The organism is Clostridium sp. TJA038 (genome assembly GCF_058310255.1).
Genome location: NZ_JBZEFA010000001.1, coordinates 346,028 through 576,713 on the forward strand (window position 1 = coordinate 346,028; position 230,686 = coordinate 576,713).

General features: G+C 28.1%; 227 protein-coding genes, 5 tRNA genes and 4 other annotated features (1 of these 236 only partly in view). Of the genes, 213 read left to right on the plus strand and 19 right to left on the minus strand.

From position 1 onward, the window contains the following. Nucleotides 1-94: 94 nt before the first annotated feature. The 7 genes from AC4FQV_RS01605 (at nt 95) to AC4FQV_RS01635 (ending at nt 2,507) form a co-directional block, all read left to right on the plus strand. Nucleotides 95-367: an alpha/beta-type small acid-soluble spore protein gene (locus AC4FQV_RS01605; protein ID WP_491139209.1), complete on the plus strand. Its 273-nt coding sequence runs from the start codon at nt 95-97 to the stop codon at nt 365-367. 51 nt (nt 368-418) lie between these two features. After that, nucleotides 419-1,156 (plus strand): class I SAM-dependent DNA methyltransferase, encoded by a 738-nt coding sequence (locus tag AC4FQV_RS01610; protein ID WP_491164023.1) that lies wholly within the window; start codon nt 419-421, stop codon nt 1,154-1,156. 14 nt (nt 1,157-1,170) lie between these two features. Then, nucleotides 1,171-2,124: an Hsp33 family molecular chaperone HslO gene (hslO, locus tag AC4FQV_RS01615; RefSeq protein ID WP_491139207.1), complete on the plus strand. Its 954-nt coding sequence runs from the start codon at nt 1,171-1,173 to the stop codon at nt 2,122-2,124. A gap of 68 nt (nt 2,125-2,192) precedes the next feature. Next, nucleotides 2,193-2,268, plus strand: a tRNA-Phe gene (locus tag AC4FQV_RS01620). Between the two features lie 5 nt (nt 2,269-2,273). Further along, nucleotides 2,274-2,348: transfer RNA gene (locus tag AC4FQV_RS01625), tRNA-Gly, on the plus strand. Between the two features lie 3 nt (nt 2,349-2,351). Continuing rightward, nucleotides 2,352-2,425 (plus strand) — tRNA-Gly (locus AC4FQV_RS01630). A 7-nt stretch (nt 2,426-2,432) separates the two neighbouring features. After that, nucleotides 2,433-2,507, plus strand: a tRNA-Cys gene (locus tag AC4FQV_RS01635). 81 nt (nt 2,508-2,588) lie between these two features. Here AC4FQV_RS01635 and AC4FQV_RS01640 read toward each other — a convergent pair. After that, a complete protein-coding gene (locus AC4FQV_RS01640) occupies nt 2,589-2,966 on the minus strand; it encodes a hypothetical protein (RefSeq protein WP_491139206.1) in 378 nt (125 codons plus the stop codon). Nucleotides 2,967-3,254: 288 nt separating this feature from the next. On the opposite strand from AC4FQV_RS01640, the gene AC4FQV_RS01645 reads away from it, so the two are divergent. Together AC4FQV_RS01645 and AC4FQV_RS01650 are read left to right on the plus strand one after the other, a co-directional pair. Next, nucleotides 3,255-3,782 (plus strand): hypothetical protein, encoded by a 528-nt coding sequence (locus AC4FQV_RS01645; protein WP_491164026.1) that lies wholly within the window; start codon nt 3,255-3,257, stop codon nt 3,780-3,782. A 141-nt stretch (nt 3,783-3,923) separates the two neighbouring features. Further along, nucleotides 3,924-4,478, plus strand: a complete 555-nt coding sequence (locus tag AC4FQV_RS01650) for an NUDIX hydrolase (RefSeq protein ID WP_491139204.1) — start codon at nt 3,924-3,926, stop codon at nt 4,476-4,478. Between the two features lie 43 nt (nt 4,479-4,521). Here the strand turns inward: AC4FQV_RS01650 and AC4FQV_RS01655 are convergent, their stop codons facing one another. Next, nucleotides 4,522-5,490 carry an N-acetylglucosamine kinase gene (locus tag AC4FQV_RS01655; protein ID WP_491139203.1) on the minus strand — a complete coding sequence of 323 codons (969 nt, stop codon included), beginning with the start codon at nt 5,488-5,490 and terminating at the stop codon, nt 4,522-4,524. 231 nt (nt 5,491-5,721) lie between these two features. After that, nucleotides 5,722-6,417 (minus strand): DUF6873 family GME fold protein, encoded by a 696-nt coding sequence (locus AC4FQV_RS01660; RefSeq protein WP_491164029.1) that lies wholly within the window; start codon nt 6,415-6,417, stop codon nt 5,722-5,724. Between the two features lie 144 nt (nt 6,418-6,561). Here AC4FQV_RS01660 and ytxC point away from each other — a divergent pair, with 144 nt between their 5' ends. The 10 genes from ytxC to AC4FQV_RS01710 all read left to right on the plus strand — a co-directional run bounded on the left by ytxC (nt 6,562) and on the right by AC4FQV_RS01710 (nt 17,287). Then, nucleotides 6,562-7,428 (plus strand): putative sporulation protein YtxC, encoded by an 867-nt coding sequence (gene ytxC / locus AC4FQV_RS01665; protein WP_491139526.1) that lies wholly within the window; start codon nt 6,562-6,564, stop codon nt 7,426-7,428. 54 nt (nt 7,429-7,482) lie between these two features. After that, nucleotides 7,483-7,601, plus strand: a sequence feature (ribosomal protein L20 leader region). A 29-nt stretch (nt 7,602-7,630) separates the two neighbouring features. Continuing rightward, nucleotides 7,631-8,152, plus strand: coding sequence for a translation initiation factor IF-3 (gene infC, locus AC4FQV_RS01670; RefSeq protein WP_491139201.1), 522 nt, complete (start codon nt 7,631-7,633; stop codon nt 8,150-8,152). Nucleotides 8,153-8,173: 21 nt separating this feature from the next. Beyond that, nucleotides 8,174-8,371, plus strand: coding sequence for a 50S ribosomal protein L35 (rpmI, locus tag AC4FQV_RS01675; RefSeq protein ID WP_003451643.1), 198 nt, complete (start codon nt 8,174-8,176; stop codon nt 8,369-8,371). Between the two features lie 29 nt (nt 8,372-8,400). Then, a complete protein-coding gene (rplT, locus tag AC4FQV_RS01680) occupies nt 8,401-8,760 on the plus strand; it encodes a 50S ribosomal protein L20 (RefSeq protein ID WP_003451332.1) in 360 nt (119 codons plus the stop codon). A gap of 211 nt (nt 8,761-8,971) precedes the next feature. Beyond that, nucleotides 8,972-10,312 (plus strand): TrkH family potassium uptake protein, encoded by a 1,341-nt coding sequence (locus AC4FQV_RS01685; protein WP_491164032.1) that lies wholly within the window; start codon nt 8,972-8,974, stop codon nt 10,310-10,312. Between the two features lie 22 nt (nt 10,313-10,334). Next, the gene (locus AC4FQV_RS01690; RefSeq protein ID WP_491164036.1) at nt 10,335-11,000 is read left to right on the plus strand and encodes a potassium channel family protein; all 666 of its coding nucleotides are present in this window, start codon (nt 10,335-10,337) and stop codon (nt 10,998-11,000) included. A 28-nt stretch (nt 11,001-11,028) separates the two neighbouring features. After that, the gene (locus tag AC4FQV_RS01695; protein WP_491139198.1) at nt 11,029-11,802 is read left to right on the plus strand and encodes a TrmH family RNA methyltransferase; all 774 of its coding nucleotides are present in this window, start codon (nt 11,029-11,031) and stop codon (nt 11,800-11,802) included. A 186-nt stretch (nt 11,803-11,988) separates the two neighbouring features. Continuing rightward, nucleotides 11,989-12,209: a binding site (T-box leader), on the plus strand. 136 nt (nt 12,210-12,345) lie between these two features. After that, nucleotides 12,346-13,365 carry a phenylalanine--tRNA ligase subunit alpha gene (gene pheS, locus AC4FQV_RS01700; RefSeq protein WP_491139197.1) on the plus strand — a complete coding sequence of 340 codons (1,020 nt, stop codon included), beginning with the start codon at nt 12,346-12,348 and terminating at the stop codon, nt 13,363-13,365. Between the two features lie 23 nt (nt 13,366-13,388). Beyond that, nucleotides 13,389-15,770, plus strand: a complete 2,382-nt coding sequence (gene pheT / locus AC4FQV_RS01705) for a phenylalanine--tRNA ligase subunit beta (protein WP_491164040.1) — start codon at nt 13,389-13,391, stop codon at nt 15,768-15,770. An 80-nt stretch (nt 15,771-15,850) separates the two neighbouring features. Further along, nucleotides 15,851-17,287, plus strand: coding sequence for a cell division protein ZapA (locus tag AC4FQV_RS01710; protein ID WP_491164042.1), 1,437 nt, complete (start codon nt 15,851-15,853; stop codon nt 17,285-17,287). Nucleotides 17,288-17,350: 63 nt separating this feature from the next. On the opposite strand, the gene AC4FQV_RS01715 is transcribed toward AC4FQV_RS01710, so the two are convergent. Beyond that, on the minus strand, nt 17,351-18,133 hold the full coding sequence (locus tag AC4FQV_RS01715) for a histidinol phosphate phosphatase (RefSeq protein ID WP_491164046.1): 783 nt from the start codon (nt 18,131-18,133) through the stop codon (nt 17,351-17,353). 202 nt (nt 18,134-18,335) lie between these two features. On the opposite strand from AC4FQV_RS01715, the gene AC4FQV_RS01720 reads away from it, so the two are divergent. The 12 genes from AC4FQV_RS01720 to AC4FQV_RS01775 all read left to right on the plus strand — a co-directional run bounded on the left by AC4FQV_RS01720 (nt 18,336) and on the right by AC4FQV_RS01775 (nt 35,862). Further along, nucleotides 18,336-20,687: a U32 family peptidase gene (locus tag AC4FQV_RS01720; RefSeq protein ID WP_491164049.1), complete on the plus strand. Its 2,352-nt coding sequence runs from the start codon at nt 18,336-18,338 to the stop codon at nt 20,685-20,687. Between the two features lie 13 nt (nt 20,688-20,700). Beyond that, entirely contained in the window at nt 20,701-23,061 is a 2,361-nt protein-coding gene (locus AC4FQV_RS01725; protein ID WP_491139192.1) for an endonuclease MutS2, read from the plus strand. Between the two features lie 200 nt (nt 23,062-23,261). Continuing rightward, nucleotides 23,262-25,445, plus strand: coding sequence for a stage V sporulation protein D (locus AC4FQV_RS01730; protein ID WP_491139191.1), 2,184 nt, complete (start codon nt 23,262-23,264; stop codon nt 25,443-25,445). A gap of 154 nt (nt 25,446-25,599) precedes the next feature. Beyond that, nucleotides 25,600-26,043, plus strand: coding sequence for a 2-thiouracil desulfurase family protein (locus AC4FQV_RS01735; protein ID WP_491139190.1), 444 nt, complete (start codon nt 25,600-25,602; stop codon nt 26,041-26,043). 13 nt (nt 26,044-26,056) lie between these two features. Further along, nucleotides 26,057-27,079 carry an alpha-hydroxy-acid oxidizing protein gene (locus AC4FQV_RS01740; protein ID WP_491139189.1) on the plus strand — a complete coding sequence of 341 codons (1,023 nt, stop codon included), beginning with the start codon at nt 26,057-26,059 and terminating at the stop codon, nt 27,077-27,079. Between the two features lie 3 nt (nt 27,080-27,082). After that, complete coding sequence (locus AC4FQV_RS01745; protein ID WP_491164053.1) at nt 27,083-27,799, plus strand: glycerophosphodiester phosphodiesterase; 717 nt, start codon at nt 27,083-27,085, stop codon at nt 27,797-27,799. Nucleotides 27,800-28,083: 284 nt separating this feature from the next. Further along, on the plus strand, nt 28,084-29,799 hold the full coding sequence (locus AC4FQV_RS01750) for an alpha-L-fucosidase (RefSeq protein WP_491164055.1): 1,716 nt from the start codon (nt 28,084-28,086) through the stop codon (nt 29,797-29,799). Between the two features lie 263 nt (nt 29,800-30,062). Then, complete coding sequence (locus AC4FQV_RS01755; protein WP_491164058.1) at nt 30,063-31,790, plus strand: phospho-sugar mutase; 1,728 nt, start codon at nt 30,063-30,065, stop codon at nt 31,788-31,790. A gap of 275 nt (nt 31,791-32,065) precedes the next feature. After that, entirely contained in the window at nt 32,066-33,163 is a 1,098-nt protein-coding gene (locus tag AC4FQV_RS01760) for a tetratricopeptide repeat protein (protein ID WP_491164061.1), read from the plus strand. A gap of 18 nt (nt 33,164-33,181) precedes the next feature. Next, complete coding sequence (locus AC4FQV_RS01765; protein WP_491164065.1) at nt 33,182-33,898, plus strand: WecB/TagA/CpsF family glycosyltransferase; 717 nt, start codon at nt 33,182-33,184, stop codon at nt 33,896-33,898. Then, nucleotides 33,898-35,184, plus strand: a complete 1,287-nt coding sequence (locus AC4FQV_RS01770) for a glycosyltransferase (protein WP_491164068.1) — start codon at nt 33,898-33,900, stop codon at nt 35,182-35,184. Before AC4FQV_RS01765 ends, AC4FQV_RS01770 begins: the two co-directional genes overlap by 1 nt. Nucleotides 35,185-35,223: 39 nt before the next feature. Then, complete coding sequence (locus AC4FQV_RS01775; protein WP_491164070.1) at nt 35,224-35,862, plus strand: cyclodeaminase/cyclohydrolase family protein; 639 nt, start codon at nt 35,224-35,226, stop codon at nt 35,860-35,862. An 80-nt stretch (nt 35,863-35,942) separates the two neighbouring features. Here the strand turns inward: AC4FQV_RS01775 and pdaA are convergent, their stop codons facing one another. Then, on the minus strand, nt 35,943-36,734 hold the full coding sequence (pdaA, locus tag AC4FQV_RS01780; protein ID WP_491164074.1) for a delta-lactam-biosynthetic de-N-acetylase: 792 nt from the start codon (nt 36,732-36,734) through the stop codon (nt 35,943-35,945). Between the two features lie 158 nt (nt 36,735-36,892). On the opposite strand from pdaA, the gene ychF reads away from it, so the two are divergent. Further along, a complete protein-coding gene (gene ychF, locus AC4FQV_RS01785; protein WP_491164078.1) occupies nt 36,893-37,990 on the plus strand; it encodes a redox-regulated ATPase YchF in 1,098 nt (365 codons plus the stop codon). Nucleotides 37,991-38,076: 86 nt separating this feature from the next. On the opposite strand, the gene AC4FQV_RS01790 is transcribed toward ychF, so the two are convergent. Continuing rightward, a tRNA-Sec gene (locus AC4FQV_RS01790) sits at nt 38,077-38,173 on the minus strand. A 374-nt stretch (nt 38,174-38,547) separates the two neighbouring features. Between AC4FQV_RS01790 and rsmH the strand changes: the two genes are divergently transcribed. The 18 genes from rsmH to AC4FQV_RS01880 all read left to right on the plus strand — a co-directional run bounded on the left by rsmH (nt 38,548) and on the right by AC4FQV_RS01880 (nt 55,524). Then, the gene (gene rsmH / locus AC4FQV_RS01795) at nt 38,548-39,480 is read left to right on the plus strand and encodes a 16S rRNA (cytosine(1402)-N(4))-methyltransferase RsmH (RefSeq protein WP_491164082.1); all 933 of its coding nucleotides are present in this window, start codon (nt 38,548-38,550) and stop codon (nt 39,478-39,480) included. A 56-nt stretch (nt 39,481-39,536) separates the two neighbouring features. Then, complete coding sequence (gene ftsL, locus AC4FQV_RS01800) at nt 39,537-39,965, plus strand: cell division protein FtsL (RefSeq protein WP_491139178.1); 429 nt, start codon at nt 39,537-39,539, stop codon at nt 39,963-39,965. 163 nt (nt 39,966-40,128) lie between these two features. Continuing rightward, nucleotides 40,129-42,345, plus strand: a complete 2,217-nt coding sequence (locus AC4FQV_RS01805; protein ID WP_491164084.1) for a stage V sporulation protein D — start codon at nt 40,129-40,131, stop codon at nt 42,343-42,345. A gap of 93 nt (nt 42,346-42,438) precedes the next feature. Beyond that, nucleotides 42,439-43,893 (plus strand): UDP-N-acetylmuramoyl-L-alanyl-D-glutamate--2,6-diaminopimelate ligase, encoded by a 1,455-nt coding sequence (locus tag AC4FQV_RS01810; RefSeq protein ID WP_491139176.1) that lies wholly within the window; start codon nt 42,439-42,441, stop codon nt 43,891-43,893. An 11-nt stretch (nt 43,894-43,904) separates the two neighbouring features. Further along, nucleotides 43,905-45,266 carry a UDP-N-acetylmuramoyl-tripeptide--D-alanyl-D-alanine ligase gene (locus AC4FQV_RS01815; RefSeq protein WP_491164088.1) on the plus strand — a complete coding sequence of 454 codons (1,362 nt, stop codon included), beginning with the start codon at nt 43,905-43,907 and terminating at the stop codon, nt 45,264-45,266. 49 nt (nt 45,267-45,315) lie between these two features. Continuing rightward, a complete protein-coding gene (mraY, locus tag AC4FQV_RS01820) occupies nt 45,316-46,287 on the plus strand; it encodes a phospho-N-acetylmuramoyl-pentapeptide-transferase (protein WP_491139174.1) in 972 nt (323 codons plus the stop codon). Nucleotides 46,288-46,313: 26 nt separating this feature from the next. Further along, entirely contained in the window at nt 46,314-47,435 is a 1,122-nt protein-coding gene (gene spoVE / locus AC4FQV_RS01825; protein WP_491164091.1) for a stage V sporulation protein E, read from the plus strand. 156 nt (nt 47,436-47,591) lie between these two features. Beyond that, a complete protein-coding gene (locus AC4FQV_RS01830; protein WP_491139172.1) occupies nt 47,592-48,338 on the plus strand; it encodes a cell division protein FtsQ/DivIB in 747 nt (248 codons plus the stop codon). A gap of 13 nt (nt 48,339-48,351) precedes the next feature. Then, on the plus strand, nt 48,352-49,068 hold the full coding sequence (locus AC4FQV_RS01835; protein ID WP_491139171.1) for a DUF881 domain-containing protein: 717 nt from the start codon (nt 48,352-48,354) through the stop codon (nt 49,066-49,068). A gap of 12 nt (nt 49,069-49,080) precedes the next feature. Beyond that, a complete protein-coding gene (locus tag AC4FQV_RS01840; protein WP_060670842.1) occupies nt 49,081-49,419 on the plus strand; it encodes a small basic family protein in 339 nt (112 codons plus the stop codon). A gap of 12 nt (nt 49,420-49,431) precedes the next feature. Continuing rightward, nucleotides 49,432-50,163, plus strand: coding sequence for a DUF881 domain-containing protein (locus AC4FQV_RS01845; protein WP_491139170.1), 732 nt, complete (start codon nt 49,432-49,434; stop codon nt 50,161-50,163). A gap of 96 nt (nt 50,164-50,259) precedes the next feature. After that, nucleotides 50,260-50,919 carry a YggS family pyridoxal phosphate-dependent enzyme gene (locus tag AC4FQV_RS01850; RefSeq protein WP_491139169.1) on the plus strand — a complete coding sequence of 220 codons (660 nt, stop codon included), beginning with the start codon at nt 50,260-50,262 and terminating at the stop codon, nt 50,917-50,919. A gap of 18 nt (nt 50,920-50,937) precedes the next feature. Further along, complete coding sequence (locus AC4FQV_RS01855; protein ID WP_491139168.1) at nt 50,938-51,384, plus strand: cell division protein SepF; 447 nt, start codon at nt 50,938-50,940, stop codon at nt 51,382-51,384. Nucleotide 51,385: 1 nt separating this feature from the next. Continuing rightward, nucleotides 51,386-52,147, plus strand: a complete 762-nt coding sequence (locus AC4FQV_RS01860; RefSeq protein WP_491139167.1) for a YlmH family RNA-binding protein — start codon at nt 51,386-51,388, stop codon at nt 52,145-52,147. Between the two features lie 12 nt (nt 52,148-52,159). Beyond that, a complete protein-coding gene (locus tag AC4FQV_RS01865; RefSeq protein ID WP_491139166.1) occupies nt 52,160-52,780 on the plus strand; it encodes a DivIVA domain-containing protein in 621 nt (206 codons plus the stop codon). 144 nt (nt 52,781-52,924) lie between these two features. Then, a complete protein-coding gene (locus AC4FQV_RS01870; protein ID WP_491164095.1) occupies nt 52,925-53,845 on the plus strand; it encodes an RluA family pseudouridine synthase in 921 nt (306 codons plus the stop codon). A 3-nt stretch (nt 53,846-53,848) separates the two neighbouring features. Then, a complete protein-coding gene (gene pyrR / locus AC4FQV_RS01875) occupies nt 53,849-54,385 on the plus strand; it encodes a bifunctional pyr operon transcriptional regulator/uracil phosphoribosyltransferase PyrR (protein WP_491139164.1) in 537 nt (178 codons plus the stop codon). A gap of 11 nt (nt 54,386-54,396) precedes the next feature. After that, nucleotides 54,397-55,524, plus strand: a complete 1,128-nt coding sequence (locus AC4FQV_RS01880) for a THUMP domain-containing class I SAM-dependent RNA methyltransferase (RefSeq protein ID WP_491139163.1) — start codon at nt 54,397-54,399, stop codon at nt 55,522-55,524. Nucleotides 55,525-55,573: 49 nt separating this feature from the next. Here AC4FQV_RS01880 and AC4FQV_RS01885 read toward each other — a convergent pair whose 3' ends face one another. Next, nucleotides 55,574-57,301, minus strand: a complete 1,728-nt coding sequence (locus AC4FQV_RS01885; RefSeq protein WP_491164099.1) for an Rqc2 family fibronectin-binding protein — start codon at nt 57,299-57,301, stop codon at nt 55,574-55,576. Nucleotides 57,302-57,393: 92 nt separating this feature from the next. Here AC4FQV_RS01885 and dapF point away from each other — a divergent pair, with 92 nt between their 5' ends. The 39 genes from dapF (at nt 57,394) to scpB (ending at nt 89,525) form a co-directional block, all read left to right on the plus strand. Continuing rightward, the gene (gene dapF, locus AC4FQV_RS01890; protein WP_491164102.1) at nt 57,394-58,212 is read left to right on the plus strand and encodes a diaminopimelate epimerase; all 819 of its coding nucleotides are present in this window, start codon (nt 57,394-57,396) and stop codon (nt 58,210-58,212) included. A 16-nt stretch (nt 58,213-58,228) separates the two neighbouring features. Then, nucleotides 58,229-59,260 (plus strand): hypothetical protein, encoded by a 1,032-nt coding sequence (locus AC4FQV_RS01895; RefSeq protein ID WP_491164105.1) that lies wholly within the window; start codon nt 58,229-58,231, stop codon nt 59,258-59,260. Between the two features lie 108 nt (nt 59,261-59,368). Beyond that, on the plus strand, nt 59,369-60,751 hold the full coding sequence (locus AC4FQV_RS01900; RefSeq protein WP_491139159.1) for a GspE/PulE family protein: 1,383 nt from the start codon (nt 59,369-59,371) through the stop codon (nt 60,749-60,751). Continuing rightward, entirely contained in the window at nt 60,744-61,760 is a 1,017-nt protein-coding gene (locus AC4FQV_RS01905) for a type II secretion system F family protein (RefSeq protein ID WP_491139158.1), read from the plus strand. Before AC4FQV_RS01900 ends, AC4FQV_RS01905 begins: the two co-directional genes overlap by 8 nt. Next, the gene (locus AC4FQV_RS01910; protein WP_491164109.1) at nt 61,753-62,181 is read left to right on the plus strand and encodes a pilus assembly FimT family protein; all 429 of its coding nucleotides are present in this window, start codon (nt 61,753-61,755) and stop codon (nt 62,179-62,181) included. The genes AC4FQV_RS01905 and AC4FQV_RS01910 overlap by 8 nt, the downstream gene beginning before the upstream one ends. Nucleotides 62,182-62,187: 6 nt before the next feature. Further along, nucleotides 62,188-62,631 (plus strand): type II secretion system protein, encoded by a 444-nt coding sequence (locus AC4FQV_RS01915; RefSeq protein WP_491164112.1) that lies wholly within the window; start codon nt 62,188-62,190, stop codon nt 62,629-62,631. 80 nt (nt 62,632-62,711) lie between these two features. Continuing rightward, nucleotides 62,712-63,110 carry a hypothetical protein gene (locus tag AC4FQV_RS01920; protein WP_491164116.1) on the plus strand — a complete coding sequence of 133 codons (399 nt, stop codon included), beginning with the start codon at nt 62,712-62,714 and terminating at the stop codon, nt 63,108-63,110. Further along, on the plus strand, nt 63,097-63,480 hold the full coding sequence (locus AC4FQV_RS01925) for a type IV pilin (protein ID WP_491164119.1): 384 nt from the start codon (nt 63,097-63,099) through the stop codon (nt 63,478-63,480). The genes AC4FQV_RS01920 and AC4FQV_RS01925 overlap by 14 nt, the downstream gene beginning before the upstream one ends. A 3-nt stretch (nt 63,481-63,483) precedes the next feature. Further along, nucleotides 63,484-64,101, plus strand: a complete 618-nt coding sequence (locus AC4FQV_RS01930; RefSeq protein WP_491164121.1) for a hypothetical protein — start codon at nt 63,484-63,486, stop codon at nt 64,099-64,101. A 393-nt stretch (nt 64,102-64,494) separates the two neighbouring features. After that, complete coding sequence (locus tag AC4FQV_RS01935) at nt 64,495-64,839, plus strand: hypothetical protein (protein WP_491164124.1); 345 nt, start codon at nt 64,495-64,497, stop codon at nt 64,837-64,839. Nucleotides 64,840-65,009: 170 nt separating this feature from the next. Beyond that, the gene (gene efp / locus AC4FQV_RS01940; protein WP_003451649.1) at nt 65,010-65,567 is read left to right on the plus strand and encodes an elongation factor P; all 558 of its coding nucleotides are present in this window, start codon (nt 65,010-65,012) and stop codon (nt 65,565-65,567) included. A gap of 113 nt (nt 65,568-65,680) precedes the next feature. Next, a complete protein-coding gene (locus AC4FQV_RS01945) occupies nt 65,681-66,043 on the plus strand; it encodes a CD1247 N-terminal domain-containing protein (protein WP_491164128.1) in 363 nt (120 codons plus the stop codon). A gap of 106 nt (nt 66,044-66,149) precedes the next feature. Then, nucleotides 66,150-67,034 carry a stage III sporulation protein AA gene (gene spoIIIAA / locus AC4FQV_RS01950; RefSeq protein WP_491164130.1) on the plus strand — a complete coding sequence of 295 codons (885 nt, stop codon included), beginning with the start codon at nt 66,150-66,152 and terminating at the stop codon, nt 67,032-67,034. Nucleotides 67,035-67,067: 33 nt separating this feature from the next. Further along, entirely contained in the window at nt 67,068-67,583 is a 516-nt protein-coding gene (gene spoIIIAB, locus AC4FQV_RS01955; RefSeq protein ID WP_491139149.1) for a stage III sporulation protein SpoIIIAB, read from the plus strand. Between the two features lie 35 nt (nt 67,584-67,618). Then, nucleotides 67,619-67,816, plus strand: a complete 198-nt coding sequence (gene spoIIIAC / locus AC4FQV_RS01960; protein ID WP_491139148.1) for a stage III sporulation protein AC — start codon at nt 67,619-67,621, stop codon at nt 67,814-67,816. Between the two features lie 83 nt (nt 67,817-67,899). Then, nucleotides 67,900-68,286 (plus strand): stage III sporulation protein AD, encoded by a 387-nt coding sequence (spoIIIAD, locus tag AC4FQV_RS01965; protein WP_491139147.1) that lies wholly within the window; start codon nt 67,900-67,902, stop codon nt 68,284-68,286. A gap of 10 nt (nt 68,287-68,296) precedes the next feature. Continuing rightward, complete coding sequence (gene spoIIIAE, locus AC4FQV_RS01970) at nt 68,297-69,469, plus strand: stage III sporulation protein AE (RefSeq protein ID WP_491164133.1); 1,173 nt, start codon at nt 68,297-68,299, stop codon at nt 69,467-69,469. 6 nt (nt 69,470-69,475) lie between these two features. Next, nucleotides 69,476-70,036 carry a stage III sporulation protein AF gene (gene spoIIIAF, locus AC4FQV_RS01975; protein ID WP_491139145.1) on the plus strand — a complete coding sequence of 187 codons (561 nt, stop codon included), beginning with the start codon at nt 69,476-69,478 and terminating at the stop codon, nt 70,034-70,036. A gap of 17 nt (nt 70,037-70,053) precedes the next feature. Further along, nucleotides 70,054-70,662 (plus strand): stage III sporulation protein AG, encoded by a 609-nt coding sequence (gene spoIIIAG, locus AC4FQV_RS01980; protein ID WP_491164137.1) that lies wholly within the window; start codon nt 70,054-70,056, stop codon nt 70,660-70,662. 24 nt (nt 70,663-70,686) lie between these two features. Further along, nucleotides 70,687-71,184 carry a SpoIIIAH-like family protein gene (locus tag AC4FQV_RS01985; protein WP_491139143.1) on the plus strand — a complete coding sequence of 166 codons (498 nt, stop codon included), beginning with the start codon at nt 70,687-70,689 and terminating at the stop codon, nt 71,182-71,184. Nucleotides 71,185-71,268: 84 nt separating this feature from the next. After that, a complete protein-coding gene (locus AC4FQV_RS01990) occupies nt 71,269-71,658 on the plus strand; it encodes an Asp23/Gls24 family envelope stress response protein (RefSeq protein ID WP_491139142.1) in 390 nt (129 codons plus the stop codon). 117 nt (nt 71,659-71,775) lie between these two features. Continuing rightward, a complete protein-coding gene (nusB, locus tag AC4FQV_RS01995; protein ID WP_491139141.1) occupies nt 71,776-72,183 on the plus strand; it encodes a transcription antitermination factor NusB in 408 nt (135 codons plus the stop codon). 39 nt (nt 72,184-72,222) lie between these two features. After that, complete coding sequence (locus tag AC4FQV_RS02000) at nt 72,223-73,056, plus strand: tetrahydrofolate dehydrogenase/cyclohydrolase catalytic domain-containing protein (protein WP_491139140.1); 834 nt, start codon at nt 72,223-72,225, stop codon at nt 73,054-73,056. Nucleotide 73,057: 1 nt separating this feature from the next. Continuing rightward, complete coding sequence (xseA, locus tag AC4FQV_RS02005; RefSeq protein ID WP_491139139.1) at nt 73,058-74,260, plus strand: exodeoxyribonuclease VII large subunit; 1,203 nt, start codon at nt 73,058-73,060, stop codon at nt 74,258-74,260. Between the two features lie 16 nt (nt 74,261-74,276). Then, nucleotides 74,277-74,504, plus strand: a complete 228-nt coding sequence (locus tag AC4FQV_RS02010) for an exodeoxyribonuclease VII small subunit (protein ID WP_491139138.1) — start codon at nt 74,277-74,279, stop codon at nt 74,502-74,504. Then, nucleotides 74,494-75,366: a polyprenyl synthetase family protein gene (locus tag AC4FQV_RS02015; RefSeq protein WP_491139137.1), complete on the plus strand. Its 873-nt coding sequence runs from the start codon at nt 74,494-74,496 to the stop codon at nt 75,364-75,366. Before AC4FQV_RS02010 ends, AC4FQV_RS02015 begins: the two co-directional genes overlap by 11 nt. A 17-nt stretch (nt 75,367-75,383) precedes the next feature. Next, a complete protein-coding gene (dxs, locus tag AC4FQV_RS02020) occupies nt 75,384-77,243 on the plus strand; it encodes a 1-deoxy-D-xylulose-5-phosphate synthase (protein ID WP_491139136.1) in 1,860 nt (619 codons plus the stop codon). Nucleotides 77,244-77,254: 11 nt separating this feature from the next. Next, the gene (locus AC4FQV_RS02025) at nt 77,255-78,070 is read left to right on the plus strand and encodes a TlyA family RNA methyltransferase (protein ID WP_491139135.1); all 816 of its coding nucleotides are present in this window, start codon (nt 77,255-77,257) and stop codon (nt 78,068-78,070) included. A gap of 79 nt (nt 78,071-78,149) precedes the next feature. Next, entirely contained in the window at nt 78,150-78,980 is an 831-nt protein-coding gene (locus AC4FQV_RS02030; protein ID WP_491139134.1) for an NAD(+)/NADH kinase, read from the plus strand. A 22-nt stretch (nt 78,981-79,002) separates the two neighbouring features. After that, the gene (locus AC4FQV_RS02035) at nt 79,003-79,455 is read left to right on the plus strand and encodes an arginine repressor (protein ID WP_491164141.1); all 453 of its coding nucleotides are present in this window, start codon (nt 79,003-79,005) and stop codon (nt 79,453-79,455) included. A gap of 19 nt (nt 79,456-79,474) precedes the next feature. Further along, entirely contained in the window at nt 79,475-81,172 is a 1,698-nt protein-coding gene (gene recN, locus AC4FQV_RS02040) for a DNA repair protein RecN (protein WP_491139132.1), read from the plus strand. A 175-nt stretch (nt 81,173-81,347) separates the two neighbouring features. After that, the gene (gene spoIVB, locus AC4FQV_RS02045; RefSeq protein ID WP_491164144.1) at nt 81,348-82,511 is read left to right on the plus strand and encodes a SpoIVB peptidase; all 1,164 of its coding nucleotides are present in this window, start codon (nt 81,348-81,350) and stop codon (nt 82,509-82,511) included. 173 nt (nt 82,512-82,684) lie between these two features. Further along, nucleotides 82,685-83,515, plus strand: coding sequence for a sporulation transcription factor Spo0A (spo0A, locus tag AC4FQV_RS02050; protein ID WP_491139130.1), 831 nt, complete (start codon nt 82,685-82,687; stop codon nt 83,513-83,515). A gap of 212 nt (nt 83,516-83,727) precedes the next feature. Then, nucleotides 83,728-84,348 (plus strand): stage II sporulation protein M, encoded by a 621-nt coding sequence (spoIIM, locus tag AC4FQV_RS02055; protein WP_491139129.1) that lies wholly within the window; start codon nt 83,728-83,730, stop codon nt 84,346-84,348. 49 nt (nt 84,349-84,397) lie between these two features. Beyond that, complete coding sequence (locus AC4FQV_RS02060; protein ID WP_491139128.1) at nt 84,398-85,270, plus strand: site-specific tyrosine recombinase; 873 nt, start codon at nt 84,398-84,400, stop codon at nt 85,268-85,270. A gap of 233 nt (nt 85,271-85,503) precedes the next feature. Continuing rightward, the gene (locus tag AC4FQV_RS02065; RefSeq protein ID WP_491164147.1) at nt 85,504-86,805 is read left to right on the plus strand and encodes a pyrimidine-nucleoside phosphorylase; all 1,302 of its coding nucleotides are present in this window, start codon (nt 85,504-85,506) and stop codon (nt 86,803-86,805) included. A gap of 110 nt (nt 86,806-86,915) precedes the next feature. Beyond that, nucleotides 86,916-88,094: a D-alanyl-D-alanine carboxypeptidase family protein gene (locus AC4FQV_RS02070; protein WP_491164150.1), complete on the plus strand. Its 1,179-nt coding sequence runs from the start codon at nt 86,916-86,918 to the stop codon at nt 88,092-88,094. 119 nt (nt 88,095-88,213) lie between these two features. Next, the gene (locus AC4FQV_RS02075; RefSeq protein ID WP_491139125.1) at nt 88,214-88,963 is read left to right on the plus strand and encodes a segregation/condensation protein A; all 750 of its coding nucleotides are present in this window, start codon (nt 88,214-88,216) and stop codon (nt 88,961-88,963) included. Continuing rightward, nucleotides 88,956-89,525 carry an SMC-Scp complex subunit ScpB gene (scpB, locus tag AC4FQV_RS02080; RefSeq protein ID WP_491139124.1) on the plus strand — a complete coding sequence of 190 codons (570 nt, stop codon included), beginning with the start codon at nt 88,956-88,958 and terminating at the stop codon, nt 89,523-89,525. Before AC4FQV_RS02075 ends, scpB begins: the two co-directional genes overlap by 8 nt. A 214-nt stretch (nt 89,526-89,739) precedes the next feature. Here scpB and ytfJ read toward each other — a convergent pair whose 3' ends face one another. Together ytfJ and AC4FQV_RS02090 are read right to left on the minus strand one after the other, a co-directional pair. Then, nucleotides 89,740-90,156: a GerW family sporulation protein gene (gene ytfJ, locus AC4FQV_RS02085; RefSeq protein WP_491164974.1), complete on the minus strand. Its 417-nt coding sequence runs from the start codon at nt 90,154-90,156 to the stop codon at nt 89,740-89,742. 28 nt (nt 90,157-90,184) lie between these two features. Then, nucleotides 90,185-90,757, minus strand: coding sequence for a DUF2953 domain-containing protein (locus AC4FQV_RS02090; protein WP_491139123.1), 573 nt, complete (start codon nt 90,755-90,757; stop codon nt 90,185-90,187). A 142-nt stretch (nt 90,758-90,899) separates the two neighbouring features. On the opposite strand from AC4FQV_RS02090, the gene AC4FQV_RS02095 reads away from it, so the two are divergent. From AC4FQV_RS02095 to spoVM, 56 genes are all read left to right on the plus strand, one after another. Then, nucleotides 90,900-91,772, plus strand: coding sequence for a D-alanyl-D-alanine carboxypeptidase family protein (locus AC4FQV_RS02095; protein WP_491139122.1), 873 nt, complete (start codon nt 90,900-90,902; stop codon nt 91,770-91,772). 134 nt (nt 91,773-91,906) lie between these two features. Then, entirely contained in the window at nt 91,907-92,887 is a 981-nt protein-coding gene (locus AC4FQV_RS02100; RefSeq protein WP_491164152.1) for a sulfide/dihydroorotate dehydrogenase-like FAD/NAD-binding protein, read from the plus strand. 34 nt (nt 92,888-92,921) lie between these two features. Then, the gene (locus tag AC4FQV_RS02105) at nt 92,922-94,199 is read left to right on the plus strand and encodes an FAD-dependent oxidoreductase (protein ID WP_491139120.1); all 1,278 of its coding nucleotides are present in this window, start codon (nt 92,922-92,924) and stop codon (nt 94,197-94,199) included. A 287-nt stretch (nt 94,200-94,486) separates the two neighbouring features. Next, on the plus strand, nt 94,487-95,734 hold the full coding sequence (locus AC4FQV_RS02110; protein ID WP_491164977.1) for a replication-associated recombination protein A: 1,248 nt from the start codon (nt 94,487-94,489) through the stop codon (nt 95,732-95,734). A gap of 127 nt (nt 95,735-95,861) precedes the next feature. Beyond that, a complete protein-coding gene (locus AC4FQV_RS02115) occupies nt 95,862-96,323 on the plus strand; it encodes an RrF2 family transcriptional regulator (RefSeq protein WP_491139118.1) in 462 nt (153 codons plus the stop codon). Then, nucleotides 96,316-97,512: a cysteine desulfurase NifS gene (nifS, locus tag AC4FQV_RS02120; protein WP_491139117.1), complete on the plus strand. Its 1,197-nt coding sequence runs from the start codon at nt 96,316-96,318 to the stop codon at nt 97,510-97,512. Before AC4FQV_RS02115 ends, nifS begins: the two co-directional genes overlap by 8 nt. Before the next feature lie 2 nt (nt 97,513-97,514). Next, complete coding sequence (gene nifU / locus AC4FQV_RS02125) at nt 97,515-97,949, plus strand: Fe-S cluster assembly scaffold protein NifU (protein ID WP_491139116.1); 435 nt, start codon at nt 97,515-97,517, stop codon at nt 97,947-97,949. A gap of 18 nt (nt 97,950-97,967) precedes the next feature. Then, the gene (mnmA, locus tag AC4FQV_RS02130) at nt 97,968-99,047 is read left to right on the plus strand and encodes a tRNA 2-thiouridine(34) synthase MnmA (protein WP_491164156.1); all 1,080 of its coding nucleotides are present in this window, start codon (nt 97,968-97,970) and stop codon (nt 99,045-99,047) included. A 131-nt stretch (nt 99,048-99,178) separates the two neighbouring features. Beyond that, complete coding sequence (locus tag AC4FQV_RS02135; protein WP_491139114.1) at nt 99,179-99,676, plus strand: PRC-barrel domain-containing protein; 498 nt, start codon at nt 99,179-99,181, stop codon at nt 99,674-99,676. Beyond that, nucleotides 99,669-100,706 carry an AI-2E family transporter gene (locus AC4FQV_RS02140; protein WP_491139113.1) on the plus strand — a complete coding sequence of 346 codons (1,038 nt, stop codon included), beginning with the start codon at nt 99,669-99,671 and terminating at the stop codon, nt 100,704-100,706. The genes AC4FQV_RS02135 and AC4FQV_RS02140 overlap by 8 nt, the downstream gene beginning before the upstream one ends. Nucleotides 100,707-100,832: 126 nt before the next feature. Beyond that, nucleotides 100,833-101,003, plus strand: a binding site (T-box leader). A 141-nt stretch (nt 101,004-101,144) separates the two neighbouring features. Beyond that, nucleotides 101,145-103,784 carry an alanine--tRNA ligase gene (alaS, locus tag AC4FQV_RS02145; protein WP_491164160.1) on the plus strand — a complete coding sequence of 880 codons (2,640 nt, stop codon included), beginning with the start codon at nt 101,145-101,147 and terminating at the stop codon, nt 103,782-103,784. A 144-nt stretch (nt 103,785-103,928) separates the two neighbouring features. Further along, nucleotides 103,929-104,186 (plus strand): IreB family regulatory phosphoprotein, encoded by a 258-nt coding sequence (locus tag AC4FQV_RS02150; protein WP_003451703.1) that lies wholly within the window; start codon nt 103,929-103,931, stop codon nt 104,184-104,186. Between the two features lie 47 nt (nt 104,187-104,233). After that, complete coding sequence (gene ruvX / locus AC4FQV_RS02155; protein WP_315632528.1) at nt 104,234-104,647, plus strand: Holliday junction resolvase RuvX; 414 nt, start codon at nt 104,234-104,236, stop codon at nt 104,645-104,647. 14 nt (nt 104,648-104,661) lie between these two features. After that, nucleotides 104,662-104,916, plus strand: coding sequence for a DUF1292 domain-containing protein (locus AC4FQV_RS02160; RefSeq protein WP_491139111.1), 255 nt, complete (start codon nt 104,662-104,664; stop codon nt 104,914-104,916). 20 nt (nt 104,917-104,936) lie between these two features. Next, nucleotides 104,937-105,389, plus strand: coding sequence for a Fur family transcriptional regulator (locus AC4FQV_RS02165; protein ID WP_491139110.1), 453 nt, complete (start codon nt 104,937-104,939; stop codon nt 105,387-105,389). Between the two features lie 70 nt (nt 105,390-105,459). After that, nucleotides 105,460-107,127, plus strand: a complete 1,668-nt coding sequence (locus AC4FQV_RS02170; protein ID WP_491164164.1) for a ribonuclease J — start codon at nt 105,460-105,462, stop codon at nt 107,125-107,127. 154 nt (nt 107,128-107,281) lie between these two features. Then, nucleotides 107,282-109,114, plus strand: a complete 1,833-nt coding sequence (gene typA / locus AC4FQV_RS02175) for a translational GTPase TypA (protein WP_491164167.1) — start codon at nt 107,282-107,284, stop codon at nt 109,112-109,114. Between the two features lie 125 nt (nt 109,115-109,239). Beyond that, the gene (gene mltG, locus AC4FQV_RS02180) at nt 109,240-110,268 is read left to right on the plus strand and encodes an endolytic transglycosylase MltG (protein WP_491139107.1); all 1,029 of its coding nucleotides are present in this window, start codon (nt 109,240-109,242) and stop codon (nt 110,266-110,268) included. 15 nt (nt 110,269-110,283) lie between these two features. After that, nucleotides 110,284-110,928, plus strand: coding sequence for an O-methyltransferase (locus AC4FQV_RS02185; protein ID WP_491139106.1), 645 nt, complete (start codon nt 110,284-110,286; stop codon nt 110,926-110,928). Between the two features lie 6 nt (nt 110,929-110,934). After that, a complete protein-coding gene (locus tag AC4FQV_RS02190; RefSeq protein WP_491139105.1) occupies nt 110,935-112,164 on the plus strand; it encodes a peptidase U32 family protein in 1,230 nt (409 codons plus the stop codon). After that, the gene (gene udk / locus AC4FQV_RS02195; RefSeq protein ID WP_491139104.1) at nt 112,164-112,790 is read left to right on the plus strand and encodes a uridine kinase; all 627 of its coding nucleotides are present in this window, start codon (nt 112,164-112,166) and stop codon (nt 112,788-112,790) included. Before AC4FQV_RS02190 ends, udk begins: the two co-directional genes overlap by 1 nt. A 71-nt stretch (nt 112,791-112,861) precedes the next feature. Then, nucleotides 112,862-114,529: a penicillin-binding transpeptidase domain-containing protein gene (locus AC4FQV_RS02200; protein WP_491164170.1), complete on the plus strand. Its 1,668-nt coding sequence runs from the start codon at nt 112,862-112,864 to the stop codon at nt 114,527-114,529. Between the two features lie 66 nt (nt 114,530-114,595). After that, entirely contained in the window at nt 114,596-115,297 is a 702-nt protein-coding gene (sigK, locus tag AC4FQV_RS02205; protein WP_491139102.1) for an RNA polymerase sporulation sigma factor SigK, read from the plus strand. A gap of 177 nt (nt 115,298-115,474) precedes the next feature. Then, on the plus strand, nt 115,475-116,527 hold the full coding sequence (locus AC4FQV_RS02210; protein ID WP_491139101.1) for a type IV pilus twitching motility protein PilT: 1,053 nt from the start codon (nt 115,475-115,477) through the stop codon (nt 116,525-116,527). Nucleotides 116,528-116,604: 77 nt separating this feature from the next. Beyond that, entirely contained in the window at nt 116,605-117,843 is a 1,239-nt protein-coding gene (locus AC4FQV_RS02215; RefSeq protein ID WP_491139100.1) for a cell division FtsA domain-containing protein, read from the plus strand. A 13-nt stretch (nt 117,844-117,856) separates the two neighbouring features. After that, nucleotides 117,857-119,005: a cell division protein FtsZ gene (gene ftsZ / locus AC4FQV_RS02220; RefSeq protein WP_491139099.1), complete on the plus strand. Its 1,149-nt coding sequence runs from the start codon at nt 117,857-117,859 to the stop codon at nt 119,003-119,005. 329 nt (nt 119,006-119,334) lie between these two features. After that, the gene (spoIIGA, locus tag AC4FQV_RS02225; RefSeq protein ID WP_491139098.1) at nt 119,335-120,141 is read left to right on the plus strand and encodes a sigma-E processing peptidase SpoIIGA; all 807 of its coding nucleotides are present in this window, start codon (nt 119,335-119,337) and stop codon (nt 120,139-120,141) included. Between the two features lie 15 nt (nt 120,142-120,156). Further along, nucleotides 120,157-120,864, plus strand: a complete 708-nt coding sequence (gene sigE, locus AC4FQV_RS02230; RefSeq protein WP_491139097.1) for an RNA polymerase sporulation sigma factor SigE — start codon at nt 120,157-120,159, stop codon at nt 120,862-120,864. A gap of 74 nt (nt 120,865-120,938) precedes the next feature. Beyond that, a complete protein-coding gene (sigG, locus tag AC4FQV_RS02235) occupies nt 120,939-121,712 on the plus strand; it encodes an RNA polymerase sporulation sigma factor SigG (RefSeq protein ID WP_491139096.1) in 774 nt (257 codons plus the stop codon). A gap of 119 nt (nt 121,713-121,831) precedes the next feature. Beyond that, entirely contained in the window at nt 121,832-122,104 is a 273-nt protein-coding gene (locus tag AC4FQV_RS02240) for a YlmC/YmxH family sporulation protein (RefSeq protein ID WP_491139095.1), read from the plus strand. 61 nt (nt 122,105-122,165) lie between these two features. After that, nucleotides 122,166-122,615: a transcriptional regulator NrdR gene (gene nrdR / locus AC4FQV_RS02245; protein WP_491139524.1), complete on the plus strand. Its 450-nt coding sequence runs from the start codon at nt 122,166-122,168 to the stop codon at nt 122,613-122,615. A 137-nt stretch (nt 122,616-122,752) separates the two neighbouring features. After that, the gene (gene pgeF, locus AC4FQV_RS02250; RefSeq protein ID WP_491164173.1) at nt 122,753-123,457 is read left to right on the plus strand and encodes a peptidoglycan editing factor PgeF; all 705 of its coding nucleotides are present in this window, start codon (nt 122,753-122,755) and stop codon (nt 123,455-123,457) included. Nucleotides 123,458-123,470: 13 nt separating this feature from the next. Next, nucleotides 123,471-125,186 carry a HAMP domain-containing sensor histidine kinase gene (locus AC4FQV_RS02255; RefSeq protein ID WP_491139093.1) on the plus strand — a complete coding sequence of 572 codons (1,716 nt, stop codon included), beginning with the start codon at nt 123,471-123,473 and terminating at the stop codon, nt 125,184-125,186. Between the two features lie 225 nt (nt 125,187-125,411). Further along, on the plus strand, nt 125,412-126,749 hold the full coding sequence (locus AC4FQV_RS02260) for a DUF512 domain-containing protein (RefSeq protein WP_491139092.1): 1,338 nt from the start codon (nt 125,412-125,414) through the stop codon (nt 126,747-126,749). A gap of 2 nt (nt 126,750-126,751) precedes the next feature. After that, the gene (gene der, locus AC4FQV_RS02265) at nt 126,752-128,068 is read left to right on the plus strand and encodes a ribosome biogenesis GTPase Der (RefSeq protein ID WP_491139091.1); all 1,317 of its coding nucleotides are present in this window, start codon (nt 126,752-126,754) and stop codon (nt 128,066-128,068) included. A 4-nt stretch (nt 128,069-128,072) separates the two neighbouring features. Further along, the gene (locus AC4FQV_RS02270) at nt 128,073-129,068 is read left to right on the plus strand and encodes an NAD(P)H-dependent glycerol-3-phosphate dehydrogenase (protein WP_491164176.1); all 996 of its coding nucleotides are present in this window, start codon (nt 128,073-128,075) and stop codon (nt 129,066-129,068) included. Between the two features lie 246 nt (nt 129,069-129,314). After that, entirely contained in the window at nt 129,315-130,790 is a 1,476-nt protein-coding gene (gene spoIVA, locus AC4FQV_RS02275; protein ID WP_491139089.1) for a stage IV sporulation protein A, read from the plus strand. A 228-nt stretch (nt 130,791-131,018) separates the two neighbouring features. Beyond that, nucleotides 131,019-132,002 carry an asparaginase gene (locus tag AC4FQV_RS02280; RefSeq protein ID WP_491139088.1) on the plus strand — a complete coding sequence of 328 codons (984 nt, stop codon included), beginning with the start codon at nt 131,019-131,021 and terminating at the stop codon, nt 132,000-132,002. A 237-nt stretch (nt 132,003-132,239) separates the two neighbouring features. Next, entirely contained in the window at nt 132,240-133,637 is a 1,398-nt protein-coding gene (locus tag AC4FQV_RS02285; protein ID WP_491139087.1) for an NCS2 family permease, read from the plus strand. 190 nt (nt 133,638-133,827) lie between these two features. Next, the gene (locus AC4FQV_RS02290) at nt 133,828-134,712 is read left to right on the plus strand and encodes a YicC/YloC family endoribonuclease (protein ID WP_491164178.1); all 885 of its coding nucleotides are present in this window, start codon (nt 133,828-133,830) and stop codon (nt 134,710-134,712) included. 13 nt (nt 134,713-134,725) lie between these two features. Continuing rightward, complete coding sequence (gene remA, locus AC4FQV_RS02295; protein WP_003458433.1) at nt 134,726-134,995, plus strand: extracellular matrix/biofilm regulator RemA; 270 nt, start codon at nt 134,726-134,728, stop codon at nt 134,993-134,995. Next, nucleotides 134,985-135,635: a guanylate kinase gene (gmk, locus tag AC4FQV_RS02300; protein ID WP_491139085.1), complete on the plus strand. Its 651-nt coding sequence runs from the start codon at nt 134,985-134,987 to the stop codon at nt 135,633-135,635. The genes remA and gmk overlap by 11 nt, the downstream gene beginning before the upstream one ends. Beyond that, nucleotides 135,616-135,828: a DNA-directed RNA polymerase subunit omega gene (gene rpoZ, locus AC4FQV_RS02305; RefSeq protein ID WP_491139084.1), complete on the plus strand. Its 213-nt coding sequence runs from the start codon at nt 135,616-135,618 to the stop codon at nt 135,826-135,828. The genes gmk and rpoZ overlap by 20 nt, the downstream gene beginning before the upstream one ends. 5 nt (nt 135,829-135,833) lie before the next feature. After that, a complete protein-coding gene (gene coaBC / locus AC4FQV_RS02310) occupies nt 135,834-137,021 on the plus strand; it encodes a bifunctional phosphopantothenoylcysteine decarboxylase/phosphopantothenate--cysteine ligase CoaBC (RefSeq protein WP_491164182.1) in 1,188 nt (395 codons plus the stop codon). 38 nt (nt 137,022-137,059) lie between these two features. Then, on the plus strand, nt 137,060-139,255 hold the full coding sequence (gene priA / locus AC4FQV_RS02315; protein WP_491164184.1) for a primosomal protein N': 2,196 nt from the start codon (nt 137,060-137,062) through the stop codon (nt 139,253-139,255). 13 nt (nt 139,256-139,268) lie between these two features. Next, nucleotides 139,269-139,712, plus strand: coding sequence for a peptide deformylase (gene def / locus AC4FQV_RS02320; RefSeq protein WP_491139081.1), 444 nt, complete (start codon nt 139,269-139,271; stop codon nt 139,710-139,712). Nucleotides 139,713-139,731: 19 nt separating this feature from the next. Then, a complete protein-coding gene (gene fmt / locus AC4FQV_RS02325) occupies nt 139,732-140,661 on the plus strand; it encodes a methionyl-tRNA formyltransferase (protein WP_491139080.1) in 930 nt (309 codons plus the stop codon). Nucleotides 140,662-140,678: 17 nt separating this feature from the next. Next, the gene (locus AC4FQV_RS02330; RefSeq protein WP_491164187.1) at nt 140,679-141,374 is read left to right on the plus strand and encodes a zinc metallopeptidase; all 696 of its coding nucleotides are present in this window, start codon (nt 140,679-140,681) and stop codon (nt 141,372-141,374) included. A 12-nt stretch (nt 141,375-141,386) separates the two neighbouring features. Next, nucleotides 141,387-142,706, plus strand: a complete 1,320-nt coding sequence (rsmB, locus tag AC4FQV_RS02335) for a 16S rRNA (cytosine(967)-C(5))-methyltransferase RsmB (RefSeq protein WP_491164190.1) — start codon at nt 141,387-141,389, stop codon at nt 142,704-142,706. 41 nt (nt 142,707-142,747) lie between these two features. After that, nucleotides 142,748-143,791: a dual-specificity RNA methyltransferase RlmN gene (gene rlmN / locus AC4FQV_RS02340; RefSeq protein ID WP_491139077.1), complete on the plus strand. Its 1,044-nt coding sequence runs from the start codon at nt 142,748-142,750 to the stop codon at nt 143,789-143,791. 11 nt (nt 143,792-143,802) lie between these two features. Further along, nucleotides 143,803-144,522: a Stp1/IreP family PP2C-type Ser/Thr phosphatase gene (locus tag AC4FQV_RS02345; protein WP_491139076.1), complete on the plus strand. Its 720-nt coding sequence runs from the start codon at nt 143,803-143,805 to the stop codon at nt 144,520-144,522. 1 nt (nt 144,523) lies between these two features. Then, nucleotides 144,524-146,584, plus strand: a complete 2,061-nt coding sequence (gene pknB, locus AC4FQV_RS02350) for a Stk1 family PASTA domain-containing Ser/Thr kinase (protein WP_491164192.1) — start codon at nt 144,524-144,526, stop codon at nt 146,582-146,584. Nucleotides 146,585-146,739: 155 nt separating this feature from the next. Further along, a complete protein-coding gene (gene rsgA, locus AC4FQV_RS02355; protein ID WP_491139074.1) occupies nt 146,740-147,603 on the plus strand; it encodes a ribosome small subunit-dependent GTPase A in 864 nt (287 codons plus the stop codon). After that, nucleotides 147,603-148,256 carry a ribulose-phosphate 3-epimerase gene (gene rpe / locus AC4FQV_RS02360; RefSeq protein ID WP_491139073.1) on the plus strand — a complete coding sequence of 218 codons (654 nt, stop codon included), beginning with the start codon at nt 147,603-147,605 and terminating at the stop codon, nt 148,254-148,256. The genes rsgA and rpe overlap by 1 nt, the downstream gene beginning before the upstream one ends. A 2-nt stretch (nt 148,257-148,258) precedes the next feature. Further along, entirely contained in the window at nt 148,259-148,888 is a 630-nt protein-coding gene (locus tag AC4FQV_RS02365; RefSeq protein WP_491139072.1) for a thiamine diphosphokinase, read from the plus strand. 72 nt (nt 148,889-148,960) lie between these two features. Next, nucleotides 148,961-149,035: a stage V sporulation protein SpoVM gene (spoVM, locus tag AC4FQV_RS02370; protein WP_491164979.1), complete on the plus strand. Its 75-nt coding sequence runs from the start codon at nt 148,961-148,963 to the stop codon at nt 149,033-149,035. Between the two features lie 92 nt (nt 149,036-149,127). Here spoVM and rpmB read toward each other — a convergent pair whose 3' ends face one another. Beyond that, entirely contained in the window at nt 149,128-149,319 is a 192-nt protein-coding gene (rpmB, locus tag AC4FQV_RS02375) for a 50S ribosomal protein L28 (protein WP_003458496.1), read from the minus strand. A gap of 254 nt (nt 149,320-149,573) precedes the next feature. Between rpmB and AC4FQV_RS02380 the strand changes: the two genes are divergently transcribed. From AC4FQV_RS02380 to AC4FQV_RS02405, 6 genes are all read left to right on the plus strand, one after another. Continuing rightward, nucleotides 149,574-149,921: an Asp23/Gls24 family envelope stress response protein gene (locus tag AC4FQV_RS02380; RefSeq protein WP_491139071.1), complete on the plus strand. Its 348-nt coding sequence runs from the start codon at nt 149,574-149,576 to the stop codon at nt 149,919-149,921. 13 nt (nt 149,922-149,934) lie between these two features. Further along, the gene (locus tag AC4FQV_RS02385; protein WP_491139070.1) at nt 149,935-151,590 is read left to right on the plus strand and encodes a DAK2 domain-containing protein; all 1,656 of its coding nucleotides are present in this window, start codon (nt 149,935-149,937) and stop codon (nt 151,588-151,590) included. Nucleotides 151,591-151,731: 141 nt separating this feature from the next. Beyond that, the gene (recG, locus tag AC4FQV_RS02390; RefSeq protein WP_491164982.1) at nt 151,732-153,768 is read left to right on the plus strand and encodes an ATP-dependent DNA helicase RecG; all 2,037 of its coding nucleotides are present in this window, start codon (nt 151,732-151,734) and stop codon (nt 153,766-153,768) included. Nucleotides 153,769-153,832: 64 nt separating this feature from the next. Next, nucleotides 153,833-154,390 (plus strand): 16S rRNA (guanine(966)-N(2))-methyltransferase RsmD, encoded by a 558-nt coding sequence (gene rsmD / locus AC4FQV_RS02395; RefSeq protein ID WP_491139069.1) that lies wholly within the window; start codon nt 153,833-153,835, stop codon nt 154,388-154,390. A gap of 1 nt (nt 154,391) precedes the next feature. Next, complete coding sequence (coaD, locus tag AC4FQV_RS02400) at nt 154,392-154,886, plus strand: pantetheine-phosphate adenylyltransferase (RefSeq protein WP_491139068.1); 495 nt, start codon at nt 154,392-154,394, stop codon at nt 154,884-154,886. An 8-nt stretch (nt 154,887-154,894) separates the two neighbouring features. Next, nucleotides 154,895-155,425, plus strand: coding sequence for an ATPase (locus AC4FQV_RS02405; RefSeq protein WP_491139067.1), 531 nt, complete (start codon nt 154,895-154,897; stop codon nt 155,423-155,425). On the opposite strand, the gene spoVV is transcribed toward AC4FQV_RS02405, so the two are convergent. Further along, nucleotides 155,408-156,568 carry a dipicolinic acid transporter SpoVV gene (spoVV, locus tag AC4FQV_RS02410; RefSeq protein ID WP_491164196.1) on the minus strand — a complete coding sequence of 387 codons (1,161 nt, stop codon included), beginning with the start codon at nt 156,566-156,568 and terminating at the stop codon, nt 155,408-155,410. The two genes, AC4FQV_RS02405 and spoVV, sit on opposite strands and share 18 nt — an antisense overlap. A gap of 64 nt (nt 156,569-156,632) precedes the next feature. Then, a complete protein-coding gene (locus AC4FQV_RS02415) occupies nt 156,633-157,841 on the minus strand; it encodes a nucleotidyltransferase (RefSeq protein WP_491164198.1) in 1,209 nt (402 codons plus the stop codon). 236 nt (nt 157,842-158,077) lie between these two features. On the opposite strand from AC4FQV_RS02415, the gene pta reads away from it, so the two are divergent. The 19 genes from pta (at nt 158,078) to rnhB (ending at nt 175,075) form a co-directional block, all read left to right on the plus strand. Then, nucleotides 158,078-159,079, plus strand: coding sequence for a phosphate acetyltransferase (gene pta / locus AC4FQV_RS02420; RefSeq protein WP_491139064.1), 1,002 nt, complete (start codon nt 158,078-158,080; stop codon nt 159,077-159,079). Nucleotides 159,080-159,169: 90 nt separating this feature from the next. Further along, complete coding sequence (locus tag AC4FQV_RS02425) at nt 159,170-160,366, plus strand: acetate/propionate family kinase (protein ID WP_491139063.1); 1,197 nt, start codon at nt 159,170-159,172, stop codon at nt 160,364-160,366. Nucleotides 160,367-160,587: 221 nt separating this feature from the next. Beyond that, nucleotides 160,588-160,983, plus strand: coding sequence for a YceD family protein (locus tag AC4FQV_RS02430; RefSeq protein WP_491164200.1), 396 nt, complete (start codon nt 160,588-160,590; stop codon nt 160,981-160,983). A gap of 15 nt (nt 160,984-160,998) precedes the next feature. Next, nucleotides 160,999-161,181, plus strand: a complete 183-nt coding sequence (gene rpmF / locus AC4FQV_RS02435; protein ID WP_003449428.1) for a 50S ribosomal protein L32 — start codon at nt 160,999-161,001, stop codon at nt 161,179-161,181. Between the two features lie 56 nt (nt 161,182-161,237). Beyond that, nucleotides 161,238-162,257 (plus strand): phosphate acyltransferase PlsX, encoded by a 1,020-nt coding sequence (plsX, locus tag AC4FQV_RS02440; protein WP_491139061.1) that lies wholly within the window; start codon nt 161,238-161,240, stop codon nt 162,255-162,257. A gap of 76 nt (nt 162,258-162,333) precedes the next feature. After that, complete coding sequence (acpP, locus tag AC4FQV_RS02445; protein ID WP_491139060.1) at nt 162,334-162,564, plus strand: acyl carrier protein; 231 nt, start codon at nt 162,334-162,336, stop codon at nt 162,562-162,564. A gap of 98 nt (nt 162,565-162,662) precedes the next feature. Beyond that, entirely contained in the window at nt 162,663-163,376 is a 714-nt protein-coding gene (rnc, locus tag AC4FQV_RS02450) for a ribonuclease III (RefSeq protein WP_491139059.1), read from the plus strand. Next, complete coding sequence (locus tag AC4FQV_RS02455; protein ID WP_491164203.1) at nt 163,355-164,428, plus strand: elongator complex protein 3; 1,074 nt, start codon at nt 163,355-163,357, stop codon at nt 164,426-164,428. Before rnc ends, AC4FQV_RS02455 begins: the two co-directional genes overlap by 22 nt. A 204-nt stretch (nt 164,429-164,632) precedes the next feature. Then, on the plus strand, nt 164,633-168,190 hold the full coding sequence (smc, locus tag AC4FQV_RS02460) for a chromosome segregation protein SMC (protein WP_491164205.1): 3,558 nt from the start codon (nt 164,633-164,635) through the stop codon (nt 168,188-168,190). An 11-nt stretch (nt 168,191-168,201) separates the two neighbouring features. Beyond that, nucleotides 168,202-169,116 (plus strand): signal recognition particle-docking protein FtsY, encoded by a 915-nt coding sequence (gene ftsY, locus AC4FQV_RS02465; protein ID WP_491164207.1) that lies wholly within the window; start codon nt 168,202-168,204, stop codon nt 169,114-169,116. 162 nt (nt 169,117-169,278) lie between these two features. After that, nucleotides 169,279-169,617, plus strand: coding sequence for a putative DNA-binding protein (locus tag AC4FQV_RS02470; protein ID WP_491139055.1), 339 nt, complete (start codon nt 169,279-169,281; stop codon nt 169,615-169,617). An 11-nt stretch (nt 169,618-169,628) separates the two neighbouring features. Next, nucleotides 169,629-170,987 carry a signal recognition particle protein gene (gene ffh / locus AC4FQV_RS02475; RefSeq protein ID WP_491139054.1) on the plus strand — a complete coding sequence of 453 codons (1,359 nt, stop codon included), beginning with the start codon at nt 169,629-169,631 and terminating at the stop codon, nt 170,985-170,987. A 33-nt stretch (nt 170,988-171,020) separates the two neighbouring features. Further along, complete coding sequence (gene rpsP, locus AC4FQV_RS02480) at nt 171,021-171,266, plus strand: 30S ribosomal protein S16 (RefSeq protein ID WP_491139053.1); 246 nt, start codon at nt 171,021-171,023, stop codon at nt 171,264-171,266. A 43-nt stretch (nt 171,267-171,309) separates the two neighbouring features. After that, nucleotides 171,310-171,537: a KH domain-containing protein gene (locus AC4FQV_RS02485; RefSeq protein ID WP_491164209.1), complete on the plus strand. Its 228-nt coding sequence runs from the start codon at nt 171,310-171,312 to the stop codon at nt 171,535-171,537. Nucleotides 171,538-171,592: 55 nt separating this feature from the next. Next, nucleotides 171,593-172,090 (plus strand): ribosome maturation factor RimM, encoded by a 498-nt coding sequence (rimM, locus tag AC4FQV_RS02490; protein ID WP_491164211.1) that lies wholly within the window; start codon nt 171,593-171,595, stop codon nt 172,088-172,090. Continuing rightward, nucleotides 172,080-172,790, plus strand: a complete 711-nt coding sequence (trmD, locus tag AC4FQV_RS02495) for a tRNA (guanosine(37)-N1)-methyltransferase TrmD (RefSeq protein ID WP_491164214.1) — start codon at nt 172,080-172,082, stop codon at nt 172,788-172,790. The genes rimM and trmD overlap by 11 nt, the downstream gene beginning before the upstream one ends. Nucleotides 172,791-172,910: 120 nt before the next feature. Next, nucleotides 172,911-173,258, plus strand: coding sequence for a 50S ribosomal protein L19 (gene rplS, locus AC4FQV_RS02500; RefSeq protein WP_491139049.1), 348 nt, complete (start codon nt 172,911-172,913; stop codon nt 173,256-173,258). Nucleotides 173,259-173,395: 137 nt separating this feature from the next. Beyond that, nucleotides 173,396-174,241, plus strand: a complete 846-nt coding sequence (gene ylqF / locus AC4FQV_RS02505; RefSeq protein ID WP_491139048.1) for a ribosome biogenesis GTPase YlqF — start codon at nt 173,396-173,398, stop codon at nt 174,239-174,241. A gap of 15 nt (nt 174,242-174,256) precedes the next feature. Then, nucleotides 174,257-175,075, plus strand: coding sequence for a ribonuclease HII (gene rnhB, locus AC4FQV_RS02510; protein ID WP_491164216.1), 819 nt, complete (start codon nt 174,257-174,259; stop codon nt 175,073-175,075). On the opposite strand, the gene AC4FQV_RS02515 is transcribed toward rnhB, so the two are convergent. Beyond that, nucleotides 175,076-175,444 (minus strand): YraN family protein, encoded by a 369-nt coding sequence (locus tag AC4FQV_RS02515; RefSeq protein WP_491164219.1) that lies wholly within the window; start codon nt 175,442-175,444, stop codon nt 175,076-175,078. Nucleotides 175,445-175,573: 129 nt separating this feature from the next. On the opposite strand from AC4FQV_RS02515, the gene AC4FQV_RS02520 reads away from it, so the two are divergent. The 37 genes from AC4FQV_RS02520 to purB all read left to right on the plus strand — a co-directional run bounded on the left by AC4FQV_RS02520 (nt 175,574) and on the right by purB (nt 218,030). After that, nucleotides 175,574-177,097 carry a YifB family Mg chelatase-like AAA ATPase gene (locus AC4FQV_RS02520; RefSeq protein ID WP_491164222.1) on the plus strand — a complete coding sequence of 508 codons (1,524 nt, stop codon included), beginning with the start codon at nt 175,574-175,576 and terminating at the stop codon, nt 177,095-177,097. Beyond that, nucleotides 177,097-178,179 carry a DNA-processing protein DprA gene (dprA, locus tag AC4FQV_RS02525; RefSeq protein WP_491164225.1) on the plus strand — a complete coding sequence of 361 codons (1,083 nt, stop codon included), beginning with the start codon at nt 177,097-177,099 and terminating at the stop codon, nt 178,177-178,179. Before AC4FQV_RS02520 ends, dprA begins: the two co-directional genes overlap by 1 nt. A 44-nt stretch (nt 178,180-178,223) precedes the next feature. Continuing rightward, nucleotides 178,224-180,326 carry a type I DNA topoisomerase gene (gene topA / locus AC4FQV_RS02530; protein WP_491164227.1) on the plus strand — a complete coding sequence of 701 codons (2,103 nt, stop codon included), beginning with the start codon at nt 178,224-178,226 and terminating at the stop codon, nt 180,324-180,326. Between the two features lie 139 nt (nt 180,327-180,465). Beyond that, complete coding sequence (gene codY / locus AC4FQV_RS02535; RefSeq protein WP_491139042.1) at nt 180,466-181,242, plus strand: GTP-sensing pleiotropic transcriptional regulator CodY; 777 nt, start codon at nt 180,466-180,468, stop codon at nt 181,240-181,242. 295 nt (nt 181,243-181,537) lie between these two features. Further along, on the plus strand, nt 181,538-182,239 hold the full coding sequence (gene rpsB, locus AC4FQV_RS02540) for a 30S ribosomal protein S2 (RefSeq protein ID WP_491139041.1): 702 nt from the start codon (nt 181,538-181,540) through the stop codon (nt 182,237-182,239). 82 nt (nt 182,240-182,321) lie between these two features. Next, the gene (gene tsf, locus AC4FQV_RS02545) at nt 182,322-183,233 is read left to right on the plus strand and encodes a translation elongation factor Ts (RefSeq protein ID WP_491139040.1); all 912 of its coding nucleotides are present in this window, start codon (nt 182,322-182,324) and stop codon (nt 183,231-183,233) included. Nucleotides 183,234-183,314: 81 nt separating this feature from the next. Then, nucleotides 183,315-184,031, plus strand: a complete 717-nt coding sequence (gene pyrH / locus AC4FQV_RS02550; protein ID WP_491164230.1) for a UMP kinase — start codon at nt 183,315-183,317, stop codon at nt 184,029-184,031. Nucleotides 184,032-184,044: 13 nt separating this feature from the next. Beyond that, nucleotides 184,045-184,602 (plus strand): ribosome recycling factor, encoded by a 558-nt coding sequence (gene frr / locus AC4FQV_RS02555; protein ID WP_491139038.1) that lies wholly within the window; start codon nt 184,045-184,047, stop codon nt 184,600-184,602. 63 nt (nt 184,603-184,665) lie between these two features. Continuing rightward, a complete protein-coding gene (gene uppS, locus AC4FQV_RS02560) occupies nt 184,666-185,427 on the plus strand; it encodes an undecaprenyl pyrophosphate synthase (RefSeq protein ID WP_491139037.1) in 762 nt (253 codons plus the stop codon). A 16-nt stretch (nt 185,428-185,443) separates the two neighbouring features. Beyond that, nucleotides 185,444-186,238: a phosphatidate cytidylyltransferase gene (locus AC4FQV_RS02565; RefSeq protein ID WP_491164232.1), complete on the plus strand. Its 795-nt coding sequence runs from the start codon at nt 185,444-185,446 to the stop codon at nt 186,236-186,238. A gap of 225 nt (nt 186,239-186,463) precedes the next feature. Further along, nucleotides 186,464-187,618 carry a 1-deoxy-D-xylulose-5-phosphate reductoisomerase gene (locus AC4FQV_RS02570; RefSeq protein ID WP_491164234.1) on the plus strand — a complete coding sequence of 385 codons (1,155 nt, stop codon included), beginning with the start codon at nt 186,464-186,466 and terminating at the stop codon, nt 187,616-187,618. 11 nt (nt 187,619-187,629) lie between these two features. Beyond that, the gene (rseP, locus tag AC4FQV_RS02575) at nt 187,630-188,637 is read left to right on the plus strand and encodes an RIP metalloprotease RseP (RefSeq protein WP_491164236.1); all 1,008 of its coding nucleotides are present in this window, start codon (nt 187,630-187,632) and stop codon (nt 188,635-188,637) included. Nucleotides 188,638-188,655: 18 nt separating this feature from the next. Continuing rightward, complete coding sequence (gene ispG / locus AC4FQV_RS02580; protein ID WP_491164240.1) at nt 188,656-189,705, plus strand: flavodoxin-dependent (E)-4-hydroxy-3-methylbut-2-enyl-diphosphate synthase; 1,050 nt, start codon at nt 188,656-188,658, stop codon at nt 189,703-189,705. Nucleotides 189,706-189,783: 78 nt separating this feature from the next. Further along, nucleotides 189,784-194,133 carry a PolC-type DNA polymerase III gene (locus AC4FQV_RS02585; RefSeq protein ID WP_491164242.1) on the plus strand — a complete coding sequence of 1,450 codons (4,350 nt, stop codon included), beginning with the start codon at nt 189,784-189,786 and terminating at the stop codon, nt 194,131-194,133. A gap of 232 nt (nt 194,134-194,365) precedes the next feature. Further along, nucleotides 194,366-194,830: a ribosome maturation factor RimP gene (rimP, locus tag AC4FQV_RS02590; protein ID WP_491139031.1), complete on the plus strand. Its 465-nt coding sequence runs from the start codon at nt 194,366-194,368 to the stop codon at nt 194,828-194,830. A gap of 19 nt (nt 194,831-194,849) precedes the next feature. Then, a complete protein-coding gene (gene nusA / locus AC4FQV_RS02595; RefSeq protein WP_491164244.1) occupies nt 194,850-195,947 on the plus strand; it encodes a transcription termination factor NusA in 1,098 nt (365 codons plus the stop codon). 27 nt (nt 195,948-195,974) lie between these two features. Further along, entirely contained in the window at nt 195,975-196,241 is a 267-nt protein-coding gene (gene rnpM / locus AC4FQV_RS02600) for an RNase P modulator RnpM (RefSeq protein WP_491164246.1), read from the plus strand. Further along, nucleotides 196,234-196,536 carry a ribosomal L7Ae/L30e/S12e/Gadd45 family protein gene (locus AC4FQV_RS02605; RefSeq protein ID WP_491164249.1) on the plus strand — a complete coding sequence of 101 codons (303 nt, stop codon included), beginning with the start codon at nt 196,234-196,236 and terminating at the stop codon, nt 196,534-196,536. The genes rnpM and AC4FQV_RS02605 overlap by 8 nt, the downstream gene beginning before the upstream one ends. Nucleotides 196,537-196,565: 29 nt before the next feature. Next, nucleotides 196,566-198,605 carry a translation initiation factor IF-2 gene (infB, locus tag AC4FQV_RS02610; protein ID WP_491164252.1) on the plus strand — a complete coding sequence of 680 codons (2,040 nt, stop codon included), beginning with the start codon at nt 196,566-196,568 and terminating at the stop codon, nt 198,603-198,605. 21 nt (nt 198,606-198,626) lie between these two features. Then, entirely contained in the window at nt 198,627-198,977 is a 351-nt protein-coding gene (gene rbfA, locus AC4FQV_RS02615; RefSeq protein WP_491139026.1) for a 30S ribosome-binding factor RbfA, read from the plus strand. Between the two features lie 3 nt (nt 198,978-198,980). Then, a complete protein-coding gene (locus AC4FQV_RS02620; RefSeq protein ID WP_491164254.1) occupies nt 198,981-199,934 on the plus strand; it encodes a DHH family phosphoesterase in 954 nt (317 codons plus the stop codon). 3 nt (nt 199,935-199,937) lie between these two features. Then, nucleotides 199,938-200,822 carry a tRNA pseudouridine(55) synthase TruB gene (truB, locus tag AC4FQV_RS02625; protein ID WP_491139024.1) on the plus strand — a complete coding sequence of 295 codons (885 nt, stop codon included), beginning with the start codon at nt 199,938-199,940 and terminating at the stop codon, nt 200,820-200,822. A gap of 3 nt (nt 200,823-200,825) precedes the next feature. Further along, a complete protein-coding gene (locus AC4FQV_RS02630) occupies nt 200,826-201,752 on the plus strand; it encodes a bifunctional riboflavin kinase/FAD synthetase (protein WP_491164256.1) in 927 nt (308 codons plus the stop codon). Between the two features lie 115 nt (nt 201,753-201,867). After that, nucleotides 201,868-202,131 (plus strand): 30S ribosomal protein S15, encoded by a 264-nt coding sequence (rpsO, locus tag AC4FQV_RS02635; protein WP_491139022.1) that lies wholly within the window; start codon nt 201,868-201,870, stop codon nt 202,129-202,131. A 90-nt stretch (nt 202,132-202,221) separates the two neighbouring features. Then, complete coding sequence (locus AC4FQV_RS02640) at nt 202,222-204,330, plus strand: polyribonucleotide nucleotidyltransferase (protein ID WP_491139021.1); 2,109 nt, start codon at nt 202,222-202,224, stop codon at nt 204,328-204,330. A gap of 133 nt (nt 204,331-204,463) precedes the next feature. Continuing rightward, entirely contained in the window at nt 204,464-204,739 is a 276-nt protein-coding gene (locus AC4FQV_RS02645) for a YlmC/YmxH family sporulation protein (RefSeq protein WP_491139020.1), read from the plus strand. A 13-nt stretch (nt 204,740-204,752) separates the two neighbouring features. Continuing rightward, on the plus strand, nt 204,753-205,949 hold the full coding sequence (gene dapG / locus AC4FQV_RS02650) for an aspartate kinase (RefSeq protein ID WP_491139019.1): 1,197 nt from the start codon (nt 204,753-204,755) through the stop codon (nt 205,947-205,949). 58 nt (nt 205,950-206,007) lie between these two features. Continuing rightward, entirely contained in the window at nt 206,008-206,688 is a 681-nt protein-coding gene (locus AC4FQV_RS02655; RefSeq protein WP_491139018.1) for a ClpP family protease, read from the plus strand. A 139-nt stretch (nt 206,689-206,827) separates the two neighbouring features. Then, a complete protein-coding gene (locus tag AC4FQV_RS02660) occupies nt 206,828-209,200 on the plus strand; it encodes an FtsK/SpoIIIE family DNA translocase (protein ID WP_491164258.1) in 2,373 nt (790 codons plus the stop codon). 68 nt (nt 209,201-209,268) lie between these two features. Further along, complete coding sequence (gene rimO, locus AC4FQV_RS02665; protein WP_491164260.1) at nt 209,269-210,606, plus strand: 30S ribosomal protein S12 methylthiotransferase RimO; 1,338 nt, start codon at nt 209,269-209,271, stop codon at nt 210,604-210,606. Beyond that, entirely contained in the window at nt 210,590-211,180 is a 591-nt protein-coding gene (gene pgsA / locus AC4FQV_RS02670; RefSeq protein WP_491139015.1) for a CDP-diacylglycerol--glycerol-3-phosphate 3-phosphatidyltransferase, read from the plus strand. The genes rimO and pgsA overlap by 17 nt, the downstream gene beginning before the upstream one ends. Before the next feature lie 134 nt (nt 211,181-211,314). After that, entirely contained in the window at nt 211,315-212,361 is a 1,047-nt protein-coding gene (gene recA, locus AC4FQV_RS02675; protein ID WP_491139014.1) for a recombinase RecA, read from the plus strand. Between the two features lie 307 nt (nt 212,362-212,668). After that, nucleotides 212,669-214,204: a ribonuclease Y gene (gene rny, locus AC4FQV_RS02680; RefSeq protein ID WP_491139013.1), complete on the plus strand. Its 1,536-nt coding sequence runs from the start codon at nt 212,669-212,671 to the stop codon at nt 214,202-214,204. 213 nt (nt 214,205-214,417) lie between these two features. Continuing rightward, nucleotides 214,418-214,678 carry a stage V sporulation protein S gene (locus tag AC4FQV_RS02685; protein WP_003459803.1) on the plus strand — a complete coding sequence of 87 codons (261 nt, stop codon included), beginning with the start codon at nt 214,418-214,420 and terminating at the stop codon, nt 214,676-214,678. Between the two features lie 143 nt (nt 214,679-214,821). After that, nucleotides 214,822-216,015 (plus strand): pyridoxal phosphate-dependent aminotransferase, encoded by a 1,194-nt coding sequence (locus AC4FQV_RS02690; RefSeq protein WP_491164263.1) that lies wholly within the window; start codon nt 214,822-214,824, stop codon nt 216,013-216,015. A 94-nt stretch (nt 216,016-216,109) separates the two neighbouring features. Continuing rightward, on the plus strand, nt 216,110-216,370 hold the full coding sequence (locus AC4FQV_RS02695) for an HPr family phosphocarrier protein (RefSeq protein ID WP_003459789.1): 261 nt from the start codon (nt 216,110-216,112) through the stop codon (nt 216,368-216,370). 229 nt (nt 216,371-216,599) lie between these two features. Further along, nucleotides 216,600-218,030 (plus strand): adenylosuccinate lyase, encoded by a 1,431-nt coding sequence (gene purB, locus AC4FQV_RS02700; protein WP_491164265.1) that lies wholly within the window; start codon nt 216,600-216,602, stop codon nt 218,028-218,030. Nucleotides 218,031-218,081: 51 nt separating this feature from the next. Here the strand turns inward: purB and AC4FQV_RS02705 are convergent, their stop codons facing one another. After that, nucleotides 218,082-218,696: a 3'-5' exonuclease gene (locus AC4FQV_RS02705; RefSeq protein WP_491164267.1), complete on the minus strand. Its 615-nt coding sequence runs from the start codon at nt 218,694-218,696 to the stop codon at nt 218,082-218,084. A gap of 218 nt (nt 218,697-218,914) precedes the next feature. Between AC4FQV_RS02705 and AC4FQV_RS02710 the strand changes: the two genes are divergently transcribed. The 3 genes from AC4FQV_RS02710 to AC4FQV_RS02720 all read left to right on the plus strand — a co-directional run bounded on the left by AC4FQV_RS02710 (nt 218,915) and on the right by AC4FQV_RS02720 (nt 222,446). Next, entirely contained in the window at nt 218,915-220,294 is a 1,380-nt protein-coding gene (locus AC4FQV_RS02710; RefSeq protein WP_491164269.1) for a PhoH family protein, read from the plus strand. 190 nt (nt 220,295-220,484) lie between these two features. Continuing rightward, nucleotides 220,485-221,108: a site-2 protease family protein gene (locus tag AC4FQV_RS02715; RefSeq protein WP_491139008.1), complete on the plus strand. Its 624-nt coding sequence runs from the start codon at nt 220,485-220,487 to the stop codon at nt 221,106-221,108. 114 nt (nt 221,109-221,222) lie between these two features. Further along, nucleotides 221,223-222,446 (plus strand): CapA family protein, encoded by a 1,224-nt coding sequence (locus AC4FQV_RS02720; RefSeq protein ID WP_491139007.1) that lies wholly within the window; start codon nt 221,223-221,225, stop codon nt 222,444-222,446. A gap of 46 nt (nt 222,447-222,492) precedes the next feature. Here the strand turns inward: AC4FQV_RS02720 and AC4FQV_RS02725 are convergent, their stop codons facing one another. Next, nucleotides 222,493-224,001 carry a Ppx/GppA phosphatase family protein gene (locus tag AC4FQV_RS02725; protein ID WP_491164271.1) on the minus strand — a complete coding sequence of 503 codons (1,509 nt, stop codon included), beginning with the start codon at nt 223,999-224,001 and terminating at the stop codon, nt 222,493-222,495. Nucleotides 224,002-224,176: 175 nt separating this feature from the next. After that, nucleotides 224,177-224,382, plus strand: a binding site (T-box leader). Nucleotides 224,383-224,485: 103 nt separating this feature from the next. Between AC4FQV_RS02725 and argS the strand changes: the two genes are divergently transcribed. Further along, a complete protein-coding gene (gene argS, locus AC4FQV_RS02730; protein ID WP_491139005.1) occupies nt 224,486-226,183 on the plus strand; it encodes an arginine--tRNA ligase in 1,698 nt (565 codons plus the stop codon). A gap of 47 nt (nt 226,184-226,230) precedes the next feature. Here the strand turns inward: argS and AC4FQV_RS02735 are convergent, their stop codons facing one another. Genes AC4FQV_RS02735 through AC4FQV_RS02745 form a run of 3 tightly spaced genes read right to left on the minus strand, consistent with a single transcriptional unit; the run spans nt 226,231 to nt 228,402 of the window. Next, nucleotides 226,231-226,380 carry a FeoB-associated Cys-rich membrane protein gene (locus AC4FQV_RS02735; protein WP_491139004.1) on the minus strand — a complete coding sequence of 50 codons (150 nt, stop codon included), beginning with the start codon at nt 226,378-226,380 and terminating at the stop codon, nt 226,231-226,233. Nucleotides 226,381-226,393: 13 nt separating this feature from the next. Further along, a complete protein-coding gene (gene feoB / locus AC4FQV_RS02740; protein WP_491139003.1) occupies nt 226,394-228,157 on the minus strand; it encodes a ferrous iron transport protein B in 1,764 nt (587 codons plus the stop codon). Between the two features lie 26 nt (nt 228,158-228,183). After that, entirely contained in the window at nt 228,184-228,402 is a 219-nt protein-coding gene (locus AC4FQV_RS02745; RefSeq protein WP_491139002.1) for a FeoA family protein, read from the minus strand. A gap of 184 nt (nt 228,403-228,586) precedes the next feature. Between AC4FQV_RS02745 and AC4FQV_RS02750 the strand changes: the two genes are divergently transcribed. Continuing rightward, nucleotides 228,587-229,279 carry a ribonuclease H-like domain-containing protein gene (locus tag AC4FQV_RS02750; protein ID WP_491139001.1) on the plus strand — a complete coding sequence of 231 codons (693 nt, stop codon included), beginning with the start codon at nt 228,587-228,589 and terminating at the stop codon, nt 229,277-229,279. A 53-nt stretch (nt 229,280-229,332) separates the two neighbouring features. Here AC4FQV_RS02750 and AC4FQV_RS02755 read toward each other — a convergent pair whose 3' ends face one another. Continuing rightward, on the minus strand, nt 229,333-230,178 hold the full coding sequence (locus AC4FQV_RS02755) for a ComEC/Rec2 family competence protein (RefSeq protein ID WP_491164273.1): 846 nt from the start codon (nt 230,176-230,178) through the stop codon (nt 229,333-229,335). Nucleotides 230,179-230,370: 192 nt separating this feature from the next. On the opposite strand from AC4FQV_RS02755, the gene AC4FQV_RS02760 reads away from it, so the two are divergent. After that, nucleotides 230,371-230,686 carry the 5' portion of a phosphoenolpyruvate carboxykinase gene (locus AC4FQV_RS02760; RefSeq protein ID WP_491164276.1) on the plus strand. Its footprint extends 1,430 nt past the window's final position, so only the first 316 of its 1,746 coding nucleotides appear in the window; the start codon lies at nt 230,371-230,373; its stop codon lies beyond the right edge, outside the window.

Consider the following 230,686-nt stretch of genomic DNA (forward strand, 5'->3'; position numbering starts at 1 on the left):
TAAGTTAACTTTCATATTTAAAGAAATAATGAATATTTAAGCTTATAGGGGGAATAATAAATTTAAAAATAAATTTAAGACAGGAGAAAATAATATGAGTAAAACACCACTTAAAAAAATAATAAAAGGAAAGCTTAAATCTAATAAGGAGTTAACACCAGCAGAGAAATTAAGAGAAAAGATGAAATATGAAATTGCAGGAGAGTTAGGTTTAAGTGATAAAGTTGATAAATTTGGTTGGGGAGGATTGACTGCTGAGGAGACTGGAAGAATTGGAGGTCTTATGACAAAAAAGAAAAAGCAACTTAAATTACCAAGTAATGATGAAATATTAGGAAGAAAAAAACCTCACATTGACGAAAAATAAAAAAAGTATATAATTTTTAGGTAGAATAATATATGGGGGATTTAATTTATTATGAAGAGTTATAAAATGATGGCAAAGGTTTATGATGAGCTAATATATGAAGATGTAAATTATGAAAATATAGCAAAGTATGCCTTAGCAAAATGTGATAAATATAATATTAATAAAGAAATGTACTTAGACTTAGCTTGTGGAACAGGAAATGTTGGTGTTTATTTAGGAAAATCCTTCAAAGAAAATTATTTTGTAGACCTTTCTCAAGAAATGCTTATAGAGGCTGATAAAAAACTTAGAGAGCATAGGGTTAGAGGTAAGATAGTTTGTCAAGATATGTGTGATTTAGAACTAAATAGAAAGTTTGATTTAATAACCTGTGTTTTAGATTCAACTAATTATATTTTAGATGATGAAAGTGTAGAAAATTATTTAAGAGGGGTATATAATCATTTAAAAGAGAATGGTTTATTTATATTTGATATTAATTCATACTACAAAATTGCAGAAGTATTAGGAAATAATGTTTATACATACGATAGCGAAGAATTATTTTATGCTTGGGAAAATATTTTTGAAGATGACATAGTAGAGATGAATTTAAATTTCTTTGTGAAAGATGGAGAGGTATATGAAAGATTTACAGAAGTTCATGAAGAAAGAGCTTATAAAGAGAAAGAAATAGAAAATATTCTTAAAGGTATAGGCTTTAAAATAGAAGAAAAGCATAAGGGGTATACAGAAGAAGATGTTACACCAGATACTGAAAGAATAGTTTATATAGTAAAAAAATAACGGAGGGATTAATTATGAGTGATAAATTAATAAGAGCTATTGCTAAAGAAGGAATGATAAGAATTTTTGCAGCAGAAACTACAGAATTAGTTAATGAAGCTTCAAAAATACATGATTGCACACCTACAGCAGCGGCTGCTTTAGGAAGAATGTTAACAGCAGGTACTATGATGGGGGCAATGCTAAAGTCAGACAAAGAAGTTGTAACTTTACAAATAAATGGTGGAGGAATGGCTAAAGGTGTTACTGTAACTGCATATCCAGACTGTAGTGTTAAAGGTTATATAGGAAATCCACATGTTGATTTACCTCTAAATAAAGAAAATGGTAAACTAAATGTTGGAGAAGCTATTGGTAAAAATGGTGGATTAACAGTAATTAAAGATTTAGGATTAAAAGACCCATATGTAGGACAAGTTCCTATATATAGTGGAGAAATTGCTGAAGATTTAGCATATTACTTTACAGCTTCAGAACAAATACCTTCAGCAGTTGCTTTAGGAGTTTTAGTTGATAGAGACCATTCAATAAAAAAAGCTGGTGGGTTTATAATTCAATTATTACCAGGAGCTGATGAACTTTTAGGAGATTTATTAACATATAGATTAGATGAGATTCCTTCTTTAACAACAATGTTATCAGAAGGGAAAACAATAGAAGAAGTAATAGAGTTTATTTTTGATGGTATGGATTTAAAAATATTACAAGAGGAAACTCCAAAGTATAAATGCGACTGTTCAAGAGAAAAAGTTGAAAAAGCTTTACTTAGTATAGGTTATAAAGATTTAAAAGAATTATATGATGAAGGAAAAGAAGAAGAGTTAAAGTGTCATTTCTGTAATAAATCATATAAATTTACAAAAGAGGATATTGGTAAGTTATTAGAAGAAAAAGAAAAATCTATTGCAAAAGAAGTTTCAGAAGAAATGGAAAAAGCAGAGGAAAAAGAAGAAAAAAATAAAAAATAAAAAAATAAGTTGACAAATTAATTAGAACTTAATATAATAATAAATGTCTTGAGGAAATCAAGACATTAGGCTCGATAGCTCAGTCGGTAGAGCAGAGGACTGAAAATCCTCGTGTCGCTGGTTCGATTCCTGCTCGAGCCACCATTATTGCGGGAGTGACTCAATGGTAGAGTGTCACCTTGCCAAGGTGAAAGTTGCGAGTTCGAGTCTCGTCTTCCGCTCCAAATGCGGGTGTAGTTCAATGGTAGAACACCAGCCTTCCAAGCTGGATACCCGGGTTCGATTCCCGGTACCCGCTCCATATTTATGGCGCTATAGCCAAGTGGTAAGGCAGAGGTCTGCAAAACCTTTATTCCCCGGTTCAAATCCGGGTGGCGCCTCCATAAAAAAACATCTATAAGTTTTCTTATAGATGTTTTTTTATATAAAGATATAAAATTTTTATTATGGTTATAAAATAAAATTTAAATTAAAGATTTTATAAACTTTTCTCCAAAGTTAAGAAAGTTCAGTTCTTTAAAGACATTCTTTAAGGTTATTTCATAAAGTTCTTCTGTAGCAACAGAGGAGTTCTTTATAAATAATTTAATTACTTTTAAATTTTTATATTGAAACCAAGTCAAAACAGCAATTACATCTTTATTTATAGGTTTTTTTGAGATTTTTAAAGTATCTTCTTCTTTATAAACTATTAAATCTTTATGAGATACTGAAAAAAATTCATTAGAAGGACAAGTGTATTGAATTAATTTCACATTATCAATAGCTATTAAAAGATCTAATTTTTCCTTACAACCTGAGTCGTTAGTAATTTCTTTTTGAATTTTCACAACCTTTTCCATAATAAAATTCCCCCTACAGATATATTTATAAATTAATAGTAAAGGTTTACAAATGTTGCAATGAAGTATCAATAAAATAGTGATAAAAGCATATAATATATTAAATTTATAACTTACAATATAATATGTTTTATATAACAAGAAAATTACATTAATATTTAATGAAATTTAAATTATAAAAAAGCTTTACGTATTAATTTTATGTAAGTATTAAAAAATAAGGTAAAATATGTATTAATAATTAAGAAAGTAGATATAATATATAAATAAGTTAAGAGGAGGTAAAATATGTATTTTGCTGTTTTAATTCTTTTACTATTTATAGTTTTTTACTTAAACAAACTTTGCAATAAGGAAGTTAAAGAAAAGAAAGTTCTTAAAAATACAGGATGGAAAGTTACTCCTTATTTAAATATAAAAATAAGTTCCTTTGAAAGTAGAAGAGAATTAGAGAAAACAAGATTAAAAGAGCTTATAAAAAATAATTTGTATATTTATAGCGATGATATAGTTATATTAGAAAATGATTTAGGAAATTTTTATATAAAGTATAAGGAGGAAATACTATACTTTGATTTTTTTCTAGGAGAAAAAAGAGACAAAAGAGAGGATTTTATTTTAAATGATTACTTTTTTAGTGGAGAGCTTTATAAAAAAATTAAGGCTATACTAAAGAAATACTTATATTCTTTTAAGGAAGAAGATATTTCTGAAAATGAAAAAGGTTTTATTATAAATTTTCCAAGTGGTGATGTTTCTTTTAATATAAGAAAAGAAGAAAAAATAATCATAAATAAAGAAAAGGATTTAAATTAAATTTGTGAATTATTTTATAAAATATTTAATAAATAAATTTTAAGATAAATGTGAAGGGTAACTTTATATTTATCTTTTTTATGTGTAAAATTAATAATAAAAGAATTTAAATATAGATTATAAGATGAAGGGAGAATTTGTATGAAGATAAAAGATGTAAAAAAACTAACAAATTGCAAATTTTTAAACTTATACAAATTAGATTTAGAGAATAAATGCGGAAAATCTAAGGAATATTTTATAGCTAGTAGAAGAGATAAAAATGATTTAAGTTGTATTTTAAAAAATCATGATAAGGCAGATGGAGTTATGATAATTCCTATAACTGAAAATGATGAGTTTGTTTTAGTAAAACAGTTTAGACCAGCTATAAATGATTACATATATGAGTTCCCAGCAGGACTTATAGATAATGGAGAAGATGCAATAAAGGCAGCTACAAGAGAACTTTTTGAAGAAACAGGTCTTTTAGCTAGTGAAAGCGAGTGTTTAATTAAACCTAGTTATACTTCAGTTGGAATGTCAGATGAATCTATAGCTGTTGTTAAGATGAAGGTTTATGGAGATATTTCTACAGAAAATTTAGAAGAAGATGAAGAAATAGAAGTTATTAAAGTTCCTATAAAAGAAGGAAAGGAATTTGTTAAAAATAATAATGTATCAATAAAAACTGCATTAGTTTTAAATTTCATGTAGTTATTTAGGAGATTTTAATTAATTAAAATCTCCTAAATTTATATTAAATAATGTTTTTTGATAGATTATTAATAATTTCTTTGTTTATATCTCCTTTATGAAGTTTTAAAGCCTTTAAAGCAGCTCCTTTAATTGGAGGTAAAATAGGTTCTATTAAATTAAAGGCTGTATAATTATCTTTAAGATATTTTTCTAAAGGATTTAATATAAGTTCCTTTGCATTAAAGACACTGCCTGAGTAAGAAATATTTAAAACACCTGTAAATTCTAATTGATTTGTTATTCCATTTACCATTAAGAGACATTCTTTAGCAGCTTGTTTATAAATATCTATTGCGAATTTATCGCCATGAAGAGCAGCTTTATAAACTAACATTGCAAGACTTGCTACCTTAGTTCTATCTTGTTTATATTCATCCTTTACTAAGAATATTAAATCAAAATCTTTTTTTAAATTTAATTCCCTTTTAAAAATATCATAAAGGATTGTTCTTTCTAGCCTATGGTCTGATTGTTTTCCAAAGATTTCTATACCTTTTTTTGCAATCCAATAAGCAGAGCCTTCATCACCACAGATGTAACCCCAGCCACTAGTTCTTACAGATTTTAAATCAGTTGTTATTCCAGAGGCAATAGCACCTGTACCTAAGATTATACATATTCCAGGTTCACAGGCTAAAGAGCCTGCTAAGGCAACTTCTACATCATTACCACAAGAAAATTTATCTTTTCCTAAGATTTCAGAGATTATTTCATTCATTTTTAATTTTTCATCTTCATTTTCACCATAAGCTGGTAATCCTAAGAAAGAATAACTAATATCATCTTTGCCTATATTAACATCATTACAGACTTTTAAAATCCCTTCTTCTATTCCTTTTTTAAAAGATTCAAAGCCTACTTGATGTATGTGACAAGTTCCGCTTGTATAAGTAGATAAAATTTCTCCTAAATCATTTATAAGCATAAAGGATGTTTTTGTACCACCGGCATCAATACCTAAATAAAACATAAATTTCCCCCTTTTTAAAGCATAGTTGTAATTACCACTTTATTTTAATTTTACTATACTAATAATTATATAATCAATTAAAATAGATTATTAAAAATTAAAGTAAAGAATAATACATTAAAAATTAAATTTATCCACTTATATGAAAATGCCTATAGATAGTTTAATTTTTAGAGAATATTTATATGCTAAGTTATCAACTTTTATTACTAAGAAGAGTAAAATATATTATTAAAGAACTAATATACTTCCTCTATCTATTAACTTGCTAGATGATAGATAAATTGGTTCCACATCATATTTTTTTAGAAAATTTTCAATATCTTTTCCATAAAAATGCTTATTTAAATTTCCAAAGAAAGCCATTTGGTTTTTGGAAATTAATCCACAGGTTCCTCCAATGAAACCATAGTCTAATTTAGGTAAAATTATATCTCCACTAGGTATTAAAAGTACATCAAATCCCTTAGAGCTTAATACCTTATAAATTCCTTTATCAGAGGTTATTAAGGCTTTTTCAGATACTATAGCTATTGAACATTTAGCATATCCTTGTTTTATATTTATTAGATTTTTTTCCTTTACATTTTCAAGAAGTATTTTATCTGTATATTTTAAATTATGTATAAAAGTATCCTTTAAATTAACTCCGTTTAAGGAAATATTTTTAGGATATTTAAATTCTAAATAATCATTACTTTTTAAAACTTTAATATTTTTAGGTATTGAATCAAAAAGTTCTTTCTTAGAATCTTTTGATAATAAAATTGTATTTTTATTTAGTATGTTTATTTGTATGTCAGGATGGCCTTCTATAGCTTCATATAATTTAGGATGTTTAGGAACTTTAATTATATTAAGGTTTAATTTTTTTAAATTATCTTCTTCAACTTTAGAAATTCTATAATCAACAAAACAAGTTTTCAAAAATATCAACTCCTAATTTAAATTTATAATTTTATTTTACTAAAGCAATAAATAAATTGTCGATTAATAGATTTATATTTTTGAATATTAGAAGGAAATTAATACATACTAAAAGTAAAGAAAGGAGTGAGAGTAGTGCTTCTAATGACATTGTGTTGTAAAGAGGAAAAAAAGATAGTAGAAGACATACAAAAAATAAAAGGTGTTCTAAAGAACAAGGGAATTATAATTGGTGTCTCAGAAAGTATTTCATATGGAACTCACTTCGTTAAAATATACTATGGGAATAGTAACTTTGATGAGAAAAAAAGAGATACCATAATATTATATATAAGTAATATTATTTATAATGTTATAATAAATAGCTATAGAGAAAGAGAATTACTTCATTATATGAATGAAAATTATTTCTTTTTAAAGCATGAAGAAATTTTAGAGGTTGATTTAAAAATAAAAGAAATTTTAAAAGGTGAACAAAAAATTTCTTCAGATAAGGATTTTTATTGTTTAAATAAAGTTAATTTTATAATAGAAAATATAAAAGAGTTTTTAATGGAAAATGATTATATAAATATAGAGGGTTTTATGACTTTTAGAATGAAACCTTTATTAAAGGTTATAGAGGATATAATAGATAAGATTGTTGAAGAATACATGATAGAGAAGGAATATAATGAATTTATAAAGCTTTTAAAATATTTTGTTGAGATACAAGATTGTAAAATAGAAGAAATAAATATAATAGTTAAAAAAGATGGAACTTATGAATTAAAAGATTCAAATGGATTAGATATCTTTAAAGAGTTTTTTAAAGATATAAAAGATATAAAAGAAGAGGGAATCATAAATATAGAAGACTTAATAATAAGTGGATTAATAACAAATGCTCCAAAAAAACTTAATATATATAATCAAGAGTTTTCACTAAATAGAGAATTTATAAAAACTATAAAAAGTGTTTTTGAAGAAAGAGTAGAGTTTTATAAAAGCTATGGAGATATTTTAAAGTAAAATAAAAATGAATAAATTTAGTTGACAATGAAAAGAAATAGTGATAAGATAACATACGTCAAGAAGAAACAGCCGTTTCTCACCTTACAGTTAAAGTACTAGTAGGGTCATGAATTTTATTACATTTGATTTTGGTAATAGAGGACGGCTTAAAACCGTCCTTTTTTATTTATATATTTGTGTTGGCTAAATTCTATCGGAGGTGAACAAGATTAGTAAAAATTTTGCAATCAATCAAGAAATAAGAGAAAAAGAGGTTAGATTAATTTCTAACACAGGAGAGCAACTAGGTGTTGTATCTGGAAGAGATGCACAAAAAATGGCAGATGAGGTTGAACTAGATTTAGTTATGATTTCACCAAATGCTAAACCACCAGTTTGCAAAATAATGGATTACGGTAAATTTATTTATGAGCAATCCAAAAAAGAAAAAGAAGCAAAAAAGAAGCAAAAGGTTATCAGTGTTAAGGAGATAAGAGTTAGCCCAACTATTGAAAAGCATGACTTAGAAATAAAAGCTAAGAATGCAAAAAAATTCTTAGAAGCTGGAGATAAAGTCAAGATAACTGTAAGATTTAGAGGAAGAGAAGCAGAACATTCTCATGTTGGAAATAAGATATTAGATAATTTCTTAGCTCAACTAGAGGAAGTATGTTCAGTAGAAAAGCCTGCTAAATTAGAAGGTAGAAACATGATAATGATTTTAGCTCCTAAAAAAGCGTAACTTGAGAGGAGGATACTTACAATGCCAAAAATGAAAACTCATAGAGGTGCAGCAAAAAGATTCAAAAAGACAGGAACTGGAAAGTTAAAGAGAGCTCACGCTTTCACTAGCCATATCTTAACAAAGAAAAGTGCTAAGAGAAAAAGAAATTTAAGAAAAACTGGTTATGTTTCAACTGCACAAGAAAAAGCAATGAAGAAATTATTACCATATCTATAAGATAAAACACGGAGTAGGAGGTCTAGAAAATGGCAAGAGTTAAGAGAGCGGTAAATGCTCGTAAAAATCATAAAAAAGTTTTAAAACTTGCAAAAGGATACTATGGTGGAAAAAGCAAGTTATTTAAAACAGCTAACGAATCAGTAATAAGAGCATTAAGAAATGCTTACGTTGGAAGAAGATTAAAGAAGAGAGACTACAGAAGATTATGGATAGCTAGAATAAATGCAGCTACAAGAATGAATGGTCTTTCATATTCAAGATTTATGAACGGAATGAAATTAGCTGGTGTTGATATAAACAGAAAAATGCTTTCAGAAATAGCTATAAATGATCCAAAAGCATTTGCTGATTTAGTTGAATTAGCTAAAAAGCACTTAAACGCTTAATACCAGATGCGAGTTTATCTCGCATTTTTTTTATATATTATTTATATTTTATAAGTTTAATTTTATTCAGATTTTTCTGAATAAAATTAAACTTATTTGTAATTACAATAAAATAAGTTTTTAATAAATAGACTTTACATATATAAATTAAAAATAAGATATAATAAAATTAAAGGAAAATATAATATTAGTTTTAGTTGGGGGTTTAATTATGTATATTAAACTGACAAAAAAAATAAAGTTTAGTGCTGTTCAAATTTTAGCCTTAGGATTTTCTATGGTTATTTTGCTAGGTACTATAATTTTAAGTCTTCCAATATCCTCTAAAAGTGGTGAGTTTACACCTTTTTTAGATAGTTTATTTACTTCAACTTCTGCTGTTTGTGTTACAGGATTAATAACTTTAAATACAGCAGAACATTGGAATTTGTTTGGAAAAACTGTAATAATAATCTTAATACAAATAGGTGGTCTTGGATTTATGTCCTTTACAACCTTGTTTGCCTTAATGGTTAAGAAAAAAATAACCTTAAGAGAAAGACTTCTTATACAAGAAGCCATGAATACTTTTGGAATACAAGGTTTAGTTAAGATGATAAGATACATCTTAGTTTTTACCTTTTCAGTAGAGATGTTAGGTGCTTTATTATTAGCAACTCAGTTTATACCACAGTTTGGTATGATAAAGGGAATATATTATAGTATTTGGCACTCAATATCTGCTTTTTGTAATGCGGGGTTTGATTTATTTGGAGATAATTTAGTTGGCTTTGCAAACAACAAAACTGTAATGCTAACAATTTCAGCTCTAATAATAATTGGTGGTTTAGGATTTACCGTTTGGTCAGAATTATATAACTTTAAAGGGTATAAAAAGTTATCATTACATTCTAAAGTTGTAATTATGATAACAGCTATTCTTTTAATAGGTGGAGCTATACTTATGTTTATATTTGAGTATAATAATCCAAATACCTTAAAGTACATGAGTTTTGGAGATAAGGTAACTAATGCTTTCTTTGCATCAGTTACAACTAGAACTGCAGGATTTAATTCTGTATCAACTGCAGATATGACTTTAGCTGGAAAGTTTTTAACTATATTGCTAATGTTTATAGGTGGTTCCCCAGGGTCAACAGCAGGGGGAATTAAAACAGCAACTTTTGGTATAGTTGTTCTAACTTTAATATCTATAGTAAGGGGAAGAGAAGATACTGAAGTATTTAAAAAGAGAATATCAAAGGAATTAGTTTATAAAGCTTTTGCAGTACTTTTTATAGGATTTGGTATAGTTGTAGTAGGCACCTTGGTCTTAGCAGTAACAGAACCAGGTTTTTCATTGGAATATATTCTTTATGAAGTTACCTCTGCTTTTGCTACAGTTGGTTTAACTCTTGGATTAACTCCATATCTTTCAGCAATAGGAAAGATAATAATAATAATAACTATGTATTTAGGAAGAGTTGGTCCTATGACTGTTGTTTTAGCTTTAGCTAACAGAAAGAAACCATGTGCTTATAAGTACCCAGAAGATAAAATATTAATAGGATAAATAAGTTAGGAGTGTAGAACTTATGTCAAGTAAACAATTTGTTGTTATAGGATTAGGAAGATTTGGAGCCTCTGTTGCTAAAACTTTATATGCCTTAGGCCATGATGTATTAGCTATTGATTCAAATGAGGATTTAGTTCAAGAAATATCAGATAGTGTAACTCATGCTATTCAGATGGACGCTACAGATGAGAATGCCTTAAGAACTATAGGCTTAAGAAATTTTGAGGTAGCTGTAGTTACAATAGGTGCTAATATACAAGCTAGTGTAATGGCAACCTTACTTGTAAAGGAAATGGGAATAAAATATATAATTGCTAAGGGTAATAGTGATTTGCATGCGAAGGTTTTATATAAGATAGGTGCAGATAGAGTAATATTACCTGAGAAAGATATGGGAGTTAGAGTTGCTCATAATTTAGTTTCCTCAAGCATTTTAGATTATATAGAGTTATCTCCAGATTATTCTATAATTGAAATAGAAAGTCCAAGAGATTGGCACGGAAAATCTATGAAAGAATTAAGCTTAAGAAGTAAATATGGAATAAACGTTATGGCTATTAAAAGAAATAACGAAGTTAATATATCACCAGATGCAGATGATGTAATACAGCAAAATGACATAGTTGTTGCTATAGGCTCTGCAGAGGATTTAACTAAATTAGAAGGAAAGATATTTAGACGTTAATATCTTTTTAAAGAAAGGATTATTTGCTTTGTTAGAAATTGAAAGTAAAAATAACAATCTATTTAAAGAAATAAGAAAGTTAAAAGAAAAGAAACATAGAGTAAAAAGCAATAAATATCTTATTGAAGGATTAAGGTTTGTAGAGGAAGCTATAAAAAGTAATGTATCTATAGATTCCATAATTTTTACAGAAGCCTTTAAAGAAAAAAATGAAAAGTTTTTTTTAGGTCTTAATAAAGATATAAAGCTTATACAAATGAATGAAACTCTTTTAAAGCAGTTATGTTCAACAGAAAATCCACAGGGAATTTTAGCTATTATAAATATGCAAAATAAAAAGTTAAAAAGTGGAGATTTAGTAGTTCTAGTTGATAAGGTTCAAGACCCAGGAAATATGGGAACTATAATAAGAACGGCTCATGCAGCTGGAGCAAGTGGAATTGTAATGACTAAGGGAACTGTTGATATTTATAATGATAAAACTTTAAGGTCAACAATGGGTTCAATATTTTATATTCCAATTGTTCAAGATGATTCCTTAGATTTTATAAAAGGATTAAAAAGAGATGGGTATAAACTTGTTGTAAGTTCACTTCAAGGTAAAAATAATTTTTTTGAAGAAAATCTTAAAGGCAAGGTAATAATTGCTGTAGGAAATGAAGGAAATGGTGTAAGTAATGAAGTTTATGACATTTCAGATATAAAGGTTAAAATACCTATGCCTGGTGAAGCTGAATCTTTAAATGTAGCTGTTGCAACTTCTATAATGATATATGAAAAGATAAGACAATCATTTAAATAAAATTTTTAAGTTGTATTTTAAAAAAACTTGCAATGTTATTTTAATAATCTTTAGATTTTTAAATAGTATTTGCAAGTTTTTTTATTTTATTTTTAAATTTCTCTTTTGTAAATATCTTTAATATAAAATAATAAATACCTTGATTATAAAGTGTATTATAGGTATAATAGACCTTGAATTAAATATGTAAAAACATTGATAGAGAGAGTAGGTATAGAAATTTCTTTTCAGGGAAAAAGTGTCACAGACTGAAAGCACTTTTAGAAAACTATATTGAAGTTCACTCTGGAGTTCTAACTGTGAAATTAGAGTAGTAGTTAGCGGCATTGTCGTTATTTAAAATTAAGTGAGTGTTATATTTAGCACTAATTAGGGTGGTACCACGGATAGTATACCCCGTCCCTTATTTTTAGGGACGGGGTTTATTTTATTTTAATTTAATTAAGTCAATAATATAAATAAATTAATTAATAGATATTAGGGTTCTAAGAGCTTTAAGATAAAATTTAATATATTTATTACAAAAAAGAAAGGAGAATAAAAATGCAAGATAAGTTAAATCAAATTAAAGAGTTAGCTTTAGTTGAAATTAAAGAAGCTAAAGATAGCAATACTATTGATACAATAAGAGTTAAATATCTTGGTAAAAAAGGAGAGCTTACAAGTATATTAAGAGGAATGGGAGCTCTATCTAAAGAGGAAAGACCAGTAGTTGGTAAGTTAGCTAATGAAGTAAGAGAGGTTTTAGAAGCTGAATTAGAAGCTATAACAAAGGCAGTTAAGGAAGCTGAAAAGCAAGAAAAACTTAAAAATGAAGTAATAGATATTTCAATGCCAGGAAAGAAACAGACAATAGGAAAAAAACATCCTTTAGAGCAAACTTTAGATGAAATGAAAAAAATATTTGTTTCAATGGGATTTGCTATAGAAGATGGTCCAGAAGTTGAAAAAGATTATTATAATTTTGAGGCTTTAAATATTCCTAAAAATCATCCAGCTAGAAGTGAACAAGATACATTCTACATAAATGATAATGTGGTTTTAAGAACTCAAACATCACCAGTTCAAGCTAGAGTAATGGAAAATCAAAAACCACCAATAAAAATGATTTCACCAGGTAAGGTTTTTAGATCAGATGCTGTTGATGCTACTCATTCACCAATATTTTATCAAATGGAAGGTCTTGTTATAGATAAAGATATAACTTTTGCAGACCTTAAGGGAACTTTAGAGTTATTTGCAAAGAAAATGTTTGGAGATAAGGTAAAAACTAAGTTTAGACCACATCATTTCCCATTTACTGAGCCTTCAGCAGAAATGGATGCAACATGTTTTGTATGTAACGGAAAAGGATGTAAAGTATGTAAGGGTGAAGGTTGGATAGAAATATTAGGCTGTGGTATGGTTCACCCTCAAGTTTTAAGAAATTGTGGAATAGACCCAGAGGTTTATAGTGGATTTGCTTTTGGTTTCGGTGTAGATAGAATGGTTATGCTTAAATATGGAATAGATGATATAAGATTACTATATGAAAGTGATATGAGATTTTTAAATCAATTCTAGTTTTAAAATAGGAGGTAAAAAAGATGAAAGTACCATTTAATTGGCTTAAAGATTACGTTGATGTAGATATGACAGCAGAAGAGTTAGGCGATGCTTTAACTTTATCAGGTTCAAAGGTAGAAGAGGTCTTAACTGCTGGTGCAGAAATAGAAAATATTGTTACATGTCAAATAGATAAAATAGAACCACATAAAGATGCAGAAAAACTTAAGGTTTGTCAAGTAAATATAGGTTCAGAAATAATTCAAATAGTAACAGCTGCAGATAATATGAAAGAAAATGATAAAGTTCCTGTAGCTTTACATGGAGCAGTTTTAGCTGATGGAAGTAAAATAAAAAAAGGTAAATTAAGAGGAGAAGTTTCAAATGGAATGTTCTGTTCAGAAGAAGAATTAGGTCTTGCTGATGGAAAAGAAGTTATTGGTCTTATGATTTTACCAGAGGATGCTCCAATTGGTGTTTGTATAAAAGAATACTTAGGTCTTAATAAACAAGTTTTAGATTTTGAAATAACTTCAAATAGACCAGATTGTTTAAGTATAGTAGGTATGGCTAGAGAAACAGCTGCTACAACAAGAAAAACTTATAAAATGCCAAATACTAAATTTGAAGTTAAGTGTAATAAAAATATAAATGATGAAATAGAAGTTACAGTTAAGGATGAGCTTTGTAATAGATATATGGCTAGAGGAGTTAAGAATGTAAGGGTAGCTCCATCACCAACTTGGATGCAAGAAAGATTATTAGATGCTGGTGTTAGACCTATAAATAATATAGTAGACATTACTAACTTTGTTATGTTAGAACTTGGTCAACCAATGCATGCTTTTGATAGAAGAGAACTAAAATCTTCTAACATAGTAGTTGAAAGAGCTAAAGATGGAGAAAAGTTCATAACTTTAGATGAAATAGAAAGAGAATTAAACAAAGATGTTCTTTGCATAAAAGATGGAGAAGAAATAGTTGCTTTAGCAGGAATAATGGGTGGATTAAACTCAGGTGTTAAAGATGACACAACAGAGATTATTTTTGAATCAGCTAATTTTGATGGAACTAATATAAGAGTTAATTCTAAAAATTTAGGCTTAAGAACTGAAAGTTCTTCAAGATTTGAAAAAGATATAGATCCAAATTTAGCAACCTTAGCTTTAGATAGAGCTTGTGCTTTAGTTGAAGAGCTAGGATGTGGAGAAGTTATGGAAGGAACTATAGATGTTTACAATAATGTAAAGGAAGAAGAAACATTAAAGGTAAGCGCTAAGTGGATAAATAAATTTTTAGGAACTTCATTAGAAGCTGAAGAAATGAAAAGATGTTTAGATAGCTTAGATTTAAAAACAACTATAAAGGGAGACGAGTTAGAAATAGTTGTTCCTACTTTTAGAATAGATGTTCATATAAGAGAAGATATCGCAGAAGAGGTAGCAAGAATTTATGGATATAATAATATTCCAGCTACTTTAATATCAACTAGTACAGAAAAAGAAGCTAAGGATAAAAAGCAATTATTAGATGAAAAAGTTATAGATACAATGTTAGCTTCAGGATTAAACCAATCTATAAGTTATTCTTTTGTAAGTCCAAAGGTATTTGATAAAATATGCTTACCAGAGAATAGTACTCTTAGAGAGGTTGTTAAAATAAAAAATCCATTAGGAGAAGATTATAGTGTTATGAGAACTTCAACACTTCCTTCAATGATGGAATCTTTAGCTAGAAACTATTCAAGAAGTAATGAAATAGTTAGATTATTTGAAATAGGTAAAATTTATATTCCAAATAAAGATGAAAATGAATTACCAACTGAAAAAAATATATTAACAATTGGTATGTATGGTGAATGTGATTACTTTGATTTAAAAGGAGTAGTTGAAAATTTACTAGATGCTTTAGGACTTAAGAGCGCATCCTTTAAGAGAATGAGTGAAAACACAAGTTATCATCCAGGAAAAACAGCTGAATTAGTACTAGGTAAAACTTCTTTAGGAATATTAGGAGAAATACATCCAGATGTTAATGAAAATTATGGAATAGATGTTCCTTGTTATGTAGCTGAATTAGATTTAGATGCTATGTATAAATTCTCAAAAACAGAAAAAGCTTATAAACCATTACCTAAGTATCCAGCAATAACAAGAGATATAGCTTTACTTGTTGAAGACTCAGTTCTAGTTCAAGAAATTGAAGATGCTATAAGAAAAGCTGGTGGTCAAGTGGTTGAAAAGGTTGAATTATTTGATGTTTATAAAGGTGCTCAAATACCTGAAGGTAAGAAGAGTATTGCTTATGCCATAGCATATAGAGACCCAAGCAAAACTTTAAAAGATAAAGATATAAACAAAGTTCATGATAAGATTTTAAGAGCTTTAGAATATAAATTAGGTGCTCAATTAAGAGAGCAATAATAGTTTTAAATATGTTATGTATATGATAAAATGTACATAACATATTTTTTATTATGGAAGTAAGAGGTGTTTAAGAAAGTATGGCGACTGTTACGGTAACAATAAATGGAGTTGAATATAATTTAAAAGGCCATGAAGACGGAGAATATTTAAAAAAAGTAGCTGAATACGTAGAAGAAAAAACACAGGAAATGGCATCTAAAAATAATAAGTTAAGTGCTTTAGGAGTTTTGTCATTATCTGCATTAAACATAGCCGATGAATTATTTAAAGGAAATGAAGAATATAATCAACTTATAGATTATTATGAAAAAGTAAAAGGTGAGCTAGATAAAGCAAAAAAAGAAATTGAAAAGCTTGAAAATCTTCAAGGAGAAAGTATTACCTTAAAGGAAACTTTGGACAAACTAACTGTAGAGAAAGATTCTCTAGAGAAGGCTTTTAATGAATTAAAGATAAAAAAAGAAGAACTTGAGAAAAAAGAAGAGGAAAATGAAAAGATTCTTACTACCTTAAAAGAAGAAAACTTAGTTTTAAAGGAAGATTTCAAAAATAGCAAAGCTCAGTTTGAAGAAAGATTTAAAAGTGAAAAGGATAAGATTTCAACTTTAAGTGAAGAAAATGAACTTTTTAAACGAGATGCTGCTTTATCTCAAGAGGAGATAATTAACTTAAAAAAAGAACTAGATATATTAAGAAATGAAAATAAGTCCTTAAATTTAGAAAATGAGAAGAATTTAAAGGAACTTAAAACTTTAAAAGAAGAACTTAAGGAGTTTAAAGGTACTAATTTAAATTTAAATAATGATTTAAACTCTTTAAAAGAGAGAGAAAAAAAGTTAAAAGAAGAACTTAATATATTAAAGAGCAAAAAAGGTAATTTAGAAAGAGATATTAAATCCTTTAAAGAAAAAAATAATAGTTTAAATGAACTAAATGAAAAGATTAAAAAAGATTTAGAGAATTTAAATGGAGAAATGGATTTATTAAAGGAAAAGAATAATATAAATAAGGCAGAAAAAGAAAAGCTTATATTAGAGGAAAGAAATTTAAAATTAAAGTTAAAAGAGTTAGAAGAAAACTTTTCAAATTTAAATAAAGAAAAAGATAAGATTAAAGAAGACTCAGAAATCTTAAATAAGGAAAAAAGCTGGATAAAAGATGAAAATAATAGTTTAAGAGAACAAATTATACTTTTAGAAGAAAATCTTCAATTAGCTTTAGAAGAGAAGGATACTTTAGGAAAGAAAATTTCAGAAGAAAGAGAGAAGGAATTAAAATCTCTTAAAGAAGAAAGCGAAACTTTAAAAAAAGAAATGGACATCCTAGAAGAGGAAGCTAAGAAAATCAAAAAAGAAAAAGACCTTTTATTAGAAAATAATAAAGAGCTTAGACGTAATTGGCAGACAGCTAAGTACAAGCTTTTAGATTTAGAACAAAAGTACTTAGATGCTCAAGTTAAGCTTGCAGCTACAAAAAAACCTGATAATGTTCTTTTAAAGAAGAAGAAAAAGTAAAATAAATACTGTAAGGAATTTATTAAAATTTCTTACAGTATTTTTTACTGCAATTTTAAAATTTTATAAGTTACTTTCAATTAAAATTCTATTTTTAAAATAGCAGGGAACTAATTTTGTTTTTTCTAAGAATTTAGGGATTTTTTCAAAGTTTCTTCCTATATGTTCTATTTTATGAGAATCAGAACCAAGAGTTATATATTTTCCACCAAGTTCTCTATAATAAGTATATATATCTACAAGATTTTTAAAGGAAGTTTCATTATCTAGACGAGTTGTATTAAGTTCAAGAACTTTATTTTTCTTTATTAAAGTTTTAAAAATTGCTTTAAATTTATCTTTAAAATCTTCAAGAGTCATTTCTTTATCTTCATAAGAACTATACCTACAAGGATAATCTATATGTCCTAAGGTATCAAAAATATCATAAAATTCTATGCACTTAAGCATATTATCAAAATATTCATTATAAACAATATCTTTAGGTCTTTTATCTTCTTTTAAAAATCTAGAAAGAGTAACTCCATTTATAGCATGTATAGAACCTATTATCATATCAAATTTATCTTTGTATTTTTCATAAAAAGAAAAATTTTCTTCTATATTATTCATTGCAAGACCAAGTTCTATGCCCTGTTGCATATTATTTCCTCTATATTTTTTATATTCATTTAAATAACCTAAAATATCAAGTTTTGAAAATTGAGGATGAGTTTTTAAATTATAATCTAAATGCTCTGTAGTTATTATTCCTAAGTTATTTTCTTTAGCTTTTTCTAAAATATCCTTAATTTTTAACATAGAATCAGCTGAAAATTCTGTGTGTATATGAAAATCGTAAAGCATTTTTAACCTCCATATTAATTTATTTCAATTTAATTTTATCATAACTTATAAAATAGTATCAAAATTAAATTTCTTTAAAAGTTTTTAATTAAAAGAGAAAGGGAGAGATGTGGAATTGTATTGTGTAATTGTGTATAATACAAAGTATTGAATAAATTAACTAAGTAAGAAACTTAGTTAAATTTTAGGAGAGATGAATTTTATGGAAAGAATAGAATTACTAGCACCAGCAGGAAGTATGGAAAGTTTAATTGCTGCTATAAATAAAGGTGCAGATGCTATATATTTAGGAGGAAGCAAATTTTCAGCAAGGGCATATGCTTCTAACTTTGATAATGAAACTATGGAAAAAGCTGTAGATTATGCACATACTTATGGAGTTAAAGTTTATGTTACAGTAAATACTTTAATTAAGGAAAATGAGTTTCAAGAAGCAATTGATTACATAGGAGTTTTATACAAAATAGGAGTAGATGCTTTAATTATACAGGATGTAGGGCTATGCCAAAAAATAAAGGAAGTTTATCCTGATTTTGAACTACATGCATCAACTCAAATGAGCATACATAATGGTGAAGGAGCACTTTTCTTTAGAGAAAACGGATTTTTTAGAATAGTTTTATCAAGAGAACTTACTTTAGAAGAAATTAAATATATTTCTAAAGATTTAGGAATAGAAACTGAAATATTTGTTCATGGTGCCTTATGTGTTTGCTATTCAGGACAATGTTTAATGAGTAGTTTAATAGGAGGAAGAAGTGGGAATAGAGGAAGATGTGCGCAAAGTTGTAGATTGCCCTATACCTTAATTAGAGAAAAGGACAATAAGGAAACTAAAGGATTTCTTTTAAGTCCTAAAGATATTTGTACTATTGAAAATGTAGAGGATTTAATAAAAACAGGAACAAGTTCTTTAAAGGTTGAAGGAAGAATGAAAAGACCTGAATATGTTGCAGGAGTTATAGAATCTTATAGAGAAGCTATAGATAATACCTATAAGCATATTAAAAAATCACAGGAAGGTAATAAACTAAAACTTAAGAAGCTATTTAATAGAGAAGGTTTTTCAACTGCATATATGTATAAAAATGTTGGAAAGGATATGATGGCTTTTAAAACACCAAGGAATACAGGAGTTTTACTTGGTGAGGTTTTAAAAAATGGAGAGATTCTTTTATTAGATGACCTTTCCTTAAAGGATGGTATAAGAACTAATGATGATGGGTTTACAGTAAGCAAGATACTTATAAAAAATACTGAAGTTGCAGAGGCTAAAAAGGGAGATAAGGTAAAAATATTCCCTAAAAAGTACAAAATCAATGATAAGCTTTATAAAACTTCTGATACTAAACTTTTAAATGAATTAAAAACTGCTTATGAGAATCCTTACGAAAGAAAAATAAGTTTAAAAGCTTATATGAAATTTAAAGTTAATGAACCTATGGAACTTACAGTTTGTTATAAAGGAAATTATTTCACAAAAACTGGTGATATGGTTCAAAAAGCTGTAAATAGACCTATGGATAAGGAAAAAGTTGAAAAGAATTTAAAAAAATCTGGGGATATTCCTTATGAAATAGGAGAAATAGAATATGTAACTTTTGAAGATGGTTTTGCACCAGTTTCTTCTATAAATAATTTAAGAAGAGAAGTTTTAGAGGAAATAAGAAATTTTGAAATTAAAAAATATAAAAGAGTTATAAAAGAACAAAAGAATATAAATTTAGCAGAGAAAAGGGGTGAAATGCCAAATATTTTAATTACTGTAAATACAAAAGAGCAGTTAGAAGCAGTAATTGAATGTGGTATTCATCATATTGCCTTAGATATCTTTGGTAAAAATAAAGGGCAACTTAATAATGGAATTTTAAAGGAATTAGAAGGTAGAGAGCTTAATTTCTATTTAAAAATTCCTACAATAATTAAAGAAGAATTTGAAATTATAAGTAACATTATAGATAAAAATCTTAATTTAATATCAGGATTAGTTACAGCTAATACAGGAATAATAAATAGATTTAAGGATAAAACAAATATTATAGGAGATTATAAACTTAACATTTTTAATTCTTATGGAATAAGATTTTATAATAAACATATTATGGGAAGTTGTTTAAGTCTAGAATTAAATAAAAAAGAGTTAAATAAAATGTTAAAGAAATACTCAAAGGGAGCTCAAATATTTATTTATGGAAGACCAGAGGTTATGGTTAGTGAATACTGTCCTATAGGAAGTACCTTTGGAGGTAAATGTGCATCAAAAAATTGTGATAATCAATGTGTAGATAGTACATTTGTCTTAAGAGATAGAATGAATCAAGATTTTGTTATAAGAACTGATGTATTTTGTAGGTCTCATATATACAATACAGTACCAGTTAATTTACTTAATGAAATTGAGGAAATAAAAGCTTTAGGAGTAAATTCCTTTAGGTTAGACTTTATAGATGAAAATTATGATGAGGTAAAAAATGTTATTGAAGCTCTAAATAATAAAGAAGCTTTAAGATTAAAAGATTATACTAAAGGTCACTTTAAAAGAGGCGTTGAGTAAAGGGGATTAAAGTATGAATGATAGAGTTTTAAAAGTTTTAGAATTTAATAAAATTAAAGAGTTAGTTAAAAAGTATGCTATTACAAAATCAGCAAAGGAAATGGTTTTAGACCTTAAGCCATATAATTCTTTCTATGATGTAAAAGAACATTTAGAAGAAACAAAGGAAGCCTTAGATATTTTAATGAGAAAAGGGAATCCACCCTTTGAAGGTCTTTATGATGTAAAAGAGGCTATAACAAGAGCAGAAAAAGGTGGAGTTTTAAGTATAGAAGGATTATTAAGAATAGGAAGTATGTTAGCTGTAACAAGAAAGCTTTCTGAATTTTTAGCTAGAAAAGAAGAAGAAGAAGAACATAGAATACTAGAAGGTATGAAAGATGGTCTTGTAGTTTTAAGAGGAGTAGAAAGTGCTATATCAAAGGCTATAGTAAGTGAAGAGGAAATAGCAGATAATGCAAGTGATAAATTATATAGCATAAGAAGAAGTTTAAAGGAAAAAAATTCTTCTATAAGGGATAAAGTTAATTCTATAGTAAGAAGTAATGCACAATATCTTCAAGATTCTTTATATACCGTTAGAGGAGATAGATATGTTATTCCTGTAAAAGCTGAATACAAATCTCAAGTTCCAGGACTTGTTCATGACCAAAGCTCAACAGGAGCTACACTTTTTATAGAGCCTACAGCTTTAGTAAATTTAAATAATGAAATAAAGGAGCTTATGCTAAAGGAAAGAGCTGAAATTGAAAGGATTTTAGCAGAATTATCTTCTTTAGTTTATAAAAACATTGATGTAATAAAGGTTGACTTTAACATAATAGTTGAATTAGATTTTATATTTGCAAAAGCTAAATATGGAAGTGATTTAGGTGGAACGATTCCGATAGTAAATGAAAAGGGAGTAATAGATTTAATAGATGCTAGACATCCATTAATTCCAAGAGATAAGGTTGTTTCTTCAGATATTTATTTAGGAAGAGAATTTTCAACTTTACTTATTACAGGACCAAATACAGGAGGTAAAACAGTAACCTTAAAAACTACAGGGCTTATTGAACTTATGGGATTAAGTGGCCTTTTAATACCTGCTAGTGAAAATTCAAGTATAAGTTTTTTTGAAGAAATATTTGCAGATATAGGAGATGAGCAAAGTATAGAACAAAGCTTGTCAACTTTTTCTTCTCATATGACTAATATAGTTAAAATAATGGATAAGGCAAATAGTAAAAGCTTAGTTCTTTTTGATGAATTAGGTGCAGGAACAGACCCAACAGAAGGTGCAGCCCTTGCTATTTCAATTTTAGAAAATTTAAGACATAGAGGTTGTAAAATAATGTCTACAACTCACTATAGTGAGTTAAAAGCTTATGCATTAAAAACTGAAAATGTTGAAAATGCTTCTGTTGAATTTAATGTTGAAACTTTAAGACCAACTTATAGGCTTTTAATAGGAGTTCCTGGTAAATCAAATGCTTTTGAGATTTCAAGAAGATTAGGTCTTAAAGATAATGTTATAGAGGAAGCTAAAAAGGTTATTTCTACTGAATCTTTACAATTTGAAGATTTAATACAATCACTTCAAGAAAAGAGTATAAAAGCTGAAAATGATGCTAGAGAGGCTGCAATATTAAAAAATGATGCAGAAAAATATAAAAATAGATATAAAGAAAAGTTTGAAAGAATTGAGAGTGTAAGAGATAATGTTTATGCAGATGCTAGAAGAGAAGCAAAGCAAATTTTAGATTCTGCTAAGGAAGAAGCAGATGCTATTTTGAAAAACATGAGAGATTTAGAAAGAATGGGTATATCTAGTGATGCAAGAAGAAAACTTGAGGCTGAGAGAGGAAAGTTAAGAGATAAAATAAGTGATGCAGAAGCTAGACTTCAAAAGAAAAAAGAAGAGAAAAAAGGAGAAGAACTTAAAAAGATTGAAATTGGAATGGAGGCCTTATTACCTTCAATAAATCAAAAAGTTATAGTTCTTTCAAAGCCAGATAATAAAGGTGAAGTTCAAGTTCAAGCTGGAATTATGAAAATAAATGTTAAGGCTAAGGACTTAAGAGTAGCTAAGGAAACTAAAGAAGAAAGAAAAATTAAAAAAAGAGAAGCAAGATTAAATTTAAGACAGGTAGATTCTTCTATAGATTTAAGAGGGATGGACTCAGAGGAAGCTTGTTATACAGCAGATAAGTATTTAGATGATGCTTATGTTGCAGGAAGAGGAGAAGTAACCTTAGTTCACGGAAAAGGAACTGGAGTTTTAAGAAAAGCTATAAATGATATGCTTAAAAAACACCCTCATGTTAAATCTCATAGATTAGGTGAATATGGAGAAGGTGGAACAGGAGTTACTGTTGTTATATTAAAATAAATTTTATTATAAAAAGTTAATTTAAAATATTATTATATTTAAGAGCCCTTTAATTGTTATTAGGAGATTAAATAAATCCTATAAAATTAAAGGGCTCTTTTTATATACAATTTATTAAAAAAAGATACAACTTATTTATGATATAATCAACTTAAACTTTAAAAATTAGAAAAGTTTGGAATAAAAGGGGGCTTTAGTAAGTGGATAAAAAAAACAAAAATAAAAAATCTTCTTTGAAAGGAGACAGAGTAATCTCTTTTTTTCTAGTTATATTATTTATCTTTGTTTTTTTATTAGGGAGGTTATTTTATATAAATATATTTAAGTCTAAAAGCTATAAAGCTATGGCAGAGGAACAATGGACAAATGAAATAAAGATAAATGCTAGAAGAGGGCGTATTCTAGATAGAAATAGTAGAGAATTAGCTGTTACAGCTAATGTTTTTAGAGTAGATTTAGATTTGGTAACCTTAAGAAAATATATAGAAAAGGAAGAAACTGATTCTATTGAAGTTGCGAAAGTTTTAGCAAGGGCTTTAGAACTTGAGGAGGAGTATGTATTAAGTAGAATAGAATATACTTACCCTTCAGGGAATTTAGCGACATCAGCAACCTTAGCAAGGAGAATAGAGAAGGAGAAAGCTGACAAGGTAAAGGAATTAGATATAGATGGGGTAAATATAGAAGAAGATACAAAGAGATATTATCCAAATGGAGATTTTCTATCTCATACTTTAGGGACAACAAATGCAGATGGAGAGGGGCTAAGTGGATTAGAACTTTATTATAATGATGAACTTACAGGAATTCCTGGAGTTAGGATTAATGAAGTTTCAAGAGATTATTTAAATAATCCATATTCAAAGTCTAGTTTTACTCCACCTGTAAATGGAAAGGATTTAACACTTACTATAGATGAAAATATACAATACTTTGTTGAAAATGTAGCTAATGAGGCTTTAAATAAACATAAGGCTGATTCTGTAAGTATAGCAGTTATGAATCCTAATAATGGAGAGATTTTAGGACTTGTAAATAAAGCTGGGTTTAATCCTAATAATCCTTTTGAGGGAAGTGAACTTTTTAAAGGGGAAGATGAATCACAGAAGCTTCAAAATATGTGGAGAAATAAAATTGTTTCAGATTCCTTTGAACCAGGTTCTATATTTAAAATAATAACTTCAATAGCAGCTGTAGAAGAAGGAATTTCTGGAGGAGATGAAGTTTATTATTGTGATGGAAGTTTAAATGTTTCGGGAAAGAATATAAAGTGTTGGAAGTCTGGTGGACATGGAGTACAAAATTTTAATCAAATTTTAGAAAATTCTTGTAACGTTGCCTTTATGGAAATTGGAGAAAAATTAGGGGCAGAAAAATTAAATGAATATATTAAATTATTTGGCTTTGGAGAAAAATCAGGTATTGATTTACCAGGCGAGGCTTCTGGGATAGTTAAAGAAGCTAAAGATATAGGCCCTGTAGATTTAGCTACAATATCTTTTGGACAAACTGATACTGTAAATGGAATCCAATTTATGGCTGCTTTAAATGCAGTTGCTAATGGAGGAGATTTAATTCAACCTCATCTTATGAAAAGTTTAAGTCATAAAGATGAGAATGGAGTAAAAATTATAGATGAAGTTTTTGCTCCTAAGATAAATGAGAATATAGTAGAGGAGGAAAGCACATTAAGAATTAAAGAGGCTTTAGAATCTACTGTATCTAGGGGCTCTTCAAAGGATGCAGGAATTAAAGATATAAAGGTTGCAGGTAAAACAGGAACAGCTGAGAAAGTTGATTCAGAAAAAGGTACTTATGGTGCAGGATATATAGCATCCTTTGCAGGATTTGCTCCTTATGATGACCCTAAAATATCTCTAATAGTAATAATAGACAATCCTAAAAATGGAGAACATTTTGGAGGCGTAGTAGCTGCTCCTTTTGCAGGAGAATTGTTTAATAATATTTTTAACTATCTTTCATTAAATGAAGAAAATTTAGAATATAGTGAAGGTGAAGCTATAATTCCTAATTTAAGAGGGGATAAAGTATCTAGTGCTGAAAGAACTTTAAATGAATTAGGAATTAATGCAGTAATAGAAGGAGAGGGAAGTTTTGTTACATCTATTTCTCCTATGCCAGGATATAAAATATCTAAGGGAGATGTTATAACTTTAAAAGCGGGAAATAGGTTTGATAGAAGTGAAAAGGAAATAGTTGTTCCAGACTTTAGAAATTTAAGTGAGGATGAAGCTAAGGAAATTTTAAAATCCTTAGATTTAAAGGGAGAATTTAAAGGTAAAGGTAAAATTAGAGAACAGAGCATAAGTTCTGGTGAAATTATAAAAAGTGGAGAAACAATTAAATTTAATTTAGAAGAATAAAAATATAATATTATTTAAAGAGAGAGAAATTTATTTAATTTTAAAATGCTTATTTCTCTCTCTTTTTTATAAGGGTTTTTAAATTTTGCTTTAAGGCTTATAATAAAATAGAAATTTACAAATTATTTAATAATTTATAAAAGGAGAGAAGGTTTTGATTTTAGTTAGTGGATGTTTATGTGGTATTAATTGTAAATATAATGGTGAAAACAATTTGAATGAAAATATATTGAAGCTTCTTAAGGAGGGAAAAGCAGTTATTGCTTGTCCAGAACAGTTAGGAGGATTAAAAACTCCAAGGGTTCCTAGTGAGATTGTTGGAGGAACTGGAAGGGAGGTTTTAAGTGGAAAAGCTAAGGTACTTAGCAAAGAAGGAGAAGATGTTACTAAGGAATTTATTAAGGGTGCTTATGAAACCTTAAACATAGCTAAAAGTATAGAAGCAGAATATATAATTTTAAAGTCAAAAAGTCCTTCTTGTGGTTTAGGACTTATATATTCAGGAAACTTTAATGGAGAGAAAAAGGAAGGAAATGGGGTAACCTGTGAACTTTTAATACAAAATGGATTTAATATTAAAACAGAAAAGGATTTTTAGGAGGAATTTATAAATGAATAAGGAAATGAGAGAAAAAGTTAGAGAACTTTATAATGGAAGTTGCAGAGTTTGTAAGGTTTGTAATGGAATAGCCTGTGCAGGAGAAGTGCCAGGTATGGGAGGAAAAGGAACAGGAGCTGCTTTTATTAGAAATATTTCTTCTTTAGAGAAAATTAAGCTTAATATGAGAACTATTCATAATGCTAAAAATCCAGATATGTCTATTGAAATTTTTGGTAAAAGAATGGAGATTCCAGTTTTTGCAGCACCAATAACAGGAACAATGTTGAATATGGGAGGTAAGGTTAGCGAAAGAGAATATATAGAAGGAGTAGTTAAAGGATGTTTAGATTCAGGAATATACCCTATGGTTGGAGATACAGCAGTTGATTTATGTTTAACTACTAATTTAGAAGTTATTGAAGAATATAAAGGGGAAGGTATTGTTTTTATAAAGCCTTGGAAAAATGAAGTTGTAATAGAGAAGATAAAGATGGCAGAAAAAGCAGGAGCTTTTGCTATAGGAATGGATATAGATGCAGCAGGACTTATAACTTTAGCTATGAATGGAAAGCCTGTTGAACCAAAAAATTTAGAAGAAATAAAAGAAATAGTAAATTCAACTAAATTACCTTTTATTCTTAAAGGAATAATGACAGCAGATGAAGCTGAACTTGCAGTAGAGGCAGGAGTTTCTGCTATAGTTGTATCTAATCATGGTGGAAGAGTATTAGATCAAACACCAGCTACTTGCGAGGTTTTAGAAGAAATAGCTTCTAAGGTTAAAGGAAAGGTGAAAATTTTAGTTGATGGAGGAGTAAGAACTGGGGTTGACATATTGAAGATGATAGCTTTAGGTGCTGATTGTGTTTTAATAGGAAGACCATTTATAACTGCTACCTTTTTAGAGGGGGCTAAAGGTGTTGAAGAATATGTAGATTCTTTAAAAGGAGAATTAAAATCAGCTATGGTACTAACAGGATGTAATTCAATAGAGAGTATAAATAGTAGAATTATTTATAAAGGAGAAAGATAGATTATGAAAGTTTTTGCACATAGAGGATTTAGCTTTGAGTATCCAGAAAATACATTGTTATCTTTTAAGGAAGCTTTAAAATTAAATATTTATGGTATAGAACTTGATGTTCATAAAAGCAAGGATGGAGAGTTAGTAGTAATACATGATGAAAATATAAAAAGAACCTTTAAGGGAAAGGGAGAAGTTAAAGATTATACCTTCAAGGAACTTAGAGAGTTTAAATGTAGCAAGAAAGCTTTTGAAAATAATGAGGAATGTAAAATTCCAAAGTTAGAAGAAGTGTTTAATCTTATAAAGAATAAAGATATAGTTTTAAATATAGAGCTTAAAACTGACGTTATAGAATATAAGGACATTGAGTTAGATGTATTAAATTTAATAAAAAAATATGATATAGAAGAGAAAATAATTATTTCAAGTTTTAATCATAAATCCTTAGAAAGAGTAAGAAGTTTAAATGAAAATATTAAATTAGGACTTCTTTATGATAGAAAAATACCTGAGATTATAGAGGTTAGTAAAAGATTAAAAGCTTATGCAATACATCCTAGTAAAAGGCTTGTTAATAAAGAATTAGTAGATATTGCTCATAAAGAAGGGCTAAAAGTAAATGTTTATACAGTAAATAAAATCTATGAAATGAATAGACTAAGAGAATATGGAGTAGATTCTATCTTTACAGATAAGGCTAAAATGGCTTTAGAATATTTAAAATAAAACTTTAAAATATATTGTTAAACCTAACAAGGATTTTATTTTAAATTTAGGTGCTTGTTAGGTTTATATTTTTGTTTTTAAAATTTATATAAAACTTGTTTAAAAAAATGTAACTTACTTATTAAAATATTTTAGTAATAATTATTATGTTAAGTGAATAAACATATAAAGGATAAATATAAATTTTAAGGAGGAAGTATAAAGCAGGATTTTTAGTTTGTAATAAATCTTAGCTGCTTTAATTAATTTAATAAATTAATTAAAGTTTAATACTTATAAACAGTATGGATTATGTAAAAAAAGGGTTTGGAGCAATTCCAACAGAAGAACAAGTTAATTATCAAAAAGAGGAACTTACAGCCTTTATACATTTTGGTATAAATACCTTTACAGGAAAAGAATGGGGAGATGGAAAAGAAAGTACAGAAATTTTCAATCCTAGCAGTTTAGATGCAGATAGTTGGATAAAAGTATTATGTAATGCTGGATTTAAGAGAGTTATTTTAACCGCAAAACATCATGATGGCTTTTGCTTATGGAATAGCAAATATACAAGACATAGTGTAGCTAATAGTCCGTGGAAAAATGGACAAGGTGATGTAGTAAGAGAAGTTTCTAAAGCTTGTAATAAATATAAAATAAAATTTGGAGTATATCTTTCTCCATGGGACCAAAATTCAGAGTATTATGGAAAAGGTGATGGAAGTCTTTATAATGAGTTTTATATTAATCAATTAAAAGAACTATTAACAAATTATGGACCTATAGCAGAAGTTTGGATGGATGGTGCTAAGGGGTCAAACCTTAAGCAAGATTATGATTTTGAGAAATGGTTTTCAATAATAAAAACATTGCAAAAAAATTCTTTGATTTTTAGTCCTCAAGGTCCTGATATTAGATGGATTGGAAATGAGAAGGGCTATGCAGGTGAAACTTGTTGGTCAACTATAAATATTGAGAAAATGAAAGAAAGAGAAAATCCTTCTTATCTAAATAAAGGAGAAGAGTATGGAGCGGAATGGGTTGTTGGAGAGTCTGATGTGTCAATAAGACCAGGATGGTTTTATCATGATTTTGAAGATGAGGAGGTTAAATCTTTAAGAAAACTAATAGATATTTATTTTAAATCAGTTGGAAGAAATTCTGTTTTATTATTAAATATTCCTCCTAATAAAGAGGGAAAAATACATGAAAATGATATTAATAGATTAAAGGAATTTGGAAATATAATTAAAAAGATATTTAAAAATAACTTAGCCTTTAATAAAAATATTATTTCAGATAGTTTTTATAGCAATGAATATTCTGATAAAAATATGTTAGACAATAATTATGATACTTACTTTGCACCTAAAAAGGGAGAAAAGACTTGCAAAATTGAGATAGATTTAGGAGATATTACTGAATTTAATCTTATTTCTTTGCAGGAATATATACCTTTAGGACAAAGAGTTTCTAGTTTTAATATAGAGGTATTAATAGGAAAAGAGTTTCTTAAGGTTTATGAGGGTAGTACTATAGGTTATAAAAGGCTTATAGTTTTAGAAAATTTTAAAAGTAGTAAGATAAGAATAAATATAACAGCTTCTTTAGAAATACCTCTTATAAACAGCATAGGAGTTTATAAAATAGATAAAGAGTATTATCCTTTTAGTAAAGATAATTTAAAAAGCCTAATTGAATTTGAAAAAAGTGAATATAAAGTAAGTAATAAAGATAAAATAGTAACTTTAAAAATTAAAAGAGAAAATAATTTAGAAGAAAAAGTAGAAGTCAATTATGAAACTATATCAGGAACAGCTTTAAATGGAATAGATTATCAAACTTGGTCTGGAACTTTATCTTTTAAAGAAGGAGAAAAGGAAAAGAGCTTTCATATAAATCTAATAAATAGAGGAGATGTTAAAGAGGATAGAGAATTTTATGTTAAATTAAGTGATTCTATAGGGGGAGAATTAGGAGATTTATATGAGAGTAAAATTATAATAAGCAGTAATTAAGAAAATATTTAAAACTTATTTCTTTTAAAATTTATCTAAAAATAAATTTAAAGCTTAATAAATTTAATTAATATTTAATAAGAGAATAATAATAAAAGGTAAAATAATTGTAAAAAATAATAAAAATAATAATTAAAATGGAATTGTTTTGATTACAATTCCATTTTTTCTTTTTTTTGTTTTTAAAATTTAAATTATTGTAGTATAATATCTGTAAAATAAAAATAAAAATCCTTATAGAGATTTAAAGGAGAGATAGTATAGTGTATAGAGAAAGATATGAAGAATGGTTAAATTCTGATATTATTTCTGAAGAAATAAAGGAAGAGTTAAGAGCAGTAAAAGAAGAAAAAGAAATAGAAGATAGATTTTATAAGGAACTAGATTTTGGTACAGGTGGATTAAGAGGAATTATTGGTGCTGGTACTAATAGAATGAATATATATACAGTAGGAAAAGCTACTCAAGGCTTTGCAGATTATTTAAATAACAATTATGAAGGAAAAAAATCTGTTGCAATAGCTTATGATTCAAGAAATATGTCTAAGGAGTTTGCAAAATCAGCAGCTTTAACTCTTTGTGCAAATGGTATAAAGGTTAATCTTTTTGAGTCTTTAAGACCAACTCCAATGTTATCATTTGCAGTTAGAGAATTAAATTGTAATGGAGGTATAGTTATAACAGCTTCACACAATCCAAAACAATATAATGGGTATAAGGTTTATGGAGATGATGGATGTCAATTAACTGATGAGCCTGCTAAAGCTGTTATTGACTATGTAAATAAAGTTAAGGATTATTCTGATATAAAAACAATGAGCGAAGAAAAAGCTTTAGAAGAAGGTCTTTTAGTTTATATAGGAGAAGAAATAGATAAAAAATATATAGAGGCATTAAAAACTCTAACTATTAGAAAAGATTTAGTTAAAAATCATGCTAAAGATTTAAAAATAATTTATACTCCAATTCATGGGTCTGGTAATCTTCCAGTTAGAAGAATATTAAAAGAATTAGGATATGAGAATGTTTATGTTGTTAAAGAACAAGAAATGCCAAATGGAGAGTTTCCAACAGCTCCATATCCAAATCCAGAAGATCCAAAGGTGTTTAAATTAGCTTTAGATATGGCTAAGGAAATTAAGCCAGATATAATATTTGGAACAGATCCAGACTGTGATAGAATAGGTGTTGTTGTAAAAGACAATAAAGGAGAGTATCAAGTATTAAGTGGTAATCAAACAGGAATGTTATTAACTAACTATATATTAAGCTCTTTAAAAGAAATGAATAAATTACCTAAAAATGGTGCTATTATAAAAACTATTGTTACTACAGAGTCAGTAAGAAATATGACTGAGGAATATGGAGTAACATTAATAGATACACTAACAGGATTTAAATATATAGGTGAAAAGATAAAAGAATTTGAAAATTCAGGTTCAAATGAATATTTATTTGGTTTTGAAGAAAGTTATGGTTATTTAGCTGGAACTTTTGCAAGAGATAAGGATGCAGTTGTAGCTTCTATGTTAATAGCTGAAATGACTTTATATTATAAAGAACAAGGAAAAACTCTTTATGATGGATTAATTGAACTTTATAATAAATATGGATACTTTAAGGAAAGCTTAGTATCTATAGAACTTGCAGGAAAAGAAGGGCAAGAAAAAATAGCTAAATGTATAGATGCTTTAAGAAATGATTCTTTAAAAGAATTAAATAATGTTAAGGTTGTTAAATCCTTTGATTATAAGTTAAGTAAGGAAGTAAATAATTTAACTAAGGAAGAAAAAGAAATCAAGCTTCCAAAATCAAATGTTTTAAAATATATTTTAGAAGATGATTCTTGGTTTGTTGTAAGACCATCAGGAACTGAGCCAAAGATGAAGATTTATTTATCAGTAAAAGGTTTAAGTTTAGAAGATGCAGAAGAAAAGAGCGAAAAATTTAAAGAAGCTATAATGGAATTAATTAATGAAAAATTAAAATAGTTTAAGTTAAAAAGGAGCTATGTTAATATAACTTATATAAGTTACATTACTAGCTCTTTTCTTTTTACTTTAATTTATCTTACTTAAAGTGTTATAATATATAACTAAAATAAGAGCTAATAATTTAAGGAATTAAATCCTAAGATGAACTTAATTTTGTTTTATGATAAAATAAACTTCGAAATTTATGATATATATTAAACTTTAAGTTTATAAATCTTGTTTTTAGACAGAATTTAAAATAAATAAGTAAAGTAGTTAAGGAGATAAAATATATGAGTTTTAATACATTTGCAAAGGAAAAATTATCACAACTTTTATTCTTAGAAATAGATGGAGAAGGATTTATTAAAAGTTTAGGAAAAGATGAAAAGGACATTAATGTTAAGGAGTTATACATCCCAATAGACCCAAAACATTTATCTAAGGATGTTAAAAGTGGATATAAATTAGAGAATCTTCCAATAAATTATTTAATTGAAGGAATGTTTTTTGCTTTAGGTGGAGATAAAGATTTTAAATTTAATAAGGATTATAAAAAGTTAATTAGCTTAATAGAGGATGCTATTCCTTGTGTAAAAAAAATAGTCGCTGACAAAGTAAAAGAAGGAAATATGGTTGAAGCTTTTATGCTTTTAAAAGGATTAAGTGAGGTTTCAGAGGAAACTGATGTTTATGAAAATCTTCTTTTAATATGTGAATCTTTAAGGGAGAGAAATAAATCCTATAATGATACACAATTAGAAATTTGTGATAAATGTAAGGAAAATAGAAGTGACTTAGCTTTACCATATCTTTATTCAGCAATAGCATATAATGATATGGGGAAATATGATAAGGCCTATGTAGATATAAATGAATACTTAGCTAAAGGTGGAGAAAAAAATGAAATAGTTGAAGCACTATATAATGAAATAAAGGATTCCGCTGACTATGAAGAGGGGAAAGAGGAATTAATAGAAGAACCTGAGGATGCTTTAAAAAGACTTCTTCCTTTAGCAGATAAATTTCAAGATAATGCTATTTTAAGATATTACATTGCAACAGCTTATAGAAGGCTTGGAAATTTTGAAAAGGCAGTTTATTATTTAAATGAATGTTTATCTATTGATGATAGCATAGTTGAGGCCGTTAATGAAATGGGAATAAATTATGCATCTTTAGGGATATATGATGAAGCTATTAAATATTTAAGAAAGGCCTTTGAGAGTACAAGAGATATAGAAGTTTGTACTAATTTAATAGTTTGTTATTTAAATGCAGGAAAATTTGAAGAGGCTAAGCAACACTTAGCTATTGCAAAAGCTATAAACAAAGAGGATGAAATAGTAAAAGAAATAGAAACATTTATGAGAAATAATAATATTAAGTAGCCTTAGGAGCGTAAATTTATGTATAAGGATTTATTAGGATATAAAATATTTTCAGATAATAAAGAAAAACTTTTAGAAGAAATTCAAAAAAAAAATAAAGTTAACATAATATCTGGAAATCCAGAGGTTTTATATAATGGTATAAAAAATGATTTTTTAAGAAAAAGTTTTACTAAAGAAGATGCTTTAATCATTCCAGATGGAGTAGGAACTCTTCTTGCAGCTAAATATAATGGAATAGAAATTAAAGAAAAGATAGCTGGAATAGATGTTATGAATATGCTTTTAAAGGAAGCTAAAGATAAGAGTTTAAGGGTTTTTTTATTAGGGGCAAAGGAAGAAACTTTAATTAAGTGTAAAGAAAAAATAGAAGAAATCTACAAAGGAATAAACATAGTAGGAGTAAATAATGGATTTTTTGATTTAAATAATTGCAATGATTTAATAGATAAGATTAACAAAAGTAAAGCAGATATACTTTTTGTTGCTATGGGAGCACCTAGACAGGAGATATTTATAGAGAAATATAAAAATAAGCTTTGTTGCAAGGTATTTATGGGTGTTGGAGGAAGCTTTGATGTTATTTCAGGAAATGTAAATAGAGCACCTGATTTTATGATTAATATGGGAATGGAATGGTTCTACAGAGTTTATAAGGAACCTTGGAGAATAAAAAGATTAGGAAGCATACCAAAGTTTTTATTATTATCTCTTAAAGAAAGAGGGAAAAAATAATGAATATTTTATTTGTAGCCTGTTATTCTCCTATTATAAATAATTCAGCTTCTATTGAAACTCTTATGTATTTAAACAATTTATGCAATATTAATAATAACAAAGTTCATCTTTTAACCGTTGATTTTCCTAAAAATTCTATATATTATGATGAGGAAGTTTTAAAGCTTTTAGATAATAAGGTTAAGATACATAAAGTTGAAGGTGGAAAATTCTTTAATAAGGTAATGCCTAAAAAAACTTTAGGGCAAAAAGAAAGCAATGATAGCGATAGCTTTAAAAATAGTAAAAAGATAAAACTTATGAGGAAAATAAAAAATAAAATTATTTTCCCAGACATGTATTATATGTGGAGTTTTAAGGCATCAAAATATGCTAAGGACCTTATGGAAAAAGAAAAATTTGATGTTATATTTTCTATGCATGAGCCACCATCTAGTCATCTTTGTGCTTTAAGAATAAAGAAAAAGTATAAAGAAATACCTTGGGTTTTATATTGGAGCGACCCTTGGCTTAAGGACCCTTCAAGAGAAAATATTGGATTTATAAGAAAATTTATAGAAGGAAAACAAGAAAAAGCAGTAGTATTAAATGGTGATAGGCATATATTTGTAACAGAGGAAAATAAAAAAGATTTTATAGAAAAGTATAATTTAAAAGAAGAAAATATGTTTATTGTAACTAGAGGTTATAATAAAGAAATTTATAAAGAAATTGAAAAGGAAGAAAAACCAAAACTTTTAAAAGAAGATAAAATAAATTTAATATATGCAGGAGAAATATTTAGCAAAATTAGAGACTTAAAACCCTTTATAAAAGCATTAAAAGAATTAGAAAAAAGAGATAATAATATATTTAATAGATTAAATATATTATTCTTTGGAAATATAGATGATGAAAATATAAAAGCAGAATTAAAAGAATTTCCTAATGTAAGTGTAAATGGAAGGATTGACTATAAAGAAGCTTTAAGATATATGATACATGGAGATATACTTCTTGTTTTAGGAAATAAAAATTCTAAACAGATACCTGCTAAAATATATGATTATTTAGGAACTAAAAATATTATTATGGTTATATTAGGTGATGATAATGACCCTATAAAGTCTGTTGTAGATAATAAAGAAAAGTGTATAGTAAGTAAAAATAACTATGAAGATATAATAAATAGTTTTGAAAAATGTGGGGCTTTATTAGACTCTAATAAAGAGTTTAGTGAAAATGAAGAATATGAGTGGAGTAATATAGGTAAAAAACTTAATGATATATTAAATTTAAAATAAGTAATTTAAATAAGCAATAATATTTTGGAGGGTTAGTAAGTGAAAGATAAAAAAATTAAGGATTTTATAAATGATTTAGGCTCAGAATTATCAGCACCAGGTGGGGGAGCAGCTGCTGGAATTGTTGGTGCTGTTGGAGTTGCATTAACATCAATGGTTTATAGCTTAACAGTAGGAAAAAAATCTTATGAGATTTTAAGTAAAGAGAATAAAGATAAACTAGATGAAAATCTTTTAATTGCAAAAAGAACTTATGATGAGATGTTAGATTTTATGAGCAAGGATGAAGAGGCCTTTACAACTTTAATGGAATGCTATAAGTTACCTAAGGAAACTATAGAGGAACAGAATTTAAGAAGTAAAAAAATAGAGGAATGTACTATAGGTGCTATGATAGTTCCTTTAGAATTAAGTAGAAAAGCATTGAGATTTTTTGAAAATGTAAGCTTTGCATTTAAATATGGAAATAAGAATTTAATATCAGATTCTGTTGTAAGTGCTATAATGCTTAGTGCTTGTATAGATAGTTCCATAGTCAATGTGGAAATAAATTTAAATTTCTTAAAGGATAAAAAATTAGTTGAAGAAGTAAAAGAAGAAATTTCATATATAAGAAATGAAAGTAATAGATTAAAAAATGAAATTTTAAGTGAAAGTGGATTTTTAAAAAATAATTAGAAATAAAGAAAATTTATAAAATAAGGATACTATCAAAATATAAGATATTAAAATATTTTGATAGCATCCTATTTTTATTATTACTTTTTAGGAGTTAAGTCATTTAAGGACTTAAATTCATAGCCCATAGATTTTAATTCCTTTAATACTTCATCTAAAATAGCTGTGTTTGTATCTGATACTGCATGAAGTAAAGCTACTTCACCATTATGAGCTTTATCTAATATTTTTTTCTTTGCAAATTCCTTAGAAGGTTGTTCATCAACTAACCAGTCTTTGTATGCAAAACTCCAAAATACAGTTGTATATCCAAGTTCTTCTGTATAAGAAAGGGATTGTTCACTATATTTACCCATAGGAGGTCTAAAAAATTTAGGCATTTCTTTTTTAGTAACTTTAAAATATTCTTCTTCTACTTCAGTAAATTCCTTTTTAAAACTATCCCTGTCTAATATCTTAGCCATAGAAGGATGATGAGAAGTATGATTACATACAAGATGTCCTTCTTCTTCCATTCTTTTTATAAGTTCTGGATAGTCTTTTATATAAGGTTTTGTTACAAAGAAGGCAGCAGGAACTTTGTTATCTTTAAGAATATCAAGAATTTTTGAAGTATTGCCATTTTCATAACCTTCATCAAAGGTAAGAAAAATTTCTTTTTTTGCTGTATCACCACAGTATATTGTTTTGTAGTTGCTTATATAAGGAGTTTCACGAGGACCATAAGGGATTCCTTCTTCCTTATTAAAAGAATAATACCAGTTAAATTCTTCTGTAGAAGGAAGATTAAGTTCTTTTGCGTTTACTACATTAAAAAATATAGATAAAGTTAAAATAAGGGAAAATATTAAAGAAAAACCCTTTTTAATCATAAAATATCACCTCGATTTTAGTATGTCTTATATATTAGGATTAATTTGTATTTTTAGGTGGATAATTAGGAAACATAATACAGTTGTTGAAATATATATTAAGCTAGAGTATAATCATTAAGTATGAAATTAAATATAAGAAAGGGACGTGTACATAGATGAAATTAGGAATGGTTGGATTACCAAACGTTGGTAAAAGTACATTATTCAATGCTATTACAAAAGCAGGAGCTGAATCAGCAAACTATCCTTTCTGTACAATAGAACCAAACGTAGGTGTTGTAAGTGTACCAGATAAGAGATTAGATGTTTTAGAAAAAATATATAACACAAAGAAAAAAGTATATACTGCCATAGAATTTTACGATATAGCAGGATTAGTTAAAGGTGCTAGTAAAGGTGAAGGGTTAGGAAATAAATTCTTATCACATATAAGAGAGGTTGCAGCTATTGTTCATGTTGTAAGATGTTTTGATGATGAGAATGTTGTTCATGTAGAAGGTTCTGTAGACCCAATAAGAGATATAGAAACTATAAACTTAGAACTTATTTTTGCAGATTTAGATGTTCTTGAAAGAAGAATGGAAAAAACTATGAAGTTAGTAAGATCTGGAGATAAAACTGCAAAATTTGAGTATGAAATAATGGAAAGATTAAAAGCTCATTTAGAGGCAAATAAACCAGCTAGAACTTTAGAGACTACTGAAGAGGAAGAGGCATTTATAAAAAGTTTATTCTTAATAACTTCAAAGCCGGTTTTATATGCTTGCAACATATCAGAAGAAGATATGATGGAAGGAAATCTAGACAATGAATATGTTAAACAGGTTAGAGCATATGCAGAGGCTGAAAATTCAGGAATTATGGTAGTTTGCGCTAAGCTTGAAGAAGAATTATCAGGTTTAGATGAGGAAGAAAAAGCAGAAATGTTAGCTGAATATGGTTTAGAAGAATCAGGACTTGATAAGCTTATACAAGCAAGTTATAAGCTTTTAGGATTAATGAGTTATTTAACTGCAGGAGTACAAGAGGTTAGAGCTTGGACAATTAAACAAGGAACTAAAGCACCACAAGCAGCAGGTAAGATTCACTCTGATATAGAAAGAGGATTTATAAGAGCGGAAGTTGTATCTTATGATGATTTAGTAGAGTGTGGTTCAGAAGCTGCAGCTAAGGAAAAAGGTGTTTATAGATTAGAAGGTAAAGATTACGTAATGAAAGATGGAGACATAGTAAACTTCAGATTTAACGTATAATATAAAAAGTTATCATCAAATTTAAACAGCATTTTTAGACTAAAAAAGAGCTATTTGAAAATTTTTCAGATAGCTCTTTTTCTTTATGGCGGGAATATGTGGGAATCGAACCCACCAATGATGGTATTAGCACCATAACTAGGTTTTGAAGACCTGTAGGAACACCAGTCCCTATATACTCCCATGATATTTTAAAATTTTACATTAAATTATTTATAATGTCAATTTTTTTTCTTAATATATTGTATAATAAGAAAGTTACAAATAATAAATATTGAAAGGAAATTTTAATTTTTTATAGAATAATTTATAATAAAATATAATATATAATGGGAAAATAGTTGCAATATTATTATATTGTAGTGTAAATTAATAAGAGGCATAATAATTTACACAATGTTTATAATAAATATGTTTAAAAAATATTTATTAATAAAATTAAGCATGATAAATTTAATCTGTTAGACTTAAATTATATAATATATAATATGATTTTTAGAAGAAAAGATGATAAAAACTTAGAGTGATAAACAATTTAAAATTTAAGGAGTATTTATATGGAATTTAAACACATTTCAGTTTTGCTAGATGAGTGCATAGATGCTTTAAATATAAAAAAAGATGGTATATATGTAGATTGTACACTAGGTGGTGCAGGGCATTCAAGCGAAATAGTAAAAAGGCTATCAAAAGAGGGAAGGCTAATAGGTTTTGACCAAGATAAGGATGCTTTAAAGGCTGCTAAAGAAAGATTAAAAGAATATAGTAATGTTACTTATGTCCATAGCAATTTTTATGCTATATATGATGTTTTAACAGATTTAGGTATAGACGGAGTAGATGGCATCCTTATGGACTTAGGAGTTTCTTCTTATCAGTTAGATAATGGAGAAAGAGGCTTTAGTTATATGCAAGATGCTCCTTTAGATATGAGAATGAATAGGGAAAATGAATTTTCAGCTTATGATATAGTAAACACTTATACAGAAGAGGAACTATATAGAATAATTAAAGAATATGGGGAAGAGAAGTTTGCTAAAAGAATAGCAAGTTTTATAGTTGAAAATAGAGAAGAAAAGAGCATAGATACGACTTTAGAACTAGTTGAAATAATAAAAGCTGCTATTCCAGCTAAAGCTAGAAGAGAAGGACCACATCCTGCTAAGAGAACTTTTCAAGCTATAAGAATTGAAGTTAATAAAGAACTTGAAATAATAAGTAAGACTATATTAGATGGAGTTAAAAAGCTTAATAAGGGAGGAAGAATGGCAATAATAACATTCCACTCTTTAGAAGATAGAATTGTTAAAAACACCTTTAAAGAACTAGCAAATCCTTGTACATGTCCAAGTGAATTTCCAGTATGTGTTTGTAACAGAAAACCAGAGGTTAAGTTAATAAGTAGAAAACCTATAGAAGCTAGCAAGGAAGAACTAGAATTTAATCCAAGAAGTAGAAGTGCTAAGTTAAGAGTAATAGAAAAATTATAATTTATATTCAGTATATTTTAAAGTAAGGGGAATAAATAATTGGAGAGGGATTATAGATGGATGTAAAAGAGTTTGATTATAATGGTAGTTCAGCACTTAAGCCAAAGAGAAAAGAGCAAACTATACCAAGTAAAGAAACATATGACAAAAGAAAGAAAAAAATCGAGCAACAAAAAAGAAAAAAGCAAAAAGATAAGAAAATAAAAAAGAGCATATATCAAATAGTACTTCTAATATTAATTGTTGGTGGAATAACTATAAGTAGAGATATGAAAGTTTATAAAACTCAACAAAATTTGGACTCATTAAATAAAGAAATAAACTCTGTTATAACAGAAAATGAGGCTTTAAAGGTTCAAATATTAAAGGCTAGTTCTTTAGATAAAATAGAAGAAATAGCTAAAGATAAGTTGAAGATGATATTGCCAACTAAGGAGAACATGGTTAAATTAGGCGATGATACGTCTGCTCAAGGGAAGAGATAGGGGAATAAATTAGGATGTACTTTTATTGTTTTAAAAGTACATCCATAATTTTTATGGTTACAAATTTATTTTACTTAAAATAAGAAATTAATAATTTTAAATCTCATAAAAGTAACTTACTATAAAAGATTGCTTTTAGTTAACTTACTACGGAGGGCTAAATGTGAAAAAAAAGAAAAACAAAGGATTTAAAGATTATAAAATAACTAAGTCTTTAATTGATGGAAGAACCTTTTGGATTATGATAATAATTTGGTTCTTACTAGGAGTTTTAACCCTTAGACTTTCTTATATAATGATCTTTAAACACAAGGAATATGGAGCGAAGGCTGAGGAACAGTGGAAAAATGAGGTTAAAATAAGTGCTAAAAGAGGAGAAATACTAGATAGAAATGGTGCACAATTGGCAGTTAGTGCTAATGTTTATAGAGTTGATTTAGACCTTAAAACTTTAAGAGAAGATGCCTTTAAAAGTGATGATACAGATGATCAAAAAAGAGAAAAATTAAATAAAATTGCAGCGGAAATAGGAAATGCTTTAGACATACCTAAAGAGGAAGTTTATGATAAAATAAACACAACTTTACCTTCTGGTGCACCAGCAAACTCAGTAACTTTAGCTAGAAAAGTTGAAAAAGATAAAGCAGACAAGGTAAAAGCCCTTAAAATAAGGGGAGTAATAGTTTCTCAAGATACAAAAAGATATTATCCAGATAACAACTTTTTAGCTCAAGTTTTAGGAAGAGTTGATGCAGATGGTGTAGGTCAAGGAGGAATAGAGAGAGAGTATAATGCTGAACTTTCAGGACTTCCAGGAATGAGGATATCAGAAGTTGCTAGAAATAATAGTGGTATACCTTATTCAGATTCTGAATTTGCAAAGCCAGTAGATGGTAAAAATGTTACTTTAACAGTAGATGAAACAATACAGTACTTTGCAGAAAAAGTAGCTGAACAAGGAATAAAAGAATATAAGGCTGATGATGTTAGTATAATAGTTATGAATCCTAAAAATGGAGAGATTTTAGCTATGGCTAATAAGCCAGATTATAATCCAAATAATCCTTATGAAGGTTATGAAAATTATCCAGGAAAAGATAAAACTCAAAAAATGGAGAATATGTGGAGAAACGATTCTGTTTCTAATACCTTTGAACCAGGTTCTATATTTAAAATGGTAACAGCAGCTGCTGCCGTTCAAGAGGGAATAGCAGGAACAAATGAAACATATTATTGTCCTGGAGGAAAAAATGTTGCAGGTACTTATATAAAATGTTGGAAACCAGATGGTCATGGAACTGAGACTTTTGACCAAATACTTGAAAATTCTTGTAACGTAGGATTTATGGATATAGGACAAAAGCTTGGTAAAGAGAAGTTAAATGAATATATAGAGAAATTTGGGTTTGGAAAAGAAACAGGAATTGATTTGCCAGGAGAAACAACAGGAATATTAATGCCAAATGATAAAATAGGACCTGTTGAACTAGCTACTATATCTTTTGGGCAAACAGATAGTGCAAGTGCTGTTCAAATGATGGCAGCTATGAATACTATAGCAAATGGAGGAACTTGGATACAACCACATATAATGAAAGAAATAAGTCATGAGGATGAAAGTGGTGCTAAGGTTGTAGATAAAACCTTTGAACCAAAAAAAATTGACAATATAATAGACCAACAAACTGCTATGAGAGTTTCAGAAGCTTTAGAGAAAACTGTTAAATATGGTTCTTCTAAGAGAGCGTACATAGAAGGATATGGGATGGCAGGAAAAACAGGAACTGCTGAAAAAGTTAAGGCAAGCGGAGGATATGGAGCAGGATATGTTTCTTCTTTTGCAGGATATGCTCCATATAATGACCCACAAATTTCAGTATTAATAGCAGTAGATAATCCAAAGGGTGAGCATTTTGGTGGTTTAGTGGCTGCGCCATTAGCTCATGATTTATTTAATGATATTTTTAATTATATGGAATTAGACAGTTCTAAGGTAAATGAAAAAGCTAATGAAATAATAGTACCAGAGGTTAGAGGATTTACTTTAGAAAAAGCGAAATCTATTTTAGATAAAGAAAAAATAAAATATCAAGTAGATGGTGATGGTAGTGTAGTTTCAGAAATGGATCCAAAACCAGGATATACAATAAAAGAAGGAGATGAAATTAAACTTTACACTAAAACTACTTCAAATTATAATAAAGATGTTGTAGTTCCAGATTTTAATAACCTTTCTATGGAAAAAGCAAAGGAAATTTTAAAGAAAATTGGATTAAAAGGAAAATTTTCAGGAGAGGGAGTTATTACAGAACAAAGCATAGCACAAGGTGATGTAGTTAAAAGTGGAACAGTTATAAACTTTAAATTAGATAAAAAGTAATTATAAATAAAACTAGCATGTGATAAAATTCACATGCTAGTATTTTGTGAATTTAACGCTTATTTAGTGCATAGTATTTAAGGAGTGAAAAAAATGATTCTTAAAAGTTTATTAGAGGGATTAGACTATGAGGTCTTACAGGGAATAGAAGATATAAATGTAGAAAACATAAGATATGATAATAGAAAAATAGAAGAAGGAGATGTTTTTACTTGTATAAAGGGCTTTAAAGTAGATGGACATTCCTTTGTAGAAGATGCTATTAAAAAAGGAGCTAAGGCTTTAATAGTTCAAGAAGAAGTAAATGCTAAAGAAGACATAACAATAATAAAGGTTAAAGATACTAGAAAAGCTTTAGCTATAATGTCTTCTAATTATTTTGGTAAGCCAAAGGATAAGCTTAAAATAATAGGTATAACAGGGACTAATGGAAAAACAACTTCTGCCTTTATAATTAAATCTATTTTAGAAAAAGCGGGCTTTAAAACAGGACTAATAGGTACCATAGCAAATTACATTGGAAATAAGAAAATAGATGCAGTAAGAACAACACCAGAATCTTATGAACTTCATGAGTTATTTAAAAATATGGTAGATAACGAAGTTAAATACTGTGTTATGGAAGTTTCATCTCATTCTTTAGAATTAGATAGAGTATATGGAATTAGGTTTGAGGAAGGAATTTTTACAAATCTTACTAGAGATCATTTAGATTTTCATAAAACTTTTGAAAACTACTATAATGCTAAGTTTAAGCTTTTTGAAAGAAGTAATCATAGCATTATAAATTTAGATGACCCTTATGGACTTGATATAGTTAAAGATATAGAAAAAAGAGGAGTAAATACTAAAGTTTCTACTTTTTCAATTGAAAAAGAATCAGATTTTAAGGCTTTTGAGATTAAAAGTCACTCAAATGGTTCAGAATTTAAGGTGAATTTAGAGGGAATAGAAGAATTTTCTATAAATATTCCTGGCGAATATAATATATATAACTCTTTAGGATGTATAATATGTGCATACAATTTAAATATTCCAATTGAAAAAATTAAATTAGGTCTAAAGGATGTTCTTATACCAGGAAGATGTGAATTAGTAGCAAAGGAAAAAAATTTACCTTATAGTATAATAATAGATTATGCACATACACCAGATGGATTAGAGAATATTTTAAGTACAGTTAAGGCCTTTACTAAAAATAGAATGATTTCTGTATTTGGTTGTGGAGGCGATAGAGATAAGGCTAAACGTCCTGAAATGGGTAAAATAGGTTGTGAATTATCAGACATTGCAATAATAACTTCCGATAATCCAAGAACTGAAGAACCTATGGACATAATTAATGACATAGTAAAACCACTTGATTTTGATAATTTCATAATTGAGGTAAATAGAAAAGAAGCTATAAAAAAGGCTATAAATATGGCTTTAGAAGGAGATGTTATTGTTATAGCTGGAAAGGGACATGAAACATATCAAATACTAAAGGACAAAACAATACACTTTGATGAAAGAGAAGTTGTATATGATATTTTAGAAGGCAAGTAGAGGTGTTAAAAATGCTAGAGTTAAATTTACAAGAAATTGTAAAAGCTACTAAGGGAGTTTTATTAAAGGAAGCTTTAATAAAGGAAATAAAGGCTGTATCAACAGATACAAGAAAAATAGAGGAAGGAACTTTATTTATAGCATTAAAAGGAGAAAACTTTAATGGAAATAACTATGTTTTAGAAGCCTTTAAAAAGGGATGTAAAATTGCAATAGTTGATGAAGTTAATTTTGATTTAAATCTTTTAAGGGATGAAGTTGCCTTAATTAAGGTTGAAAATACTAAAAAAGCCTTAATGGACTTAGCTAAATTTTATAGAGAAAAATTAGGATTAAAAGTTGTAGGAATTACTGGTTCAGTAGGAAAAACTTCAACTAAAGATTTAGTTGCAGCTGTATTAAGTTATAAGTATAAAGTTTTTAAAACAAAGGGTAATTTTAATAATGAAATAGGATTACCTTTAATGGTATTAGAACTAGATAGCTCTTACGATGTTGCTATTTTGGAAATGGGAATGAGAGGATTAGGACAAATTAGAGAACTTGCAGAAATAGCAAAACCAGATATAGGTATAATAACTAATATAGGAATTTCTCATATAGAAATACTAAAAACTAGAGAAAATATATTAAAAGCTAAAATGGAAATAACAACTTTCTTTAATAAAGACAATACTCTTATTGTTTGTGGAAATGATGACTTTTTAGAAGCCTTACCTAAAGCTAATTATAAGATAATAAAAACTGGAATTGGAGAAAATTTTGAAATTGGAGCTAAAAATATAGTTTTAGGAGAATTCTCCTCTAAATTTACAGTTTACGATGGAAAAGAAGAAGAAGAATTTTCTTTAGATGTACCAGGAAAACATAATATAAGTAATCTTATGTTAGGAATTTCAACAGGAAGAGAGTTAGGCCTTTCTTTTTCTGATATGAAAAAAGGGCTTAAAAATATGGAATCCACTTCTATGAGATTAGAGCTTATTAAAAAAGATGGTTATTCAATTTTAAATGATTGTTATAATTCAAACCCTGTAGCAGTTAAATCAGCTATAGATGTTATGAAAAATATAGAAGGTAAAAGAAGAATTGCAGTTTTAGGAACAATGAGAGAGCTTGGTCATAAGTCAGAGGAAGCTCATGAAGAAATAGGTTTTTATGCAAAGGAAAATGGAATAGATAAGATACTTTGTTTTGGGGATTTCTCAGAAAATATTAAAGATGGGTATGGAGAACTTTGTACTGTTTATGATAGTAAGGAAGAACTTATAAAGGATTTACTTAAAAGTACAGTTGAAGGAGATATTATATTAATTAAAGCATCTAGAGGATTAAAGTTTGAAGAAATAACTAAAGCATTATTAGAAAACTAAATAGCACTAAGGAGGTGAAGCTGCTTAAAAGTTTAAGTAGCAGAGTTTTATGGAAATTTTAAAGTCGATGATAGATCCAAAGATAGTAATGGCAATAGTAATAAGTTTTATAATAGCATCAATATTAGGACCTATTATAATTCCACTACTACATAAACTTAAATTTGGACAAAACATAAGAGAAGAAGGACCTAAAAGTCATTTGAAAAAAGCAGGAACACCAACAATAGGAGGATTAATATTTATCTTTGCAACTATAATAACAATGATTATTATGGTTAGAAACCCTACAGATGAATCAATGATAGCTTTATATGCTTTTGTAGGTTTTGGATTTGTAGGATTTTTAGATGACTTATTAAAAATTCTAAAGAAAAAGAATGAAGGATTAACATCAGGTCAAAAAATGATTCTTTTATTAATAGTATCAGGATTTTTAACTTGGTATGCGTATAAATATATAGGACCTAGTATTAATATACCATTTTTCAATGGACAAATTAACTTAGGATTATTTTATATACCAGCTGCAATGTTCTATTTTGCAGGAGTTACAAATGCTGTAAACTTAACAGATGGCTTAGATGGTTTAGCAACTTCTGTTACAGTTTTAGTAATTACGTTTTTAGGTATTATTAGTTATAATTTAGGACACACAAGTTTAGCAATATTCTGTGTTGCTTTAGCTGGTGCTTTACTTGCTTTCTTAAGATTTAATGCATTCCCAGCTAGAGTATTTATGGGAGATACAGGTTCTCTTGCTTTAGGAGGAGCTGTGGCAATGGTTGCTTTAATTTTAAAAATGCCTTTAATATTAGTTTTAATAGGAATAATCTATGTAATAGAAACATTATCTGTTATATTACAAGTTGCATCCTTTAAACTTACTGGCAAAAGATTATTTAGAATGGCTCCAATACATCACCATTTTGAACAATTAGGTTGGAGCGAAACAAAAATAGTTACTGTTTTCTCAATAATAACAGTAGTATTTTGTTTCATTGCTTTTGCTTCACTTTAGAGAGGTCCTAAAATAGGAGGTTTTAGATGAAGAAAAAAAAGACTACTAAATCTAGATATGGTCAAGTTGACTTAGGTCTTTTATATACAATAATCATATTACTTTCAATTGGGGTAATTATGGTATATAGTGCAAGTTCATATTCTGCTATGGTTAAAGGTGGAGATAGCATGTCATTTTTGAAAAAACAAGCTATATTTGCTATTTTAGGGTTAATTGGAATGTGGTTTATGTCTAGAATAGACTATCATGTGCTAAAAAAATTTACTAGAATTCTTCTTTTTGTTACTCCAGTTTTGTTAGTTCTTGTTTATGCATTCCCAGCAAGAAATGGTGCTAATAGATGGATTGGAAATGGTACTCTTTCTTTTCAACCTTCAGAGCTTGCAAAATATGCAGTAGTAATTATTTTAGCTTCTTATATTACTAAAAGAGGAGAAGAGATTAAAGATTTTTGGCGCGGAATTATTCCTTGTTTTTTAATTGGTGGTCTTTTTGCAGGATTAATACTTGCACAAAAAAACCTTAGTATTGCATCTGTAACTGGATTTGTTACATTTATTATGGTTTTTGTTGCAGGAGCAAGAAAAAGATATATGTTTGGGGTTATAACACCAATTATATTAGCATTAGGGTCGTTTTTTATCTTTTTTGAAGATTATAGAAGAAGAAGACTTTTAAACTTTTTAAATCCCTGGAAAGATGCATCTGGTGATGGTTATCAACTTATACAATCTTTTTATGCTCTAGGGGCAGGAGGAGTTACAGGGCTTGGAATAGGACAGTCAAGACAAAAAACTCTTTATATGCCAGAGCCACATAATGACTTTATCTTTGCTATAATAGGAGAAGAATTAGGATTAATAGGTTGTACAATAATAATTTTATTATTTGTATTCTTCGTCTATAGAGGAATAAAAATTGCAATGGAAGCTAAAGATGAGTATGGAACTTTACTAGCTGTAGGAATAACTTCAATTATAGGATTACAAGCTATAATAAATATTGCAGTTGTAACAGGTTCTATGCCAGTTACAGGAGTTCCTCTACCATTTATAAGTTATGGAGGAACAGCCCTTGTATTTAACTTGTTAGCCATGGGTATTCTTCTTAATATATCTAGACAAAGAAATAAAAAAAATAAGTAAAGGCGTGTTTTTGCGCCTTTATTTTTTATTAAATTGTATTAAAAAAATAATAGTAATTTTTTTACTGTTATTAATATTTTCTTAAAAACTTAATGAAAAAAATCTAGTAAAATGATATTATTGTTAGTGAAATGTAAAATAAAAATAAGGAGAAATATGAGTACGAATATAAATGAATATATACAAAAAAAGAAGAAAAAAAAGACTAGAAGAAAGATTATACTAATTAGTATAATAATTATTGTAATTTTAATATTAATTCTAATTAAAACACCTTATTTTAATATAAAAAAGGTTAATGTTAGCAATAATAATGTTATAACTAAGGAGAGTATAGTTGGAAAAAGTAAAATTTTAAATCAAAATATTTTCTTGTTAAATACATCAACCTTAAAAAAAGAAATCTTAAGCAATCCGTATATAAAAGAGGTTAAAATATCTAGAAAACTTCCAGACCAAATTAATATAGATGTTGTTGAAAGAAGAGCTACATTTATTGTAAATGATGATAGTGAATTTTATGTTTTAAATGAAAATTTAGTTATTATGGAAAAGAAAAGTTCAGAAGAAGGCTTGAATTTACCAAGTGTTATAGGACTTAAGGTTGATAATAGATTTTTAGGAGAGCCTATGAGCACAGACGAAGAAGAAGTTGATATTTTAAAGAAAATAGGAGAAGCCTTAAATAAAAGTAAAGCAAAGGTAAACTCTGTAGATATAACTAATCTTTCAGATATTATTATTAATAAAGGAGATGTTAAAATTCTTTTAGGAAATTCCGATAATTTAGAAGATAAGCTAAATAAAATGGTAAATATTATAAATGACCCTGTAGGAAGTTTTGAAAAAGGATATATAAACATAAGTTTTAATGGTAATCCTGTAATATACGAAGAAAAGTAAGGAGGTATGCTTTTTGAAGAAGTTATCTTCACAAATTATTATAGGTATAGTTTGTGCTTTGCTAGGTTTTTTGTTAACCTATCAATTTAAAGTAATAAATAATAAAGAAAAAAGCATAATAGAAAACTATAATCAAAATGATATAATGGCAGAAATAGATAGTCTTAAAAAAGAGAAGGAAGAGCTTCAAAAAAATAATGATTCCTTAAATAAAAGATTAAAGGAAATGGAAGAGGCGGCAACTTCAAAGGGAGATGTAAATAATCAAATAAAAGAGCAGTTAGATAAGACAAGAATGATTTTAGGTACTGAAGATGTTGAAGGACCTGGAATAATTTTATCTATAACACCTAAATCTCCTTTACTTACATCAAAGGACCCTGAATATATTAGCGAAAAAGAGATAGTTCACATATTAAATTTATTAGCCTTTTCAGGTGCAGAGGCAATAGCTATAAATGATATTAGAATAACACCGCAGACAGGAATAAAAAATGCTAGTAACTTTATATGGATAGGAAATAATGAAAGAATTTCTCCTAAGGAGAAGTTAACTATAAAGGTTATAGGTAACCAAGATAATTTAATAAAGGGAATTGACTTTCCAGGGGAAATGGACTATGGAGTATTAGGAGGGAATTATGACTATAAGTATGAGAAAAAGGATTCAATCATAATACCTAAAACTACTCAAAATCTATCTTCTGAGTATTTAAAAAAGGTTGATTAGGATGGTGATTGAATGATAGTATTTATTGGACTTTTAGTTGGGATAATAATAGGAGTTATATTTCCAGGAAGTATACCAGATAAATTTTCTCCGTATTTATCCATAGCTATAGTAGCTTGTTTAGATTCTGTTTTTGGTGCTATAAAGGCTAGTTTAAAAAAAGAGTTTCAAGCAGATGTATTTATATCTGGATTCTTTGGAAATGCAGCCTTAGCGGCTTTACTTGCTTATCTAGGAGATAAATTAGGAATACCATTATATTTTGCAGCAGTAATAGTTTTTGGTAGTAGAATATTTAATAACTTTGCAGCTATAAGAAGGATATTACTAGAAAAAAGCAAGGAACGATAAAGAGGTGGTGCTTTGAAAAATAGAGAATTTACTATTTTTATATTTATAGCTTCAGTTATAGTTGGAATATTAATATCTATGAATATAAGCTTTGATGGAGTAGGGACTACAAAGGTATTAAATGCTAGAGAGTATCAAGAAGCCTATAATAAAAGAAATAACTTATATAATGAAATATCAAAGTTAAAAGAGAGTAATAGAGATTTGCAAAAAAAAATAAATAATTACTCAAAAAATGATGAAGATAACGATAAAATTTCAAAAGATATGATAGAGGAAGTAAGTGAAAATTTAATGCTTACAGGAGCTAATGGAGTAAGTGGACCTGGTTTAAAAATTGTTTTAGAGGATGGTGGAGAAGCTTTTAGTGGAGAAGTTGTTGATGATTTTATGAGACTTTTAAGAACCATTCATGATGATGATATGATAAAGGTTATAAATGAATTAAAGGCAGCTGGAGCAGAGGCAATTTCTATAAATAATCAAAGAATAATATATAACACGGAAATATACTGTGGAGGGCAATTTTTAAGAATGAATGGTGTTAAAATTCCAGCACCTTTTTATGTTAATGTAATTGGTGATAAAGATAAAATAGAAAATCAAATCATGAGAGATGGTAGTTATATAAAAACTCTTATGAATAGAGGAATAAAGGTTGAAATAAGCAAAAGTGATGATATAGTTGTTCCAGCTTATATAAGTGATATAAATTTTGAGTATATGAAACCACATAAAAAATAAATGTTGAGTTTGTAAAAAATTTGTACAAAAAAGAAGGATTTTCTATTCCTATAAAGAAGAATATAATGTAATATATAATTAAAGGAGACAGTAAAAGTGGATATAAAAGAAAATTTAAAATTATTTACAGAAAAAATTCCAAGTAACGTTCAACTTATTGCTGTATCTAAAACAAGAACTATTGAAGAAATGGAAGAAGCTTATGATTTTGGCATTAGAAAATTTGGTGAAAACAAAGTTCAAGAAATAGTAAGAAAATTTGATGAGTTTCATAAAGATGTACAGTGGCATTTAATAGGTCATCTTCAAACTAATAAGGTGAAATATATAGTTGATAAGGTTCATCTTATACAGTCTTTAGATAGTGTTAAATTATTAAAAGAAATAGAGAAGGTATATGGTAAACATAATAAAGTTGCCAAAACTTTGATTCAAATTAACATAGGAAGAGAAGAACAAAAGTATGGTATATTAGAGGAAGAATTAGATAGCCTTATAGAAGCTGTAGAATCTTGTAAAAATGTTAATGTTTTAGGTATTATGACCATAATTCCAAAGGGAACAGAAGAAGAATGTAGAGAATATTTTAAAAGGACTCACAAGATTTTTTCTGACTTAAAGAAAAAAAGCTTTAAAAATATAAATATGGATATTCTATCAATGGGAATGTCAGGTGATTATGAGATTGCTATTGAAGAAGGAAGCAATATGGTTAGAATTGGCCAAGGAATTTTTGGGAAAAGAATATATAAATAAAATTAGGAGGATATGTGTATGTCAAAAGTAGTTAGTAAAGTTAAAAGTTTTTTAGGATTTGATGATTTTGAAGATGATGATGATGTAATTGAAGAGGAAATGATTATAGAAGAGGAATCTGTTGCACCAGTTTTATCTTCTAAAAAAAATAGTAAGGTTGTAAATATTCATACAGCAAATACTGCAAAATTAATGATAACTAAGCCATTAGTTTATGATGATGCAACTGAAATATGTACTGCCTTAAAAAATAGAAAGATAGTTGTTATAAACACAACTTCATTAGAGCTTAGAACAGCTCAAAGATTAATAGACTTCGTTGGTGGAGCTTGTTATGCTTTAAGTGGAGAACTTCAAGAGGTTGAAAAGGGAGTATTTATAGTATCTCCTTCAAATGTTGAAGTTACAAACGAACTTAAAAGTGAATTAAGTAATAAGGGTATGTTTAACTGGGCTTCAAAATAAGATGAATAAAAAAGATTTTATAAATTTATTAAATTTAGAGGAGTTTGAAGCTTTAAAGCTCTTTGAAAGATTTAATTTAGCTAGGACAAAAAATATTTCAGTATTTACTGATGAGTTTTATACTCCAGATGTATGGAGCACTCTTCAAGAATTGAATTTATCTTCTATAAAAATTGAAAGTTTTGGTTTTTTTGAAGATGGGGAAAGGCGAGTAATTGCTTTTAATAAAGATGAATATTCAGATTATCCAATAAGCCTTTTAAGGATTCATTGCAATACTAAGTTTTCAAAATTAGAGCACAAGGATTATTTAGGTTCTATTATGGCTTTAGGAATAAATAGAAGTAAGATTGGTGATTTAATCTTAAGAGATGATAATTGCTATGTCGCTGTGCATAACAGTATAATTGATTTTTTATTAAGTAATTTAACTAAAATAAGAAACCTTAATTGTAAATGTGAAATAGTTTATGATACAGAAGATATACCTAAGCCTAGCTATGAGGAGAAAAATATAATAGTAACTTCTAAGAGGTTAGATTGTATAATTGCAGCCTTAGGTAATTTATCTAGAAATAAAGCCTTAGATGCTATAAATTCAGGTAGCGTCCTTTTAGATTATAGAGTAACAAAAGATAAAAGTAAGGAAGTTTCAGAAAACTCAAGAATTACCTTAAGAGGTGTTGGAAAATTTAGAATAAAAAATATTTTTGGGACAACGAAGAGTGGTAGATTAAAATTGACAGTATTTAAGTATACATAGGAGTGTGATTATATGAAGTTAACCCCAATGGATATTAACAATAAAGAATTTAAAAGAGTTTTAAGAGGTTATTGTCCAGAGGAAGTAGACGAATTCTTAGACCAAATTGTTGAAGAATACGAAATTCTTTTTAAAGAAAATACTTCTTTAAAAGAAAAACTTGCAAGTTCTGTTGATAAAATAGAGCACTATAATAAGATTGAAAATACTATTCAAAACACTTTATTATTAGCACAAAATACAGCAGAACAAGCAAAAAGTAATGCTCAAAAAGAAGCTGATGTAATAATAAAAAGTGCTAATGATACAGCACAAAGAATATTAGATAAAGCTAATAATGATGTTATACAAATAAATGATGAGTATGATAGAGTTAAACAAGAGTTTACAAAGTTTAGAGCTAAATTTAGAAGCTTTATGAACTTCCAAATAGATACTTTTGATGATTTAGAAAAAGATTTTATTAAGAATTTTAATATAACTAAGCCAGAGGAACAACCTGAAATAGAGGAACCACAAGGAATACAAATTGACTTTGAAGATGATGAAAAAACTGAGCTTAAAGACATTTATGAAGTTGAAGCAAGTTTTGACGATGTAAATGAAATAAAAAGCTTTTTCGCTGAAGAATAAATAGTATTTAAAAAAATCTCACTTTACTTTAAGGTGAGATTTTTATTTTTAATTAATTATTTTAATTGTTGAAATTTAATATTTTATTATATAATATTTAAGATATAGCTTTAAATATTTACTTTAGAATGGAGCAAATAAACTATGAGTTTAAAAAAAGAAGTAATAAAAGTAACAGAAGAAGATAAGGGGATAAGAGCAGATAAGTTTTTATCACTTAAAATAGATGGAGTTTCAAGAAACTTTATTCAAGGACTTTTTGATGAAGGAAAAATTTTAGTAAATGGAAAAGTTCAAAAAGGAAAATATAAGCTTTCAGAAGGAGATTGTATTGAGGTTGAAATACCAGAACCTGAAGAATTAAAGGTTGAAGCTGAAAATATTCCTTTAAATATAGTTTATGAAGATGAGGATATAATAGTAGTTAATAAGGAGAAGGGAATGGTTGTTCATCCAGCACCAGGAAACTATACTGGAACTTTAGTTAATGCATTATTATATCATTGTAAGGATTTATCAGGTATAAATGGAGTTATAAGACCTGGAATTGTACACAGAATAGATAAGGATACTTCTGGAATATTAGTTGTTGCAAAAAATGATAATGCTCATCAAAAATTAGCAGAACAATTTAAAGACCACAGCATAAAAAGAGAATACTATGCAATTGTTGAGGGGAGATTTAAAAAAGAAGGTGGCACAATTGATGCACCTTTAGGAAGACATCATAAGGATAGATTAAAGTATGCTGTAGTTAAAGAGGGAAAAAGAGCAGTTACTCATTATGAAGTTCTTAAGGTTTTTAATTCTTGTTCTCTTGTTAAATGTACTTTAGAAACAGGAAGAACACATCAGATAAGAGTTCATATGGCATTTATAGGGCATCCTTTACTTGGAGATACTGTTTATGGCTTAAAGAAACAAAAGAAATTAAGTCAAGAAGGACAGATTTTACATGCTAAAACTTTAGGCTTTATTCATCCTACTAAAGGAGAGTATGTTGAATTTGATTCTGAGTTACCAGATTATTTTAAAAATATTATAGAAAAGTTAGGAGAGTGTTAGATTATGCATCTTAAGGCAAGTTTATTAGATGAAAACGCTATAAGAAGAGCCCTTACAAGACTTTCACATGAGATAATAGAAAAAAATAAAGGGGTAGAGGATATAGTTTTAATTGGAATTAAAAGAAGAGGATATCCCTTAGCTAAAAGACTTTCTGCATTTATAGAAAAATTTGAAGGAATTAAAATTCCAGTTTGTAGTGTAGATATAACATTATATAGAGATGATTTAACAGACCTTAGTGATACTCCAAATTTAAATGACCCTAAAATAGATTTAAATATAAAAGGTAAAAAGGTTATTATAGTTGATGATGTTTTATATACTTGTAGAACTGCTAGAGCTGCAATTGATGCCATAATGGATCAAGGAAGACCAGAGTTTATACAATTAGCTGTTTTAGTAGACAGAGGACATAAGGAATTACCAATAAGAGCTGACTATGTTGGTAAAAATATTCCTACATCAAAGGATGAAATAGTAAAGGTTCAAATTAAAGAAATTGATGGAATTGATTCAGTAGAAATATATGAAAACTAAGGAGTAATTTTATGGATTATAATTTAATAGCTACTGCAACATTTGGATTAGAAGCTGTTGTTGCAAAGGAATTAAAAGAGTTAGGATATGAGGATTTAAAAACTGAAAATGGAAGAGTTCATTTTGAAGGGGATGAAATGGATATTGCCATAACAAATCTTTGGCTTAGAACAGCAGATAGAGTTTTAATAAAGGTAGCTGAGTTTAAAGCAGAGAGCTTTGAGGAGTTATTTAATAAAACTGTAGAGATTGATTGGAGTGAATATATACCATTAGATGGTAAGATGCATGTTGTTGGTAAATCAGTTAAGTCAAAACTTTTTAGCGTACCAGATTGTCAATCAATAGTAAAAAAAGCTGTAGTTAAAAGTATGAGTAGAAGTTATGGAAAGGACTGGTTTACAGAGGATGGACCAGTTTATAAAATAGAAGTTGGGCTTTTAAAGGATGTAGTTACATTAACAATAGATACCTCAGGAGAAGGCTTACATAAAAGAGGGTATAGAGAAAATTCAGGTAAGGCTCCACTTAAAGAAACTTTAGCTGCTGCTATGGTATTACTTTCAAAATGGAGAGGAGAACAACCTCTTATAGACCCATGTTGTGGTTCTGGAACAATTCTTATAGAGGCAGCTATGATAGCTAAAAATATAGCACCAGGATTACATAGAAAATTTGTTTCAGAAACTTGGCCTTCAATGGATAAGGAGATATGGGAACAAGTTAGAGAGGGAGCTGAAAAATCTATAAAAAACATTCCTTTAGATATAACTGGATATGATATAGATAGTTGGGTTTTAAGCACAGCTAAAAATAATATAAGAAAGGCTGGCTTAACTAATTGTATAACTGTAGAAAAAAGAAATTTCTTTGATTTTTCAACTAAGAAAAAGTATGGATATATGATTACAAATCCTCCATATGGTGAAAGAATAGGAGAAAAAGAAGTTGTTTCAAAATTAAATAAACACTTTGGTGAAGTTAAAGAAAAGTTAAGTACATGGGATTTTAATATTTTAACTGCATGTCAAGATTTCCAAAAAGAGTTTGGAAGAAAGGCTACTAAAAATAGAAAACTTTATAATGGTAGACTTTTATGCTATTATTATCAATATTTAGATAATAACTTAAAAAAATAATTAAAATAAAAAAGTTACAAATAGACTAAATTCTATTTGTAACTTTTTTTTATTTAATTTTCTCTAAGTTTATTTCCCTTGGAGAATCTATATAAACTGTTTTGTTAGTTGAGTATATTACCATTCCAGGTTTTGAACCAGAAGGTTTTTTTACATTTTTAACTAAGGTATAATCTACAGGTATTTTATTTCCTCCCTTTCCTTTGCTATAAAAAACAGCTAGATTAGCAGCTTCTTCTAAAGTTTTATCAGGAATGTTTGTGCTTTTAATAATTACATGAGAACCTGGTATATCTTTAGTGTGAAGCCAAGTATCGTTTTTATCAGCAAATTTTAAGGTTAAGTAATCATTTTGAATATTGTTTTTACCAACATAGATATCTATACCATCAGAGGAAATATAATGATATGGTTTAGAAACCTTGTCTTTTTTCTTTTTATTATTATTTTTCCTAAATCTTATATATCCAGTTTCTATAAGTTCATTTTTTATAGCATCAATGTCTTCATAATTATCTGCAACCTGTATGCTTGAAGAAACAGAGTTTAAATATTTAAGTTCATCTTCATTTATGGCAAGTTGTTCTAAAGCAGATTCTTCAGCCTTTTTTAACTTATTATATTTTTTAAAGTAAAATTGAATATTTTCAGAAGGTGTCTTATTTTCATCAAGAGATATATTTAAATACTCCTCTTTATCGCTATAATAGTTTAAAAGATTTACAGATTTATCTCCTTTTTTTATGCTATATATGTAAGAAGTTAAAAGTTCTCCTTTTATTTTATATTCTTCTTTTTTTTCACATTCTTTTAAAGTATTTTCAAGAACCTTAATTTTTTTTAAGCATCTTTCTATATTAGTGTTTACTAATCTTTGAATATCAGCACTTTTCCCATGAAGTCTATCTTGTTTATCCTTATTTGCATAAAAAGCATCTAAAAGAGTACTGCTACTTTCATAGAATTCTTTATTATATTTTTGTAAAATATTTAAATCTTTAAAATAAAAGTCTATAATTTTATCATCTTTATAGAATATAATATTTTCTATATCTTTAAAAATATTATTAAAATAGTTTGATATAAAATTGAATATATCATCAAAAACATAGGAATTTTCAAATTTAGATTTAAATAAAGTATACATCTCTAAAGAAAGATTTTTACCTACACCAGTTAAAAGTTTTGAAAAAATCTTTTCATCTAATTCATTATTATTATCTTTTAACTGGATTTTTAAAGCTTCTTTTGAAAAATTAAAGGGATTTAGCTTATCAGATGCAGGAGGAAAAACATAATCTACTCCAGGGTATAAAACTCTAAAACTATTTTTATTTGCTGTAATATGCTTTATTGATTCCATAATTTTATTATCTCTTTTTCTAACAAGAGAGATATTACTATGTCTAGCCATTATTTCTACAACTAAAGTATATACACTATCAAAGCCCATTTCATCTTTATTTGCTATATCAATTAAAACAATTCTATCTGTAGATTTTTGATATATATCAATTATTCTTCCACCTGTTAAATATTTTCTAAGTACCATACAAAAAACAGGAGGTTGTAATGGATTATTCTTATTTATTGTAGTAAAATGTAATCTAGGGTATTTTGAACTTGAGGAAATTAAAAGTTTTTTATTTTCTTTTCCTCTTACATTTATAATTATTTCATCCTTTTCAGGTTGATTTATTTTGTCAATTCTAGAATTTATTAATGAATTTTTTAATTCGTTTATTAAGTTATATAAATAAATACCGTCTAAAGCCATGATTTTCTTTCCTTTCTAAATTGATTGAACTTACAGTTAGTATACATCTTATAATAAAAAGTATCAATAATAGGTAAATTTGAGGTGATAATATGAAATTTTCAAAAATGCATGGAAATGGAAATGATTTTATAGTAATAGAAGATTTAAATAATGAGTATTTAGGTAAAGAGGGAGAAATTGCTCAAAAAATGTGCCATAGAAGATTTGGAATTGGTGCAGATGGAATCTTAATAGTTAGAAAAAATGAAAATTGTGATGTAGAAATGGTAATAATAAATTCAGATGGTTCTTATGCTGCTATGTGCGGAAATGGAATAAGGTGTTTTGCAAAATATGTCTATGAAAAGGGCATAGTAAAAAAGAATGTATTAGATGTTTTAACTGGAGATGGAATTAAAAGAATATTTTTAGAAGTTCAAGATAATAAGGTTAAGAATATTACTGTTAATATGGGATTTGGTGATTTTAATCCAGAAAATATACCAGCTCTTTGTAGGGAAGAGATAATAGAAAAAGAAATAAATATAGGAGATGAAATTTTTAAAATAACATCTTTGCTTATGGGTGTGCCTCATACTATTATATTTGAAGAGGAAAGATATCCTATAGAAAATGGGGAGTATATAGAAAAATATAAATTATTTCCTAAGGGAACTAATGTTAATTTTTGTAAGGTTAATAATAGAAATGAAATTGAGGTTAGAACTTGGGAAAGAGGTGCAGGTCCTACTTTAGCTTGTGGAACAGGTAACTGTGCTTCAGTTGTAGCTGCTAATAAATTAGGTTTTGTAGATAAAGAAGTAAGGGTAATAGTTCCAGGGGGAGAATTAAAAGTTATTATTGAAGAAGATGGAGTAAAAATGATAGGTAATGCTTCATTTATTTGTGATGGCACATATTTATTTTAGAGAGGGAAGTAAGTAAATGAGAAAAGCTAGTGCTTTAAGTTTATTAATGTTGTTTATTTTATCAACATTTTTTTTAGGTTGTAGTTTTAATGAAGGAGCTACTGAAGAAAATGGTGATAAGAAAAAATTAAATCTTCCAAAAAATATTGTATCTACTGTTTCAGGAGATGAAGTTAGTTATTATGGATTAAAAGAGGATTCTTTAGAAAAATTAGATTTAAATATTAATGGCGTAATGGAGGCTTATAGTCATGAGTTAGATTTAGCTATTTATAGAGAAGTTTTAGATAAAGGAACTAATTTAATAATAACTAATGGGATTAAAGAAAAGAATATAGAAGTAAAGGGAAACATTGAGGAATTAATGGTTAGTCCTAAAGAAAGTAAACTATTATATAGGTACAATACAGGAGAAAATATAGGTTATAAAATATTAGATTTACAAGATTTTAAGGAATTTTCCTTTGATGAAAATTTAGCTATTTCAGGGGAAAATGTTAAGTTTTTAAATGAAGAACAATTAATTTTATACGGAGTTGATTTAGAAAAGAGAAAAAGTGGAATATATTTATATAATATAAAAGAAGGAAACTATGTATTAGAAAAGACTATAGATAAATCTTTTATAGATTATATAGAGCCATTAAGTGAAAAGGAAATTTTTTATACTAAAAGTTCTATAGAAGGAACTAAAGCTTCTTATATTTTCAACTTAGATACTAAAGAAGAAATATTAATATCAAAAGATATTTTAGAAATTGATTCTTTATGTAAAATAGAAGATAAAATATATTTTATAGGTGTAAAAGGAGAAGGAATAAAAAGTTTGTATTCTATAGATATAAAAACTAAATCTATAAATAGATTAGTATATGATTTTCCAAAAAATCTTTCAGACAATCCTTATTTAATATCTTTAGATGGAAATATATATTTTCTTGGGTTTCAAGAAAATGCTGATAATAATGGATTATATAAATATAACCCAAGGGATAAAAGTGTAAAATTAATAGATAAAGATAAAGGACAATTTATTATAATGAAATAAGGTAAGGAAATTAGAGTTCTAGATTATTAAATTTTTTTAATGATTTAGAACTTTTTTTGTTTAAAAATTTATTTAGTGGTCAAGTATTATTCATAGGGAGGTATAAATATGAATTATACACTAAAAGATATTGATATGAACCTTATGAATAAAATTTCTAAAAATACGGCTTTAGAGATGAATTTGATTTCCTTAAAAGAGGTTGATGAAAAAATATACTTTTATACAAATAAAGAGACCTCAAAAAAGAGAGAATATTTATCTTTAATATTTAGAGATAAAAAAATAATTTTTGAAATTGGAAAAAAGGAAGAAATAGAAAAGCTTATTGAAGATTGCTATGGAGAAAAGGGAGTAGAAGAAGGAAAAACTATAGATGAAGAGGTTTTAAGCTTAATAAATTTAGGTATAGAAAAAAATACTAGTGATATTCATATTGAGCCATTTCAAGAATATGCAAATATAAGATTTAGAATAGATGGAACTTTAATTTTGCTTAAAAGAATAAAGAAAGATGTATATGAAAATCTTGTAAATAAAATAAAATTAAAGGCTGATATGGATATAAGTGATAAGTTAAGAGCACAAGATGGAAAAATATTTTTTAAAAGTAAAAAATATAATTTTGATTTAAGAATTTCCTCAATTCCAAGTATCTTTGGAGAAAAAATAGTAATTAGAATTTTATATAAGAAGAACAATTTTATTAATATAAAAAATTTAAATTTAAAGAAAGAACAAAATGAAAAAATAAATAAACTTTTAAAATTAAAACATGGAATGGTTATTATTAATGGACCTACAGGAAGTGGAAAGTCAACAACTTTATATGCACTATTAAATTCTATAGATAAGGAAGGTATAAATATAAGCACAATAGAAGACCCAGTAGAATTTACAATAGAAGGAATAACTCAAACAAATGTTAATGAAAAAATAGGTTTAAGTTTTGCAAAGGGATTAAAACATATATTAAGGCAAGACCCTGATGTAATATTAATTGGAGAAATAAGGGATGAAGAAACAGCAAGGATTGCCATAAGAGCATCTATAACTGGGCATAAGGTATATTCAACAATACATGCAAATAATGGTTTTGAAGTTTTTAATAGGTTATTAGATATGGGGGTTGAAGGGTATCTTTTAAAAGATGGTATAAAGGCTATAATTACTCAAAGATTGATTAGGAAAAACTGTGATAAATGTAAGAGAAAATTTAAATTTAACAATGAAGCTTTTGATTTTTTTAATAAGTATTTTGTTACCTTAGATAATTACTTTAAAGGTGTAGGATGTGAAGAATGTAATTGGACTGGCTATAAGGGGAGAAAAGCTATTTGTGAAATAATATTTCCTAAAGAATATAAAAGCTTAGAAGAAATTAAATGGGGAGAAGAACTTTTAAAAACTTGTTTTTCCTTAGTTAAAGAAGGAGAAGTTTCTTTAGAGGAGTTTTATTTGTTAAAGGAGTGTGAAGGCATAGATGTTTAAAGGGAAGGAAGAGTCCCTTTATATATGTTTAAATCTAAGCACATATATAAAGTCAGGAATGCCAATAGGAAGAGCCTTAAATTTAATAAAAATAAATTCTAAAGATAAATCTTACAAAGAGTCTATAAGCAGAATTGAAGCAAAGGTTTTAAATGGTGAATCTTTATCGAGAGCTTTTAGTGAGGAAAAATTATATCCAAGTATTATGAAAGATATGATAAAAATAGGCGAGGAGAGTGGTAACTTAGAAGAAGTTTTAGAGAAATGTGCTAAAAATATACTTTCTGAAATTGAAATGAAAAATAAGATAAAAAAAGCACTTAGATATCCTATAACACTTTCTATTGTTTTAGTGCTTATGATTTTTTCTTATGCAACATATATTTTACCTCAGTTTATGAATATGTATGATTTAAGAGAAATAAATAATTCTAAAATATTAATTTTATTAAATAAGTATATTGATTTTGTAGAAAGAAATCCGAATGTGGAAATTATAATATTTTCTTATTTTTTATGTTTTTTAATTTCTTTATATTTAATTTTAAAGGTAATAAATTTTAAGGTTATTTTAGAAAAGATTAATATATATAAAATGTATTACGAAATTAGAATACTTTTTATAATTAATATGGTTTTAAGTAGTGGTATTTCAATTAGTAGAGCCTTAGGGATTTTTGAGAATAGTTTAAGTGATTTAAAACTTAGAGAATATATAAAAGAAATAAATAAGGAGTTGTTAAAGGGCGAAACTTTAAGTTATAGCATAGGTAATATAAGCGTCATATCGAATTTATCAAGGGGATTTTTAGTAACAGGAGAAGAAAGTGGCTTATTTAATAAAAGTATTCAGTATCTTTTAAAAATAAGAGAAAGAGATTTTGAAGATAGTTTAAATAAAGTTATAAAAAAGATAGAGCCAACTATGTTTCTTTTATTAGGTCTTGTAGTTTCTGTTATGATGCTTTTAGTTTTAGTTCCAACCTTTGAGGGAATGAAATATGTATAGAAAGAAAAAGGGTTTTACTATTTTTGAATTAATAATATATTTAAGTGTTATTTCACTTATATTTTTAATACCTAGTTCTTTTAATATTATTAAAAATAAAGGCTACGAAATAAGAGTTCAAGAAGAGATAAAGAGTGTTCATGATTTTTTGATAAAAGCTAAACAGTTTTCAAAGATTGATAATTTAAGTGGAGAAATAATTTTTGACATAGCACAAAATAGGTTAATATATAAAAATATTAAAAGAAGTAAAGGTTTAAAGCTTAAGGAGGTTAAGGTTAGTAATAATATGAAAAATCTTATTTATGTAACAGAGGAAGGTATGTTAAATACTTCTGGGACTATTATATTAACTGATAAAAATAAAAAGAAAAGAGAAATACGAATAACTACAGGATTAAAGAAAATTAATATAAGGTGATTTAAGATGAAGAAGAAAAAGGGATATTTATTAGTAGATTTATCCTTAGCTTTATTTTTAATAGGGCTTCTTTTTTTAGGAGTAAATAAGAATTTTAAAATGTATCTTAAAACTAATAATTATATAAAAGAAAATTATGAAGTATTAGATGCCATGACTTCTTTATCAATGGAAATAAAAAATAATTTAACCTTTGAGGATATTAGGTCTTTTAAAGAAGATTCTTATGTATTAAGAGACTTTGAGTTAGAGAATTTAATAAGAAAAGACATAAAGGATTTCCTTTTAGAAAATTTAATTTTAAGCAAGGAAGAAAATTCTTTAGGGTTTAATATTTATATAAAGCATTTAGATGATTACGAAAGTAATATAAAAATAAGTTATAAGAGTATTAAACCTTATATAAAAGAAGAAGTAGAGGTGAAAATATACAAATTTTTAATAAGGTAGATAATTGTTTTTATAAAAGAAAAAGAGGATATTTACTTATAGAATTAGTTATTTATTTAAGTTTTTTAGGACTTTTAACTTTGATTTTAACTAAGAATATGAGCTTTTATATTAAAGAGTATAAAAATCAGCTTTTAAATTCAAGAGAAAAAAACTATATTTTAGATGCAGAAATGTATTTAAGTTATAGATTTTTAAATGAAAATTTACAAGAGATTAGAATTTTAAATAATTCAATTATATTTAAGTTTTTAGAAAAAGAAGGTGAAACTTTAAAAAGTGTAGAAGATAGAATAATGTTTTCAGAGGATAAGTTGTATGTGGATTTTGATTATAAAAATATAAGAAGAAATGGGGCAGGTCAAGTGCTTTTAGAAAATGTTGAAAATTTTAAAGTTTTTCAGAAGGAAAATTTAATTTATATAAATCTTAAAGTTAAGGAGCAAAAGCAACGTTTTTATTGTTATGAAAAAGTGTAAAGGTTTTATATCTATAGAAGTAATTTTAATTTTCTTTGTGTGTAGCTATATGTCCTTAGCTCTACTTTATAATTCCTTTGAAAGGAGAGAAACTTTACATAGAAATTTTAAAGTAGAGTATGGAAAATTAAATAAAGAAAAAGAGGAAGAAAATTTTTTAAAGTATTTAATAAAAGAGGAGATATTAACCTTAAATAATTATAAAGATATAGATTTTAAAAAGGATAATTTGAAGATTTTTTATAATAAGGACAAAGAACTTTTAAACTTAGTAAGAAAAGATAGTATAAGTGGGCTTTTTTATAATTCTTATTATAAGGTGAAAAATTTAGAGGAAGAGATATTCTTAGAAAGGAAGAAAGGAGTTTAAAGTTTGATAAGGAAAACTCTAATAGTTAATAATACTAGTGATATTTCAACTATAGAAAAATGTAAGGATAAAAAAATTAAGGTAATAATTTTAAATGAAAATATTTTTATAGAAATAATTCCTTTAAATAAAAAGGAAAAAATAGAAGATAGGGTAGAAAATTTTATAAGAAATAGGTTTTTTAATTATGAAGCTTTAGTTCATTATGAGCTTTTAAGATATAAAGGAAAAAGATTTATAATAGTATATTTTTTATCAAGTGATGAAGTTTTTAAAAGAATAATAGAAGAAAAGGAAGAAGTTCTTATAAAGATTCCAAAACTTACTTTAAAAGGAGTTTATGCTTTGTTTTTTAATAAAGTTATTTTAGAAATTGAAAATTTAAATATAAGAGTTTATATAAAAGGAAAACTTTTAGGAGAAAAGAAAGTAGAGGACAGTAATATTTTTTATGAAATAGAAAATGTATTAAATTTTTTAGAGGAGAATCTAAAAATAAAACATGAAAATATTTTCTTTAAAGTTAAGGATGAAAATTTGAAAAAAGAACTAAAGGATTATTTTTTTAAAAATATTTTTAAAGAAGAAGGGGTGAAAGAAAATATATATAAAAAAGCATAAGAAATTTTTATCTAAAAGTTATGTTGAAAATTATAATAAGAAAGTTAAAAATAGAATAAAGATTTACATATTACTTTTAATTTTAATTAATTTATATTTTTATGGAAGTTTAAATGTTGAAAAAAATAGAGTAAAAAGTGAATTTGAAAATTTTAATAAAATAGATAGAGTCTATTTAGATAAAGAGTTTATAAAAAATATAGAGAATATAGAAGGTTTAATAGATAATTCTAAGGTTTTAAATCTAAACATGGAAAATAAGCAGTTAGAAGTAGAGGTTGAAAATACTTATAAGGACTATATAATAAATTATTTTTACAATATTAAGGGAAAAATAAAAAATATAAATTTAGAAGAAAGTAAAAATAGTTATTTGATAAAAGGAGAGTTAAATTGAAGAAAGTAAGGATAGATATTATTTTAATATTAGCTCTTTTATTTATATTATTTATTCAAAGTCTTTATTTAAATTCATTAAAAAATTATACTTTTAAAAGTGAGAAAATTATAGAGAATATAGACCTTAGAACTATTTTAAAAAATATAAAAAATAATAAAGCTATTTTATTAAATTTAGAAAATAATATTGATTTAGAAGGAGAAATATTATTTACTGGTTCTTTAGAAGAACTTAAGGAGTATGTAAAACTTTTGAATAATAATAATTTGCATATAACTTCTTATAAAATAGAAAAATCAGAAGAATTAAGGTGTTTTTTAGAGATAAAAGGTGTATAGTCTTGTAAATTTAATGAAAATAATTGCATTTATTATTAGCTTTTGATAAAATATGATTGTTGTTTTACACTTTAAATAGTAAATAAGTAACAAGGTAGCTCTAGAGGGTATTAATTTATCTTAAAGGGTTATAATATAAAATGAATTAATAGATTTTGGAGGGATACTTAATGATATCAGGAAGTGATTTAAGAAAAGGAACTACTTTTGAGCTGGATGGACAAGTATATACAGTTATAGACTTCTTACATGTTAAACCAGGAAAAGGCGCTGCTTTCGTTAGAACTAAGTTAAGAAACGTTATAATGGGTGGTGTTACAGATAGAACTTTTAACCCAACTGATAAATTACAAGAAGCTATAATAGAAAGAAAAGAGATGCAATATCTTTATTCAGATGGAGAGTTATACTACTTCATGGATCAAGAAACTTTCGAGCAAATTCCTTTAAACCATGAAAAAGTTGAAGATGCTATAAAGTTCTTAAAAGAAAATATGAACGCAGTAATTAAATTCTACAAAGGAGAGGCTTTCTCAGTAGAAGCTCCAAACTTTGTTGAGTTATTAATAACTGAATGTGAGCCAAGTGTTAAAGGTAATACAGCAACTACAGCTATGAAAACAGCAGTTGTTGAAACTGGAGCAACAGTTATGGTTCCAATGTTCGTTGAAGAAGGAAATACTATAAGAATAGATACTAGAACTGGCGAATATATGGAAAGAGTTTAATTAAACTTATTTTAAATATATTTAAGTTGAATTTATCTGTTAAAATATAAATAAAAATAAAAATATGCTAAGCTTTTAAAGCTTAGCATATTTAATATAAGGAAGTGATTTCAGTGAAGGAAATTAAAACTAATATTAGCACTTTACTTAAAACTATGGATAAAAACACAGAACTAGATGAAACATTTAAAAATTCATTAAATGACATATTATTATCTTTAGTAGATAAAATAGAAGAATTACAGGTAAATGTTGAAACCTTAGAAGAAAATGTAGACTTATTAAATGATGATTTAAGTGGTGTTCAAGATGAACTTTTTGAAGAGTTAACTCTTCAAGAACTTGAAGAATATGATGATGAATATTGTGAAGTGGTTTGTGATAAATGTCATAAGACAATATACATAGAAAAAGATATATTAAATAAAGCTGAAAGTATACCATGTCCTTATTGTGGAAATGAATTTGAAGTTTAAAAAACTGTACCTTTTAAAAGGTGCAGTTTTTTTTGTTTAAATAAAAAAATAATAAGAATAATTTCTTATGTAAAGTAATAGATTTAAATAGAAAGGAGGGGGGACTTTGAAAGAAATATTTTCTGTTTTATCAGAGAGAATAAATAGTATTTTAAAAGGTGCAGGAGATTTAAGAAAATTACAAGAGGTTAGGATTAAGGTTGGAAAGCCCCTTAATATAGTTTTAGATAATAAAGAATTAATATTTAGTTATGAAATTACAAGAGAGGATATTAAAAATATAATACAAAAAATAAGCAATTATTCTTTATACGCCTTTGAAGAAGAAATTAGACAAGGATATATAACAATACAAGGAGGACATAGAGTTGGTTTAGCAGGACAATGTGTAATTGAAAAAGATTATATTAAAACCATAAAAAATATAACTTCTTTAAATATTAGAGTTTGCAGAGAAATAATAGGTTGTTCTAATAGTTTGATGGAAAGCTTAGTATATAACAATAGAGTTTATAACACTTTAATAATATCTCCACCTAAGTGTGGAAAAACAACTTTATTAAGGGATATTACAAGAAATATTTCAAATGGATTAAACAGTATTTCCCTTACTGGAAAAAGAACAGTTGTAATAGATGAAAGAAGTGAGATTGCAGCTTGTTATAAAGGTGTTCCACAAATGAATGTAGGAATTAGAACAGATGTTTATGATAATTGCATAAAAAGTGAAGGAATGATGATGGCTGTTAGAGGTCTTTCTCCTGAAGTTATTGTTTGTGATGAAATAGGAACATATAAAGACATGGAAGGGTTAATGATGGCTTATAATTCAGGGGTTAGTATCATAGCTACCTTACATGGAAGAAATATTGAAGAATTGTATAAAAGACCTGTTTTTAAAGAGATTGTAGAGAATAAAGTTATAAATAAAGTTATAGTACTTAGCTCAAGAAGGGGAGTTTGTACTGTTGAGGGAATATATGTTGTTTAAAAATAAGAAAACTATAGGATATAGGAGGAGAAAATGAAGATATTTTTTCTTGGAATTATTATTTTTTTAAGTTCTTTAATTGGATACTTATATGGAGAGGGATTTAGACAAAGACTTATTCAACTAAAGGAATTAAAGAGAGCTTTAATTGATTTTGAAAATGATATTTCATATACTTACACACCTTTACCAGAGAGTATAGAAAATATAGCTATTAAATCTAAAAGTCCTATAAAAGAATTATTTAATGAAATTTCTTTAAAATTAAAAAATAATCAAGTAGAAAATGTATATATGGCCTTTAAAGAAAGTATAAATGAACATAAGAAAAAAATGAACCTTAAGCCTAAGGACTTTGAAATCTTATTAGACCTTTCAAAATCTTTAGGAGAAACTAATATCTCAGGTCAGGTTAAAATTTTCAACCTAGCTAAAGAAAAGCTTAATATGGAGTTAAAAATTGCAGAGGAAGAATGTAACAAAAATACTAAGGTTTATAGATATTTAGGAGTTTCTTTAGGTGCCATGATAGCTATATTTTTGTATTAAATTTTAACATTTAAATTTAGAGGGGGTAAGTTTATATGTCTGATTTATCTTTAATTTTTCAAATTGCAGGAGTTGGAATAGTTTTAGTTATATTAGATAAGGTCTTAGAGCAAAGTGGGAAAAAAGAATACGCAACTCTTGCTAATATTGTAGGAGTAATAATTATTCTTACTATGATGATCCAACTTATAAGCAGATTATTTTCATCAGTTAAATCAATGTTTTTATTTTAAAATTTAAAAATAAACTTAAGGGGAGGAGGATATTTAAGAAATTTAAAAGTATTTAAAACTTTTAGGTTACTTAGATTTTAAGTATGGATGTAATTATACAGGTAATAACTTTTTCGCTTATAACTTTATTTTTATATATGGTATTAAAAGATAACAAAAGTACATTATCACTTTTTATTTTATTATGTGCAGGTATAATGATTTTTATTTTTATAATGCCCTATGTAAATGAGATAGTAGCTTTTATGCAAAATATTGCAAGAGATTCTGGTATGGACTCTTCTTATATAGCTATAGTTATGAAAATTATTGCCATAGCATATCTTTCAACTTTTTGTAGTTATATATGTAATGATGCAGGGGTAAGTGTATTAGGGAAAAAAATAGAATTTGCTGGAAAAGTAATGATTTTATTATTAGCAATACCAATAATGGCTAATATATTAAACTCTATTTTAAGCATAATGTAGGAGCTAAATTATGAAGAAGTTAACAAACATAATATTATTATCTCTTATATTTTTATTTTGCTTTAATTTAAATGTTTTAGCAAAGGATAGTTTAGAGAGTTCAAAGGAGAAAATAGATAATGATTCAAGGATAGAAAGGTTTTACGACTATATAAATAATCTAGAAACTGAAGAAGATATCTTAGGAGATATGACTGCTAAGGATTATATAAAAAGTTATTTAGAAAGTGGAGAAGACCCTATAACATTAAAAAAAATAGGAGCATCTATAGTTAGTTATATTTTTAAGGAGATAAAAATAGTTTTAAAGTTTATTGCTTCTATATTAGTAATTGCTCTTTTAAGTGCATTACTTAAAAATTTACAGGAATCTTTTAATATTGAGGAAGGAGTAACTCAAATTGCTTTCTTTGCCTGTTATGCACTACTTATTATGCTTCTTACTAAAAGCTTTTTCATATCTCTTAATTTAGGAAAGGAAGTTTTATTCTCAATTATTGATTTTATGAATGTTATAATTCCAGTTATTATAATGCTAATTGCAACATCAGGTGGAATAACTTCAGCTCTTACTATAGATCCTATAGTTTTAGGAGCAGTTTCTATAACACCTAGAATATACACATATTTCTTATTTCCACTTATTTTAGCTTATTTTACCTTACAATTTGTTAATAATCTTTCAAGTGAATTTAAAATAGATAGAATGTGTAAGTTTATAAAGCATGTAATAATGATATCTCAAGGATTTATATTAACAATATTTGTTGGAATATTAACTTTAAGAGGAATGACTGCAGATACCCTAGATGCAGTTGCTGTTAAAACTGTTAAATTTGCTGTAGATAATTTTGTTCCTATAGTAGGTAAGGCTTTTTCAGATGCTATAACTACTGTAGCTGGCTACTCTTTAGCTATGAAAAGTGTAATAACATCTTTAGGAGTAATAGTTTTAATTGTTATTGTTATTTATCCAATATTAAAAATAGGGATTATGGCAATATGCTTTAAACTAACTTCAGCAGTTATAGAGCCTGTAGTTGATTCAAAAATATCTAGTAGCGTAGAAACTGTAGGAGAGGCTTTATTTATGATAATGTCTTGCATAATAAGCGTAAGTATAATGTTCTTTATTATGGCAGCTATGATGGCTACAGCAGGAAATTTTATTGTAGGAGGATAGAGTAAGGTGGAGCTTTTAAAAAATTGGATTTCAACTCTTTGTATTGTAGTAGTAATAGTTTCTATTGCACATATTATTTTACCTAATTCTTCTATAAAAAAACATGTTAAGTTTACTTTTTCATTAATAATACTTTCTGTTATGTTAGCACCTATACTTAATCTTTTAACTTTTAATAATGAGGTTAAAGATTTTGATTTTAGCTATAAAAATACTATTGAAAGGGAGGCTTTTAAAGAAGAAAGAGAATCTTTTTATGATGACAAAGCTATTTTATTGAGCATTGAGAATAATTTAGAAAAGGCTTTAAAGGATGAGTTTTATGAAAAAGAATTTTTGGTTTCTTTAGAAGGAGAGGTTAGTTTTGATGAAGTTAAATTTAATATAAAAAAAGCTAATATTAAGGTTTTAGATAATAAAAAGATAAAAAAGGTAGAAAAAATAAAGATTGGAGATGATTTAGAAAAAAAAGAAGAGAAAAAAGATGCTTTTTTATCTAAGGTTGAAAAATTTGTTGAGAAGGAACTTGAAATATCTAATGAAAATATAAATGTATTTTATGAGTAAGGAGGTAGAACTTAAGGGTGAAAGGGTTTAAAGAGAAGTTTATATCTTTCTTTAAGGAAAAGAGCATTGTAAATTTAATCATATTACTTTTATTAATTATAATGATTTATTTAGTTGTGTCATATTTTACAGGTGTAAACAATATATCTAAGAGTGAGAAAACAAATTTAGAAAATATATCTAGTGAGCAGCAAGTTGAAAATGAAATTGAAAAAGACTCTGAAGTTTTAGGTTATCAAGAAAAACAAGAAAAGGATTTAGAGAGGATATTAAGCAAAATAGAAGGTGTTGGAGAAGTTGATGTTGTAATAAATTTTCAAAGTAGTGAAGTAAAAGTACCAGCAGTAGATAATTCTTCTCAAAAAAGTACAACAGAGGAAACTGATAGTGAAGGAGGAACAAGGGTTAATTCTCAAGAAACAGATGGAGACAAAATAGTTATGTCAAATAGCTCAAGTGGAAGTGAACCAGTTATATTAAAAACTGAAAAGCCAGAGGTTTTAGGAGTTATGGTTGTTGCAGAAGGTGCAGAAGATAGCAAGATAAAGTATGAAATAACAAAAGCAATATCAAGCTTATATAACATAAGTGTAGATAAGGTAAATGTATTGGCTATGAAAAAATAAAATTAAAATTTTAGGAGGTTTACTATGAATAAAAAACAAGCAGGGATTATTTTAACACTTTTAGCTTTAATAGTTTGTACTGGAGTATTAGCAACAAGAGTTAACAATCAAATTAAAGAAAGTATGGGAGAAGTTCCTACAGCCTTTGGAGAAAATGAAGAAAAAGCAGCTGAAACTACATCAAATTATTTTTATGAATCAAGAAATTTAAGAGAGCAAAAGGATTCTAAAACTATTGATAATTTAAAAGCTATTGTAGAAGATAAAAACACTTCAGAGGAGCAAAAAGAAGAAGCAGAAAAAGAATTAACTGAAAAAACTATGGCAAGAGATTATGAAACAAGAATAGAACTTAGCATAAAAAGTAAGGGTTATGAAGATGTAATATGCTTTATAGATGGTGATAATGCAAAGGTTGTAGTTAAAACTGATGAAGAATTAACTCAAGAAAAAATGGTTGAAATTCAAGATATAGTTATGAATGTATCAAAAGTTTATGACGTTGATATAGAAAAAAAATAATTAATTGTATTGTAATTAGTTATTTGCTATAATGAACCTATAACTAATTAAGATTCGTGAAGATTAGTAGGAGGGTTCAGCTTTATGAATGAAATGAATAGAGATGAAGCTAACTTAGGTATAGTAAATATATCTGATGAAGTTATCGGTGTAGTTGCTGGTATAGCTGCATCTGAGATAGAGGGAATACTTGAGATAAATCACAATAATAGCACTGGAATAGGACATAAATTTTCTAAGAAAAGTTTAGGTAAGGGCATTAAGGTTAATGTAGAGAATGGTGAAGCAGTTATTGAAATTGGTGTTACTGTTCAATATGGAGTTAAGATACCTGATGTAGTTTCTCAAGTGCAGGAAAACGTAAGAAGGACTGTAGAAGCTATAACTGGACTTAAGGTGGCACTAGTGAACATATATGTGCAAAACATAATTATCTTAAAAGAAGAAGATAAAAATGAAATATTAAAAAAATAGTAGTCACCCTCTGTTTTCAGAGGGTGTTTCCTTGTGTTAAATCATTAACTTATGATTAATAATATAAATTAAGACAATAATACTAAATAGAGTATTTTTAAAACATAGGAGGATATAATGAATAGAGTAAAATCAAGAGAATATTTATTACAATTAGCTTATCAAATGGAAATAACATCAGAAACTGCCTTAGAAACTTTCGATTCCTTTATGGAAAATGAAGAAATTAATAAAGATGATTTAGATTTATCATACATAAAATCATCTTTACTAGGAATAGAATTAAATAAGGAAAAATTAGATTCTTTAATAGAAGGTGAATTAGTAAAATGGAAATTAAATAGAATTTCAAAGGTTAATTTATCAATTTTAAGAATCGCTACATATGAAATGTTATTTGTAGAAGATATACCAGAGAAGGTATCAATAAATGAAGCTATTGAACTATGTAAAAAATATTCAGATAGTAAATCTGTTTCATTCATAAATGGAGTTTTAGATAAAATATATAAAAATATTAAGTAGTCTAAATTTTATTTTAAGTTTAAAATTGGAGGTAAGGTAATGAATAAAATTTTAAGCGGAAAAAAAGTAGCTATAGACATAAAGGGGCAGATTAAAGATTACACAGATAAATTAAAAAACTTAGGAAAATCTTTAAAAATAACGTCTATACTAGTTGGGGATGATGGAGGCTCAGTATATTACCAAAACTTCCAAGAGAAATTAGCAAAAGATTTAGGAATAGAATTTGAAAAGGTAAAATTAGATGAAGGTGTTTCAGAAGAAATTTTGAAGCTTAAAATAGAAGAACTAAATAAAGATAAAAGTGTAGATGGAATAATGCTTTTACTTCCTTTGCCAAAACATATTAATGAAAAAGAAGTAACAAATTTAATAAGTGCTGATAAAGACTTAGACTGTTTGTCTGAAGTAAGCGTAGGTAGATTTTATAAGGGAGAAAAATCATTTATTCCATGTACTCCAAATAGTGTAATAACTCTTTTAAAGGCTTATAATATTAAAATCTCAGGAAAAGAGGTTGTAATTGTTGGAAGAAGTAATATAGTTGGAAAACCTCTTTTTCAAATGTTTTTAAGTGAAGATGCTACAGTAACTTTATGCCATTCAAAAACAATGAATTTACAAGAAGTTTGTAAGAGAGCGGATATATTAGTAGTAGCTATTGGAAGAGCTAATTTTATAGATTCTTCTTATATTAAAGAAGGAGCTATTGTTGTTGATGTTGGAACTAGTGAAGTAAATGGAAAAATAACAGGAGATGTTAATTTTGATGATGTTTATAATAAGGCATCTTTTATTACACCAGTTCCAGGAGGAGTTGGTTCTTTAACCACAACTCTTCTTTTAAAAAATATTTGTAAGGAGTTAGATTAGAATGAAGCTAAAGACATTATCTGTTTTTGAAGTTAATAACTATCTTAAGAAGTTAGTTGAGAATGACTTTATATTAAAAAATCTTAATGTCAAAGGTGAAATATCTAATTTAAAATTCCATTCAAGTGGTCATATTTATTTTTCATTGAAGGATGAAAATAGCAAAATTAACTGCATTATGTTTAAAAATAATGCAGTTAATTTAGATTTTAGACTAGAAGAAGGAATGAAGGTAGAAATAAAGGCTAGATTAGGTGTTTACCAAAAGGAAGGAAATTACCAACTTTATTGTGAAAATATAAAAAAAGCTGGAGTTGGAGAACTTTTTGAGGAATTTCATAGATTAAAAAAAGAACTTAGAGAAGAAGGAATTTTTGACGAAGCGTATAAAAGAGAATTACCTGCTTTTCCAAAGAAAATAGGTATAATTACAGCAAAAACTGGTGCGGCTATAAGAGATATGATAAATGTAATTAAAAGAAGAAATAAATCCTTAGAGATTATATTATATCCTGCAAAGGTGCAAGGAGAGGGCGCTGCTGAGTCAATAATTGATGGAATTAGATATTTTAATGATAAAAATTTAGTAGATGTTATAATTTTAGGCAGAGGAGGAGGTTCTATTGAAGAACTTTGGGCTTTTAATAATAAAGAATTAGCCTATGAAGTATTTAATAGTAAAATTCCTACGGTATCTGCTGTTGGACATGAAATTGATTTTACTATTTGTGATTTTGTAAGTGATGTAAGAGCAGCTACACCATCAGTTGCAGGAGAGATAGTTTCTCCTTCTTTAGAAGATATGAAGAAAGCTTTAGAAAATAAAAAAATGTTTTTATATAATCTTATAGAAAGAAAAATTTTAAAAAGTAAAAATAATTTAGATATATTAAATAGGCAGTTAATTAGTAATAACCCTAAAAATATACTTGAAAAGAGAAGAAAAGAAATTATTTCTTTAGAAGAAAAGCTTAATATTTTAGGAAAAATTAAAATTGAAAAATCAAAGGATGAGTTAGCTAAGTTAAATAGCTTATTGCAAAGTTTGAATCCTTTAAATACCCTAGGAAGAGGTTATTCATTAATAACTGATAATAAGGGTAAGGTTTTATATGAGATTGAAGAATTAAAAAAACAAAGCAATATAAAAGTGACAATGAAGGACGGTTCCGTTTATATAGATATAAAAAATATTAATGAATAAGGAGCAAAAATTAAAGATGGCTAAAAAAGAAAATACTTATGAAAGTATGATTGATGAATTAAATGAAATCGTAAAACAGCTAGAACTTGGAGATTTAACTTTAGAAGAGTCTATGAAGGCCTATGAACAAGGAATAAAGATAGCTAATAAGTTATACAAAAAGTTAAATACCTTAGAGGGAAAGATAAAAGTTGTTGAAGATGGTAAAGAAGAAGACTTTGGAGGATATAATAATGAATATTAGTAGCTTAAAGGAAGAAATAGATGAGTCTTTAAGAGAATATTTTAATTGTAATAGAAAGTTTAATAAGGTTTTATATGATTCTATGGCTTATAGCATAAATGTAGGAGGGAAAAGAATAAGACCTATATTAATGCTTTTAACTTATTATATTTATAAAGAAGATTATAAAAAAATATTAAAACCTGCTATGGCGATGGAGATGATACATACGTATTCTTTAATACATGATGATTTACCTTGTATGGATGATGATGATTTAAGAAGGGGACAGCCAACTAATCATAAAGTTTTTGGAGAAGCTATTGCAGTTTTAGCAGGAGATGCACTTTTAAATGAAGCTATGAAGGTTTTAATTGATTATTCTTTACAGGAAGGAAAAGATGCTTTAAAGGCAACAAAAGTTATTATGGATGCTTCTGGTTCTGATGGAATGATTGGTGGACAAATAGTTGACATAATAAATGAAAAGAAAGAAGAAATATCAATAGAAGAGTTAGATTATATGCACCTTAAGAAAACAGGAGAATTAATAAAGGCTTCTATAATGGCTGGGGCTATTTTAGCTAAGGCTTCAGAAGAAGATATTAAAAATTTAAAGGAATTTGGATACAAGTTAGGCTTAGCATTTCAAATAAAAGATGATATATTAGATGTAGTGGGAAATGCAAAAGACTTAGGGAAGAATGTTCACAAGGACCAAGGAAATAATAAAAATAATTATATAACTCTTTTTGGATTAGAAGAGTGCAAAAGAAAATGCGTGGATATAACTAGGGAATGTATAGATATCTTAGATAAAATAGAAGGTAATGTAGAACCTCTAAAGGTATTAACTATAAAACTTTTAGAGAGAAAATTTTAATAAAGGATTTGGTTTAAATGAGTGAAATTCTACAAAAAATAACTGATCCTAAAGAGATAAGGGATTTAGATGAGAAGGATTTAGAAAAATTAGCTAAGGATTTGAGAGAATTTTTAATTTATAGTATTTCAAAAACAGGAGGACACTTTGCTTCAAATTTAGGTGTTGTAGACCTTACTGTTGCTTTATTTAAAAATTTTGATTTTAGTGAAGATAGAATAATTTGGGATGTAGGCCATCAAGCTTATGCCTATAAAGTTTTAACAGGAAGAAAAGATAAATTTTCAACTTTGAGGCAATATGGTGGACTATGTGGTTTTCCAAAGAGAACAGAAAGTGAATATGATTTCTTTGCAACAGGGCATAGTAGTACATCTTTATCTGCAGCAGCAGGTATGGCAAGAGCTCAAAAAATTCTTGGTAAAAATAATAAGGTTATAGCTGTAATTGGTGATGGTGCCTTAACAGGTGGTATGGCCTTAGAAGCCTTAAATGATATTGGATATAGAAAAGATAATTTAATAATAATATTAAATGATAATCAAATGTCTATATGTAAAAATGTTGGAGGGCTTGCAACCTATTTAAATAAACTTAGAATGGGGGAGGGGTATAATAAATTAAAATCAGACATTGGTTCTACCCTAGATACCACTTCTTTAGGCAAAAGAGTAAAGACTTCTCTTTCTAAGTTAAAAGACGGAATTAAAAAAATTGTAGTACAGAGTATGTATTTTGAAGATATAGGAATAAAATATTTTGGTCCTGTAGATGGACATAATATTAAAGAATTAAATGAAGTATTAGGTATAGCAAAAAAAATAAAAGGTCCTGTTATAATACATACTATTACTAAAAAAGGAAAAGGGTATGAATTAGCAGAGGAAAATCCTAATAAATATCATGGAGTATCTCCTTTTGACCTTGAAAAAGGAGTGGTTTCAAAATTTGGAAGTAGGAATTATTCATCGACTTTTGGAGAAGAAATGATAAATTTAGCTAAAGAAAATGATAAAATTGTTGCAATAACTGCTGCTATGCCAGATGGAACAGGATTAAAAGAATTTAGAAATGAATTTCCTAATAGATTCTTTGATGTTGGTATAGCTGAACAACATGCAGTTACCTTAGCAGCAGGAATGTCAGCAGAGGGTTTAAAACCATTTTTTGCAGTTTATTCAACTTTCTTGCAAAGAGCTTATGACCAAGTTTTACATGATGTTTGCATACAAAAGTTACCTGTTACTCTTTGTTTAGATAGAGCCGGTTTAGTTGGAGAAGATGGAGAAACACATCAAGGTATATTTGATATTTCATATTTATCTCCAATGCCTAACATGACAATTGTAGCTCCTAAATGTATAGATGAGATGAAAGTTATTTTAAATTGGGCAAGTACCTTTAATGCTCCTTTAGCCATAAGATATCCTAGAGGAGGAGATATATATAATAATCTAGAGCCTTTAAAAGAAATAAATTATGGTAAGTGGGAAGAAGTAAGAAAGGGAGAAAAAATAGCTATTATTGCTACAGGAAAAATGGTACAACATGCTATGATTGCTGCTGAAAAATTAAAAGAGGAAAAAGGATTAGATATTTTAGTTATAAATGCTACATTTATAAAACCTATAGATAAAAATATATTAAAGACTTTATCAAAAAATAAATTTAAAATTATAACTGTTGAGGATAATATTAAAAAAGGTGGTTTTGGAGAAGGAGTCTTAGAGTATTTAAATGAAATTAATCATAAAGAAGAGGTTACTATATTAGCCTTTGAGGATAAATTTATAGAGCACGGAAAGCCAGATATTTTATATAAAATAAATGGATTAGACCCAGAAGGAATAAAAAACACATTAGTTGAATTACTTTAAAGGAGAAAATTATGACAGAGAAAAAAGAAAAAAAAGAGAGACTAGATGTACTTCTTGTAGAACAGGGAATAGCAGAGTCAAGAGAAAAAGCTAAAAGATATATAATGGCTGGTATGGTTTTTATAGGAGAAAAAAGAGTCGATAAAGCTGGTGAAAAAGTTCCTGTAAGTTCAAATATAATTTTTAGAGGAGAAAAGTTACCCTTTGTAAGTAGAGGTGGATTTAAACTTGATAAGGCTATTAAAAGTTTTTCAATAAACTTAAAGGATAAAAAGTGTTTAGACATTGGAGCTTCTACAGGAGGATTTACAGATTGTATGCTACAAAATGGAGCTTCAAAGGTATTTGCTATAGATGTAGGATATGGTCAATTTGCTTGGAAACTTAGAGTGGACCCTAGGGTTGTTTGTATGGAAAGAACAAATGTAAGATATGTAACTTTAGAGCAAATTGGAGAACTTTGTGATTTTGCATCAATAGATGTGTCCTTTATATCTTTAACTACTGTTTTACCAGCTGTTCTTAATCTTTTAAAAGATGATGGAGAGGTTATGGCCCTTATAAAACCTCAATTTGAAGCAGGAAGAGAAAAAGTTGGGAAAAAAGGTGTTGTAAGAGAGGCTTCTACTCATAAGGAAGTAATAAAGAAAATAGTTGATTTTTCTTTAAACAATAACTTAGAGATATTAGGATTAGATTTTTCTCCTATAAAAGGACCTGAGGGGAATATAGAATATTTAATTTATCTAAAGAAAGGTAAGGAAAAGAAAGACTTTGATTATAAGGTTATAGACGAGGTTGTGGAGAAATCTCATAGTAATTTATAAAAATAATTAGTTAAGATTTAATTTCTAATTACTTTAGAGAGAACTTCAAAGTTTTAAAGTAAAGGTGTGTTTTTTTTGTATGAAAAATATAGGAATTATAATAAACAAAGAGAAGGATAAAGAGAAAAAAATTTTAAACTTAGTTCTTTTAAAGATTAGAGAGTATTTAAAGCCAGAAGAGATAATTATTATAGACCAATTTTATAAAGGAGATTTTAAGGAGCTTATTAATTTAGATATTTTGATAGTTCTAGGGGGAGATGGAACTATCTTAGGTGTAGCTAGAAAATTTTCTAAGTATATAAATGCTCCTATTTTAGGAATTAACATTGGTAATTTAGGATTTTTAGTTACAGCAGAAATAAATGAGTTAGAAGAAGCTTTGATTAAAATAAAAGAAGGAAAATATAAAATTGAAGAAAGAATGCTTTTACTTTGTGAAATAGAAGGAGCAGATTTTAAAGAAGAGAGAGCTTTAAATGATATAGTTGTTGCAAGAGGAACTTTATCTAGGATGACTAAGTATGAAGTTTTTATAAATGGAGAGCTTTATGCTACATTTAAAGGAGATGGAGTTATAATATCTACTCCAGTTGGGTCAACAGCCTATTCTTTTTCAGCAGGAGGTCCACTTATAATGCCTGATTTGCAGATTATATCTATAGTTCCTATATGTCCTCATACGCCTAATTCAAGACCTATGATAATAGATGGCAATAATGAAGTAAGAGTTAAACCTCTTATTCATGAAGCAGATGTCTTTGTTACAATAGATGGACAAAAGGCCTTAAAATTAGAAAAACATAATGAAGTTTTAATAAAAAAAGCAAAAGAGTTTTTTAGAATAATTTCATTTGATAATAAAAGTTATTTTAAAGTACTAAGGAAAAAATTATTTAAGATAGAATAAATGTTATGAAGGTGATTTGAAGATGAAATCTAAGAGACATTCTAAGATAATTGAAATTATAAAATCAAGAGCAATAGAAACACAAGAGGAGTTAGCTGAGGAACTAAAAAAAGCTGGGTTTGATGTAACTCAAGCTACAGTATCTAGAGATATAAAAAATTTAAAACTTGTAAAAAAACAAGATAATAAAGGAAATTATAGATATACCATTATAGAAGAAGAAAAAAATGAAATGGTAGATAGACTTAGTAATATTTTAGCTAATACTGTAACTTCAGTTGAAAATGTTGATAAGGTTGTAGTTGTTAAGACTATATCAGGTTCCGCTTCAGCTGCTGCTGAAGCTATAGATACCTTGCATTTAGGGGATATTGCAGGAACTATAGCAGGGGATAATACTATATTTATTTTAGTTAGAAGCTTAGAAAAAGCAGAAACTCTAGTTTCTAAAATTTTAGAAATGATAGAAGGTTAAATTTAAAAGGAGGAGGAGTATGCTTTTACAATTAACTATTAAAAATTTTGCTTTGATAGAGAAGGCATCTTTAGATTTTAAAGAAGGATTTACTATTTTATCGGGAGAAACAGGTGCAGGTAAGTCTATTCTTATAGATGCTATAAATTATGTTCAAGGAAGCAAGTTTAATAAGGATTTAATAAGAACAGGAGAAGAAAAAACTTTTGTAGAGGCTATATTTTCAATAGATGATAATGAGAGACTTAAAGAAATTTTAGATGATTTAGAAATAGAGTATGATGATACTTTAATAATTTCTAGGGAAACTTTTATAAATGGAAGAAATAGCATAAAGGTTAATGGTAGAAGTGTTATTTTATCAGCATTGAAAAAAATAAGTTCAACTCTTCTTGATATACATGGTCAACATAATAATCAAAATTTATTAAATAAAGAAAAGCATATAATATATTTAGATGATTTTGGTGATTTTAATTTAAATGAAAGTTTAAAAAGATATAGTAAAAAATTTTTAGAACTTAAAGAGATAGAAAAGAAAATAAATGAATTAAACAATGAGGGAAAAGATGATAAGCTTTTAGATTATTTAGAATATCAATTTAAAGAAATTGAAGAAGCTAAGCTTAAATCTTCAGAGGAAGAGGAATTAACTGAAAGGTTTAATATTTTATCTAATGCAGAAAAAATAAAAAATTCTCTTGGAGTATCTTATAGTTTATTAAGTGGCTCAGAAAATAATGGAATAATTGATTCTTTATCAGTTGTAAATAGGGAGCTTTCAAATGTTGAAAATCATTTGGAAAAAATTAAAAATATAAATTCTAAAATAATGGAAATGTATTACGAGCTTCAAGAAATATCAATAGAACTTAGAGATATATGTGATGAAAGTGTATACGATGGCAATGAATTAGAAGAGATAAATAGTCGTATGTTTAAAATAGCTTCTCTAAAGAAAAAATATGGGAGTAGCATAGACGAAATATTAAAATATAAAGAGGATATTTCTTCTCAAATAAATAATATTAAAAATTCAGAAAAAATAATTGAAGAACTTTTAAAGGAAAAGAATGAAATTTTAATATCTTTAGAAGAAATATCTAAAGATATACATGATAAAAGAATTGAAATTTCAAAGGTTTTAGAAGATAAAATTCATGAAGAACTTTCTTATGTAGGCTTAGGAAAATGTAAGTTTGAAGTTCTTATTGAAGAGGATGAATTTAATATAAGAGGAAAAGATAAGGTGCAATTTTTAATTTCAACAAATCCAGGAGAGCCTTTAAAGCCTATGGAAAAGATAGTTTCAGGAGGAGAGTTATCAAGAATAATGCTAGCTTTAAAAGCTGTATTTATAGATAAAGATAAAATACCTACTGTTATATTTGATGAAATTGATACAGGAATAAGTGGAAGAATTGCACAATCTGTTGGAGAGAAGATGTATGAAATTTCTATAAAACATCAAGTATTTTGCATAACTCATCTTCCTCAAATAGCAAGTATGTCAGATAATCATTATATGGTTAGAAAAAAAGTTGTAGATGATAAAACTTTTTCAAAGGTTGAACCTATAACTTATGAGGAAAAGATAAAAGAGGTTGGAAAAATGTTAGGTGGAGTTGAAATGACTAATAACACCTTGTTAAGTGCAAAAGAAATGATAGATTTAGCTAATAGAAAAAAAGAAACTATTAGAAATTTTAATACATAATAAATTTAATTTTTATGCAAAATAGAACTGTTAAACAGTTCTATTTTTTTTTATTTTAAAACTAATATGAGAATTTTAGTATATTTTAAATTGATTTGGCTAGAATAACAAAGTTAATACAGGATATTATTTTTTGAAAGGGGCAAATTAAGAATAGAAAAGGAGGAGATATTTAATGAAAAATATAAACAAAAGAATAAAGAGTATATCAATAATAATGATGGCTTTAATATTGCTTTTATCCTCTGTGATATTTGTAAGGGATTATTTTAAAAGTAATAATACTTTTGCAAGTAGTGATACTTTCTATTCTTTAAATTCAAAGAGTAGTAAAGATGAAAGATTTAAAAATAGATATGGTATAGCCCTTGTAAATAGCAAGCAAGACAAAAAAGATATAGAACTATCCTTAGGTGGAAATCCTGTAGGTGTTAGAGTTTTTACAGAGGGTGTTTTAGCTGTTGGTTATTCAGAGATAAACACTAAAAAGGGTGATATGGAAAGTCCTGCGAAAAGTGGAGGAATAGAAATTGGTGATAGACTTATAAGTATAAATGGAAAAAAAATTAAAAGTTCAAAGGATTTATCAAAAAGGATAAATGAAAATGAATTAGAAAGTATAGATATTCTTTTAGAGCGAAATGGAAATATAATAAACAAAAAAATTAATTTACTTAAAAATAAAAAGGGTGATTATAAAATAGGATTGTGGGTTAGAGATTCCACAGCAGGAATTGGAACCTTAACATTTTATCATGAAGAAAGTGGGAAATATGGTGCAATAGGTCATCCTATAACAGATAGTGAGACAGAAAAAATATTTCAAATAAAAAATGGAGAACTTTTAAATTCTTCTATAATAAGCATTAAGAAGGGGGAAAAAGGAAGTCCTGGAGAATTAAGAGGTATATTTTCTAGTGATAAGAAAGCTTTAGGTGATGTTAATATAAATACTGAATGTGGAATATTTGGTAATATAAATTTTGATAACTTAAAAAATAATATAAATAAAAAATATAAAGTTGGCTGGAAGGAAGATATAGAAGTAGGTCCTGCAAAAATAATAACAACTATAGATAATGAAGGGCCAAAGTTTTATGATATTGAAATAGTAAAGCTTACAAAGCAAGATAGTGTAAGTACAAAAAGTATGGTAATTAAAATAACAGATGAAACCTTATTAAAGAAAACAGGTGGAATTGTTCAAGGAATGAGTGGAAGTCCTATAATACAAAAGGATAAAATAGTTGGAGCTGTAACACATGTTTTAGTGAATAAACCAGACTTAGGATATGGAATATATATAGAATGGATGTTAAAAGATGCAAAAATTATATAATATAAAATAAGTGTGATTAATGTAAATATGTGTTATAATAAATACTAGAAAATTAAATGAATTTTCTAGTATTTATTTTTTTTAGAAGGAAATTTTTAAGATTTGTCGAATATAGTTAAGTAAAAATAATTGTAAAAAAATGGATATATAAAGTTTGTTAAGGAGAGAAAAGCATGAAGGAATCAAAAATATCTGTATTAATTGCTGATGATAACAAAGAATTTTGCAATATTTTAAATGACTATTTATTAAGTCAAAGAGATATTGTTGTTACAGGAATTGCAAAAGATGGATTAGAGGCTTTAAAACTTATAGAGGAAAAACAACCAGATTTAGTTGTATTAGATATAATCATGCCACATTTAGATGGATTAGGAGTTCTTGAAAGAATTAATTCCTTAGGTCTTGAGAAGAATCCTAGAGTGATAGTTTTATCAGCGGTAGGACAAGATAAAATAACTCAAAGAGCTATAACTTTAGGAGCAGATTATTATGTTGTAAAACCTTTTGATATGGATGTATTTACAGAAAGAATAAGACAGATGTTTAATAGTACAATATCAGAGGAAAATTCTACAGCTAAGCCAAGTATAAGTGTTGTAGAAGGAACAAAAAGTGAAAGTTCTTCTTCAGAGGAAAACAAAGAACCTATGGATTTAGAAGTTGAAATAACTAGTATAATTCATGAAATTGGTGTTCCTGCTCACATAAAAGGATATATGTATTTAAGAGAAGCTATAACTATGGTTGTAAATGATATGGAGTTATTATCTGCTATAACAAAAGAATTATATCCTTCAATAGCAAAGAAATATAATACTACTGCAAGTAGAGTTGAAAGAGCTATAAGACATGCTATAGAGGTAGCTTGGGGAAGAGGACAAATAGAAGCTATAAATAAAATATTTGGACATACTATTCATAATGACAAAGGTAAACCTACTAATAGTGAATTTATAGCTATGGTTGCAGATAAATTAAGACTTAAAAATAAGGTAAGTTAATAAAAAACACTCTTTACTAGATTTTATTCTAGGAAAAGAGTGTTTTTTTATTTATACTTTTATGATTTTATATTTTACATTACAGGATTTTTTTAATAAGAATTAAAATAATAAATTTTAGTTCTTATTTTTTTTGTAAATTTTAAAGTTTTAAGTATCTTTTTATTATGTTAATCATATTCTTTATTAAACAAGTAAAGGGGGAGCTAATTATGAAAAGATTTTTAAATGGAATTTTAGAATCTCTAAGAGAAAATAAAATAACTTTTTTATGGGTACTATTATTTTTATTAGTAGGAATAGTTTTAGGGTCTTATACAGTTTATTATATGAGTGATCTTAATAAGGTTGAAATAACAAATTATTTTAATAACTTTTTAGACTTTTTAGGGAAGAATGAAGTATCTTATTTAAGTATATTAATAAATAGTATAAAAAGCACAATACCTATGGTTTTAATAATAATATTGTTAGGATATGTATCTATAGGAACTCCTATAATACTTATGATAAATTTAGCTAAAGGATATGTTATTGGTTTTACATTTTCTTTAATAGTTAGCATTTTAGGAGGAAGTGGTATAGCATTAGTTTTATCTGGATTGATATTTCAAAATTTAATTTTTATTCCTACTATAATGTTAATTAGTGTTTTTGCAATAAGACATTCTGTAACAAAATTAAAAAGTGGTTATTCTAGAGATAGAATTAAATTAGATGTAAATAAAACATATTTAAATTTTCAAGGGGTTTTAAGTCTTATTATAATATGTGGAATATTAATTGAAACATATATATCACCTAATTTAATAAGATTAGTAATTAGTAGATGATTTCTGTAATATAAATAATTATGTAATAACATTTTGGTTAGGAGTTAATATGAAAGATTTAGTAAGCAAATACGAAGTATATCTAGAATCAATAGGAAAGAGAAAGAATACCGTAAGTGCATACATTACAGATGTTTCTATGTATTTAGATTTTGTAGAAGAAAAGGGACTTAAGGTAAATGAGGATTCTTATCCTTTAATATCTTATGTACAATATCTAAAGGAGAGTAGCAAGTCTCAATCATCAATTCAAAGAACAGTAATATCTTTAAGAAATTTTTATAACTTTTTAGTGGCAGAGGAATATTTAAAAAGAGTTCCTGATTTATCTATAAAAAGAGAGAGAGTAGAAAAGAAAAAGCCTTTAGTTTTAACTGTTGATGAAATAAATAAAATAATGAATTCAACTAATGTTTTAACAGAAAAAGGTATAAGGGATAAGGCCTTATTAGAACTTATGTATGCTACAGGAATGAAAGTTTCAGAACTTATATCTTTAAAGGTTGAAGATGTAAATTTAGATTCATACTATGTAAATTGTAAAGATAGCAGAGGCTATGAAAGAATTATTCCAATTGGAAAAGAAGCTAAAGAATCCTTAAAAAGATATATAGTTGTTAGAGAAGAGAATTCTAAGGGGTCAGACAAATTATTTTTAAATATGAGTGGTGAGCCTATAACTAGACAGGGAGTTTGGAGAATTGTAAAGGAATATGCTGTTATTGCTAATATAGGTAAAGATATAAATTTAAATACTTTTAGACATTCTTTTGCAGTGCATTTATTACAAAATGGAGCTAATGCTAAGGTAGTTCAAGAATTATTAGGAAATCAAGTTATGACATATATAGATATGTATTATGATATTATTAATAATGAAAAAATTAACAATATATATAAAAAGGCTCATCCAAGAGCATAGTTATATAAGAAAAGACTATTAAAGTCTTTTCTTTTTAGAATTTATATAATTTTATTTTTGTTATAAATAAAAATAAATAAGGAATATATTTTACTAATTTCTTTATAAAATATAAAAAATTTTAAGAAATTGCAATAAGTGTATTGGAAAAATACTTGTAAATAATAAGTGCCTTTGTTAAAATAAAATCATGAAAAGGTTATCACATTTTGATGATATGGAGGAAAAAACTTATGAGAATGTATGATTTAATTTTAAAAAAGAGAAATGGTGGAGAATTAAGCAAAGAAGAGATTGATTTCTTTGTTGATAAATACACAAAAGGAGAAATACCAGATTATCAAGTAGCAGCTTTACTTATGGCTATATACTTTCAAAAAATGAATAAAAGAGAGACATCAGATTTAACTATGGCTATGGTTAATTCAGGAGATATATTAGATTTAAGTGAAATAAAAGGAATAAAGGTAGACAAGCATTCAACAGGGGGAGTTGGAGATACTACAACTTTAGTATTAGGACCTATGGTTGCTTCTTTAGGAATTCCTGTAGCGAAAATGTCAGGAAGAGGACTTGGTCATACTGGGGGTACTATAGATAAGTTAGAAAGTTTTGATGGTTTTTCAGTAGAGATGACTAAGGAAGAGTTTATAAATAATGTTAACAAAATAAAATTAGCAGTAGGTGGACAAACTGGAGATTTAGCTCCAGCTGATAAAAAACTTTATGCTTTAAGAGATGTTACAGGAACTGTTGATAATGTATCTTTAATAGCTTCAAGTATTATGAGTAAAAAAATAGCAGCAGGTGCTGATGCAATAGTTTTAGACGTTAAAGTTGGAGATGGAGCCTTTATGAAAACACCAGAGGCTGCTAGAGAACTTGCAACTGAAATGGTTGAAATAGGAAAACATGTTGGAAGAAATACTGTGGCTATAATTTCTGATATGGATCAACCTTTAGGATTTGCAGTAGGAAATGCCTTAGAGGTTAAAGAAGCTATAGAAACTTTAAAAGGTAATGGACCTAATGACCTTTTAGAATTATGCTTAACTCTTGGAAGCAATATGGTAGTTTTAGCAGGAGCAGCTAAGAATACTGATGAAGCAAGAGAAATGTTAATGGAAACTATAAAATCAGGAAAAGCTATTGAAAAGCTAAAAGAGTTTGTAAAGGCTCAAGGAGGAGATGCTTCAGTTATTGATGATACAGCAAACTTCCATAATGCTAAATACGTAATTCCAGTTAAGGCAACTAAATCTGGCGTTGTAAGTAAAATACATGCAGAAAATATTGGATTAGTTGCTATGGAACTTGGAGCAGGAAGAGCAACTAAAGAAAGTGTTATAGATTTAGCTGTTGGTATTGTTCTTCAAAAGAAAAGAGGAGATAAAGTTAATGAAGGTGATATAATAGCTTATATTCATGCTGATGATGAAGAAAAGGGTAAAAAAGCTATAGAAGGAATCCTAGAAAATTATGAAGTATCAGATTCAGTAAAAGAATTGCCTTTAATTTATGACATAATTAAATAAATTTTATTTATGTAAAAAGTTATCTTATACTTTTTGTATAAGATAACTTTTTCTTTTTGCTTATAATTTATATGTTTTAGGAAAAAATAAGTTAGAAAGGAGAAGATGTTATGAAAAAATATAAAAAACAAATAGGGATATTTGCAATACTTATATCATTATTTAACTTAATTTTTTCTATAAACGTAAAAGCTGAAGAAGCAATAGATGTAGAAGCTAGGTCAGCTATACTTATGGAGGCTAGCACAGGAAAAATAATTTATGAAAAAAATGCTAATGAAAAATTTGCTCCAGCCTCTGTAACTAAAATAATGACAATGTTACTTGCTATGGAAAAAGTAGATAATGGAGAAATAAAGCTTTCAGACAAAATAACAGTAAGTGAAACAGCTAAAAAAATGGGTGGAAGCACTATGCTTTTAGATGTAGGTGAAGTGAGAACTGTGGAGGAAATAATAAAAGGTATAGGAATAGCTTCTGGAAATGATGCTGCAGTTGCTATGGCTGAGTATTTAGGTGGAAGTGAAAGTGCTTTTGTTGAAATGATGAATAAAAGAGCTAAAGAACTTGGTATGAATAATACAACTTTTAAAAACTGCACAGGACTTCCTGTTGAAGGTCATTTATCAACAGCTTATGATATTTCTATAATGTCTAGGGAACTTTTAAAACATCCAACTATATTAAAATATACAGGAACTTATATGGAAACTGTATCAGAGGGAAGAAAAACTCCTATTGAACTTGTAAATCATAATAAATTAGTTAGATTTTTTAAAGGGTGTGATGGTTTAAAAACAGGTTTTACTAATGAGGCAAAGTATTGTATTTCAGCTACTGCAACTAGAGATGGCGTTAGAATGTTATCTGTAATTATGGGAGCACCTACTTATAAAGTTAGAAATAGAGATGCTAGTATGCTTATGAATTATGGATTTTCTAAATTTGAAAGCAAAGAAGTAGCTAAAAAGGACCAAGAAATTGAAAAGATTTCTATGAGTAAAACAGGAGAAAAATTTGTGATTGGTAAAGCTAAAGAAGATTTAAGCTTAGTTTACCCAAGAGGAATGAGTGATAAGATAGAGAAGAAAATAGTTTTAGATGAAGGAAAAAATAAAGTAAAAGAGTTTGAAACTATAGGAAGATGTGAATACTATTTAAATGGAGAACTTTTAGGAAAAGTTTCTATTTATTCTGATAGAGATATGAAAAAGGGTGGAGTTTTAGATAGTGTTAAATTTAAGGTTAAGAATTTCTTTAATGGTGAGGAAAATAAAGAAGAAAAATAAAGTTTAATATATAAATATAGAAAAAAGCAACCAAAGTAAACAAATTTGTTTTGGTTGTTTTTTTTTATTATAGTTGTTATGATATTATGTGAAGTTTTGAATATTAGGAGAAATAGACCATGGAAATGCCAATTATAAAGCTTAAAAATTTTGATGGACCTTTTGATTTGCTTTTACATTTAATTAAGAAAAATGAGATGAATATAAGTGAAATAAAGATTCATGAAATTACAAAACAGTATTTAGAATATATATCTTTAATGAAAGAGCTTGACTTAGAGATAACTTCAGAGTTTATAGTTATGGCAGCTACTTTAATAGAAATAAAATCTAAATCTCTTCTTCCTAAAGTAAAGGCAGAGGAAGAACCTAGTGAAGAGGACCTTAAAAATGATTTATTAGAAAAGCTTAAAGAATATAAAAAATTTAAAAAGATTAGCGAATACTTAAAATCAAGAGAACTTTCAGTAGGAGAGGTTTTTACAAAAAAAGCAGAAATTATTACTGTAGAAGTTGATGAAAATTTGAGTGATGAGGATTATTTAAAAAATATTACTATGGTTGATTTATATAAGCTTTATAATAATCTTATGAGAATGTATGGTGAAAAACAAAACTTAAATGTTATGGAAAGAAAAATAAGTGTAGATAAATATAAGATAACAGATAAAATAAAGTTTTTAAGAGATAAATTAAAGGAAAAAAGTATTATTAGATTTTCAGACTTTGTTTCAACATGTCAGTGTAAATTAGAGGTTATTGTAACCTTTATGGCTATGTTAGAACTTATAAAGGGGAATGAAGTTAAAGTTACTCAATATGAAAACTTTGGGGAAATTATGATGGAACAGGTGATATTAAATGAGTGATATAAATCAAATAGAGTTTAGTGAAATATCTAAAAAGGAAGAAATTAAATCTATTATAGAATCATTATTATTTGTAAGTGGAGAACCCTTAGCTTTAAGAGAGATTTGTAAAATTGTAGATAGAGATATTAATTATACTGAAGAGTTAATTAAAGAACTTATGAAAGTATATAATGAAGATTCTTCAAGGGGAATAAAAATAATAGGATTAAATGGAACATATCAGTTGGTTACTAAAACTAAAAATAGTGAGTATGTGCAGAAGTTATTAAAAAAGAACGTTAGACAATCATTATCACAAGCATCCTTGGAAAGCTTAGCTATTATATGCTATAAACAGCCTATTACTAGAGTTGAAATAGATGAAATAAGAGGAGTTAAAAGTGAAAGTGCACTTCAAAGATTAATTGAAAAGAATTTAATTGAGGAAACTGGAAGATTAGAAGTTCCCGGAAGACCAATACTTTATGGAACTACTGATGAATTTTTAAGACATTTTGCATTAAATGATTTAGAAGAACTTCCCTCAATAGAACTTTTTGAAGAAAAAGAGGAATTATAAAGGTAGAAAATAAATATTTATTTTCTACCTTTTTTATTAAAATAGCAATTTAACTTTTAAAAAGTTTCTTAATTAGGTAAAGAGTATTAGGTTTTGGTTGTTTTATTATGGAGTTTTATTAATTTGTTTCTATATTGTTTTTATAAAAATAATAAAAACAATATAGAATAAGTTCTTAAGAAACTATTAAATTAGTTAATTAGCTATATTAAGCCTACGGACAGCAAGAGTCTTCCTTTTCTTTATTACATTTTTTATTTCCCATATCTTTAAGTATTTCAATTATTTGAGGAATATTATCTACTATTCTGTCATAAGTATTAGTTTGATTAACTGGTAAAAGTCTTACTGAGTCTCCTTTAAGAACTAAAAAAGCAACAGGTTTTACTGTAACACCAGCACCAGAACCTCCTCCAAAGGCAAAGTTATTATGTTCTTTTTCTCTTTCTAAATTTGGCAAGTCAGAGCCTCCAGAAGCGAAACCAAAGGAGACTTTTGATATAGGAATTATGTAACTTCCATCTTTAGTTTCAATTGCATCTCCTACTACTGTATTTACATCTATCATGCTTCTTAAATTTTCCATTGTTGTACCCATTAAATTTTCAATAGGGTGAGTTGTATTCATAATAATAAAACCTCCTAGTGTAAAATAAAATTTATAATTTCTTGAAGTTTAATAAATAAAGAAATCCTATGTATATAATTTGAGCAAATTTTATGGTTATTATACCTTGCGCTTGAAAAAATAAGTAATTTTTATCTTTGAATTCAGGAGAGATTTTTCCTGAGAAGTTTTTAATTTTAAAAAATTTGTTTAAAAGTATATTTAAAGTTGCAAGTATTTCGTGAATAACACCATAAGAAATAGCAGTTAAGGCAGCATCCTCTGTAGAAAAATTAAGGTCTAATAAAAGCTTTAAGGAAGGCTTAAATCTGCTTTTACTTGCTAAGCTTATAATTTTAAGTATAGTTTTGTTAGAAGGGGCTTTAAAAAGCCTTTTTTTCTTTTTAGAAATTTTTTTGATTTTAGTATGGTTATTATCCTTCTTTGATATTTCTTTTTTTTCTTTATGAGAGCCTAGTAATTTATTTAAAGAGAGTATTTCAAATTTAAAAAAGTGAATCTTAAAATCTTCTTCAGAGAGAACTAATTTTATTTTTAAATTAATTGGAATAAATAAGATTATTAAAATTACTAATAATAAAAACAAAAGTAAAAATTTAAGCATTTTATAAACCTCCTAACCCTTTATACATTATTGACAATAATATCTTTAATTATCCAAAAATATACTAGTTTATTAAATTTATAAATTGGAATTATAAAAGGAGAGGATTTTATATAAAGTTAATTTTAAGGAGAGATATTTTATGAGGAAAAAGATTTCAGTTTTAATGTTTTTTTTAATAATAATATCTATGTTTTCTAATTTTACTGTTTTTGCAAGTAATAATAACTTAAATCAAAATTTAGTAGATAAAAAGGAAATAAGAGATGGAAATGGAGAGCTTTGTAAAGATATTACTCCAGAAGCTCATTTTGCAATTGCCTATGATGCTAAAAATAAAAAGATTTTATATGAAAAGGATGCTTTTAAAAATGTTCCTATGGCAAGTACAACTAAAATATTAACTGCTTTAGTTGCTATAAATTATTCAAACTTAGAAGAGGAGGTTATAATATCTAAAGAAGCTGCTAGTATTAGAGGGTCTAAGGTTGGTTTTAGAGCAGGTGAGAAAGTAACTATGAGAGAGTTGCTTTTTGGTCTTATGTATAAGTCTGGAAATGATGCTGCTATAGCTATTGCAGAACATATTGGAGGAAGTGTTGAAAATTTTGCGAAATTAATGAATGATTTTGCTAAAATGTTAGGTCTTAAAGATTCTAATTTTCAATCTCCTCATGGACTAGATAGTCAGATGCATTTTTCTTCTGCTTACGATTTAGCTCTTTTAATGTCAAAGGCTATGGAAAATCCTTTTTTTAGAGAAATATCTGGAACAAAGGAAGTTGCTTCTTCAAAATATAACTTTACAAGAGGGTATAGTAATATAAATAAGATGCTTTGGAGACTTAAGGAAGCTAATGGAGGAAAAACAGGATATACAGGGCAAGCAGGAAAATGTTTAGTAAGTTCTGTAGAGCTTAATGGAAGAAATATAATAATAGTAGTTTTAAATTGTCCTACTAGATGGGAGACTACAGAAAAAATTTATAACTATGTAAAAGAAAATTATTCTTAAGTTTTAAGGTTTCATGGAAATATAATTTATTTTCATGAAACCTTTTATTTTTATTATATAAAGATAGGATTTTTGTAACAAATCTAAGTAATTTAGGATATTTTAATAGTAAGAATTAAAAGGGGAGGCTCTTTATGGATTATGAAATAATTGATTGTATAGATGCAGGAACTGAATTTTGTCCTTGCCATTTAGCAGAGGAAGGTGAGTGTATACTTTGCTCTCAATTACATGAAAAGTGTTTTTGTGATTGTATAAATTGGAAGGGTGTTTGTATATATGAGGAATTTGCAAGTAATGGCTTTTCTGCTAAGGAAGGAAGAAAAACCTTTAATTGTGAGGTTATAGAGGCTAAAGAGCTTGAAGAAGGATTACTTTTTATAGAATTTAAGGCACCTCATAAACTTTGTATGGACCTTCTTGGAGTTGGTAAATTTATATTTATTAGAACTAATAAAAGTCCATTTTTTGATGTTCCTATATCTATCTTAGAGTCAGATGTTGATAAAAATATAATAAAAGTACTTATAGAGGTTAGAGGAATAAAGACTAAAAGACTTTTAAATACTCATGCTAAGGGCGAAATAACTATAAGAGGACCTTATTTTAATGGGGTTTTTGGACTTAAAAATATAGAAAAAACTAGAAACAAAGAGGTTCTTGTCCTTTGCAGAGGAATAGGAATTGCACCAGTTGTGCCTGTATTAAAGAAATTGCATAAAGAAGGGAATAATATTACCTTGCTTTTAGATAATACGCCTTTTAAGGATATTTATATAGAAGAATATTTGAAAGAGTACAATATTGAGTATATACCTGTTAATTTAATAGATAAAGGCGAGATATCAGAAGAGGCTAAAAAGTTTATTAAGGAAAATAAATGGGATTTAATTCATTGTGCAGGAGCAGATATTTTAACTTATAAGCTTATAGAGTTTTTAGATGAATTAAAAGATAACATTACAATGGTTTCTTGTTGTAATAATGCAAAAATGTGTTGTGGAGAAGGTGTTTGTGGAAGTTGTACAGCTAGATTTGCAGGACATAAAGTTAAAAGACTTTGTAAAGTTCAAAGTGACCCAAGAAAAATATTTGAAGATAGAAGATTTATTTAATTAGTAAAATTAATTTATAGAAGGGAGTTTTTTTATGAAGGTTATTGTTATAGGTGGTGGATGGTCAGGAGTTGCTGCAGCTATAGAAGCTAAAAAAATGGGAGCTGAAGTAATTCTTTTTGAAAAGACAGATCTTCTTTTAGGACTTGGAAATGTAGGAGGCATAATGAGAAATAACGGAAGGTATACAGCTTCTGAAGAATTAATAGCTATGGGTGGAGGAGATTTGATTAATATAACAGATAAAGTTAGTAGACATAAAGATATACCATTTCCAGGTCATGAACATGCTTGGCTTTATGATGTTAATTTAGTTGAAGGTGAAGTTAAAAGATATGTAGATAGTTTGGGTATTCAATGTAAAATGATTTCAAGAATAACTGATATAAAACAGAATAAGGATAAAATTTTAGGAGTTTATACAAGTGATGGAGAATATTATGAAGGGGATGTATTTATTGAAACAACAGGTTCTACAGGACCTATGGGTAACTGTTTAAGATATGGAAATGGATGCTCAATGTGTATTTTAAGATGTCCATCCTTTGGCCCAAGAATAAGTATAAGTGCTAGATGTGGTGTTTTTGATATACAGGGAGAAAGAGTTGGAGATGAATTAGGAGCTTTTAGTGGTTCTTGTAAACTTGCAAAGGAAACTCTTTCAAAGGAAATACGAGATGAACTTGAAGAAAAGGGCTGTGTAGTTTTAAAAATTCCTAAAGAGGATGTTAATTATGAAAAATTAAATGCAAAGGTTTGTCAACAGTATGCTTTAAAGGAATTTGCTGAAAATATAGTTTTACTAGACACAGGTCATGCTAAACTTATGACAACTTATTATCCTCTAGAAAAGCTTAGGAAGATAAAAGGACTTGAAAATGCTAAATATGTAGACCCTTATGCAGGAGGAAAGGGAAATTCAATAAGATATCTATCAGTAGCTCCAAGAGATGATAATATGAAGGTTAAAGGAGTTAGTAATTTATTCTGTGCAGGTGAAAAATCAGGACTTTTTGTTGGTCATACAGAAGCTATAGTTACAGGTACATTAGCAGGATATAATTCTGTAAGACATGTTCTAGGAATGCCTTATTTAATTTTACCAAGAGCAACAGTATTAGGAGATATAATTGCTTTTGCTAATGAAGAATCACAATCAAGAGAAGGAAAGAAAAACAGATATACTTTTGCAGGGTCTGTTTATTTTAATAGAATGAAAGAATTAGGACTTTATACAATAGATAAAGAAGAAATTAAAAAAAGAGTATCTCAATTAAATTTAGAGAATATTTTCAGTAAAAAACTTATTTAAAATTTAAGGTATCTAAAGTGAAATGATTTTTAAAACTTTAGATGCCTTAATTTTTATATTAAAACTAGTTTTTATTAATAGGTATAAAGATATAATGAGCTAAAATTTCTTTTATTAAAAAGATTATTTTAAAAGATTTTAATAATTTTTTATAGACCCTTTTTATTATGGAATTTTATTTAGTATAATATATTTAAAAAGTAAAAAGATAGAATAAAGAATTATTTTTTATTAAAGAGAAGGGAGGAAGATTATTAAGATTTTTAAAATCTTAATAATTGAATAGTTTGATACCTTTAGCAGAAGTTATGCGTCCTAAAAAATTAGAAGATATTGTTGGTCAAAAACATATCTTAGGAGAGGGAGCTCCCTTAAATAAACTTATAAAAAATAAAAATATAATGAATTGTATTTTTTATGGTCCACCAGGAGTTGGAAAAACAACTTTAGCTAATATAATTTCAAATTATACAGATAAAAAATTTTATAAAATAAATGCAACTACGGCCTCTATAAAAGATATACAAAACATAACTAATGACATTGATAATTTATTAAATTTCAATGGAGTAATATTATACATAGATGAGCTTCAACATTTTAATAAAAAACAACAACAGGCACTTTTAGAGTTTATAGAGGATGGAAGAATAACTTTAATAGCAAGTACAACAGAAAATCCATACTTTGCTATTCATAGAGCTATTTTAAGTAGATGTACTATATTTAAATTTAATGAAATAGATAATGAAGATATAGTTTTATCTCTAGAAAATACTCTAGAAAAGTTAAAAAAAGAAGGATATAAAATTTCAGTTTCTAGTAATGCTTTGAAATATATTGGAGAAATATCTAGTGGAGACCTTAGAAAGGCATATACAATTTTAGAATTAGCTATTAAGTCTCAAAATAAAGATAAAATTATTTTAAGTGAAGAATATATAGAATCCTTAGGGCAGTCTAATTTAAAATCTGATTTTTCAGGAGATTATTATTATAATTTATTAAGTGCCCTTCAAAAAAGTATAAGAGGTAGCGATGAAAATGCAGCCATCCATTATTTAGCTAGGCTTCTTAAAGGGGGACATATGGATTCTGTTATAAGAAGATTAGCTGTAATAGTTGCAGAGGATATTGGTCTTGCACATCCAAATGCTTTAAGTGTTGTAAATAACGGAATAGACCTTGCATTAAAAGTTGGAATGCCAGAGGCTAGAATAATATTATCAGAACTTGTTATTTATTTATCAACTCTTCCAAAATCAAATAGTGCCTATTTAGCTATTGAAGAGGCTTTAAATGATTTGGAGAAAATAAATATTTTAGATATGCCAGATAATTTAAAAGATGCTCATTATAATGGAGCAAAGTCTTTAGGTATTTCTGGATATTTATATCCTCATGATTATGAAAATAGCTATGTAAAACAAAATTATATGCCAAATAATATAAAAGATAAAATATATTATAAAGCTAAAGAAAATAAATATGAAAATAGCATAAAAACATACTGGGATAAAATAAAAAAATCCTAGAAAAATCTATGAAATAAAATGAAAAATTACTTTAATTTATGTAAAGATTATTGTTGACAAATTTACTCGGTTTTGATATTATAATCACATAAAGTACATCGAATTAGTCAGATTTAGAGGTGATTAAATGAAATTATCTACCAAAGGAAGATATGGCGTAAAAGCAATGGTTGATTTAGCTATACATTATGGTGGGTCACCTGTGTCAATAAAGTCAATATCGCAAAGACAAAATATATCTGAATACTATTTAGAACAATTATTTAGTTCTTTGAGAAAAGCTAAACTTATAAAAAGTATTAGGGGTGCTCAGGGAGGATATATTTTAAATAGAGAACCACAAGATATAACAGTTTCAGATATTATAGAAGTTTTAGAAGGACCTATAGAAATATCAGACTGTTTAGATGGAGTAACTTGCAATAATATTGATTGTTGTGCAACTAGACTTTTATGGAAAAAAATAAAAACAAGTATAGACGAGGTTACTAACTCAGTAACACTTAAAGATATAGTAGAAGATTATAAAGCTATGAAAGAAAAAAATGAAGCTTTAAAAATTGTTAGTAGGAGTGAAGAAGATGAATAATAGAGTTGTTTATATGGACTACTCAGCAACTACATATGTTAAACCTGAAGTATTAGAGGAGATGTTACCATATTTCACAAATAAGTTTGGAAATCCATCAGCATTTTACGGAGTTTCAAGAGAATCAAGAATGGCTGTAGATAAGGCAAGAGAAAAAGTTGCTAAAGTTTTAAATGCAGAACCAAACGAAATATACTTTACAGGTGGTGGTTCAGAGGCTGATAACTGGGCAATAAAAGGAATAGCATTTGCTCATAAGAATAAAGGAAACCACATAATAACTACAAAAATTGAACATCATGCTGTTTTACATACTTGCCAATGGCTTGAAAAGCAAGGTTTTGAAGTAACTTATTTAGATGTAAATGAAGAAGGCTTTGTAGATTTAGAAGAATTAAAAAATGCTATAACAGATAAAACTATTTTAGTTTCTATAATGTTTGCTAACAATGAAATAGGAACTATAGAACCTGTTAAAGAAATCGGTAAGATATGTAGAGAAAGAAAAGTAATATTCCATACAGATGCAGTTCAAGCTGTAGGTAACGTTAAAATAGACGTTAAGGATATGAATATTGATTTACTTTCTTTAGCTGGACATAAGGTTTATGGACCAAAAGGAATCGGAGCTTTATATATAAGAAAAGGTATAAGAATAGATAACTTAATACATGGTGGCGGTCAAGAAAGAGCTAGAAGAGCTGGTACTGAAAATATTCCTGCAATAGTTGGTTTAGGAAAAGCTATGGAAATGGCAGGAGAAAATTTAGATGAGCATATAAGCAAAATATCTAAATTAAGAGATGAATTAATAGAAGGATTATTAAAGGTACCATATACAAGATTAAATGGACCAAAAGATGGTAGCAAGAGATTACCAGGAAACGTTAATGTGTGTTTTGAATTTATTGAAGGAGAAAGTATTTTACTTTCATTAGATTTTGATGGAATTTGTGGTTCAAGTGGAAGTGCTTGTACATCAGGCTCATTAGACCCATCTCATGTTTTATTAGCAATAGGCTTACCTCATGAAATAGCTCACGGCTCTTTAAGATTAAGCTTAGGAGAAGGAACAACAGAGGAAGACGTTAAATATGTATTAGAAAAGGTGCCACCAATAATCGAAAGATTAAGAAGTATGTCACCACTTTGGAAAAATCATTTAAGAGAATTAGAAGGAGAGAATTAATCATGATATATAGTGAAAAAGTTATGGATCATTTCAAAAATCCAAGAAATGTAGGAGAAATAAAAGATGCTAACGGCATTGGAGAAGTTGGTAATGCTAAATGTGGAGATATAATGAGAATATATCTTAAAATAGAAAATGACATAATAGAAGATGTTAAATTTGAAACTTATGGTTGTGGTTCAGCAGTAGCTTCATCAAGTATGGCTACAGAACTTATCAAAGGAAAAACTGTAGAAGAAGCATGGGAATTATCAAATAAAGCTGTTGCAGAAGCTTTAGATGGTCTTCCACCAGTTAAAATGCACTGTTCAGTACTAGCTGAGGAAGCTATACACAAAGCTATAAATGATTATAGACAAAGACAAGGATTAGAACCTTGGGATATGAAAGAACATTCTCATGATATACATGAACATGTTCACGGTGAAGAATAATATTAAAGTGGTGATTTTGTGACAAAGAAAAAGGTTGTTATAGGTATGAGTGGCGGAGTTGATAGCTCCGTTGCTGCTTACCTTTTAAAAAAACAGGGATATGATGTAATTGGCGTTACTATGCAAATATGGCAAGAAGATAAGGAATATGAAGAAAGAGAAGGTGGGTGTTGTTCACTTTCAGCTGTAGATGATGCAAGAAGAGTTGCTCAAAAGTTAGATATTCCTTTTTACGTTTTAAATTTTAGAGATAGTTTTAAAAGAAATGTAATAGATTATTTTGTTGATGAATACATACAAGGTAGAACTCCAAATCCATGTATTGCATGTAATAAATATCTTAAATTTGATGAGCTTTTACAAAAAGCTAAAGGTATAGGGGCAGATTATGTTGCAACGGGTCATTATGCTAAGATTGAAGAAAGAGATGGAAGATTTCAACTTATAAGATCTAAAGATGATAGGAAAGACCAAACTTATGCCTTATATAATTTAACCCAAGAACAGTTAAAGCATACTCTAATGCCTTGTGGAGAATTTACTAAGGATAAAATTAGAGAAATAGCTAAAGAGATTGGGTTAGATGTACATAACAAAAAAGATAGTGAAGAAATTTGTTTTATTCCTGATAATAATCATGGAAGATATATATGTGAAGCTGCTCCAAATAAAGTAAGACCAGGTAAGTTTGTAGATAAAGAGGGAAACGTATTAGGAGAACATAAGGGTATAGTTTACTATACTATAGGTCAAAGAAAAGGATTAGGATTAGCTTTAGGAAGACCAGTCTTTGTTACGGATATAAACCCAGTAACAAATACTGTTGTAGTTGGACCAGAAGAAGATATATTTAAAACTGACTTACTTTGTAAGGATGTTAATTTTATATCTATAGATTCACTTAAAGAACCTATGGAAGTTGAAACGAAAATTAGATATTCAGCAAAGCCAGCTAAAGCAGTTATAAGTCCTTTAGGAGAAGGAAAAGTTAAAGTATCTTTTGAAGATAAGCAAAGAGCCATAACTAAGGGTCAATCTGTTGTGTTTTACAAGGATGATTTAGTTGTAGGTGGCGGTATTATAGAAAGTTTACTTTAATAAAAAAGCTCTCAATTTAATTGAGGGCTTTTTTTTATTTAAAATTTTATAAAGTGTGTATTTTTTGGTAAGAAGTAGATAATAATAAATATAATTCTAAAAGCTTATATAAATAAGGGGATGAATTTTAAATGTATAGAATACGAGATTTTCTTGGACTTAAAGTTTATAATTCAAAAGGAGATAAATTAGGGGTAATATGTGATTTATCTATAGATTATTTTAATGCTAAAGTAACTGGATTTATTATAAATAAGAAACTTTTATCAAAAAGAAATTATATAGATTTAAAAAATGTTATTTCATTAAGTAGATATTTAATTGCTGAAGGTGTTTATGTACATAAAGCATTAAAATTTAGTGAAATAAAAAATTTTAATCTTTTAGATAAGTATGGAAAAGTGATAGGAGAGGTTGAAGATATATTAATAGGAGAGGATTTTTCTATAAAAGGGCTAATTATTGTAGAAGGATTTTTTGAAAAGTTTAAAAAAGGTAAAAAAATTGTGAATATTAAAGAAACTATTCTAGGAGAAAAGAATATATTATATTTTTATGAAGAAAAAGTTTCAATGAGAATGATTCCAAGAGAATTTATTTCAAAGGAAAGGAGAAATAATATTGATTAAAGCTTTAAAAGAAAGAAAAATGTTAATAAAATTTTTTATAATAATTTTTTTGTTTTTTATTTTATGGATATTTTTATTAAGAATTGAAGCTTTTAAGGATATTATTTTTATAATTTTAGCTTCTAGTATATTTTCTTACGTATTAAAGCCTCTTTATGTTTTTTTAGCGGAAAAATTAAGGGTTAATAAAAAAATTTTAGCTATGTTAATAATTCTTTTTGTCTTGCTTTTAATTATCTTTTTTTTAGCAGTTTTAATTCCTAACATTTTTAAAGAGGGAGAAAACTTTGAAAAGTTAATAAGTAGTACTGAGAATTTTATAAATGATTTAATAAATAAAATGAAACTTGTAGAGCTTGGAATATTTGAAACTTTAGAAAAGCAATTTACAGAAAAATTAAATATATTTTTAATTAACTTTACAAGTACTGTTATAAATGGACTTATTAATTTTTCAGAAAATATTTTAGCTATTGCAGTTATTCCAGTATTATCTTATTATTTTTTAGCTTATGGGGACGTTATATCTAAAAAGGTGCTTTACTTTTTCCCCTTAGATAAAAGAGAAATAATAAGAAGTTTAGGGAGAGATGTAGATAGTGTATTAGGCAGATATATCTTAGGGCAACTTAGCTTAAGCTTAGTGGTTGGATTTATGACCTTTATAGCAATGTTTATTTTAGATGTAAAATTTCCTCTTTTATTAGCTGTTTTTAATGCTATACTTAATATAATACCTTATTTTGGAGCAGTTTTAGGAGCAATACCTGCAATTTTAGTAGCATTAATAGATGGTCCAAATAAAATACTTTTAGTTATTTTGAGTTTTTTTATAATACAACAGATTGAAGGGAATTTAATTGCACCTAAAATTACTGCTAAAAGTATTGATATGCATCCTATAGTTATAATAATTTTACTTTTAATAGGAGAACAAATAGGAGGATTGTTAGGTATGGTTTTTATAGTTCCTATATCTGTTATAATAAAGGTTTTATTTGAAGATTGGGACTATTATATGTTTTTATGATAAAATAATTAAGTAGATTTATAAGTTTCAATATATTTTATATAAATTCAGTATATAAAATATACACTTTGTAATAATATTGACAGGCAAAGAATTTTTTTTTATAATTTGCCTATAATAACTTAATGAAAAGCGTTGACGAGAATGAGTAAACATTTATCTTTTATTCAGAGAGAAAGTGGTTGGTGAAAACTTTTTAAAAGAGATGTTGAAGCTATCTCTGAGCTATAGTTTTGAAAGTGATGTAGTTTTACATAATTAGGGTGGTACCGCGGAGCATGAGATTTCGTCCCTTTTATTTTAGGGGTGTTTTTTTATGTTCTTTTTTATTAATTAGTAAAACTATAAAAATAAAAATATCTAGACTAAAGATTAGTTTTTTATATTACTAATTTTAAAAGTCTATAGTATAAATACATAAATATGGAGGAAGATATTATGAAGTTCATGGGAGCAAATGAATTAAGAGAAAAATATTTAAGCTTTTTTGAGAGCAAAGGTCATTTAAGATTACAATCATTTCCGTTAGTACCTAAAAATGATAAGAGTTTATTATTAATAAATGCAGGTATGGCACCACTTAAACCTTATTTTACAGGTTTAGAAGAACCACCAAAAAGAAGAATAACAACTTGTCAAAAGTGTATAAGAACTGGTGATATAGAGAATGTTGGTAAAACATCAAGACATGGTACTTTTTTTGAAATGCTAGGAAATTTTTCTTTTGGAGATTATTTTAAAGCTGAAATAATTCCTTGGGCTTGGGAGTTTATAACAGAAACTTTAGGTATTCCAAAGGATAAGTTATATGTAACTATATATTTAAATGATGATGAAGCTTATGATATTTGGACTAGCAAAACAGATGTTGATCCAAGTAGAATATTTAGATTAGGAAAAGATGATAACTTCTGGGAAATAGGAGTAGGTCCTTGTGGTCCTTGTACAGAGATTCACTTTGATAGAGGAGAAGGAAAAGTTGAAACTGTAGAAGAATTTTTAGAAGCTTCAGATTCTGATAGAGTAGTTGAGTTTTGGAATTTAGTTTTCACTCAATTTGATAAAGATGAGGAAGGAAACTACAATGAATTAGCACAAAAGAATATAGATACAGGAATGGGCTTAGAAAGAATAGCTACAATAATGCAAGGTGTAGATAATATTTTTGAAATAGATACAGTAAAAAATATATTAAATAAAGCTTGTGAATTAACAAAGGCTAAATATGGTGAGGATAAGGATAAAGATGTATCTTTAAGAATAATAACTGACCATGGAAAAAGTGTTACATTCTTAATATGTGATGGAGTTCAACCATCAAATGAAGGTAGAGGATATGTTTTAAGAAGACTTTTAAGAAGAGCTGCTAGACATGGAAGACTTTTAGGAGTTAAAGGTATATTCTTAAATGAAATGGTTGATGCTGTAGTTGATAATTATGGTGAGGCTTATCCAGAGTTAAAAGAAAAAGCTGATTATATAAAGAAAATAATTAAATTAGAAGAAGAAAGATTTAATGAAACAATAGATTCAGGTATGGATATTCTTATGGGATATATATCAGAAATGGAAGAAAAAAATGAGAAGGTTTTATCAGGAGCTAAAGCTTTCAAATTATATGATACTTATGGTTTTCCATTAGAACTTACTCAAGAGATATTAGAAGAAAAAGGATTAGAGTTAGATATTGAAAACTTTAATAAAGAAATGAAAGAGCAAAGAGAAAGAGCTAGAAATGCAAGAGGAGAAAGCAGCTACATGGGAAGTGAAGAAAGTCCTGTAAATAAAGTAGATGCTAGAATAGTTACTGAATTTGATGGATATGTTAATTTAGAGCTTAATTCAAAAGTTATAGTTTTAGGTAATAATGAAGAATTCAAATCAGAGCTTACTGAAGGAGAAGAAGGATTCTTATTAACTGACAAAACACCATTTTATGCTGAGATGGGAGGTCAAGTTGGCGATAAAGGAAATATAACTTCAGAAACAGGTATGGCAATAGTTACAGATTGTAAGAAAAATGTAGGTGGAAAATTTGTTCATTATATTAAAGTTATAGAAGGAACATTAAAAGAAGGTCAAGAGGTTAAATTATCAGTTGATGCTTCAAGAAGAGCTAATATATGCAAAAACCACACAGCTACACATATGTTACATGAAGCTTTAAAAGAAGTATTAGGCGATCATGTAAATCAATCTGGTTCATATGTTGACGAAGAAAGATTAAGATTTGACTTTACTCATTTTGCAGCTTTAACAGAAGAAGAACTTGAAAAGGTTGAGTTATTAGTAAATGAAAAGATAATGACTGTATCTATAGTTGATACAAAGGAAATGTCTTTAGATGAAGCTAAAAATAGTGGAGCAACATGTCTTTTTGATGAAAAGTATGCTGAAAAAGTAAGAGTTGTTTCTGTTGGAGATTTCTCAAAGGAATTATGTGGAGGAACTCATGTATCAAATTCTGGAGAAATAGGATTATTTAAAATTGTTTCAGAATCAGGAGTTGCTGCGGGTATAAGAAGAATAGAGGCAGTTACAGGAATAAGTGCCTTAAGATTTATGGAACTTAAAAATAGTATGCTTAAAGAAGCAGCTTCAATGCTTAAGTGTAACGAAAAAGATATAACAAAGAGAATAAAAGCACAAGCTAATGAATTAAAAGAAAAAGATAAAGAAATAGCAGAACTTAAGGCTAAGTTAGTTCAAGGTGCTGAAGATGATATATTAAAAGACAAGGTTATAATAAATGATATTGAATTAGTTACAGCTAAATTAAAAGATGTTGATGGAAATTCTTTAAGAGATTTAGCTGATAAAGTTAGAAATAAATTAAATAATGGAATAGTTGTTTTAGCAAGTGATAATGCAGGAAAAGTTAATTTAGTAGCTATGGCAACTAAAAATTCATTAGCTAATGGAGTTCATTGTGGAAAGGTAATAAAAGAAGTTGCTGCAGTTGTAGGCGGCGGCGGAGGTGGAAGACCTGATATGGCCCAAGCTGGTGGAAAAAATCCAGAAAATATAGATAAAGCCTTAGAAAAAGCAAAAGAAGTTGTAGAATTACTTGTAAAATAGTTGTACTTTTTTGCGAATATAGTTTATAATGATTATAAAGTTAAAGCGTGAATAAAAACTAATTTAAAAGATAATAATATATGTAAATATATAATTAAAATATATTTACTGTAAGGGGGTGAAGCTGCTAGTAAGCAGCATGTTATGAGTAACAATTTTGACCACACAATGCAGTTCGATTTTAGTAAAAATAAGGAAGATTTAACTAAATCAATATTAACTGATGTATACAACTCACTAAAGGAAAAAGGCTATAACCCGGTTAATCAGCTAGTTGGATACTTAATTTCAGGTGACCCTACTTACATCACTAATTACAACGGGGCAAGAGCTTTAGTAAGGAAACTGGAAAGAGATGAAATACTTGAAGAAGTTATAAAATCTTATCTAGAGATAAAATAACAAAGAGTGCCCGAGAGGGTACTCTTTCGTTTATATAAGGAGATTCAATGAGAATTTTAGGTTTAGATATCGGAAGTAAGACAATAGGAGTTGCAGTTAGTGATCCTTTAGGATGGACAGCTCAAGGTGTAACAACTATAAAAAGAGATTGCTACACTAAGGATGTAGAAGCGGTCATGAAAATATGCAAAGAGTATGGAGTAGAAACTATAGTTGCAGGAATGCCAAAGAATATGAATGGAACTATAGGACCATCAGGTGAGATGGTTAAGAATTTATGTGAGCAAATTGAAAAGTCTTTTAATGGAAAAATAGAATTTTGGGATGAAAGATTAACAACAGTTGCAGCACATAGGGCAATGTTAGAGGCAGATTTATCAAGAGCTAAAAGAAAAAAAATAGTCGATAAAATAGCGGCTACTTATATATTACAAGGATACTTAGATAGAATATCAAAATAAAAGGAGAAGTTTAAATGAATAATGATTTACAACCAATAGTTTTAGTTGATGAAGAAGGTATAGAAACAACATTTAATGTAGTAACTAAACTAGATATTGAAGATAAAGAGTATTTTTTATTATCACCAGAAGGTGAGGAAGATATAGTTATAGCTATGCAAGTTGTTCAAGATGAAGAAGGAGAAGAAACTTTAGCTCCAGTTGAGAATGATTTTGAAATTGAAATGATAGAAGAAGCTTATGCAACTTTATTCGCAGAAGAAGAATAACGGTAAAGTGAGGTTTTAATATGGCAAATACAGCTTCAGTAGATTTTGATGCTTTAAAGGAAGAATTAAAAAAGAAAGGTTATAAATTAACACCTCAGAGAAGAGCCATAGTAGATACAATAATACACAATGAGGGCAAACACTTAACTGCTGAGGAAATTTATGACGAGGTTAAAAAAGTATGTCCAGAAATTGGATTAGCCACAGTATATAGAACAATAATTCTTCTAGAAGAGATGGGTGTAATCTATAAGTTAGATTTAGAAGATGGGTGTAGTAGATATGAATTAGCTCATGATGATGAAGAACATAGACACCATCATTTAGTTTGTAATAAATGTGGAAAAGTTTTTGAGGTTGAAGCGGATTTATTAGATGAACTAGAAGAAGAAATTGAAACTAAATACGGTTTTGAAATATTAGATCATACAGTAAAGTTTTTCGGAATATGCAAGGATTGTAAAAATGAATAGAGAATTTTTCTCAAATGAGGAAACCTCTTTTATACATAAGCGTACTATTAAAAAAAAGAGGAGGGAAAATATGAAGCGTGAAAAGCTAAAGGTTAAGATTATACCTTTAGGTGGTTTAAATGAGATAGGTAAGAATTTAACTGTTATCGAATTTAAAGATGATATAATTGTAGTCGATTGTGGACTAAAGTTCCCAGACGAAGATATGTTTGGTATTGATATAGTTATTCCAGATGTATCATATCTTATAAAAAATGCAGAAAAAGTTAGAGGAATATTTTTAACTCATGGTCATGAAGACCATATAGGTGCACTACCTTATGTGTTAAAAAATTTAAATGTACCTGTTTATGGAACAAAACTTACTTTAGGAATAGTTGAAACAAAATTAAAAGAACATGGTTTACTAAGTACTACAGAACTTATAAGAGTTAAGCCAAGAGATATTATAAAGTTAAAATCATCATCTGTAGAATTTGTAAAAACAAATCATAGTATAGCAGATTCAGTTGCTATAGCTGTACACACTCCTTTAGGAGTTGTACTTCATACAGGAGATTTTAAAGTTGATTATACTCCAACTGATGGAGAAGTGATGGATTTTGCTAGATTTGCAGAACTAGGAAGAAAAGGAGTTCTTGCAATGATGGCAGATTCTACTAATGTAGAAAGACCAGGATATACAATGTCAGAAAGGTCAGTAGGAGAAAATTTAAAGAAAATTTTTATAGGAGCAAAGGGAAGAATAATAATAGCTACATTTGCTTCTAATATTCATAGAATACAGCAAATTGTTGAAGCTGCTGAAATGACAGGAAGAAAAATTGCTGTTTCCGGAAGAAGTATGGAAAATATAGTTCAAGTAGCTATAGAATTAGGATATTTAAATATAGATAAGGAATCTTTTATAAGTATAGATTCTATAAATAAATATCCAAATGAACAAGTTACTATAATAACTACAGGAAGTCAAGGAGAGCCAATGTCAGCTTTAGCTAGAATGGCATCTTCAGAGCATAAGAAGGTAAATATCATTGAAGGAGATACTGTAATACTTTCTGCAACACCAATACCAGGAAATGAAAAGTTAGTTTCTAAAGTTATTAATCAACTTTTCAAAAAAGGTGCAGAAGTAATTTATGGTAAATTAGCAGATGTTCATGTATCAGGTCATGCTTGTCAAGAAGAATTAAAACTTATGCAAGCTTTAGTTAAACCTAAATTCTTTATACCTGTACATGGAGAATATAGACATCTTAAGCAACATGCTGAATTAGCTGTTGATTTAGGTCTTCCAGAGAAAAATTTCATGATTGCTGAAAACGGAGATGTTATTGAAGTTACAAGAGATTCTATTAAAAAGAATGGGTCTGTTACATCAGGACAAATATTTGTTGATGGTCTTGGAGTAGGTGATGTAGGAAACATAGTATTGAGAGATAGAAAACATCTTTCTCAAGATGGAATTCTTACAGTAGTTGTTACTATTTCTAAAGAAAGTGCTTCTGTTGTAGCAGGACCAGATATTATCTCAAGAGGTTTTGTCTATGTAAGAGAATCAGAAGATTTAATGGATGATGCTAAAGAAATAGTAAAAGAAGTTTTAAGAGATTGTGAAAAGAAAGGTATCTGCGATTGGGCTACTATGAAATCAAATATAAGAGATGGCCTAAGAAGTTTCCTTTATGAAAAAACTAAGAGAAAACCAATGATATTACCAATAATAATGGAAATATAAAAAAATTAGATTATAATACAGAATGTAACTGTTTAAGTAAAAATGTTGTGTTGACTTTTTTTTCTCTTAACAGTAGAATCTAATAAGGTAAAGAAAATTGGGTACTTACATAGTATCCAATTTTTTATGCACATAAAATTGGAGGAATAAAATAATGAGTAATGAATTTACAAGAAATGATATTAGAAATATAGCTATAATCGCTCACGTTGACCATGGTAAAACAACTTTAGTTGATGCATTATTAAGACAAAGTAATGTATTTAGATCAAATGAAAAGGTAGAAGAAAGAGTAATGGACTCAAATGATTTAGAAAAAGAAAGAGGTATAACAATTCTTTCAAAAAACACAGCAGTTCATTATAACGGAGTTAAAATAAATATAATAGATACACCAGGTCATGCTGATTTTGGTGGAGAAGTTGAGCGTGTGCTTAAAATGGTAGAGAGTGTATTACTTGTAGTAGATTCTTACGAAGGAGCTATGCCTCAAACAAAATTCGTTTTAAGAAAGGCTCTTGAGTTAGGGTTAAAGCCAATAGTTGTTATAAATAAAATAGACAAACCAGATGCTAGACCAGAAGAAGTTATAGATGAGATTTTTGAACTGTTCTTAGAACTTGGTGCAGATGATGAGCAGTTAGATTTCCCAATAGTTTATGCTTCAGCTAGAGATGGAGTTGCTACTATTGATATAGATGAACCAAAAGATAACATGAAAGATCTATTTGATACTATAATAGAAAAAGTTGAATCACCAAAGGGTTCTTTAGAGGAAAGCTTACAAATGTTAGTTACTACTTTAGATTCAAGTGAATATGTAGGAAAAATTGCTATAGGAAAAATAACTAGAGGAGTAGCTAAGAAAAATCAACAAGCTGCTGTTGTAAGACAAGACGGAACTGTAAGTAAGTTTAAAATTTCAAGTCTTTATACTCATGATGGATTAAAGAGAATAGAAGTTGATGAAGCACAATTAGGAGATATAGTTGCAATAAGTGGTATATCTGATGTAAATATTGGAGAAACTATAACTGATGCACAAAATCCAGAAGGATTACCATTTGTTAAAATAGACGAGCCTACATTAAACATGAACTTTATGGTTAATGATTCACCTTTTGCAGGTAGAGAAGGAGATTTTGTAACTTCAAGACACTTAAGAGATAGATTATTAAAAGAATTAGAAACAAATGTAAGTTTAAAAGTTAAAGAAATAACTCCTGACTGTTTTGAAGTAAGTGGTAGAGGAGAATTACATCTTTCAATACTTATAGAAACTATGAGAAGAGAAGGATATGAATTCCAAGTTTCTAAGCCAAATGTTATAACAAAAATTGATGAAAATGGCGTTAAAGTTGAACCTATAGAACACTTAACTATAGATGTTCCTGAGGAATTTATGGGACCTGTTATGGAAAAATTAGGACCTAGAAAAGCTGAAATGGTAAATATGACTTCAGCCGTTAATGGATATTCAAGATTAGAATTTAAAATACCAGCAAGAGGTCTTATTGGATTTAGAAATGAATTTATGACAGATACAAAAGGTAATGGAATAATGAACCATGTATTTGATGGATTTGAAAAATACAAAGGAGAAATTCCAGGAAGAAGCAGAGGTTCAATTGTAGTATTTGAATCAGGAGAAGCAGTTACATATGGACTATTTAATGCTCAAGAGAGAGGTACTTTATTCATAGAACCAGGAACAGAAGTTTATGCTGGAATGGTTTGTGGAGAGTGTTCAAGAGCTGATGATATAGATGTTAACATATGTAAAAAGAAACAATTAACTAATACAAGATCATCAGGAGCTGATGATGCATTAAAATTAACTCCAGTAAGACAAATGTCTTTAGAGCAATGTTTAGAATTTATAAATAATGATGAATTAGTTGAAGTTACTCCAGTTAACGTAAGAATGAGAAAAAGAATTTTAGATAGTGCTGAAAGAAAGAGAGCTATAAATAGAAGCAAAAAATAATTAATTATTTTAAAATCTACATAATTAATAGGTAGTGAAACAACTTTGTTTTTATAAGAAAAAGTTTTATAATTAGATAAATGGCTAAAAAAAGCCATTTATCTAAAATATAAGGGGGTACTACTGTGAAAAGGCTAAAAAACTCTAAGATTATGGTTTTAGTAACTATATTTCTAATTTTACTTGTGATTAATTTAGCTGTCTTTGTAGTAAAATATAATTCTATACAAGAAAGCCCTTTAAAATCTAATAAACCTGAAATAACTTTCAAAGTTAATGAGGGTGAATCACTAAATGGACTATTTCAAAGGTTAAAGGATGAGGATATACTTAGAAGTTCTTTCTTTTCTAAGATATATATAAAGTTTAACAGTGTTAATGAGTGCATAAAACCAGGTACATATACTGTAAATAGTGATATAAGTTTTAAAGACCTTTTAACTGTATTAATTGAAGGGAAGGTTTCAGAATCAAAAATAACTTTTCCTGAAGGATATACTGTAGAGGATATAGCTAAAAAATTAGAAGAATCTAATGTATGCACAAAGGATGAGTTTTTAAAGGTAGTAAAAGAGTATCCGTTACCATCTTATATAAAGCCTAATAGTGAAAGAAAATATGAATTAGAAGGATTTTTATTCCCAGATACATATGCAATTCCTAAGGGAACAACGCCAAAAGAAATAATTGCTATGATGCTTAATAGATTTGAAGAGGTAATTAATGAGATACAAAGTCAATTAAAAATTACTATTCCAAAAGAAGATTATGAAAAGTATGTAATAGTAGCTTCAATGGTTGAAAAAGAAGCTAGAGACGATAGTGAACGTAGAGAAATTGCATCTGTTATATATAATAGGCTTGAAAAAGGTATGCCATTACAAATAGATGCTACAGTTTTATATGCTTTAGGTGAGCATAAAGATACTGTTTTATATAAAGATTTAAAGGTGGATTCACCTTATAATACATACAAAAATAAAGGGCTTCCAGTAGGGCCTATATGTAATCCAGGAAAACCTTCACTTTTAGCTGCTATAGACCCAGCTAAAACAGATTACATATATTATTTATTGAATCCATCCAATAATAAGCACTATTTTACTAATAGCTATGATGATTTTTTAGCTAAGAAAAAAGAATTTGGATACTAAAATTTGGAGGATCAAATGAGTGGAGTAACCTTTGAATATATGGAAAAGTATCTTAGAGAACTTATTCCAGATAGAAATGATGAATTAAAAAAATTAGAGGATTTTGCAAAAGAAAATAAAGTTCCCATAATACAAAAGGAAGGTGCTAAATTCCTTGAGTTTATGGTTTCTATGAATAAACCAAAGAAAATATTAGAATTAGGGACAGCTATAGGATATTCTTCTATTCTTATGAATAAGGCATGTAATGGAAATTGTCATATTATAACTATTGAAAGAGATGATAATATGATAAAATATGCTAAAGAAAATATTAAAAATTTTGGTTTAGAAGAAAAAATTAATATTTTACAGGGAGATTGCTTAGAAATTTTACAAAGTCTTGATGAAAAATTTGATATGATATTTATGGATGCTGGTAAAGGACATTATAATCATTTTTTACCAGAATGTTTAAGACTTTTAAAAGAAGATGGAATTATAATAGCAGATAATGTTTTGTTTAGAGGAATGGTTGCTTCTGATGACTTAGTAAAGAGAAGAAAAATAACTATTGTTAAAAGAATGAGAAAGTATTTAGAAATGGTTTCAAAGGATGAAAATTTAATAACAACTGTTATTCCTATGGGAGATGGAATTGCGTTAACTAAGAGGAGGTAGCAAAACATGAGAAAACCAGAAATATTAGCACCAGCAGGGAGCTTAGAAAAATTAAAAACAGCAATTGATTTTGGAGCAGATGCAGTTTATATTGGAGGAAGCAAACTTAATTTAAGAGCTTTTGCTGATAACTTTACAAATGAACAAATTGCAGAAGGAGTAAAATATGCTCACGATAGAGGAAAAAAAGTTTATGTTACTATGAATGTATTTCCTCATAATTCAGATTTAGAAGGACTAGAAGAATATATTGTAGGACTTTACGAATTAAATGTAGATGCAATAATTGTTTCAGACCCATCAATAATAATGACTGCAAAGGAAGTTGCACCAGATTTAGAAATTCACTTAAGTACTCAAGCAAACAATGTAAACTGGAAATCAGCTAAGTTTTGGCATAGCTTAGGAGTTAAAAGAATTGTTTTAGCTAGAGAACTTAGTTTTAAAGAGATTAAAAAAATACATGATAACCTACCAGAAGATTGTGATTTAGAAGCTTTTGTTCATGGTTCAATGTGTATGGCTTATTCAGGAAGATGTTTAATATCAAATTATATGACAGGAAGAGATTCAAATAGAGGGGCTTGTTCTCAAGCATGTAGATATAAGTACTATTTAATGGAAGAAAAGAGACCAGGAGAATACTTCCAAGTTATAGAAGATGATAAAGGTACATATATAATGAATTCTAAGGATTTATGTATGATAGAATACATACCAGACCTTGTAAAAAGTGGTATATACTCTTTTAAGATAGAAGGAAGAATGAAAAGTCCGTACTATGTAGCTGCAATTGTTAAAGCTTATAGAGAAGCTTTAGATAAGTATTGGGAAAATCCAGAGGAATATGAATTTGATCAAAAATTAATGGATAACCTTTTAAAGGTTAGTCATAGAAGATATCACACAGGATTCTATTTTGGAAAATCAGGAGAGCAAGTTTATGAATCATCCTCTTATATAAGAGATTATGATATTGTAGGTGTTGTTAGAGCTTATGATGAAGAAAGTAAGATAGCAACTATAGAACAAAGAAATAGATTATTCGAAGGAGATACTGTAGAAGTTTTAACTCCTGTTGGAGATTATTATGAAATCCAAATGAATGATATGAAAAATGAAAAAGATGAAAAAATAGATGTTGCTAACAGAGCTCAAATGATATTTAAAGTTAAAGTAGATAAGCCTGTAAAGGTAAATGATATGTTAATTAAGTGCAAGGAGGCTAACAGCTAATGAAAAGACCAATTTTTATAGGAATAACAGGAGGCACTGGCTCAGGTAAAAGTACAATAGCTAAGGAGATATATAGACAATTTGGTGAAGATTGTATAGCAATGATAGAACAAGATTCATACTATAAAGATCAAAGCCATTTATCAATGGAAGATAGAGTTAAAACTAACTATGACCATCCAAATGCTTTTGATAATAATCTTTTAGTTTCTCATTTAGAATCACTTTTAAATGGACATTCTATACAAAAACCTAGTTATGATTTCTCTATACATAATAGAGTAGAAGAAACAACTAAGGTTGAGCCTAAGGAAATTGTTATTGTAGAAGGAATATTAATTTTAGAAGACCCAAGAATAAGAGAGCTTCTAGATATAAAGATTTATGTTGATACAGATGCTGATGTTAGAATCATAAGAAGAATGGTCAGAGATATAAACGAAAGAGGAAGAACTATGGAGTCTGTTATAAATCAGTACTTAAATGTAGTTAAGCCTATGCATAATCAGTTTACAGAACCTACAAAGAAGTTTGCTGATATAATAATACCAGAAGGTGGACATAATAAAGTAGCTATAGATATTATTGTTGCAAAAATAAAAGAGGTTTTAGGAAAATACGAGTAGAATAATAAAATTATTAAGTTGAATAAAACATTCCCTCTTTGGTTAAAATTTACCAAAGAGGGGGTGTTTTTTTGTTTAATAATGAAAGAAGAAAAAGAATAATAAAAAAAAGATTAATAGGTTTGATTTCAATTTTTTTATGTATTTTAGTTTTACTAGAAGCTAGAGTTTACTATGTGCAAAAAAAATATAGTACGAGGGAAACTGGTGTTTTTAAGGGTAATCATAAACAAATTGAGCAAATATCTGATTTAAATTATGAACTTTTGGATAGAAAGGGAGAAGAAATCTATGAATATGAAAAAAAATATAAAGTTGTCATAGATTCTATGGCTTTTAGATTAAATAATTTAAATCAAAACTTAGAAAATATTATAGCTTTTAATTATATTATGAAAAGTGAAGATAAAGATTTTTCTTTTGATGAAGTAGTTAAAAGTGGAGGAAAATTATATTACGATATTTCTAAAGATAATTTTAAAAAAATAAATAGTTTAAATAAAATAAAAGGTGTTTATACCTTTGAAACTAAGGAAAAGAAAAAAGATGAGATATGGAAAATAGAAAATATTATAACTTCAAACAAGGGGTTTGCCTTAGTAGAAGATGAAATGAAAAAATTAAAGACTAAAGAGGTGGAGAAAGAAGAAACTTCCTTAGAAGGAATTATAAATAAAGAATTAGAAAATAATAAAAATTTTGAAGTTATTTTTGAAAGAGATAATGATGGTATTTATAATGAAGGGATATATAATATACCAAAGGAAAATTTAAATTTAAAACTTACTTTAGATAATGATTTTCAAGAAAAAATAAGAAATATATTGCAAAAGGAAGAATATAAAAGTTTTAAAAATATAGGGGTAGTGTTAATTGATAGTATAAGTGGTGAAATATTATCCTTAGCTCAAAAAAATGAGGCTTCTCCTAATGTTGTTTTAGGTTCTGGAAGTATTAAAGGATATGAAGCAGGTTCTATTTTTAAGATTTTAACCTTAGAAGCGGCTATGGAGAAAGAGGGAATAGATATTTTAGATGAATTAAGATGCGATGGTCTTGTTTGTAAAAAAGAAAAAATCCATGGTACCATAAGCATAAAAAAAGCCTTTGAGGTTTCTTGTAATGATGTTTTTTCAAGATTAGGAGCTAAGGTTGGAACAAAAAATCTTTTAGAATTTTCTAAAGAACAAGGAGTTTTTTCTCCTGTTTTAGGTTTAGACGAAAGAACTGGCATGGAAAGTAAGGGGTATGTTCCTGAAAATGTAAGCATAACAAATTTATCTATAGGACAATCTATGCAGAGTAATTTAATACAAATGGCAGGAATTATAGCTCCTATAGTAAATGATGGATATTATGTAAAGCCATATATAGTAAAAGACCTTGAAAATAGAAAGGGAGAAATTAAAAAAGTTTTTAAAGAGGAAAAAAGAGAAGTTATATCTAAAGATACAGCAAATTCTTTGAAAAATCTTATGAGGTCAACAGTTACTGAGGGAACTGCTAATATTGCAAAAATTGAAGGCGTTGAGGTAGGAGCAAAAACAGGTACTGCTGAAACTTCAGGAAATGAACTTCATGGATGGTTTTTAGGTTATTTTGAAAAGGAAGGAAAATATTATACCTTAGGAGTTATGGTTCCTAATATAAAAAATGTTTATGAAGATAGGAAAGCAGGAGGAGGAAATACAGCAGGACCTATTTTTAGAGATATAGTTTTGGAACTTACGAAAAAATAAAAAAATTGGCAATATTTTAAACCATCATTTCATATTATTATAATAAGCATTAGTAGGGGGAACAAAATGTTCATGTTACAATACTTATTAGAATTGATTGGTAGTAAAATATTTTTAACTGGTTATGTAACAGGAAACTCAACTTTTCCAAAGCCTTTAAATGAAGAGGAAGAAAAATTTTATCTAAAAAAATTAAAAGATGGGGACCTTGAGGCAAAAAGAGTATTAGTTGAAAGGAATTTACGATTAGTTGCCCATGTAGTTAAAAAATTTTCATCAAATTATCAAAATGCAAAGGATATAGATGATTTAATATCTATAGGAAGTATAGGATTAATAAAAGCTATAGATTCCTTTGATATGAATAAAGGAATAAGATTAGCTACCTATGCAGCAAAATGTATAGAAAATGAAATACTTATGTTTTTTAGAAATAGTAAAAAAACAAAGGCAGAAGTTTTTCTCCAAGACCCTGTAGGTATTGATAAGGAAGGAAATGAAATTCTTTATATTGATATTTTAAGTAGTGATTCAGATTCAGTTCTAGAATCCGTTGAAAATGCATTACAACTTAAAGCTTTATATAAAAAAATGTGTGAAGTTTTAACAGAAAGAGAAAAAAATATAATTGAAATGAGATATGGTCTTTTAGATGGAGAAATAAAAACACAAAGAGAAATAGCTAGTATTTTAGGAATTTCTAGGTCTTATGTGTCAAGAATAGAAAAAAAGGCTTTGAAAAAATTAAATAAGGAATTTAAATATTAATTGAAGTTTAAGAAAATGTATAAAAATAAATAAGTTTTATAAATTTATGGAATTGATATATTATATGGTTTATAATATTTATTATACAATAAAAAGGTATGTTCTTTTATAAATAATTTGTTCATTTCTTTTGAAATGAACAAATTATTTATTAAGAATTAGTTTAGGAGGAGATTTATGCAAAGCTTAGAAGAACTTTTAAAATTAACAATTAAAGAAGGTGCATCTGATTTGCATTTAACAGTAGGTATTTCTCCTATAATAAAAGTTAATGGTAAATTAATAAGGTTAGGAGATAAGATACTGTCTCCTGAGGATACAGAAACCTACGCAAAAGAAATTTTAAAAGAAGAGTATAATAAATATTATGAAATAGGAGAATTTGATACCTCTTATTCAATACATGGTAGTGGAAGATTTAGAGTTAACATATATAAGCAAAGAAATAGCACGGCTTTAGCTATAAGAGTTATTTCTTCATCTATGCCAACTTTAGATAAATTAGGATATCCTAGTATTTTAAAAGATATATGTAAATTAAAAAGAGGTCTTGTTTTAGTAACTGGTCCTACAGGAAGTGGAAAAAGTACAACCTTAGCTGCTTTAATAAATGAAATAAATAAAACTAGAGAATCTCATATAATAACTATAGAAGACCCTATAGAGTTTCTTCATAAACATAATAAATCTATTGTAAATCAAAGAGAGATTGGAAAAGATACTTTAAGTTATAAAAGTGCCTTAAAAGCAGCTTTAAGAGAGGACCCAGATGTTATTTTAATTGGAGAAATGAGAGATTTAGAAACAATTTCTACAGCTATAACAGCAGCAGAAACTGGACATTTAGTATTTTCTACTGTTCATACATTAGGTGCTTCTAAGACAATAGATAGAATAGTAGATGTGTTTCCGCCACATCAGCAAGAACAGATAAAAATACAATTATCATCTGTTTTACAAGCTATAATATCTCAACAACTAGTAGAAACAGTTGAAGGGGATAGAACAGCTGCTTTAGAGATAATGGTAGCAACTCCAGCTATAAAAAATTTAATAAGAGAAGGAAAAACTCATCAAATAGAGTCAGCTATGCAAACTGGAAGCAAATATGGTATGAAAACAATGGATATAGACTTAGCAAGATTGTATAAAGAAGGTATAATAACTAAGGAAACTGCTTTAAATGCTTCTGTAGATAAAGAGATTTTAAGTCGATTATTGATGTATTAATTATAGAGGGAATTTTAAGTTCTAATAGAATATATATATTAGCACAATTTTTAGATAGGGAGGTACACATAGAAAAAATGTCTAAAAACATAGTGGGTCTAGATATTGGAAACAGAAACCTTTGCGCAGTTTTAGCAGGGGAGAATGAAAATGAAGAATTTGAAGTATTAGATTTTGTAGTAAAAGATTTAAATGGTGTATCTAAAGGTAAAATCATAGAAGAAGAAGAGGTTATAAAAACCATAAAAGAATGTCTAAAGGAACTTGAAGAAAAGGTAGGAGTTAAGATTCAAGGAATTTACTTGTCTTTAAAAAATAAAGATTGTAAAATGGTTGAAAACAAAGGATATTCTTATACAGATAATGAAGACTCTTTAGTTTTTAAAGAAAATATAGAGGAAGCTTATATAGAAGGTAGAACTTTAAAAATTCCAGAGGAAGAGTGTGTAGCAGATAGTGCTATAAATTCTTTTTATGCAGAAGAATTCGGATTTATTGAAAATCCTATAGGTTTTAAAGTAGAGAGAATAGAAATTAATGAAGATTTAATTATTGCACCAAAGGAAAAAATAAGTGCATTAAAAAAAGTTGTTTTAGAAGCTGGGTATGAAGTTTTAGGAACAATATCCTTAGGTTTTGGTTTTAAAAATATATTTTTAAATGAAAAAACAGAAGCTTCTAATGTTGCTATTATAGATGTTGGGGCAGAAGAAACTCAAATTTATGGATATAAGGGAAATACACTAAAATTTATAGACTACATACCTTTAGGTGGTAGAAATATAAGTAAAGATTTAGCTATTTGTCTATCTATATCAGAAGAAGAAGCAGAAAGATTAAAATTGAAATATTCTTCAAAATATTATAGTATTAGAAAGGATTATAATAACATTTCCTTTGAGGAGCACATATTAGATACCTATTTAATTCATGATATTATAGATGCAAGATTAAGTGAGATGGTAGAATTAGTTAATAAAAAAATGATAGAAGGGGATATTCTAAATACTACAGATATGATAATATTAACTGGTGATGGAATTAGTTATTATGAACATATTAAGGAAAGAATAGAGTATATAACTGATAAGGATGTAAGAATTTTCACTAAAAAGCAATTTTTATTTGACAATTCTTCAATAATTAATGCAATTAGTATTGTTAAAGAGGTATATGATAGGTTAAAATTAATATGTGATGAAGAGTTGCTTTCAGGAAGAAAGGTAACGTTTGATAAAGAAAATAAAAGTGAAAATAAAAGTGTAAAGAAGAGAGGGCTTTCCAAAATAATGGCGTTCTTAGAGGAGCTTTTTTAAAGGAGGAATTAGTTTGTTAGATTTTGATGTAGATATACAATCATTTACTAATATTAAGGTAATCGGATGTGGAGGCGGAGGCGGAAACGCTGTTAATAGGATGATTCAAGAAGGATTAAGAGATGTTGAATTTATCGCTATAAATACAGATAAACAAGCCTTAACATTATCGCATGCTCAAAATAAAATTCAAATCGGGGATAAACTTACAAAGGGACTAGGTGCAGGAGCAAATCCAGAAATAGGGAAAAAAGCTGCTGAAGAAAGTAGAGATGAAATAACAGAGGCTATATCAGGAGCTGATATGGTATTTATAACTGCTGGAATGGGCGGTGGTACTGGTACAGGAGCAGCACCAGTAGTTGCTGAGATAGCTAAGTCTATGGGAATATTAACAGTAGGTATAGTTACTAAACCTTTCCCATTTGAGGGTAGAAGAAGAATGACTCATGCAGAGATGGGAATTGCAAATTTAAAAGAAAAGGTTGATACATTAGTTACTATACCAAATGAAAGACTTTTATCAATGGTAGATAAGAAAACTACTTTGTTAGAATCTTTTAAGAAAGCTGATGATGTTTTAAGACAAGGTGTACAAGGTATATCAGACCTTATAACTAATCCTGGATTAATAAACTTAGACTTTGCAGATGTTAGAGCCGTTATGTTAGACAAAGGTTTAGCTCATATGGGAGTTGGATATGGTAAAGGTGAAACAAGAGCACAAGATGCTGCAAGAGAAGCTATATCATCTCCATTATTAGAAACTTCAATAGTTGGAGCTACTGGAGTTTTATTAAACGTAACTGGAGATTCTGAATTAGGATTACTAGAGATAAATGAAGCGGCAGAAATAGTACAAGAAGCTGCAGATCCAGATGCTAACATAATATTTGGTACAGTTATTGATGAGTCTTTAAAAGATGAAATAAGAATAACTGTTATAGCAACTGGTTTTGAAAAAGAACGTCAAAGAATGGGTATGGGAGCTCAAGGAGTTTCTAATTCTACAGAGAGTAAGCCTCAAAGAGAAATTGTAACTGAAAGGGTAGAAGAGAGAGTAATAGAAAAAGAAGTTGCTCCATCTTCACAACCTAAAGAAGAAGATAGATATAGTGATGATTTAGAAATACCAATGTTCTTAAGAAGAGGAAGAAGATAATATTTTTAAATCCAAAAAGCACTTATAGTAAAATTACTATAAGTGCTTTTATTTTTTATATTTATATAGATTAATTTTTATAAATTTAATTTTAAAAAGAAAATTTTTTTTAAATAAAATAGATAAAGAGTGAACTTATATTTAATGAATACATTTTCATTACAACAATAGACATGAAAAAAATAATTGTAATATTAAAAAAAATATATATAGTAGAAAATTGTAGAAATATTAAAAAAAAGCACGAGAGAAAATATGCATATGCAATATATAATGACAAAATTTTAGAGAGATAAGCTTTATAATTATAAGTAGGAGTGAGTTTAGTTATGACTGTATATGTTGATATTGTTATATTAGAAAATTTTTTAATTAACTTTTTTCTATTATATTTAACTTTACAAACTTTAAAAGATAAAATAGTTTACAGGAAAATAATATTAGCAGCGTTTTTAGGAGCTATTTATACTGTATTTGTTTTTATACCAAGTTTAAATATACTTACAAGTCTTCCTTTAAAAATGCTTTTTTCTTTAATTATGGTTACCATAATTTTGGAAAAAAGAAATTTAAAGACAATAATAAAAAGATATATAACTTTTTTACTTATAACCTTTGCTTTTTGTGGAGTATGCTTTATGTTCGCATTAATGGAAAATAAGTATGAGATTTCTAAATCTTTTTTTATTTTAGATTATTCAACTAAATCAATTATATTTTCAGTTATTATAAGTTATATATTATTTAGTGTAGTTATGAATTACTTTAAAAATAGAGCAATTATAAATAATTTTATATACGATTTAAGTATAAATGTAAATTCTGAAGTTGTTAATATTAAGGCCTTTTTAGATACAGGCAATGGTCTTGTAGAACCTGCAACATTATTACCTGTGATAATAGTCGAAAGAGAAATATTTAAAGAAATAAACCTAAAAGGAAGAGATAAATTTAAAATACCATATAAAGTTATAGATGGAAGTTCTGGATATATGCAAGGGGTTAAATTTGATGATATAAAGCTTTGTGATATTGATGGAAAAGTTATTACAAGAGATGCTGTTTTATGTTTTTGTGATAATAAGTTAAGTAAAGAGGGAGAGTATGAAGCTTTATTATCTAGAGGAATTATATAGGGGTGTGATTAGGTTATGTTAAATATAAGACTTTTACTAAATAAGTTATTTACTAAATTAGATATTATGGTAGAGCCTATTTATTATGTAGGTGGAAATGATGTACTTCCAGCTCCTCTTAGTAAAGAAGAGGAAGAAGAATTAGTTAGTAAGCTAGGGGATAAGGATGAAGCAATTAGAAGTATTTTAATTGAAAGAAATTTAAGACTAGTTGTTTATATTGCTAGAAAGTTTGAAAATACAGGAGTAGGTGTTGAAGATTTAATTTCTGTAGGAACAATTGGACTTATAAAGGCTGTAAATACCTTTAATCCTGAAAAGAAAATAAAACTTGCAACATATGCATCAAGATGTATAGAAAATGAAATTCTTATGTATTTAAGAAGAAACAGTAAGGTTAAAGCAGAGGTTTCTTTTTATGAGCCATTAAATATAGATTGGGATGGAAATGAACTTTTACTTTCAGATATATTAGGGACAGAGGAAGATACTGTTTATAATTTAATAGAAGATGAAGTTGATAAAGAATTACTTTTTACAGCTATGAAAAATCTTTCAAATAGGGAAAAGGAAATTGTTGAATTAAGATTTGGACTATGTGGATATAAAGAAAAAACTCAAAAAGAAGTTGCTGATATGCTAGGAATTTCTCAATCTTATATCTCAAGATTAGAGAAAAAAATAATAAAAAGGTTAAAGAAAGAAATTAACAAGATGATTTAATAGTATAAAATTAACCTCTAAAGGTAATAATTAAAATGCGGAAGGGAATTACTTCAAAGGGGTTGATTTCAATTATGATGATAAATAAAGTAGAAATATGTGGAGTCAATACGGCTAAATTACCAGTTTTAAAAGAAAAAGAAATGAAAGAATTATTACTACAAATGCAAAAAGGCGATAAAGGTGCTAGAGAGAAATTTATTAAGGGGAATCTGAGACTAGTACTTAGCGTAATTCAAAGATTTAATAATAGAGGCGAAAATGTAGATGATTTGTTTCAAGTTGGTTGTATAGGCCTTATGAAATCTATAGATAACTTTGATTTATCACAAAATGTTAAATTTTCAACTTATGCTGTTCCTATGATAATAGGGGAAATAAGAAGGTATTTAAGAGATAACAATACCATAAGAGTAAGTAGGTCATTAAGAGATATAGCTTATAAAGCTTTGCTTGTAAGGGATAAGCTAGTAAATGAAAATAATAAAGAGCCTACTGTATCTCAAATAGCAAAGGAGCTTAAAATTCCTAGGGAGGATGTTGTTTTTGCTTTAGATGCAATTCAAGATCCTGTTTCATTGTTTGAACCTATTTATCATGATGGTGGTGACGCTATATATGTAATGGATCAAATAAGTGATTCAAAAAATCAAGATGACAGTTGGCTTGAGAATATATCTATAAAAGAAGCCATGAAAAAGTTAAATGATAGAGAAAAACTTATATTAAATTTAAGGTTTTTTAATGGAAGAACTCAAATGGAAGTAGCAGAAGAGATTGGAATATCTCAAGCACAAGTTTCAAGGTTGGAAAAAATAGCATTAAAGCATATGAGGAAGTATGTATAGAGCTCAAAGTTTTGAGCTCTATTTTTTATTTTAAAGAAATTTTATGTTTATTAATTAATAAAAGTAAATTTAAAACATATAAATTAATTATAGGAATTAATTTTTAGGAGGAGTTTTTAATGGAAGAAAATTTATTTTCATTGAATAATTTAAGAGCTATGGAAGTTATAGATTTAAGTGAAGGAAAGAAATTAGGTTTAATATCAGATATTAAAATAGATTGTGATGATAGTAGAATATTATCCATTATAATTCCAGGAGAAAAAACATCTTTTTTTAGCAAGTCAGAGGATATAGAAATAGAATGGTCTGATGTTTATAAGGTTGGAGTTGATGTTATACTTATAGATTCAAAAGGGAAAAATATACTAGATGTTCAAAAATATATATAGAAATTAGAATAAAAAGAGGGTATAATATTATTACAACTTAGAGAAAGGCGTGGATTTTAAAATGAGATGTCCTTACTGTTCTTATGAAGAAAGTAAAGTTGTGGATTCTAGATCTGCAGAAGATTACAATGCAATTAGAAGAAGAAGAGAATGTTTAAAATGTTCTAAAAGATACACAACTTATGAAAAGGTAGAAGATATTCCTATTCTTGTTATAAAAAAAGATTTAAGTAGAGAGAGTTTTAATAAAGAAAAAATTATAAGTGGGTTAATAAAAGCCTGTCAAAAAAGGCCAGTTTCTAGAGCTCAAATAGAAGAAATTGCATTAGATATTGAGCGAAACATAAGTAATAAAATGATGGTAGAAATAAAGTCTAATTACATAGGTGAAATGATAATGGAGAGGCTTAAGGAAATAGACGAAGTTTCATATGTAAGATTTGCTTCTGTATATAGACAATTTAAAGATATTAATACCTTTATGGAAGAAATAAAAAGTTTAATGAAATAATTTAAGGGCTACTTTAAAGAAAATTCTTTAAAGTAGCCCTTTGTTTAAATAATTTAACTTGCTTTTAATTTAATAAATATTATAAATGTGATAATATGGTAAAATAAACTTTGATATAATTTTGTTGAGGTGAAAATATGAAAAGAGAATTAATTAGTAATAAAGAATTTATATTTTTTAAGGATGGAGATATAGAAGTTAGATTTTCTACTGCTTTAAATAATATTAATTATAAAAAAGAAGATAAAGAAGGGAAAAAGAATTTAGAAGATTTAAAGGATATATTTAATGTAAAGAAGGTTGTTTACGTAAATCAAATTCATAGTGATAAGTTTATAGATGCAACTTTAAAAGATTTTAAAGGTGATGTAGATTGTGATGCTATTGTTACAAAGGAAAAAAATACTATTATAGGGGTGTTTACAGCAGATTGTCTTCCTTTAATAGCCTATGATAAAGAAAAAAATGTTATAGCAGCTATTCATAGTGGATGGAAGGGAACTTATAATGAAATAGCTAAAAAAACTTGTGAATATATGAAAGAAGAGTATGAATGTAATAATATTAAACTTTTAATAGGACCCCATGTAATGGAATGTTGTTATGAGGTAAGTCTTGAATTAGCAGATAAGTTTAGAGAAAAATTTGGAGAAGAGGTAGCTTTAAATAGAAAATTAAATCTTAAAAAGTGTATAGAAGTTCAATTGGAAGGATTTGTAAAAAAGAGTAATATAAATTCCTTAGATATATGTACTTATTGCGATAAGAATTTTAAAATGCATAGCTATAGAGAAAAGAATGAACAAGCAGGAAGATTATTTTCTTTCTTATTTATAAAGTAAGGTGGTTCTTTAGATGAAAAAAAGAATTATTATTTTTACTACTTTAATCATAACTTTCTTTTTAGCTGTAATGACCTCAGTTTATTTAGTAATTTCTAATCATAAGTATTTAGAAGGTTCTAAAAATATTTTAAATGAATATAACAATGTTATTGCACTTTTACTTGAGAATAATAATAAAAACATTAAAAGTGAATTGCAACAGATAGCTTCAAATAGTGATATGAAAAATATAAGAATCACTTATATAAGTAAAGAGGGAAAGGTTATTTTTGATACTTATAAGAAAGGTAGTCCTAAAGATGATAATTATTTAAAAAAGAAAGAAATAGAAGAAGCTATGAAAAGTGGTTCTGGAAGTAGTGTAAGATATAGTGATGACCTTCATCAAAATATGATATATAGTGCATTACGATTAAGAGATGGTTCTATTGTTAGAACTTCAATAGCTGTTAAAAATGCCAAAATATTAGATGGAGTAAATAGTAATTATTTATTAATTGGGGTTATTTTATCTTTAATTGTATCTTTACTTTTAACAGTAAAAATAACTAACATAATTTTAAATCCTTTAAAGGAATTAGAAAAGTTAACTTCAACTATTGCAAGTGGCAATTTTCATAAAAGAGTAAAAATAAATTCAAAGGATGATGAAATTCAAAGTTTATGTAAAAGTTTCAATCATATGGCTGAAGAATTAGAAATAACTATAGAAAGATATAAAAGTAAGCAAAATGGATTAGAGGCAATATTAAAAAGTATGGGAAGTGGAGTTATAGCCTTTGATAGAGAAATGAATGTTTTAATGATAAATCCTTATGCTAAAAAAATCTTTGGTATAAGTGGAGAAATCATTGGAAATAAATTATTAGATTATATAAAAGATGAGGAAGTTTTAAAAGCTTTTTTTAGTGATAAAGATAGAGTTGAAATTGAGATAAATTATAATAATGACTATAAAATATTAAAAATAAGAAAAGCAAGTATAATAAATGAGCCAGAAATAATAGGAACAGTAGTTGTTATACAAGATATTACAGACATTAAAAAGCTAGAAAATATGAGAAGTCAATTTGTGGCTAATATATCCCATGAACTTAAAACTCCTCTAACTTCCATTAAAGGTTTTGCAGAAACTTTAAGATATGTAGATGATGATGAAACTAGAAATAAATTTTTAAGTATAATAGATGAAGAATCTGATAGATTGGCAAGACTTTTAGAAGATATATTATGTCTTTATGAAATAGAACAAAAAAGAAGTACTGTTTTAGAAGAATTTAATGTAGATAATGAAGTCGAAAAAGTATATACTCTTTTAAATGACCAAGGAAAGAAAAAAGGAGTAGAAATATTTTTAGACACTAAAAGTAACTGTCTTCTTATGGGGGATAAGGATAAGTTTAAACAGATGCTTTTAAACCTTATAAGCAATTCAATTAAATATACAGAAAGTGGAGGACTTGTTAAGGTTAAAACATATAAAAAGGATATGGATTTAATTTTAATAGTTGAAGATAATGGAATTGGAATAAGCAAAGAAGATTTGCCTAGAATATTTGAAAGATTTTATAGGGTTGATAAGGCAAGAAGCAGAGAAAGTGGAGGAACAGGATTAGGCCTTGCTATAGTTAAGCATATAGTTAAACTTTTTGATGGAGAAATAAATGTAAAAAGTAAATTAGGCGTTGGAACTAAGATTATAATAAAGATACCTATAAATTTATAAAGCTTAAAATAAAGATAATTTGAAATTTAAAAGTAATTTCTAAAAATTTTAGAAATTACTTTTAATATTTAATAATTTTAGTTTAAAGCAATTTTAAAAGGTTAATAATTAATCTTATAATAAGCTATGATAAATACTATAAATATGTAGGAGCTTATTTAAGTTGACTACATTATTTAATTAAGGTAATATAACATAGATAGTACTAAAATAGGAGTGAAGCGTATGAAAAGTAGAATTGCTAAAGTCTTACCAGGAGGAATTGGTGAGGAGTTAGGTTTTGAAAAGGGAGATATACTATTAAGCATAAACGGTACTAAGGTTGAAGATATACTTGATTATAGATTTTTATTAGCAGATGAATATGTTGAAGTTGAATTATTAAAGACTAATAAAGAAGTTTGGGCTTTTGAGATAGAGAAAGAATATGGTGAAGATTTAGGGGTGGAATTTGAAGAAGCCATATTAGATAAAGCCAAAAGTTGTACAAATAAATGCATATTTTGCTTCATAGATCAATTACCAAAGGGAATGAGAAAAACTTTATATTTTAAAGATGATGATTCAAGACTTTCTTTTTTACAAGGTAACTTCGTTACTTTAACAAATATGAAAGATGAAGATATTGATAGAATTATAAAATATAGAATAAGTCCTATTAATGTATCAGTACATACAACTAATCCAGAGCTTAGAAAAAAAATTCTAAACAATAGATTTGCAGGGAATGTATATGAAAGATTAGAAAAGTTAGCTAAGGCAGGAATAACTGTAAATGCTCAAATAGTTGTTATGCCTGGAATAAATAATGGGGATGAGTTAGTAAGAACTGTAGAAGACTTATACAAATTACGTCCTTCTATTGAAAATGTTGCTGCTGTTCCAATTGGAATAACAAAATTTAGAGAGGGTTTAGCAGACCTTGAAATATTTAATAAAGAAACTGCTAAAGAGGAACTAGATAGAATTAGAGTTCTTCAAGAGAAATACATAAAAGAAACAGGAAGTCCTTTTATAAGATTATCAGATGAATTTTACGTTATGGCTGGAGAAGATGTTCCAGGGGAAGAATTCTATGGCGGATATGAACAATTAGAAGATGGCGTAGGAATGATAAGACTTTTAAGAGAAACTATGGCTGTAGATATAAAAGATAAATTAACAAAAACAGGTAAAGGTAAATTTACTCTTATTACAGGAACTTCTGGTTTTAATGAACTAGATAAGGTTTGTTCTGATATAAGAGAAGAAAATAATAATATAGATATTAAATGTAAGGTTATTTTAAATGATTTCTTTGGGCATACAATAACAGTTGCAGGACTTTTAACAGGGCAAGATGTTATTGCACAACTTAAGGATAATATAGATAGCGAATATTTAATTATGGCAGATAACATGTTTAGAAAAGGTTACGAGCCAGGAGACATAACAAAAAGAATAATGTTAGATGATTTGACAGCAAAGGATATTGAAGAGAGGTTGGGAGTTAAGGTTATAGTTTGTAGTTATACAGGAGAAGACCTAATAGACTTAATTAATGAACATTGTGAGGAGGAATAATAATGAGTAAACCAATAGTTGCTATGGTTGGAAGACCTAATGTAGGTAAGTCGACACTTTTTAATAAGTTAGCAGGAAAAAGAATTTCAATAGTACAAGATACGCCAGGGGTTACAAGAGATAGAGTATATGCAGAATCAGAATGGTTAAACAGAAAATTTACTATGATAGATACAGGTGGAATAGAACCTGAAAGTAGTGATGTAATTGTTAAGCAAATGAGAAGACAAGCGCAAATCGCTATAGAAATGGCTGATGTAATAATTTTTGTTGTAGATGGTAAGGAAGGGCTTACTGCAGCAGACCAAGAGGTTGCACAAATGCTTAGAAAAAGCAAAAAGCCTGTGGTTTTAGTAGTCAACAAAATAGATAGATTAGCTTTAGAAGAAAATAGTTATGAATTTTATAATTTAGGAATTGGAGACCCCATAACAATTTCAGCTTCACAAGGCTTAGGACTTGGAGATATGCTAGATGAAGTTGTTAAGTACTTTAATGATCCTTCAGAAGATGAAGAGGATGATGAATATATAAGAATAGCTATGATAGGTAAGCCAAATGTAGGTAAATCATCACTTATAAATAGATTATTAGGTGAAGAAAGAGTTATAGTAAGTAATATTCCAGGAACAACTAGAGATTCAATAGATAGTTATTTAGAAACAGAAGAAGGAAAATTTATTTTAGTTGATACTGCTGGTTTAAGAAGAAAAAGTAAAGTAAAAGAAGAAATAGAGAGATATAGCGTAATTAGAACTTATGCAGCTATAGAAAAGGCTGATGTTGCTATACTTGTAATAGATGCAGAACAAGGAATAAGTGAGCAAGATGAAAAAATAATAGGATATGCTCATGAAATGAATAAAGCTATTATGGTAGTTGTAAACAAATGGGACCTTATTGAAAAAGATGATAAAACTTTAAATAACTATCAAAAGGATTTACAACAAAAACTTAAGTTTATGCCATATGCTAAATATTTATTTATATCAGCCTTAACAGGACAAAGAGTTCACAAGATATTATCAACAGCTAAATATTGTTATGATAACTACTCAAAGAGAGTTTCAACAGGATTATTAAATGATGTTATAAGTAGAGCTGTTTTAATGAAAGAACCACCAGTTGTAGCTTTAAGAAGATTAAAAATATATTATGCAACACAAGTAGCTACAAAACCACCTAAATTTGTTTTCTTTGTAAATGATCCTAATTTACTACATTTTTCTTATGGTAGATATTTAGAGAATCAATTAAGAGAAAGTTTTGATTTTGATGGAACTGGTATAGAAATAGAGTATAGAGCTAGGAAGGAGTAATTTTATGAGTAAAGTGGCTTTTTTAGGAGCAGGAAGTTTTGGTACTTCCTTAGGAATATTATTAGGAAATAAAGGTATTACGGTATCCTTGTGGGATAGAGATGAAAATGTAATAAATGACATTAACGTAAACAGAAGAAATGATAAGTATATAAAAGATTTAAATATTCCTACTAAGGTCACGGCTTATAAAGACTTAGATGAAGCTTTAGAGGGAGCAGATTATGTAGTTCTTGCAGTACCTTCTCATGTTATAAGAACAGCTTGTAAGAATATAAAGGATAAAATATCAGAAGATGTTATTCTTATTAACATAGCTAAGGGTATAGAAGAAGGAACTAATTTAAGATTATCTCAAGTTATAAATGAGGAGCTTCCAAATAACAAGGTAGTAGTTTTATCTGGGCCAAGTCATGCTGAAGAGGTTTCAAAGGGAATCCCTACAACCTTAGTTGCAAGTTCACAATCTATGGAATGTGCAGAAAAAGTTCAAGATTTATTTATGGATAAAAATTTCAGAATATACACAAATGATGATATTGTAGGAGTTGAAATTGGTGGTGCCGTTAAAAACATCATAGCTTTAGCAGCTGGTGTTTGTGATGGTATAGGATATGGAGACAATTCTAAGGCTGCTTTAATGACTAGAGGAATGGCTGAGATAGCTAGAATAGGAGTTAAAATGGGTGGAAAGGCTGAAACTTTCTTTGGACTAACTGGTATGGGAGATTTAATAGTTACTTGTACTAGTATGCATTCAAGAAATAGAAGAGCTGGAATACTTATAGGCCAAGGTAAAACTGCAGAAGAGGCTATTGAAGAAGTAGGTATGGTTGTTGAAGGAATAAAAGCTTGTAAGGCTTTCTATGAATTAAAAGAAAAAGAAGGTGTTACTATGCCTATAACTGATATAGCATATAAAGTTCTATTTAAAGGGGCAAAGGCTAAGGATGCTGTAAGCTTATTAATGGAAAGAGATAAGAAAAAAGAAGAAATTTAAAGTTTTTAAGAGGTAGAAAATTCTACCTCTTTTTATTTTATAAAATAAAAATATATTTTAATTATTTGGAATTTATAGAGGAGTTCTTGAATAAATAATATTAATACATAATATTAGAAAAATAAATTAAGTCCTTAAATAAATTGGTCTTAATTTTAAGGAGAAAATATATTTTTATAAACAGTATACTTTTTCTAGATTTCTAATATATATATATTGTTAATAATATTTGTAGGAGGGTGTATCTTGGAAGATTTCAATATATACAAAGATATAGCAGAGAGGACACAAGGAGATATTTATGTTGGAGTTGTAGGTCCTGTAAGAACAGGTAAATCTACCTTTATAAAAAGATTTATGGATTTAATGGTAATACCTAAAATTGATAACGCTTATAAAAAAGAGAGGGCAAAGGATGAACTGCCACAAAGTGGTTCAGGAAAAACTATTCATACAACAGAGCCTAAATTTGTACCTAATGAAGCTGTTGAAATTTCTTTAGGAGATGGTATTAAATTTAAGGTTAGAATGGTTGATTGTGTTGGATATATTGTAAAGGGTGCTAATGGATATTTTTATGAAGGAGAAAGTAAAAAAGTAAACACTCCTTGGTTTGATTATGAAATTCCTTTTGAAGATGCAGCTGAAATAGGAACTAGAAAAGTTATAACTGACCATTCAACAATAGGATTAGTAGTTACAACAGATGGTACTATAACAGGTATAGACAGAGAAGACTATCTAGATGCAGAAGAGAGAGTTATTGCAGAGTTAAAATCTATAGATAAACCTTTTATATTAGTACTTAATTCCTTAGAACCAAAGGCTGAGGAAACTTTAGATTTAAAAAAAGAGTTAGAAATCAGATATGGAGTTCCAGTTCAAATTATGGATGTAGCTAATATGAATGAAGAGGACATAAATGATTTATTTACAAAAGTACTTAAAGAATTCCCAGTTAAGGAAATCAATATAGACATGCCTTCATGGATTGAAAAACTAGAACCTTCTCATTGGTTAAAGGCTAATTTTATAGACATAGTTAAAGATATGTGTAAAAACATAGAAAAAATTAGAGATGTTAAAGCTCTACTTAGTACTTATGGAGAAGATTTCTTAGGAAATGCTAACATAAGCGAAATGAACTTAGGTGATGGAACAGTAAGAGTTGAGATGACACCTAAAAATGGCATATTCTATAAGATAATAAGTGAAATGTGCAATGAGGAATTAAAGGATGAAAGCGATTTAATAGCTTTAATTAAAGAGTTGCATAAAGCAAAATCTGAATATGATAAGGTAGCAGAGGCTATAACTAGTGTAAAAGAAACTGGATATGGTTTAGTAGCACCACAGTTATCAGAAATGAAATTTGAAAAACCTGATATAGGAAGACAAGGTTCTAAATATGTTGTTAAGCTTAAAGCAAGTGCACCAAGCTTACATTTAATAAAAGCTGATATACAAACAGAGATTTGCCCTATAATGGGAACTGAGAAGGAAACACAAGAAGTGTTTAAAACATTACTTGAACAATTTGAAAGTGACCCTGAAAAGTTATGGCAAAGTAATATGTTTGGAAAATCTTTAGAAACTTTAGTTCAAGAAGGTTTGAGAAGTAAATTATATAAAATGCCAGATGATATTCAAAGTAAGATACAAAAAACTCTTCAAAGAATTATAAATGAAGGGGAAGGAAATTTAATTTGTATTATTTTCTAAATTAGTTTAAATAAATATAACCCATAAGGTTTTAGACTTTATGGGTTTTTTTATTTAAAAAATATTATTAATATATATAATAAAAAATTATTAGTTTTATAAAATTTGTAAAAAGATTATAATTATTAAGAGAAATATTAAATTTTAGGTATAGGAAACTTAAGATAAATAAATTATTTAAAATTTAAGTTATATTTTATACTTTTAAAATAAAATTTGGAGGTGCTCATGAAGAAAATAGCTGTAATTTTTAATGGTGGAACAATATCAATGAAAGTAGATGAGAGGATAAAGGCTGCAGTTCCTAGTTTGACAGGAGAAGAAATAATGGCTATGGTAACAGGTATAGAGAGTTTTGCAACAATAGAATCCCATAGTTTTTCTTCTCTACCGAGTCCTCATATAACTCCTGAAATAATGTTTGAACTATCTAAGTTTATAAATGCTTTAGTTGAAAGAGATGACATAGATGGAGTTGTTGTAACTCATGGAACAGATACCTTAGAGGAAACTTCTTATTTTGTAAGTTTAACAACAAAAACTAGTAAACCTATTGTTTTTACAGGTGCTATGAGAAGTGGTTCAGAATTAGGATATGATGGTCCTGCAAATTTAGCTGCTTCAATATGTACTGCAGCTTCAGAAGAAGCTAAAAATAGAGGGGTTTTAGTTTGCTTTAATGGAGAATTAAATAGTGCATCAGAGGTTACTAAGGCAAATTCAATGGCCTTAAATGCTTTTAGAACTCCAAACTTTGGTCCTATTGGTGTAGTTGATAATAATAAAGTTATATTTGATAGAAAGGTTTTAAGAGAGGATTTTGTTCCTTTAGAAAATGTAGATAAAAAAGTAGCTATTATAAAATGTGCTGCAGGAATGGATGGAGATTTTATATATCATTGTATAGAAAAAGGATATGATGGAATAGTAATTGAAGCCTTAGGTAGAGGAAATGTTCCTCCTACTATGGTTGATGCTATTAGAGAGGCTATTGAAAAAGGAATAGTTGTTGTTTTAACATCTAGATGTTTTGAAGGAAGAGTTAGTGATAGTTATGGGTATTTAGGTGGAGGAAAACATCTTAAAGAATTAGGTGTTATTTTTGGAGAAAGTATGCCAAGTCAGAAGGCAAGAATAAAGCTTTTAACACTTCTTTCTTTCAATAATGATTATAGATACATTAAGCATAGTTTTGAGAAGGAAAGATATTAAAAGCATACATTTAATAAAATAATATAAAAAATATTCGTATTATTATTGAATAATAAACTTAAATAGTGTAAAATAACATTCGTAGACAGACAAAAATATTTTTATTCAGAAAAATGTTCGTGTTTGTAAAGGCGGATTAAATCTATTAGAGTTTTATTCGATAAATGAAAAAGCTATTTTAGGTTTATGAAACTTAAAATAGCTTTTTTTATTATTTTAAATAAAATGGAGGTCTTTATGGAAAATAAGATTCAAGCTTTAGGTAAAAATGAAAACTTAAGAGTTTTACCTGAAAATAAAAGTGAATATAAGAGAGAATTTTTAGCAGGTACAACAAGTTTTTTAGCTATGGCTTATATAATTGCAGTTAATCCATCTATTTTAAGTGCAGCAGGAATGCCAGCTGGTGCAGTAGTTACTGCAACATGTATTTCAGCAGTTATTGGATGTTTAATAATGGGGATTTATGCTAAGCTACCTTTTGGACTAGCTCCTGGTATGGGATTAAATGCATTTTTTACATTTTCAGTAGTTATAGGAATGGGAATTTCTTGGGAAGTAGCTCTTACAGCAGTTTTTGTAGAAGGAATAATATTTATACTTTTATCTTTATTTAAAGTTAGAGAAGCTGTAGTAGATGCAATTCCAATAAATTTAAAATATGCAGTTACAGCAGGAATAGGTCTTTTTATTGCTTTTATAGGTTTTAATGGAGCAGGAATAGTTGTTGGTAATCCAGATACAATGGTAGCTATGGGAGAAGTTGGTCCTAAAATGCTAATTGCTTTAGTAGGACTTTGTATAATAATAATTTTAGAAAAGAAAAAAGTAAAGGGAGCTATGCTAGTTGGTATAGTTGTTTCAACTCTTTTAGCTTGGGGATATGCTTTAATAAATACAGAGGCAGCAGCTAATATGGGGATATACTTACCAGACGGAATATTTAAATTTGAATCTATAGCACCTATAGCTGGTAAAATAGACTTTTCTTACTTATCTTCATCAGAAAATATATTTAACTTTATAACTATAGTATTTACTTTCTTATTTGTGGATTTTTTTGATACAGTAGGAACTTTAATAGGAGTTGCATCAAGAGCTAATATGTTAGATAAAAAAGGAAGAGTGCCTAATGCAGGGAAGGCTTTAATGACAGATGCTGTAGCTACTACAGCAGGGGCATTACTAGGAACATCTACTGTAACAGTTTATGTAGAAAGTGCTACTGGCGTTGAAGAAGGTGGAAGGACTGGTTTAACTGCAATAACAATAGGAGCATTATTTTTTATTGCTATGTTCTTTTCTCCAATATTTGTGGCAGTACCTGCATGTGCAACTGCACCAGCTTTAATATATGTTGGATATTTAATGTTAACTAGTGTATTAAAAATTGATTTTAGTGATATTACAGAGGCGGTTCCAGCTTTCTTAATAATAGCTTTAATGCCTTTAACATATAGCATAGGAGATGGATTAACTATTGGAGTTTTAGCTTATGTTATTTTAAATCTTTTACAAAATATTTTTGCAAAAGATAAGAAGGATAAAAAACCATTATCCTTAGTTATGATAATATTAGCTATTATATTTATAATAAAGCTTTGTATGCCTTTAATTACAAAAATGATGGGATAAAATATTTTAAAATTTAAATAGACTTTGCTATAAGAAATTAAAAAGTTGATTTTAATTTCTTAAGTAAAGTCTATTTTTTATTTTTACTAGGATATTAAAAATAAATGTTAACATTTTGTGAAAAATAACTTGTTATTAATTAGAATTTATATTAATCTATATTTAGATTATTTTCAAGGAGGCTCTCTTTATGGTTAAAAGTATGACTGGTTTTGGGAGAGCAACTAGTGAAGAAGGAAAAGATAAGGTTTTTTCTTTAGAAATGAAAAGTGTAAACCATAGATATTTAGACATCAACATAAGAATGCCAAGAAGTATGGTTTCTTTAGAAGAAAAGGTAAGAAATATGGTTTCTTCTAAACTTAGCAGGGGAAAGGTAGATATCTTTATAAATTATAAGGATTATGCTAAAAATCAAGGGGTTGCACTTTTAAATGAAGACTTAGCTAAAAGTTATGTAAGTGCCTTAAATGATTTAAAATCTTTATTTCCTAATTTACAAGATGATTTAAGTTTATCATTAGTTGCTAAATACCAAGATGTAATAACTATAGAAGAAAAATCAGAAGATTTAGAAGCTATATGGGAAGAAATAAACTCACTACTAAAGATATCTTTAGAAAATATGATTTCTATGAGAAAAGTTGAAGGTGAGAAATTAGCTAATGATATATTAGTTAAATGTAGTTTAATAGAGGAGATAGTATCCTTTATAGAAGAAAAGGCAGAAGTTATTGTGGCTTCTTATAAAGAAAAGTTAGAAGATAGGCTTAAAACTTTATTAGAAGAAATTCCAGTAGATGAAAACAGATTGGCTATGGAAATTGCTGTTTTTGCTGATAAAGTTTCAATTGATGAAGAGATAATAAGACTTAAAAGTCATATAAATCAACTAAGAGAAACTTTAACTTTAGATGAAACAATAGGTAGAAAGCTAGATTTCATAATACAAGAGATGAATAGAGAAGCTAATACAATAGCATCAAAGTCAACTAATTTGGAAATAACCAATAAGGTTATAGATATAAAAAATATTATTGAAAAAATTAGAGAACAAGTGCAAAACATAGAATAATAGGAGGTAGCAAATGAGTATAAAATTAATTAATATTGGTTTTGGTAACATAGTTTCAGCTAATAGATTAGTAGCAATAGTAAGTCCTGAATCAGCACCTATAAAGAGAATCATACAAGAGGCTAGAGATAGAGGTATGCTTATAGATGCAACTTATGGTAGAAGAACAAGAGCCGTAATAATTACAGATTCAGACCATGTAATTCTTTCAGCTGTTCAACCTGAGACAGTGGCTCACAGATTATCAACTAAGGAAGAAGTAGTTGTTGAAGATGATGAATAAGATACATAAAGATAACAGAGGAGTTTTAATAGTTATTTCTGGTCCTTCAGGTGCAGGAAAAGGAACTATTTGTAAAGCTCTATTAGAAAAACATGATGACATATTTATTTCTGTTTCTGCAACAACTAGAAATCCTAGAGTTGGAGAAATTGATGGAGTAAATTATCATTTCTTGACAAAGGAAAAATTTAAAGAAAAAATAGCTGAAGATGATTTTTTAGAGTATGCTGAAGTTTATGGAAATTATTATGGAACACCTAAATCAAGTGTTGAGAAGATGCTTGAAGAAGGAAAAAATGTAATATTAGAAATAGATATACAAGGTGCTTTAAAGGTTAAAGAAAAGGCTACTGATGGAGTGTTTATATTTATTTTACCTCCTTCAATGGAAGAACTTAAACAAAGAATAATAAAAAGAGGTAGTGAAACTCCAGAGAGTTTAATGACAAGATTTAAATCAGCTTATAAAGAAATTAATTATGTGTCAAAATATAATTATGCAGTAGTTAATGATAATGTAGAAGATGCAGTAAAGAAAATAGAAGCTATATTATTAGCTGAAAAGTGTAGAGTAGATAGATTAAAAGAAAATTTATTAGAGTCAAAGGAGGACGAGATGCATGAACAACTCTATGATTAATCCATCAATCGTTGATTTATTAAAAAGGGTAGAAGATAGATATTCTTTAGTAATATTAAGTGCTAAAAGAGCAAGACAAATAATTGACGGTGCTGAAACTTTTGTTGATGTTGATTCAAATAAACCTTTAACAATAGCTATAAATGAAATTGATGAAGGATTTGTAAATTACAAAGATACTGAGGAGAAATAAAAATTATGAAAGATAAGAAATGTGTTGTTTTAGGAGTAAGTGGAGGAATAGCTGTTTATAAAGCTTTAGATGTTATAAGCAGGTTAAGAAAAAAAGGTGTAGAAGTACATGTTATAATGACTAAATCCGCTACTGAGTTTGTAACACCCTTATCTTTTCAATCCTTAAGCCAAAATATGGTTATAACAGATATGTTTGCTGAACCAAAAGCTTGGGAAATACAGCATATATCTCTTGCAAAGAAAGCAGACTTAATGCTTATTGTTCCAGCAACAGCTAACATTATAGGAAAGGTTGCAAATGGAATAGCTGACGATATGTTATCAACAACTATAATGGCAACAAAGGCGCTAGTTGTTTTTTGCCCTGCAATGAATACAAATATGTATGAAAATCCTATAGTTCAAAGAAATATAAGTCTTCTTAAGGAAGTTGGTTATGAATTTATAGAACCAGCTAGTGGAAGATTAGCCTGTGGTGATGAGGGAAAAGGTAAACTTCAAGATACCGAAATTATTGCAGAAGAAATAATGAGAAGGTTACATTCTAATAAGGACTTATTTGGCAAGAAAGTACTTGTTACAGCAGGACCTACTACAGTACCAATAGACCCAGTTAGGATTTTAACAAATAGGTCTTCAGGTAAAATGGGTTATTCAATAGCAGAGGAAGCTAGAGATAGAGGTGCTGATGTTACACTTATATCAGGACCTACATTTTTAAGAAAGCCTTATGGTATTAATGTTATTGATGTAAAAACTAATGAAGAAATGTTTAATGCTATAAAAGAGCATTTTAAAGATTCTGATATTGTTATTAAATCAGCTGCTGTTGCTGATTATAAAAGTAAAAATTATAGCAAAGAAAAAATTAAAAAAGCAGATGAAGATTTAAATTTAGTTTTTGAGAGAGATAGAGATATTCTAAAAACTCTTGGAGAAATGAAAAAGAATCAAATTTTAGTTGGTTTTGCAGCAGAAAGTAGCAATTTAACAGAAAATGCTAAGGGTAAGTTAAAGAAGAAAAATTTAGATTATATTGTTGCAAATGATATAAGTAATTTAGATACTGGTTTTGCTAGCGATGATAATAAAGTTATTATTATAAGTAAGACTGGTGAGGAGTTTTCTTTAGATAAAATGTCTAAAAGAGAAGTTGCAAAGAATATATTTGACATTATAAAAGGGCGCTAAGGGCGCCTTTTTATTCTATACAAATAAGGGTGATTATTTTGGAAAAATTTGCAGAAGTAATTGTAAATAGTGAAGCTGTTACGATTGATAAACCTTTTACATATAAAATTAAAGAAGATTTAGAAAAAAACATAAAGGTTGGACATAGAGTTCTAGTTCCTTTTGGAAAAGGAAATAAAAAAATTGAAGGTTTTGTTTTAAAAATATTAAATCATGTTGAAAATATAAATATAGCATATAAAAGCATATATTCTCTTTGTGATAAAGAACCTCTTTTAAGTGAGGATTCCTTAAAAATTATTAAGTTTTTGAGAGAAAAATATATGTGTAAATATATAGATGCTATAAGGGTTATGATTCCACCTAAAATAATGAGTGGAAATAAAGAGAGAACAAAACAAGTTTTAGTTTTTAATAGCTATAAGGAAGGATTAAGTGAACCTCAAAAACAAGCTTTAGACTTAATCAAAGAAGAAAGTGGAAAATTTACAAAGGCTGAACTTAATAAAAAGCTAAATATATCAATCTATATGATTAATAAATTAATTGATTTAGGTTGTGTTCGTACTTGTGATGTTAGAGTTTTAAGAGAAAATTTAAGAGAGTTTAATTTTTATCCACCTAAGGTATTAAATGAAGAGCAGGTAAAAGCTTATGATAAGATATTAGAAAGTGAAAAAAATATATTTTTATTAAAGGGTGTAACAGGAAGTGGAAAAACAGAAGTTTATATGAATTTAGTAAGCTATATGCTTCTTTTAGAAAAAAGTTCTTTAATATTAGTTCCAGAAATAGCTTTAACTCCTCAAATGATTGAAAGGTTTAAAGGAAGGTTTGGTAAAGATGTAGCTATTTTTCATAGTAGGCTTTCAGATGGAGAAAGATACGATGAGTGGTTTAGGGTTAAAAATAATAAGGTCAAGGTAATTATAGGAGCAAGGTCTGCTATATTTTTACCCTTTAAAGATTTAGGGCTTATAATAGTTGATGAAGAACATGAAAGTAGTTATAAATCAGATATGAACCCTAAATATAATACTATAGAAGTTTGTGAATATTTAAGTTTTATAAAAAATTGTAAAGTTGTTTTAGGTTCTGCAACACCTAGTGTTTCAAGTTTTTATAAAGCGCTTAAGGGAAAATATGAATTAATTGAGCTTAAAAATAGAGTTAATAATGGAAAGCTTCCTAAAGTGAATATTGTTGATATGAGAGAAGAATTAAAATCGAATAATAAGACAATGTTTAGTAGGGAGTTATATTTTAAAGTAAAAGATAGGTTAGAGAAAAAAGAACAAGTTATCTTGTTTTTAAATAGAAGAGGATTTTCTTCCTTTGTTTCTTGTAGAAGTTGTGGTTTTGTGTTTAAATGTAACAATTGTGACATATCTATGACTTATCATAATAATGGAGATTTAGTTTGTCATTACTGTGGAAGAAGAGAAAAGATGCCTAGACTTTGTCCAAAATGTAGTAGTACATATGTCAAGCATTTTGGAACAGGGACAGAAAAGTTAGAAAAGGCAGTTAATACTTATTTTAAAGAAGCGAAAACTTTAAGAATGGATGTAGATACTACAAGAAGAAAAAATTCTCATGAAGAAATATATAATGAGTTTAAAGAAGGAAAAGCAGATATTTTAATAGGAACTCAGATGATAGCTAAAGGATTGGATTTTCCAAAGGTTACTTTAGTTGGAGTAATGGCAGCAGATATGTCTTTAAACTTTCCAGATTATAAATCAAGTGAAAAAACATTTCAGTTAATAACGCAGGTAAGTGGAAGAGCAGGAAGAGGAGAAAATGAAGGAGAGGTAATAATTCAAAGTTATGAACCAAGTCATTATGCTTTAACCTGTGCTAAAGATAATAACTATGAAGGTTTTTTTAAAAAGGAAATTGAAATTAGAAATCTTATGGATTACCCTCCCTTTAAGGATTTATTTTTAATAAATTTAAGTGGTAGAGGAGAAATAAGAGTAAAAGTATTTTCAAAAAAATTAGAGAGTTATCTTCGTAATATATTAAAAGAATATGATAATATATTTATATATGAAGCTTGCCCTTGTTCTATTAGCAAAATAAAAAATGTTTATAGATGGCAAATTTTAATTAAGGGAAGTTTAACTTCTGAGCTATGTGATAAAATAAAAAAAGGGGTTTATGAATTATCTAAAGATGTTTATAATGAGATTAAGATTGGTTTAGATATAAATCCTAATAGTTTAATGTAAGGAGGAGTTTATTTTGGCAATAAGGAACTTAAGATTTAATGAAGATGAGATACTAAGAAAAAAATGTAGAGCAGTTGAAGATATTAATGATAGAATAAAAATCTTAGTAAAAGATATGTTAGATACTATGTATGAAAACAATGGAGTTGGTTTAGCGGCACCTCAAGTTGGAATACTAAAGAGAGTTTTTGTTGTTGATGTTATGGATGGAAAGGGAGCTAAGGTTTTTATAAATCCAGAAATATTAGAAAAAAGTGGAGAACAAATAGATGAAGAAGGATGCTTAAGTTTACCAGGAAGACATAAAGCTGTAAACAGAGCTAATAAAATAAAGATAAAAGCTTTAGATATAGATGGAAATGAATTTGTATTAGAGGCTGAAGAACTTTTAGCAAGAGCTATACAACATGAGTATGATCATTTAGAGGGAGTACTTTTTATAGACCACGAACTTTAAGACTAAGGAGGAATTTGACATGAAGATAGTATTTATGGGAACACCAGAATTTGCGGTACCATCATTAAAAAGTTTGATAAAGGAATTTGGAGTAGAGGCTGTGTTTACTCAACCAGATAGACCAAAGGGAAGAGGAAAAAAATTAGCTATGTCTCCAGTTAAAGAGGTTGCTTTAGAAAATAACATAAAGGTTTATCAACCTTTAAGATTAAAAAATGAACCTGAAACTATAGAAGAATTAAAAAATATGAAACCAGATTTTATTGTGGTGGTAGCTTTTGGTCAAATATTAACTAAAGAAGTTTTAGATATACCTAAATATGGATGTATAAATCTACATGCGTCATTACTTCCTAAGTATAGAGGGGCAGCACCTTTAAATTGGAGTATAATAAAAGGTGAAAAGGTAACAGGAAATACAACAATGCTTATGGATGTAGGCATTGATACTGGTGATATGCTTTTAAAAGATGAAGTTGAAATAACTGATAATATGACAACAGGAGAATTACATGATATCTTAAAAGAAAGAGGCGGAGATTTATTAGTTAAAACAATAAAAGGTATTTTGGAAAATAAAATAGTTCCAGAAAAGCAAGAGGATGAGAAGACTTGTTATGCACCTATGCTTAATAAAGAATTAGCTAAAATTAATTGGAATCTTCCTGCTGAAGATATTCATAATTTAGTTAGAGGATTAAACCCTTGGCCTATAGCTTTAACATCTTATGATGATAAAGTAGTAAAGATATATGAAACAAGAGTTGAAAAAGGAAATAGCAACAAGGAAGCAGGAACTATATTATCTGTAGATAAGACAGGTATTAAGGTTTCAACAGGAAAAGATATACTTGTTATAGAAAAATTACAATTCCCAAATAGTAAACAATTATATGTAGAACAATTTATAAATGGTAACAAGATTGAAATTGGTAAAACTTTAAAATAATTTAAGAGGGTGAGATTATGTTTTATCCGTACAGGATTGATCCAACTTACTTAATACTTATACCAGCAATTTTAATATCAGCTTGGGCTCAATTTAAAGTATCTAGCACTTTTAATAGATATAGTACCGTTAGAAGTAGAAATGGGTATACAGGAGCACAAGTTGCTAGAATTCTTTTAAATGATGCAGGACTTCAAGATGTAGAAATTCAACAAATAGGAGGAAGATTAAGTGACCACTATGACCCAAAGTCAAAGGTTTTAAGGCTTTCTTCAGATGTTTATGGAAGTACATCAGTAGCATCTATAGGAGTAGCTGCTCATGAAGTAGGGCATGCTATACAAGATAAGGAATCTTATGCAGCTTTAGTTTTTAGAAATTCCATAGTTCCTTTAGTTAACTTTTCTTCAAGTTTATCTTGGATTTTATTTATAGTTGGAATATTATTTAGTTTTAAAGGATTAGTAACTATAGGTATAATTTTATTTTCTGTAGTTGTACTTTTTCAACTAGTAACATTACCAGTAGAGTTTAATGCATCTTCAAGAGCTTTAAAACTTTTAGAAGCTAGAGGAATATTATATGATGAGGAAATACAAGGAGCTAAAAAAGTATTAGGAGCAGCAGCTTTAACATATGTTGCAGCAACACTTATGGCTGTTTTACAATTAGTAAGACTTTTCGCTATAAGCGATAGAAATTCAAATGATTAGAGGTTAAAATATATGAATGCAAGAAAAATAATAGTTGAAATATTAGATAATGTTTTATTAAAGGGAGCTTACTCAAATATAGAAATAAATAAGCAATTTGCATCTAATGATATAGATCCAAAGGATAAAGGATTAATAACAGAAGTTGTTTATGGAACTATAAAATACAAAAAAATGATAGATATAATTCTTTCAAATTTTGTAGCTGATATTGGAAAGATAGATGAAAATGTACTTAATATTTTAAGAAGTGCAGTATATCAAATGAAGTTTTTAGACAGGGTGCCACCTTATGCTATAGTTAATGAAGCTGTAAACTTAACTAAGGAAGTTGCACCTAACTTAAGTAAGCTTGTAAATGGAGTTTTAAGAAATTACTTAAGAAATGAAAACAAAAACTTTAAGGTTGGATTAAGAAATAATGAGGCTCTATGCTATGATTTTTCTTTTGACAGATGGATGATAGAAATGTTTATAAAACAATATGGAAAAGAAGATGCTTTAAGAATTCTTAGAGGATTAAACACAGTTCCATATATAACAGTTAGAGTTAATGCACTTAAAGCTGACTATGATGAGGTTTATGAAAGACTTGAAGAAGAAGGATATGATATAGAAGAAGGTGCTTTCTCACCTGAAGCTATTATAATTAAAAAGGGTAGTGCAATAGAAAAGAATAAACTTTATCAAGAAGGTTTAATAACAGTTCAGGATGAAAGCGCAATGTTAGTTGCACCTTTATTTAATTTACAAGGTGAAGAAAAAGTTATGGACTTATGTAGTGCACCAGGAACTAAGGCAACTCATATTGGAGAGTTACTTATGAATAAAGGAGAAGTTGTAGCTTTTGATATTCATGACCATAAGTTAGCTTTAATAAAAGAAAATATAGATAGATTAGGATTAAGCAATATTAAAGTTGAATTAGGAGATGCAACAAAGGTAAACTCTAATTACGTAAATTGGGCAGATAGAGTTTTATTAGATGTTCCTTGTTCAGGACTTGGAATTATAAGAAAGAAACCAGAAATAAAATGGAATAAAAAGAATAATGACTTAACAGAGGTTGTTAAGGTTCAAAAAGAAATTTTAAATAATGCTTGGAATTATTTGAAAAAAGGTGGAGAACTAATTTATTCTACTTGTACTTTAAATAAAAAGGAAAATGAAGAAGTTATAGATTGGTTTGTAGAGAAAAATTCAGATTGCGAAATTGAGAAGATATTTTTAGGTAAGGCAGATAATGTAATATATAACGATAATGGAAGTGTTACAATATTACCTAATAAATATATGGATGGTTTCTTTATTGCTAAGCTTAAGAAAAAATAAAAGTAAAAAGCAAAAAAGATAAACATGGAAGGTGAAACTATATGAAAAACATCTTAGATTTTACATTAGATGAATTAAAAGAATGGATGAAAGAAAATGGAGAAAGTGCCTTTAGAGCAAAGCAAATTTTCGATTGGATATATAAAAAAGAGGTATTTAATTTTGAAGAAATGAAAAATATACCTAAGGCATTAATAAACAAACTTTCAGAAAACTTTTATATAGGAATACCTGAAGTTATAGATTATTTATCCTCTAGTGAGGATGGAACTAGAAAAGTTCTTCTAGCCTTAAGAGATGGAAACATAATAGAATGTGTTATTATGAGATATAAATACGGAAATTCTATTTGTGTTTCCACACAAATAGGTTGTAGGATGGGATGTAAATTCTGTGCATCAACTTTAGAAGGAATGGTAAGAAACTTAACTTCAGGAGAAATATTATCAGAGGTATTAATAGGTCAAAAGCTTTTAGGAGAGAGAATATCTAATATAGTTTTAATGGGAAGTGGAGAGCCTTTAGATAATTATGATAATGTTATGAAGTTTTTAGAAGTTGTAAATGCTGATTATAGTTTAAACATAGGTCAAAGGCATATAACTTTATCAACTTGTGGACTTGTTCCAAAGATTAAAGAAATGGCTGATAAGGAAATGCAAGTTACCTTAGCTATCTCTTTACATGCTGTTTCTGATGAAAAGAGAAGAACTATAATGCCAATAGCTAATAAGTATTCCATAAGTGAAATCTTAGAAGCTTGTAATTATTACATTGAAAAGACAGGAAGAAGAGTAACTTTTGAGTATTCTTTAGTTAGTGGAGTTAATGACACTAAAGAGGATGCTAAAAGTTTAGGAAGACTTTTAAAAGGAATGCTTTGTCATGTCAATTTAATTCCTGTAAATGAAATAAAAGAAAATGAGTTTAAAAGGTCTACTAAAAAAGATATAGAAGTATTTTTAAATACTCTTAAAACCTATGGAATAGAAGCTACAGTAAGAAGAGAAATGGGCTCAGACATAGATGCAGCCTGTGGGCAATTAAGAAGAAGTTATATTAAGTCAAAAGGGTTGAAACTGTAGGGGGAAATTTTATGTTAGGATTTGTAACAGATAAAGGAAATGTTAGAGAATTAAATGAAGACTTTTTGTCTTATTCTAGAGAAGATGAATTTTCAATATATGTAGTTGGCGACGGAATGGGTGGACATAATGCAGGAGAAGTTGCAAGTAAAAGAGCTGTTGAGAGTATAATATCTTTTATTAAAGAGAAATTTTCATTAATACCTATAGAGGATCTTTTAAGAGAAGCTATTTTACATGCTAACAATAAAATATATAATATGAGTAAAGAAAGTTCAGGTTTATCTGGTATGGGTACAACAATAACAGCTATATTAGAAGTTAAAAATATAGTTTATGTTGCCAATGTAGGTGACAGTTCTTGTTTTGGTATTAATGAAAATGGAATAAAAAAACTAACAAAGGATCATTCCTTAGTTCAAGAACTTGTTGATAGTGGTTGTATTACAGAGGGGGAAGCTAGAAACCATCCAAGAAAAAATGTAATAACTAGAGCTATAGGAACTAATTCAAATGTTGATGTAGATGTATTTAAAGTTGACAGAGATGAATATAAGGCATACTTACTTTGTACAGATGGACTAAGTAATGATGTAGAAGAATATGAAATTTGGAAAAAGATAATTAAGGCTGAAAATTTTGATAAAGCATGCAATGAATTAGTAGAAATGGCAAAGGCAAGGGGAGGAAAAGATAATATTACAGTGTTAGTTTTTGGAGGAGAGAAGTAGAATGATAGGTAAAATCTTAGGGAATAGGTACGAGTTGCTTCAGTGTGTAGGCGAAGGTGGCATGTCCTTTGTGTACAAAGCTAGATGTAGAAAGTTAAATAGATTCGTAGCTGTTAAAATATTAAAAGATGAATTTAAAAACAATGAAGAAATTGTTAGAAGATTTAAAAAGGAAGCTACAGCCATTGCTAACTTATCTAATCCAAATGTAGTAAATGTATTAGATGTTGGAACTCAAGATGATATCAATTATATTGTAATGGAATATGTTGAGGGAAAAACTTTAAAGGATATAATTAAAGAAAAAGGTCCATTGCCTTACGAAGTTGCAATAAGTATAGGAATAAAGGTAGCTAAGGCTTTAGAATGTGCCCATAGAAGTGGAATTATACATAGAGATGTTAAGCCACAAAATATTTTGGTTACAGAAGAAGGGGTTGTTAAAGTAACAGACTTTGGAATAGCTAAATCTATGGATTCATCAACTATAGCACATACAAATAGTGTTATGGGGTCTGCTCATTACTTTTCGCCAGAACAGGCTAAGGGAACATATACAGACTATAGAACAGATTTATATTCTTTAGGAATAGTACTTTATGAAATGGTTACAGGAGTTGTACCTTTTAACGGAGATTCCCCTGTTACTGTAGCTGTTAAGCATATACAAGAACAGGCTATACCTCCTAAGAGTATAAATAAAAATATTCCAGATAGTTTAAATGATTTAATAATGAAAGCTATTGAAAAAGATCCTGTTAATAGATACCAAACTGCTAAGGAAATGATAACTGATTTAGAAAAAATAAAAAAGGATCCAAATGCAACTATTTTATCTAAGAAGGAAGAAGAAGAAAATCAATTTACAAAAGTTATGTCTCCTGTAGTACCTCCTAATAATGAGGTAAAATCTGAAGATTTTGACGATTATGATGAAGATGAGGATGAAGAAGACGACGAAGATGAGGATAATCAAAAAGAAGAGGATTCTCAAAATAACATTAAAAAAAGAAGTAGCAATAAAAAATCGCCTATAGTTATGATTCTTTGTGCAGTTTTAGCTATAGCATTATTAGGAACTATTGGGGTTGTAGGTGTTAAAAAAATGTCTGAAAACAAAGAGGTTACAATACCTAATGTAGTAGGACAAAAACAGGATGTAGCTAAAAAAGAATTAGAAAAATTAGGATTAAAAGTTGTAGAAGTTACAGAAGAAAGTGATGAGGAAAAAGGTGTAGTCTTGAAAGTTGAACCAGAAGTTGGGGCTTCTGTTAAGAAAAAAAGTGAAGTGAAGCTTGTTGTAAGTGGAGGTCCTGAACAAGTTAAAGTACCTGATTTAACAAACATGAATTTAGAGAGTGTTAAGAGAACTTTAAATAGTTTAGGATTAGAATTAGGTGATGTTAGCGAAGATTATAGTGATAGCGTTGCTAAGGGAGAGGTTATTTCTCAAAGCCCTAACAAAGATGAATCTGTAGATAAAGGTTCTAAGATAAATGTTATTTTAAGTAAGGGTGTAGAAATAAAAACTAAGCTTATAGATGTACCAAATGTTTCAGGTAAATCTGTAGATGAAGCTAAATCAATTTTAGCAAACCTTGGAGTTTCAGTTAATGCTGTAAAAGGAGACGCTGCAAATAGTCAAGGAGAAGTAGGAAAAGTTTATGCCCAAAGCCAAGTTGGTGGAATAACAATTAAAGAGGGAGAAACTTTAACAATAACAATAAGTTACTATGGAGAACCTGCTAAAGCTAAATTTAATGCAGGAGAGCTTGTGGGTAAAACAGGAAGTTATGCTAAAAATTGGGCTGCAAACCATAATGTAACTGTAAATGGAATAACTAGTGATTCCTTAAAAATAACTTCAGTAAGTCACGATACAGTAGAAGAAGGCGGTTCTGTTTCTGTAACTATGGAGAAGCCTGAAGATGAAAAAAATAATAGTACTACAAAGCCAGAGGAGAATTCAAAACCAGATGAGAATAAAAAGCCAGGAGAAAATCAACACCAAGGCAATAATTCAAAACCAGAAGATAATGAAAATACAGAGGGTAATCAATAAAAAAGAGAGAGCTAAATAGGCTCTCTTTTTTTATAAAAATTATAAAATATGATTATTATTTTACAAAATCATATAAATAGATTATAAGATTCTTGCATTTTATATTAAATTTTGTTTATTATAAGAGTATATAGCATTAAATAAAGGGAGGAAACATGGAAGGAATTATAATAAAAGGCATAGGTGGATTTTACTACATAAAAACAGAAGAAGGTATTATTGAATGTAAGGCTAGAGGTAAGTTTAGATATAATTCTTTAAAACCTATGGTAGGAGATAAGGTTACAATAAAGGTTGAGAATGGGAAAGGTGTAATAGAAAAGATTCATGAGAGAAGCTCAGAGCTTATAAGACCAACTGTTGCAAACGTAACACAAGCCTTTGTAGTTTTTGCAATAAAAAATCCTGATATAAATTTAGATTTGTTAAATAGATTTTTAACTCTTTGTGAGTATAATGATATACATGCAGTTGTATGTCTAAATAAGGAGGACTTATGTACTTATGAAGAAAAAGAAAGGTTAAAGGAGTTAATAAATGATATAGGTTATGAGGTTCTCTTCATAAATGCTAAGGAAGGAAAAGGTTTTGATGCTTTAAAAGAAAGGTTAGCTAATAATATAACAGTTCTTTGTGGCCCCTCTGGAGCAGGTAAATCAACACTTTTAAATTCTTTCATAAATAGAGAACATATGGAAACTGGAAGTGTTAGTGAAAAAATAGGAAGAGGAAAACATACTACTAGACATAGCGAACTTATTGAAGTGGATAAGGGATATTTAGTTGATACTCCAGGTTTTACAACTTTAGATGTTACTTTTATAGATAGGGATGGATTAAAATATTGTTTCCCAGAGTTTAATGATTATAATAATCTTTGTAAGTTTAATGGGTGTAATCATTATAAAGAGCCTAAGTGTGCTGTAAAGGAAGCCGTTGAAGAAGGGAAAATAAACAAGCTAAGATATGAATTTTATATAAAAACTTTAGAAGAGATAATAAATAGGAGGAATAATTAATGGTTAAAATAGCACCATCAATATTATCAGCAGATTTTAGTGTTTTAGGAGAACAAGTTAAAAGAGTAGAAAAAGGGGGAGCAGAGTTTTTACATATAGATGTAATGGATGGCCATTTTGTTCCTAATATAAGTTTTGGTTTTCCAATAATGAAAGCAATAAGAGGATTAAGTAATCTTGTTTTTGATGTTCATTTAATGATAGAAGAACCAGGAAGATATATAGATGAATTTATAAATGCAGGAGCAGATTTAATAACTGTTCATTATGAAGCAGATAGACATATAGATAGAACAATAAATTATATAAAAAGTAAGGGTTGCAAAGCTGGAATAGCTTTAAATCCAGGAACACCAGTTTCAATGCTTAAAAATTTAATAGCTTCTTTAGATATGGTATTAATAATGTCTGTTAACCCAGGATTTGGAGGACAAAGTTTTATACCTTATAGTTTAGATAAAATAAAAGAAGTTAAGAGTATGGCTAAAGCTTGTGGAAGAGAAGATTTACTAATTCAAGTAGATGGAGGCGTTGGAACAGATAATATAAAAGAAATAGTAGACTCTGGTGCTAACGTTTTAGTTGCAGGTTCAGCTGTATTTAAAGGAAATAATATAGAAGAAAATATTAAAGCTTTAAGAGAGGCTTTATAATTATGAAAGCTCTTATAATAGCTGGAGGAAATAAACCAAGTTCTAAACTTTTAAAAAAAGAGATTAAAGATTGTGATTTATTAATTGCAGCAGATAAAGGAGTAGAAGCTTATATAGAAAATGATATTACTCCAGATTATGCTTTAGGTGATTTTGACTCCATTGGAGAAGAATTTAAAGAGATATTAGAAAATTTAAATATTGAAAAATTTAATCCAGAGAAGGATTATACAGATACAGAAATAGCTTTTTTAAAGGCTATAGAGTTAGGCGCTACAGAGATAGCTTTATTAGGTGTTACAGGTACAAGAATAGACCATGTAATGGCTAATTTAGGGTTATTAAGAGAAGGGTTAAGAAAAAATATTAAAACCTATATTATTGATGACAATAATAAAATATATTTAGAAAATAAAGGGACAAGGTTAGAGAAAGAATTTGGTGATTATATATCCTTTCAAGCTTTTGGTTGTCCTGTAAATAATTTTTCTATAAAGGGTTCTAAATATGAGCTTTTAAATCATAAACTTTTAATAGGAGATTCCTTATGTGTGTCTAATGAATTTGTTGATGATTATATTGAAATTTCCTTTGAAAAGGGAGAGGTTTTAGTTATATATTCAAGAGATTAATCACAATTTAGGTTTCTTCTGCATAAAATAAACTAAGAATAATTTTAAGGTAGGAGAGAGTTTATGAGAATAATGACTATTAAATTACCAAAGTTTTTATCTAAGATAGTTAGAGCTTTTAAAGGAAATAAGAAATCTGATACATAAGATGGAAAAGAAAAGGGATAAGTTTAAAACTTATCCCTTTTTTATGCAAAATAAAAATGCAGTTATTAAACTGCATTTTAGCCAAAGATTTCTTATATAGCTCTTTGAACTTTTCCAGATCTTAAGCATCTTGTACAAACGTGAACAGTTTTTGGTGTTCCTTTAACGATTGCTTTAACCTTTTTTATGTTAGGAGCCCAAGTTCTCTTTGATTGTCTGTGAGAGTGACTGTATTGTACTCCAGCTACAACTCCTTTGTTACAAATCTCGCATCTTCTTGCCATTAAAAACACCTCCTTTAAAATGAAGATAAAATCTTCAATAGGACAGATAATATTCTATCATAATATATATCGTTTATGCAAGCATAATATTAAAATAATTCTTTAAAAATATGTTTCAAAAGGTATATAGTTCTTGAATAATCAAAGTATTTAATATAGAATATAGTATATGTAATAGGTTTATGTGTTTATTTTATTATACTTAAATAAAGGTATTAAATACAGTATAGCTAATTAGTTGAGGAGGAATCGCCATGATAGGATATTCAAATGAATATGGAAATGTGTCTTATACTGATGACGTTTTAGCAAAGATTGTTGGGCTATCAACAATGGAATGTTATGGAGTTGTTGGGATGGTTTCTAAGAGTGCTACAGAAGGCCTTTGGGAGTTAATGAGAATAGAAAATTTAACAAAAGGCGTAAAAATAGATGATAAAAATGATAAATTAACAATACAAGTATTTGTTATGGTAGAATATGGTACAAAAATATCTGTAATAGCAAACAATATAATTCAAAAAGTTAAATATAATGTTGAAAATTATACTGGGCTTAAAGTATCTAGCATAACAGTAAATGTTCAAGCGGTTAGAGTCTAGGAGGTAAAACAGAATGAAATTTAATAAAGTAAATGGGGAACACTTGTATTATATGATGAGTAATGCAGCAAATAAGTTAGAGTTACAAAGTGATTATGTAAACTCTCTTAACGTTTTCCCAGTTCCAGATGGAGATACAGGAACAAATATGTCTATGACATTTAGAGCTGCTGTTAAAGAAATCGAAGGAATGAATAGCAAAAACATAGGAGAAGTTTCTAAAAAATTAGCTAAGGGTGCTCTTATGGGTGCTAGAGGAAATTCAGGTGTTATTCTTTCACAGATTCTTAGAGGAATATCAAAAGGGCTTGAAGGAAAAGAAGAGGCTAATGCAAGTGAGTTTGCAAATGCTATCTTAGAAGGAAGTAAATCAGCTTATAAAGCTGTTATGAGACCAACAGAGGGAACAATACTTACAATTGTTAGAACAGCTGGAGAGGTTGCTGTAGCCTTAAAGGAAGAAAATATAACTGAACTTATGAGAGAAGTATGCAGAGAAAGCAAAATTATGCTTGATAAGACACCAGAGATGTTACCTGCCTTAAAAAAAGCTAAAGTTGTGGATTCAGGCGGAATGGGATTATTAATAATCCTTCAAGGAATGCAAGAAGCTTTAGAAAATGGATTAAAAGTAACTACAGGTACACAAAGCTTTGATAAATCTTCAGCAACTAAAGTTAATAGAAGTGAAGCTATAAATGAAGAAGATATTAAATTTGGATATTGTACTGAATTTATAATTTTAGGCGATTCAAACAATGCAGAAGAATTTAAAGCTAAGGTTATAGACAAAGGGGATTCTTTAGTTGTTGTTGGATATGAGGATGTAATTAAAGTTCATATTCATACAAATAATCCAGGAAAAGTTTTAGAAGAAGCAGTTAAATTTGGAGAACTTTCAAAAATTAAAATAGATAACATGAGAGAAGAACATAGAGAAATGCTTGAAGGTATGTATGAAGAAAATAACGATACTTCAGATACTGAGGAAAGTGTTGCAGCAGGAGAGTATAAAAAATATGCTTTCATATCAGTAGCTATGGGTGAAGGTATGAAAAATATATTTAAGGATTTAGGTGTTGATTACGTTATAGAAGGTGGTCAAACAATGAATCCAAGTACTCAAGATATGCTAGAGGCTATTGATAAATTAAATGCAGAGCATATATTTATATTACCTAATAACAAAAATATAATAATGGCAGCAAATCAAGCAGCTGAAATTTCAGATAAGGATATAAGAGTTATAGAAACTAAAACAATTCCTCAAGGAATAACTTGTATAACTATGTTTAATCCTGAAGCTGAGGTTGAAGAAAATTATGAAGAATTAAAAGAAGCTATGGAAATGGTTAAAACAACTTCTGTAACATATGCAGTTAGAGATACTGAAGTTGATGGTAAAGAAATAAAAGAAGGTAATATATTAGGATTAGTTGAAGGTAAGATAAAAGAGGTTGGAGAAGACCCATATAAGGTAGCAGAGGATTTAATTGATGCTTCTGTTGATGAAGATTCAGAATTAATTACTATATTCTATGGTAAGGACTGTGATGAAGATAAAGTTGATGCTTTAGTTGAAAAACTAGAAGAAAAGTATGAAGACTTAGATGTTCAATGCTACAAAGGGGAACAACCTTTATATTATTTTATAATGTCAGTAGAATAGTTAGGTTTTAATAAATTTTATTGAAATTTAAATTAATATAAATAGAAATTTTATTATAGGGTTATAGCTATAAATTTTATGGTTATAATCCTTTAATTTTGTAATTTTAATAGTTTTTATAAGGTTAAGGAGGAGATTAAAATTAATATATATGATGATATAGGCTTAGTAAAGGGAGTTGGTCCAAAACTTAAAGAAAAACTTAATAAATCATGCATATTTACAATTTTAGATTTACTCTTATATTTTCCAAGAGATTATGAATTTTTAAATGATGATATAGATTTAAAGGGGAATATAGAAAATGAAAAAGCTATTTTAAAATGTAAAGTTAAGAGTTATGGAAGCTCTATAAGAACTAAAAATGGAAAAATACTAACAACAATTAATTTCACCTATAAGGATTTTAAGGTGGTTGGAAAATGGTTTAATCAACCTTACATAAAAAGAAATTTTGTTTTAGGAAATGAATATAATCTTATGGGTAAATTTAAAAAAAATAGTAATACGCTAGAGATTATAAACCCATTAATTCCATGTAAAGAAGCGAATAGAAGTGAAATAATGCCTATATACTCTTTAAAAAATGGATTAACAAATAAGATTTTAGTTAAACTTATAAATGAGATACTTAAGAGTATGATTATAAAAGAAAATTTACCAGATTATATTATAAAAAAATACAAACTTATATCTTTAGATAAGGCTATAAGAAGCATACATTTTCCAGAAGGAAGAGAAGAATTAAAAAATGCAATAAATAGACTTAAGTTTCAAGAACTATTTACATATTCATTAAAAATAATAATGATGAAAGCTCATATAAAAAAAGAGAATAGTGGTATAAGTTTTAAAATTAGTCCCCTTCTTAAAGAGTTAAAAGAATCACTACCTTATACATTAACTAATGCACAATCAAGAACTGTTAGAGAGATATTGTTAGACCAAAAAAGAAGTGTAGCTATGAATAGATTGGTTCAAGGAGATGTTGGTTCTGGTAAAACTTTAGTAGCTTTAATATCTATGTTTAATATTTATATGAATGGATATCAAACTGTACTTATGGCTCCAACAGAAATATTAGCAAATCAGCATTATGAAGAAGCTAAAAAGCATTTAAGTAAATTTGGTGTTGATATAGAGTTATTAACAGGAAGCACTAAAGAGAAAGAAAAGAAAAGAATAAAAGAAAAAATATCAAGTGGTAAAGAAATTATGTTAATAGGAACTCATGCTTTAATACAAGATGATGTTAACTTTACAAATTTAGGCCTTTTAGTTACAGATGAACAACATAGATTTGGAGTAGAGCAAAGAAGTAAGCTTATAAATAAAAATAAGAGAGCAGATGTTTTAGTAATGACTGCAACGCCTATTCCAAGAACTCTTTCCCTTTATTTATATAGTGATTTAGAGATTTCAATAATTGATGAGCTTCCTCCAGGAAGAAAGACTATAGATACTGTTTTAGTTGATATTAATCAAAGAAAAAAAGCTTATACCTTTGCTTTAAAGGAAGTTGAAAAAGGAAGACAGTTTTATATAGTATCTCCATTAATAGAAGAAAATGAAAAGCTTAATTTAAATTCTGTAGAGAAGGTTTATGAGGAATTAAAAAGAGGTATTTTTAAAGATATAAAAATTGAAATGCTACATGGAAAAATGAAGGGGAGTGAAAAGGAGGATATCATAAATAACTTTAAAAATGGAGAAATAAAAGGTATAATATCTACAACGGTTATAGAAGTTGGGGTTAATGTGCCAAATGCTACAGTTATGATTATAGAAAATGCAGAAAGATTTGGTTTAGCACAGCTTCATCAGCTTAGAGGAAGAGTTGGTAGAGGCGATTATAAATCCTATTGTATTCTTATAGCTAACACTAAAAATAATGTTACTAAAAGAAGGATGGAAATAATGACAGAAAGTTCAGATGGATTTTATATTGCAGAGGAAGACTTAAAATTAAGAGGTGCTGGTGAAGTTTTTGGAATGCGACAACATGGAGATGAAGGTTTTATTTTATCTAATGTAGTTGATGATATAAATATATTAAAATGTGCTAATTATGAAGCTAAAGTAATAGTTAAAAATAATATAGATGACCAGAATAAAAAGCTTTGCACTGAAATAATGAGAGGAATTGAAAGAGATAGTAGATATATTTGTTTCAATTAGTAAATTGTTCAAGAACTAGTAATATGATAAAATAATTAATGACAATCAAAGGAGGATATTTTAAATGAGAATAATAGCGGGAAAAGCAAGAGGAAGAAAATTATTATCGCCACCAACATATGAAACAAGACCTACATTAGATAGGGTAAAAGAGTCAATGTTTAGTATGATTCAGTGGTATATACCAGATGCTACAGTTATAGATGTTTTTGCAGGTACAGGAAGTTTAGGTTTAGAAGCAGCAAGTAGAGGAGCTAAAGAGTGTTACTTAGTTGATAAAAGCCCAGTAACTTTTCCTGTTTTAAAGAAAAATATAGAAAATTTAGGTTTTGGAGATTTTTGTCATGCTTTAAACACAGATGCTTATTCTGCGCTTAGAAGTTTAGCTTCAAGAGGTAAAGTCTTTGATTTAATGTTTATAGATCCTCCATATATGAAAAACCTTATTCCAGAAGCTATAGAAATAATTGAAGAAAAGAATTTACTTAATGAAGATGGGCTAATAGTTACAAAAATAGATTCAAGTGAAGAAATATTTGAGGGAACTGAAAAGATAAAGCTTACAAGGGTTAAAAAGTATGGAAATACTACTGTTTGTTTTTATGAGATAAAGGAGGACTAAAATGAAAATTGGAGTTTATCCAGGAAGTTTTGATCCTATTACTAAGGGACACTTAGACCTTATTGAAAGAGCTTCTAGCAAGTTTGATAAGGTAATAGTGGCTGTTCTTATAAATATAAATAAAAAGGGTATGTTTTCTATAGATGAGAGGGTTAGACTTATAGAAAAATGTGTAGCTAAATATAATAATGTTTATGTTAAAAGCTTTGATGGACTTTTAATCGATTTTGTAAGAAAAGAAAAAGCTGATGTAATAATAAAAGGGTTAAGGTCAGTTACCGATTTTGAATATGAGTTTCAAATGGCACTTATGAATAGAGAATTAGCAAATGAGGTTGAAACAGTATTTATGGTTACTAGCCCTAATTATTCTTATATAAGTTCTTCAGCTATAAAGCAAGTTGCAAATTTTAAAGGGGAAATAAAAAATTTTGTTCCTAAAGAAATAGTAGAAGATTTACAAGAGAGGATTATTAGTTTAAGAGGGGAGGGTTAATTATTAACATGGAATCACAAGTTATTGAGGTTTTAGATTACTTAAGAGATCTTGTTGATGGAGCATCTAAGGTTCCTATAACAGGCAAGGTTGTTGTAGATAGAAAAGAAGTTTTAGAACTTTTAGATCAAGTGATTAATTGTCTTCCAGATGAGATTAAAAAAGCTCAGTGGGTTTTAAGTGAGAAAGAGAGAATTTTAGCAGAAGCTAGAAAAGAAAATGATAGTGTTAAGCAAGAAACTTATGAGATGATGAAAAAGAGAATAGAAAATCATAATATAGTAAAAGAAGCAGAATTAAGAGCCCAGGAAATACTTGCAAATGCTCATAGACAAGCAAATATTATAAGACTAGGCTCAAGAGAATATGCAGATGAAATCTTATCTCAACTAGAGAATGAAATAGCTAATAAAAGAGAAGTCTTTTTAAACTATATGAAAAGCAATATGGAAAAATTCGCTATTGATTTTACAGAAGACTTAGATAAAGCAACTAGTGAAATAAGAAGTAATATTAAAGAATTAAGAGGCGATAACTAATTTATAAATAATACTTAAAAATAACGTTAAGCCTAAGATTATTATTAAAGGAGAAAAAGTAATTAAAATAGAATTTTCTATAAAAGAAACTGCTAAGTTATTTTTAAATAACATATAAGCAAAAAACATAACTATAAAAGCAATTATTCCTTGTAAAAGTTTATATGAGAAATATCTTTTTATAGAAACATTTTCTTTATAGAAAAAAGATGAGGTTTGCATAATTATAGATATTCCACCAAAAGAACTTAAAAAAGATAATAAAAGTAATTTAATAAAGACGGATAAATTACTAGAGGCTATTATGTTACATCCATTTGTAACCTCTATGCTTCCTAAAAATAATCCCTTAATTATGTCTATTGGAATATTAAAAAAAGAACTTATAAAATTTAAAGAGCCAGTAGATATAAGGATTGTTTTTATCATATTTATTATTACTGAAAACATAATTACGTAACCACATAGAATTAGAATGTTTAAAGAGGCATCCTCAATAGATTTTTTTATTACTTCTCCTAAGTTAAAGGAAGAGCTTTTTTTAATATGATATTCTTTGTAGAGAGAACTTTGTTTCTCTCCTTTTTTATTTTTGCTTAAAATTCCTATGATTATAGCTGAGGTGTAGCTAGGAATTAATAATAAATATCCTAAAGTTGAGTTGCCAAGCATAGAAGTTCCAACGGCACCTATTAAAAAAAGTGGACCAATATTTGAAGCTATATTAAGAAGTCTTACAAATTCTTCATGGGAAATAGCGCCTTTTTTATATAAGTCTGTTGTATATTTAGCGCCAAGTGGATAGCCACAAAGAAAGCTTGCAATTAGGGCAAAGCTACAAGGGTAACTTAACCCTAGCGGTTTACATAAAATTGGTCCTAGAATTTTTGAGTATAATTTTATACCATCTAAATTAATTATCATATTACATATAACCATAAAGGGAAACATAGTAGGAAGAACAGAATAAAAAAATAGCTTTGCACCAGATAGAGAGGCTTCCATAGCTATTTTAGGGTTAATTATAAAATATATTACTGTTAAGGTTAAAAGTAGAGAGAAAATAACATTTCCTTTTATTTTAAGTTGCTTTATTAAAAGTATAGCAAGTAATATAATTAAAAAAAATAAAATACTATACATGCTTTCCTCCTTTTATGAAATCATATATAGTATTTATATTTTCATTTATATAAGAATATTATTGTTATCTAAAAATAATAGGGCTAATTAAATAATCGCTATTATATTTTATGGAATCATTTAAAAGACTATAGATATTGGTAGCCTTTATATCAAGGTCTAATAAAGGGTTTTTAGTAGCTTTTGATAATTTATTAACAATTTCTATTTGAGAGTTTTTCTTTATTTCCTTTAAAATTTCTTGCCCTTTTTTATTAAATCCTAAAACTCTTATGTAATTAGGAGGAGTTTTTCTAAGAGAAATAAGTTCCTTATCTAAATTTAAAAGAGTATGACATAAAAGTCTGTTTATTCTAGTGTAAGAATAACGTTTGCTTTTAGAAAGATTTATTAAATCCTCTAAAGAAGTAGCTTTCCCTAAATTTTGTATTATTTTATTATCTATTCCTTCAGAAGCTTCAGGTATTTCTTTTAATGTATTAGGATTTTGTATTAGGGCATACTTTACTAAGAAAAACATTTTTTCTATATCACTAAATTTAGATTTTTCTAAAAGTTCATAAGAGCTTTTAGGAAGAAAACTTTTAGTTTTTTCAAAGTTTAAATCATAAATGCTTTTTCTTATAGCTGAAGCTGAAGCTATTTCTTCATCTAATAATTTATCTTCATTATAATCTGCACCTAATCTTTTTATTGTAAAAGGAGTAATGGAACTTTTTAAAGTATAAAGGCTTTTACAATATTCTACAGCTAATATATTATTAGAGGAATTTAAAATTTTTTCTAAATAAGAAGGTTCTAAATTAAAATTATTTTTTTCTAAATATTCAATTAAAGCTTTACTTCTTGCCTTTGGAAAAGGAAGTCCTTCCTTTAAAAATTCCTTTAAGGATTCTTTATAGGACAACGGTTCATTGATAATAATTTCACTAAGTTTTTTTAATAAATTTATATCACCACATTCTGAACCAAAGCATAAATTATTAACAATATTTAAAGAATTAAGTGTGGAAACAGAACCAAAAGCAAAATACTCAGCAGAAGAAGTTGCAAAAAGTGTAGGAAGTTCTAAAACTAAATCTACTCCAGATTCTAGAGCCATTTTAGTTCTAGTCCATTTATCTGTTAAAGCAGGTAAGCCTCTTTGAACAAAATTTCCACTCATAACACAAATTATTCCATCACAATTTGTAATTTTTTTTGTTTCTTTTAAGTGAAGTTCATGTCCTAAATGAAAAGGATTGTATTCTGTTATTATTCCAGTTATATTCATTTAAATCACCACTTTTTTGTATTTTAATAAATTTATAATACATGAATATGAAAAAATAATAAAGGGTATATATTTAATAGAAAATTCAGATAATTTTTAATATAAAAACAATAATTATGATAGCGTTTTTTTCTTTGTTATGTATTGAAAAATATACTATTATAGGAGTATAGTATTAATTAGTATTGTATGTATAAAAACATAACATCTGCTTTAACTTGAAAGGAGAAATTAACATGGAACTTATGAAACAAATATGGGAAAGTGCTAAAAACAACAAGAAAAAGATAGTACTTCCAGAAGGTGATGAAGAAAGAACACTTGTAGCTTCACAAAAAATAAAAGAGGAAGGACTTGCTGATGTATATTTAGTAGGTTCAGAAAGCACAATAAGAGAAAAAGCTGAAAAGCTAGGAGTAAACTTAGAGGGAATAAACATAGTAGACCCTGAAACTTCAGATAAATTAGAAACTTACATAAATGAATTTTATGAATTAAGAAAAGCTAAAGGTATGACACTTGAGAAAGCTGGAAAAATAGTAAGAGACCCTCTATACTTTGGAACAATGATGGTAAAAATGGGAGATGCTGATGGAATGGTTTCAGGTGCAGTTCACACAACTGGTGACCTTTTAAGACCAGGTCTTCAAATAATAAAAACAGCTCCAGGAGTATCTGTAGTATCTAGTTTCTTCATAATGATGGTACCAGGTTCAGAATATGGAGAAGGCGGAATGTTATTATTCTCAGACTGTGCTGTTAACCCAAATCCAACAGCAGACCAATTAGCAGCTATTGCTATTGCAACTGCTGATACTGCTAAAAATCTTTGTAACATTGAACCAAAGGTTGCAATGCTTTCATTCTCAACTATGGGAAGTGCAGACCATGATTTAGTAACAAAGGTTAGATTAGCAACAGAAAAAGCTAAAGAATTAAGACCAGATTTAGATATAGATGGTGAATTACAATTAGATGCTGCTATAGTAGGAAAGGTTGCTTCTCAAAAAGCTCCAAATAGTAGTGTAGCAGGTAATGCTAATGTATTAGTATTCCCAGATTTACAAGCTGGAAATATAGGATATAAATTAGTTCAAAGATTTGCAAAGGCAGAAGCTATAGGACCTGTTTGTCAAGGATTTGCAAAACCTATAAATGACCTTTCAAGAGGATGTAGCTCAGATGACATAGTTAATGTTGTTGCTATAACTGCTGTTCAAGCACAAGCTACTAAATAATTATTTCATAAAATTTTTTAATTGCAAAGATAAGTGAAATTAAGGAAATTTAAGCTTATTTATTTATAAGTTTAATAGGAGGATTTTATAATGAACGTATTAGTTATAAACTGTGGAAGCTCATCATTAAAGTATCAATTAATAGATATGGATACTGAAAATGCTTTAGCAACAGGATTAGTAGAAAGAATTGGATTAGAAGGCGCAAACTTAGCTCAAAAAAGTGAAGGCAAAGAAAAGTATGAAATAGTAGAGCCTATGAAGGATCATGAAGATGCAATAAGATTAGTATTAGAAGCATTAAGAGATGAAAAACATGGGGTTATAAAATCACTAGATGAAATAAATGCTATAGGACATAGAGTTGTTCATGGTGGAGAAAAGTATGCAGAATCTGCCTTAGTTACAGAGGAAGTTATGAAAGATTTAGAAGAATGTGCTAAATTAGCACCACTTCATAACCCTGCAAACATAATAGGAATAAATGCTTGCAAAGCTTTAATGCCAAATGTTCCTATGGTTGTTGTATTTGATACAGCCTTCCATCAAACAATGCCAGAGAAGTCTTTTGTATATGCATTACCATATGAATTATATGAAAAAGAACATATAAGAAAATATGGTTTCCACGGAACTTCTCATAAATATGTATCAGCTAAAATAGCAGAAGCTATGGGCAAAAACATAGAAGATTTAAAAATAATCACTTGTCATTTAGGAAATGGTGCAAGTATAGCAGCTATAAAAAATGGTAAATGTATAGATACTACTATGGGATTTACTCCTCTTGAAGGTTTAGTTATGGGAACTAGATGTGGAAATATTGACCCTGCTGTAGTTACATACTTAATAGATGAGTTAGGATATACTTCTAAAGAAGTAAACACACTAATGAATAAAAAATCTGGTATATTTGGAGTTTCAGGTGTAAGTAGTGACTTTAGAGATGTAGAAGCTGCTGCTGATAAAGGAAGTAAGGAAGCTCAAATAGCTTTAGATTTATTTAGAAACTCTGTAAAGAAATTTATAGGAGCATACATTGCAGAAATGAATGGATGTGATGTAATAGTATTTACAGCTGGAGTTGGAGAAAACTCAATAATAGAAAGAGGAGCTATTTGTAGAGATTTAGAGTTCTTAGGAATTGAGTTAGATGAAGAAAGAAATAATATAAGAGCTAAGATTGCTGAAATAAGCAAAGAAGGTTCAAGAATAAAACTTTTTGTAGTTCCAACTAACGAAGAATTAATGATAGCACAAGACACAGTAAGTATTGTAAGTAAATAATTATAAAATACTTGACTTTTAAATAGGTAGTTAATATAATAAGATATGTGTTGTTTAGGAATAAACAATGCATATCTTATGTTAAGGAGCGTGAAAGTAGTTATTTAACTACGGTTATTATGAAATTAATTTTTTCAGAAATATGCTCATCAAAAAGAGAAAGAAGAAAATCTTTAGATTTTGTTCTGGATTTAAAAAGCTTCGAATTTGAAGGCGAAAATATGAAGGTTATAAAGCCTCTACATTTTACTGGTGAAGTTATATCTAATGAGTCTTTTATAGAGTTAGTAGGTAACATTACTGGAGAACTTCAGATGAGGTGTTCAAGATGCTTAACTAATTTCTCTTATGAAGTATCAATAGATATGGATGAGAAATTTACAAATAATTCAAATCAAGAAGATGATTCTATTGCTTATGTAGAAGGTGACGAATTAGACGTTGCTGAAGCGGTAGTAGAAAACGTAATTTCAACCTTACCTATAAAAAGACTTTGCAGCATAGACTGTAAGGGGCTTTGTCAAAAATGTGGTATTGATTTAAATAAAGAAACATGCCAATGTGACAATGAAGAAATTGACTTAAGAATGGCAAAGCTAATGGACTTGTTTAAGTAATAAGGAGGTGTAACAATGGGAAATCCAGCTAGAAAAACGTTCAGAGCAAAAAGAGATTCAAGAAGAGCTCAAACTTTCAAGGCAAGCTTACCAGGTATCGTAGAATGCCCACAATGTCATGAAATGAAAATGGCTCATAGAGTATGTAAAAACTGCGGACACTACAAAGGTAAAGAAGTAGTATCAGTTGAAGAATAAAAGAAAGTCTTATGACTTTCTTTTCTTTATATATAGGAAAAAAAGGGGTGAAACTCATGAGAGTTGCTGTAGATGGAATGGGTGGAGACAATTCCCCAAGTGCAGTAGTTGAAGGGTGCGTTCAAGCGTTAAATCAATTTAATGACATAGAAATATATATAACAGGGCCAGAAGATAAATTAAAGGAGGCTTTTTCTAAGTTTAAATATGATAAAGAAAGAGTTACCTTTATAGATGCTAAAGAAGTAATCAGTACAAATGAACATCCTGCTATGGCTGTTAAAAAGAAAAAGGATTCAAGTCTTGTAAAATCTCTTAGACTTGTTAAGGAAAATAAGTGTGATGCAGTAATTTCAGCAGGAAGCACTGGAGCTTTTTTAACAGGATGTACACTTATTGTTGGAAGAATAAAAGGGGTAGAAAGACCTGCTTTAGCACCAGTTATGCCTGGTAAAAAAGGACCTTTTATGATAATTGATGCTGGAGCTAACGTAGATTCTAAACCTTCTTATTTAGTTCAATTTGCTAAAATGGGTGAGGTTTACTTTAAATCTGTTATGGATGTTTCTAATCCTACAGTTGGGTTAGTTAATATTGGAGAAGAAGAAGAAAAGGGAAATGAACTTACAAAGGCTACTTATAAACTTTTAAAAGAAGAAAAAGATATTAATTTTGTAGGGAATATAGAGCCTAGAGAAGTATCAACAGGAGAAACAGATGTTTTAGTTTGTGATGGATTTGTTGGTAACTCTATATTAAAAATGTATGAGGGAGTTGCCTCTACAATATTAAGTATGATAAAAGATGAAGTTAATTCTTCATTTTTAGCTAAATTTGGAGTTCCTTTTTTAGCACCAGCTTTAATGAATCTTAAGAAAAAAATGGATTATAAGGAGTATGGTGGAGCACCATTTTTAGGAGTAAAAGGAATATGTGTAAAAGCTCATGGAAGTTCAGATGCAAAAGCTTTTAAAAATGCTATAAGACAAGCAAGAAAATTTTATGAAAATGACCTTATTAAGAAAATAAGTGAAGAAATTACAGAAAAAAGCTTTGATAATCAAAAAAATGTTTAAAATTTATGCATTGTATATTGACTATGCTTTTTATATATAATAATATTTTATTAGATTAACTTAGGAGGTGAATTAAATGTTTGATAAATTAAAAGAAATTATTGCTGATAAATTAGGCATAAGCGAAGATGAAATAACTATGGAGTCAACATTTATAGATGACTTAGGTGCAGATTCTCTTGATATAGTTGAATTAATAATGGCTCTTGAAGAAGAGTTAGAGATGGAAATCCCAGATGAAGATGCTGAGGGCTTCAGAACAGTAGGAGATGTAGTAGAATATATTACAGAGCATACAGAAAAGTAATAAAGTCCCGCCAAAAAGCGGGATTTTTAATTTAAGTTTATTCTTGAAGTTGTTTGAAAAACAACTTGAAGAATAAACCTTAAGGAGATGAATTTAAGGTGAAAGATATTAATTTAGTAGAAGTTGAAAAGCTTATAGGAATTGAATTTGAAAATAAAGGTGTACTTATAACAGCTTTAACTCATAGTTCTTACGCAAATCAATTTAAAGATGTAAAATATAATGAAAGACTAGAGTTTTTAGGAGATTCAGTTCTACAGCTTTGCGTTACAAAATATTTATTTAACAATTACAAGGATAAATCAGAGGGAGAATTAACTAAAATAAGAGCTTTAGTTGTTTGTGAAAGTTCTCTTCATAAGGTTTCAAAAAAACTATTATTAGGTAAATATATAAGAATGAGTAAGGGTGAAGAATTAACAGGAGGAAGAGAAAGAACCTCTATACAAGCAGATGCTTTAGAAGCAGTCATTGCAGCGGTTTATTTAGATAAGGGAATTGAAGTTGCAAATGAATTTATTTTAAGAAACTTTAAAGAAGTTATAGATAAAGCTATAAATGAAGAAATAATATTAGATTTTAAAACAAGATTACAAGAAGTGCTTCAAAAAAATGGAGAAGTTGCTATTGCTTATAATTTATTTAAGCATGAAGGACCTCCTCATAGAAGAAAGTTCTATACAGATCTTTTAATTAATAGTGAGATTATGGGGCAGGGAATTGGCTATAGTAAAAAAGAATCTGAGCAAAATGCAGCTAAGGAAGCACTTAAAAGGTTAGGTGAAATAAAATGGGAAAAAGACACTATATAATTCCTATTTTTGTTCCCCATGAAGGATGTCCTCATGATTGTGTATTTTGTAATCAAGGGAAGATAACTGGGGAAAATAAGGGAATTATATTAGGGCCAAAATATAAGCAGGAAAATAAGGTTAATGGGGACTTTGTAAGAAAAACAATTGAGGAATACTTAGAAACCATTGGAGAAGGAGATAGAATTTTAGAAGTTTCCTTTTTTGGAGGAACCTTTACTGCAATTGATATAAATAAACAAAGAGAGTTATTAGCTGTTGCTAAAGAATTTAAAGATAAAAATATAATTGATTATATAAGATTGTCAACTAGACCAGACTATATTGATTATTATATTTTAGACCATTTAAAAAGTTATAGTGTAGATATTATAGAACTTGGAGTTCAATCTTTAGATAAAGAAGTTTTACATAAATCAGGTAGAGGTCATGGATATGATGAAGTTTTAAAAGCATCAGAGCTAATAAAAGAATACGGTTTTGTCTTAGGCCATCAGATAATGATAGGGCTTCCTATGGATAATTTTAAAAAGGATATAGAAACAGCAAAGGAATCTATAAAAATGAGACCAGATATATGTAGAATATATCCTGCTTTAACAGTAAAAAATACCCCGATGGAAGATATGTATTTAGAGGGAAGTTATAAGCCGTATACTTTAGAAGAAGCTGTACATATAAGTGCTGAAATTTATAAACTTTATAAAGATAATAATATTCAAGTTATAAGAATTGGACTACAACCTACAGATAATATAGCTTTAGGAAAAGATGTAGTTGCAGGACCTTTTCATCCTGCTTTTAGAGAATTAGTGGAAAGTAGTATTATAATAGAAAAGTTATATAATATTTTAAAAGACAAAGAGGGAGAAGTCCTTATAAGAATTAGCAATAAATCTATATCTAAGCTTTATGCTGATAAAAAAAGGTACTTTAAAGAACTTCAAGATAAGGTTAAAAACTGCAAAATAAAGGTTAAAGTAGATAATTCTATGGAAGTGAATAAAATCAATATAGAAGTAGAATCGAAAGTATATAAAATAGACCTATAACTATTATATGCCTTGGAGTTTATCTCTAAGGCTTTTTTTATTGATATTTTAATTGGCATAATATAAACTTATACCATGAGGAGTGAAGTAAAATGAAACAAACTACTAGAGAAAAGGTTATAAAAATAACGGTTATTGTTGTTGTAATATGCTTTTTAGCAACTTTAGTACCAATTATATTTATGTAAAGATAGGAGTGAATATATGTTTTTAAAATCTCTTGAGATAAGGGGATTTAAATCATTTGCTGATAAAACAGAATTAAGCTTTAAAAAAGGAATAACAGCTATAGTTGGACCTAATGGAAGTGGAAAGAGTAACGTATCTGATAGTGTAAGATGGGTTTTAGGAGAACAAAGTGCTAAAACCTTAAGAGGGGCTAAAATGGAGGACGTTATATTTACCGGCACAGAGTATAGAAAGCCTATAGGTTATGCTCAAGTTTCTTTAACTTTAGATAATTCCTTAGGAGAGCTTCCTTTAGATTATTTAGATGTAAAAGTTACAAGAAAATTATTCCGTTCTGGAGAAAGTGAATATTTAATAAATAATTCTCCTTGCAGACTTAAAGATGTTGTGAACCTATTTATGGACACAGGTATAGGGAAAGAAGGTTATTCTTTAATTGGGCAAGGTAAAATAGATAGTATATTAAGTGGAAAGCCTGAAGAGAGAAGAACCATTTTAGAGGAAGCAGCAGGAATTGTGAAATTTAAATCTAGAAAAGGTGAAGCTGAAAAAAAATTAAAAAATACTGAGGAAAATTTAGTAAGAATAAATGATATTATTTTTACTTATGAAGAAAGATTAGGTCCTTTAGAGGAAGAAAAAAATAAAGCTTTAAAGTATTTAGAACTTTCAAATGAGTTAAAGCATAAAGAAATATCTTCTATTATGAATGAACTACTTAATGTAGATAGCATTATATTTAAACAAAAGGAAAAAATAGATGGATTAATATCTTTAAATGCAAAAGAAAAAGAAAAATACAAAAAAGAAAGAGAAAAAATGTTCTCTTTAAAGGAAGATTTAGATTCCTTAGAAAAAGAAAATTCAAAAAGACAAGAAGAGTATTTTTCTAAGAAAGAGGAAATAAATAAAGCTTTAGGAAATATAAATCTTTTAGAAGAAAGAATTAAAAATACAGGCCATTTAATTTTAAAAAATAAAGAGGATTTAAAAGAAAATAAGAAAAAGTTAAAAGCTTTATTTAAAGAAAAAGAAGAAATAGAAAAAGCTTTTTTAAATAGTAAAAAAACTCTAGAAACAGATTTAAAAGAAACTGCTTCTTTAGAAAATTATGTTAAAGAACTTGATTTAAAAGTAGTATCTACAGAAAAAGAAATTAAAAAATTAAAGGAATTAGAGCTAGAGAATTTTAAAAAGATTTCTTCAATAAAAAACAAAAGAGAACTTTTAAAAAATGAATTAAAGAACTTAGAAGAAAAAATATCTTCTTCAAAAAATAAAGAATTGAGTTTAAATAACTCTTTAAAAATAAATTTGGCAACTAGTTTAAATCTTCAAAAGGAACTTCAAGTTATAAGTGAAGATAAAAAGTTTAAAGAAGAAGAATTAAGAAAAAAAGAAGAAGAATTTAAAAAGGGAATAGCTTCTATTAGAGAAACTCAAGAAAAGCTTAAAATAATTTTATCTAAATTAAATAAGCTTGAAGCTAATAAGGACTTTTTAAATAAGCTAGAGAAGCAATATGAGGGATATAATACTTCTGTAAAAAAACTAATGTCAAGTATAGAAAATGGCAAGGTTAAAATAAGCAAGAATAATTGTAAGGTTTTAGGGGAAATTCTAGAAACTAAAGTTGGATATGAAACAGCTATTGAAATTTCATTAGGTGGAAGTATTTCTAATATTATTACAAAGGATGAAGAAGAAGCTAAAACTCTTATAAAATACTTAAGAGATAATAAGTTAGGAAGAGCTACATTTTTGCCTTTATCAATAATAAATGGTAAATCCTTAGAACTTAGTAAGAATGTCATAAAAAGTGAAGGATTTTTAGGGATAGCTTCAGAACTTGTAAGTTTTAATAAGATTTATAAAAATATTGTAGATTATATCTTAGGAAAAACTATAATATGCGACAATATAGATAACGCTATAAAGATAGCGAAAACTCTTAATTATAGATATAAGATAGTTACATTATCTGGAGAGGTTATAAATTCAGGAGGAGCTCTTACAGGAGGAAGTATTTATCAAAAGAATACAGGTATTATTTCTAGAAAAAATGAGGTTAAAAATTTAACTCTTGAACTAGAAAAAATAAAGAGTGAGGAAAATAATTTTTCTAAAGAATTAGATTTATTAAATAAAAATCAAGAGGATTTAGAAATAAAAAAACAAGAGATAATAAATAATATTTATGAGAAAAATTTAGAGTTAGCAGATTTAAATAATAAGATTAAAAGTATCAATGATGAAACCTTTAAAATTAAAAATTCAATTAAATCTTTAGAATTAGATTTAAAAGAAGCAGACAATAAAAAAGAAAAAATTTTAAAGGAAGTAGAAGTTATTGATGAGAAAATTCTCTTATTTAAAGAAAGTGAAAAAAATTCTTTAGAGAAGGTAAATTTCTTAGAAAAATATAAGGATAATCTTTTAGGAGAATTTATAAAAAGTAAAGAGGATTTAACCTTAAGAAAAGTAAATAATGCAAAGGTTAAAGAATCTTTAGAAGGAAAAGAAAAAGATTCTTACAGGATAAATTCTAATATAAAAGAGTTACAAGAAAAAGAAAGTAATATAATTGATAATTTAGAAAGTATAGAAATAAATAAAGAAAAAAGTGAAAAGGAAATATCATCTTTAAAAATTTTTGTTAAAAAAGAGCAGGAAAAAGTTCTTTCTTTTCAAGAGAAATTTAATTTATTTGATATTAAAAAGGGAAAGCTAAAGGAAGAGTTAAATTCTACTGAAAATAAATTAGAAGTTCTTTCTGTTGAAATAGCTAAAAGAGAAGATGAAATTCATAGAAATGATATAAGTTACACAAAGCAAGAAAACGAGAAAAATATTTTAAATAAAAGGCTTTTTGAAGAATTTAATACAAGTTTTGAAGAAGAAAAAGAAAAGTTTAATCCTATTGAAGATATAAATTCTCATAAAATAAGAATATCAAATCTTAAAAGTAAAATAACAAGTTTAGGAAATGTAAATGTAAATTCTATTCATGAGTTTAAGGAAATATCAGAAAAGTTTAATTTTATGGTTAATGAAAGAGAGGATTTACAAAAAGCAAAAGAGGAACTTTTAAATGTTATAGAAGAAATGACCTCTAAAATGAAAGTAGTTTTTAGACAGAATTTTAATATTTTAAATATGTTATTTGATGAAACCTTTAAAGAGTTATTTAAAGGGGGAAGTGCAAAGCTTGTATTAAGTGATGGAGATGAACTTACAGGAAATATAGATATAAATGTTCAGCCACCAGGTAAAAAGCTTCAAAATATTAATCTTATGTCAGGAGGGGAAAAGGTTCTGTCTGCAATAGCATTATTATTCTCAATATTAAAGATGAAACCTACACCTTTTTGTATCTTAGATGAGATTGAAGCTGCATTAGATGATGCAAATGTAAGAAGATACGCTGAGTTTTTAGGAAGATTTAGAGATAAAACTCAATTTATAGTAATAACTCATAGAAAAGGTACAATGGAAGCTGCTGATGTTATGTATGGAGTTACTATGGAAGAGAAGGGTATATCTAAAATTGTTTCAGTTGACTTAGATAAATAAGGAGGACAAAAATGTTTGGAAAATTATTTGATAAATTAAAAACAGGTTTAACAAAGACAAGAGATAACTTAACAGATAAAATAAATGAAGCTTTAAATTTAGCTGTAACTATAGATGATGATATGTATGAGGAACTTGAAGAAGCTCTTATAATGTCTGATATAGGAATGGACACAACTGTTGAGATAATTGATAGATTAAAAGCTAAAATAAGAAAAGAAAAAATAAATGATGTTGAAATGGTTAAACCAGCCTTAAAAGAAGTTATTGCAGAAATGATGTTAGAGGGTGACTTTGAAGAGGACGAAGAAGATAATGAAAAAAAAGTTATGCTTATAATAGGAGTTAATGGAGTTGGTAAAACTACATCAATAGGTAAAATTGCTGCTAGAAATAAGAATAATGGTAAAAAAGTTTTATTAGCTGCAGCAGATACTTTTAGAGCAGCTGCTATAGACCAATTAGATATATGGAGTAAGAGAGCTGAGGTTGATATAGTTAAACATCAAGAAGGTTCAGACCCAGCAGCAGTAGTTTTTGATGCAGTACAGGCAGCTAAGGCTAGAGATGTTGATTTATTAATATGTGATACAGCAGGAAGACTTCATAACAAGAAAAATCTTATGGATGAGTTAGCTAAAATAAACAGAATAATAGATAGAGAATTAGGAGATAGAAAAAAGGAAACTCTTTTAGTATTAGATGGTACAACAGGACAAAATGCAGTTATACAAGCGAAGCAATTCATGGAAGCTTGTCCTATTGATGGAATAATACTAACAAAATTAGATGGAACAGCTAAGGGTGGAGTTGTTATATCTATTAAAAATACTTTAAATATACCAGTTAAATATATTGGTGTTGGAGAAGGTGTAGAAGATCTACAAAAATTTAATGCTAAGGAATTTGCTGAAGCATTATTATAAAAAAATATTTTTTAAATTTTAATCATAAATAAAATAAATAGCAGTCTATGCTAGATATAATAAGCTTTGTGAGAATAAAGATAAAAAAATAAGTGTTAAGTAAAAATACTTGACACTTATAAAATTATTTGTTATTATCTTATTCGTGAGCAAGGTGGTTATATGGAGAATAGATTTGAAATATCAATATTAATAGATTACTATGGAACATTGCTTACGGAAAAGCAGTTTAATGTTATGACCCTTTATTATAATGAAGATTTGTCATTAGCAGAGATTGCTGAAATTAATAAAACCAGTAGGCAAGCAATTTATGATTTAATCAAAAGATGTTGTAAGCAACTTCACTCTTATGAAGAAAAACTTAATTTATCAAAGAAATTTGATAAAAGGTATAGAATTAAGGAGGAGCTTATGGCAGAATTAAATAAGAACTCTAATTTAAAGGATGATTTGAAAAAATATATAGATGAAAAATTAGAGGAAATTATAAACGCTTAGGAGGGTTAAGCATGGCTTTTGATGGATTAGCGTCTAAGTTACAAGACACGCTTAAAAAATTAAAGGGTAAAGGTAAGCTAACAGAAAAAGATATAAAAGAAGCCATGAGAGAAGTAAAGCTTGCTCTTTTAGAGGCAGATGTTAACTTCAAGGTGGTTAAAAAGTTTATATCAAGTGTTAAAGATAAATGTGTTGGTGAGGAGGTTTTAAACAGTTTAACTCCAGGTCAACAGGTTATTAAAATAGTAAATGAAGAACTAACAACTCTTATGGGAGAAACTGAAAGTAAATTAAAATATTCAGACAATGGCCCAACGGTATTTATGTTAGTAGGTCTTCAAGGTGCAGGTAAAACAACTATGGCAGGAAAACTTGCACTACATTTAAGAAAGAAAAACAAAAAGCCATTACTTGTGGCTTGTGATATATATAGACCTGCAGCTATTAAGCAATTACAAGTTGTAGGAAAACAAATAGATATACCAGTATTCTCAATGGGAGATAAAGTTAAAGCTGTAGACATTGCTAAAGCTGCAATAGAACATGCAAAAGACAATGGAAATAACGTTGTTATAATAGATACTGCTGGTAGACTTCATATAGATGAAGAGTTAATGCAAGAGTTAAAGGATGTTAAAGAAGTTTCAAAACCTAGTGAAATATTATTAGTGGTAGATGCTATGACAGGACAAGATGCTGTTAATGTAGCTGAAACTTTTAATAACTCTCTAGACCTTTCAGGAATAATACTAACAAAATTAGATGGTGATACAAGAGGTGGTGCAGCTCTTTCAATAAGAGACATTACTGGAAAGCCAATTAAGTTTGTTGGTGTTGGTGAAAAGATGAGTGATATTGAAGTATTCCATCCAGATAGAATGGCTTCAAGAATTTTAGGTATGGGAGATGTACTTTCTTTAATAGAAAAAGCTCAACAAGCTATTGACCAAGATGAAGCAAGTAAGTTAAGTGAAAAAATGTTAAATCAAGAATTTAACTTTGATGATTACTTGTCAGCTATGGATCAGATGAAGAAGCTTGGACCTATAAATAAATTAATAGAAATGATTCCAGGTGTTAATACTAAAGAACTAGAAGGTATTGATTTTTCTCAAGGAGAAAAGCAAATGGCTACAGTTAGGGCAATCATTCAATCTATGACAGCTAAGGAAAGAAAACAACCTTCTTTAGTAATAGGAAATGGTTCAAGAAAAAGAAGAATAGCTAAAGGTTCTGGTACAACAGTACAAGAAGTAAATAAAGTTTTAAAAGGTTATGAAATGATGAAAAAACAAATGAAACAAATGAAGTCATTTCAAAAAAATGCTAGTAAAAAGGGATTTTTAAGTAAACTTCCTTTTATGAAATAAATTGAACACACTTTTGAAGGAGGTGAAAATGTAATGGCAGTTAAAATAAGATTAAGAAGAATGGGTGCTCACAAAGCTCCTTTCTACAGAGTAGTTGTTGCTGATTCAAGAAGTCCAAGAGATGGAAGATTCATCGAAGAAATAGGATACTACAACCCAGTTGCTAAGCCAGAAGCTGAAGTTAAAATAGATGCTGAAAAGGCTGCTAAGTGGTTAGGTAATGGTGCACAACCAACTGATATAGTTAAAAAATTATTCAACCAAGCTGGTATAAAATAATTTTCCTAGGGGGTGAATCTACTTATTTTTAAGTAGGAATAATATGAAGGAATTAGTTGAAATAATTGCTAAGTCACTAGTAGATAAGCCTAATGAAGTTCATGTAAATGAAGTATTAGGAGAGGAATCAATCATATTAGAACTAAAGGTATCACCTGAAGATATGGGAAAAGTTATTGGAAAGCAAGGTAGAATTGCTAAAGCTATAAGAACAGTGGTGAAAGCTACTGCAATTAAAGAAAATAAAAAAGTTGTAGTAGAAATCATCTAAAAAGAGTTAGGGGAATACCTAACTCTTATTTTATATACAGAAAAGGGGTGTAATAATGGAAGATTTATTAGTAGTTGGCCAAATAATAAATACTCATGGGTTAAAGGGTGAAATGAAAGTTATGCCTTTAACTGAAGATATGAGAAGATTTGATTACTTAGAATACGTTATCTTAAAGGGTAAAAAAGTTAAAGTAGAGGGCGTAAAATACTTTAAAGACAAGGTTATACTTAAACTAGAAGGAATAAACTCAATAGAGGAAGCTGAAAAGTTAAAAAGAACTTATTTAGAAATAGAGCGTGTAGATGCTATAGACCTTGAAGAAGATGAATATTTTATTGTAGATTTAATTGGATGCACTGTTATAGATACAGAAGGTTTTGAGTATGGAAGAATAAAAGATGTAATACAAACACCAAGCAATGATGTATATTGGGTTCAAGGGAAAAAAGAAGTTTTAGTTCCAGTACTTAAAGATATAGTTTTAGATATTAATATGGATGAAAAATTAATAACTATAAGACCTTCTAGGGAGTGGCAATATGAAGATTAATATTCTTACTTTATTTCCAGAAATGTTTGATATATTTAATCATAGCATAATTGGAAAGGCTAGAGAAAATGGTCTTTTACATATAGAAACTTCAAATATAAGAAATTATACTTTAAATAAACATAAAAAAGTAGACGACTATCCTTATGGTGGTGGAGCAGGAATGGTTATGACTCCACAGCCTGTTATAGATTCTATAAAGGCTATTAAAGAAAAGAATAAGGGTAAGGTTATATTTTTAGGACCTAGAGGAAAAACTTTTAATCAAGAGATGGCAAAGGAGCTTTCTAAAGAAGAGGAACTTATCTTTGTATGTGGCCATTATGAAGGAATAGACCAAAGGGTTTATAAATATTTTGATTTAGAAATTTCTCTTGGAGATTTTGTTTTAACAGGAGGAGAAATGGCTTGTATTCCTGTTATTGACAGTATAGCTAGATTAGTTCCAGGAGTTTTAGGAAGTGAAGAAAGTTTTCAAGATGAAAGTTACTATGATGGGACTTTAGAATATCCACAATACACAAGGCCTTTTGATTTTGAAGGAGAAAAAGTGCCGGAAGTACTTATATCAGGTCATCATGAAAATATAAGAAAATGGAGAAGAAAAGAAGCGCTTCTTATTACAAAAGAGAGAAGACCTGATATGTTTGAAAAAATTAAACTTTCAAAAGAAGATATAAAATTGTTAAAATCAAAATAAATATGTTGATTAAAAAATACAAGTGTGGTAGAATAAACTTCGTGCTAGTACCGGCGGTCCTCTGTCACAGAGTGTGTTAAGAACGTCAAAATTTTATAGAATATCAAGGAGGAATGCACAATGAACGAAATCATAAGAGCAATCGAAAAAGAACAAATCAGAGAAGATTTAACTCAATTCAACATAGGTGATACTATAAAGGTTCACGTTAAAATTAAAGAAGGTAACAGAGAAAGAATACAAGTATTCGAAGGAACTGTTATCAAAAAGCAAAACGGTGGATTAAGAGAAACTTTCACAGTAAGAAGAGTTGCTTACGGTGTAGGTGTTGAAAGAACTTTCCCAATAAATGCTCCAATCATCGATAAGATTGATGTTGTAAGAAGAGGTAAAGTAAGAAGAGCTAAATTATTCTACTTAAGAGATAGAGTAGGTAAAGCTGCTAAAGTTAAAGAGTTAACTAGATAATTTTTTAAACATAAACTGGGACTAGTGAATAGTCCCATTTTTTGTTTTATAAAAATATTAAATTTTTGTTTAGAACAACTAGAAGTTTGTTTATATAATATATTAAATAATAATAAAAGCAGGAAGGATGATTTATTATGGCAATAAACTGGTTTCCTGGCCATATGGTCAAAACAAAGAGAGAAATACAAAATAATTTAAAGCTTGTAGATGCAGTTATAGAGATTAGAGATGCTAGAATACCTAGATCTTCTAAAAATCCAGATATAGATACTCTATGTGCAGGTAAGCCTAGAGTAATACTTTTAAATAAAAGTGATTTAACTGACCCTAAAATAACAAAAGCATGGAAAGATAGTTTAACTAATGATGAAACAATTGTTTTAGAAGTAAACGCTTTAAAAGGAGAGGGACTAAATGCTATTAAGCCTGCACTTTTAAAACTTTTAAAAGAAAAGCATGATAGGTTAAAAGCTAAGGGATTAGCTAAAATAACTACTAGAGCTATGGTTGTTGGAATACCTAATGTAGGTAAGTCAACCTTTATAAATAAAATGGCTAAAAATAATATAGCTAAAACTGGAGATAGACCAGGAGTTACTAAAAATAAACAATGGATAAAAACTAAGTTAGGTATAGAACTTATGGATACTCCAGGAGTATTATGGCCTAAATTCGAGGATGAAACTGTTGGGCTAAATTTAGCTTTTACAGGTGCTATAAAAGACGAAATAATGGATACTGAAGAACTAGCTCTTAAATTAGTTGAAAGACTTCAAGAAACAAATAAAGAGGAATTAATGACAAGATACAAGCTTACAGAAATTAAAGAGAATCCTTTAGATAATTTAGATGCTATAGCTAGAAAAAGAGGAGCTATAATGGCTGGTAATCAAATAGATTATAACAGAATTGCAGGAATAATTTTAGATGAGTTTAGAGGCGGAAAAATAGGAAAAATATCTTTAGAAAAACCAGAATAGGAAGTAGGGTTTATTATGGATAATTTAATAAAAGATATAAGAGAAAATCTAAATACATATTCTTTTAAAATTATAAATGAATTAGTTAAAAAGATAGACATAAACAAAGAAAATAAAGAACAAATAATTGAACTTTCTTCTTTATTAAAATCTGATAAAAGAAAAAATGTTATATCTTTAGGAAATAAATTAGAAAAACAAGTAAATAATCTTATTAAAGAAGAAGAAAGAGTTAAAAATATGTATCTTTTTGATAAGAGTTTTGGAGAATATAAATACATTGCTGGTGTTGATGAAGTGGGGAGAGGTCCTTTAGCAGGGCCTATAGTTTCAGCAGCAGTTATATTAAATTCTAGTGATTTAGATGATTTAATTCTTTATATAAATGATTCAAAAAAATTATCAGAAGAAAAAAGAGAAGAATTAAGTGAAATTATAAAAGAGAAAGCCTTAAGTTATTCTATTTCAGTTTGTGATAATAAAGAAATAGATGAAAAAGGCATAGCCTATTGTAATAATGAAGTTTTTATAAAAGCTTGTGAAGGGCTTAAAATAAAGCCTGATTTAGTTCTCTCTGATGGGTATTTAATAAAAAACTTTAATGGGGAAAATAAACATGTTATAAAAGGAGATACAAAAAGTGCTTCCATAGCTTGTGCTTCAATTATTGCAAAAGTTTATAGAGATAATATTATGAAAAAATATGATGATATTTATAAAGAATATGATTTTAAAAAGAATGTAGGGTATGGAACTAAAGCTCACGTTGAAGCTTTAAAAGAATTTGGTCCTACAGAAATTCATAGAATGAGTTTTTTAAAGAATATTTTATAATTAAGGCCTAAAGGCATCTTTTAAAAAATTTATTTCGTAATTAGAATTTTTATAATTTAAATAAACTTCAATAACATCAAATCTAACATAATAATTGTATAAATTTTTTCTTTGCAAATAATATTTTGCAACTTTTATTATTTTAGTTTGTTTAAGGCAGGTTACAGATTCCTTTGCTTTCCCAAAGGTTTTTGAAAACCTGCTTTTTACTTCTACAAAAGATATTATATCATCTTTTGTAGCTATAATATCAACTTCTCCAAAGGGACAAGTGAAATTTTTATTTAAAATCCTATACCCTTCTTTTTCTAAAAAATTTATACTTAAGCTTTCCCCATAATATCCTATTTCTTTATTATATTTTTTCATTTTAATCACCTCTTTTTAATTTTTAACAAGGAATAATAAATTTAAACCTTTTAAAATTTTAATGATTAAAAAATTTTTTTATGGTTAGTATGATTTTTAAGTATATCTTAAAAGGTTGGTGATTTTAATATGTCTGTAACTTTAAAAAGTTCAGCTTTATTAGGTATTGAGGGAATAGTGGTTAATATAGAAGTAGATATAAGCAAAGGATTACCAAGTTTTACTTTAGTTGGATTAGCAGATACCTCTCTTAAGGAAGCTAAAGAAAGAGTAAGAGCAGCCATTTTAAATAGTGGATATGAATTTCCTTTAGGAAGAATAACTATAAATTTAGCACCAGGAAATATAAGAAAAAGTGGAACTTATTTTGATTTAGCAATAGCTTTAGGTATTTTAATTGAAAGTGGGCAGATAAAGGGAGAGGACTTAGATAAAACTATATGCTTAGGTGAATTATCTTTAGATGGGCATATAAGAGGAGTTAAGGGAGCTTTATGTTCTGTAATATCAGCAGAAGAAAAAGGAATTTATAATTTTATAATTCCAAAGGAAAACTTAGAAGAATGTTCTTTTTTAGAAGAGGTAAATTTATATGGTTTTAATACCTTAAAAGAAGTTGTTGGATTTTTGTCTTATAAGGATTTAAAACCTTATAAAAGAAAAGATAATTTATATAAAGTTAGAGAAGATAATTCTTTCAATGAGATATGTGGGCAAGAAAGTGCAAAAAGGGCTATGATAATTGCCGCTTCTGGAAATCATAATATTATATTGCAAGGACCACCAGGTTCTGGGAAAACTATGTTAGCTAAAGGAATTAAATCCTTAATGCCAGAGTTAAGTAGACAAGAAATTTTAGAAACAATAAGAATCTATAGTGTTTCAGGAAAGTTAAATGAATTTAAAAAAGGAATTGAGAGACCTTTTAGAAGTCCACATCATACTACAACAAAGGTGTCTTTATTAGGAGGAGGAAGAGATTTAAAAGTAGGAGAGATAACTTTAGCTCATAATGGAATTTTATTTTTAGATGAACTTTTAGAATTTGAAAAAGGGATTTTAGAATCCTTAAGGGAGCCTATAGAAAATGGGGAAATAACTTTATCTAGAAATTTAGGAAGCGTAACTTATCCTTCAGAAGTTATGTTAATAGGAGCTTTTAATCCTTGTCCTTGTGGTAATTATTTAAGTGGATATGAAGAAAGAGTTTGTACATGTAGTGAATATGAAAAAATTAGATATAGAAACAGATTATCTAAAGCTATGATCGATAGAATAGATATATTTACTTCTTTAAGATACGCCTCTTATACTGAGTTAAGCTTAAAAAATAAAAAAGAAAATTTAGACCTATTAAGAGCAAAAATTAAAGAGGCTAGAGAAAGACAAAAATTTAGATTTAGAGATTTAGATATAAATTATAATTCTCAAATGAAGCACTCGCATATTCAAAATTTAATTAAGATAAATAGTGAATGTGATGAGGTTTTAAGTAAAGTGTATGCAAAATTTTGCTTAAGTAGTAGAGTTTTAGATAGAATTATAAAACTATCTAGAACCATAGCAGATTTAGAAGGAAAGGAAAACATTGAAAGAAAAAATATATATGAAGCTATTAATTATAGAAAGAATTTAGAGGGAGATATAATATAATGAAGGAAGTTGATTTAAGTTATAAATTATGGTTTGGAAGTTTAGCTATTTCAAATAATATAAAGATAGAACTTTTAAATCAATTAGGAAATGAGGAAAATATATACATACATAGAAAAGATATAGAGAAAACAGGGATTAAATGTGCTAGTAAATTTAAAAATGACCTTAATATAGATTTGAATCATAGAATAATTAGTGATATAAATAAAAAAGAATATAAAGTAGTAACATATTTAGATGATAATTATCCAAGTAGGCTTAAAAATATAGACGAACCACCTTATATTTTATTTTATAAAGGTGATTTAGAAAAGATTGAAGATTATAGTATATCAATTGTAGGTTCAAGAAAATGTGATTTATATGGAAAAAGGTGTGCGTCCTATATAGCTAAAGAATTAGGAAAAGCTAATATTAGAATAATAAGTGGAGGAGCCTTTGGAGTAGATACTGAAGTTCATAAAAAATGTGTTGAAGAGGGTATATATAACATTGCAGTTTTTGGGTGTGGTATAAATATAGATTATCCTGTTTATAATAGAGAATTGTATAAAAAAATAATTAAAAATGGATGTATACTTAGCGAATTTTTTCCTGATACAAAACCTCTTAAATATAATTTTCCTAGGAGAAATAGAATAATAAGTGGTTTGTCAGAAGCTACTATAGTAGTTCAAGCTGGGGAGAAAAGTGGGTCTTTAATAACTGCAAATTATGCTATAAATCAAGGTAAAGATGTATATGCAGTACCAGGAGATATATTTTCTTCTTTAAGTAAAGGTTGTAATAATCTTATAAAAGAAGGGGCTTATATTTTTAGTAGTGTAAATGAATTTTTAAATTCCATACCTTTTAAAATAAAAAAAGAAGGAAATTGTAATAAAACTGGCAAAAAAGAGGAAATTTCAGAGATTAATAATTTGCTTTTAAACATATTAGAGAATAATATTCTACATATAGATGATATTATAAGAGTAACAAATATTGACACATCTATTATATATGAGTTATTATGTGAATTGCAATTTGAAAATAAAATAGAAGTTATACCAGGAGATTATTATACAAAAATAATATGATAGTTTGAGGGGGTGAACACTCTGAATTTAATTCGGGGTTTACGATGGGTCAAAAATTAGTAATTGTTGAGTCACCAGCTAAAGCTAAGACTATAGAAAAATACTTAGGTAAAAATTATGTAGTTGAAGCTTCAATGGGACATGTAAGAGATTTGCCAAAAAGCCAATTAGGCGTTGATATAGAAAATGAATATAATCCTAAGTATATAACTATACGAGGAAAAGGAGAACTTTTAAATAAACTTAGAAAGTTAGCTAAAAAAAGTGATAAGATATATCTTGCAACTGACCCTGATAGAGAAGGGGAAGCAATATCTTGGCACTTAGCTAACGTGCTTAAGATAGATGAAAACGAAAATTGTAGAATAGAATTTAATGAAATAACAAAGGATGCAGTTAAAAACTCTATAAAACATCCAAGAAAAATAAATTCTAATTTAGTAGACGCTCAACAAGCTAGGAGAGTATTAGATAGATTAGTTGGATATGAAATAAGTCCACTTTTATGGAGAAATGTTAAATGGGGATTGAGTGCTGGAAGGGTTCAATCAGCGGCATTAAAACTTATATGTGATAGAGAAGAAGAAATTAAAAAATTTAATCCAGAGGAATATTGGACTGTTGATGTAAAACTTAAAAAGGGCAGAAAAACTTTTCCTGTTAAATTAACAACAAAAAATAAAAAGAAGATAGAAATAAAAAATAAAGAAGAAGCAGATGAAATAATTACTGAGCTTAAAGAAAATGAATATGTAGTAAACAAAATAAAAAAAGGAACTAAAAATAAAAATCCTTTAGCTCCTTTTACAACAAGTACTCTTCAACAAGAGGCTAGTAAAAAGCTTAACTTTATGACTAAGAAAACAATGTCAGTAGCTCAGCAACTTTATGAAGGAGTTGAAGTTAAAAAGTTTGGAACTGTAGGTTTGATAACTTATATGAGAACTGACTCTGTTAGAATATCAAAGGAAGCTCAAGATAAGGCTTTAAATTTTATAGAAGAAACATATGGAAAAGAATACATTCCTACAGAGCCTAGAGTATATAAGGGAAAGAAAAATATACAAGATGCTCATGAAGCCATAAGACCTACATATGTTGAAATAACACCAGAAATTGCTAAAGCAAATTTAAGCAATGAACAATATAAATTATATGCTTTAATATGGAAAAGATTTATAGCAAGTCAAATGGCAACTTGTATTTTAAATACAAATAGCTTAGAAATAAAAAATGGTGAATATATTTTAAGAGCTAGTGGTTCCACAATAAATTTTGATGGGTTTATGAAAGTTTATGAATATGTTTCAGGAGAAGAGGAAGAATCAGTTCTTTTACCTGAATTAGAAGAAAATGAAGTTTTAAAGGAAGAATCTATTGAAGGAAAACAACATTTTACTCAACCACCTGCAAGATATTCAGAAGCTGCTTTTGTTAAGCTTTTAGAAGAAAAGGGGATAGGAAGACCTAGTACTTACGTTCCAACAATATCTACTTTAATTAGCAGAAAATATGTAGAAAGAGAAAAGAAAATATTAATACCTACAGAATTGGGTTTTATAGTAAATGATATACTTTCAAATTATTTTAAGCAAATAGTAGATACTGATTTTACAGCAGAAATGGAAGTTAAGCTTGATAATGTAGAAGCTGGAAATGAAAGTTGGACTCATATAGTAGATGAATTTTTTACTCCTTTAAAAGAGGATATAGAAAAAGCTGAGAAGGAAATATCTAAAGTTATTATAGAAGATAAGGTAAGTGATGTGCCTTGTGATAAGTGTGGAAGACTTATGGTTATTAAGCATGGAAGATTTGGAGACTTTTTAGCATGTCCTGGCTATCCTGAATGTCAAAATACAAAACCTATAGTTGAAGAAGTTGATGCAAACTGTCCTTTGTGTGGAGGAAAGGTTTTAGTTAAGAGAAGCAAAAAGGGAAATAGATTCTATGGATGTAGTAATTATCCTGAATGTAATTTTGTAAGTTGGTATGAACCAACAAATGAAAAGTGCCCAGAGTGTGGTTCTTATATGGTAAAAAGATATTCAAAAAGTAAGGGAGAGTATTTACAATGTAGTAATAAAGAATGTAAATACGAAAAAGTAATAGAAAAAGTAAATGATGACAATAAGGAAGAAAAGTAATTTAGTGCCTAACTCGCATTAGTATTATTAGTTGAAATGAATTATTGACTATGTTAATATTTAAATAGTAAGTTGTTATAAGAATATTTCAAAGATTCTGAAATTTACATCTTTTGTAAAATGGTGCGAGGAGGATATAATGTCGACACTACTTAGTAAAACTAGAAGATTAAATAAGATTTTACAAAAATCAGGTACTGAAGCTATAGCTTTTGGAGATATATGCCAATTATTAAGTGAAGTTATGTCATGTAATGTATATTTAGTTGGAAGAAAAGGTGATATATTAGGATATTCCTTTTTTGAAAAATTTGAGTGTGACATAATGAAAGAAAAAGTTGTTGTTGATAGAAAATTCCCAGAAGACTACAATAATAAATTAATAAACATTCAAGATACAATTGCTAACATACCTAATAGGGGGATTTGTGTTTTTGAGGGAGTAGGAGATTGTATTATTTCTAAGAAAATATCAACTATTGTTCCCGTTATTGGTAATGGAGAAAGGTTAGGTACTTTATTATTAGCAAGGTTTGGGGAAGAATTTAATGATGATGATTTAGTTTTAGCAGAATATAGTGCTACAATAGTTGGAATGGAGCTTTTAAGAGCTAGACAGGGAGAAATAGAAGAAGAAGCACGCAAAAAGGCAGTGGTTCAGCTAGCTATTGGTACCCTATCTTATTCAGAGTTAGAAGCTGTTGAACATATTTTTAGTGAGTTAAAGGGAGACGAAGGATTATTAGTTGCCTCTAAAATAGCTGATAAAGTTGGAATAACAAGGTCAGTTATAGTAAATGCCCTTAGAAAATTTGAAAGTGCAGGAGTTATTGAATCTAGAAGTCTTGGTATGAAAGGTACTCATATAAAAATTTTAAATGAAAAATTAATGGATGAACTTAAAAAGATAAAATAGTTTAAGGTTAAAGGGGGATTTTATGCCCTCTTATTTTTATAAAAAATATAAAAAGAGAAATAATATTTTTAAAAAGATTTTTTGAATTTTTTACATAACAAGAATTTTAATATGTAGTATTTATTATTTTAAAAAACTTTTAAAAATCTTGTTGATACTTTTAAAACCCTATGTTATACTATCAAAGGTAACAAATACACACATTATCGAATCTATAGGCTGGTGCTACTTATATAAGTGGTGCTTATAGTAAGGAAGATAGTGGAGGAAATAACCAATCTAGGAGGAAAAAATAATGTCAGTAATTTCAATGAAACAATTATTAGAAGCTGGTGTTCATTTCGGACATCAAACAAGAAGATGGAACCCTAAAATGGCTCCTTACATCTTTACAGAAAGAAACGGTATATACATAATCGATTTACAAAAAACTGTAAAGAAAGCTGAAGAAGCTTACAACTTTATAAGAGAAGTATCAGAAGCTGGTAAAGACGTAATATTCGTTGGAACTAAAAAACAAGCTCAAGAAGCTGTTAAAGAAGAAGCAGAAAGATCAAACATGTACTTCGTTAACCACAGATGGTTAGGAGGAATGTTAACTAACTTCTCAACTATAAAGACAAGAATAAACAGATTAAACAAATTAGATGAAATGGAACAAGACGGAACATTTGATGTTTTACCTAAGAAAGAAGTAATCAAGTTAAAACTTGAAAGAGAAAAATTACAAAGAAACTTAGGCGGAATCAAAGAATTAGATGCTTCAAACATAGGAGCTATGTTCGTTGTTGACCCAAGAAAAGAAAAAAATGCAATAGCAGAAGCTAAAATATTAGGAATCCCAGTAGTAGCTATAGTTGATACTAACTGTGACCCAGAAGAAGTTGACTACGTAATTCCAGGAAATGACGATGCTATAAGAGCAGTTAAATTAATAGCTGGTAAAATGGCAGACGCTATAATCGAAGGAAGACAAGGCGAGCAATTAGCAGAGTAATATTAAGATAAATACTGAAAAGGTAGATGAAGCTCTCTTATGCTTTGTTTACCTTTTAATTAAATAGTCAGGAGGAATTTCAATGATAACAGCTAAAGCAGTTAAAGAGTTAAGAGAAAGAACTGGCGCAGGAATGATGGATTGTAAAAAAGCGCTAACTGAAACTAATGGAGATATGGAAAAAGCAGTTGAAGTTTTAAGAGAAAAAGGATTAGCAGCTGCAGCTAAAAAAGCTGGAAGAGTAGCCGCTGAAGGTATAGTTAAAACTTACGTATCTGAAGATATGAAAAAAGGTTCAATAGTTGAAATCAACTGTGAAACTGATTTCGTTGCTTTAAACGAAGAATTTGTTGGATTTGCAGGAAGAGTAGCAGAATTAGTTGCTAACTCAAATGTAAATACTGTAGAAGAATTATTAGCAGAAAAATTAGACGGAGATAAAACTGTTCAAGAAGTTTTAACTGAGTTAATAGCTAAAATCGGTGAAAACATGAGCGTTAGAAGATTCGAAAGATTTGCTATAGAAAATGGAATAGTTCAAAGCTACATTCATGGTGGCGGAAGAATAGGTGTTATGGCTGAGTTAGCTTGTGATGCTCAATCACCAGTATTAGCTGAAGTTGCTAAAGATGTTTGTATGCAAATAGCTGCTGCAAACCCACTATTCTTATCAGAAGCTGATGTAGATCAAGAATCTTTAGAAAAAGAAAAAGAAATATACAGAGCTCAAGCTCTTAACGAAGGAAAACCAGAGCACATCGTTGATAAGATGGTAATGGGAAGAATCAAAAAATACTGTAAAGAAGTTTGTCTTTTAGATCAAGCTTGGGTAAAAGATGGCGACAAGTCAATCGCTAAATTATTAGAAGAAAAATCAAAAGAAGTAGGTTCTCCAATAACTATAACTAAGTTCGTAAGATTCGAAAGAGGAGAAGGAATCGAAAAGAAAGAAGAAAACTTCGCTGAAGAAGTAGCTAAAATGGGCGGAAAATAATAACATAAGAGAACACATTGTGTTCTCTTTTTTTAGAATATAGATATAAAATTAAAAATTTCAGCGTTTTGGAGGTTTAAGATGGGAACTTGTAAATACAAAAGAGTTATGCTTAAGTTATCAGGTGAAGCTTTAGCAGGTGAAAATGGTTTTGGGATAGATTTTAATATAGCAATGGACATAGCAAAAGCAGTAAAAGAACTTGTTGATATGGGCATAGAAGTAGGAGCTGTTGTAGGTGGCGGAAACATATGGAGAGGCAGAAGTGGAGAAGGTATGGATAGAACAACTGCTGACTATATGGGGATGTTAGCAACTTCTATAAATGCTTTAGCACTTCAAGATTCTTTAGAATCTTTAGGAGTAGACACTAGAGTACAAACAGCTATAGAAATGAAAGAAATTGCAGAACCTTATATAAGAAGAAGAGCTATGAGACACCTAGAAAAAGGTAGAGTAGTAATATTTGGAGCAGGAACAGGAAACCCTTATTTTTCAACTGATACAGCAGCAGCTTTAAGAGCCGCTGAAATAGAAGCTAATGTAATTTTATTAGCTAAAAAGGTTGATGGAGTTTATGATAAAGATCCACATAAATATGATGATGCTAAAAAATATGACAAATTATCATATATAGAAGTACTTGAACAAGGTTTACAAGTAATGGATTCAACAGCAACATCACTTTGTATGGACAATGATATCCCTATATTAGTATTTGCTTTAGATAATCCTGAGAACATCAAAAAGGTTGTTTTAGGAGAAAATATAGGAACAATAGTAAGTAGCAAAAAATAAGGAGGAGTTTTAAATGATTAAGGACGTTATAAAAAAATCAGAAGAAAAAATGAATAAAACTATAAATTCATTAAATTCAGAATTAGCTACAATGAAAGCTGGAAGAGCAAACCCAACTATGTTAGATAGAATTCAAGTTGAGTATTATGGAAGTATGTGTCCTTTAAATCAAGTAGCTAATGTTTCATCACCAGAACCAAGATTATTAGTTATAACACCTTGGGAAAAACCAATGCTTAAGGAAATAGAAAAGGCTATCTTAAAATCAGATTTAGGAATAAATCCAAACAATGATGGTACTATAATAAGACTTTTAGTTCCAGAATTAACTGAAGAAACTAGAAAAAATTTAGTTAAGAATGTGAAAAAAGTTGGAGAGCAAGCTAAAGTTGCTATAAGATCTATAAGAAAAGATGCAAATGATAAAGTTAAGAATTTCAAAAAAGAAGGAACTATAACTGAAGATGAAATGAAAAAGGGTGAAGATGACATCCAAAAAGTAACTGATAAATTTGTTAAAGAAATAGATAATATAGTTGCAGCTAAAGAAAAAGAGATTATGTCAATTTAATTTAAAAAACCTGCTCTTTAGCAGGTTTTTTATTTTATAATTAAATTATAAGGAGGAAGCTCTATGTTAGAGATTTTTGGGAAAAAATCAAATGAAACTTTAGAAGAAATAACTTTAGATAAAGAAAACATGCCAAAACATATTGCTATAATAATGGATGGTAATGGAAGATGGGCAAAAAAAAGAGGTCTTCCAAGAACTATGGGTCATAGAGCAGGAGTTAAAACTATAAAGAGCATAGTAAAAGAGTGTGAAATATTAGGGGTTAAGTACTTAACTTTATATGCTTTTTCTACTGAAAATTGGAAAAGACCAGAAGAAGAAGTAAATGCTCTTATGAAATTAGCAATTGAATTTATTAAGGAAGAAATTCATGAACTTGATAAAAATAAAGTAAAAGTTCAAACTATAGGAGATATTTCAAAATTTCCAGAGGAGCCTAGACAAGCTATTGCATGGGCTAAGGATAAGACTAAAGATAATGATGGCGTAATATTAACTTTAGCTTTAAATTATGGCGGAAGAGATGAAATATTAAGAGGAGTAAAAAATATAGTAGAAGATGTAAAAATGGGAAAGATAAAGGTAGAGGATATTAATGAATCTACTTTTGAAGACTATTTATACACAAAAGGAATGCCAGATCCAGATCTTATAATAAGACCAAGTGGAGAACAAAGACTTAGCAACTTTTTATTATGGCAATGTGCTTACTCTGAATTTTGGTATTCAACAATAAATTGGCCAGATTTTAAAGGTGAAGATTTAAGAAGAGCCATTTTTGATTATCAAAATAGAGATAGAAGATTTGGTGGAATTAAATAAAAATAGAGGTGATTTTGTGAAATCTAATAGTAGATATTTAGGGGCACTTATAATGGCACCCTTTATTATATTTATATTTTTAGGTGGAATTTGGCTTAAGATTCTTACAATAGCCCTTTCTTTTGCAGGACTTTATGAATATTATAAAACTGTGAAGGTAGCTAAGTTAAAGCCTATTTCCATAGCGGGATATATTTTACTTATTTTATATTATTTAACAGGTAATAATTTTGAAGTTTTATCATTTTTGATAATAATAGGAAGTTTCCTTTTACTTTGTGTTCCTATATTAGATATTAAATATACATTTATAGATGTAGCTGTTACAATATTAGGATTTATATATGTAGGCGTTTTCTTTAGCTTCATATACTTAGTAAATTCAAAAACAGGAGGACAATATTTAGTTTGGCTTATATTCTTAGCTTCTTGGCTTTGTGATACAGCAGCTTATTATGCAGGAAGATTCTTTGGTAAACATAAGTTATGTCCAAAGGTTAGTCCTAAGAAAACTATTGAAGGTTCTATAGGTGGAGTTTTAGGAAGTACTTTAGCATGTGGAATATTTGGAATATTAATATCTCACAACATACCATCAATACCGATATATCATTATTTTATAATAGGTATATTATGTGGAGTTTTCTGCCAATTTGGTGATTTAGTAGCTTCATCTATAAAAAGATATGCTGGAATAAAAGATTATAGTAATTTAATACCAGGACATGGAGGAATATTAGATAGATTTGATAGTATTTTATTTGCTGGTACTGTAGTATTTTTCTATTTAACTCTTGTTTTAAAACTTTAATGCTTTAGATTTTCTAAAGCATTTTTTTTATTTAAAAGAATATTAAAAGATAAATTGAGTATATTTATTATGTGTAAGCAATAAATATAATAACTTTTTTAAAAATAAAAACATAATAAATGTATATTATTGTATTTAAGTATATAATGATATAAAATAATAGAATAGACTAAGTAGATTATTTTAGTCTATTATGTTTTAATGAAAACTTAGGAGGAAAAAGTTATGAAGAAAATATCTATACTAGGGGTAACTGGTTCTATAGGAACACAGACTTTAGATGTATTAAGATTTCATAAAGATGCTTTCAAATTAGTTGGTATAACAGCTAATAGAAATATAAAATTAACCTTAGACATAATAAAGGAGTTTTCACCTAAATGTGTTGCTATAAATCACAAAGAATCTTATGAAAAGCTTGTGAATTTAGTAAAAGAAGAAGGGTTAAACTGTGAAGTAATATACGGTATGGAAGGGTTAATAAAGGTAGCTACTTTAGATGAAGTTGACATAGTAGTTACTTCAGTTGTTGGAATGATTGGTTTAAGACCTACCGTTGAGGCTATTAGAAAGAAAAAAGATATAGCTTTAGCAAACAAGGAAACTTTAGTGGTAGCTGGTGAACTTGTAATGAGAGAAGCTAAGGAAAATGGTGTTAAAATTCTTCCTGTAGACTCTGAGCATAGTGCTATATTCCAATCACTACAAGGAAACTATCATAATAAAATTGATAAGATATTATTAACTGCATCAGGAGGACCTTTTAGGGGATTTAGAATAGATGATTTAAAATTAGTAACTCCAGAAAAGGCTCTTAAACATCCAAAGTGGAATATGGGACAGAAAATATCAATAGATTCTTCAACATTAATGAACAAGGGCTTAGAAGTTATAGAAGCTCATTGGCTATTTAATTGTTCTTATGAGAACATAGAAGTTGTAGTACATCCTCAATCAATAATTCACTCTATGGTACAATATACTGATGGCGCTATTATAGCTCAATTAGGAGTACCTGATATGAAATTACCAATTCAGTATGCCTTAAATTATCCAAATAGAGGAGAAAATATTAGTGAGAAATTAGATTTATTTAAAATTAGAGAATTAACCTTTGAAAAGCCAGATTTAAACACATTTAAATGCTTAAAATTAGCTTATGAAGCAGGAATAAAAGGAAAACTTATGCCTACTATTTTAAATGGTGCAAATGAAGTTTGCGTTGAGTTATTCTTAAATAAAAAAATAAGTTATTTACAAATACCAGAGATAATAAAAGAGTGTATGAATATTTTTGATTACAACAAAGAGGTAACTCTTGATAATGTAATAAATTTAGATAAAGAAGTTAGACAGTATATATGTGAAAAGTATAATTAGGAGGTAAAAGGGTGTATATAATTTTTGCTTTAATAGCTTTTAGTGTTTTAATCGTAGTTCATGAACTTGGGCATTTTATTGTTGCTAAATTAAATGGTATTTATGTTGAGGAATTTGCAATTGGAATGGGTCCAAAGCTTTTTGGGGTGAAGATTGGAGAGACAGAATATAATTTAAGAATACTTCCTTTTGGTGGCTTTGTTAGAATGCTTGGAGAGGAAGAAGAAAGCAACGATTCAAGAAGCTTAAGTAATAAAACTCCAATTCAAAGAATCCTTGTTATGGGGGCTGGAGCTTTTATGAACTATTTATTAGCCCTTTTGATTTTTATTGGCTTAACTATGAATACTGGTTTTGCAGAGAATAAGGTTGAAAAAGTTTTACCAAATTCTCCAGCACAGGAAGTAGGAATAGAAAAGGGGGATAAATTCCTAAAAATAGATGGCCATAGAATTTATACTACAGAAGATTTTAAAATGGGATTAGTTCTAGCAAAGGGAAATCCAGTTGATTTAGAGATAAAAAGAGGAAATGAGGTTATTTCAAAAACCGTAAAGCCTATTGTAAATGAAAATGGAATGTATCAAGTGGGAATAAATTATGATTTTGTAGAAAAACCTACTTTACTTCAAGGAGTAAAAGAAGGTTTTAATAAAACAAGAAGTCTTATATCTCAGTCATTTATTGCTTTAAAGAGCATAGTTATGGGAAAAGCAAATTTAAAAACAGATGTAGGTGGTCCTGTTACAATAATTAAAATGTCAGGTCAAGCTGCAAAAGCAGGTATAAGTAATCTTTTATGGTTTATGGCATTTTTAAGTGTTCAATTAGCTGTATTTAACCTTTTACCATTCCCAGCTTTAGATGGAGGAAGAATTTTCATAGAGATTATTCAGATGATAATTAGAAAAGAAATTCCATCTAAATATGTTGAAGCTTTAAATACCTTAGGCTTTATGCTTCTTATGGGACTTATGGTGTTGGTTACTATAAAAGATATAATATTCCCGATACTATAAAGTTTGGAGGACTTAGTTGTGAAGAGAAAAGAAACTAGAAAGGTTAAAGTTGGAAATATATATGTTGGAGGAGATTTTAGAGTTTCTGTCCAATCTATGACAAATACAGATACAAAGGATGTAGAGGCTACTGTAGAACAAATAAAAAAGCTACAAGAAGCAGGGTGTGATATAGTTAGATGTGCAGTTTTAGATATGGAGGCAGCTTCTGCTATAAAAGAGATTGTAGAAAAAATAAGCATTCCTTTAGTTGCAGATATTCATTTTGACTATAGATTAGCTCTAAAGGCTATAGAAAATGGAGTTTCTGCAATAAGAATAAATCCAGGAAATATTGGTTCAAGGGAAAAGGTAGAAGCGGTAGTGAAAGCTTGTAAAGAAAAAAATATTCCAATAAGAATTGGAGTAAACTCAGGTTCGCTTTCAAAAGAACTTTTAACTAAATATGGTAAACCTACCCCAGAAGCACTAGTTGAAAGTGCTTTAGAACATGTTAAAATATTAGAAGAATTAGATTTTCACGATATAGTAATTTCTATGAAATCTTCAAATGTTGAAACTATGATAGAAAGTTATAGAATAGCTTCTAAAAAGACAAATTATCCTCTTCATTTAGGTGTTACAGAAGCAGGTACACCTTGGAGAGGAACAATAAAATCAGCTATAGGTATAGGAACTTTACTTTCAGAAGGTATTGGTGATACAATAAGAGTTTCTTTAACAGGTGACCCTGTTGAAGAAATAAAGGTTGGAAAAGAAATTCTTAAGAATTTTGGATATGTAAAAGATGGAATAGAATTTATTTCATGTCCAACTTGTGGAAGAACCCAAATAGATTTAATAAATATAGCTAAAGAAGTTGAAGAAAGATTAAAAGATTGCAAAAAAAATATTAAAGTTGCAGTTATGGGTTGTGTTGTAAATGGCCCTGGAGAAGCAAGAGAAGCTGATATTGGTATAGCTGGAGGTAAGGGAGAAGGTCTTATCTTTAGAAAAGGAGAAATAATTAAAAAAGTAAAAGAAGAGGATTTAGTTGAGGAACTTATAAAAATAATAGAAACAATTTAAGCTTAAAGGAGGGATTAATATCCCTTCTTTATGTTGTATAGGGATAATTTAAAATAAAATTCAAAGGAGGCTTAGATTTTGAGTAATGAGTTTGTTAAAAAGATTAACAGGTCAATAAAATCAGATGAAAATCTTAATGATTTAGAATTTGAAATAACTAAGTTTCAATTGGTTAAAAAAAGCAATATTCTTAGAGCTTTAATAAAAAGTAAAGAAAAGTTAAGCGAAGAGCAAAAAAATATAATTAAGAAATATATAAAAAAAGCTATAGGTTTTGAAGTTAATGTAGAAATTATGCATTATATAGATATTTCAGATATAAGTTTAAAAGAAGTAGGAGAAAAACATTGGAATCATGTCTGTGAAAAAATCATAGAAAAACATCCTGTTTTAAAAGAGTTTTTAATTAATTCTCCTAGGGAAATTAAAGAAGAAAAAATAACCATAAAAAGTGGTTCTAAATTTTTATGTAATTATGTTGCTAAAAAGAGTTTAGATAGAGAAATTAAAGGATACATAAAATCATTTTTTGGAATTAACTCTCTTGTAGAGTTTAATTATGATGAAAGTTTAGAAGATAAAAATTATAATGAAGCTAAATTAAATGAAAATAAAGAAATAGCTAAAAAACTTATAGAAAGCATAAAATCACAAGAGCTAAAAGAAAAATCTTCAAAAAGAGAAGGCGGAGAAAATAAAAATAAAACAGCAAGTTCTAACAAAGGAACTTATGAAAAGAAATATTATAAAGATGAACCTAAGGATGAAAATACTATACTTGGAAGAAGTATTCAAGGGGAAAGTGTAGATATAAGTAGTATAGATATGGGTTCTGGTATTGTTACTGTTTCAGGAGATGTGTTTAAAACTGATATTTTTGAAACTAAAACAGGAAGAATAATACTTACATTTTTTATAACAGATTATACAAGTTCTATATCTGTTAAGTGTTTTTTAAGAGATAAAGATAAAGAACATGTTTTAGAAAATGTTAAAAAAGGTCTTTATTGCAAAGTTAGAGGGGAAGCTACTATGGATCCATATGCTAAGGAAGTTGTAATAATGGCTAGAGATATAAATAAATTGAAAAAGATAGAGCGTACTGATAATGCAAAAGAAAAGAGAGTTGAGCTTCATATGCATACAACTATGAGTTCTATGGATGCTGTAACTTCTGCAAGTAAAATTGTTGAAAGGGCAGCAAAGTTTGGCCATAAGGCTGTGGCAATAACAGACCATGGGGTTGTTCAAGCTTTTCCTGATGCTCAAATAGCAGCTAAAAAAAATAATATAAAGGTTATTTATGGAGTTGAAGGATATTTAGCAGATAATGGAACACCAATAGTTATTAATAGTAACAATGAATCCTTTGATGATGAGTATGTGGTATTTGACATAGAAACAACAGGCTTTTCAAGCAAAAATGATAAGATTATAGAAATTGGTGCCGTTAAATTAAAAAATGGAGAAATAATAGATTCTTTTAGTACATTTGTAGACCCTAAGGTAAATATTCCGTATAAAATTACCGAGCTTACAAGTATTACTCAAAATATGGTAAATGGTCAGCCTAGTATAGAGGAAGTATTGCCTAAGTTTATGGACTTTGTAGGTGATTCTGTATTAGTAGCACATAACGCTTCTTTTGATGTAGGATTTATAAAAAAGAATTTAAAAGACATGGGAAAAGACTTGAAAAATCCTGTAATGGATACAGTTCCTTTAGCTAGGTATCTTTATCCAGATTTAAAAAAGGTAAAATTAAATTTAGTTGCTAAGCATTTAGGCATAAGCCTTGAAAATCATCATAGAGCTGTAGATGATGCTAAGGCAACAGCGGAAATACTAAAATTTTCTTTTAAGAAAATGAAAGAAGAAATGGATATTCATGATGTTAAAACATTAAATGAAAAGTATTTATCAAATATAGATGTGAAAAAGTTACCTCTACATCACATAATAATATTAGCTAAAAATCAAGTGGGAATTAAAAATTTATATAAACTGGTATCAATGGCTCATTTAGATTATTTTGCAAGAAGACCAAGACTTCCAAAGAGTTTAATTTCTCAATATAGAGAAGGGCTTATAATTGGTTCTGCCTGTGAAGCAGGTCAATTGTATAAAGCAGTTTTAGAGGGCAAAAGTGAAGGAGAACTTAAGGAAATTGCATCCTTTTATGATTACTTTGAGATTCAACCTATAGAAAATAATGAATTTCTTATAAGAAAAGGTAATGTAAAAGATGAAGAAGAACTTAAAGATTTAAATAAAAAGATATATGATTTAGGAAAAGAAATGGATAGACCAGTAGTTGCAACCTGTGATTGTCATTTTCTAGACCCTAATGATGAGGTTTTTAGAAGAATAATAATGGCTGGTCAAGGTTATGGAGATGCAGATAATCAACCACCTTTATATTTTAGAACAACAGATGAAATGCTTAAGGAATTTGAATATTTAGGAAAAGAGGCTTGTGAAGAGGTTGTAATAGAAAATACTCAAAAAATTGCTGATATGGTTGAGGTTGTAAAACCTATACCAGATGAGACATTTCCACCTAAAATAGAAGGTGCTGAAGAAGAAATAAGAAATATGACTATGAATAAGGTTCATAGTATATATGGAGAAAATCTTCCAGAGGTTGTTCAAAAAAGATTAGATAAAGAACTTAATTCTATAATAAATAATGGATATGCTGTTTTATATCTTATAGCACAAAAATTAGTTGCTAAATCTTTAGAAGATGGATATCTAGTTGGTTCAAGAGGCTCCGTTGGTTCTTCTTTTGTAGCAACAATGTCAGATATAACAGAGGTTAATGGGTTGCCACCTCATTACGTATGTCCAAATTGTAAAAAATCAGAGTTTTTCTTAGATGGTTCTATAAGTTCAGGAGCTGACTTACCAGATAAAAATTGTCCTGATTGTGGAGCTAAATATATAAAGGATGGTCATGATATACCTTTTGAAACATTCTTAGGATTTGAAGGAGATAAAGAACCTGATATTGACCTTAATTTCTCAGGAGAATATCAAGCGGTTGTTCATAAATACACAGAAGTTCTTTTTGGAAAGGGATATGTATTTAAAGCTGGTACTATAGGTACTGTAGCTGAAAAAACAGCATATGGATTTGTTAAAAAATATCTTCAAGAAAGAGATATAGTTGTTTCACAAGCAGAAATTGAAAGGCTTACAATTGGATGTACTGGAATAAAGAGAACAAGTGGGCAACATCCTGGTGGAATTATGGTTGTTCCAAATGATAATGAAATATATAATTTCTGTCCAATACAACATCCTGCTGATGATGTAAATACAGATATTATAACAACTCATTTTGATTATCATTCAATAAGTGGTAGACTTTTAAAACTTGATATACTAGGACACGACGACCCAACTGTTCTTAGAATGCTTCAAGATTTAACTAATTTAGACCCTAAGACTATACCTTTAAATGATAAAAAGGTTATAAGTTTATTTACATCACCAGAGGCTTTAGGAGTAACTAAGGAAGAATTAGGATGTGAAGTTGGGAGCTATGGACTTCCTGAGTTTGGAACAAAGTTTGTAAGACAAATGCTAGTTGATACACAACCTAAAAGTTTTGCTGACCTTGTTAGAATTTCTGGACTTTCTCATGGTACTGATGTTTGGCTTAATAATGCTCAATATTTTATTAAGGAAGGATACACTACATTAAAGGATTGTATAGCAACAAGAGATGATATTATGGTTTATCTTATGTATAAGGACCTTCCACCTAAAAAAGCTTTTACTATAATGGAAAAGGTAAGAAAGGGTAAAGGACTTAGTGAAGAAGATGAAGCTTTAATGAGAGAAAAAAATGTGCCAGATTGGTATATTGAATCTTGTAAGAGAATAAAATATATGTTTCCAAAGGGCCATGCAGTTGCTTATGTTATGATGGCAGTTAGAATAGCTTATTATAAAGTTTATTACCCAGAAGCTTACTACACAACATATTTTACAGTAAGAGCAGACGATTTTGATGCTGATTTAATATGTAAAGGTGAAGAAGCTATAAAGGCAAAGATGGAGGAATTAAATTCTTTAGGAAACAATATATCTGTAAAAGAAAAAGGACTTTTAACGATTTTAGAAATATCTTATGAGATGTATAAAAGAGGCTTAAACTTCTTAAAAGTTGATTTATATAAATCAGAAGCAACAAAATTTAAAATCGAAAAAGATGGAATAAGACCTCCTTTAAATGCTCTTCAAGGTGTTGGAGATAATGCAGCAAAGAGTATAGTTGAATGTAGAGAAAATGGAGAATTTATTTCAAAGGAAGATTTAAGACTTAGGTCTAAGGTTTCAAAGACAGTAATAGAGACTTTAGATAATCATGGATGTTTAAATGGAATGCAAGAGAGTAATCAACTTAGTCTATTTGGCTAAATTTAAAAATTTCTTGTAATATAAAATATACTATGTTACTATATAAGTAGAAGTTTTTTACTAATAGTTTAAGGTAAAGGAGTGGGACAGAAAAGCCCGCTCTTTCTATTTGTAACGCAACTTAGAATAAAGTTGCGTTTTTGCATACCTATTATTATATAAATTAATAGGTATTTACTTTATTGGATACAATAAAAATAAGATTTAAAACTTAATAAGGGAGGGAAGTATAATGAAAAAAGAACAACTTGTAGCTGATCTTGAAGCACTTTGTGCTCCTATAGTTAAAGAAAAAGGATATGATTTATATCATATTGAGTATGTAAAAGAAAATAATGAATATTATTTAAGATTATATATAGAAAAGCCAGAAGATAGAATCTCTTTAAGAGATTGTGAAATTGTAAGTAGAGCATTAAGTGATATGCTTGATATAGAAGATCCTATAAAAGATGCTTACTTCTTAGAAGTTTCATCACCAGGATTAAATAGAAGATTACATAGTGATGAGCATTTTAATAGATTTATAGGAAAAGAAGTATTTGTTGGATTTAAGAGTTCTTTAAGTGGAAGAAAAAATGTAAAAGGAATTCTTAAGGCAGTAAATGATGATGAAATAGTAGTTGAATGTGAAGGGAATGAAGTAAAAGTTCCTAAAGATAAAATTAAAACAGCGAACCTTGAAGGGGAGATATAATTTTAAGGAGGGTTTAACAATGAATGAAGATTTTCTAGGGGCATTATCTGAAATAGTAAAAGAGAAAGGTATTTCAGTAGAGGCTTTATTAGAAACTATAGATGATGCTATAATAGCAGCTTATAAAAAGAATTTTTCAAATTCAGGTACAACTGCACAAAATGTAAAGGTAAAGCGTGATGAAAAAACAGGTGATATTCATGTTTACGCTCAAAAAGTAGTTGTTGAAGAAGTTTATGATGATGTAACAGAAATAAGTTTAGAAGATGCAAAGGCTATTAGTGCTATTTATCAATTAGATGATATAGTAGAAATAGAAGTAACACCTCAAAACTTTGGAAGAGTTGCAGCACAACTTGCAAAGCAAATGGTTATACAAAGAATAAAAGAATCTGAAAGAAATGTAATTTATTCAGAATTTGCTGAAAAAGAGTTTGATATATTACCAGGTACTGTAATAAGAAAAGATAAAGGTAATGTATTTGTAGACTTAGGAAAAATAGAAGGTGTTTTAGGGCCAAATGAACAAATGCCTACAGAAAAATATAATTTTAATGAAAAGTTACAATTATATGTAGTTGAAGTTAAGAAAACATCTAAAGGTGCTTCAGTTTTATGTTCAAGAACACATCCAGGACTAGTTAAAAGATTATTTGAATTAGAAGTTCCTGAAATATATGAAGGAATAGTTGAAATAAAAAGTATAGCTAGAGAAGCTGGTTCTAGAACTAAAATAGCAGTTTATTCAAATGATGAGTCAGTAGATGCTATGGGAGCTTGTGTTGGACCTAAGGGTGTTAGAGTTCAAAATATAGTAAATGAGCTAAAAAATGAAAAAATTGATATAATAAAATGGAGCAATACTCCATCTGAATATATAGAAAATGCTTTAAGCCCAGCTAAGGTTGTAAGTGTAGAAGCTGATGAAGAAACTAAGTCAGCTAAGGTTATAGTTGAAGATAGTCAATTATCATTAGCTATAGGTAAAGAAGGACAAAATGTTAGATTAGCAGCTAAATTAACTGGTTGGAAAATAGATATAAAAAGTAAATCTAAAGCAGAAGAATTATCAAATGAAGATGTTGTTATTGAAGAAGACATTATAATAGAAGAATAATAGCTTCTAGACTTTGGAGGTGACAAGATGAAACCTAAAAAAATTCCAATGAGAATGTGTAATGGGTGCATGGAAATGAAACCTAAGAAAGAACTTATAAGAATAGTAAAAAATTCTGATGGGGAAGTTTCTGTAGATTTAACTGGTAAAAAATCAGGAAGAGGCGCTTATATATGTAAAAATGTTGAGTGTTTAGAAAAAGCATTTAAAGCAAAGAGATTAAATAAAAATCTTCAATCTAACATTGGAGATGAAGTCTATGATAGATTGAGAGAAGAGATAAAAAATGGATAAGTTTCTTAATTTTTTAGGTCTTGCAAAGAGAGCAGGAAAACTTTTAGAAGGTTATAATAAATGCGAAGAAGAATTTAAAAAGAATAAAATTTATTTATTTATTTTTTCAAAGAGCATTTCAAATCGTTCAAAGGATAAATTCCTTAAATACTGCAAAGAGTATAATATACCTTATATAGATAATTTTTCGAAAGAAGAATTAGGCTATAGCATAGGTAGATGTGAAATCAATATATTAGGAGTAACTGATAAGAATATGGCAGAGAAGCTTTTGTCTTATTCTAATAATAATTAGTTCATCTAAAAATTTTCGGGGGTGAATATATGTCAAAAATAAGAGTTTATGAATTGGCAAAAGAATTAAGAGTTCCAAGTAAAGTTCTTATAAATGTATTAATGGATGAGTTTGGCGTTGAAGTTAAAAACCATATGAGCGTTATAGAGGATGAGGACGCTGCATTAATAAAAGAACTTTTAGCAGGAAGCGAAGCAAATAGTGAATTGGTTGCTGAGTATGAAGCAGAATTAGCAGAGGAAGTTAATAATGCTGCTAAAAAGAAAAAGAAAAAGAAAAAAGGTAATGAAGAAGATAACTTAGAACAAGATGTTGAAGTTATTGAAATCGGAAAGACTATAACAGTTAAAGAGTTAGCTGAAAAATTAAATAAACCAGTTAATGATGTTATAAAAACTCTTATCTTTACAGGAGTAATGGCTGCAATAAACCAAGAAATAGATTTTGAAACAGCTCAAAAGGTTGCAGAAAAATATGAGGTTGCAGTTTACGAGAAAGAAGAAGAAAATACTTTAGAAGACTTTGAAGAAGATACTGATGTAGAAGAAGAAAACTTAGCTAAAAGACCACCTATAATAACAGTTATGGGTCATGTTGACCATGGTAAAACTTCTTTACTTGATGCTATAAGAAAATCAAAGGTAACAAGTACAGAAGCTGGTGGTATAACTCAACATATAGGTGCTTATACCGTTGAAGTAAATGGAGAAACTTTAACATTTTTAGATACTCCAGGACATGAAGCTTTTACAGCTATGAGAGCTAGAGGAGCTCAAATAACTGATATAGTTATATTAGTTGTTGCAGCAGATGATGGAATAATGCCACAAACAGTAGAAGCTATAAACCATTGTAAAGCAGCTAATGTTCCTATGATAGTTGCAATAAACAAAATGGATAGAGAAGGTGCTAATCCAGATAGAGTTAAGCAAGAATTAACAGAGCATGGGTTAGTTGTTGAAGATTGGGGCGGAGATATAATAGCAGTTCCAGTTTCAGCTAAAACTAGAGAAAATATAGATACTTTATTAGAAATGGTTCTTTTAACTTCAGAGATGCAAGAGTTAAAAGCTGATGCAGGAAGAAGAGCAAAAGGAACAGTAGTAGAAGCTAAATTAGATAAGGGGAGAGGAGCAGTTGCAACTTTATTAGTTCAAAATGGTACTCTACACATGGGAGATTCAATTGTAGTTGGTAGCACTTATGGAAGAATAAGAGCTATGTTTGATGATTCAGGTAAGAAGATAAAAGAAGCTGGTCCATCAATTCCAGTTGAGGTTTTAGGACTTTCAGAGGTTCCAGCTGCTGGAGATAGATTTACAGTAGTTAAAGATGAAAAAACTGCAAGAAATATGGCTGAAGCTAGAAAAGAAAAAATAAGACAAGAAAGCTTTGCAACATCTCATAGAGTTTCTTTAGAGGATTTATATAGCCAAATAAAAGAAGGTTCAGTTAAGGAACTTTCAGTTATAGTAAAGGCAGATGTACAAGGTTCTGTTGAAGCTATAAAAGCATCTTTAGAAAAATTATCAACTGATGATGTAAAGGTTAGAGTTATTCATGGTGCTGTTGGTGCTATATCAGAAACAGACATAACACTAGCTGCTGCATCTAATGCTATAGTTATAGGATTTAATGTTAGACCAGATAACAATGCTATAGCAGCTGCAGAAAGAGATGGAGTTGAAGTTAAAACTTATAGAGTAATATACGACGCTATAGAAGATATAAAATCAGCTATGATAGGTATGTTAGATCCAGAATACAAAGAAGTTATTTTAGGAACAGCAGAAATAAGAGCTACTTACAAAATTTCTAATGTTGGAACAATAGCTGGAGGATATGTATTAACTGGTAAATTAGTTAGAAATGCTGATGTAAGAGTTATAAGAGAAGGAATAGTTATTTTTGAATCTAAATTAGCATCATTAAAGAGATTTAAAGATGACGTAAAAGAAGTAAATGCTGGATATGAATGTGGCTTTAGTGTTGAGAAGTTTAATGACATTAAAGAGGGAGACATAATAGAAGCATATACTATGGAAGCAGTTCAAAGAAAAGAACTTTAATTTTATAAAGAGGTGATTTATATGGCTAACTTCAGAGGTAAAAGAATAAATGAAGAAGTAAGAAAAGAAGTAAGTGATATCATAAGAAATCAAATAAAAGACCCTAGACTAACAGCTATGGTAAGTGTAACTCATGTTGAAGTTACGAAGGATTTAAGATACGCTAAAGTTTTTGTTAGCCTATTCGCTAAAAATGATGAAGAAAAAGAGGAAAGCTTAAAAGCTCTAAAAAATTCAGCTGGATTTATTAGAAAAGAAGTTGGAAGTAGAGTTAAGCTAAGAAGTACTCCTGAAATATTATTTGAAGAAGATAATTCTATAGATAATGCAATGTATATTGAATCATTGTTAAATCAAATTAAGGAGAAATAAAAAATGAGATTTCATGAAGTAATATCAATTATAAATAAAAGTAAAAAAATTGGTATAACATATCATGTATCTCCAGATGGTGATGCCTTAGGTAGTGTTTTAGCACTACTTCAAGGCATTAGAATTTATGGTAAAAAAGCTTATGTTATCTCTAAAGACTTAGTCTCAGATAACCTAAGCTTTCTGCCTTATGCTGAGGAAATAAATGGAGAAGTAATAAAGCCATCAGAAGATACAGATTGTGTTATAGTTTTAGATTGTGGTAATTTTGAAAGAATTTCAGCAGATTTAAGCGAATTTAAAGGAACTTTAGTTAATATAGACCATCATTTATCTAATGATAAATACGGTAATATAAATTATTTAGATGTAGAGGCTTCTGCTACTGCAGAGATAATATTTATGCTTCTTAAAGAGATGAAGGTTGAAATAAATGAAGATATAGCTAAATGTCTTTATACATCTTTAATAACTGATACAGGTTCTTTTAGATATTCAAATTCTACTGAAAGAACTCATATAATAGCAGGTGAATTAGTTAATTATATAAAGCATGATGAAATTCATAGAAATATATTTGATAATAAACCTTTTGCTAAAATGAAATTAATGTCCCTAGTTTTAGGAGATATGGAACTAGTTTGTAATAATAAAATAGTTCTTATGAGAATTACTAAGGACATGATAGATTCTATTGGAGAAGAAATTCAAAATAGTTCAGATGTTGTATCTTTAGGAAATCAAATAAAAGGAGTAGAAGGATGCATTCTTCTTAAGGAAGTAGACGAAGGAGTAAAGGTTAGTTTAAGGTCTAAAGATTCTTTAGATGTTAGAAGTATTGCAGAAAATTTTGGTGGCGGTGGTCATACAAAGGCATCAGGAGCTTTTATAAAGGGTGTAAATATAGAAGAAGCTAAAAATGAAATATTAAAAGTTCTTGAAAAAGAGATGGTGTAATTTATGAATGGAGTAATTAACATATATAAAAATACAGGTATGACTTCCTTTGATGTTGTTGCTATAGTAAGAAAAATTGCAAAAACCAAAAAAGTTGGGCACACAGGAACTTTAGACCCAGAAGCTTCTGGAGTTTTGCCAGTTTGTATTGGAAAAGCTACAAAAATTATAGATTATATAATGGATAATAAAAAAATCTATAGAGTAAATTTTAAACTTGGTACGGTAACAGATACCTATGATTTAGAAGGCAAAATATTAAAAGTTTGTGATGCATCAAAGGTAAAAGAAGAAGAAATATTAAATTGCATAAATTCTTTTATAGGTACTATAGAGCAAGTTCCACCTATGTATTCTGCTTTGAAGCAAAATGGGGTAAGACTATATGAGTTAGCAAGACAAGGAATTGAAGTTGAAAGAGAAGCAAGAAAGGTTACTATTGATTCTATTTATAATATAAAAATAGAGTCAATTTATAATATACAAATGGATGTTTCTTGTTCTAAAGGAACATATATAAGAAGTCTTTGCTATGATATTGGCGAAAAGCTAGGTGTTGGTGCAACTATGACTAAATTAGAGAGAATACAAAATGGCCCTTTTACTAAAGAGGAAGCAATAAATATAGAAGATTTAACAGAAGAAATTTTAAAAAATAATATTATTTCAATTGAAAGTGCTTTAGAAGCCTTTCCTAAAATAACTGTAAATAATAAGTTTTTTAAGCTTTTAAAAAATGGAGTTAAAGTTTTTGATAAAAGATTATATGAAAAAGAACTTGAGATAAACAAGCTATATAGAGTATATGGAGAAGAAGGAGTATTTTTAGGTTTAGGAAAAAAGGATGAAAAAGGATTTAAAATAGAGAAGTTACTAATAGAGGAGTAGTCAATGATTTTAATAAATAATGATTTTAAGAAAGTGGTTGAGAAAAGCACCTATGTAGCTTTAGGAAGTTTTGACGGTATTCATAAAGGGCACTTAGCTTTAATAAATAAAAGTAGGGATTTAGCAAAAGAAAAGAATTCCTTAAGTATGGTATATACATTTAAAAATCATCCAAGAAAGCTTATAAATAAAGAAAAAGCACCAAAACTTCTAATGAATTTACAAGAAAAAATAAATATCCTTAAAGATTTAGTTGATTTAACTAATTTTGTGGAATTTGATAAAAAGTTTATGAAGTTAGAACCTGAAGAGTTTATAGAAAACCTTATAAAAGAATATAATGTCTGTGGAATTGTTGTTGGATTTAACTATAGGTTTGGTCATAAAAATAAAGGAGATGTAAAGCTCCTTGAAAAATTGTGTAAAGATAAAGGTATAGAACTTTATGTTATAGACCCATATACTTATAAAGAAGAAGTTGTAAGCTCTACAAGAATTAGAAAAGCTTTAGCTAGTGGAGAAATTGAAGAAGCTAATAATATGCTTGGAAGATATTTTTCTTTAACTGGAGAAGTTGTAGATGGAAAAAAACTTGGAAGAACTATTAATTTTCCAACAGCTAATTTAAAAAATGATTGTGAAATAATCTTACCTAAAATAGGAGTTTATTATACTAATGTATTAGTTAAAAATAAAATTTATAAAGGAATAACTTCTGTTGGTAGTAATCCTACTGTAAATGGAAAGGTTATTACTGTTGAAACTCACATATTAGATTTTAATGATGATATTTACGGAGAAAATATAAGTGTTCATTTTATAAATAAAATAAGGGATGAAAAAAAATTCAACTCTTTAGAAGAACTAAAAAGTCAATTAATAAAAGATAAGAATTTTGCTAAAAAAAGCCACATAAAAATTTATTTGTAATAAAGATTTACAATAAAAGCGACTTTTGATATAATCATATAGAACCTAACTCTAAGATTTAAGGGTAACCGTCTTTTTTCTTGGAACTAGGGGATAATTTTTCGGAGGTGTAACAATGGATAAATTAAGAAAACAAGAAATCATAGCTAAACATGCAAGACACGAAGGAGATACTGGTTCACCAGAAGTTCAAATTGCATTATTAACAGAAAGAATAAACTCTTTAACTGATCACTTAAGAACACACAAAAAAGACCACCATTCAAGAAGAGGTCTTTTAATGATGGTTGGACAAAGAAGAGGATTATTAAACTACTTATATGAGCAAGATATCGAAAGATATAGAGCTATAATCAAAGAATTAGGATTAAGAAGATAATTTAGTAGAGCGGGTTTTTACCGCTCTATTATTTTAAAAATATTAATATTGTAAAATTTTAGTCTTTATATACCGAAAGGAGGTATTTATATGAATCATACCCATGAAACTATCATAGCAGGAAGACCAATGAAAGTTGAGTTCGGTAAACTAGGAATGCTTTCAGATGCTGCTATATTAATGAGTTATGGAGATACAGTAATATTAACAAATGTAAATGCATCAGAAAAACCAAGAGAGGGAATAGACTTTTTTCCACTAAGTGTTGAATATGAAGAAAGACTTTATTCAGTTGGTAAAATACCAGGTGGATTTATAAAAAGAGAAGGAAAGCCTTCAGAGAAAGCTATACTAAATGGTAGAGCTATAGACAGACCTTTAAGACCTTTATTTCCAAAAGGGTATAGAAATGATGTTCAAGTAGTATGTACAGTTGTTTCAGTAGAAAATGATAACCTTCCTGAAATACTAGCTATAAATGCTGCCTCAATGGCATTATGTTTATCAAGCATACCTTTTACTACTCCAGTTGCTGCAGTTCAAGTTGGATTAATAGGAGATGAATTTATCTTAAATCCTACTTCACAACAAAGAGAAGAAAGCTCACTTCAATTAACTGTTTGTGCAACTAGTGAAAGAGTTATGATGATTGAAGCTGGTGGAGATGAAATCCCAGAAGATACTATGATTAATGCTATAAAATTTGGTTTTGATAAGTGTCAGGATATAATAAAATTCCAAGAAGAAGCTACAAGTATGTTCGGTAAAGAGAAGAAAGTTCCAGAGCTACATAAAGTACCAGAGGAAATAGAGGAAGCAGTAAGAGAATTTGCTTTTGATATGATAAATGAGTCAATGCACATTACTGATAGAGATGAAAGAAATGCTGCAATGGACGAAGTTAAAACTAAAATAAATGAAGAGTTTGAGGAAAAATATCCAGATAATATGTCTGACATTGGAGAAGCTGTTTACGACATGCAAAAAGAAGTTGTAAGACATATGCTTTTAAAAGAAGGAAAAAGACCAGATGGAAGAGCTTTTGATGAAGTAAGAAAAATTAGCTGTGAAGTTGGATTACTTCCAAGAACTCATGGAACAGGATTATTTACAAGAGGTCTTACTCAAGTAATGACTGTTGCAACTTTAGGTTCTATAAGTGAAATTCAAATATTAGATGGTATTGGTGAAGAAGAATCTAAAAGATATATGCACCACTATAATTTCCCAGCATATAGCGTAGGAGAAGTTAGACCATTAAGAGGACCAGGTAGAAGAGAAATAGGTCATGGTGCTTTAGCTGAGAGAGCTTTAGAACCACTTATACCTTCAGAAGCTGAATTCCCATATACAATAAGATTAGTATCAGAAGTATTAAGTTCAAATGGTTCTACATCACAAGCATCAGTTTGTGGTAGTACATTAGCACTTTTAGATGCTGGTGTTCCAATAAAAAGACCTGCAGCTGGTATAGCTATGGGATTAATAACTTCAAAGGACTTAACAGAAGAAGAAGTTTTAACTGATATTCAAGGCTTAGAAGATTTCTTTGGAGATATGGATTTTAAGGTAGCAGGAACAGTAGAAGGAATAACTTCAATACAAGTTGATACTAAAATAAAGGGACTATCTGAAAAAGTTATACATGATGCAATATATGGAGCAAGAAAAGCAAGATTAATGATTTTAGATAAAATTAAAGAATGCATACCAGCTCCAAGAAAAGAAGTTTCTAAATATGCACCTAAAACATCAACTTTACAAATAGATCCTGAAAAAATAAGAGATGTAATTGGTGCTGGTGGAAAAGTTATAAATAAAATTATAGCAGATACTGGTGTTAAAATAGATATAAAAGATGATGGATTAGTTTATGTTTCATCCTCTGAAGCAGAGGGAGTAAATGAAGCAGTTAAGATAATAGAAGGTTTAACTAAAGAAGTTAAAGCTGGAGAAATTTATTTAGGTAAAGTTACAAAAATTGCTCAATTTGGTGCCTTTGTTGAAGTATTACCTAATAAAGAAGGATTAGTTCATATTTCTAAATTAGATAATAAGAGAGTAGAGAAAGTTGAGGATATAGTTTCTGTTGGAGATGAAATATTAGTTAAAGTAACAGAAATAGATTCTCAAGGAAGAATAAATCTTTCAAGAAAAGATGCAATAAAAGAAGCAGAAGAAGAGAATAAAGAGCAATAGTAAAAGGCAATTATTATTGCCTTTTTATTTTTTTATATTTTATAAAATAGTTTCTTTTAAGCTTAAATGACATATATTATTTATAAGTAACATATTATTTATTGTTTTAATAAATAATTGTGGAGGGTATATTATGAGTAATAATGTTAAGTATTTAAGTGAAATAGAAAGATATGAAATTATAAATATAAATGATGGTGAGAAATATAGTGGTCTTATAAATAATGATGTTATTATAGATGAAGAAGGAAAATTAAGATATTTAATAGTAAACTTAGGTGGTAGCAAATTTAATCTTTTTAACTCAGATGAATATTTAGAAATAGAATGGGAAAATGTAAAAAGAATAGGAGCTAAAACCATAATATTAGATGTAGATAGTGACATGATTAAAAAAACTAAGCTTTAGGAGTGTGGATATTTTGAAAATAGTAGTACAAAAGTTTGGTGGTACTTCTGTATCAACAAAAGAGAGAAGAACTATGGTTGTAGAAAAGGTAAAGGGTGCTATAGAAAAAGGATATTTACCAGTTGTTGTTGTATCTGCTATGGGAAGAAAAGGAGAACCTTATGCAACAGATACACTTTTAGGATTAGTATCAGAAGAGTTTAAAAAGGAAAATAAATTAGCTACAGACTTACTTATGGGTTGTGGAGAAATTATAAGTACTGTAGTTATGTGTGATGAATTAAGAGAGGCAAAAATAGAAGCAGTTCCTTTAACAGGTGGAAACGCTGGAATTCTTACAGATAATAACTATTCAAGTGCTGACTTTATAGATATAAATCCAAAACTTATTTTAGAGATTTTAAAAGATGGAAAAGTTCCAGTTGTTGCAGGATTCCAAGGAGTTGATAGAGATGGGTTCTTAACAACTTTAGGAAGAGGGGGAAGTGATACTACAGCAGCTGTTTTAGGTGTTGCTTTAAAGGCTGAAGAAGTAGAAATATATACAGATGTTGATGGTATAATGACAGCAGATCCAAGAATAGTTAAAGAAGCGGAACTTATAAATAAAATAAGCTATAATGAAGTTTTTCAATTAGCAGATCAAGGTGCTAAGGTTATTCATCCAAGAGCTGTAGAAATAGCTATGAAGGGAAATGTTACTTTAGTAATAAAAAATACCATGAGCACATGTATTGGTACAATGATAGACAACTTAGGTGATTTAGAAAATAATAAATTTATAACAGGAATAACTCATCAAGGTAATAGAATACAAGTTTCAATAAAAGCTGATGATAATAAAGATAATAAAAATTACAAAACAATTTTAGAAAGTCTTGCAAAAAATAAGATAAGCTTAGACCTTATAAATATTTTCCCAAGAGAAAAAGTATTTACTATAGATGCAGGAGTTAAAGAATTATTTGAAGATATTATGATAAAAAATAATTTAAAATATGAATTAGTTGAAAATTTAAGTACTATTGCTGTAGTTGGTTCAAGAATGAGAGGAATTCCTGGAGTTATGGCGAAGATAGTAGGAGCCTTAGATAGTGAAGATATAGAAGTTTTACAAACAGCTGATTCACATATGACTATTTGGTGCCTTGTTGATAGCAATAATGTAAATAAGGCTATACAAGCACTTCATAGAGCTTTTATGAAATAATGTATATAAAATTTCCTTTCTGTATAAAATAAAAATATACAGGAAGGAGATTTAAATTATGGAACATAATAAAGAAAATGAAAATAAAACCTTAGAAGAAATAAAAGAACTAGGTACCGTTTTGCCTAAGGAAAAAAAGGAAGATTCTAATATACAGGTTTTAACTATAATAGGACAGATAGAAGGACATAATGTTCAACCACCACAAACGAAAACAACTAAATATGAGCATATGATTCCTCAACTTATAGATATAGAGCAAAATGATAAGATAAAGGGGATATTATTTGTTTTAAATACTGTAGGAGGAGACGTAGAAGCTGGCTTAGCCTTAGCTGAGATGATAAGAAGTTTAAAAAAGCCTACAGTATCTTTAGTTATTGGAGGAGGACACTCTATAGGAGTTCCTTTAGCTACAGCCTCTAACTACTCTTTTATATCTCCCTCAGCAACAATGATAATTCATCCTATAAGAATGAATGGATTAGTAATAGGAGTTCCTCAAACCTTTAAGTATTTTAATAAAATGCAAGAGAGAATAAATGATTTTATACTAAGAACATCAGATATAAAGTTAGAGGTTTTAAAGAAGCTTATGATGCAAACAGATGAGCTTTTAAATGATATGGGAACTATTTTAATAGGAGAAGAGGCAGTTAAGTGTGGCTTAATAAATGAAGTTGGTGGAGTTAAGGAAGCATTACATAAGTTAAATACCTTAATAGAAGCTAATAAATAGAACCATAGTATATTCTATGGTTCTATTTATATAATATAAAAATATTTTGACATTTTGCAGTAGTTTATGTGTATAATATTTTTTGGTACAAGTATTTACTCCTTTAATATTAAAATAAGGTGAGGTGATTTATTTTAGTATGGCTAGCGTAAAGAAAAAAAGTTCAAATAAAACTAATAGGAAGAAAAAGCAAGGCCAAATTAAAGTTACAGAAGAAATATATGCTTTAATAGCAATTTGTGCTTCTTTAATTGTTATGTTTAGCTTATATACAGATAAAGCAGGATATTTAAGTGTTATATCAAGAACTATATTAATAGGTTTTTTTGGAATAGGAGCATTTTTTATACCTATTTACATAATATATTTATGTGTAACACTTATTTTATTTAAAAAGGAAGTGCTTTTTTCAAGAGTTGGATTAGGCATAACTATAGCACTTATAACAACTATTTTGCTTATACAAACTATAAATATAAATGACTATTATGTTCAAGGAAACTTATGGGAATCTATAAAGGACATATGGACATCTAAAAGTCATTGGCATGGAGGATTAATAGGATTTATAACTGTATTACCTTTATATAAATTAATAGGAAAAGTTGGGCTTTATATAGTATTTATAACTTTATATATAATAGCCTCTATGCTTATTTTTGATTATAACTTAGCTTCTTTAAAAGGAGTTTTTGGAGGATTTAAGGACAAGGCCTCTAAGGTTAAGTTTACAGATAAAAATTATGAAAAAGATGATTATATAAGTTTAAAGAAGAGAGATTCCTCAAAAGGAAATAAGGATTTGGAATCTAAAGGAAATTTTGAAGAACAAAGTAAAGTTAAAATTTTAGATTTTATGAAAAACTCCTCTTTAAGTAATATTGATGATACTATAGAGGAGAACAATTTAGATAACAAAGAAAATGTAAGCAAGTTAAAAAAAGATTGCAAAAAGCCTAGAGAATTAGACATAGATAATACTATAATAGAACAAAGAGGCTTTGCTTCTCAAAAATCAAAAGAGGAAAATAAAAGTAAAGAAGTATATACTAATGACAAAAAAGATGAAAAAATATTTAATACTTATATTATGCCAAAAGCAGATCTTTTAAATATACAGGAACATGAATTAGACAAGGATGATAAAAAAGCTTTATTAGCAAATGCAGCTAAACTTGAAGAAACACTTATGAGTTTTGGTGTAGAGGCTAAAATACTTCAAGTAACAAAGGGACCTTCTGTTACTAGATTTGAACTTCAACCTAAGGCGGGAATAAAGGTAAGTAAAATTGTAAACTTATCAGATGATATAGCCTTAGGATTAGCAGCTAAAGGGGTTAGGATAGAAGCACCTATTCCAGGAAAGGCTGCAATAGGAATAGAGGTTCCAAATAAAGAGCAGACTCCCGTTTTCTTTAGAGAAATAGTAGAATCTAAAGAGTTTTTAAACAATAAATTTAAGGTAGCTTGTGCTTTAGGAAAAGATATAACAGGAAAGGCAGTAGTTACAGATTTAACTAAGATGCCTCATGTTCTTATTGCAGGTGCTACAGGTTCAGGAAAAAGTGTTTGCATAAATACTTTAATAGTTAGTATTTTATATAAATATTCTCCAGAGGATGTTAAGCTTTTAATGGTTGACCCAAAGGTTGTTGAATTAAATGTTTATAATGGCATTCCTCATTTATTAATTCCTGTAGTTACAGAACCTAAAAAAGCAGCTGCTGCTTTAAATTGGGCTGTTAATGAAATGACTAGAAGATATAAACTTTTTGCTGATAATGGAGTTAGAAATATAGAATCTTATAATTCTTTATTTAATAAGGGAGAAGTAGAGGAGAAGCTTCCTTATATAGTAATAATAGTAGATGAGCTTGCAGACCTTATGATGGCTTGCCCTCATGATGTAGAAGATTATATATGTAGACTTGCTCAAATGGCTAGAGCTGCAGGAATGCATTTAGTAATAGCAACGCAAAGACCTTCTGTAGATGTAATAACAGGAGTTATTAAAGCTAATATACCATCTAGAATATCTTTTGCAGTTTCAAGTCAGATAGATTCTAGGACAATTTTAGATTCAGCAGGAGCAGAGAAACTTTTAGGAAGAGGGGATATGTTATTTTATCCTGTAGGAGAAGCTAAACCTCAAAGGGTTCAAGGAGCTTTTATTTCAGAAGAAGAGGTCGAACATGTGGTATCTTTTATAAAGGAATCTAGAAAGGATACTAAATATGAAGATGAAATACTAGAACATATAAATTCAGTAGCTATTTCTTCAGAAGGAAATTCTGAAGGAGATAGAGATGAACTTTTAGATGAAGCTATAGATATTGTAGTAGAAAGTGGTCAAGCATCTGCATCTTATTTACAAAGAAGATTAAGAATAGGATTTAACAGAGCGGCAAGAATAATAGAAGAATTAGAAGAATGTGGTGTTATTTCTAGAAGAGATGGAAGTAAACCAAGACAAGTTCTTATTAGTAAGGATGAAATAGAAAATATTAAATAAAAACTTGTTTAATTTAAAAAAGAGTTTTAAAATAAAAGATATATATTTAAACGTAGGAGGAAGTAGATTTGGCAAAATATAAGGTAGGAATGGTGAGTTTAGGTTGTGACAAAAATAGGGTTGACTCAGAGATAATGCTTGGCATGGTACAAAATGAGTATGAACTTACTAATAATCCAAAGGAAGCAGATATAATAATAGTAAACACTTGCGGATTTATAGAAAAAGCTAAACAAGAATCCATAAACACAATATTAGATATGGCAAAATATAAAACAAGTCATAACTGTAAGTTACTTATAGCTACAGGATGCTTAACCCAAAGATATGGTGATGAATTATTAGAATTAATGCCTGAAATAGACATAATGTTAGGTGTTAATGATTATGCTAAAATAAATGAAGCCATAATGAACTTTATAAATGGAAATAAAGAAAAGATAAAAGCTATAAATTACAGTGATGTTTCAATTAATGAGGGACTAAGACTTATAACAACAGATAAAGCTACTGCATATTTAAGAATTGCAGAAGGATGTGATAATTTCTGTACTTACTGCATTATTCCTAAAATTAGAGGGAAATTTAGAAGTAGAAATTTAGATAGCATAGTAGAAGAAGCACAAAGCTTAGCTAAATCAGGTGTGAAGGAACTTATTTTAATAGCACAAGATACAACTAATTATGGGGTAGACCTGTATGGTGAAAAGAGACTTCATATTGTTTTAAGAGAGTTATCTAAGATAGAAGGAATAGAATGGATAAGAGTTTTATATTGCTACCCTGAAGCTATATATGATGAGCTTATAAAAGAAATAGCAGTAAATGAGAAAGTGTGTAAATATTTAGATTTACCTATACAACATATTAGTAACAATGTTTTAAAGAGAATGGGTAGAAAAACTACAAAAGAAGAAATTATAGGAAAAATTGAAGATTTAAGAAAGCATATTCCTAACATAGTTTTAAGAACTTCCTTAATTGTTGGGTTCCCAGGAGAAACTTGTGAGGACTTTGAAGAATTAAAATCCTTTATAAAAACATATAAATTAGACAAGGTTGGAGTATTTACTTATTCAAGGGAAGAAGGAACACCAGCTTCTATAATGGAAAATCAAATTGATGAAGAAGTTAAGAGAGAAAGAGAAGAAGAAATAATGCTACTTCAAAAGGAAGTATCAGAAGAAATCAATAAAAATAAAGTAGGTAGAGAATATAAAGTTCTTATTGAAAAATTTAATGGAGAATACTATATAGGAAGAAGCTATGAAATGGCTCCAGATATAGATGGTTATATTTATGTAAAAGGAAATGGAGCTAAAAAGGATCAGTTTTGTAAAGTTAAAATTGAAAAAGCATTAGAATATGATTTAATAGGAGTTGTATGCAATGAATCTTGCAAATAAATTAACTTTAATTAGGATAATTTTAGTTCCCATATTCTTAGTATTTATAGCTTCCCAAAACTTGCCTTATAGTAGTATAATAGCAACACTTATATTCATAGTAGCATCTGTTACAGACCAGTTAGATGGATATATTGCAAGATCTAGAAATCAAGTTACTAACTTTGGTAAGTTTATGGACCCTTTAGCAGATAAGTTATTAGTTACATCAGCACTTATCTCTTTAGTTGAATTACAATTAGTTCCTGCATGGGCTGCAATTATAATAATAGCTAGAGAATTTGCTGTATCAGGATTAAGAACTATAGCTGCTTCAGAAGGAATAGTTATAGCTGCTAGTTGGTGGGGAAAAATAAAAACTGTAATACAAATAATAGCTATAGTGCTTTTATTATTACAAGTAAATATAATAAATTCACCAGGAATTATGGACTTAGTTGCTGGAAGTAGCTTTTTAAGAAACTTCTTTACTTATGTTCCTAATATATTCTTATATTTAGCTGTTATAATAACAATAATTTCTGGAGTAGATTACTTTAGAAAAAATAAAAATGTTATAAATACCTATAGATAAGGGTTTAAAACTTGAAAAATAGTCAATTATTAAGACATGAGGTTCTTTTAGGACTTCATGTTTATATTGACTTTTTTTTTGTTTATATTATAATAATAGTAGAACTTATGTTCGGTTATTCAAGGAGGTTAAGTATGGCAAATATAGATAAAGATAAATTAAAAGCTATTGAAATGGCTATGGGGCAAATAGAAAAACAATTTGGAAAAGGTTCTGTAATGAAACTTGGAGAGCAAGGTTCTCCTCAAATGGATGCAGTATCTACAGGTTGTTTAGACCTTGATATAGCTTTAGGAATTGGTGGAGTACCAAGAGGAAGAATAATTGAGATATATGGTCCTGAAAGTTCAGGTAAAACAACAGTTGCTCTACATGTAGTTGCAGAAGCTCAAAAATTAGGTGGAGCAGCAGCTTATATAGATGCAGAGCATGCTTTAGACCCAGTTTATGCAAAAAGATTAGGTGTTAATATAGATGATTTAGTTGTTTCACAACCAGATACAGGAGAACAGGCTTTAGAGATTACAGAGGCTTTAGTTAGATCAGGAGCTATAGATGTTTTAGTTGTAGACTCTGTTGCAGCTTTAGTTCCAAGAGCGGAAATAGAAGGAGAAATGGGTGATTCTCATGTGGGACTTCAAGCTAGATTAATGTCACAGGCTTTAAGAAAATTAACAGGTACAATAAATAAATCTAACTGTGTAGTAATATTTATTAACCAGTTAAGAGAAAAGGTTGGAATAATGTTTGGTAATCCAGAAACTACTCCAGGAGGTAGAGCATTGAAATTCTATTCTTCAATTAGAATGGATATAAGAAGAATAGATTCAATAAAGCAAGGTGATGGAATAACTGGTAATAGAACAAGAGTTAAAATAGTTAAAAATAAAGTTGCACCTCCTTTTAAACAAGCTGAATTTGATATAATGTATAATGAAGGAATATCAAAAGAAGGTAATATAGTTGATGTTGGAGTAAAGGAAAATATAGTGCAAAAAAGTGGAGCTTGGTTCTCTTATGGAGATATAAGATTAGGACAAGGAAGAGAAAATGCTAAGCAGTACTTAAAAGATAATCCAGCCGTTGCTTTAGATATAGAAAATCAAATAAGAGAGAAATATTCTCTTCCTTTAGCAAAAGCTATTGAAGTTTCAGAGGAAAAGGAAGAAAAGGAAGAATAAAAAGATAAGGTTTCCTTATCTTTTTTTTATTAAAATTTTATCAGTTGATAGAATAAAAAAGCTTTAAAATCTATAAATTTAACAGACAAAGTACTTAAAAAAGCTTTCATTACCCTTTTACATAAAGAATAATATAAGCTTTTTAGCATATAATATAGGCAAGGGGTAATCTTGACATAAGTTTAAAATTACTATACAATAATAACAAATACTGGTTTATCATATTCAAAAAAATTACAGTGAGAATAGTATGACACCTTTCTACGCGAAGTGTTTTTATAGAGAGAATAAGCGAGGAGGTGTTTATATGATAGTAGGAATACTTATAGGAATAATAATATTAGGGGTAGTAGGGTTTATTCAATACACTCTTATACAGAAAGCTTCACAAAATAGGGTGGAAAGCTTAGAAAAAGAAGCAAACTTAACACTTGAGGAGGCTAAAAGAGCAGCTGAATCAATGAAAAAAGAAGCCATATTAGAAGCTAAAGAAGAGGTGCACAAATTAAGGGCAGATCTTGATAAAGAAACTCGTGATAGAAGAAACGAGATTCAAAGATTTGAAAGAAGACTTATACAAAGAGAAGAATCTTTAGATAAAAAAGGTGAAATGCTTGAAAAAAGAGAAGATAGCATAAATAAAAAGTCTATAGAAATTCAAGACCTTGAAGAACGTGTACAAAGTTTATACGGAGAACAAAGATCAGAACTTGAAAGGATTTCTAATCTTTCAAGTGAAGAGGCAAGAACATTATTATTAGATGAAGTAAAAAGAGAAATAAAACATGAATCAGCTATGCTGATTAAAGAACTTGAAACTAAAGCCAAAGAAGAAGCTGATAAAAAATCAAGAGAAATAATTACTACTGCTATTCAAAGATGTGCAGCAGACCATGTTTCTGAAACAACAGTACATGTTGTTGCCTTACCTAACGATGAGATGAAAGGAAGAATCATCGGAAGAGAAGGTAGAAATATAAGAACTTTAGAAACATTAACAGGGGTTGATTTAATAATAGATGATACTCCAGAGGCTGTTATTCTTTCAAGCTTCGATCCAATTAGAAGAGAAGTTGCAAGAATAGCTTTAGAGAAATTAATTGTAGATGGAAGAATTCATCCAGCTAGAATTGAAGAAATGGTAGAAAGAGCTATTAAAGATGTGGAAAATGACATTAAGGAAGAAGGAGAACAAGCAACCTTTGAAACTGGTGTTCATGGATTACATCCTGAAATAATTAAGCTTCTAGGAAGACTAAAGTATAGAACAAGTTATGGTCAAAATGTTTTAAAACATTCAATAGAGGTTTCATATTTAGCTGGTTTAATGGCATCTGAATTAGGTTTAGATGTAAATTTAGCTAGAAGAGCAGGCCTTTTACATGATATAGGTAAAGGTGTTGACCAAGAATATGAAGGTCCTCATGCAGTTATAGGTGGAGAACTTGCAAAGAAATATCATGAATCACCAGCTGTTGTAAATGCAATTGCAGCACATCATGGTGACGTGGAAATGCAAACTCTTGAGGCAGTACTTGTTCAAGCAGCAGATGCTATATCAGCAGCTAGACCTGGTGCAAGAAGAGAAACTTTAGAAGCTTATATTAAGAGATTAGAAAAATTAGAAGAAATAGCTACTTCATATGAAGGTGTAGAAAAGTCATATGCCATTCAAGCTGGAAGAGAAATTAGAATTATGGTTAAACCAGATCAAGTTGACGATGCAGGGGCAATTGAGATGGCGAGAAATATTGTTAAGAATATAGAAGAGCAATTAGAGTATCCAGGTCAAATCAAGATAAATGTAATTAGAGAAACTCGTGCAGTTGACTATGCTAAATAAATGAATATATAAAATACATTTTGTTTACAAAATGTATTTTTTTAATTAACTCCACTAAATTTTTAGTGGAGTTTTGTTATTTAAATTTAAATTTTAAAAATATTTTATAGATTTTAGAAGGAATTAATAGAAGTATATAGAATATTTATACTTAAAGGAAAACGTTAACTATAAATGTAAACGTATCCTAAAAAGGTCTAGGAGGTTTATATAATGGAAGTATTAAAGGTATCAACTAAATCAAATCCTAATTCAGTAGCAGGAGCACTAGCAGCTATAATAAAAGAAAGAAACACTGTAGAGATACAAGCTGTAGGAGCTGGAGCTATAAATCAAGCTGTTAAGGCTATAGCTATAGCTAGAGGATTTGTTGCACCAAGTGGTAAGGACATAGTTTGTATCCCAGCATTTACAGACATCGAAATTGATGGAGAAGAAAGAACAGCTATAAAGCTTATAATACAGCCAAGATAAAGTTTAGTTAAATTCTAAATTTGGTAAATAAATAAAAACTGCTATGGTTAATTCTGTAGCAGTTTTTTTATTTGTTTACTTTAAATAATAAAAATGATATATTTTAAACGTAATAAAATTTCAAGCAGTAAAGAGGGGATTAGATGATATTATCTAGAAAAGCAGAAAATATAGGGGCATCTTTAACTTTAGCATTAACAGCTAAAGCTGGAGAGTTAAAAAAACAAGGTATAGATGTTGTAAGTTTTGGTGTAGGAGAACCTGATTTTAATACACCTAAAAATATAATAGAAGCTGCCATTAATGCTATGAATAATGGTAAAACAAAATATACAGCAACTTCAGGAATAGTAGAGTTAAAAGAGGCTATAGCAAAGAAGTTAAAAGAAGATAATAATTTAACTTATAGCAATAAGAATATAATTGTTTCAACAGGGGCTAAACAGTCTTTAGCTAATTTATTTATGGCTATTTTAAATCCAGGTGATGAAGTAATAATACCAGTACCTTATTGGGTAAGCTATCCTGAATTAGTTAAATTAAGCGATGGAGTACCTGTTTTTATAGAAACTAAAAAAGGAAATGATTTTAAGGTTACTTATAAGGAATTAAATTCTGTATTAACTAATAAAACTAAGGCTATTGTAATAAATTCTCCAAATAATCCAACAGGAACAGTATATTCAAAAAGGGATTTAGAAGAGATTGCAAAATTTGCTAAAGAAAATAATCTTATAATAATTTCTGATGAAATATATGAAAAACTTATATATGGAAAAGAAAAACATATAAGTATTGCTTCTTTAAGTGAAGATGCTTTTAAAAGAACAGTAGTTATTAATGGATTTTCTAAAGCTTATGCTATGACAGGATGGAGAATAGGGTATGCAGCAAGTTATAATGAAGAACTTATAAAAGTTATGAATAATGTTCAAAGTCATATGACTTCAAATACAAATAGTATAGCTCAGTTTGCAGCTTTAGAAGCTTTAATGGGAGAACAAGAAACCTTAAATAATATGGTTAGAGAATTTGCTTCAAGAAGAGACCTTATGATTAAACTTATAAATGAAATTGATGAACTTGATTTTATAGAACCAAAGGGAGCTTTTTATGTTATGATAGATATATCTAAGGTGATAAAAAAGGCTACTTTACAAGGTTCTATGGAGTTTGCAAATTTATTACTAAAAGAGGAAAATGTTGTTGTAATACCAGGGATAGCTTTTGGGGAAGATAATTTTATAAGATTATCTTATGCAACATCTAAGGAAGAAATAGAAAAAGGCCTAAAAAGAATAAAAAATTTCGTAAATAAACTTAATAATGAAAATTAATCTTTATTTAAGTTGTTGAAATTTTCTAAAAAAATGAGTATAATTAAGAAGTTAGTAGTGTTAATTAACAAATAAAAGTAAAGAGGTGTTTATAATGGTAACTAAAGAAGTTATAGTTAAAAATTCAACAGGATTACATGCTAGACCAGCAACTTTACTAGTAAAAAAAGCTTCAGCTTTCAAATCTGACATAAGCTTAGAGTATAATGGAAAGAAAGCTAATGTTAAAAGCTTAATCGGAGTTTTATCATTAGGAGTTTCTAAAGATGCTAATGTTAAGGTTATCGCAAGTGGTGATGATGAAGCTTTAGCAGCTGAAGAAATAGCTAAGTTAATTGAAAATTTAGAAGAGTAATCTTCGTAAAAGGATTCCTAGGGGAATCCTTTTATTTTTTAATAATTTTTATGTTTTTGTCAAAAACTATATTTAATATACGTATATTAAGTAAAAAAATATGCTGTTTTCAAAGAAAATATGGTAAAAACACGAATAATACATAAAAAAAGGATAAATTTATTTATAATAAATTTATCTTATGATATAATAAATTTAAATTAGCAGTTCTACTTTAGGAGGGGAAAAAGTGAAAAATTTATATAGCACACCATTAAATTCAAGATATGCATCAAAAGAAATGTCCTATATTTTCTCTGATGATATGAAATTTTCAACATGGAGAAAATTATGGGTTGCTCTTGCAGAGGGTGAAAAAGAATTAGGATTAAATATAACAGATGAGCAAATAAAAGAGCTTAAAAGTCATATTTCAGATATAAATTATGAAGAAGCCATAAAAAAAGAAAAAGAAGTTAGACATGATGTTATGAGTCATGTTTATGCTTATGGTCTTCAATGTCCTAAGGCAAAAGGAATAATACATTTAGGCGCTACAAGTTGTTATGTTGGAGATAATACTGATGTAATAATAATGAGAGATGCCTTATTACTAATAAAGAAAAAAATAGTTGCAGTTTTAAATAACTTAAAAAACTTTGCTTTAAAATATAAAGATATGCCAACTTTAGGATTTACTCATTTTCAACCAGCACAGCTTACTACTGTAGGTAAGAGAGCTACCTTATGGATGCAAGATTTAGTTATGGATATTGAAAATATAGATTTTCTATTATCAACTTTAAAATTAAGAGGAGTAAAAGGAACTACAGGTACTCAAGCTAGTTTTATGAATCTTTTTGAAGGCGATGAAGAAAAGGTAAAGGCTTTAGATAAAATAGTTGCTGAAAAAATGGGATTTGAAAAAAGTTTTGGAGTTACAGGACAAACTTATCCAAGAAAATTAGACTCTATAATTTTAAATACATTATCAGAAGTGGCACAAAGTGCATATAAGTTCTCAAATGATTTAAGATTACTTCAAAGTATGAAAGAAGTAGAAGAACCTTTTGAAAAAAATCAAATTGGTTCCTCAGCTATGGCTTATAAGAGAAATCCTATGAGAAGTGAAAGAATGGGTGCCTTAGCTAGATATGTTATAGTAGATGCATTAAATCCTGCTATTACAGCTTCAACACAATGGTTTGAAAGAACTTTAGATGACTCAGCTAATAAGAGAATTGCAGTAGCTGAAGCTTTCCTAGCTTTAGATGGTGTTTTAAATCTTTATATAAATATTGCAGAGAATATGGTGCTTTATAATAAAGTTATTGAGGCACATGTAAATCAAGAATTACCTTTTATGGCGACTGAAAACATAATGATGGAATCAGTTAAAAAAGGTGGAGATAGACAAGAACTTCATGAAAGAATAAGAATTCATTCTATGGAAGCTTCTAAAAGAGTTAAGGGAGAAGGACTTAACAATGACTTAATAGAAAGAATAATAAAGGATCCTTCCTTTAATCTTTCAAAAGAGGAAATAATATCTATAATAGACCCAGTTAAATTTGTTGGTAGAGCACCAAGTCAGGTTACAGAGTTTATTGATGAATATGTAAATACTATACTAGAAAAAAATAAAGAAGCTACAAATTTAAGTAGTGATATAACAGTTTAATATAAAAAGAGTTATTTTAGAAGTTTCTAAAATAACTCTTTTTATTTGAATTTATTTTTTTTCTAGAAGATTTGTAAAATAATTTTTAGGTATATAACCTTTTTTAATTCCTTCTGTAACTATAAGATAAGTAGCTGCTGTATCAAATCTAGCATCATGATAATTGCCACTACCCATAAAATACTTATTTGCTGTTTCGCTTATTTTAGAATCACTTATATTTAAGAATTTAATTACCTCTTCAAGTTTAGGATTTTTATAATCTCCAGTAGGTCTTAAAATCTTACATATATCTTTATAATATTTCATAGTGCAAAATGTATTTTTAGGTTCAAATAGTTCTCCAAGACCTAAAAGTTCGTGTTTTAAAAACTTTATATCAAATTGAACATTATGTCCAATTAAAAAGTCAGCATCTGAAAAATCTTTAATAAAATCTAAATAGACATCTTCAAAATATAATCCATTGCTTAATTCATAAAGTTTTTCTAAGGAAAAACCATGAATTTTTTCTGCTTCTTCTTCCATTTCATCAACTGTAAAAAATATATTTTTTCCTACAGTTTTTTGTGGTTTAGTTGAAGTATCTACAAGTATATAGCTAAGTTGACATATACTGCCTGGTCTAACACTTGTAGTTTCTGTATCAAAAAAAAGTAACTTCATTTATTTAGGCCTCCTAATGTTTATTGAATATAAGAAAATAAAGTTTAAATTAAAATATATGTTCTTTAAAAATTTACACTTTATAAATTATAGAAATTTTGATTATAAAATATTAATATTTAAGAATTATATTGAGTATTCTTAAATATTAATATATAAACAAATGAAAATCAAGTTTGATTATTTATAGGTTTTATTATTCTAAAGGAGTGATTGTTTTGAAGAAAACTTATATATTAGACACTAACGTATTGCTATATTCACCAGGAGCTATATATTCCTTTGAAGATAATAATGTTATTATTCCTGAGGTGGTTTTAGAAGAATTAGATAATATAAAAAAAATGAACAATGATTTAGGGGCAAATGCAAGAAATGTTGCTAGAGAGTTAGATAAGTTAAGAAAAAGTGGTTCTTTAAGAGAAGGAGTTATTCTCCCTAAAGGAGGAAAACTTAAGGTTGTTACTAATTTTTATGATACTAAAATACCAGAAGCTTGGAATATAAGTAAAGCAGATAATAGAATAATACAAATCTGTAAATCTTTAAAGGAAAAAGGTGAAGATGTTTGTTTAATAACTAAGGATATTTTTGAGAGAATAAAGGCAGATACAGTAGGAATAAAGTCAGAAGATTTTTATGAAGTAGTAGTTCCAAAGGTTGAGGAGCAGTATAGTGGAAGAATTGAGGTTTATACAGGAGCTGATAATTTAAAAAACTTTTTTAAAAATAAGTTTATAGAAAAAAAAGAATTAAGTTTTTATGATGAAGATAATAAAACTTATATAGAGCCTAAATTAGAGATTAATCAATTTTTAATAATTCATTGTAATGACAATGATAAACAAACTGCTTTAGGAAGATTTGATGGAAAGGTTGTAAGACCATTACTTTATAAGGATAATAATAATATTATGGGAATAAGTCCAAGGAATGTAGGACAAAAATTTATGCTAGAGTGTTTAAGTATCGATGCAAAAAAAGCTCCGCTAGTTATTATAAAAGGCCCTGCAGGGACAGCAAAAACTTTATTTTCCTTAGCCGTTGGTTTGCAAAAAATTCTAGAAGAGGAGAATGGACAGTATAGAAGAATATTAGTTTGTAGGCCTAATGTTACTATGGATGAGGAAATTGGTTATTTACCAGGAACAGAGCAAGAAAAAATAGCACCCTTTATGAGGCCTATATATGATAATTTAGAAATATTAATAGATTCTGATGAAAATGAAAGATATTCTAATGAACGAGAATTAAATGATAAAATAGAAGAACTTTTTGAGAGAAAAATAATAACTACAGAAGCTGTTGCCTATTTAAGAGGAAGAAGTATAATAAAAAATTGGATTATAATAGATGAAGCTCAAAATTTAACACCAAAGCAAGTTAAGGCTATTATAACAAGAGCTGGTGAAGGTTCTAAGATAATATTAGTAGGGGACCCAGAGCAAATAGATCAAGCTTTCTTAGATTCAAGAAGTAATGGCCTTTGTTATGCCTCAGAGAGAATGAAAGGAAGTCATCTTTGTTATCAAGTTACATTAAAATATGATGAATGTGAAAGAAGTGAACTTGCTTATGAAGCGGCAAAAAGATTATAAGTTTTAAGGAAAAGGAGATTTCTTACTATAAATGCAGTTAAGAAATCTCTTTTTAAATATATAAAATTTTATGATAAAATGTATTAAAAGAAGGTTTAAATTAATAATTTATTAAGCTTAGTCTTATTACATAAGAATATTAAGAAAAATATGGTATAATTTTAAATACGAAATAAGGAGGTATTAAGATATGCAATTTTTATTAAATGTCTTTTTAAGCATTCCAGCAATATTAATAGCTTTTTCTGTTAAAGAATATACTCGTGCTAAAATGGCAGATAAGTTAGGAGATAAAACTCCAAGATTTAAGGGAGAATTAACATTAGACCCTTTTAAGCATGTAGATATTGTAGGGGCTGTAATGATGGCTGTCTTTGGATTTGGATGGAGTAAATCAGTAGAAATAAACAAGAATGCTTTTAAAAATCCAAGAAAGGATGCTTTAAAGGTAAATATAGCTGCTTGGCTTTCTAACTTAATTGTAGCTATAGTTTGTGCTATATTAATGGCATTATATTTAAAGTTTTTTGGTATAAGAGGAGATCTTTCTCAAATAATATTTTTAATATTACAGTATATTGTAATATTAAATGTAAACTTTTTTGTTTTTAACATTTTACCTCTTCCAGGATTAGATTGTTTTAGAATTTTAGAGGACCTTAAACCTAAATTATTTTATAAATTATCACAAGTTATATATCAGTACTACTATCCTATACTAATAATTGTAATACTTATAGGTAGATACGTAATGGTTATTCCAGCTAATTTAGTAATGTCTTTTGTATATTCTATAGGCGGATTATTCATGTAAAAATATTTTAGATTAGATAAAACTGAATTTTATTTAGTTTTATCTAATCTATTTTTTTATAAAGATAATTGAAATAAAATGTAAAAATATGGTAATATATAAAGGGGTGAGAATATGATAAGAATGTCTAAAAAAATAAAATTAATTTTAGCCTCTTTACTTATTATCTGTTCCGTTTTTGTAATAAATAATATTATAGGGAATAATGTTTTAAGCACAAGAGGAGCTACTTTAGAAGAAGATGAGGAAGTTTTTAAGGAAAGTGATAAAAAAGGATTTTTAAGTAGATTTTCAATAGGTAAGAAAGTTAATATAAGTGCTGTAGGAGATATAATTTTACAAGATGAGCAAATATGGTCAGCTCATAGTGAAGAAAATAATTCCTATGATTTTAATGATAACTTTAAGTATATAAAGAGTTTTTTAGAAGATAGTGATATAAGTTATGGAACTATTGAAGGAGTTTATGGAGGAGAAGAAATAGGTTATTTTGGATATCCAAAATATAATGGTCCAGATTCTATGATAGATGCCCTAAAAAATGCAGGTTTTAATATTTTAAATTTAGCTACAGACCATTCATTAGATCAAGGATATGAGGCTCTTAAAAATACTGAAAAAAAGATTAATAAAGAAATGACATCAATTGGAAATGATAAATATATAATAAAAAGTATAAAAGGAATAGATATAGCTTTTACCTCTTATACCTATGAGAGTAGGAAAGGAGAAATAAATGGAAATAAAATAGGAGAAGAAAGTACTTTAAATACTTTTTCATATGAAAATTTAGAAGAAGATTTAGAGAAAATGAAAACTTTAATTTATGATATGAAGGAAAATGGAGCTGACTTTATAGTTTTTGGAATGCATTGGGGAGTTGAATATAGTACAGAACCTAGTAAGTATCAAGTTGAAATTGCAAAGGAATTAAATAAATATGGAGTTAACTTAATTTTAGGAAGTAATCCTCATGTAGTTCAACCTATAGAAGAAATAGTAGGAGAAAAGGGTGAAAGGACATTAGTTGCCTATTCTTTAGGAAATTTTCTTTCTAATCAGAGAAAAGAAACTATGGGGGATAGTAGAACTGCTGATGGTATTTTATTAAATTTAACCTTAAAGAAAACAAGAAAAGGTGTTTTAATTGACGATTTAGAATATATACCAACTTGGGTTTATAAAATTCCAAGAGAAAATAAAAAATCTCATTATTATATATTGCCAGTAGAAGAAACTTTAAATAGTGAAGAAGGAAAAAAGTTAGGCAAGGAAACTTTAGAGGAATTAAATAGGTCTTTACAGTCAACAAGAAATATAATTGAAAATAAAGTATAAAATAAAAAAAGTTTATGGATTTTAAAGACCATAAACTTTTTTTATTTTAAGCTTTCTTAATTATTAATTCTTTATTATAAACCTCTTCAAAAGCTTTAGAACTTCTTTTTGCTTGACGAATTTCAAGTTCTAAATCATATTCAGAATGAAGTTTTAATGTTACATTGTCTTCATTTATAATAACATCAACATCTTTAACATGACCTGTTAAGCCTCTATCTAAGCCTTCAGAAATTTTTAGAATAACTCCTAAGTACTCCACGTGTTTTATATCTAACCTATTTATTATGGTTGAATATTTTGCAATTGGTGCTTGGAAAGAATTATTTCTATGATAAGCTGCACATAAAGCACTTAATAAAATCTCTTTGTGAGTTAAACCACTTATGTGAGAGTTTAATATTACATAAAATGAATGCACATGATGGTCATAGTATCTTATACTTATACCACAGTCATGAAGCAAAGAGGCTGTTTTTAATATGTTTTTAAATTCATCTCCTAAGTGATGAAGAGGTTTTAAGCCATCAAATAGAGTGAAGGCAAGTTTGCATACATTTTTAGCATGAGGAATATTTATATTTAATGTATCCATAATACCTTTTAAACTTACATCTAAAATATCATCATAAGTATGGAATTTATCTATTATATACTCATATATTAAGCCTTCTCTAAGACCTCTACCACAGATTATTACCTCATTAGTGTTTGTATAAGTTAAAATCTCTTTGATTAAATCAGTAGAAGCTACTATTACATCTGCCCTAGAGGGAGAAAGACCTTCTATTTTTTGCCTTTGACGTAGATTTTTGCTTTTTAAAAGATGAAACATTGCATCTACATCGTAGTCGTAAAGAACATAATTATGCACAATATCAATAGGGTATCTTTTTCTTCTTCTATCTATTTTACCAAGATTTCTAAAGGAACCTCCAACACCTATAACAGAATCAAAGGAATTATCTTTAAGCCAGTCTATTTCTTTTAAATGTTCTTTAATATAATCTACACATTTTGTGTTGTTTTCATAGGTAATCATGTCCTTTAGTTGGAATAAGGAAGATAAGGTTACATATCCAAAAGGAAGGGTAACTTCTTTATATATTTCATTATCCTTTAGCCAACAAAGATGAGTGTTATTTCCATTTATGTCTAAAAGAAGAGAGTTATCTATATAAAGAGAGTTTTTAGCTCCTAAAAAGTTATAGTGAATTTCTTCTTCATTAGATAAAATTCTAAGGTCTAGCCCTAATTCTCTTTTTATTATTCCTTTAAGGTCAATTTTTTCATCTAAGTCCTTTATGCTTTGGGAGCCTATAAGTACTATTTTTGAGGCACCACAAGATAAACACATAGATTTAAAAGCTTTTATAGATGAAATTGTAATTTTTATTTTTTCTTCATCTAATACAGAGCATGAAAAAAGGTCAGAACCTAATCTTATATGTTCTTTTAACTCATCAATTATTTTAAAGTATCCAGATCTTTCAACTTCAGCAAGAGTTAATCTTACAGAGTTTGAACCTATGTCTATTACTCCTATTCTATCCATTTCTTTTCCCCTCTACTTGTTTAAAATATAATTTGATTATAATATTGATACTATCTAATTTTAAAGAAGTTTTCAATGGAATTTAAAAAAATAAAAGAATTATTAATAATAAATATAATAGTATATTGACAGAATTTAAGATAAAATACTATAATAAGTTAAGAAAATATAATATATAAAGTCTGTGAAGAGAAGAGTAGTCTTTATGATTTCTTAAGCGAGTAAGGGTAGAGTGTAAGCCTTATAGAATAGTTTAGATGAAAAGAGCCTCTGAGATTGCATTTTAATAATTAAAAATTTGTTAAAATGTCGCTTTGCGTTAAATTATAAAGTGGGTTTTTAACCAATTAGAGTGGTACCGCGGATATATCCGTCTCTTTTTTATAAAGAGACGGTTTTTTTATATTGTAAATAAATTTATATTTTGGCAATAATGTCATTATAATATATGATTTTAAAGTTAGATAAAATAAGGAGGATAATTATGGATTACAAAAAGTTAGTTGCAGAAAGAATTAAAGAACATGTAGATTTAGATTTAGAAAACATAGAAAAACTTATAGAAATACCACCTAAACCAGAGATGGGTGATTTTGCTTTTCCTTGCTTTCAATTAGCAAAGGTTATGAGAAAAGCACCAAATATGATAGCTTCTGAATTAGCAGAAAAAATAAATAAGGAAGGCTTTGAAAAGGTAGAGTGTTTAGGGCCTTATTTAAACTTTTTTGTAGATAAAGTAGCTTTTTCAAAGGATATAATAAATAAAGTCTTAGAAGAGGGAGATAAATATGGTTCTTCTAAATTAGGAGAAGGAAAGAATGTTGTTGTTGAATATTCATCACCTAATATAGCTAAGCCATTCCATGTAGGGCATTTATTTACAACAGCTATAGGACATTCATTATATAGAATGTTAACTTTTGAAGGATATAATGCTATAAGAATAAATCACTTAGGAGATTGGGGAACTCAATTTGGTAAGTTAATTTCAGCTTATAAAAGATGGGGAAATGAAGAGGCTTTAGAAGAAGCACCAATAAATGAACTTTTAAGAATATATGTTAAATTCCACGAAGAAGCTGAAAAACACCCAGAGCTTGAGGATGAAGGAAGAATGTACTTTAAAAAGCTTGAAGATGGAGACGAAGAAGCAGTAGCTTTATGGGAAAGATTTAAAGAATTATCTTTAAAAGAGTTTAACAAAATATACGATATGTTAGGAGTAGATTTTGATTCTTGGGCTGGAGAGAGTTTTTACAATGATAAAATGGATGCTGTAGTAGAGGAATTAGAAGAAGCTAAAATACTAACAGAAAGTAATGGTGCTAAGGTTGTTATGTTAGATGATTATAATATGCCACCTTGTATAGTTGTTAAATCAGATGGAGCATCTATATATGCTACAAGAGACTTAGCAGCTGCTAGTTACAGACATAAAACATATAATTTTGATAAATGTATATATGTAGTTGGTAAAGACCAAATATTACACTTTAATCAAGTATTTAAAACTTTAGAATTAGCAGGAAAAGATTGGGCTAAAAACTGTGTTCATATTCCATTTGGATTAGTTAAATTTGCAGATAAAAAACTTTCAACAAGAAAGGGAAACGTAGTTTTACTTGAAGATTTATTAAATGAAGCTATAGAAAAAACTAGAGAAACTATAGAAGAGAAGAATCCTAATTTAGAAAATAAAGAGGAAGTTGCTAAGAAGATTGGTATAGGTGCTATATTATTTACTTACCTAAAGAACTCAAGAGAAAGAGATATAGTTTTTGATTGGAAAGAAATGCTAAGCTTTGATGGAGAAACAGGTCCATATGTTCAATATTCTTATGCAAGAGCTAAAAGTATATTAAGAAAAGCTAAAGAGCAAAACATAAAGGCAGAGCCAGATTTTACAAAGTTAACTTCAAAGGAAGAGTTTGAATTAGCTAAGACTTTAGATGGTTTACAAAAAGCTGTTCTTTTAGGAATAGATAAGTTAGAGCCTTCAGTTGTAACTAGATATTCTATAGAGGTAGCTAAGGCCTTTAATAAATTCTACAATAATCATACAGTTTTAAATGTAGAGGATGAAGGATTAAAGGCTGCAAGACTTGAACTTATAGCAGCTACTGCTCAAGTTATAAAAAATGCTTTATTCTTAATTGGAATAGATGTAGTTGAAAAAATGTAATTTAGTAATAAAAATAACCAATTCCATAAGAGGAATTGGTTATTTTTTTATTTTTTATTATTTTTTCTACTAGGGCAATTTCCTTTAGAAGCACAGCCACTACAGCCATTACATTGCCCACTAGAAGATTTTTTGAAGTTTTTATATAGTATAAATATAACAGCTAATATTATTAGAGCTGTAATAAAAATTTCCATTTGAACACCTTCTTTAAAATATTAATAATCCTATACGATAAATTATGAAGGCAGTTATCCAAGCTACTACAAATTGGAATATTACTGATAATATTGTGAACTTACCACCATATTCTTTTTTCATAACTCCTACAACACTTATACATGGAGTGTATAGTAATACAAAAACCATAAATGAGTAAGAAGAAACTGCTGTGAAAAACTGTGGTAACATGTGAACTAAATCACCCTTATAAATAACTTCCATAGTTGATATTATAGTTTCTTTAGCCATTAAACCAGTTAATAGTGATACTGAAGCTTGCCAGTCTCCAAAACCTAATGGAGTAAATATTGGAGCTATAAATGAACCTATATTATATAAGAAACTATGTGTTATATCTTCAACCATTCCATTAAAGTTAAAGCTTTGAAGGAACCAAATGATTACACTCATTGCAAAGATTATAGTTCCAGCTTTTTTTAGGAAGCTTTTTGATTTATCCCAAAGTTGAGCTAGTACTGAACGAATCTCTGGTATTTTATATTCAGGAAGTTCTATTATAAACGGTTCTTCTTCTTTTTTAAATAAAGTATTTTTAAATATTAAACCTAATATAAAAGCTACTAATATACCTAATATGTATAAGGATGCAACAACTAAAGATGCATTATTTGGGAAAAATAATCCAGCGAAAATTACATATACAGGCAATCTAGCATTACAAGACATAAAAGGAGCTAAAAGAGCAGTAAGCTTTCTGTCCTTTTCACTTTCTAAGGTTCTAGCAGACATAATAGCAGGAACAGTACATCCAAATCCTGTTATCATAGGAAGAAATGCCTTTCCAGAAAGTCCTATCTTTCTCATAAATTTATCCATTAAAAAAGCAACTCTAGCCATATATCCACTATCTTCTAAAATAGATATACATAAGAATAAAGCTAAAATTATTGGAAGTAATACTATTATTCCTCCAACACCTGCTACTATTCCATCTACAACTAAAGATTGGAACCAAGGAGCAGTATTAGATAATAAGTTGCTTAAATAAGGCATAAAGCTTTCGTTTAAAACATTATCTAAAAAATCAGAAATTGGCTGTCCAACCCAGGCAAAAGTAAATTGAAATACGAAAAACATAAGTGCTATAAATAAAGGATATGCAAGCCATGGGTTTAGAAATATTTTATCTAATTTATCTGTTAAGCTAGTTGAAGAGGTGTTAGACCTTTTATAGCAGTCAGATAATTTATCTTCTATAAATTTATAAGTGTGTGCCTCATCTTTAAATGAGTAAGTATTTTTGTCTAAATATTTTTGAAAATCACCTTTATCTATAAATTCTTTTACAGTATCTAAACCTTCTTTTTTAGAAGCTGTTATAGGAATTACTTTAAGATTAAAGGCTTTTTCTAACTTTTTTGGGTCTATTTTTATTCCCTTTTTTTCTGCAACATCAAGCATATTAAGAAGTAATACTATAGGTTTTTTAAACTCCTTAAGTTGCATTGTTAAGTAGAGATTTCTATCTAAATTAGAAGCATCTACTATGTTTAAGATTAAATCAACATCTTCGCTTTCTAGGAACTTTTTAGATACCTTTTCTTCATTAGAGAAAGTATCTAGTGCATATATACCAGGTAAATCTACTATTTTGTTAGAGTTAAAAAAACCCTCTTTTTTATCAACTGTAACACCTGGCCAGTTTCCTACATGTTGGTTAGAACCTGTTAAGGCATTAAAAAGCGTAGTTTTACCAACGTTGGGATTACCGAGTAAGGCTATTGTTGTCATTAGTTTTCCCCCTAATTATTATATTTTTATTTTAAAATTATATTTTTAGCATCTTTTTTTCTAATTGCTAAATCAAAACCTCTTAAATTAACTATTAAAGGATCACCAAGGGGAGCAACTCTTTTTAGAGTAACCTCTGTTCCTTCTATGCATCCTAAAGCTAGAAGTCTTTTAGCTAAAGCGTCATTTCCACGAATTGTATCTACAACTCCTGCTTGACCTACTTTTAAATCATATATACTCATCTTAAGCACCTCACTAATGAAAATCATTATCAAATTCATCTAAATTATATCAATTTACCTCCAATTTGTCAATTAATAATTCTATTAATTAAAATTTTAATTAATATTTATTAATACTTAACTAAATAATGATATAATGATATAATATTTTTGTTACAAGTTTATATAAGAAAAGAGTGATAAAGTGATCATAAAAGAGCATGAAATAGATATAAATGATTTAGATCTTAGTAATGCCCTATCTTTTAATGAAAATTATGATATATATAAACAGGCTGTATATTTTGATTTAGAACACTATGTATATAAAAAGCCAAAGTGCATAGGAGTTTTTGGTGCTGGATATTTTGATGAGGAAAAATCAAAATTTATTACTACTCAGTACATGATAGAGCATAAGGGAGAAGTAAGAGATATTCTTTACCTAGCAAAAAAATATTTTATAATGGTTGCAGCAGAAAAAAAGAAAAAGTATATAGTAACTTTTTCTGGAAATAATGACTTTACAGTTATAAATTATTTGTTTGATAAGTATGGAATAAACTTTGATTTTAGCAATTACTTTAGGTCTGTTGATATACAGAAAATTTATGAGCATACTTTTAAACAAGGGATAGGTCTTAAAGCTTTAGAAAAAAAATTTGGAATTGAAAGAGAGGGAGATGTTCTTTCAGGTTCAAACTTAGCTAAAACCTTCCATAAGGTTTTAAAAGATAAGGAATATTTTCAAAGAATGCCAAAGGAAAAAGTTGAAAAAATACTTATTTATAATGAACAAGATGTAGTTAATTTATTTTACATATTGTTAAGTTGGAAAAAAATATTAGTTAATTTAGATGAATTAGATGAAGATGTAAAGTGTGAAGAAAGTAAATAGTTTTCTATAGATTTAAGTAAGCTATAAAAACTAAGGGTACCAAAAGGGTACCCTTAGTTTTTATGTTTTATTATGGAATTTCCATCAGAACTTAAAACAATTGTTCCATCTTCATCTGTTCTAAAAACTTTGCTTTTAGATAATTTTTTTAAAGTTTCCTTTGAAGGATGTCCATAGGAATTATCTAATCCAGAAGAAATAACTGATATATTTGGAGATACTTCTTTTAAAAATTCCTCGGAAGAAGAAGTGCTACTGCCATGATGACCAACCTTTAAGACATTAGATTTTAAATTTTTCTTAGATAAAAGAACATCCTTTTCAGCTTCTATTTCAGCATCCCCTGTAAACAAAAATGATGTTTTACCATAATATATTTTAAGGATTGGAGAAAAATTATTTATATTTTCATAATTCTTGTAAGAGGATTTAAGAATAATCTTACAGTTTTTACCTAAATTAATAGGCAAAGGACCAGAATTTGATAAAAACCTAATTTCAATATTATTTTTATGTATTAAATCTAAAAGATTATTATAGGAAGAATTTTTATTTTTTATAAAAGGAGTAAAAAAATAATCTATAGAAAATTTATTTAATAAAGCTTTCATAGAACCTATATGATCTTCATGGGGGTGTGTAGCTATTATATAATCTAATTTTTTTACATTGATTTTTTTTAAATAGTTAATTAAATTCTTAGAGTATTCTAAGGAACCAGTATCTATAAGTAAATTTTTATTATTACTTTGTATTAAAGTTGAATCTCCTTGATTAACATCTATAAAATGTACTAAAAAATCTTCTTTTAAAAATTTATTAGAGGGTAAATAAGAAAAGATTTTAATTAAAAGTATAAATATTAAAAATAAGCTTAGTTTTTTAGTGGTTATTTTCATAAAAGCTCCTTTATAGAATAGTTAGTATAAAAATTATTGACAAGTATAAAAAAATATAGACAAATATATAAAAGAATATATTACAAAAAAAATAAATAATGAAAAATTATGGAAAGATACAACTTTAATGTTATAATTAAATTGGAAATATTTATTTTTTTATAGCTTTTAAAATAAAAAGGGGGAATAATAATGAAAAAAGAGTTTTGCTTAAAACATGGTAAAGCAACTATAAACTTTACAGAAAAATATTGTGATAGTTTTGAAGCTATATTAAATAGCGAAGGATTTAAAAGAGTATTAGAGGCATACTTAAAAAAGACTAAAAACAAAAAAAGCCATAATTTTAGATTTTTAAGTGAGGCTATAGGAACAGAAGATATAAAAATTTTATCTAGATATTTAATAAGCACATTAAAACTTTTATCTATGATTGGGGTAGATGAGATATTAGTTATTAATGAAGCTTTTGAGGATATACTTTGTAATAAGAAAGCTTTTATAAATC

Bases quoted from the DNA above. Each gene is read 5' to 3' on its own strand.
- rpmB (WP_003458496.1), bottom strand. From the start codon at position 149,319: ATGGCAAGAAGATGCGAGATTTGTAACAAAGGAGTTGTAGCTGGAGTA.
- AC4FQV_RS02035 (WP_491164141.1), top strand. From the start codon at position 79,003: ATGAAATCTAAGAGACATTCTAAGATAATTGAAATTATAAAATCAAGA.
- AC4FQV_RS02280 (WP_491139088.1), top strand. From the start codon at position 131,019: ATGAAGAAAATAGCTGTAATTTTTAATGGTGGAACAATATCAATGAAA.
- rpsO (WP_491139022.1), top strand. From the start codon at position 201,868: ATGGATAAATTAAGAAAACAAGAAATCATAGCTAAACATGCAAGACAC.
- recA (WP_491139014.1), top strand. From the start codon at position 211,315: ATGGCAAATATAGATAAAGATAAATTAAAAGCTATTGAAATGGCTATG.
- AC4FQV_RS02070 (WP_491164150.1), top strand. From the start codon at position 86,916: ATGAAAAAATATAAAAAACAAATAGGGATATTTGCAATACTTATATCA.
- AC4FQV_RS01690 (WP_491164036.1), top strand. From the start codon at position 10,335: ATGTCAAGTAAACAATTTGTTGTTATAGGATTAGGAAGATTTGGAGCC.
- scpB (WP_491139124.1), top strand. From the start codon at position 88,956: ATGAGTGATATAAATCAAATAGAGTTTAGTGAAATATCTAAAAAGGAA.
- AC4FQV_RS01865 (WP_491139166.1), top strand. From the start codon at position 52,160: ATGAAGTTAACCCCAATGGATATTAACAATAAAGAATTTAAAAGAGTT.
- nusA (WP_491164244.1), top strand. From the start codon at position 194,850: ATGAATGAAGATTTTCTAGGGGCATTATCTGAAATAGTAAAAGAGAAA.
- spoIIIAD (WP_491139147.1), top strand. From the start codon at position 67,900: ATGGATGTAATTATACAGGTAATAACTTTTTCGCTTATAACTTTATTT.
- AC4FQV_RS02385 (WP_491139070.1), top strand. From the start codon at position 149,935: ATGAAATTTAATAAAGTAAATGGGGAACACTTGTATTATATGATGAGT.
- rpoZ (WP_491139084.1), top strand. From the start codon at position 135,616: ATGAACAACTCTATGATTAATCCATCAATCGTTGATTTATTAAAAAGG.
- AC4FQV_RS02605 (WP_491164249.1), top strand. From the start codon at position 196,234: ATGGATAAGTTTCTTAATTTTTTAGGTCTTGCAAAGAGAGCAGGAAAA.
- nifS (WP_491139117.1), top strand. From the start codon at position 96,316: ATGAATAATAGAGTTGTTTATATGGACTACTCAGCAACTACATATGTT.
- AC4FQV_RS01900 (WP_491139159.1), top strand. From the start codon at position 59,369: ATGAATTATACACTAAAAGATATTGATATGAACCTTATGAATAAAATT.
- frr (WP_491139038.1), top strand. From the start codon at position 184,045: ATGATTAAGGACGTTATAAAAAAATCAGAAGAAAAAATGAATAAAACT.
- rny (WP_491139013.1), top strand. From the start codon at position 212,669: ATGATAGTAGGAATACTTATAGGAATAATAATATTAGGGGTAGTAGGG.
- AC4FQV_RS01655 (WP_491139203.1), bottom strand. From the start codon at position 5,490: ATGTTTTATTTAGGTATTGATGCCGGTGGTACAAAAACATCCTTTATG.
- sigE (WP_491139097.1), top strand. From the start codon at position 120,157: ATGTTAAATATAAGACTTTTACTAAATAAGTTATTTACTAAATTAGAT.
- AC4FQV_RS01720 (WP_491164049.1), top strand. From the start codon at position 18,336: ATGGAAAGAATAGAATTACTAGCACCAGCAGGAAGTATGGAAAGTTTA.
- rimM (WP_491164211.1), top strand. From the start codon at position 171,593: ATGGAAGATTTATTAGTAGTTGGCCAAATAATAAATACTCATGGGTTA.
- spoIVB (WP_491164144.1), top strand. From the start codon at position 81,348: ATGAAAAATATAAACAAAAGAATAAAGAGTATATCAATAATAATGATG.
- AC4FQV_RS01760 (WP_491164061.1), top strand. From the start codon at position 32,066: ATGAGTTTTAATACATTTGCAAAGGAAAAATTATCACAACTTTTATTC.
- AC4FQV_RS02430 (WP_491164200.1), top strand. From the start codon at position 160,588: ATGAAGGTTATAAAGCCTCTACATTTTACTGGTGAAGTTATATCTAAT.
- AC4FQV_RS02645 (WP_491139020.1), top strand. From the start codon at position 204,464: ATGAGTAATAATGTTAAGTATTTAAGTGAAATAGAAAGATATGAAATT.
- pta (WP_491139064.1), top strand. From the start codon at position 158,078: ATGGAACTTATGAAACAAATATGGGAAAGTGCTAAAAACAACAAGAAA.
- AC4FQV_RS02185 (WP_491139106.1), top strand. From the start codon at position 110,284: ATGAGTGGAGTAACCTTTGAATATATGGAAAAGTATCTTAGAGAACTT.
- codY (WP_491139042.1), top strand. From the start codon at position 180,466: ATGTCGACACTACTTAGTAAAACTAGAAGATTAAATAAGATTTTACAA.
- rsgA (WP_491139074.1), top strand. From the start codon at position 146,740: ATGGAAGGAATTATAATAAAAGGCATAGGTGGATTTTACTACATAAAA.
- argS (WP_491139005.1), top strand. From the start codon at position 224,486: ATGGATTACAAAAAGTTAGTTGCAGAAAGAATTAAAGAACATGTAGAT.
- AC4FQV_RS01640 (WP_491139206.1), bottom strand. From the start codon at position 2,966: ATGGAAAAGGTTGTGAAAATTCAAAAAGAAATTACTAACGACTCAGGT.
- AC4FQV_RS02190 (WP_491139105.1), top strand. From the start codon at position 110,935: ATGAGAAAACCAGAAATATTAGCACCAGCAGGGAGCTTAGAAAAATTA.
- AC4FQV_RS02075 (WP_491139125.1), top strand. From the start codon at position 88,214: ATGGAAATGCCAATTATAAAGCTTAAAAATTTTGATGGACCTTTTGAT.
- AC4FQV_RS02470 (WP_491139055.1), top strand. From the start codon at position 169,279: ATGGAGAATAGATTTGAAATATCAATATTAATAGATTACTATGGAACA.
- AC4FQV_RS02240 (WP_491139095.1), top strand. From the start codon at position 121,832: ATGGAAGAAAATTTATTTTCATTGAATAATTTAAGAGCTATGGAAGTT.
- AC4FQV_RS02695 (WP_003459789.1), top strand. From the start codon at position 216,110: ATGGTAACTAAAGAAGTTATAGTTAAAAATTCAACAGGATTACATGCT.
- tsf (WP_491139040.1), top strand. From the start codon at position 182,322: ATGATAACAGCTAAAGCAGTTAAAGAGTTAAGAGAAAGAACTGGCGCA.
- hslO (WP_491139207.1), top strand. From the start codon at position 1,171: ATGAGTGATAAATTAATAAGAGCTATTGCTAAAGAAGGAATGATAAGA.
- AC4FQV_RS01910 (WP_491164109.1), top strand. From the start codon at position 61,753: ATGTATAGAAAGAAAAAGGGTTTTACTATTTTTGAATTAATAATATAT.
- rnpM (WP_491164246.1), top strand. From the start codon at position 195,975: ATGAAACCTAAAAAAATTCCAATGAGAATGTGTAATGGGTGCATGGAA.
- AC4FQV_RS02690 (WP_491164263.1), top strand. From the start codon at position 214,822: ATGATATTATCTAGAAAAGCAGAAAATATAGGGGCATCTTTAACTTTA.
- spoIIIAC (WP_491139148.1), top strand. From the start codon at position 67,619: ATGTCTGATTTATCTTTAATTTTTCAAATTGCAGGAGTTGGAATAGTT.
- AC4FQV_RS02135 (WP_491139114.1), top strand. From the start codon at position 99,179: ATGTATAGAATACGAGATTTTCTTGGACTTAAAGTTTATAATTCAAAA.
- ftsY (WP_491164207.1), top strand. From the start codon at position 168,202: ATGTTTGGAAAATTATTTGATAAATTAAAAACAGGTTTAACAAAGACA.
- pdaA (WP_491164074.1), bottom strand. From the start codon at position 36,734: ATGATTAAAAAGGGTTTTTCTTTAATATTTTCCCTTATTTTAACTTTA.
- rplS (WP_491139049.1), top strand. From the start codon at position 172,911: ATGAACGAAATCATAAGAGCAATCGAAAAAGAACAAATCAGAGAAGAT.
- AC4FQV_RS02290 (WP_491164178.1), top strand. From the start codon at position 133,828: ATGGTTAAAAGTATGACTGGTTTTGGGAGAGCAACTAGTGAAGAAGGA.
- AC4FQV_RS02105 (WP_491139120.1), top strand. From the start codon at position 92,922: ATGAAGGTTATTGTTATAGGTGGTGGATGGTCAGGAGTTGCTGCAGCT.
- AC4FQV_RS02655 (WP_491139018.1), top strand. From the start codon at position 206,008: ATGGAACATAATAAAGAAAATGAAAATAAAACCTTAGAAGAAATAAAA.
- AC4FQV_RS01870 (WP_491164095.1), top strand. From the start codon at position 52,925: ATGAGTTTAAAAAAAGAAGTAATAAAAGTAACAGAAGAAGATAAGGGG.
- AC4FQV_RS01860 (WP_491139167.1), top strand. From the start codon at position 51,386: ATGAATAAAAAAGATTTTATAAATTTATTAAATTTAGAGGAGTTTGAA.
- AC4FQV_RS02060 (WP_491139128.1), top strand. From the start codon at position 84,398: ATGAAAGATTTAGTAAGCAAATACGAAGTATATCTAGAATCAATAGGA.
- truB (WP_491139024.1), top strand. From the start codon at position 199,938: ATGAATGGAGTAATTAACATATATAAAAATACAGGTATGACTTCCTTT.
- spoVE (WP_491164091.1), top strand. From the start codon at position 46,314: ATGAAGAAAAAAAAGACTACTAAATCTAGATATGGTCAAGTTGACTTA.
- AC4FQV_RS01710 (WP_491164042.1), top strand. From the start codon at position 15,851: ATGGCGACTGTTACGGTAACAATAAATGGAGTTGAATATAATTTAAAA.
- rpmI (WP_003451643.1), top strand. From the start codon at position 8,174: ATGCCAAAAATGAAAACTCATAGAGGTGCAGCAAAAAGATTCAAAAAG.
- AC4FQV_RS02345 (WP_491139076.1), top strand. From the start codon at position 143,803: ATGTTAGGATTTGTAACAGATAAAGGAAATGTTAGAGAATTAAATGAA.
- AC4FQV_RS02270 (WP_491164176.1), top strand. From the start codon at position 128,073: ATGAGTAAAGTGGCTTTTTTAGGAGCAGGAAGTTTTGGTACTTCCTTA.
- AC4FQV_RS01715 (WP_491164046.1), bottom strand. From the start codon at position 18,133: ATGCTTTACGATTTTCATATACACACAGAATTTTCAGCTGATTCTATG.
- rlmN (WP_491139077.1), top strand. From the start codon at position 142,748: ATGAAAAACATCTTAGATTTTACATTAGATGAATTAAAAGAATGGATG.
- AC4FQV_RS02640 (WP_491139021.1), top strand. From the start codon at position 202,222: ATGAATCATACCCATGAAACTATCATAGCAGGAAGACCAATGAAAGTT.
- AC4FQV_RS02735 (WP_491139004.1), bottom strand. From the start codon at position 226,380: ATGGAAATTTTTATTACAGCTCTAATAATATTAGCTGTTATATTTATA.
- AC4FQV_RS01610 (WP_491164023.1), top strand. From the start codon at position 419: ATGAAGAGTTATAAAATGATGGCAAAGGTTTATGATGAGCTAATATAT.
- rsmD (WP_491139069.1), top strand. From the start codon at position 153,833: ATGAGAATAATAGCGGGAAAAGCAAGAGGAAGAAAATTATTATCGCCA.
- nrdR (WP_491139524.1), top strand. From the start codon at position 122,166: ATGAGATGTCCTTACTGTTCTTATGAAGAAAGTAAAGTTGTGGATTCT.
- rnhB (WP_491164216.1), top strand. From the start codon at position 174,257: ATGGATAATTTAATAAAAGATATAAGAGAAAATCTAAATACATATTCT.
- AC4FQV_RS02010 (WP_491139138.1), top strand. From the start codon at position 74,277: ATGGCTAAAAAAGAAAATACTTATGAAAGTATGATTGATGAATTAAAT.
- rpsP (WP_491139053.1), top strand. From the start codon at position 171,021: ATGGCAGTTAAAATAAGATTAAGAAGAATGGGTGCTCACAAAGCTCCT.
- coaBC (WP_491164182.1), top strand. From the start codon at position 135,834: ATGAAAGATAAGAAATGTGTTGTTTTAGGAGTAAGTGGAGGAATAGCT.
- AC4FQV_RS01840 (WP_060670842.1), top strand. From the start codon at position 49,081: ATGATAGTATTTATTGGACTTTTAGTTGGGATAATAATAGGAGTTATA.
- rpsB (WP_491139041.1), top strand. From the start codon at position 181,538: ATGTCAGTAATTTCAATGAAACAATTATTAGAAGCTGGTGTTCATTTC.
- AC4FQV_RS01880 (WP_491139163.1), top strand. From the start codon at position 54,397: ATGGATTATAATTTAATAGCTACTGCAACATTTGGATTAGAAGCTGTT.
- AC4FQV_RS01925 (WP_491164119.1), top strand. From the start codon at position 63,097: ATGAAAAAGTGTAAAGGTTTTATATCTATAGAAGTAATTTTAATTTTC.
- spoIIM (WP_491139129.1), top strand. From the start codon at position 83,728: ATGAAAAGATTTTTAAATGGAATTTTAGAATCTCTAAGAGAAAATAAA.
- plsX (WP_491139061.1), top strand. From the start codon at position 161,238: ATGAGAGTTGCTGTAGATGGAATGGGTGGAGACAATTCCCCAAGTGCA.
- AC4FQV_RS01740 (WP_491139189.1), top strand. From the start codon at position 26,057: ATGAATAAGGAAATGAGAGAAAAAGTTAGAGAACTTTATAATGGAAGT.
- ychF (WP_491164078.1), top strand. From the start codon at position 36,893: ATGAAATTAGGAATGGTTGGATTACCAAACGTTGGTAAAAGTACATTA.
- fmt (WP_491139080.1), top strand. From the start codon at position 139,732: ATGAAGATAGTATTTATGGGAACACCAGAATTTGCGGTACCATCATTA.
- AC4FQV_RS01855 (WP_491139168.1), top strand. From the start codon at position 50,938: ATGTCAAAAGTAGTTAGTAAAGTTAAAAGTTTTTTAGGATTTGATGAT.
- nifU (WP_491139116.1), top strand. From the start codon at position 97,515: ATGATATATAGTGAAAAAGTTATGGATCATTTCAAAAATCCAAGAAAT.
- AC4FQV_RS01685 (WP_491164032.1), top strand. From the start codon at position 8,972: ATGTATATTAAACTGACAAAAAAAATAAAGTTTAGTGCTGTTCAAATT.
- AC4FQV_RS01985 (WP_491139143.1), top strand. From the start codon at position 70,687: ATGAATAAAAAACAAGCAGGGATTATTTTAACACTTTTAGCTTTAATA.
- AC4FQV_RS02380 (WP_491139071.1), top strand. From the start codon at position 149,574: ATGATAGGATATTCAAATGAATATGGAAATGTGTCTTATACTGATGAC.
- smc (WP_491164205.1), top strand. From the start codon at position 164,633: ATGTTTTTAAAATCTCTTGAGATAAGGGGATTTAAATCATTTGCTGAT.
- pheT (WP_491164040.1), top strand. From the start codon at position 13,389: ATGAAAGTACCATTTAATTGGCTTAAAGATTACGTTGATGTAGATATG.
- AC4FQV_RS02160 (WP_491139111.1), top strand. From the start codon at position 104,662: ATGAATAATGATTTACAACCAATAGTTTTAGTTGATGAAGAAGGTATA.
- spoIIGA (WP_491139098.1), top strand. From the start codon at position 119,335: ATGACTGTATATGTTGATATTGTTATATTAGAAAATTTTTTAATTAAC.
- AC4FQV_RS01990 (WP_491139142.1), top strand. From the start codon at position 71,269: ATGAATGAAATGAATAGAGATGAAGCTAACTTAGGTATAGTAAATATA.
- AC4FQV_RS02660 (WP_491164258.1), top strand. From the start codon at position 206,828: ATGGCTAGCGTAAAGAAAAAAAGTTCAAATAAAACTAATAGGAAGAAA.
- spoIIIAE (WP_491164133.1), top strand. From the start codon at position 68,297: ATGAAGAAGTTAACAAACATAATATTATTATCTCTTATATTTTTATTT.
- ruvX (WP_315632528.1), top strand. From the start codon at position 104,234: ATGAGAATTTTAGGTTTAGATATCGGAAGTAAGACAATAGGAGTTGCA.
- AC4FQV_RS01770 (WP_491164068.1), top strand. From the start codon at position 33,898: ATGAATATTTTATTTGTAGCCTGTTATTCTCCTATTATAAATAATTCA.
- ffh (WP_491139054.1), top strand. From the start codon at position 169,629: ATGGCTTTTGATGGATTAGCGTCTAAGTTACAAGACACGCTTAAAAAA.
- feoB (WP_491139003.1), bottom strand. From the start codon at position 228,157: ATGACAACAATAGCCTTACTCGGTAATCCCAACGTTGGTAAAACTACG.
- mraY (WP_491139174.1), top strand. From the start codon at position 45,316: ATGGAAATTTTAAAGTCGATGATAGATCCAAAGATAGTAATGGCAATA.
- der (WP_491139091.1), top strand. From the start codon at position 126,752: ATGAGTAAACCAATAGTTGCTATGGTTGGAAGACCTAATGTAGGTAAG.
- AC4FQV_RS02015 (WP_491139137.1), top strand. From the start codon at position 74,494: ATGAATATTAGTAGCTTAAAGGAAGAAATAGATGAGTCTTTAAGAGAA.
- AC4FQV_RS02365 (WP_491139072.1), top strand. From the start codon at position 148,259: ATGAAAGCTCTTATAATAGCTGGAGGAAATAAACCAAGTTCTAAACTT.
- AC4FQV_RS02720 (WP_491139007.1), top strand. From the start codon at position 221,223: ATGATAAGAATGTCTAAAAAAATAAAATTAATTTTAGCCTCTTTACTT.
- AC4FQV_RS02215 (WP_491139100.1), top strand. From the start codon at position 116,605: ATGTCTAAAAACATAGTGGGTCTAGATATTGGAAACAGAAACCTTTGC.
- AC4FQV_RS02515 (WP_491164219.1), bottom strand. From the start codon at position 175,444: ATGAAAAAATATAATAAAGAAATAGGATATTATGGGGAAAGCTTAAGT.
- AC4FQV_RS02095 (WP_491139122.1), top strand. From the start codon at position 90,900: ATGAGGAAAAAGATTTCAGTTTTAATGTTTTTTTTAATAATAATATCT.
- acpP (WP_491139060.1), top strand. From the start codon at position 162,334: ATGTTTGATAAATTAAAAGAAATTATTGCTGATAAATTAGGCATAAGC.
- AC4FQV_RS02485 (WP_491164209.1), top strand. From the start codon at position 171,310: ATGAAGGAATTAGTTGAAATAATTGCTAAGTCACTAGTAGATAAGCCT.
- AC4FQV_RS01745 (WP_491164053.1), top strand. From the start codon at position 27,083: ATGAAAGTTTTTGCACATAGAGGATTTAGCTTTGAGTATCCAGAAAAT.
- AC4FQV_RS02755 (WP_491164273.1), bottom strand. From the start codon at position 230,178: ATGAAAATAACCACTAAAAAACTAAGCTTATTTTTAATATTTATACTT.
- AC4FQV_RS02150 (WP_003451703.1), top strand. From the start codon at position 103,929: ATGAGTAACAATTTTGACCACACAATGCAGTTCGATTTTAGTAAAAAT.
- AC4FQV_RS01650 (WP_491139204.1), top strand. From the start codon at position 3,924: ATGAAGATAAAAGATGTAAAAAAACTAACAAATTGCAAATTTTTAAAC.
- rbfA (WP_491139026.1), top strand. From the start codon at position 198,627: ATGGCTAACTTCAGAGGTAAAAGAATAAATGAAGAAGTAAGAAAAGAA.
- AC4FQV_RS02715 (WP_491139008.1), top strand. From the start codon at position 220,485: ATGCAATTTTTATTAAATGTCTTTTTAAGCATTCCAGCAATATTAATA.
- topA (WP_491164227.1), top strand. From the start codon at position 178,224: ATGGGTCAAAAATTAGTAATTGTTGAGTCACCAGCTAAAGCTAAGACT.
- AC4FQV_RS02025 (WP_491139135.1), top strand. From the start codon at position 77,255: ATGACAGAGAAAAAAGAAAAAAAAGAGAGACTAGATGTACTTCTTGTA.
- rplT (WP_003451332.1), top strand. From the start codon at position 8,401: ATGGCAAGAGTTAAGAGAGCGGTAAATGCTCGTAAAAATCATAAAAAA.
- spo0A (WP_491139130.1), top strand. From the start codon at position 82,685: ATGAAGGAATCAAAAATATCTGTATTAATTGCTGATGATAACAAAGAA.
- spoIIIAB (WP_491139149.1), top strand. From the start codon at position 67,068: ATGAAGATATTTTTTCTTGGAATTATTATTTTTTTAAGTTCTTTAATT.
- AC4FQV_RS01830 (WP_491139172.1), top strand. From the start codon at position 47,592: ATGAGTACGAATATAAATGAATATATACAAAAAAAGAAGAAAAAAAAG.
- AC4FQV_RS02405 (WP_491139067.1), top strand. From the start codon at position 154,895: ATGGAATCACAAGTTATTGAGGTTTTAGATTACTTAAGAGATCTTGTT.
- typA (WP_491164167.1), top strand. From the start codon at position 107,282: ATGAGTAATGAATTTACAAGAAATGATATTAGAAATATAGCTATAATC.
- AC4FQV_RS02115 (WP_491139118.1), top strand. From the start codon at position 95,862: ATGAAATTATCTACCAAAGGAAGATATGGCGTAAAAGCAATGGTTGAT.
- nusB (WP_491139141.1), top strand. From the start codon at position 71,776: ATGAATAGAGTAAAATCAAGAGAATATTTATTACAATTAGCTTATCAA.
- AC4FQV_RS01750 (WP_491164055.1), top strand. From the start codon at position 28,084: ATGGATTATGTAAAAAAAGGGTTTGGAGCAATTCCAACAGAAGAACAA.
- xseA (WP_491139139.1), top strand. From the start codon at position 73,058: ATGAAGCTAAAGACATTATCTGTTTTTGAAGTTAATAACTATCTTAAG.
- AC4FQV_RS02210 (WP_491139101.1), top strand. From the start codon at position 115,475: ATGCAAAGCTTAGAAGAACTTTTAAAATTAACAATTAAAGAAGGTGCA.
- AC4FQV_RS01815 (WP_491164088.1), top strand. From the start codon at position 43,905: ATGCTAGAGTTAAATTTACAAGAAATTGTAAAAGCTACTAAGGGAGTT.
- infB (WP_491164252.1), top strand. From the start codon at position 196,566: ATGTCAAAAATAAGAGTTTATGAATTGGCAAAAGAATTAAGAGTTCCA.
- AC4FQV_RS02255 (WP_491139093.1), top strand. From the start codon at position 123,471: ATGAAAAAAAGAATTATTATTTTTACTACTTTAATCATAACTTTCTTT.
- AC4FQV_RS02170 (WP_491164164.1), top strand. From the start codon at position 105,460: ATGAAGCGTGAAAAGCTAAAGGTTAAGATTATACCTTTAGGTGGTTTA.
- AC4FQV_RS02685 (WP_003459803.1), top strand. From the start codon at position 214,418: ATGGAAGTATTAAAGGTATCAACTAAATCAAATCCTAATTCAGTAGCA.
- AC4FQV_RS02725 (WP_491164271.1), bottom strand. From the start codon at position 224,001: ATGGATAGAATAGGAGTAATAGACATAGGTTCAAACTCTGTAAGATTA.
- AC4FQV_RS02285 (WP_491139087.1), top strand. From the start codon at position 132,240: ATGGAAAATAAGATTCAAGCTTTAGGTAAAAATGAAAACTTAAGAGTT.
- uppS (WP_491139037.1), top strand. From the start codon at position 184,666: ATGTTAGAGATTTTTGGGAAAAAATCAAATGAAACTTTAGAAGAAATA.
- AC4FQV_RS02260 (WP_491139092.1), top strand. From the start codon at position 125,412: ATGAAAAGTAGAATTGCTAAAGTCTTACCAGGAGGAATTGGTGAGGAG.
- recN (WP_491139132.1), top strand. From the start codon at position 79,475: ATGCTTTTACAATTAACTATTAAAAATTTTGCTTTGATAGAGAAGGCA.
- sigK (WP_491139102.1), top strand. From the start codon at position 114,596: ATGTTCATGTTACAATACTTATTAGAATTGATTGGTAGTAAAATATTT.
- AC4FQV_RS02330 (WP_491164187.1), top strand. From the start codon at position 140,679: ATGTTTTATCCGTACAGGATTGATCCAACTTACTTAATACTTATACCA.
- gmk (WP_491139085.1), top strand. From the start codon at position 134,985: ATGATGAATAAGATACATAAAGATAACAGAGGAGTTTTAATAGTTATT.
- AC4FQV_RS01915 (WP_491164112.1), top strand. From the start codon at position 62,188: ATGAAGAAGAAAAAGGGATATTTATTAGTAGATTTATCCTTAGCTTTA.
- AC4FQV_RS02570 (WP_491164234.1), top strand. From the start codon at position 186,464: ATGAAGAAAATATCTATACTAGGGGTAACTGGTTCTATAGGAACACAG.
- AC4FQV_RS02065 (WP_491164147.1), top strand. From the start codon at position 85,504: ATGAGAATGTATGATTTAATTTTAAAAAAGAGAAATGGTGGAGAATTA.
- alaS (WP_491164160.1), top strand. From the start codon at position 101,145: ATGAAGTTCATGGGAGCAAATGAATTAAGAGAAAAATATTTAAGCTTT.
- AC4FQV_RS01725 (WP_491139192.1), top strand. From the start codon at position 20,701: ATGAATGATAGAGTTTTAAAAGTTTTAGAATTTAATAAAATTAAAGAG.
- AC4FQV_RS02745 (WP_491139002.1), bottom strand. From the start codon at position 228,402: ATGAGTATATATGATTTAAAAGTAGGTCAAGCAGGAGTTGTAGATACA.
- remA (WP_003458433.1), top strand. From the start codon at position 134,726: ATGAGTATAAAATTAATTAATATTGGTTTTGGTAACATAGTTTCAGCT.
- pheS (WP_491139197.1), top strand. From the start codon at position 12,346: ATGCAAGATAAGTTAAATCAAATTAAAGAGTTAGCTTTAGTTGAAATT.
- pgsA (WP_491139015.1), top strand. From the start codon at position 210,590: ATGAATCTTGCAAATAAATTAACTTTAATTAGGATAATTTTAGTTCCC.
- AC4FQV_RS01605 (WP_491139209.1), top strand. From the start codon at position 95: ATGAGTAAAACACCACTTAAAAAAATAATAAAAGGAAAGCTTAAATCT.
- AC4FQV_RS01810 (WP_491139176.1), top strand. From the start codon at position 42,439: ATGATTCTTAAAAGTTTATTAGAGGGATTAGACTATGAGGTCTTACAG.
- dprA (WP_491164225.1), top strand. From the start codon at position 177,097: ATGAAGGAAGTTGATTTAAGTTATAAATTATGGTTTGGAAGTTTAGCT.
- AC4FQV_RS02520 (WP_491164222.1), top strand. From the start codon at position 175,574: ATGTCTGTAACTTTAAAAAGTTCAGCTTTATTAGGTATTGAGGGAATA.
- efp (WP_003451649.1), top strand. From the start codon at position 65,010: ATGATATCAGGAAGTGATTTAAGAAAAGGAACTACTTTTGAGCTGGAT.
- pgeF (WP_491164173.1), top strand. From the start codon at position 122,753: ATGAAAAGAGAATTAATTAGTAATAAAGAATTTATATTTTTTAAGGAT.
- ytxC (WP_491139526.1), top strand. From the start codon at position 6,562: ATGACATTGTGTTGTAAAGAGGAAAAAAAGATAGTAGAAGACATACAA.
- rpmF (WP_003449428.1), top strand. From the start codon at position 160,999: ATGGGAAATCCAGCTAGAAAAACGTTCAGAGCAAAAAGAGATTCAAGA.
- AC4FQV_RS02165 (WP_491139110.1), top strand. From the start codon at position 104,937: ATGGCAAATACAGCTTCAGTAGATTTTGATGCTTTAAAGGAAGAATTA.
- ylqF (WP_491139048.1), top strand. From the start codon at position 173,396: ATGGCAATAAACTGGTTTCCTGGCCATATGGTCAAAACAAAGAGAGAA.
- dxs (WP_491139136.1), top strand. From the start codon at position 75,384: ATGAGTGAAATTCTACAAAAAATAACTGATCCTAAAGAGATAAGGGAT.
- rpe (WP_491139073.1), top strand. From the start codon at position 147,603: ATGGTTAAAATAGCACCATCAATATTATCAGCAGATTTTAGTGTTTTA.
- AC4FQV_RS02455 (WP_491164203.1), top strand. From the start codon at position 163,355: ATGGGAAAAAGACACTATATAATTCCTATTTTTGTTCCCCATGAAGGA.
- dapF (WP_491164102.1), top strand. From the start codon at position 57,394: ATGAAATTTTCAAAAATGCATGGAAATGGAAATGATTTTATAGTAATA.
- AC4FQV_RS02090 (WP_491139123.1), bottom strand. From the start codon at position 90,757: ATGCTTAAATTTTTACTTTTGTTTTTATTATTAGTAATTTTAATAATC.
- pyrR (WP_491139164.1), top strand. From the start codon at position 53,849: ATGCATCTTAAGGCAAGTTTATTAGATGAAAACGCTATAAGAAGAGCC.
- udk (WP_491139104.1), top strand. From the start codon at position 112,164: ATGAAAAGACCAATTTTTATAGGAATAACAGGAGGCACTGGCTCAGGT.
- AC4FQV_RS02425 (WP_491139063.1), top strand. From the start codon at position 159,170: ATGAACGTATTAGTTATAAACTGTGGAAGCTCATCATTAAAGTATCAA.
- rimP (WP_491139031.1), top strand. From the start codon at position 194,366: ATGAAAAAAGAACAACTTGTAGCTGATCTTGAAGCACTTTGTGCTCCT.
- AC4FQV_RS02415 (WP_491164198.1), bottom strand. From the start codon at position 157,841: ATGAATATAACTGGAATAATAACAGAATACAATCCTTTTCATTTAGGA.
- AC4FQV_RS01895 (WP_491164105.1), top strand. From the start codon at position 58,229: ATGAGAAAAGCTAGTGCTTTAAGTTTATTAATGTTGTTTATTTTATCA.
- sigG (WP_491139096.1), top strand. From the start codon at position 120,939: ATGATGATAAATAAAGTAGAAATATGTGGAGTCAATACGGCTAAATTA.
- ftsL (WP_491139178.1), top strand. From the start codon at position 39,537: ATGGATGTAAAAGAGTTTGATTATAATGGTAGTTCAGCACTTAAGCCA.
- AC4FQV_RS02030 (WP_491139134.1), top strand. From the start codon at position 78,150: ATGAAAAATATAGGAATTATAATAAACAAAGAGAAGGATAAAGAGAAA.
- AC4FQV_RS02630 (WP_491164256.1), top strand. From the start codon at position 200,826: ATGATTTTAATAAATAATGATTTTAAGAAAGTGGTTGAGAAAAGCACC.
- AC4FQV_RS01765 (WP_491164065.1), top strand. From the start codon at position 33,182: ATGTATAAGGATTTATTAGGATATAAAATATTTTCAGATAATAAAGAA.
- spoVV (WP_491164196.1), bottom strand. From the start codon at position 156,568: ATGTATAGTATTTTATTTTTTTTAATTATATTACTTGCTATACTTTTA.
- AC4FQV_RS01905 (WP_491139158.1), top strand. From the start codon at position 60,744: ATGTTTAAAGGGAAGGAAGAGTCCCTTTATATATGTTTAAATCTAAGC.
- AC4FQV_RS02100 (WP_491164152.1), top strand. From the start codon at position 91,907: ATGGATTATGAAATAATTGATTGTATAGATGCAGGAACTGAATTTTGT.
- AC4FQV_RS02620 (WP_491164254.1), top strand. From the start codon at position 198,981: ATGAGATTTCATGAAGTAATATCAATTATAAATAAAAGTAAAAAAATT.
- coaD (WP_491139068.1), top strand. From the start codon at position 154,392: ATGAAAATTGGAGTTTATCCAGGAAGTTTTGATCCTATTACTAAGGGA.
- rsmH (WP_491164082.1), top strand. From the start codon at position 38,548: ATGGAATTTAAACACATTTCAGTTTTGCTAGATGAGTGCATAGATGCT.
- AC4FQV_RS01645 (WP_491164026.1), top strand. From the start codon at position 3,255: ATGTATTTTGCTGTTTTAATTCTTTTACTATTTATAGTTTTTTACTTA.
- rsmB (WP_491164190.1), top strand. From the start codon at position 141,387: ATGAATGCAAGAAAAATAATAGTTGAAATATTAGATAATGTTTTATTA.
- AC4FQV_RS01885 (WP_491164099.1), bottom strand. From the start codon at position 57,301: ATGGCTTTAGACGGTATTTATTTATATAACTTAATAAACGAATTAAAA.
- AC4FQV_RS02705 (WP_491164267.1), bottom strand. From the start codon at position 218,696: ATGAAGTTACTTTTTTTTGATACAGAAACTACAAGTGTTAGACCAGGC.
- trmD (WP_491164214.1), top strand. From the start codon at position 172,080: ATGAAGATTAATATTCTTACTTTATTTCCAGAAATGTTTGATATATTT.
- AC4FQV_RS02000 (WP_491139140.1), top strand. From the start codon at position 72,223: ATGAATAAAATTTTAAGCGGAAAAAAAGTAGCTATAGACATAAAGGGG.
- pknB (WP_491164192.1), top strand. From the start codon at position 144,524: ATGATAGGTAAAATCTTAGGGAATAGGTACGAGTTGCTTCAGTGTGTA.
- pyrH (WP_491164230.1), top strand. From the start codon at position 183,315: ATGGGAACTTGTAAATACAAAAGAGTTATGCTTAAGTTATCAGGTGAA.